Origin of the sequence: Paenibacillus amylolyticus (assembly GCF_047302515.1) — a bacterium.
GTDB lineage: Bacteria > Bacillota > Bacilli > Paenibacillales > Paenibacillaceae > Paenibacillus > Paenibacillus amylolyticus_G.
Genome location: NZ_CP168019.1, coordinates 5,071,336 through 5,302,021 on the forward strand (window position 1 = coordinate 5,071,336; position 230,686 = coordinate 5,302,021).

The window sequence follows — 230,686 nt, forward strand, 5'->3', positions numbered from 1 at the left end:
GTACCGCCAATGTTATCCGACCAAGAAAGCTCACCGAAAATATGGGAAGGAGACGGTACGCAAAGTTTCGTTTGTTGCTCGCCAGCCGTGTCTTGCAGTTGTTGGAACAGTTGAATGAAATGATGGTTCTTTCCACTCAATTTATCAGTGATGCGCAGTCCAATATCTTTGCGTGTTTCATACTTCGAAGTTCCGTCCACATCTCTGAAAAAATAGCCGTGATCCGCGATGTAACGCTTCACTCCGCCAAATCCCCATACAAAGTCCAGATGCCACATCGATTTGGAGAATTCGCCATCGGTAACCACGGACAAGTTATGTTCGATTTCCTTAGCGACAACTTGTTTGATTGACTCTGTCTCACACTTCTCATATCCTTCGTAGTTTTCATAGAACGGATATTGGATATCATCATTATGTTCAATTTGCGTTTTATATTTCAGCAGCTCATCCGGCCGCAATAAACTTCCTACGATCTGGAACTTATCAGTCATGTAAAAAACCCCCTCGTTGTATACAATGATCATATCACGCTGAGAGCAGTTAGAAGGGATACTAAAAAACCATAACTGGTTATAGTTAAAAGCTATATCCACTTATTAGACAGATTTCAGTGAAACCGTCACCGACACAGTGTACCTCTATCCGTGAACGTTATTCAATTTCACACCGTACGACGACGCAGTTCATAAAAATACTGAACGGCTGGATGCTTTAATTTGACCTGCTCCGACATATTTAGAATTCGCTTTTTGCCAACTCGTCTGTCCATTAAAGCCAGAATATTAAACAAGATATCCTTGCTCTCCAGATTATCCTCTATAGAAGTTGATAAATACGTCGTAGCTGCAACGGTAAAATTCGATTTACTAAGTGCGGTCTGAGCCAACAAAAGCTCTTTGGCATGTACGGAGATTTTTCTACTTCTTGCCATGACTTGAAGACGATCCTCGGGAATGGGTCCTTTGGAATCTTTTCTGATAGCTTCAATCTCTTCATCGCTCACAGGAATCATGATTTCCGGGTCGCTCTTGATCTCCTGCTCTGACTGATACCATCGGATTGGGGTTGTAGTATCACTCATGTTGAGTACATTCTTTTTATCTACAGTAATATAACAATTGCCTGATTTATCAGGTGAATAGCTATAGCTGGTGGCACGGTACTCCACACTTCCAACTAACGCAGGACTAAGAAAACTCTCCAGTTGTTGCTTCAATTTACTCCAGGACATAGATCCTCCTATTATCAAAAGCCTACCGCATGAATTGCGGCGATCATTTCAAATATTTTTCAATCCGTCTCCAGTATCAACATTCATCTAAATTATAACATAGCAAAACAAATTGATGATGGAGGAAACCCAGTTATTGGTTTTAAAATTCCCTATGTGATAAAATTGCAGAAAATTATCTACTTACTATTAAATCGTCATAGCCTACCATTGGAACATACGGCGTTATTCACAAAGGAGAGGAAGAGTGTAATGGCTACGAAGAAAGCAACCTTACCTGCTCATATGGAAAAACTCGTTAAAGATAATGATATCGCTACCGTAAAAGAAATTTTCGAGCAATGCGAATGGGATGCACGTGGGGGCTACAGCAAAGGTACGGCCCTCAGCTTTCGTCAAATATCGGATGAAGTGGTCCGCTGGCTGGTAGAGCAAGGGGCAGATATTAATGCACGCGACAAATATCAGCGCACGCCTTTACATGCCCATGCCTCACACTGGTCAGGAAATGTACCCCTGTTCCTTGAATTAGGTGCGGATCTGGACGCTGTGGATTACCAAAATGAAACACCATTACATGCAGCGGTCAATGGGTATCGAACCAAAGTGGTTCAAGAGTTGGTAAACCAAGGCGCTACTATTAACGTTGAAAATAAACAGGGAAATACCCCATTAGCTAAGGGGTTAATCAATTGCAGGAATAGCGATATAGTCAATCTGGCAGAGATTTCCGCAATTCTGCTGGATGCCGGAGCATCGGTCACCCCGGATATGAAAGAATCGGTGAAGCGGATCGGTAAGGATTTTGAATTCGTCCGTGAGAAGTTCAATAAGGACAAGGTCGATGAAGTTTCAGACGCGCTGATCAAACTGTACCAGTTATTTGATGTCGAGCAGGTAGCGAATCGGATCATGCACGATGGGAATACCCCCATTCAGGTTAAGGCAACCACCTGGACCAAACAGCACCAAGAGCTGTGGGAATATCTCATTCCGGCCCAAGGCCACGCTCAAACGGTGCAGGGAGAGGTCATCCGCATCACAGGACGAGTGTCCCATGAAGTATTGGATAATGGCGGTGGAAACTGGGATGCGGAGTATCGCAAGATGCTAGATGCGTTGATACGTCACCTGGGTTCTGGTGCGCCACTCGCCCCCGCACTTCTCCAAGAGGCAGCAGACTTGGTCAGCAGGCTTCATGATGGATACGATTTTGATGCGCCTGCCAGATTATCCGAGTTGGCTGTGTTATGGGTGCTTGCCAATCCTCAGCCGGTGGCTATGGAGAAGCCTGCGTATACGCGTTAAACAGCAAAGCAAAAAAGAAGCGGAAAAGTTACCGCTTCTTTTTTCTATTAAATCTATCTAAATTATACTCCGTATCCATGATTACGTCTTACTCTACTCCACCTGTTCATTACTTTCAAACTCATTGAGCAATTCGCGTACTTTAGAAGTGGTCTTGGCGTTCATCAAGCTGTTTCTCAGCTCACTAGCACCGCGGAAGCCACGAACATAGATTTTGAAAAAACGGGCCAGCGGGCTGAACGAACGTGGTTCAAGCTCGGAATATTGATCATGGAGATCCAAGTGCAGCCGTAGCAAATCAAGCAATTCCGTGCTGCTGTGTTCCTTCGGCTCCTTCTCAAAAGCAAATGGATTCTGGAAAATACCGCGTCCAATCATAATACCATCCACGCCATATTGCTCAGCTAGTCTCAGGCCTGTTTCACGGTCAGGAATATCCCCATTAATCGTCAGCAGTGTATTGGGCGCTATCTCATCACGAAGTTTCTTAATCTCCGGAATCAGTTCCCAGTGAGCATCTACTTTGCTCATTTCTTCTCTTGTCCGCAAGTGAATGGACAGATTCACGATGTCCTGTCGCAAAATATGGGTTAACCAGTCGCGCCATTCATCGACCTCAGTAAATCCGAGACGCGTTTTTACACTGACCGGCAGCCCCCCGGCTTTCGCCGCTTGAATAATCTCCGCCGCAAGGGCTGGCCGGCAGATCAATCCACTTCCTTTTCCATTCTCGGCAACATTCGCTACCGGACAGCCCATATTGATATCGATGCCTTTAAAGCCTTCCTTTGCCATACCAATGCTCATCTCGCGGAAAAACTCCGGCTTGTCTCCCCAAATATGCGCGACAATCGGCTGTTCATCCGCTGTAAACGTCAACCTTCCGCGCACACTATGGTGCCCCTCCGGGTGACAATAACTCTCTGTATTCGCAAACTCCGTAAAAAACACATCCGGTCTGCCCGCTTCACCTACGACATGCCGAAACACAACATCCGTCACATCTTCCATGGGTGCCAGTATAAAAAATGGTCGTGGCAATTCACGCCAAAAGTTTTCCTTTGTCATCTCAAAAGCTCCTCTATACATTCCAGGACAGTCTTTGTCCTCATTAATAGTTAAAATAGTAAAACTCGAAACTCATGCAACTACTGGCCTATCATTTACATGATCATTCGCAGTTTCGTTGCAATTCACATTATGGTGTCCTAGCTTCTTCTCCACTTATACCATGCAAATGTAACTTTGTTCAAACAGCAGTATCTGTTATTACTTCCATTAGATCTTCAGATTAATGGAAGTTCGATGATCTCAAAATTGCCCTTTCCCGATTTTATCACGTCTTTATTAGATTTTCAGCCCGATTGCTCTTGCCGAACTGGAAAAGCTCCTCTAAAATGAAGCTCGACAGGCTTTTAACCTGCAAATCGAGATTTTAAGGAGGCCTGAATTATATATGGAAATTTCACTGGATATGATCAAAGACAAAGTCGAATGCTTGCAGGCTTATGACTTCCGTGAACTCGAACGAGCGATCGAAGAGCGAATCGGAATGAACAAAGCATTAATGCTGCGCGTAAAGCAAGTTCAACATCAAGTAACGTTTGACCCTTTTCGCAACAAGATGTTATATAGTGCAATCGTGCATTTTGCCGTAGATTAATGGACCAAGATTTTGAATAGAAAAACAGTTCACTGACGCAATTGCATTTAAGCATATCCTATAAAGCATGCAAAAAAGAAGACGCGAATTCGCTCGCGTCTCTTTCCATAATTGTCACCTGTAATCATATTTTACATAGTTAAATACGGAATCGTACCACTATACAAACAGTCACTTTTGAGGATTAAGGGGGTAATACCATGCAAGAATTAATATTTATGAAGAATTATAAAAACAATGAAGTACTGCGCAAGAGTTTTTTCGAGCTTGCTATCAACACGTTTGAGATCAATTTTGAAGATTGGTATCAACAAGGATACTGGGGCGAGCGTTACATCCCTTATTCATATGTCGATGGAGACCTGGTTATTGCCAACGTTTCTGTTAACATCCTTGAGCTCATCATTCACGGTGAGAAGAAAAAAGCGATTCAAATCGGCACAGTGATGACACATCCTGATTATCGGGGAAAAGGACTCTCCACACGTTTAATGAATAAAGTTTTAGAGGAATACGAGAACAAGTACGATTACATGTACCTTTTTGCCAATGAATCGGTACTTGATTTTTATCCCAAGTTTGGATTTAATCCTGTGGAAGAACATCTTTTTTCAATGAATTATACGGCAAAAAAATCATCCGAGCCTGCGAACATCCGAAAACTAAATGTTACTAACGCGGATGATATACGTCTTATTCAAAAATTGGCATCCGAAAGACTACCTGTTTCGCAGCATTTTGCTACCAATCATGCCCAGGGCATATTCATGTTTTACTGCCTGAATGTTTTTAGTGATGATATTTATTACTTGGAAAACGAAAACGTCATTGTTATTTATCAGAAAGAAGACAATCATATTGAGCTCTTCGACGTTGTTAGCTTAAACGAATTGAATATGAAAGATATCTTGGATAAGATTGCAGATGAAGATACGGAGAAAATAACCTTTCATTTCACGCCAGATGCAACAGATGATATCGTTCTAAAAAGTTCGATCACCAATGAAGGTTTATTTGTAAGAACTCATGGTGAACATCTCTACCCTGTGCAAGTTAAACATCCGATTACTTCGATCGCTTAATGATTTATTTAATGATGCCTACCACCAGCCATACTTAAAAAAGATCAAAAAGGAGCAGGATTTCCCTGCTCCTTTGCTATGTGAAACTTCTTTCTCTCATCAAACGTAAATTCACAAGGTATAATGAAATCAGATGACCGTTCAGCATGATCTTATGACCATCATAATGAAGGAGGGGACATTCGTGGCGTTTATTCCGCTAAACTGCCCCAATTGCAACGGAAGAATTGAATACAAGAAGGATGAGGTTTTAAAGTGTCCCTATTGTGAAACAGAGCTTTTATTGAAGCAAAATCATGTCTATTACGTAGACCAGACCATTAATCATTACCACGGAACGCCCCCTAAAGCACCGCTGAAGCAGACTGCCTCCGTAAAGGTAATGCTGATACTGATGTTCGTCCTAGCTGGCGCCATCGGTACATATTTTTATTATAGCAACAGCTCCACCTATTCAAAAACAGAAGCCAATCTGACTGTACGAAAGATGCCTGAAAGCGAGGTTCTGCTCTCATTTTTGCGAGATATCTTCGATAAAGGGTCCGCCTTGCCAACAGAGGAGGAATTGGCTCGTATTCGCTATTTAACCGTAGAGCATTCGGAGAACGATCAGTGGAAGTTTACATATAGCCTCTCCGATCCCTTCAGCGATGAACAGGCCGAGAAGATCACTTATATTACTCAGGACAAGAAACTGAATAGCCAGCGGATTGATCAGCGAGATTTTGAAGCTTTTAAGGGACTGACGGCATTGGACCTGACAAATACCTATGAAATATCCCAGACGGACCAAACCACTCTGGCCCATATGCCCGGATTAAAAAGTTATGCTGGCGCTTTTAACGAATCCTTCAGTACATTTTCGGGCTACTTTGGCGACAAGTCTAAAATTACGGAACTTTCCACTCAGCTTCGCAGCAATCAGGAATTGGCCATGCTTCTGGAATTTCCCAATCTGAGTTCTTTATCCATTACCTATGTGGATGAGTCCGTAACAGATTTTCACTTGTTAAACCAATTGCCAATCAAGTCCCTGTCGCTCACCTTTGTCGATGAACTCGGATGGTTGTCGTCTATGACCGGGTTATCATCCTTGTCTATACAGTACAGTGAAACCACAGACCTGCAGCCGCTGTATGCCTTGACCCAGCTTCAGGAGCTTCAGTTGTCCTATTTAACGAATGTAAAGTCCATCGACTTTGTGCAAAATATGCCTGCTCTACAAACGTTAGATATTGAAAATGTAAACTTCTCCAGTCTGGAGCGCTTGACCGGCAAAAACTCTATTACCACACTACGCCTGGCTTCTCTAAGTGAGCTTGGCTCGGTAAAGGCCATAAACAGTCTGCCCTCTTTGCGGGAATTAACGTTGTCCGGCTACTACGAGAATGCAGAAGCGCTGACACTGCCTAAAGTAGAGCGAGTGGAAATTCCAAGCTCCTTTCTCCCCGGGCTAAAGGCCCCGGTTACAACCAGTCTGACGCTCCGTGGCGGAAGTGGGGAATTGAACTTGGCTACGCTGGGGAAATTCCCGAAACTGGAGCAACTCTCGCTCTGGGAGATCGATGAAATAACCCGTCTTGCCGCCCTGGACGGTTTGTCCCTCCTAGAGACTTTAAACATTTACGACTCGTCACTGTTCAAGGAAAGCGATGCCTTATTTCGTTTGAAGCAGGTGAAATCTTTGGTGTGCTCCGAGTGTAGGCTGAACTTTGAACAAAAGGCGGCCGCGGAGAACAGCGTACTTGAACATTTGACCTTAGAGCAGCCATATTTCAGCATAAACAACACCTCTGTTACTGAAGTTGACCAGATGATGCCTTACTTTGCCAACATGTCCGCTCTACGTTCCTTCACTCTGCAAGACAGCAATTTGGCTTCTCTCGAATTTATGAGTAAATGGAAGGCCATAGAAGAGCTTCATCTCGAGAACAACGCCATTTCCAATATCGAGACCCTAAGCCAGCTGCCTAATCTGCACAAGGTATATCTATCCGGTAATTCCGTACAAAACAAATACGTGCTTGGTACGGGTGTGCACGTATATTAATTACCGCCTGGGATGATGGGGAGGTTTATACTATTTTAGTTAATGGATGGTATTGAAACAAAGACAAGAAGGGGTTCGAGAATTATGTATAAATTCTCGAACCCCTTATGTTTATGTTTAGCTTTCTAACCATCATCGCTACACTCCAGAACGCTGCGGATTGACCGTGCCAAAGATATGATACGGTGTTATCCCCTTTGAAAATAGACTATCGATCAGTTTGATCAATTCCTCCGACGATAGATCTTTGTCTCTGTGTATCCAAAGACGAAACATAGATATTAATGTTGATATGTAAAACTCGATGATGTATGGTGCCAAGACATCATCTGTTGGAAAATCCACAATCAATCGCTCAAAGGGAATTTCTCTTTTCAAGCGTTCCACAAAATGAACAGAACCATAGTCGCCCAATATAGCTTTAAGAACTGAAATCTCCTCTGCATTTTCTAAGCATTGAAGTGCATCTTGAATAGTATGTGTAGAAAACTCTCTGCCTGCCATTTCCTCCTTAATGGATTTCAAAATACGCTCTTCAACGCAGTCCAACAACTCATAGATATCTGTAAAGTATTGATAAAATGTACTCCGATTATATCCTGATTGGTTAGCAATCTCTTGAATGGATATCTTTTCGATTGGTTTTCGGCAATATAAATCACAGAATACATTTATAAATGTCTGCCTTGTTTTTTCCGTAATTTCAGGTTGCTTATTCATTATTGACCTCCATTTTCTGTTCAATTGATTATACGACAGATATTAAAAATCTGATGGTTGATGACCGTATAGTGAATCAATACAATAACATTATACAACACGTTGTTGGATCATCAACAAGGATGAATATGGATTATTAGGAGGCTAAGATGAGAATTTTATTTTTCGGTAGAGGTGTAATATCGACCCAATATGCGTGGGCGTTCGAAAAGGCAGGGCACACCGTTGAGTTTTACGTTAGAAAAGGGAGAACAGAAACCTTCGGAAGTCATATAGCGCTTGAAATGTGGGATGCACGAAGAAGGAAACACTTAATCCAGGAAAGCTGGAAAGTTAAGCTGCATGAGGAGATAAGCCCAAATTACGATCTCATTATTGCGAGTGTCAATACGAAGCAACTTCCCGAAGCAGCACAATTACTATCGATTACCGCTGGTAACACCCCGATCCTAATATTCAATAATATTTGGCAAGATTTAGAATCATCGATCTTGCCCTTGTCTATGAACAATGTTGTCTTTGGGTTTCCAGGAGCAGGAGGCGGCATTGAAGACAATACGCTTAGGGGCGGCTTTTTAAAAATGATATTTTTGGAAAAACCACGGGTAGGCACGGAACAAATAAACAACAAGGTCAAAGAACTATTTGAAAGCACCCATTTTAAAATCAATTGGATAAAGGATATGCAAAGCTGGCTATGGAATCACTTTGCCATGAATGCGGCGATGGAGACCGAAGTGTTAAAACGGGGAAGTTTTCCAGAAATTATGAATCATAGTGACTCATTCGCAAATGTCGGTAAGAGTATGCGGGAAATGGCCCCTGTACTTAAAACAAGAGGCGCAAAAATGGACGCGATTACTCTACTGTTGACCAAGATTCCATCGGGACTTCTCGGCACGCTGTTTAACAAGGTTATTTTTGCAAAGGGCAGCTTACCACGACTTTTCATTGAATACAACAATAGTAAAGCCGGTTTTGCAGTACTTGAAGTTGTGAGAGAAGCAAAAAAGTTAGGTATACCTTTGCCACGTCTTACTGTGGCATTAGAAAACACTGAAACAACACAAAGCTAATGAAAACTGATAAACTGAATGCCTTTCGTTGAATGAATTACTTTGGTTATAACAACTATAGCCCGAGCTTTAGAAGCTTCGGGCAAAGTAGCTATTTATTAAAAAGGTAAATGTAGCTTCAAAACACTACACCCTAACCAACATCGCTACACTCTCCACATGGACCGTATGTGGGAACATGTCCACCGGCGTTACCTCAACCGTCCGATAACCGCCATCTTCCAGTACTCTTAAATCGCGTGCCAGCGTACTCGGATTACAGCTCACGTACACCACTCGCTCCGGCTTCATCTCCAGAATCGTTTCCAGCAAACGTGGATCGCAGCCTTTACGCGGTGGATCGACGACGATGACATCAGCTTCGATGCCTTGTTCTTTCCAGCGTGGAATAACGTCCTCAGAAGCACCAACTTCGAACTTAACGTTACGCATCTCGTTTAAGAGCGCATTGCTGCGAGCATCTTCAATGGCTTCAGGCACGATCTCTACCCCGTAAACCTGATCTGCATGTTGCGCGAGGAAAAGAGAAATCGTCCCGATGCCGCAATAGGCATCAATGACTGTCTCTTTACCACTCAGTCCTGCGTATTCAACAGTTTTGCCATACAGCACTTCCGTCTGCACTGGATTCACCTGATAGAATGAACGCGCCGAGATCGCAAACTGCACATCACCGATATAATCATAAATTACATCACGGCCCCACAGGACGCGAGTCTCATCGCCAAAGATGACGTTGGTCTGTTTTTTGTTCACATTCTGACAGATACTCGCTACATGCGGAATCGCTTCACGGATACTGCCAATCCATTCGTCTTTGTACGGAATGTCTCGACCATTCGTTACTAGAACGAGCATCATCTCGCCTGTACGGAACGCTTTCTTCACGACCACATGACGCAGCAAGCCGCGACCTGTCTCTTCGTTATAGGCGCTAATTCCAAAATGGCTGCCGATCTCCTTAACCTTCGCGACCACTTCGTCATTATGCTCATGCTGAATGAGGCAGCTCTCCATATCGATGATCCGGTGACTACCTTTAGCGTAAAAACCACCTACCAGACCACCCTCGGCAGCTCCAATTGGCACCTGTGCTTTATTCCGATAGCGCCATGGCTCGTCCATACCCATCGTAGGCAGTACACGAATGCCCTGCTCAGTATCTTCTTCGTTCATGACACCTTCAAGGCGAAGTCGAATACGATTACTTCCAATCATTTTTGCTTCATTCGCCTCACCAACTGAAGCGTCTTCCTGCACGTTGGATGCCAGCGTTTCCGCATCCTCCACCATCACGTTCAATTTGCCAATCCGTTGCAAATTATCGACCACCAACTGGCGTTTCCAAGCAAGCTGTCCGGCATAGCTCATATGCTGGATTTGGCAGCCGCCACACTGATCGTAGATCGGGCAAGGCGCAGACACACGATCCGGGCTTGCTTTCACGATCTCCAGCAATTTGGCGTAGCCATACTGCTTCTTGGTTTTCATCACACGCACACGCACGGTTTCACCTGGAAGCGCACCCTGTACAAAGAGCGTGTATCCATTTGCACGACCTACACCCTCGCCGTCATGGTTCATCCCAATGATGTCGATGACGGTCTCTTCATTTTTGCTAACGGGCAGACCTTCGATTGGTGCAGATTCACGCGCTCTCCCCTTTGGACGAACGGCAGAAAGAGATGCGCCTTGTGGCCGCACCTCTTTTCCCTGTTGACGTGTAGATGGACGAGATGATTGACTTGGCTGACGGGACGCTGAAGCGTTCCCTTGCCCCTGAGAGGCAGCCGAATTCCGGCGGTTTTTTCCACGACCGCTGCGGTTCGTATTAGACAACGTACATTCACTTCTTTCTTCTTATATAGTACCCTGCCTGTGCAGGCGAGGGAGAAATCTCTATTTTTCATTTTGTTCCCGATTCTAAAGAACCTGACACACCTTATTCACATCAAAAATAACGTTCCGAATTTCTAATGAACTTCAGAAACGTTATATCAAGTTCGGATGGTGTTTCCCGATCTTTTTCGGTCATTTTCTCCAAAATAACGATGCTGAGATTCGTTAGATTCGCAGATTCGGCGATTTCACCACATTAAGGCTTTCTGAGTTCGTTAACCGCCAGCCGGCACTCGACCAAACTGTTACATTCAGCACGGTGTACCACATCGCAGTACCATCGAACTAGACCAGCACTTTTAACTTTCACTGTTCAATGTTTACTGTTGGCTGTTCACTGTTCATGTTCACTCAATCACCACAATGTGCCCTGTATCAGCTCAACGTTTGGTGACCACATGAGATTATACGCGATCCCACCTTACACAGCAACTGGAAAATACACTTCCATCTCACCTTACGGCAGAGCTGAATCCAACTCTCCTCACCACTTGTGCGATGCTATACAACAACCACTGCGGCATTGACGCTTTGCGCAAGCAACCACATTCTCCGCCAAGTGCCAAGTTTAACGATACAACATCAGATGATGACGCAGATTCGTAAATGTAGCTGGCAAAGTGCCGCCCAACTCTCCATCCAGGTTCAGTTGCACATATCCTGGCGACGTAACTTCCATATGACTCGTCTGGAAATGAACCACTTTCTTGTCGTTCAGATGTTCCCCACGCAGCGCAAGCGTTACGAGGCGGATCATATCAGCCAAATTACATTTCCTCACGCAAATGACATCGAACAGACCATCATCAATGGTTGCACCTGGAGCCAACTTCTCAAAACCCCCGACCGAATTGGTATTGGCGATGAGGAATAACATGAATTCATCATGAATCTCTTCCTGACCGTCGGCACGAATAATCAGCTCCTGAGGAGACAGGCTCGCCATTTTCTCAATACCCTTCATATAATAGGCCAGTTGCCCAATCATCGTTTTCAGACGACTCGGTACTTCATAGGTTAGTTCAGTCAGTGATCCACCGCCGGCGATGTTGATAAAATATTTATCATTCGCTTTGCCCAGATCGAGCGGACGAAGCTGCTGGTTAATGACCAGATCCACGTAATCTTCCCACTGTCTCGGAATGCCGAGTGCACGTGCAAAATCATTTGTCGTTCCCAAAGGAAACACACCCAGCGGAGGACGATTTTCCCGCTCAGCCATACCATTGATAACTTCATACAACGTGCCATCGCCACCAGCAGCAATAATCATGTCATATCCGCGTTCAATTGCCAGTTCAGCTTCCCGGGTTGCGTCACCTTCACCCGTTGTTGCGTGACATGAAGCTTCAATACCACCTTGATCCAAACGCTGCAAAATATCAGCCAGACGTTTCTTCATTTCTTCCCGGCCTGAGGTCGGATTATATATTAAGCGAGCTTTTTTCATCTCATACGCCACCTATTCCACATTATCCATGAGTCTAAACGACCTCATATTCTTACGTTGCATCAGTCCACAAAAGGGCATATTTTTTACACAATAATGAACTTGCGTTAATGTTGCTCTAATCATTCGTCTTACCTATATCTATGCATCAGGAATTCCGTCTCATGCCAAAGCCTTTAACTCCTATCATATCATCAAATGTAAAGATGTCCTAGCCTGTAATGTATAAGTATATTTTAACATATCCGTACCCACTAATCTGCCTATTACCCAATAAACCTCACGCACCGCTCCTGAATCTTCCCCACTACCTTTTATGTAAAATAGTCTCATTAATCAACCATTCTTCCCGCTTGGACAGGAATTAGTCTTCAATTTCGATGATCTTTATATGATTATGACATAGATATGCTACAAATTTACAAATCTTAAGATGAAAAGATAAATAACATAAACCTTTTTCCAATATAGTTTTAGTGCACCCTCAACTTAGCACCACATCATACCCTTGAAGGAGAAGTGTAAATGAAAAAAATCGTGTTAATGCTCCTGGTCTTTCTTATGGCATGTATTCCTTGGGTCACCGTTGTTGAAGCAGCAGAAATTAATCATGATCAGGTTGTCGGATTTCAGGAAGTCTCACCAGTCACCGTAATGCAACAAGCAGCCAAGCGTTTTCAGCCATTTCTAAAAGTCTATCATGGTTGTGTGCCTTTTCCCGCAGTGGATCAACAGGGCAATACCAGCGCTGGCTTGAGTACGTCCGGTTCATCGAATGGGAACTGTAGCTCAAATACAGGGCAGATCTACTCCCGCTCCGCATGGCACAATGGGGTGTGGGCTATCATGTATTCGTGGTATTTCCCCAAAGACTCCCCTTCCTCTGGACTCGGCCATCGTCATGATTGGGAAGGAATCGTCGTGTGGGTCGATAATCCGGCAGCTGCCAATTCCAAAATCCTCTCTATCGCATATTCCGGTCACGGCCAGTTTACAAAAGTTACACCGAGCAATAACAATACACAAGGTAACCATCCGTTGATTTCCTACAATAGTACCTGGCCACTGAACCATGAGCTTGGCGTTACTAATGCTGTGGGTGGAACTCAGCCTTTGATCGGATGGGACGATCTGACTTCTGCGGCACGAAATGCACTCAACACGACGGACTTCGGTAGCGCCAACGTGCCTTTCAACGATAACAATTTCACCAACAATTTAAACAAAGCCTGGTTTAGATAAAAAAATCCCCTTCAAGTGAACAGTTCACTTGAGGGGGATTTCGTTATGAAGCAATCGTAGTATCCCGGATACCTGTATCACTTCTTCAGCCAAACCTCAAAATCCGATTTTTCTGCCTGCACGCAGCTGTTTGTACCAGAAATAGACGGTGCAGCCTACACAATAACCCAGCAGCGCCGCGCTTGCAGCCGCGAGAAGCATGACGGAGAATACATAACCTGCGGCTACCCAACCAAGCGAGAAAGAGATGAGTGCCAGAGACAGGAAGAGCACGGCCAGAATATTGTTGAATCGCTGTAGCTCCACCGCCTGCGTCTCTGTACCTTTACCAGTCAACACAGCTTTCCCAATTTGCACAAACAGATTAAGTTTGCCACTGGAAGCCAGACCAACCACCTGAATGCTCCACAGCGCTCCCAGAACTACAATTGGATTGAACACAAACGAGAGTATAACAAACAATACAATACCGACCTGATTTGCTTTCACATAGCTCATGGGCACTTCCCGCATCTGTATATCTCCTTATCCCCATTTTATTAGTTGGTTTTATTGTAGTCGGTATTGGGTTAATGAGCAACACTTCATTTAAGGATAGTAAAATCTCTTTTCAGCACGTCCCAATGGGGAGTCGGGATGCCTGTTGTCTTTTTCCAATCGGTAAATGCATTATTTAACGCCTCAATCTCTCCAAAAGAACCCGCGACCAGCTTATGAACTGGAAGCATGCTATAGATCTTCAACAGAAGGTACAACATCCGTTGATGCTTGCGAATCATTTTAGCCTGAATCTCCGGTATAATCGTTATGCCCATAGCCTCAAGCACGCTGAAGCCTTCATCCATCGCCCTAATCATATGTTGGATTTGCTTTCTGTTCCCGTCCAACTTGATCAACTCACGCTCCTCATTAAAACTCACCACATTAAGCATCAGAATGGGGATGATATGGCTTTTCAGCCAGGCATCAATATCGCTCAGAACATTTAACTTGTATTTCACATGTTGGAAAGCTTGATCCAGCAAAGGTTTAAAGCCTATTTCACCGTCCAGACTACCGATCACCATTTGTCCGTTGCCTCCACCGACCGATAACATGCGGTCCTTTTCCCGCTTCCCTGCACTCACATGGAATCCAAACGCGATCTGTTTTGCTACCCTGCTGTTTTCCTCCAAAAAGTTTTGCATGCTTCGCGCATCTGCGTTGTTTCCCACAATCACAATATTGCTGCTCTGATTCTCTGCCAGAATAGGTAACACTGAAGAAAAATCGTTATATTTCATGACAACAAAAATCAGATCATATTGGTCATCCACTTCCAACGTTCTTGCTACCCGAACCTGATCAACTGTCGTTTTGAATTGAAAAACATGCCGGATGACGACTCCATCCTTCTCCAGCTCCTCTGCCCGCTTCCCTCTAGCCAGAACAGTAACATCATTGCCACCGCGCACCAGAACGTGCGCCAATTGACTGCCCAAAACACCTGCACCATACACTAATATTTTCATTGGTTATCCCTCTATTTCATATTTTATCAATATTCGTTGCTTTATGAACATTTGTTGATAAAATAAGAGTAACAAAGCACCTACTGTGCTTCAATCGTTAAAATATCCGTTTTTGTTGAATAATCAACGAATGATTCCTTATTGTTGAAAACCATCATAGGAGGGGCCATGGACAGACGAGTACTCAAGACACGAAAGGCGATAATCGAAGCTTTTGTGGGGTTACTGGAAGAACAGGATTTCGAGCAAATTACGATAAACGAAATTGCTGATCGAGCTAATGTAAACCGAGGAACAATCTATTTGCATTACGCTGACAAGTTTGACCTGTTGGATCAATGCATTGAGACCTATTTGCAGCGGTTGTTGGATGCCTGTATGATCGAAAGCCCTACTACAACACCCGTTACGGCCAAGGATGCGTTGCTCCGAACCTTCTGCTATCTGGAACAACATGCCACAACCTATACCACACTTCTTACTAAAAAAGGTATTCCAGCATTCCGTAGTAAGTTGATGACATTGTTGGTCCAGGGAGTACAGGATCAAATGGATGCTTGTGGCATCCAGGAAGGTATGAAAAAAGAGATTACCATACAGTTTCTTGCTTCCGCTGCAGTCGGTATCCTGGAGTGGTGGATTATGAATTCCATGCCTTATCCGGCCGAGGAGATCGTTGACCAATTAATAGGTTTACTGCAGCTACATCTGCAATTGCACGCACCCATTAATAGATAAATTAATCCTCGCTCAAGTGATCTACAACAAACAAAAACCACGTCCTTCGACGTGGTTTGATTGTTTATGAAGCTATGGAGTTCAAATCAATTGATGCGACATTACTGCGAGCGATGCAATCACACACCTATGCCAAAGCAATCACTTCAAGAAGAAGCTTTAACTTCATTACATCTCTCCAGCAAAATCTGGATCTGACGCTCCAGCCACTGTCCAAGCAATGGATGTGGTAATAGTGTCTCACCGCTGTACACATAGTTCAGTTCCCGCAGCCGATCCGGAATAACGTTCCTCGTAAAATAACCGGCACTCAAAAACAGCGGCGCCACAATGACTCGGTTCCCCCGCTCTTCGCTCCAGTACTTCACTTTGTCGTACACACTCTCCGGATTCAGCAATGCATAATCCGTATGGGCTACACCACTAACTTCCTGCACACGCTCTGTAAGGGAAGAAATTCCAGCTTCCCAACGCTCGCGAAAACCGTCATGAATACTACCATGGCCTACCAGCAGGATCGTTTCCTTCTCCGGTTGCTGCGACAGTAATCGGACTTTGTCCCACACCATCAAGGCAATATCCGGATCGTTATCCACTGGATAACCGAAGTGAACCCGAGCCTTCACATCGAACGGTTCCAGATCCGTCTCTCGATCAGGTGTTTCCTTTGCACCAATGGCATATTCAATTTCATCCACATGTGTACTCCCGGACGAAACAAATAGAGGTACGACCAGAATATCGGTTACGCCTTGTGCTTCCAGTCGGTCGATACCGTCCTGGATTAGGCGTCCTTCCACAAGTTCAAGAAAACCGGCTTCAACCGGTAATGGAACAGGCAGATTCAACCGGGAGATCGCGTCATCGACGGATTCCACCCAGGTCTGCTCCTGTGAACCGTGACTGATGATGAGTACACCCGGCTTCTTCATGTTAGCGTCCCAGGCGTTCCAGCGTCATTTTATAACCATCATTACCGTAATTCAGGCAGCGTTTCACACGTGAAATTGTAGCTGTACTCGCACCTGTCTCTGCTTCAATCTGGTTATACGTATTGCCTTTACCCAACATACGAGCCACTTCCAGCCGCTGAGACATGGATTGGATCTCGTTAACTGTGCAGAGGTCATCAAAGAAAACATAACACTCTTCAATATCTTTTAGCGTCAAAATAGCCTCGAATAGTTGTTCAATGCTTTTATCATTTAGCTTTTTCAGCTGCATTTCATATCATCCCCTAGCGGTTACTGTGTACCTACATTGTACTCACCCTGAGTTGGTATTTCAAGCGTTACCGATTTCACGCACTACAGAATAAAAATACATGTTACCGCTTACAAAAGGTACTATTGTCCTCCCCTCACGCACATCGGGCGAAATTTCCGCGCTTTTTCCCAGTTTTCACCTGTATATATCCGATTACTTATGTAGGATTTCAATCCTCCTAAATGTTACAATTTTGTGTCTAAACTTCATTTCACTCTTCGTGAACCTGCCATCTTACATGCGCCCAAATCCGCAAATATCCCGTTTTCCGGGATACCCGCCTACGCCGTCTCTCCGCGAATGACATACAGTATAACAAAAGGGAGTTCCACAAGGGTCTATGATGTACATCTGTCATGCAACTCATGGAACGCAATTCCGAAATCCAACATAGAAGGAACGTGATCGTTCATGCCACAGCATTATTATCACCGCCAGCCAGCACCAAGGCAGCGTCCGTCTTCTCATGCTCATCGGCAGGCACATACTTCTGCCTATATGCCGCCCGGCGTGGTTCCACGGTCTTTGAATGAAACCCAGATCCAACCGATGTACCCTGGCGTAGAACCACACTACCCGGGCTTTGGTGAAGTCGAAGCATCTGCAATCGTACCGTATGGGCAAGGTGCTCCAGGCGGGAACTTTTATGGAGGTGCAGCTCAGGTTCTTCCCCCAGCTCCGGTACCGGCGCCTGCTACTGGCAGTTCCGGCTTTTCATTAGCCAACATCGGTGAGTTAAAAGGAATGATCGACCGCTTCGGCGGTATTGATGGAATCATGACTGGAATAGGCAAAATGCAAAAGGTCGTCGGTGGTATCCAGCAGATGGCTCCGATGATGAAGCTCGTTATGGGCATTCTGCCTTTTGGAAAAGGAAAAACGGATAGCAGCGCGGCCGATGCAGACTATGAAGAATATAAGCCGTCCCGCAAACGCAAAAGTAAACGTCGGAACAAAGCAACGAATGTTCCACGTCGCCGTAATACGACTCCAACCCGTCGCAAATCCAATTCCACGAAGCGCCGTCCCAAAAGTCGCAAAGGTTAAAAAAATTCAGGCACCCCCATACAGAAGGTGGGTGCCTTAACACCGTTCATCCGTATACAAATTAATTTCAGGAACTCACGTTCTTATTTCTGTAATTTGAGGTATACTGGATAGTAACTAAAGGAGGCGGACCATGGAACTTATCAAAGACAAATACACTCCCGCATTAATCGATCGGACCGGCGAACAGTTGCGTCAATTCTACCCGAAGCTGGATACACAGCAATTTCATGAATTGGTCTTCGCTGAAGGCTGGGAACAGTTGGAATTCAAAGCTCGCATTCGCAGAATCACACTGGCTTTGACCCAGGTACTGCCGGACAATTATGAGGAAGCATTACATATTATCGAACAAGCCGCCCCTACGATGAGAGGCGTTGAATATCTATTTGTACCGGATTTTATCGAAGTGAACGGACTTGACCCAGAAGATTACGAGTTATCCATGAAGTATCTGACCCTCTTCACACCTTATTCCAGCTCGGAGTTCGCGGTACGCCCGTTTATTGAACATTATCCAATCCAAACGATGAAACATATGATGGCGTGGGCAGAGAGCAACAACGAGCATTTCCGCAGACTTGCCAGTGAGGGCAGCCGGCCACGTTTGCCATGGGGTGCGAAACTCCAGAACTTTATCACCGATCCAACACCTGTTCTTCCGATTCTGCATGCATTGAAACAGGACGAGTCCCTCTATGTTCGCAAAAGTGTCGCCAATCATCTGAATGACATCTCCAAGGACCACCCTGAACTGGTTATGGATCTGGCCACGACCTGGTACGGACAACATGTACACACAGACTGGATTGTCCGGCATGCCAGCAGGTCATTACTGAAGAAAGGACATAGCAAAGCACTAAGTCTTTTTGGTTATAACGAGCAGGATTCGATTCACATTGAGCAGCTTCAGCTTGTCCAGGATACGATTAGCATCGGCGAGGATCTTCATTTTTCGTTTGATGTCGTTAATGAGAGCGGTGAGTCACAGATGCTGCGAATTGAATATGAGATGGGTTATATGAAGGCCAACGGCAAACAGGCCCCCAAACGATTCAAATGCTCCGATAAAATGTACCCGACAGGCAGAACCAAAGTAGCCACTAAACAATCGTTCAAAATCATTACAACAAGGAAATACTATGCTGGACTACATACGCTAACGATTGTTGTGAATGGTAAAGAGGCAGCAACGACTTCTTTTGTTCTTGAAATGGAGTAAAAGGAAGTCATCATAAGTTATACACAGCTTATTGCAGCGGAATAGTTATTCACATGTGGATACATTTTTTTTCAAAACTTCTAATAGAAGAATCAGAAAGGCCACCTGGCAAACATCATCTCCCGACAGTAATTTCTGCCCGAGATCATTGCTCAGTGGCCTTTTTCATGAAGACCGAAACGCCTGACGCTAAGCTTTCTGGAAGAAAGCTGCATTCAGAGTCGAAATGTATAACAATTTCTCACTTAAACCAGCCCCGTTTTACAAACCAGGCCACCATACTCCCGCCAAGCACAAACATTAATAACAGCACCGCACCATACCCAAATTTCCATTGAAGCTCAGGCATATAGGCAAAGTTCATGCCATAAATACCCGCGATCAGTGTGAGCGGCATAAATACAGTCGTAATCACCGTGAGTGTCTTCATGATCTGATTCATCCGGTTGGAGTTCAGGGAAATATAACTGTCGCGCAGGTCAGCGGTCATCTCCCGATCGGCTTCAATCATGTCCGTCAGCTTCAATAAATGGTCATAGATATCGGTAAAATAAGCCGTATGTTCACCTGTTCGTTGTACATGCTGGGAATTGACCACCCGATAGAGCAGATCCCGCATCGGTACTACCGTTCGTCTGAGCTTCAGCAATCGAGTCCGCAGATCAAACACCTGGTTCATCAAGTCTTCAACCGACTCCTGTCCACCCCGGTTCTCCAGTTCGGCCAGTTCATCCTCAATCGCAAATAGAGACGGAAAATAATGATCGACCAGCTTGTCCATCACCGTATAGGCTGCTGCCACCGGACCTCGCGCCCAGATGGTTCGTTCATGCGCATGGTGCAACAAGCGCTCCCACGCTTCATCTACTTCCTCCAAAACTCCATGATGAAAAGACACTAGGAAGTTTGATCCGAGAAACAAGTCAACCTCCTCGGCTTCCAGTGTGGACGGGTTCAGTGCATGTAGTACAAGAAACTGCAGATTATCATAATAATCAAGCTTTGGCCGCTGCAACACATGCAGACAATCCTCAATAGCTAAAGGGTGAAAATGAAAATATGTATCCAGCAAACGGCTTTCCTCTTCCGTCGGCTGGTTAAAATCGGCCCATACCCAGGCGTAATCGTTCAGATCCAGCTGCGTAAGTGGTACGTTAACGGAGACTTGATGTTCTCGTGTAATGGCGAGTGTACGAATCATAAATTAGACCACATCCTTGTCCTGTATCTTTACGTTATTGTACACAGGTACCTTCAAACTCGACAACAAAAAAAGCCAACCCTGTTGGCTTCTCTCATTTCCCTATCCACAGTTCCCTGTATCCACAGGAATATCTTCTTTTGGTTTATCATTCCACGGATGGCTATCCACATATCCAGCCTGTCCACACGTTCATGCACAGGCGTCTCTTGATTTTGGTTGTATAATTGTCCACATATCCCGATATTCACACAGTTATGAACAGATTGTCTGGTAACCCCGAATTCGTTCGGGATAACTTCTCTTTTTAGAAAATAATCCAGTAGAGCAATCCTGCCAGTCCCGCAGTAATCGGAATCGTAATGAACCACGTAATAATGATACGTCCAGCAAGTCCCCATTTCACAGCAGAGAAACGTTTCGCGGAACCCACACCCAGAATAGCTGATGTGATCGCGTGCGTTGTACTAACTGGAAGGTGAAGCAACGTTGCTGTGAAAATAACGGAAGCAGCTGAAATATCCGCAGCAAAACCATTAATCGGTTCAATTTTAAAGATTTTGGTACCCATCGTTTTGATGATTTTCCATCCACCGATGGACGTACCCAGAGCCATCGCTGTTGCCGCTGAAATTTTAACCCACAGCGGAACATCCAGATTATCCTGCACACCTGCTGCAACCAAAGCAAACGTAATAATCCCCATCGCTTTCTGTGCATCATTCGTACCATGTGTGAATGCTTGCAGTGCTGCCGTGAAAATCTGTACCGTACGGAAACCTTTGTTCACGTTATGCGGACTGCGTTTGGCGAAAATATATTTGAGAATCGTCATGACCACATAACCGATGGCAAACGCGATCAGAGGTGATAACAACAAACCTCCGACGATATCAATGAATCCGCTCCATTTCACTTTATCAGATCCTGCGCCAACGAGTACGGCACCTGCAAGGGCTCCAATAAGTGCATGTGAGGATGAGGACGGAATACCGAACCACCATGTAACCAGGTTCCAGATAATCGCTGATATCAAGGTGACTATGACGACCTCTATCCCGTTATCCAGCGTGGTGGGGTCGGTCACACTCCCCCCAATCGTCTTCGCAACACCTGTGAACATCATCGCACCGACAAAGTTCATCACCGCTGCCATAAGAATAGCTCGACGCGGCGTCAGTGCTCGGGTTGAGACCGAAGTCGCAATGGCATTGGCCGTGTCGTGAAAACCGTTGATGAAGTCAAACGCCAGTGCAAGGAAGACGACTATACCTAATACCCAAATCGTTGTTTCCATTATTCTCTGGCTCCTTAAGAATTACGCATAATGATGGATTCAAGCACGTTCGCTACGTCTTCACAAGCATCCGTTGTTGTCTCAAGACGTTCGTAAATTTCCTTACGCTTGATCAGTTCAATCGGATCAGACACGGTAGCGAAGAGATGTTTGATACACATGCGCAGCACTTCGTCGCCTTGGTTTTCCAGATCATTCAAACGAATGGTGTACTCACGGATCGCGAGCAATTTTTTCTGGGACAGTAAATGGATCGCCTTCTGAATTTCGTAAGCAGATTGACGCAAAATTTCAGCAAACTGTATGACGAACTCATCATCTGGATCTGTCAGTTGGTACATATAGAAACGGGAAGCCGTTGCTTCGAGTCCGTCCAATACGTCATCAAGTGTTGTTGTCAGCTCCATAATATCATCGCGTTCGATCGGCGTGATAAATGTTTTGTTGAGTTCTGTAATGATCGTATGCACGTAATCATCACATTTCGACTCGTACTTCTTCATTTCATTAGCAAAAAGAGTCACATCCTGAAGGTTGGAAACATGCTGGGAGAAATAATCTGCCGCTTGAACAACCGTATCTGCCATATTCTCCAGTGTCTCAAAAAATATATCCTTCTTCTTCTTAAGCTTCATAGCTCTATCCCCTTTACGAGAAAAATTGCCGACAACCGATGAAACATGAAATGACAACCTTTGATATCTTATCATATTTGTTTCATGGTTTGTACAAAAGGTGTGATCCTTTTTTATATTCTTATCACATTAATCTGAAATGAATCTTAATTATTTGGAATAATGGTAAATTCAAGTCAAGATTTTACACTGCGTTTACAATTCGACATCAAAATTCAGAATCGACACGATTCTACTTTTCACGCTAAGGACAAATATAATGCCTTTTCGACGACAAAATGAATACATGTTTCATTGTTTTCTTTCATTACATCCTTTTATTGCTGCACAGCCAGCTTCACATGACTGGAAAATTCCGGTTGATTGGGAACAATGCTGATAAAAGTTTTACCCGGTACAAGAGCAACTTCACTGCCACCCTGAACAAACCGTATAATATCCCCCTGCTTCTTCACCCACTGCCCACGAATCATCTTGCCCTTCTGAAAGAGCATGGCTTCCCCGCCCTGTTCCAAATTAACGGACAACCGACCTACACTATCGAGCACCTTGTGATCTGCACCTGCCACAATGATGTTTGCTGCACCAAGTTGAGTCCCATTATCCAGATCCTGATCTGCCTTGCCATTCACCATTCTCATATATCGTCCGCTAACTTCATCATAATCATACGTCACCCGGTAACTATCCAATAAATAATGGATATCAAATTGCTTCACTGCCTCTCCTACGGATGTCGCGCCTTCTTCGTTATAATTGTATACCGGCGACTTGAAATCATGGCTGTAACCCTTGATGTCTGACCCTTCTCTCAGCTTGTCCGCTGAAGTATACAGATTATGTGGGGCTTTACGATCCGAGGAACGCCAGAAGTAAGGTCCACCATTCGAGATTTCATCCATATGCTGTTTCTGCTGCCTTTGCAAAATGGAATACGCCTCCGGACTGCCTCCGGCATGAACAAGGACCCCATCATAACTCTCGCCGAGCTCAATTAGATATGGACGTATACTGCGAACGGGTCCAACCGTCTCCGCACCGCCTTCACTCTGGAAGATGGCTATGAAACGGGTAATGCCTCCCTCAGCGAGAACTTCAAGAATGATATCGGCTGAACTTAGACCCGATTGGGGCCGAGCTGCGGGTGCATTATTAATCATTACGGCGAGTGGTCGACGCGTGATCGCTTCATCTACAGGCAGACCCGTCAGAGGTGCTGTATAGAGAGACGTGTTGGATTCCTCCACGTGTTCTTCTTGTATAGGTGCAGGTGTCGGTTCTGGCTGAACTGGCAACTGCGCCACCTCCTGGTTTTGGCAGGCAACAAGACTTAATGAGAGAATAAACAGCGATGCAGCCGAAGCTGCTTTTTTCCATTTAAAAAGCTTCAATATAGGACCTCCTGAACGATATGGTCTGGTTCTAAGTTGTGATATATGTCTCATGTAGGCAACCATTTCACGTATTTCTTTCCATTTAATCACACCCCACCCGATTTGTCTGCGCCCAGAAGGCCTTGATACAGCGTGTAATTCACATTTGAAACAGCGAATTGCGAGAAAAATATGTCCTAAATGTGAACTTCTCAAACCTTACTTAAAATTTGAACTAGATTGTGATTTTAATCACAAACAAAACGACTTTTGAACTATACAATAAAGACATCAAAGGTGATCACTTAGAAAAACAAAAACAACACACACTAGATTCCATAAAGGAGTGGTTCATATGTTCAGCACAAACCAATGGCTTAGAGAAAACAAAGTAGCAATGTGGATTTTGACAGTACTTCGGGTGTATATCGGTTATGATTGGATGACTCATGGATGGAGCAAATTGACTGGCGGATTCCAAGCTGGCGGGTTCTTGGCCGGTGCGGTAGAAAAAGCAACAGGTGATCACCCGGCTGTCCAAGCTTGGTGGGCAACGTTCCTTGAGAAATTCGCAGTACCAAACGCAGGACTGTTCGACTTCGTTATCCCATTGGGTGAATTCCTTGTAGGCTTGGGTCTCATCCTCGGTTGCTTCACTACACTAGCAGCACTGATGGCTATGGTCATGAACTTCGCGTTCCTCTTCTCGGGAACAGTAAGCACGAATGCTCAACTGGTTGTAATGGAAATCTTCCTGGTTGTTGCTGGTGCAAATGCAGGTAAAATCGGTCTGGATCACTGGGTACTGCCTTACCTTCGCGGATTGATCACTCGCAACAAAGGCAATCATCCTAAAGACACACCAACCATTAGCCCAACTCAAAAAACAGCTTAAACAATCATTCATAGAATTCTCGGCTCTGCTCCCAATCCCCCTGGAGAGCAGAGCTTTTTACTTTTCAAAATCAGCCCGAATGCCTGACTGACTTGCCCATCCACAGAAAATCGTATTATGATGAAATAAAGTTGAACTTCAAAGGAGTACACGATATGCCGACCCAGCGACGTCTCGAGACCGATGCAGACTTCCAGGAAGCCATGAATATGAAGTATAAGGTTCGAGTTTTTAAAGATAATCACCAGATTGACTCCGGTGGCATCATTATCCGTTTTGACAGCAACACCGTAGTGGTACAATCCAGTGTCAGTGAGCTCGCTTATCATTCGCGTACAGACTGTGAATTGTTCGAAATCCGCAAATAAAGATCTATTGCACGAATAAGTCCTTGTAATGAAAAAAGGTTACTGTAGCCCTTCAAGGGTGTACAGTAACCTTCTTTTGTTTATATATTGTAATTGTATGCATTAATACACGTTATGTTATCCGTACGAAACTGGCTTCAAGCACCATAATCAGGCTGTTGTCTGTTCCAAGTTACACGCCGTCTCCAAACTGCCAGCAGTTCAAACTGAGCGTTCCGTAAGGGTAAGACTGGAATAGACGCTTCGCTGATCGGGACATATCCGCTGTACCCATGGCGTAGAACAAAGGTGCAATGTGTTCTGTACCATACGACGGAACCGCCGTACGTGCATGAGGGGCTTTTTTCTCATATTGAAACAGTTCTCTTGTGTTCCACTGCTGCAAGCGCTCCCCAATCCAGTTATCAAATTCAACCGCCCACTCTTGCGGTTCATCCGTATTGCCCAGCAATCGCAAATTGTGAACCGTTCCACCGCTGCCAATGATTAACACATCATCATGACGCAGCTGTTCCAGCATTCGGCCAATATCATACTGTTCCTGCGGCGTACGTAGCGAGTCTACAGATACAGCAATCACAGGAATGTTAGCCTCGGGATACATATGGAGCAACGGTACCCATACGCCATGATCCAGCCCTCGGCCTCGAATCGGCTGATGTGCCAGATTGCTGCGGGTGAACAAAGCACATATCTCGTTCGCTAAATCTGGCTGCCCAGATGCAGGGTATTCCATCGTATACATCGTAGAAGGAAATCCGTAAAAATCATGCAAGGTCTGATGTGTATCATCCATCGTCACGGACGGTTCAGGGCAATCCCAATGCGCCGTAAATACGACAATGGCTTTCGGAGCCGGCAGCCTGTCTCCAAGCTGGTTCAAGAAGTGAGTGTAGTCATTGCTCTCCACCGCCAGAGCGGGAGAACCATGCGCAATGAAAAGTGCGGGTAATGTCATTGCTGCCAACCTCCAGACACGGATAGAATGCTTACTCTTCTATTTTACCCTTAAGAAGGCGCTTTTCCAAGCTGACATCCCCAAACAGTTGTAATCCTGCCACTTATATCATCCAGTGCTGCCAATCCTGCTCGATCTTCTGACGTTCGCCCAGCCACTCTCTGGTACGCGTAATTAGCTGTTCCCGCTCTTTACCTGAAGAGAAGGTGTGATCGCCCTGGAAGATGATCTCCTTGTCACAGCGGCCCTCTTGGCGCATCCAGAATACCTTTTGATACAGGAATGCGTAGTCTACAGGGATAATCTCATCTGACGTGCCATGCACGACGAGTACATCTCCGCTAAACTTAACTGCTTCCTGGAATGGCTGTTGTTCAGCAAGAGACTCGAAGAACGTCGGTGTGAATTTGTATCCGAGATAATCAGCCGCACCCAGTTTCACGCCTTCATCGTATACTTCCCGTCCCGTAATCTTCACGATATCATTGAATGGATAACCCACGGAGGACCACATAACCAGGTTTTTGACACGTTTGTCACGTACAGCAGTTAGTAATGCAACGGCACCACCCAGACTATGACCAATCAGCGTAACACGCGTAGGATCTACATCACTGCAATTCACCGCGTAATCCAGCACCGAACGGGTCTGCAGCACCATGGACTCCAGTCCCTCCGCTCCGTACTCCCCGCTGCTCTCTCCGCAACCGATATAATCGAAACGCAGGACCAGATAACCGTCTTCAGCCAGCTCCCGTGCAGTCTTTACAAATAAACGATCCACGCCGATCCGGCTACCAACGAAGCCGTGGCAGATGACCGCCAGAGGGACCCGTTGCTGACTCTTCTCCTCCTTGATATCTTTCACGACCGGATAATGAATCGTGGCTGTTAATTCTTCCTGTCCATGACGGATACTGATCTGACGTTCCATACCGATTTCCCCTTTCCACGCTTAGCCTTTAGAGTTCCATTTATTAAATATATATAATCCGATAAGTTTAGTGTGTATTAAGATGTTATTCATATATTATCATCCCGTAACCTTCAAGTCAACGTAAGTAAAAACCCTTTCTACGTCGACTACCAATCTACATTTTATCGGATAATAAGCGCAAAAAAATGAGCCACGCTGATGACAGCTGGCCCAGATATCATTTGGAATTCAAACCAAGTGTTGCAGGATCGTTATTCGTAGCTTCTACGGAACATCTCGTGAGTCTCCACCCGTCCATTCCACTCATGCTCATGACCCGAATCAGTATTGTCCCAGAAACTTCTTCCCTTCAAATTGCCATCTGTCAGTTCTTCTGCATACTCCGTATCCTCCAGATTCTCCTCAAAGGATACAACCTCGTCCACGACTCCACGGGAGTTGCTGTTCAGTAGCAGCTTCCGGGTCAATTCTGTTTGTTTATCCATAACAAGCACACTCCAATCTTGGATTTCTGTTGGAAATGCTACTATTGTGATGGAATCGGCTGCTCTTTATGCATACTTCACACAATCGTTAGATCTGGGAGGCGTGAGGGTATTTTTTCACATGAACAGGGGAAAATAAACGAACAAACATAGGCAGCATATGCCTCGGAATCCTTCTGCCGAAAGGAATGAATTCATGGAACATCTACTGGAATGGATTCAACATCACGGTAAACTGGTGCTGTTATGCACTTGTGTTATACTGGCCTGTGTATGGATATGGGTCCACCATGAGCAGCTTTTTTATAAGGAATGACTTTGCGAAACGAGAGCCCTTCCCGTATACTAAAATACCGTCAGGGTCTTCAGACAATTGGAAGATCAGAACGTGTGTAGACAGGGGGAGCAATCATTGGGGATTTCCTATAAAAAGCTTAAAGAAATACAGAATCGGCAAATAACTGAGATGAGTCGAATGACACCTGAACATGTGAAATTGTATGACGAGATCAGCACAATTGCGCGTCATGCGCCAGCGGACGAGAGAACACAGGAAGAGTGGATACTCTCCGCAGGAAAAGCGATCGTACAGGCTCAGCGGGATAACAAACCCGCTCGCGAGTTATACGGACCTGATCTGGAACAAGACATCCATGCACAGCTCGGGATTACAAATACAGCACCGGAGAAGACGGCTGCCGTTGAGGTGGGTAAATCCAGCCCAACCCGTGATAATAGTTCAACAGCTTCATCGAAAAAGAATGCCAACGCTGTAGAACCACAGCCAACCGAGAATCCAGAGCCTGTGAAACGGACACCAATGTGGTATGCCATGATCGCTTGGGCGGCTTTGTCTTTTGTCATGTTGATTCAAGGATGTGTGGGATTGTTCGTGGGTTGGACTGGTGGAGATACGGAACCGTTCCAACACATCAGTCTGTTCTCTCTGATCGTTGCGGCAGTTGGCGGTATTGCATTGGTGGAGATGCTTCGCCGTCTTGCTGAGCGACCGGACGATGAAGGAGCGGACAAGAACACCGTACCTAAGGTTAACCTTAAGGGAATCATCATTTACATCGTCATCGTGGTCCTTGTGCTCTTTGTAGGGTATCCACTGCGTGATAAACTTCCGGTATTTGCACTGGCTCCGTGGGTGAGTGCAGTGATCGGAGTTGTGGGACTTGCAACGGTAAGGCCTTTATTTGGACAAAAGAAAACAGCATAACACGTTATATAATCGATTAAGGGGCTTCACGAATTCGTGAGGTCTTTTTCCATTTGGAGCTGGTTCCGATGTTTGATTCCTTTGCCCGGTGTCTCTCCAAACTCCCGCTTGAATATCCGGATAAAATAGTTCACTTCCATCCCTACGGTCTCTGCCGCCTCTCGTACACTTGCTCGTGGATGCTTGTCCATCCAGTCCGAAGCCTTCTGCAAACGTAATCGTTGCATATATTGATGTCCTGTCACGCCATAATGCTGGTGAAATAGTCGGTTGAGATGTTGCACCGAATAACCCACTGCGTCAGCAACATGCTTCAATAACAGGTCATCCTGGTAGTGCGTATGCATCAATGCTACTGCTCGGACGAGTGCATCCTTGCTCGGATCGGACTCCCGATTAGAGTGTTTTACAGTGCCATCCTGTGCCCTAGATGATCCAATATCTCCTATGCCGACATCAGATGAAATTTTCAATTGTGCTATATCCAAAATGAGCTGGTAGATCAGGGTTGATGTGTTCCACATCTCCGTTGCTCCTTGATCCAGCGCGTGCCAGAGATTGGTCATGCGTGACCAGATGACTTCAAAACCGGAGATATGGCACGGTTCGTTCTGAAGCAAACCCGTGGATTGTAGTACCGATCCAGCCGATGTACCGCCAATACCGATATAACCCAGTTCCCCTTTGGATTTGGAATGAGGCACATACTCATGCGCAACCTCGGGTTCCACGATGAATAACTGCCCTGCTCCTATCGTCCATGTCCCTTTTCCCGTTATCTTGAACTGCCCTTCACCACCGCGTGACAAAAACAACTGATACACCGGAAATCCATCCGGTCTATGCAGAACTTTCTCTTCCTGCGTGCCCACACAATACAGGTACAGCGGCAACCGGGAATCCGGCAGGCCCGTCAAACGAAACGCAAGCATTCCATCATTCCTTTCGGCTCATAGGCTTTTAACTTATTCCTTCTATTATCCATTTGTTTGTCCCATTGCAGCAATGGTCTAAGGAACCTTTTTAGCGACAAGATTTTCAATTAGTAAGTGAGGCAGTTCGCTAGGATAATAAAAAACTCCCTTTTCAAATGAAAAGGGAGTTTGAGTAGTTAAACAGTAATTCATAGTTCGAAACACGTGAGCCACAAATTTATGGTGATGTTGTATTATTTGGATCTACCACTGGGGTATCAGAAGCTGGACTACCTGTTGCTGGCTGCTGAGCAGCTGCCAATTGCACTGAGGCAGGAGCGGATAAAGCGTTAATCGTCGCTTGCTGTTGATCCGCAACAGACAAGACATACACTTGATAAGACGTTCCAGCAACAATTGCATCGCCATCTGTATCTTTCGAAAGGGTCAGTGTCAGGTCTTCTTTAGATCCTGTTACTAAAATCTGGAAGCGATCAGTATTGTTTACACCGTTTGCTACAGGTAAAGTAAAGTTAGAAACGTTTTTCACGACAAAAACTTTATATTGAGATATTCCTTGTTCAGTTGCATTCGGAGTAAGATTAATTTTTATTGCAGGTCCTTGAGCTCCAGTTGCATCGGTTGCAGTAAGGCTTGCGGCCTTCACTTCGACCGGTTGTTGCTGTTTCGGATTCACCTTAATGATATTAGACGCTCCAGAAAGACTTGATTCACGTGTGTTGCTGTCGGACACGGATAAGACAAAGACCTGATAGGATTTGCTTGAGTCGATTGGAGCTCCATTAACATCAGTTGTAACCGCAAAAGGCTGGACGTCGGTACTTGACCCATTCTTAGATACACTCAAGTATTTATTTAATTTCAAAACTGCTTTAGCTGTACTTAAGTTAAACACATCAACCTGACTTGAAGGCACTATCATTATTGCATAATTGGAAATTCCAGTGTCATTCCGGGGCTTCGTGAAAGTAATCAAAATATCTGTTGCATCCCCTGTTGCTTGCGATGCCTCTTTCACAGTTGCCTTAACACTGCTCACTGCTTCCACTGTAGACGTAGTATTTAATTTGATTATGCCTGATGCTGAAGAAAGCGCATTTGACAGGGACCCGTTGTTATTTACAGCTAAAACGTATACACGATATTCTACACCGTTGATAATCTTGCTACCATCCGTCGCTATTGTCCCACTCGGCAATGTGAACGATCGGTTATTTCCCGTTTTACCCACTGACGTATAGTATGCACTGTTTAAAGCACTCGCCGTAGACAGGCTCAACGTACTATTCGCCTTCACTACGAACACTCGATATTCTCTTACATTCGTCTCATCTGCGGATTTATTGAAGGTTACCTGAATATCGCGACCATCTCCATTATCCCCAATGTCCGTTGCAGTCACATTACTCGGAGCCGTTATAGCTGCGTTCTGTGTCAACGTAATTTGGGAAGAGTAACCAGACAAAGCATTCTGACTGGAGTTTCCGTTGTTATTCACCGACAGCACGAATACCCGATAAGCAACGTTATTGGTAATGGTGTAACCATTGGTATCTACCGCATAGTTCGGAAGCGTAACGGACAAGTTACCACCCGTTTTGTTCACCTGTGTATAGTTGTTCGACGCATTAGCTGCGCTCAGCGTGAAGCTGCCCACATTAGCGGAACGAACTACATATACTCGGTAGGCAGAGATTCTGGACTCATCCGCAGCTTTGTTGAACGAAACCCGCAGATCGCGCCCATCAGCGTAGTCACTAATATCAGCAACAGCCAAGTTACTAATAACTCCCGCGTTACCGTTCGTTGTAAGTCTCAGCACAGTGGAGGAAGCTGACAGCGCATTGGTGTATCCATTTTGCTGATTGCCCACCGCCATCACAAAGATGCGATAATCTTGCAGATTCGTTACGTTATAACCACTTGTGTCCTTCATGGATGAAGGCAAAGTCGTTGTAATGTTGTTACCTGTTTTGTTCACCGTATAGTACAGACTGGAGGACAGATTACTCGCCGTTGTCAGATTAAAGCTGCTGGCAACCGAGTTACGCACCACAAAGACGCGATAATTCGCCACCTTGGACTCATCTGATGAACGGTTGAAACTCACCTGAATGTCACGACCATCTCCATAATCCGAGTTATCCTTCACCTGCGTAATTACTGGAGACGTTGCTGTGTTCACGGACAACGTAAGTGAAGATGATGCTGCGGACAGCTTGCTGTCTGTTGTTGTATTAGTGCTTACCGACAAGATGTAGACCACATACGCTGTGCCACTTTTAATCATTTCGCCAGACGTATCCCGTGTCGAAGAGGTTAGCTGGCTTTTCACTGCGGTACTGTTTCCTTTGTATATGATCGTGGAGTTTGCACTGGACACTTTGTTCGCTGCAGCCAGATTGAACGCAGAAGAGTCCTTCGCTTTAACAACAAAAGCACGATAATACGTAATGTTCGATGTCGTGCTCGGCTGCGTGAAGTTAATCTCCAGATCGCGGCCATCGCCATAGTCACTGATATCTGCGGCACGCAGACTTGTAACCGCCTGTACTGTGGATTTTACATTATTGAGCTTCAATGCTTGGGAAGACCAGTTCAATGCATTTTTATAATTATTGCTGCTGTTACCAACAGTCAGTACATACAGACGATACGTTTCATTACTATTGAGAAAATCCCCGTTTACGTCACGCGTCTGTGCATTAAGTGTCAGTTTCGGGTTGCTGCCATTTGGTGTAACAGATGTATAGTTTGCAGAAGGTACGGCAGTTGCTGAGGACTCCGTAAAGCTATTCACATCGCGAGTTTTTACCAGCATAATCCGGTAAGCAGATACCGCCTTCTCTGAAGTTGGACGTGTGAAGCTCACGGTCAAGTCACGACCATCTCCGTTACTTCCGGATACCGAACCATAGATGTTCCATGCAGCATATTGTGTCTCATCCACTGGAGGTGTTGCCGTTGTCTTGATATCTACACGCTGATTGCGTGAGTTCCAGAACACTTTTTCTCCAAAAGCTTCACTGACAAAACGAATTGGAACCATCGTGTTGCCCTTAATCGTGTTTGCAGGTACATCCAGCGATATCGCTTCCCCGTTGATGTATGCCGTTTTGGAACCAAGTTTCAAAGTAACTTCCTGATCATCGCGAGTTGCAACAATCGTTTTGGTTCTGTTCGTGTATTGTACCTTCGCATCCAATCCTTCAAAAATCGACCGAAGCGGAACGAGTACGCGTCCACCTTTCATGACAGGTGCCTGAGCAGATGATAACTCTGCATCATTGATGTATATGCTGATTCTCGCGGCTGCATCCATAACCGACGTTGGAAGTGCAGACATCAGCATGGCCGATACAGCCAGCGCTGACATTACCTTCTTCACTTGTTTTCCTCCCGCTTTCCTCATATCCCATATCCCCATTCTCGCATTTAGTTAACATCGAAATAGATTCGCTGTTCTTTTCATTAATTCCTGTATTTACCTATGCACAACTAAGACGTTCCGATCGGCTCAAAAGTTTCCAGTTGTACAAAAAATATTTTCTCAGAAAACTTCCTCTATCTTCCACCCTCCAAAAGTTAAAAATAACAGAAGAATTTGTCACCATTCCGCAACCACATCCTGCCTCAATTGGGTTAATGTATAGTGACTAGTGAACAAGACCTATCATTTTCTTAACTACGGGAGGTTCAGATCTATGACATCATCGTTCCAATCTGCCAAACGTACAGGCATGCGCACCTTCATTACAGCCACCGCCATCCTCATGCTGCTCCAAACGGCTGTCGCTCCATTATCCGTAGTCGCTGCTGCCACATCTTCCAGTACAGATACCAAAGTCACGACTGCCAGTTCAACAACGATATATAAAACATTTCAGTCCATGCTCTACAAAAAGAACGGCTTGCCTGCCGCGGATACTTATCTCGAATCTCATATCAAAAAAGTAACAAAGCATCACGCCACCCTGATGGTGCTTCAATTGGAGAATGCTCGCCTGAAGGCGCTAAGCGCCATGACAGACCGCCTGCTCGTTCCTAACGTTCAGGACAAGATGATCAAGGCTTACAAGTTGAATGATAGCTTTACCAAACTCATGGAGCGTACCCAGGACTCCGATCTGCTTGCACTATTAAAAGAAGCCCGTGACAGCGGCTACCGCCTCGTCATGCTCGAAGGCTCCCTCTATCCCATAATGAATTATGCCGCATTCGTGAAATATACCTCTGTAATTAAAGAGGACATCTCAAGCTACATCAGTATCATGACAAAGGAAACGAAAAACTTGCCTGAGGATGACGGTGCTCTGGTCATTGGCTATCAGGAAATTCTCCTTCGAGCACTGAGCCAGGAAAGATTCCTGGAGCTGCATCCAAAATCAAATCGGGCCAAGCAGGTGCAGAATCTGTTAAACAGTTATACCCTGTATACCTTTTATGGGCTGAACAATACACCGCTGTTTGATTATGACACGAATAAAATGGTAGCGAACGCCCAAAGAGGCTACAACGGCGTCTTGCAGCGTCTTGCATCCGTCGATAGTGAATTCCTCACCAGGCTGGATGCCTTTATGGACGTGGTTAAGGAATCGAAGTATGAGAAAACGACTGCTGTCGAGAAATGGCTGGAGCAGAATGTGCCGGTCAGCGACTACGCGAATTATTGAATTAATCTGCTCCCACGGTTAACACCCGGTTCAAATTCAGGCTAAATCCCAACAGATAACCACGACAAAAAACCGCCACAGGATTCGCTCCTGTGGCGGTTTCTTCTTGTTTCTATCGTCAGAACTGACTCAATCCGTCAGCTCCCTGCGCTATTGAATCGGTTTGACCATATGATTGTACTCATGTCCTGCGATGACAATCACATCGTCTTTGACATATCCCTGCCGTTCGTACAGCATTAGCGCACGGCCGTTGTCTCGTTCTACAATCAGGGATACCTGCGAGTGACCCAGATCTCTGCCCTGCTGCTCAAAAGCAGCCATCAGTGCCCGGCCGATGCCCTGCCCCTGATAAGCTTCACTTACCGAGAGAGTATCCAGATAATACTCCCCCGGACGGGTTTCTTTAACCAAAGCATACTTCTCTTCCTGGCTTCGTCCAGGTCGATCCAGAATCGGCTGGTCCAGACGATCTGCTTCTCCGCCATCATAGGCTACCAGAATCCCCGCAATCAACCCATCCCGCTCCATCACTGTCACATGACGATAGCTAATCCGGTTGTCTTCCTGTACATAGAACTCCTGCAAAATCTGCATCGCCTTCTCATGATCCGCCTCACCCGCTAGCGAGTAAGTTATATCTCCTATCGCCTGATACAGTAACGGAATGACCTGATCTGCATCTTCTATGCGCGCAGGTCTGATCAGAGGAGATGTTTCTTGGTGATCTGATGGCATCTTTGAATTATTCATCAGATTAACATGTTGAACAGATTTAGATTTTTGTTCAGTTCGGTATAGGCGATACCTTTGCGGTTCATGCGTTCAATGAGCGGGTGGTAATCTTCCTTGTACATCAGCTCGATGCCCACCAAGGCAGGGCCATTTTCCTTATCATGCTTTTTCGTATATTCAAACCGGGTGATATCATCATTTTTCCCTAGAACTTCCTCCAGGAATTCACGTAAAGCTCCTGCACGCTGCGGGAAATTAACCATGAAATAATACTTCAGACCTTCATATATGAGGGAACGTTCCTTGATCTCCTGCATCCGGTCGATATCGTTGTTACCGCCACTAATTACGCAGACCACCGTCTTGCCCACGATTTGCTCACGATACTGCTCCAGCGCCGCAACAGCCAAGGAACCGGCAGGCTCGACAACGATCGCATTTTCATTATATAGTTCCAGAATAGTTGTGCAGGCTTTGCCTTCCGGCACTTTCACAATGTCATCAAGTATACTATTGCAGATATCAAAGGTGAGATCACCAACCCGTTTCACCGCTGCGCCATCCACGAATTTATCTATGTCATCCAACGTCACAACCTGTTTGCGGAACATCGCCTCACTCATGGAAGCTGCCCCAAGTGGCTCAACTCCAATGATGCGTGTCTCTGGACTCACGGTCTTCATGTAGGTTCCCACGCCGGCTGCCAACCCTCCGCCACCAATCGTCACGAATACATAGTCGGCATTCTCATCGAGACTTTCCATGATTTCCATCGCTACCGTACCATTACCTGCAATAATCTTCGGTTGATCAAAAGGATGGATGAACGTCATGCCCTGTTCGTCACATGCACGCATTGCTTCTGCGTATGCATCATCATACGTATCCCCGATCAGCACCACTTCAACGTTGCTGCCGCCAAAACGTCTGACCTGCTTCACCTTCTGGTTCGGTGTTGTACTCGGCATGAAGATTTTGCCGTTAATTCCGAGCGCATTACAGCTAAAAGCGACACCCTGAGCATGGTTGCCCGCACTCGCACAGACAATACCCTTCTCCATCTCGGCTGGTGTCAGACTGCGAATCATATTATAGGCGCCTCGAATTTTGAACGAACGCACCACTTGAAGGTCTTCCCTTTTCAGATACACATTACAGTTATATTTGGCCGACAATACAGCATCCCGCTGTAACGGCGTTCTTACAATGACCTCACGCAGCACATGATGTGCGCGTACGATATCTTCCATGCCAACACTGGCACGACCGGGACTTGTGGTTCCCGTTGGTTCTTGTTCAACTGGTTTCATGTTGTCTCCACACTCCGCTTTTATGGTCTAGCAATGTCGCGCACTGCTTTTCTTTGTATTGTATCACTTTTGTTCTGTTCTTGCGCCTGAGCTCACATCATTTATCATTCGTACAATTTCATTAATAATGACCTGAGGGTCTGTATACATAACCATATGTCCCGATTGATCGGCCCCAATCCATCTCGCATTGGACAGCTGGCTCACCGTCTGACGATGCGCCGTAATGAGGGCAGGTCTTATTTTCCCCTCTCCCTTGCCCGGTTTCGTACCCGAGATCACGCTAACTTCCAGATCACCCAGAGCCGGAGGATGTTCCAGCAGCGCTGCCATGTCATCCAGAAATGTTTTGCCTTCTGCAAGCATCGTGCTGGCTGCCCGTACAGTGAAATCCTCCTTGAGGTGATCCGCTGCCACATCGTCAGGCTGAACACTTCCAGCTTTGCTGCCAAGCATCTTATATAAGCCAGTTCGCGCCATGATTGGAATAATGAAACCATTGATGGCAAAGCTCTTTTTAGTAAGCTTGGAAAAATACATTTCGCAATGCTCGTCTGATGGATCTACCAGGATAATGCCACGTAATCGAGATAGATGTGCAGCTGCCGCAGCCCGTACAATCGGACCGCCCCAGCTATGTCCAACTAGAATAAATGGGCCAGGGCCCAGAGCTGTCAGCAGTTCTCCAAGATCCCCTGCAATGCGTTCAAGGCTGCGGGGAGCCGAGTCGACATCACTTCGTCCCGCCCCTGCCCTGTCATACACGACAGCACGTGCATGCTCAGCAATGGCTGGTGCAACCAGTCCCCAGTTTGATCTGGAGGCGCCCATACCGGACTCAAATACAACCGTCAGCTCTCCTGTTCCCCTGGACATATAATGTAGTTTGCGACCATCACGGGTCCGAACAAACGCACTTGAACCAAATGTATGTGAGCTAGGGTTAGGATTCATATTCCCCTCCTGATTACGTGCATGATCATCTATCACCGAATCTAATTGAAAATGATTATCAATTACTTCATTATAGAATAATCCATGCTATACGACAACCATCTTGCTTCAGCAAGTTACAGCAGTCCTGTCACCTCTGTCACGTTGCTAGGATCACCCCACATCCCACCGTTCCGTTAACCCTCCTTTTTCCTTATGAAAAAGAAAACCCGATCCATGATCGGATCGGGTAACTGTCCAAGCCACTATGCGGCTGGCTATCACATACACCTTCTTATTGCTTCGTGCGCAGTTCCTGCACGTATCGCATAATCGTAATCGCTTAATCCAAGGATGGACGAATACTCGGTTTAAGAGCACAGCCCCTTATCCCCGAATACCATGATCCTTGTTGTTCAGCTGCTCCAGAAGCTCATTCATCGCTTCTTCCGTCATGGCCCCACCGCTAAACGCAACCAGTGCTCGCAGTGGCATATATTTCATCATCGCATCCATCATATCTGCATGATCCCCGGCATCATCACCGCCGAACCCACTGGCTTCCTGGAATTGTTGCAAAGCCTGGTCCAGTAGCTGTTTATGGGCCGGATCACGCTGGATATCACCCAATGTACTATTACGCGTATAGGTTGGAAGGAATGTCGCTGTAGACTCTACATTCACACGTGTGTGCACATGAATGTCCCGTGAGGAACTGCCTACTTGAATCTCGAACTCTCCGGTCTCCACATGCCAGTCCTTCATATCTACGTTGTAATAGGCGAATGAACGTTTGTTTAGTGTGAAGCTCACCACTTTGGACTCTCCAGGTTCAAGGGCCACCTTCGCAAATCCTTTCAATTCTCTTACCGGACGAATAACTGTGCTCTCTACATCGCTGACATACAACTGTACAATCTCCTTGCCCGCTCTGTCACCGGTATTGGTGACCCTTACTTGCACATTCACCTCATCCTGATCGGTCAATTCTGTGCGATCTACCTTCAGGTCAGCATATTCAAATGTCGTATAACTTAGTCCATAACCGAACGGAAACAGTGGCTCCAGCTCTTTTTTATCATAATAGCGGTAACCAACAAAGATGCCTTCCCGGTAATCAACTCGATCCCCTTCACCCGGGAAATTCAGATACGATGGATTATGGCTGAGCTTGGCAGGGAATGTCTCTGCCAGTTTACCGGACGGATTCACCTCTCCATACAACAGATCAGCTATCGCTCCACCAACAGCTTGTCCACCAAGGTAAGCTTCAAGCACGGCTTGTACTTGAGGCAGCCATGGCATCTCCACTGGAGATCCGTTGCTCAGCACCACGACGACACGTGATTGGACTTTTGCAATCTCTTCGATCAGACGAATATGATTGTCAGGCAGACGCAAATGGGCACGATCATACCCTTCGGATTCATAACGATCCGGCAATCCAACAAACACAACAGCGGTATCCGCTGACTGTGCTGCCTGAACAGCCTCATGCATTAATGTTTCATCCACATCATCTGCTTCAATCCGATAACCTGGGGCATACGAGAAGGTTACACTTTCGCCAGCCACCTGGGTCATCTCTTCCACAATATCATCCACTTTGGTCGGATTAATATGGGAACTGCCGCCGCCCTGGAAGCGAGGTTTACGCGCAAATGCCCCGATTATCGCCACATCGCCTTCACGCCCAAGCGGCAGGATACCTTCTTCATTTTTCAGCAAAACCATACTCTCGGCTGCCACCTTACGCGCAAGTTGGTGATGCTCATCCTTGTTATATGTAGCCCCATCTTGCTTTTGATCAACGGCATTAAAGATCAGCGTAAGCAGACGCTCCACCGCCCGATCCAGCTTGTCCAGCGGCAGTTGTCCGCTTTCTACGGCATCGATCACTTTACGCTCACCGATTCCACCACTTGTTGGCATCTCCAGTTCCAGTCCTGCTGCAAGGGCATCTGCACGTTCATTAACCGCACCCCAGTCTGATACCACAAGACCTTCGTGACCCCATTCGTCTTTCAGAATATCCGTAAGCAACCATTCATTCTCACCTGCATACGTACCGTTCACCTTATTATAAGAACACATCACCGTCCACGGCTGTCCATCCTTCACCGCACCTTCGAAGCTCGCCAGATAGATCTCATGCAGCGTCCGTTCATCCACTACCGCATCAATCGACATACGCCGTTCTTCCTGATTATTAACTGCAAAGTGTTTGAGAGACGTACCTACGCCCTGGCTCTGCACACCCTGAATATGACCGGTAGCCATCTGCGTAGATAACAACGGATCTTCGGAAAAGTATTCAAAATTACGTCCGCCCAGCGGGGAACGTTTAATATTTACACCCGGTCCAAGTAATACCGCTACATCCTCGGCCTGACATTCCTCTCCCAAAGCCACCCCGACCTGACGCGCCAGCTCCTTGTCCCATGAACTAGCCAGTCCTGCCGCAGACGGGAAACAGGTTGCAGGCACGCTCGACGTCAGACCTAGATGATCCGCACTCCCATCCTGCTTGCGCAGCCCATGGGGTCCGTCCGTCACCATGATGGATGGAATGCCAAGACGCTCCACCCCTTTCAGATGCCAAAAGTCCAGTCCCGAGCACATGCCCGCTTTTTCTTCCAGTGTCATCCGCTGTACCAGTTCCTTGATGTTACGTTCCACATTAACCCCTCCAGTTCATGATGTTGATACATAGCTATATCACTAAGCATACAAGGTTATCTACCACACATTCAAATGTTTACCCGGTTAGAAACGGTTACATAACACCAGTCAATCATTTCCTCTTCCTGACGATGACTAAATAAAAAGAAAAAACAGCCCGATCTTCTCGATCAGGCTGTCTCTATACGTTTCACAACCGTCTATCCACCCAATTTACGCCTGAGCCTTAAACCAAGCTGCCGCGGCTTCTGCCTCGGTACGAGTCAACTGATGACCCTGACGCTCCCAATGCGTGTTTACATCGGCACCTGCACCGCTCAGCAACGAAGCAAGTTCCTCCGTTTCACGTCTTGGTACAATCGGATCGTTCTCGCCCGCACCAATGAACACAGGCAGACCTTTCAGATCCGGCAGTTCGAGTCCGCGCAGCGGTACCATCGGGTGGTGCAGAATTGCACCTTTGAATACATCTGCTTGATGGAAGATCAAGCTTGCCGCAATGTTGGCACCGTTAGAGTATCCCAGTGCATACACGTTGGACCGATCAAAACCGTATTCCACCGCAGCTGCATCGACAAAAGATCCCAGCTCTGCCGTACGAGCAATCAGATCTTCTTCATCAAAAATGCCTTCGGCCAGGCGGCGGAAGAAACGGGGCATCCCGTTCTCCGATACATTACCCCGCACCCCAAGTATGCCAGCTCCTGGTGCGATCATCTCCGCCAGACTGATCAGATCATTCTCGGTTCCGCCTGTGCCATGAAGCAACAGGATTGTTGGCGCATCCGGCTGAGCACCTGCTTTATAGATATGTTTCATTGTATTGGTTGTGGTCATGATTTGGACTCTCCTTTCCATTCACGTACTTCAATTCGTGGCAACAATTGTTCAATCTGCTCACGCTGTGGTTCATACCATTCAGGCAACATCAGTTTCTCACCCATGCTCTCTGCTGGTTCATCCCGTGCAAATCCCGGAGGATCCGTAGCCAGTTCGAACAGTATACCACCCGGCTCCCGGAAATACACAGCGTTGAAGTATTGACGGTCAATGACTGGCGTTGGATGATACCCGGATTGTTCAAGATCCTGCTGAATTTGTTCATGCTCTACGTAATCTTTGGCACGCCATGCAATATGGTGAACCGTTCCGGCTCCACCAATCCCGCGTTGGATACCTGTGGACTGAATATCGATGATCTGACCAATATTGCCGCTTGCCTGAAGACGAAGGAGTCCGTTCTCTTCACCGACTTGCTCCAGACCCAGTTTGCTCACCAAGACGTCCATGGTTTTCTCAGGAACGTGACTGAACAATACGGCTCCGCCAAATCCTTTGATGGCATGCTCCGGTGTCACACCGTTGAAACTCCAGTTGCTTGGCTGACCACCTTCACGCTCAACTAGTTCAAGCAACAGACCGCCTTTGTCGAAGAAACGAATGTACTGCTCACCAAATCTGGTTTTATTTTCATATGGAATATCGAAGGAAGCAAGACGTTCTTTCCAGAAAGGCAGGCTTCCCACAGGAACCGCATATACGGTAACTCCAGTCTGACCTGAACCAATGACACCTCTTCTTGAATTCTGCTGTGGGAAAAAGGTGATGATTGTGCCCGGTGCACCCTGCTCATTTCCGTAATACAAGTGATACACGTCCGGTGCATCAAAGTTAATTGTTTTTTTCACCAGTCTGAGCGCCAACACACCTGCATAAAAATCAACGTTTTTCTGCGCATCGTCAACAAAAGCTGTAATATGATGAATTCCTGAAGTTCTGAACATAATCTCCACTCCCTTGGTTTTAGTTGTATCATAGGTTGTTTTTGCTTCTTTTATTTATTGCTTTTCGTTGTTTATCTTTAAATTAAGATTCTTTAAATTTATATTAATCCATTGAACTACATTATGCAAGCTTTTATTTTAAAATTAAGATTTAATACAAAAAGCAGGCCCCGATCACTCCGGGAACCTGCTTTTATAGTTAGAAGAATTACGTTACTTCGCTAATACTGTATTACATTTGTATCACTGCTTCTTAAACCAGTTTCATTCTTTTTGGTGGATTCACCAAATCTTTGTGCTCGTATTCATCCTTGATATCTCCGACAATCTCTTCAAGGATATCCTCCATCGTAACCATACCTACCGTAGCACCTGCCTCGTTTTTAACGGTTGCAATGTGTACACGGCTCTGCTGCATCTGGATCAGTACATCCTTGATTGGAGAACGCTCGGAGAAACTCGGCGTATTGTGAACAAATGTCTCCATATTGAAGTCTCTGCCCGCTGCTACACTCGTCAGCATTTCTTTCGTGTTAATGAAGCCAACAAAATGAGCCTGATCCCCATTTGCAATAACAGGGTATCTCGTGTATTCGTGTCGATTCAGCGTTTCAATGATCTGATCAATCGGCATTTCCTTATTCAAAGTAACAATTTTATCTCGTGGAATCATAATCTCCTGAAGCAGACGCTCATCAAAAGCAAAAATGTTTTTGAGATAGTCCAGCTCCGTCTGGTTGATCTCACCGCTCTCAAAGCTCTGTGCCATAATCAGCTTCAACTCTTCTTCGGAGTGAACGCTATCATGACCGGCAGGTTTTACACCAAATATGCCAAGCAACAGACGAGCAGCTCCATTCAGCGCGTAGATGAATGGATTCATGATTTTACCGAACCAGTACAGTGGCGGTGCCAGCAGCAGCGTCATTCTCTCTGCAAACTGAATCGCCAGTGTTTTCGGTGCCAATTCACCAATAACCACGTGCAGGAACGTAATGATCGCCAGAGCAATACCGTAGGAAAGCACGGTAGACAACGCCGCCGGTACTTCCAATCGCTCAAACAGCGGATGCAACATTTTCTCAACGGTAGGTTCACCCAAGGCTCCTAATACCAGCGCCGTGATGGTAATCCCCAATTGACATGCCGACAGATAATAATCCAGGTTGTGCGCCACTTTTTTGGCCAGTACTGCCTTTTTGTTGCCTTCCGAGATCAATTGATCGATTCGGGACATCCGTACTTTAAGAATTGCAAATTCGGCTCCAACGAAAAAGGCTGTCAGACCTATAAATACGGCTACTAAAAATAAATTCAAGGCTATTATTCCGTCCAATGATTTCCCTCAGGTTTGAGGGATTCACCTCCATTAAAATTTAAAATAAGGTTGCACGAGTGACGTTCCGGTGATGGATCGTTCTTCCGATCGCCATTGCCTCCAAATTTTCCTGATTGTTGTTTTCAAAGGTTTAAAATTGGTTTGCAAACGCGAACGCTACGCTTCTTCAGAATCGATTCCGTCCCCTACACTGTTACGTTGCCAAAACGTTTTAATCTGAGGGCAGTAGCCAAATAGGCAGTCAAACCCTAGATTACAGTCATGATCCAACCAACCAACATCACGCCAGATCGCTAGTAGCTTCCTCAACCTGCGCGCCGTTTACCCGCTCCAGAAGAACTTGTTTGATGTGATAATTTTCGGTATCAACAACGGTCCACACATAATCACCGTGTTCTACCGTGTCTCCTTTTTCCACACCTACACCCTTCTGGTATTGAATCCATCCAGCAACGGTATCCATCTCTTCATTACCTTCAAAGATAAGTCCGAACTGCCGCTCCACTTCATCCAAAAGTACCCGACCATTAATGAGATATTGATTCTCTCCGGTCTCCTGGATATCGGCCACCTCATCGGCATCGAATTCATCACGAATCTCACCGACCAGCTCCTCCAGGATATCCTCCATCGTAATAATTCCCGAAGTACCGCCGTATTCATCCACGACCACAGCCATGTGTACACGTTCCTGTTGCATTTTAATCATCGCATCCTGGATACTTGTAACTTCGGAAACAAATGGGATCTCACGAACGAACTCGCTTAGTTGATACGATCTTGCGGCTACCATGTCAGGCAAAATCTTTTTCACATTCACTACGCCGATGATGCGGTCCTTGTCCCCATCCTCGATGACAGGGTAACGTGAATAGTTATGTTCATCCAATATAGGAATAATATCGTCATAGGTCATATCCTGATCTAATGTCACCAGTTCCGTACGCGGCACCATGATGTCTTTGGCATCACGTTCGTCGAACACAAATACATTTTCCAGATATGAAAGCTTGGTCTTGTTGTTCTCGTCACCTTCATAACTCTGGTTCATGATGATCTTGATCTCGTCCTCCGAGTAGGCTTGATCATGTTTGGCAGGCTTTACACCGAATCCTCGCAGAAGAACACGTGAGGTTCCATTAAGCGCCCAGATGAACGGATACATGATTTTACCAAACCAGTATAGTGATGGGGCAAGCATTAATGTCAGTTTTTCTGAAAATTGAATCGCCAGCGTTTTCGGTGCCATCTCACCAACAACCACGTGCAAAAACGTGACGAGGATAAAGGCAATCGCATAGGAAGCAATTGATGAGATCGAAGCAGGTACATCTAAATAATTGAAGACCGGGTATAACAATCTCTCAACCGTCGGTTTTCCGAGCGCTCCCAGTCCTAGAGCAGTGACCGTAATACCGAGCTGACAGGCTGACAGATAATAATCAAGGTCCGAGACAACTTTTTTGGCGAGTACAGCCTTTTTATTGCCTTCGGCAACCAGTTGATCTACTCTTGATGTACGAATTTTGACTACAGCGAACTCCGATGCTACGAAAAATGCAGTCAATGCAATCAAGATAATAAGTAAAGCGATATTCAATATGGTAATTATGTCCAATGATTTCCCCGGTTCTCAGGGATTCACCTCCAGAGATAGTTACAGCGTGATCCGTTAACTACGTTAACCATTCATCCGCTGTTTGTCGTTCATCATGGCGTATGCCTTATATGAAATCGAATAATGATCATATTTGTATATGTCGTACGTGTTTGACCTTGTAAAACCAAAACAGGAATTCAAGATGAAGTCAATGACATGCAGAAACTTCTTCATTCAAATCGGGTTACCCCTCATGCTGTCAATTGTTCCTCGCTTAACTCCACCTAGATTCGCCATTTGGACAATTTACAATATCGCCTACCCAATAGATATCCACCTCCCCTCGTACTCATTCCTGTTTCCGAAAAGTATACCATGTTTCCCGCTCAACCATCCAGTTGCACGTTATGGTTTGGCACAAGCTTACAGTTTAATGTTCACAAATTAGTCTCTATGTATGTTACGTACTTTATATAATATGATTGATATTACCTCATAATGTGATATTGTTCACATGTTTAGTATAGTCCAATTTATAAAAATACTACCCCTTACTTTAGGGCATTAAACATGCCTGATTTAATCCTGTTTCGTATCTTTCCCATATTCTTTCCCGTACGGACAAGTCGGGCAGTTTGCACAAGATACAACTATATACGTAGCAAAGAGCCCGCAAGATGCAAATACCTTTCCGGTATACATCTCTACGGGCTCTTATATTCATTCTATACGAGTGCTTTGGCAGCAATATCCGTCCGCTGATGTTTACCATCAAAATGGATACGCTCCGCCTGTTGATAAGCTTTGTTTCTAGCTTCGGCAATATTCGCACCAAGGCCAACTACGCCCAGGATCCGTCCACCATTCGTAACCCAGTCTCCCGCTTCACTACGCGCTGTACCTGCGTGGAATACCACGGCGTCATCTACTTGGTCCAGTCCTTCAATCACTACGCCTTTGGCATAAGGACCCGGATAACCTCCTGAAGCAAGCACTACACATACAGCAGCTTCATCGCTCCATTCAATCTCAATGTCAGCCAGCTTGCCATGAACGGTTGCCCAGAAGATATCAAACAAGTCACTCTTCAGGCGTGGCAATACGACCTGTGTTTCCGGATCACCAAAACGTGCGTTGAACTCAATCGTTTTGGGTTTGCCATCCGGCGAGATCATCAGTCCGGCAAATAATACCCCCTGGAACGGACGTCCTTCGGACACCATTGCTTTGGCAGTTGGTTTGATGATCGTCTCCACGGCTTCTTCAATAATGGATGCAGGGATATGTGGTAATGGTGAGTATGTACCCATACCGCCTGTGTTTGGCCCCTGATCGTTGTCGAATACAGGTTTGTGATCCTGTGCCGCCGCCATCGGGCGAACCGTCTCCCCATCGACAAAAGCCAGAATGGACATTTCCTGACCTGCGAGGAATTCCTCGATGATCACTTTGGCTCCTGCTTCACCAAATACCTTCTCCACCATGATACTGCGAAGTGCCTGATCAGCCTCTTCACGCGAATAAGCTACCGTCACACCTTTGCCCGCTGCCAGTCCATCTGCCTTGATGACAACCGGAATTGCTTGCTCATTCAGGTATGCTTGAGCCTGTTCGTAGTTGTCGAATTTCTCATAGGCTGCGGTTGGAATGTTGTATTTGTGCAGCAGGTCCTTCATGAACGTTTTACTTCCTTCGATCTCTGCTGCATTACGACGGGGTCCGAATACCGGAATACCTGTCGAATCAAATGTATCCACGATCCCATCCGCAAGCGGATCATCCGGACCAATAACCACCAATCCCACTTTAAGCTCTACAGCAAGAGCCGTTAGTTTATCGAATTCATTTACCGCAATGGCATGACACTCAGCGAGCTGAGCAATACCTGCATTTCCCGGTGCACAGTGAATCTTGTCTACCTTTGGACTCTTTGCCAGCGCCCAGATGATTGCATGCTCCCGGCCACCGCCGCCTACTACCAGAATATCCATTCGCTCTGTTCCCCTCCGTGCATAACTGAATTTGTTACGCTAATGCGTGTTGAAAAACCTAAAAAAGAGGGGGTGTACCATAAGTCATAAGCATGACTGGCGACACCCCTTATTAGACCTTTTTCGTTCTAGTGTTTGAAGTGACGAACGCCTGTGAAGACCATGGCAATTCCGTATTCATTCGCTACTTTGATGGATTCTTCATCTTTGATCGAACCACCCGGTTGAATTACCGCTGTAATTCCGGCTTTTGCTGCCAGTTCCAGCGTATCACCCATTGGGAAGAACGCATCGGATGCCAGAATAGCACCTTTTGCTTGCTCGCCCGCTTGCTCAATCGCAATTTTGGCTGCACCCACACGATTCATTTGTCCAGCGCCCACACCCACCGTCATATCATTCGCAGCAAGTACAATCGCATTGGATTTCACGTGTTTAACTACTTTCCAGCCAAACAACAGCTGTTTCAGTTCTTCTTCCGATGGTGCACGATCCGTTACCACGTTCAGTTCGCTCGCTTCAATGGAGTGTACATCGGACTGTTGCACGATCATACCGCCGTCGATAGACGTTACCACGAATTGGCTCTCCCGTTTACGAGCAGCATTCAACTCACCCGTTTTGAGCAAACGAATGTTTTTCTTCTTCGTCAGGATATCGAGAGCTTCTTGCGTAAAGTCAGGAGCAAGTACGATTTCCAGGAAAATCTCGCTCAATTTGCCTGCTGTATCGCTGTCGATAATGCGGTTCGCTGCCACAATGCCACCAAAGATAGACGTTGGATCTGCAGCATATGCCTTGCTGTAAGCTTCATAGATACTTGCGCCAATACCTACGCCGCATGGGTTCATATGTTTAACCGCGACAACCGCCGGTTCTTCAAATTCTTTGACAATCTGCAATGCTGCGTTCGCATCGTTGATGTTATTGTAAGACAACTCTTTGCCATGCAATTGCTCGGCTGTTGTCAACGTATCTTGAGCAGCCAGCGGTTTGCGGTAGAATGCCGCCTGCTGGTGAGGATTTTCGCCGTAACGCAAATCCTGGAGTTTTTCGTAAGTAACCGTCAGACGCTCTGGCAGTGGATCGCCATTTAGGTTAGAGAGATAGTCAGAAATAACTGCATCGTAAGCCGCTGTATGGCGGAACACTTTTGCCGCAAGCCGTTTGCGTGTTTCGAGGGTGGTATCGCCATTACTGCGAACTTCTTCAAGCACCTTGCCATAATCTGCTGTGTCAACAACGACACTAACAAAAGTATGGTTTTTGGCAGCAGAACGAAGCATGGTTGGACCACCGATATCGATGTTCTCAATCGCGTCTTCGTACGTAACATCCGGTTTGGCGATAGTATCTTGGAAGGGGTAGAGGTTTACGACAACGAGGTCAATATAACCCAATCCGTTCTCTTCCATCTGGCGCTTATGCTCTTCGCTGTCACGAACAGCCAGCAACCCACCATGAACTGCCGGGTGCAATGTTTTAACACGTCCGTCCATGATTTCCGGGAACCCGGTCACATCCGAAATTCCGATGACAGGTACGCCTTCCTTCGACAACAGGCTGCTTGTACCTCCTGTCGAAATAATCTCCACACCCATTTGCGACAGCTCGCGGCAAAAGTCCACGATGCCTGTTTTATCCCATACGCTGACCAGCGCTCTTTTGATACTCACAATATGCTCCTCCTTTAATGTCCCATGGCTTCGCGTTTCCTGACGAAACACAGCCGATTTATTTCCCGAGAAATATCACAAAATGCGTACCAATATTCGACTTCTGTTATACAGTTGATAAATAGATTTTCACACTAAAACACTACGAGTCCAGAATAATCTTCCGATCGCTGTTATTCCAAGATTTTTTTGAACAATTTCTCAATGGGTAAAAATCAAGTAATAGCCTATGCTTCCGAAGCAGCTTTCTTTCAGAAAGCTTTTAGGCGAGCGCTCCGCTTCTCCAGCTTATTTCTGTCCTTTCCGTTAATGTGTAAAAAAATTTCAACTTATATTAAACCGGTTTGTTAACAGTAACGTGACGTCCGTCTAACTGAACCAGACCTTGCGCGAACCAGGAAACAACTTCGGGGTATAACTGCTGTTCGGCCGCATGAATGGAACGGCTGATTGACTCGGGCGTATCCTCTGGCAATATAGGAACGGGATGCTGGGCAATAATCGGTCCGGTATCCATGCCTCCGTCCACAAAGTGCACGGTCACACCCGTAACTTTCACACCGTATTCCAATGCCTGTCCAATCGCATCCTTGCCTGCAAATGCCGGTAGCAAGGACGGATGAATGTTAATCAACCGCCCTGCGTAATGATCCACCACAACAGAAGTCAGCAGTCTCATATATCCGGCAAGAACGACCAAGTCGATCTTTTTGGATTCAAGCACTTCCACGATCTCTGCCTCATAGGCTTCACGGGAAGCATAATTTTTCGGAGTAAACAGATGACAGTCCACGCCTGCGTCCTGTGCCCGCTGCACAACGCGTGCAGCCGGTTTATCACACACGAGCAGATCTACGGATACATCCAGCCCACCGTTTCGTACTGCATCAACCAATGACTGAAAGTTAGACCCTTCACCCGAGGCAAATACAGCTATGCGGTAGTTCGCCATTAAACATCCGCTCCCGTGAGGGTTACTCGCGCATCTCCTTCAGTAACACGGCCAATGATGTACGCTTCTTCACCAGAAGTTTTCAGTTGTTGCAGTGCTTCCGTTGCATCTGCTTCATTAACGACCAGTACAAGCCCAACACCCATGTTAAATGTGGTGAACATGTCACGGTTCGAGACAGCTCCTTTTTCCTGTAACAGGTTGAAGATTGGCAGGATCGGCCAAGAGCCGTAGTCAATATCCACATTCACGTTGCTCGGCAACATACGTGGGATATTCTCAATGAAGCCACCACCTGTAATGTGAGCCATGCCTTTTACTTTTACCTTTTCCAGCAGGGACAACAGGGGTTTAACATAGATCTTCGTAGGTTCCAGCAGGGAATCACCCAACTTGCCGCCCAGTTCCGCTACTTCATCATGCAGATCAAGACCCGCATCTTCCAACAAAAGTCTGCGTACCAGCGAGAATCCGTTACTATGCACACCGCTGGAAGCCAGGCCAATCACTGTGTCGCCAGGGGCGATCGTTGTACCGTTGATGATCTTCGCTTTGTCCACGATACCCACTGTGAATCCGGCAATATCGTATTCGCCTTCACTGTACATGCCCGGCATCTCCGCCGTCTCGCCACCGATCAGCGCACAACCAGACTGATGACAGCCTTCAGCGATACCCGCAACAATAGCTTCGATCTTCTCAGGAATGACTTTGTCACATGCCAGATAGTCAAGGAAGAAAAGTGGTTCTGCACCCTGTACCACAATGTCGTTCACACACATCGCTACCGCGTCGATTCCGATGGTATCGTGACGGTCCATGGCAAATGCAATTTTCAGCTTGGTGCCTACACCATCCGTACCGGATACAAGCACCGGCTCATCGTATTTATCTTTGTTCAAACCGAACAGGGCACCGAATCCACCCAGATCTGTCATCACTTCCGGACGGAAGGTACGCTTCACGTGTTTTTTCATCCGTTCAACCGCTTCATTACCTGCCGCGATATCAACGCCGGCCTTTTTATATGCTTCGGACAAGTGGAATCATCTCCTTTTTTTTCGCCCCACCTAAATCCTCCCGCCCGGGAGGACCCCATAGGACCTTGGCAGGCCCTCTGGACACCCGCCAAAAAAGCGGTGCAGAGGTGGCTAGTGTGATTTTGCTATGGTTGATTCGTGCATGATCTCGCGGGATTGTTCGCCGATTCCGTTGGCTGCAAGCCATCGGTCGGCGAACCCCGCTCAGCTACGCTGCGGGTCAAGCCCGCGGGGGCAGCTGCTTCGCCTGGCTGCCTAGCCTCTGTTGCTCCGCAAGGCGGGGCTTGAGGGCTCGGGTTATGCCCGGGGGCAGCTGCTTCGCTCGGCTGCCTGGCCCCTATTGCTCCGCAAGGTGGGGCTGAGGGCGTGGGCTAGGCCCGGGGCGGCGAGATACGTTTGTCTCGCCACATAACAGCTAGCAACTGCAGCCGAATTTTTCTTCGCCGCCAAAGTCGAGGCGGGTTGGATAATCATGATCAAAACATGCGAGACATAGTCCGCCTTTAGGATCATCCTGATTATCTCCCTGAATCGATGCAATCAGTCCATCGGGACTGAGGAACTCCAGGGAGTCCGCATTAATTTCACGGCAAATTTCTTCCACCGACAACTGTGAAGCAATTAATTCACGGCTGTCAGGCGTATCAATGCCATAGAAACACGGGTTTTTGAAAGGTGGTGATGTAATGCGCACATGAACCTCGGTAGCTCCTGCATCACGCAGCATGTTCACGATCCGACGGGAGGTTGTTCCCCGTACGATGGAGTCGTCAATCATAACCACACGTTTGCCTTCCACAACGCGACGCACAGCGCTCAACTTCATCTTCACGCCCTGCTCCCGCAATTCCTGGCTTGGCTGGATAAACGTACGTCCGGTGTATTTGTTCTTGATCATACCCATCTCATACGGAATACCTGTCTGTTCAGCATATCCAATGGCCGCCGAGATGCTGGAATCTGGTACCCCCGTAACCAAGTCCGCATCCACAAACGACTCAATCGCCATCCGGCTTCCCATCCGTTTACGGGCCGCATGCTGGTTCGTACCATTCATATCACTATCCGGACGAGCAAAATAAATATATTCCATCGCGCATAATGCCTTGCGGTGTTTGTGATGATCAAAGCGATCCTCGTGCAGACCATCTGCATCCAGCACAAGCAGTTCACCCGGTTCAATGTCACGGATTAACTCTGCGCCAATTGTTTCCAGTGCACACGTCTCAGATGCAAACAGATATGCATCTCCCAGCTTACCCATCGTCAGCGGACGAAGTCCGTGCGGATCGGAAGCAACCAGCAACTTGTCGTTGGTCATGATCAGAAACGCATAACCGCCCACAATGCGCTGGAACGCCTCTTTTGCCGCTTCGACAAGCCCTTTGGAAGATCGTGCAATCAGATGCGCGATGACCTCGGTATCACTCGTTGTTTGGAAAATGGACCCGCTCTGTTCCAGCTCGCGCCGGATCGTTGGTGCATTCACAATGTTACCGTTGGTTGCTACTGCCAAATCGCCATCACGGTATTTAAATACCAATGGTTGTGCGTTCGTCAGTTTACTGTCACCACTTGTTGAGTAACGGACATGTCCAATGGAAATATCCCCGGTCAACGTCTGCATCAGGTCTTTGGTGAACACTTCCTTCACCAGACCCATGCCGCGATGATAGTTAAACTGACTACCATCACTCACACACATGCCTGCACTTTCTTCGCCCCGATGTTGTAGCGCATGCAGTCCATAATAGGAGAGCGAAGCCGCGTCAGGGTGTCTGAACACCCCGAACACGCCGCATTCTTCCTTCAATTTGTCGAGTCCTTCCTTGCCGGACCCTTCATTATAATAATCGCCTGTCCACAACGGTCCTGTCGTCAGTTCATGAGACATGGAATCGCATCCTCCCAGACCTGAGCCAAACCTCCTACAGGTTCGCTCACGGCTGATGTTCCGTTCAATTCAATCGTCAGGTTACTTCCTTCTACACGTCCAATCACAGCTACAGGTACACCGCGCTCACGTACAAATGCTTCAAGTTTACCCGCTTGCTCTGGCGTAGCCGACAACAAGATACGGGATTGGCTCTCACTGAACAGGGCGTGATCTGCACGCAGTGCAGTCTCTACATTCACCTGTGCTCCTACGTTACCGCTGATACAAGACTCTGCGAGTGCAACAGCCAAGCCGCCTTCAGACAAGTCATGTGCCGAACGAACGAGTCCAGATTGGATCGCTTCCAGCACCGTGCTGAGCAGCGCTTTTTCCGTTTGCAAATTCAGTTCTGGTGGACGACCTTCCGTCTGACCATGAACCGCGTATTGCAGCTCGCTGCCACCCAGTTCAGCTTTTGTTTCACCGAGGAGGATGATGACATCACCTTCGGATTTGAATGCTTGTGTCGTGATATGATCCGTGTCATGAACGAGACCTACCATACCGACAACTGGCGTTGGATAGATAGAGCCTTTGGCGTTTTCGTTATACAAACTCACGTTACCACCGATAACCGGCGTATCTAACACGCGGCAAGCTTCTGCCATACCGTCTACCGCTTTTTCCATTTGCCAGAAAATATCCGGCTTCTCCGGGTTACCGAAGTTCAGGTTGTCCGTAATCGCCAGCGGCTCAGCACCGGAACATACAATGTTACGCGCTGCTTCACTTACGGCAATCCGTCCGCCAACTTCAGGATCAAGGTACACATAACGTCCATTACAGTCCGTTGTCATCGCGAGACCTTTGCGTGTGCCACGAATCGTAACTACGGCTGCATCCGAACCTGGGCGAACGGCAGTGCTTGTACGCACCATATAGTCGTATTGATCATAAATCCATTTTTTACTTGCTACTGTAGGTGATGCCAGCACTTGTTTCAGTGCTCCGCCGAGATCCGTCACTTCGTCATAACGAAGCGTGTCGATGGAAGCACTTTGCTCGTAGTAGGCAGGTACAGAAGAAGGTTTGTCATACACTGGACATTCGTCAACCAAAGCCGTTACCGGCATATCTCCGACCACTTCGCCGTGGTGGATCAATTTCAGACGACCATCATCCGTTACTTTACCAACTTTGGCACAGATTACGCCCCAACGTTCAAAGATTTCCATCGCCTGCGCCTCATCCTTCGGCTCAACAACGAACAACATCCGTTCCTGGGACTCGGACAACATCATCTCGTAAGGCGTCATGCCTTCTTCACGCTGTGGCACCTGATCCAGATACAGTTCCAGACCGTTACCCGCTTTACTTGCCATCTCTGCACTCGAACATGTCAGACCCGCAGCACCCATATCCTGAATTCCGAGCACGATGCCCGTGTCGATCAATTCCAGACAAGATTCCATCACCAGTTTCTCCATAAACGGGTCACCGACCTGAACCGCTGTCCGTTGGGACTCAGATTCTTCCGTCAGTTCAACCGATGCAAAGGTTGCTCCATGAATACCATCCCGGCCTGTTGGCGGGCCCACATAGTAAACCGGGTTACCTACACCTTTAGCTACACCGCGCTGAATCTTGTCATGATCAATCAGACCCACACACATGGCGTTAACCAGCGGATTGCCTTCATAACTCTCATCAAACATCACTTCGCCACCAACGGTAGGAATACCGATACAGTTACCGTATCCAGCAATACCCGCTACCACATGTTCGAACAAATATTTAACGCGATCACTCTCCAGCTTACCGAAACGCAGGGAGTTCAGTATTGCTACCGGTCTTGCACCCATGGAGAAAATATCACGGATAATGCCGCCCACACCTGTTGCCGCACCTTGATAAGGCTCAACTGCGGAAGGATGGTTATGGCTTTCAATTTTGAATACAACGGCCTGGTTATCACCGATATCCACGATACCGGCACCTTCACCAGGTCCCATCAGGACACGTGGTCCAGTGGTTGGGAAACGGCGCAGTAATGGCTTGGAGTTTTTATAAGCACAATGCTCGGACCACATTACACTGAACACACCAATTTCCGTGTAGTTTGGCTTACGCCCCATGAACTCACAGATCAGCGCATACTCGCTGTCAGATACGCCCATTTGTGCGTAAAGTTTATGTTCTGCGACCTGTTCTGCTGTTGGTTCCTTAGCGGATAGCTGCTGCGTCATGCCGATCCCTCCATGCTTTCAAAATAGATGTAAACATACGTTTGCCGTCTTCCGAACCAAACAGTGAATCCACTGCACGCTCTGGATGCGGCATCATGCCGACCACGTTTCCAGCCTCGTTACAGACTCCTGCAATATCACCCAGGGAACCGTTCGGGTTGGTACCATACGTAAATACGATCTGGTTGTTCGCTTGCAGACTCGCGAGCGTCTCCTCGTCGCAATAATAGTTTCCTTCACCGTGAGCAATCGGGATGATAATCTCTTCGCCCGGCACGTAGTCACGTGTAAATGGTGTATCTGCGTTTGCCACTTTCAATACCGTATCGTGACAACGGAATTTCAGGGAAGTGTTACGGATCAATGCGCCTGGAAGCAATCCCGCTTCCGTCAGGATCTGGAATCCGTTGCAAATACCTAAAATATATTTACCTTGTTCAGCAGCTTTCGCTACCTCGTTCATTACCGGTGCAAAGCGGGAAATCGCTCCGCAACGCAAGTAGTCACCATAAGAGAAACCACCCGGAACTAAAATACAATCATAAGCCGAAAGATCTGTAGCCGTGTGCCATACATAATCAACCTCTTGTCCAATCGCATCTTCCACTGCCTTGTAACAGTCGATGTCGCAGTTGGAGCCAGGGAACACAAGAACTGCAAATTTCATGAGATTAACCCTCCAATTCGTAGCGGTAATCTTCAACAACGGTGTTGGCCAGCAGCTTTTCACACATGACTTTCAATCGTTTCTCCGCTTCCGCACGATCTGTTGTATCCAGGTTCAATTCCATGACTTTACCGATCCGTACACTTTCCACTTCGTTGAATCCCATGGAATGCAGGGCTCCTTGAACAGCTACGCCTTGCGGGTCGAGTACGCTTTGCTTAATAGTGACATATACGGTTGCTTTGATCATGATCCTTATGTTCCTCCTCAGTAATGAACGGGATAAATGCTTTACGCTGTTAAAAAAAGTGACTTTGGTGCTTGCTCCGGGGCGGATTGTTCTTTCCGGTCGCTTGTTGTCCCCAGGTTTTTTGGATTGTTTTGAACCGCTGTGCGGTCAAAACCCGGGGACAAAGGCGAACGCTTCGCTCCTCTAAGAACAATTCCGCCCCTCCGCTAGTCCATGCGACGTTTTTTAAAGGCCCAAACCTTTACGTTGCACGGTGTGTAATGGTCTAGCCTGACCATTCCTTCAAAACAGTGAATGGCGAATGGTCTTTAAGTTACTTTATGAATCAATGAATTTGAATCTTGCAATCTCTTCAGGCTTCCCCTACCTGTGGGAAGCCACCGCTCTTAATTGCCTCACCCACCAGTTTGAACACTGGCGGAGGGAAAGATTTGAGCTAGAGAAACGAAGTGCTCGCCTTTGCAACCGGAATGTTTCCTTTTGAAAAAAGGATTCCAATCAAAACATTCCGGGGACAACAGCGATCGAAAGCCAAACTTTCCCATAGCCTCTCGCTCAAACGTTAAACTTTATTATTTCGTTAAACGGTTATAAATATCGACATATCTTGCGGTTGTTGTCTCAACTACGTCTTGCGGGAGTGGATCAGGTTTGCTGTTCTTGTCCCAATCGGTTCCGGCCAGATAGGTGCGCACCGGCTCTTTATCCATGCTATCGATCTCGATGTCGAGTTCGTAATTCTCTTTGGCCCAGAAGCGTGAAGCATCTGGAGTGAAGATTTCGTCAATCAGGATGACCTTGCCATCTACGATGCCGAACTCGAATTTGCAGTCTGCAAGAATGATGCCACGCTGATCGCAATAATCACGAGCGAATTCGTACAGGCGCAAGCTTTTTTCCTGAAGCTCCACTGCGAGTGCGTCTCCCACCAGTTCTTTCATGCGATCCATTGGGATGTCTTCATCATGACCAACATCGTTTTTGGCTGCCGGGGTGAAAATGGGAACTTCGAGCTTAGCGTTCTTGCGAAGTCCATCAGGCAACTTAATCCCATTCACTTCACCGCTTGTCTCATATTGTCTCCATCCACCACCCGTGATGTATCCGCGTACGACACATTCAATATCAATGCGTTCCGCTTTGCGAGTTACCATGATGCGGTCCCTGAGCAATTCAGGGTTTGTAATGAGGTCACCTAGTTGATTCACATCGGTATGAACCACGTGATTCTCCATCATGCCACCTGTCAGTTCGAACCAGAAGCTGCTGAGTTTATTCAGTACGTTTCCTTTCTCGGGAACTGCCGGGTCCAGCACGTAATCAAATGCCGAGATTCGGTCAGTAACCACGATTAGAAAATGTTCACCCAGGTCGTACAATTCACGTACTTTTCCTTTATATAACAGAGGTGCTTTAACGAGATCTGCCGCAGTGGACAGTGCCATGGGCTCACCTTCTTTCAGGAGATGTAAAGTATACGTCCAATTCCCCTCTTCACGCGGGGCCACTACGAATGCAGAACAACCTTCCGATCGCTGTTATCCCCAGATTTTTTGATTCCACTTTTGCAAAGTGAAAATCCGGGGATAAAGGCGAGCGCTTTGCTTCTTCAGGTTTTTTCTGCCTTCTCCGTTCCAGCGTGAACACATAATCAACCTATACTTTTAGGGAGAATAATTCAAAACCTCAATATATTAGTCGTTCAAGCCGAGCTTTTTGAAGATGGTGTCTACGTGCTTCAGGTGCCATGACGGGTTAAACGCATCTGCGATTTCCTCTTCGTTCAGCACTTCCGTGATTTCTGGTGTGGATTTCACGATATCCTGGAACTGGCGTTGTTCTTCCCATGCTTGCATCGCACGTGGTTGAACGGTATCGTATGCTTGCTCGCGGCTGAAACCTTTGTCGATCAGCTTTGTCATGATGCGACCGGAGAATGGTACCCCGTAGGTGCGCTCCATGTTGCGTTTCATATTTTCAGGGAATACCGTCAGGTTCTTCACGATGTTGCCAAAACGGTTCAGCATGTAGTTCAGCAGCATCGTTGCATCCGGCAGAATGATACGTTCGACAGAAGAATGTGAGATGTCGCGCTCATGCCAGAGCGTTACGTTCTCGTAAGCCGATACCATGTGTCCGCGAATGACGCGGGACAGACCGGAGATGTTTTCACTACCGATCGGGTTACGCTTGTGCGGCATCGCGGAAGATCCTTTTTGACCTTTAGCAAAAGCTTCTTCCACTTCACGGAATTCACTCTTCTGCAGTGCACGTACCTCTGTAGCAAACTTGTCCAGGGACGTTGCGATCAACGCCAGTGTAGCCATATATTCCGCATGACGGTCACGTTGCAATGTTTGAGTCGAGATTGGCGCAGGTTTCGTGCCCAACTTTTCGCAGACAAACTCTTCAACAAACGGATCGATGTTCGCGTACGTTCCTACTGCGCCTGAGATTTTGCCGTATTGTACATTGTCTGCTGCATGGCGGAAACGCTCCAGGTTCCGTTTCATCTCTTCATGCCACAATGCCATTTTCAGTCCAAATGTCGTTGGCTCCGCATGCACACCGTGCGTACGTCCCATCATTGGTGTGTGCTGATAAGCCAATGCTTTTTCACGAAGAATTTCAATGAAATTCACGATATCCTTTTCCAGAATCTCATTCGCTTGACGCAATACATAACCTAGAGCCGTATCTACGACATCCGTGGAAGTCAGTCCGTAGTGCACCCATTTCCGCTCCGCACCCAGACTTTCAGATACCGTACGTGTAAATGCGATAACGTCATGACGTGTTTCTTTTTCAATCTCATAGATGCGATCGATGTCAAAAGATGCGTTCTGACGAAGCAATGCTGCTTCTTCCTTAGGGATAACACCCAGTTCGGCCCACGCCTCACATGCACAAATTTCAACTTCCAGCCACGATTGGAATTTGTTCTCTTCGGTCCAGATGGCTCTCATTTCGGGTCTGCTATAACGTTCAATCATGAATTTGTATTCCTCCAGAGATTAGTTTGTTCAATCCATTGCAATCCTTCTTCAACATCCTGACAGAGCAGATTCACATGCCCCATCTTACGTCCTGTTTTTGCTTCGGTTTTACCATATATGTGAAGCTTGGGAATCACACCGAGTTCTATCGCTTCCGCATCAGGTTGCCCTGTTCTGGCGATAATGCCTTCCAGATGTTCTCCAAGCACATTGACCATAACAACCGGACTCAATAACGAAGTGTCCCCAAGTGGTAATCCGCAGATCGCACGGATATGTTGTTCGAACTGAGAAGTCGCACAAGCTTCCATCGTATAGTGACCGGAATTATGCGGTCTTGGTGCCAGCTCATTGACGTACAGTCTTCCATCCGCCGCTACAAACAGTTCCACAGCCAGCAGCCCAACAGCCTTCATCGATTCTGCTACCGCTGCTGCCAGCTTTTGAGCTTCAATCTGGATATCTGCGGCGACTCTAGCCGGCACGATTGACGCATGCAAAATGTTATTCACATGAATGTTCTCCGCTGGCGGGAACGTTTTGATCTCCCCATTTGTACTACGCGCTACAACGACCGATATCTCGCATTCAAACTTGATGAATTGTTCCAACACCAGTTCCGCACCAGTAGCCGCAAGTTCTTCGTATGCCGTAACAGCCTGACTTGCTTCCCGGATGACCCGTTGACCTTTGCCATCGTAGCCTCCAGTCACCGTCTTCAGTACACACGGCACTCCAAGTTCGCTAACAGCAGCAAGCATTGTATCCGCACTTGTGATCTCACGATAAGGCGCGACTCTTACTCCAGCAGCTTCGATCGCACGTTTTTCACGCAAACGATGTTGTGTGGTGTACAGTAACGCACTTCCTTGCGGAACGTAAGACTCACGCTCGAGCAGCCCAGCGACTTCTGCATCCACATTTTCGAATTCATACGTAATGACATCGCATTGCCGAGCCAGTTCAAGTGCAGCTTTGGCATCGTCATATCTTGCTTCAATCTGACGAGCAACTTGACCACAAGGTGCATCCGCAGCGGGATCAAGAGTAACGAATCGATACCCCATTGCCGTTCCTGCGAGCGTCATCATACGTCCGAGCTGTCCGCCTCCAAGAATGCCGATGGTTGTTTTCCCGGGCAGCAGGACTTTTTTCAGCTCTTCTGCTATACCGGATTGCTTCCCTGTGCTACTCATAGTTCTTCACTACTTTCGAGTACTTCTTGTTTGATGCGCTCTCTGCGAGCTTCAGAGCGACGTTGGACATCCGGGTCAAAAGCACCGATCATTTGAGCTGCCAGCAATCCTGCATTGGTTGCCCCTGCCTTGCCAATCGCCACAGTTGCGACGGGAATACCACCAGGCATCTGAACAATGGACAACAAGGAATCGAGACCGTTCAATGCTTTCGATTGAACCGGAACGCCAATGACTGGGAGCATCGTTTTGGAAGCGACCATACCTGGTAGATGTGCTGCCCCGCCTGCGCCTGCAATGATCACCTTGAATCCCCGATCAATTGCTTGCTCTGCGTATTCAAACATCAAATCCGGTGTACGATGAGCGGAGACCACCTTTTTCTCATAACCAATCTCCAGCTCGTCCAGCACCTCGCACGCATGTTTCATCGTTTCCCAATCCGACTTGCTGCCCATAATTACAGCGACTTGCAGTGACATGAATACATCCAACTCCCGTCTGCGCTTTTTTGATTACATCTAATTATTAAGGATCTCTTATTACGTGTGAAATGAAAAAATCCGCTACCCGCGAAAACATCACATTTTCTCCGGACACCGGACTCCAAGAAATACGTATCCCTCATTTGGGCATGCCAAAAGGGGCTTGCTGTCCGCATCTGGTTGCATGCGACTCTCAGCCGTATCTCCTCGTAGTCCGGAAATTTACGGTTCCCGGGTAGATACTTCCGGGCCCTATTCCCGGCGTTATACGAGCAAATATCTATCAAACTATCTTCGTTCATTTTGGTAATCTATTATTACACATTTCGTTCCTACTCGACCTTATTCTTACCTGATCGACACATCTAACATTCTAACAATCCCCTACAGCTAATGTCAACTTAAAGACGAACATTTAACATATTGACAAATATAATGTTCGGGAATTGCTTCTTTAAATTCGCTTAACCATCCATTTCATCCCATAAAAGAAAGCCGGCTCCTCTTCAATCTCTCGAAGACAACCGGCTTCCTGCTTTTAAGTGCGTACACACTTCATCCATTATTTTACGATCAGTACTGGAACCTGAGCATGCTGCACCACATTGTGACTAACACTACCCAGGACAAATTCCCGAATACCACCCAGTCCGCGGCTACCAATAATAATGATATCAGAATCATTTTCTTTGGAAAAATCAAGCAACACTTCCGCTGCCGCTCCTTGAATCAGATCCACATTGGCCGTTACACCCGCAGCCTGAATTCGTTCTTTCGCTTCATCCGTCGTCTGCACGGCCAGATTGTAATAGTCATTATTAAGTGAAGGTGGCAATGGAGCCAGTCCCTCACCAATAAATACACGTGGGAAATCAAAAGCATGAATGACATCCAGTACTGCATTTGGGGACACTTTAGCTAGCTCAATCGCACGATCAAGTGCTTTATTTGAAGCTTTGGAACCATCATAAGCCACTAGTATTTTGGAAAATAACATGTGAATCCCGTCCCTTCCTTTATATGTAGAGCACGCGAAGCAAGCTTCGGTCTGACATGTAATAAACTAACACAACCATATAACTCCTTAAACGTTCCAGAGCCACAATGAACCATTTATACGAATGAATTTACATATGAAACCACAGTATGAACGGTTACGCATGTATTCATTGAATAAAGTAACCATAGATTACCGCATTCAAGAATAACAACAACGGAATGCCAATGGTGAAGCTGGGATGTTTGGTTTTATGCCTTTTCCGATACATCGCGATCCAGACTCCCAAAGCACCGCCTATAAATGCTAATAAGAATAACGTCCGTTCGGGTGTACGGTCACGACGCTGTTGTGCACGCCTCTTATCATCCGACATCACCAGATAACCAACTACATTAATAAATAAAAACCATAATATAAGTCCGGTTTGCATATAATTCTAGCGATCCCCCTGTCCCGGGACATCTCCCTGTCTCCATTATAGTCCTCATCAGAGACATGTTCAACGCACCGGATAGGGAACCGCAATTTTGTGTAATAACGCTAACCTCGCTCTAACCTAGGACTCCTGCTTTGGAATACCGTTCAGGCTTGGTGCTCTTTTGGCTGCTTTGTCCGGGCGCACAGCGATACTCTCTTCCCGAATACTGTCTTTGTTTTGCTGGTTATGAATTTTCTCTGGTTTGTTATGCGGCATGTAGGTATCACCTCCTTGGCTTACGTTGCCTGAAAACGGAGGATCTTATACGACTTCACATAGATGAGTAGAGAAAAGTTATAATCAGTCCCTTTGGAGTAAATGAGTACATCATTCGCATGGCTCGTATCGCACGAGATATGACCTCAACTACCTCAAGAGTGTTACTCTCCCTTTTTCTCCATAGCCGCCTTCAGCAGTTCACCCAGATTGGAACCGATGGACTCCTGCTTCGCATATTGTTTCACCAGCTTTTGCTGATCGCGTTTGTTCACATGCTGTTTGTCCTTATCCAACGTTTCTGTAATACCACAAGGTAGACATTGTACGTATAACCCCGCCTTACCTTCTTTGATTTCCATCTTTTTGTGGCACTGCGCACAACGACGATTGGACAATCTTTTTTCTGCCGAACGACGATACCCACAGTCCTCGGTAGGACATACAAGAAACTTGCCGCGCTTGCCTTTCTTCTCCAACAACCGTGCGTTACAGTCCGGACAATGGCTATTGGACACATTATGCGGCTTGTACTCCGCTTTGCTGCCTTTTACCGTAGACACCAGCTCTTTCGCCATGGATCGGATACTATCCAGAAACGGTCCCGGTTTCCCTTGCCCACGAGCGATGCGTTCCAGTTCAGCTTCCCAGCGGGCAGTCAGATCCGGTGAACGAAGCTGCGGAGCAGCCAGTTCAATCAACTGTTTACCTTTGCCAGTCGGGTGCATGCTGTTGCCTTGACGATCTATTGTATCGGAACTGACCAGCTTCTCGATAATATCCGCACGTGTAGCTGGAGTGCCGAGTCCATGCTTTTCCATCTGGGAAAGCAAAGCAGCTTCGGTATACCGTTTGGGCGGCATCGTCCGTCCACTTTTAATATGGCAACGCTGAACCGTCACGGACTGCCCTTGCTGCACATCTGGCAAAAGCGCACGCTCATGGTCTGCTGCATCATCAGTACGGTCATCGTCATCATCGCTGTAATCGCCGCCGTATACTTCACGCCATCCACTTTCTTTCACCGTTGTTCCTTTGACATGGAAGAAATCGCCCCCCACTTGAACCGTGATCGCAACCGAATCGTACTTCGCTGCCGGATAGAACAGGCTGATAAAACGACGTACAATCAGATCGTACAATTTGCGTTCCTCTGGATTCAATTGATTCAGAAGCACCGTCTGCTCCGTTGGGATAATCGCATGGTGATCCGTAACTTTGCTGTCATCCACAATACGTTTGGTGATATTCAGATTTTTGCGCAACACAGGACGTGCCAAAGACGCATAAGGTCCAATGGCTACAATATCCAGCCGTTCTTTCAACGTAGCTGTCATATCCGAAGTCAGGTATCGACTGTCCGTACGTGGGTATGTCACAAGCTTGTGCTGTTCATACAGACGTTGCAGGACATTTGATGTTTGCTTTGCAGAGAAACCATATTTCCGGTTGGCATCCCGTTGCAGTTCCGTCAGATCATATGCCAGTGGATGTGGCTCTACTTTCTCGCTTTTCTTCACCTGGGCAATCGTGCCCTTGCGCCCATCTACCCGTTTCTTCAATTCTTGCGTTTCTTGAGGGGCGAAAATTCGTGAATCTCCTCCAGCTGCCCGCCACACAGCCTGAAAACCGCCCAAATCTGCCGTTAACGTCTCATACTCCTGCGAGCGGAAACCGTTAATTTCATTTTCCCTGTCCATAATCATGCCTAATGTCGGGGTTTGTACACGTCCAGCTGATAACTGCGCATTAAAACGAACGGTTAGTGCACGGGTCACGTTAAGTCCAATCATCCAGTCCGCCTCCGCCCGGCAACGTGCAGATTCATAGAGACGATCGAACTGACTGCCTGGCTTCAGCGAAGCAAATCCGTCTTTGATCGCCTTATCTGTCTGGGATGAAATCCACAGGCGTTTAAAAGGTTTTTTCCACCCCGCCATCTGCATGATCCAACGGGCCAGCAATTCTCCCTCACGGGCCGCATCCGTCGCAATGACCAGCTCACCTACATCCTGACGTTTCATTAACTGCTGCACGGCTTTATATTGATGATTGGTCTCTTTAAGTACCTTCAGTTTCGTACGATCTGGCAGAATGGGCAGGTCCTCCAGATTCCATGTTGCATACTTTTTGTCGTAATCCTCCGGTTCAGCTAATCCAACCAGATGTCCAAGTGCCCAGGTAACGATATACTTCGGGCCCTCCATATAACTTTTATGTTTATCACGCGCACCCATAACTCTGGCTATTTCGCGTGCCACAGACGGTTTTTCTGCCAGTACCAATGTCTTCACTTCATATCTCTTCCTCTCTGATAGAACGTTATGTCTCTTTTATCCCTATCTTTTCATTATATCATTTCACACTAAAGGTATGCTCTGTCATCTCTACTTCCTAACTACTCGCATCCTGTAACCTCATGTTTAATCAATATATCGATTCCATGTTATATTTCTTTACATTATAATATGTAATAGTTTTTCTGAGTACATGTAAACAGAAGCATGAATAAGTATTAACACTGTAAAGTATTGATGTATACGTTTTTTTGGATAAATATAAACCTTGTAAGATTACCTAACATAACTATACAATGTGTCAAAAGCATAGAAACAGAATCGCTGCTACACACATCAATGAGACACAGGAAGGGAGCGTGGATGCATGACTTATCATGGATCTGTATTGAAAAAAAGTGGGGCTTTGTTACTGGCAGGTGCTGTGGTTGCCACAACATGGGGAGGAACGGTACCTTCGGCATCAGCCGCAACGGCAACGCCTACGAGTAAAACAACAGTAGCAGCTGTATCCAAAGGAAAAGCGCCAGCTACTCCGGCAGCATTTGTTCAGGCCATGGAAGAAGCGGCTACACTTGCAGGTGTTCCTTTTACCATGGACAAGCTCTCCGGCACAACCGTACAACGTAAAGATGCTGCGGTCGCCCTGCAACAATGGCTCAAGCTGGATTCGACTACCGAATCATTCAAGGATGTTCCAGATGAAGCCACTTTCGCAGGTGCTGTCGGTGCATTGAACACTGCGGGATTGATGAAAGGTTATACTGAATCACTCTTCCTTCCAAACGCTGTACTTACGGAGAATGACCTCTCCATACTGAAAGACCGCATTTATAACTACATAAAACCGTTTGTCCTGGAGGAAGCAACCATTATGGATCTCCAGACTGCAATGACGCAAGGAAAACTGACATCAAAAGAGCTGGTTCAGAAATATCTGGACCGCATTGTGAAATACGATGATCAAGGTGTAAGCATCAACGCCGTATTAACCCTGAACCCGGATGCGCTCCAAATTGCGGAGCAATTGGATGAAGAACGTGCAGCCCAAGGTGCTCGTGGACCTCTGCATGGCGTTCCGATTCTGGTGAAAGACAATTTTGATACCAATGACATGCCGACAACCGCAGGCTGTATCTGTCTGAAAGATTCCGTCCCTGCTCACGATGCTGAACAAGTGAAGAAACTCAAAGCAGCTGGCGCCATTATTTTGGGCAAAACAAACCTGCATGAATTCGCATTTGGCATCACGACATCCAGCTCATTGGGTGGACAAACGTTGAACCCTTACGCCCTGGACCATTATCCAGGTGGCTCAAGCGGTGGAACAGGTGCTGCCATTGCATCTAACTTTGCTGCAGCCGGCATGGGTACGGACACTGGCGGTTCGATCCGTATCCCATCCAGCTTTAACAGTCTTGTAGGTATCCGTCCAACCATCGGACTGTCCAGCCGTGAAGGCATTATCCCATTGGCTTTGACACAGGATGTAGGTGGACCTATGGCCCGTACAGTTAGTGACGCTGCAATCATGTTGGATGCTACAGCCGGCTATGATAAAAAGGATGTTGCTACAGCTTACGCGGTCGGAAAAATCCCTTCCAGCTATACAGACTTCCTGGATGTAAACGGACTGAAAGGTGCACACATCGGTGTGGCCACAGAACTCATCCCAAGCACCAAAGCTGAAGAAAAAGCCGTTGCTGACGTGATCAACACCGCTGTGGAAGAATTGAAGTCACTGGGCGCTACCGCAGTTCCCATTTCCATCCCGAACTTGACTGAGATCAACAAATACCCAAGCCTTAGTGGATATGAATTCAAATTCCAACTGAATGACTATCTGGACTCATTGGGCGCAGATGCTCCATATCACAGTCTGTCCGAGATCATCGCTTCCGGAGAGTTCGACAAATCTCAGGAGCAATCCATGAAGACTCGGGATGCACGCCAAACGTTGGAGACTACCGAATACAAGGACATCGTCCTGAAACGTACCCAAGTTACACGTGAGTCCCTGCTGAAAGTTATGGCAGACAATAACTTGGATGCCATCATCTATCCTACGTCCACGCAAGCCGCTGGTGTTATTGGCGAAGGACAAAACTCCGGTGGTAACAACCGATTGAGTCCTTTCTCCGGCTTCCCGGCGATTACGGTCCCTGCTGGTTTCACAACTGATGGTTTGCCAGTAGGCATGGAATTCCTGGGTCGTGCTTTTGATGAAGGAACCTTGATCAAGCTGGCTTACAGCTACGAACAAGGTACACATCACCGCCAAGCGCCTAAGCTTACGCCGTAAAATATTTATAGGATTAAGCAATTCCGGTTAACACAATAAATAATTGCAATCATATCACTTTTTTGAAACGAGTTAACCTACTAAAGAGACCACCCTCTTCATGACTGCATGAAGTTTGGGTGGTCTCTTTTATATCTCTATTTATTTTTGCGTTGCATACCGTCGGATGTTACTCATTCCTGAATCTTGTCCGGCACGCCCCATTTCAGCACCAGACCTGCGTATGTCAGACCACCGCCAAAGCCAAAGAGAGCTATGCTCTGTCCTTCTTTCAACTTCCCTTCATCCACTGCAAGCTGTAAAGCAAGCGGAATGGAAGCAGCAGATGTGTTCCCACGATACTCGACACTGGTTAAAGTACGTTCCAAAGGAACCGGACCACGTTCGCAAACAGCTTCAATCATTCTCATGTTGGCACTATGCGGGACAAACCAGTCAATCTGGTCAGGGCTTAATTCAGCTTTCGTTATAAGTTTACCCAATTGCTCTGGAATCGTCCGTACAGCCCACTTATAAATCTCTCGGCCATTCTGAACTAAACAACCTTCGCCCTGTAAAGGCACACCATTCATCTCCGAAGACAAGCCACTCTTATAGAGATGTAAACCGCCTTCTCCATGTGTACCTGATATGGCTGCCATAAAGTCACCTTCAGTACCCGATGATCTCTCCACCAAGAAGGCCCCCGCTCCATCACCAAACAGTACACAAGTCGTGCGGTCTGTGTAATCCGTAATTTTGGATAATGTCTCTGCTCCAATAACCAGTACTTTGCGGTACATTCCACTGGTCACCAGACTGTCGGCTAGCTGTAGCCCGTAGGTAAAACCTGCGCATGCCGCATTTAAATCCAGTACGCCCGTGTGTGGGATCTTAAGATTAGCCTGTACTCTGGATGCCGTACTTGGGAAAGCATATTCAGGTGTGCTGGTAGCCACAAGGATCATATCCATATCTTCTACACTTACATCATAACGACGTATCATATCTTCCACAGCCTTCGTAGCCAGGTCAGATACAAATTGATCTTCAGCTGCAATTCGCCGTTCTCTCATACCTGTACGCTGTACAATCCATTCGTCACTTGTCTCGACCAATTTCTCCAGATCAGCATTCGTTAATATTCGATCCGGTACATACGTCCCCATTGCCGTGATGGTTGCCTTTGATTGATGATTCATACCGGTAGTCACCTCACTTGTTTTTTACTATTATAGCACTAAGTCTTAGTACTTGGTACTAATTTTAAAAAAATATTTATTACGAATCTTTCGTTAGTTGTTTATTTTAAATGATCTATTTATTCTATTACCCAGAGTAATACAAACGATGGCATGCATCTTTGATGAAGAATTGTGGATATTCCCTTACTAACATGAAGAATGTCTTAATTAAATGCATTTTTTATAGACAGATCATTCCAACAGGAGGAAAATAAACAGATTGTCCTACATTACTACAGAATAGAGATGATCTATACCCATGAAAAAAGAATTAAATATCCTTGCCATTTCCGGAAGTCTGCGCAATCAGTCCTCCAATACGTTATTAATGCACGCCATGATTAAGCTGGCTCACACTAACCTTAAGTTTGAAGTATATGATGGATTAAATGATCTGCCGCATTTTAACCCTGACCTCGATGTCGAGGAGGGTCCAGAGTCCGTACAGAACTTGAGAGCCCAACTTAAGCATTCGGACGGTGTCCTTATCTGCACGCCAGAGTATGGAAATGGCGTTCCTGGGGTCTTAAAAAACGCACTAGATTGGGTTGTATCTTCTGGAGAATGGCTCAATAAACCCACCATTGTCATTGCTGCTTCCCCAAGCCCCATGGGAGGTGACAAAGCCCATGCTTCACTATTGCTCACACTAAACATGATTAATGCACAAGTCTTACAAAAGGGCTGTTTAACCATTCCTCATATTACATTGAAAATGAACAAACAAGGAGTCATCATTGATTCGGAAACCCAGCATGCATTGCAGAACTCCCTTACAATCCTTGGAGAGGCTTGCAACCAAATGAAAGTATAGACAGATGTTGTACTTAAATCGATGATAGAGAAGAAATGATCCTTTTAAAGTTATTTAACATTCTCATAAATATTGAAATATTAAACAGCCTTGGTTATTTACCAGGGCTGTTAAGGTTTATATAAGTATTTAGGATTAAAATAAAAAAGACACACTCGATATCATCAAGTGTGTCTTCCTATTGCTTGGCGGCGTCCTACTCTCCCAGGACCCTGCGGTCCAAGTACCATCGGCGCTAGAGGGCTTAACGGTCGTGTTCGGGATGGGTACGTGTGGAACCCCTCCGCCATCGCCACCAAACGCATAGCATAGCTTACATTCAGAGATCGTTCTCTGAAAACTAGATTCGAAACGAAACATGCGAATTACAACTTGCTATTGGATAAGCCCTCGACCGATTAGTACTGGTCAGCTCCATGCATTGCTGCACTTCCACCCCCAGCCTATCTACCTCGTCGTCTTCAAGGGGTCTTACATACTGGGAAATCTCATCTTGAGGGGGGCTTCACGCTTAGATGCTTTCAGCGTTTATCCCTTCCGTACATAGCTACCCAGCGGTGCTCCTGGCGGAACAACTGGTACACCAGCGGTACGTCCATCCCGGTCCTCTCGTACTAAGGACAGCTCCTCTCAAATTTCCTACGCCCACGACAGATAGGGACCGAACTGTCTCACGACGTTCTGAACCCAGCTCGCGTACCGCTTTAATGGGCGAACAGCCCAACCCTTGGGACCTACTTCAGCCCCAGGATGCGATGAGCCGACATCGAGGTGCCAAACCTCCCCGTCGATGTGGACTCTTGGGGGAGATAAGCCTGTTATCCCCAGGGTAGCTTTTATCCGTTGAGCGATGGCCCTTCCATGCGGTACCACCGGATCACTAAGCCCGACTTTCGTCCCTGCTCGACTTGTAGGTCTCGCAGTCAAGCTCCCTTATGCCTTTGCACTCTTCGAATGATTTCCAACCATTCTGAGGGAACCTTTGGGCGCCTCCGTTACTCTTTAGGAGGCGACCGCCCCAGTCAAACTGCCCACCTGACACTGTCCCCGCACCGGATTACGGTACCAGGTTAGAACCTAGATACGATCAGGGTGGTATCCCAACGTTGCCTCCATGCAAGCTGGCGCTCACACTTCAAAGGCTCCCACCTATCCTGTACAGATCGTACCCAAATTCAATATCAAGCTGCAGTAAAGCTCCATGGGGTCTTTCCGTCTTGTCGCGGGTAACCTGCATCTTCACAGGTATTAAAATTTCACCGGATCTCTCGTTGAGACAGCGCCCAAGTCGTTACGCCATTCGTGCGGGTCAGAATTTACCTGACAAGGAATTTCGCTACCTTAGGACCGTTATAGTTACGGCCGCCGTTTACTGGGGCTTCGGTTCACAGCTTCGGATTGCTCCTAACCACTCCCCTTAACCTTCCAGCACCGGGCAGGCGTCAGCCCGTATACTTCGCCTTACGGCTTCGCACAGACCTGTGTTTTTGCTAAACAGTCGCTTGGGCCTTTTCACTGCGGCCCCCTCGTGCTATTCACACTACCGGGGCACCCCTTCTCCCGAAGTTACGGGGTCATTTTGCCGAGTTCCTTAACGAGAGTTCTTCCGCGCGCCTTAGAATACTCTTCTCGCCTACCTGTGTCGGTTTGCGGTACGGGCACCTTCACCTGGCTAGAGGCTTTTCTTGGCAGTGTGAGATCATGACCTTCGCTACTATAATTTTCGCTCCCCATCACAGCTCAGCCTTAATGATGTGCGGATTTGCCTACACATCAGCCTTACTGCTTAGACGGACATCCATCAGTCCGCGTCACTACCCTACTGCGTCCCCCCATTGCTCATAACGGCTTACGGTGGTACAGGAATTTCGACCTGTTGTCCTTCGACTACGCCTTTCGGCCTCGCCTTAGGTCCCGACTTACCCTGAGCGGACGAGCCTTCCTCAGGAACCCTTAGGCTTTCGGCGGATCAGATTCTCACTGATCTTTTCGTTACTCATACCGGCATTCTCACTTGTATAATGTCCAGCGCTCCTTACGGTACACCTTCAACCCTTATACAACGCTCCCCTACCCCTGATGCAAAGCATCAAGCCATAGCTTCGGTGGTGTGTTTAGCCCCGTTACATTTTCGGCGCAGAGTCACTCGACCAGTGAGCTATTACGCACTCTTTCAATGGTGGCTGCTTCTAAGCCAACATCCTGGTTGTCTGTGCAACTCCACATCCTTTCCCACTTAACACACACTTGGGGACCTTAGCTGATGGTCTGGGCTGTTTCCCTTTTGACAATGGATCTTAGCACTCACTGTCTGACTCCCGGAAGTAAGTCTATGGCATTCGGAGTTTGACTGAGCTTGGTAACCCTTGCGGGCCCCGCACCCAATCAGTGCTCTACCTCCACGACTCTGTTTTCCGAGGCTAGCCCTAAAGCTATTTCGGGGAGAACCAGCTATCTCCGAGTTCGATTGGAATTTCTCCGCTACCCCCACCTCATCCCCGCATTTTTCAACATGCGTGGGTTCGGGCCTCCAGTGCGTGTTACCGCACCTTCACCCTGGACAGGGGTAGATCACCCGGTTTCGGGTCTACGTCCACGTACTAAGTCGCCCTATTCAGACTCGCTTTCGCTGCGGCTCCGGCTCTTCACCTTAACCTTGCACGGGAACGTAACTCGCCGGTTCATTCTACAAAAGGCACGCCATCACCCCTAAAACGGGCTCTGACTTTTTGTAAGCACACGGTTTCAGGTTCTATTTCACTCCCCTTCCGGGGTGCTTTTCACCTTTCCCTCACGGTACTGCTTCACTATCGGTCGCTAGGAAGTATTTAGCCTTGGCAGATGGTCCTGCCGGATTCATACGGGGTTTCACGTGCCCCGCACTACTCGGGATCCGTCTCGGAGGGAACAGACTTTCAACTACAGGGCTTTTACCTTCTTTGGCGGGCCTTTCCAGACCTCTTCGCTTAACCGGTTCCTTTGTAACTCCATGTGAGACGTCCCACAACCCCAAAGAGCAAGCTCTCTGGTTTGGGCTTCTCCGCGTTCGCTCGCCGCTACTGACGGAATCACTATTGTTTTCTCTTCCTCAGGGTACTTAGATGTTTCAGTTCCCCTGGTATGCCTCACACTAACCTATGTATTCAGTTAGGTGTAACTGGAAATTACCCCAGCTGGGTTTCCCCATTCGGACACCCCCGGATCAAAGCTTGCTTACAGCTCCCCGAGGCAGTTTCGTTGTTCGCCACGTCCTTCATCGGCTCCTAGCGCCTAGGCATCCTCCGTGTGCTCTTAGTAGCTTAACCATTTTGTTCCGGTTTCGGTCGCTCGCTTCCCTTGTTTTGCTTACGCAAAGCCAAAAGTCGCTCTCACCCGATACCATCACAAAAGCAATTTAACTACCTTTATACACTTGACTTGTTTGCACAAGTTCAGCTTAAAGGAATGTTCTAATTCGCGTTTGTTTCGTTTCGATATCTAGTTTTCAAAGAACAAGCTCCATGCAAAAGCAAGCTGTTTTGAGAGTTTGAGCTCTCAAAACCGAACAACGAGTGAGTGTTTTGCAGCTAAGCTGCGTATTTGAATGTTTCCGTTGCAGGAAACGATTCTCCATAGAAAGGAGGTGATCCAGCCGCACCTTCCGATACGGCTACCTTGTTACGACTTCACCCCAATCATCTATCCCACCTTCGGCGGCTGGCTCCTTGCGGTTACCCCACCGACTTCGGGTGTTATAAACTCTCGTGGTGTGACGGGCGGTGTGTACAAGACCCGGGAACGTATTCACCGCGGCATGCTGATCCGCGATTACTAGCAATTCCGACTTCATGCAGGCGAGTTGCAGCCTGCAATCCGAACTGAGACCGGCTTTGTTGGGATTGGCTCCATCTCGCGATTTCGCAGCCCGTTGTACCGGCCATTGTAGTACGTGTGTAGCCCAGGTCATAAGGGGCATGATGATTTGACGTCATCCCCACCTTCCTCCGGTTTGTCACCGGCAGTCTATCTAGAGTGCCCACCCGAAGTGCTGGCAACTAAATATAAGGGTTGCGCTCGTTGCGGGACTTAACCCAACATCTCACGACACGAGCTGACGACAACCATGCACCACCTGTCTCCTCTGTCCCGAAGGAAAGATACATCTCTGCATCGATCAGAGGGATGTCAAGACCTGGTAAGGTTCTTCGCGTTGCTTCGAATTAAACCACATACTCCACTGCTTGTGCGGGTCCCCGTCAATTCCTTTGAGTTTCAGTCTTGCGACCGTACTCCCCAGGCGGAGTGCTTAATGTGTTAACTTCGGCACCAAGGGTATCGAAACCCCTAACACCTAGCACTCATCGTTTACGGCGTGGACTACCAGGGTATCTAATCCTGTTTGCTCCCCACGCTTTCGCGCCTCAGCGTCAGTTACAGCCCAGAGAGTCGCCTTCGCCACTGGTGTTCCTCCACATATCTACGCATTTCACCGCTACACGTGGAATTCCACTCTCCTCTTCTGCACTCAAGTCACCCAGTTTCCAGTGCGATCCGGGGTTGAGCCCCGGGATTAAACACCAGACTTAAATGACCGCCTGCGCGCGCTTTACGCCCAATAATTCCGGACAACGCTTGCCCCCTACGTATTACCGCGGCTGCTGGCACGTAGTTAGCCGGGGCTTTCTTCTCAGGTACCGTCACCTTGAGAGCAGTTACTCTCCCAAGCGTTCTTCCCTGGCAACAGAGCTTTACGATCCGAAAACCTTCATCACTCACGCGGCATTGCTCCGTCAGGCTTTCGCCCATTGCGGAAGATTCCCTACTGCTGCCTCCCGTAGGAGTCTGGGCCGTGTCTCAGTCCCAGTGTGGCCGATCACCCTCTCAGGTCGGCTACGCATCGTCGCCTTGGTGAGCCGTTACCTCACCAACTAGCTAATGCGCCGCAGGCCCATCCCCAAGTGACAGATTGCTCCGTCTTTCCAGTTCTCTTCAGGCGAAGAAAACAATTATTCGGTATTAGCTACCGTTTCCGGTAGTTGTCCCAAACTTGAGGGCAGGTTGCCTACGTGTTACTCACCCGTCCGCCGCTAACTATCAGAGAAGCAAGCTTCTCTGATAGTCCGCTCGACTTGCATGTATTAGGCATGCCGCCAGCGTTCGTCCTGAGCCAGGATCAAACTCTCCAATAAAGTATTGAAAAGAGCGATAAGCTCATTTTGAATCTGACGAGATTAAAAATCTCATTTGTGCTCCAGTCGATCCAAGCCAAGGCTTGTTTCAAACTTTTGCGTTCATTCTGCAAGCAGAATGTTTACTCACTCGTTGTTCAGTTTTCAAAGATCAAACTTATTTCGTTACCGAATGTTGTTCTCTTCAGCAACTCTTATATAATATCATGTCCGAACCAACTTTGCAAGCTCTTTTTTTCAAGTCTCTTTCGAGTCAATCGCTTGCCGCACCGTGTATCTCGTGTTTTTTGGCCGGAAATAGAATATACCATGTACAGTTATGGAACGCAAGTCTTTTTTAGATAAACATTAAATTCTTATAAAATGAGCACCCTGTAGACCTTTTAACAAGTATCTCCTTATAGCCGGCTAAATGATACATCTGCGCACTAACTTTAATGATCGGAGTAATTAACTTACAAACGCAATAAGTTTTTTATATGATCCTTAATCCAACTTTTAGAAAAACTCATGTTTTATACAGTACATACTCATCACGTTATAGAACTTATTAACCGATGATTTCATTAGATAAACAACCAACAAATCATAAATCATTCTACTCATTCCTTCTATATAGAAGGAAAACATTTTTGAGATTCATTTTACTCAAGAAAGGAAAATAAAAAAGAAGCGAAAGCTCCGGGTTTAAATCCCGTGGCTTCCGCTTCTTTCATATATAAGGTAACAAACTTATCTCCGTATTCTTCATTAAACCTAACGTACGCTTATTCCCCGCCAATAAATACGTATCGGCAGACTACGATGAGCGCCAAGATCCACATAAGCCAGTGAATTTTCACTTTACGCTCTGTAACCAAGTTACTGAACACCGCCAGAATCACATAAGATACGATACCTGCGGAGATCCCGTTTGCGATTCCACCTGTGAAAGGCATCAATACAATGGTAAGGAATGCAGGGAAAGCTTGCAGGAAATCATCCCACTCAATGCTGCGCACTTGACTCATCATAAGTACACCCACGATGATCAATGCCGGAGCTGTCGCAGCGGATGGAACAACAAGCGCAAGCGGTGCGATAAACAGGGCCAAAATGAACAACAAACCTGTCGTTACCGAAGTCAGTCCTGTACGTCCACCTGCCTCAACACCTGAAGCACTTTCAACGTATGCCGTAATGGTACTTGTACCTAGTGCAGCACCTGCGCTGACACCAACTGCATCGACGAGCATCGCTTTACCGATCGTTTTCTCGCCTTTTTTCTTATCCTTCATAATCCCCATACGTGTTGCAGTACCTACCATCGTACCAAACGTGTCGAACAATTCAACGAAGGTGAAGATGAAGATGATCTCGAACAATCCGAGACTGATGGCACCTTTCAAATCCAGCTGTCCAACCGCCAGATCACTGAAGTTAGGCAACCAGCTTGCGCCTGAAAGACCACTCAGATTCGTAACGCCCATCGGAATACCAATCAGCGTTGTTGCTACGATCCCGATCAGCAGAGCGCCTTTGACGCGCATAACCATCAGAATAGCAATAAGGAGCAAACCAATCAGGGCCAGCAACGCATCGTGATGTGTTACAAAGTTGCCCAATGACAAGTTAAAACTGCTACCCGGAATCGGCTGACTCAGATCTGCGTCTGGTGCAACATTAACTGTTACAGCCACGAGATTAGCAAGTTTGAAACCAATAATGGTAATAAAGAGACCGATACCAACCGTAATGGCCATTTTGATTGACTGCGGAACTGCAACAAGCAGCATTTGACGAATCTTCGTCACGGTCAAAATAATGAACACGATACCGGAAAGGAATACCGCTCCGAGAGCTGCTTGCCAAGTAATCGCTCCATTCGAACTTAGAACGACAGTCATGAAGTACGCATTCAGCCCCATACCTGGTGCAAGTGCGATCGGAATATTCACGAACAATCCCATAATAATAGTCATTAATCCGGCGCCGACGGCTGTTGCAAAGAATACTGCATTATCCGACATCCCCGCACCGGCTTGTCCCAAGAACAACGTATTTACAAAAAGAATGTAAGCCATTGTCATAAACGTAGTGAGACCCGCAACAATCTCCGTTCTAACGTTTGTTCCGTTTTCTTTTAATTTAAAGAAACGATCCATAATTACTAACTCCCCCTTAGAGATGTTGAAGCCATATTGAAAAACGACAAATGACCCTGATGAAGATTCTTCACCCAGGGTTCAGCTGACAAGGAGTGGCATGATGCCTTTACTAAGAACAAAAAAAATTCTAATGTGCGTGATGTCCCCGCAATCATGTAGAATTCATGTGCTTAGCCTTCTCCTCTTCGTAGCCAGATCATTAGGGTGATCTCGTAGAGACTCCCGGGCCAATCCCCAGGATTATACGAATAAGTATGCGCTATTTGTTTGTTTCCCATCACTATTTTAGGAGGGCAGTATGTTTTTGTCAATGAGAAAAACGAATATTAATATCACGCTTTTAGAATATCGTTCGTATTATTTAACAGATTGAACCAGTTCAGCGGTTTACAACCCAATTGAATACGCTTTTTTCGGTGTAATCTCAATGGGATATGTCCATTCTTTCAGACTGAAAGTTCCGCAGGATAACATAAAAAGCTAGCCTGATTAGAGGGCGAGAAGCGCTCTAATTAGGCTAGCTTATGTTTCTGATGCGTTTTAGCAATCAGGTGAATGATGATCTAGGAATAACGATATCTCATATTCCAAAGACTTATACTCATTAGGTATATGGAGCAATTTACGACATGTTCCGGAGCTCTTTTTTACCGGATCAGTCCTATGTTAATTATATCTCTGTCTGCGGAGCATCCTGTATCTCTTGTTGTTCCTGATTTGTGTTTGTTGTTGAGTCAGAGGATAACTCCTGGTTACTGGACTGATCGGAAGAAGCATCCGCTGCCTCTAAATTCACAAATGGAAAGTCCCCCGAACCGGAAGCCAGATCTTGCATACCTGAACCGCATCCTGCCAGCATCACCATCAGAAACGCACTTCCAATGCCCATCTTCCATTTGCTCATATAGTCGGTTTTACGCATACATTCAATTCTCCTTTCAGTAGCCATATAGCTCTTAGTATGTACTTATTGTACAGGCCCGACCTGAAAGGATCATGAAGTCAACTTTAAAATGGGATTAATTTTGAAAGTTTATTACTTGTAAAAAAAGTAGCCCTACAAAAATTTGATCACAATATTCTTCTTAATAAAAAAACGCCCTTTTATTTGCGAAATACCGCAGATAAAAGAGCATTTTTTATAATCTATTGTTAAGAGTCTATACCCTACTCCCACTCGATTGTTGCAGGTGGTTTGGAAGTTACGTCATAGACGATACGGTTTACGTTATCAACTTCGTTAACGATCCGTACGGAGATTTTCTCCAGCACATCCCAAGGGATACGTGCCCAGTCCGCAGTCATACCGTCGATGGATGTTACAGCACGGATACCTACAGTGTAGGAATACGTACGCGCATCACCCATGACGCCGACACTCTTCATGTTCGGCAGGGCTGTGAAGTACTGCCAGATTTCGCGGTCGAGACCTGCTTTGGCAATCTCTTCACGCAGGATGTAGTCTGAATCACGAACGATGGTGAGTTTCTCTTCAGTAACCTCACCAAGAACACGGATCGCAAGACCCGGACCAGGGAATGGTTGACGGTGTACAATTTCGTCCGGCAGGCCACACTCGGTACCAACTTTACGTACTTCATCCTTAAACAATGTGCTCAGTGGCTCGATCAGTTTGAAGTTCATGTCCTCAGGCAGACCGCCCACGTTGTGGTGGGATTTGATGGTCTGTGCAGTCGCTGTACCACTTTCTACGATGTCCGTGTAGAGTGTACCTTGCGCCAGGAATGCAAAATCATCGAACTGCTTGGACTCTTCGTCAAATACGTAAATAAACTCGTTACCGATGATTTTACGTTTTTGTTCTGGATCATCCACGCCAGCCAGTTTGGACATGAAGCGCTCTTGTGCATCAATTTTGACAACTTTCATGTCGAATTTGCCGACAAACGTCTCCATTACACTTTCTGCTTCGCCTTTACGCAGCAGACCGTGGTCGATAAACATACATGTCAGTTGATCACCAATGGCTTTGTGAAGCAATGCAGCTACAACGGAAGAATCTACACCGCCGCTAAGCGCACACAGTACTTTACTGTCGCCCACTTTTTCACGAATGTCTTTGATCGTGTCATCAATGAATGTCTCCATCGTCCAGTTGCCCTCGCAACCACAGATTTCGAACAGGAAGTTACGAATCATGTCGTTACCGCGAACAGAGTGACGTACCTCAGGGTGGAACTGAACAGCATACAATTTGCGCTCATCGTCACTCATGGCAGCGATTGGCGCACTTTCCGTGCCTGCATCCAGTTTGAAACCTGGAGGAAGTGTAACCACGTGGTCACCGTGACTCATCCATACCGTATGTTCGCCTTCAATGCCTTTTGCCAGTGTAGATCCAGCAGCAAACTCAAGGTCGGCTTTACCGTACTCACGCTTCTCGGAACGTTCTACTTTACCTTCGAGCTGTTGGGCCATAAGCTGCATTCCGTAGCAGATACCGAAGATTGGCAAGCCAAGGTCATAGACACCTGGGTCCACGTGTGGAGCATTCTCAGCGTATACGCTGGACGGCCCACCTGAAAATACGATTCCTTTTGGTGCCATTTCTGCGATCTTTTCCGCCGGTGTGTTATACGGCAAAAGCTCGCTGTATACGCCAAGATCCCGGATTCTTCTGGCGATTAACTGGTTGTATTGGCCCCCAAAGTCAAGGACAACCACAATCTCATTCTGCTTATTCATAACCGTGCCTCCCTCAATTCAATGAAACTAATTATACGCAACGACAAAACATACCGTCAAGGAAAGGCGAAACTCCTTTTTTCGACATATCAAAACAGGATTACCAAATGCCTCTAAATATGAAATTTCGGATAGAAAAGCTTGGCAGCAAGATGTTGGTTCAAGTGTATGATCGTGGAAAGACGCCTCGTTCGCAGCGCAGCGCGAAAGGCGTCTTATGTATAGCATGCAGCGTAAACCAAACGCTGCGTTTAAAAACAGTGCGCCAGCCAATGGTGATCTTCATCTGCCCACAAGCTACCCACAAGTGGCCGAGCTCTATTGGAAAGCGATAGCGATTGTATGGCAGCTGCTTCGCATCTTTGGTGTATCGTTGTAACATCCTTGTGTTACAACGCCTGCAACCGCCGGGCCAAACGAAGTGCCCGGCGCAGGAAGTTCAGACTGTCCGCGCGCAGCGGACGGTCTGGCCCATACAGCAGCCGTTCCCAGTCGGCTGCAAACCGCGCGATGTCCGCGCCGTCCGCGCCTGCGGCCAAAGCAGGTGATGCTGCATATTCACGCAGCGTCATACCCGGCGGCCGCGGACCGTACCGGCGCGCGAGCGCGGCCCAGACCGGAGCGGCGGCACCCAGCAGCCGCTCGCGGTCCGGAAAGCTGCTGCGTGGCCACGCCAGCAGCAGCCTGATCCGCAGCGCGGGGCGTAGCCGCCGCATGCGGACCAGAGCAGCGGCGCCCAGCAGGGCCGCTGCCACAAGGGCTGCCGCGAGCCAGGGCTCCGCGGCAATGGCCCGTGCGCGGGCGAGCAGCCATGCGCCCGCGTAACCCACTCCGCCGCTCATATACGGCGGATTCTCCGCAACAGGCTGCGGCCCGGCGAGCGCTGCGACACCTTCGCCCGCGCCTTGCGCCATGGTGAAGCCTGGCGTGGCCTCGAACGGCATCCAGCCTGCACCCGGAAAATACACCTCTACCCAGGAATGTGCATCTCCTTGGGATATTAGGTACTGACCGGGTACATCTGGGTCAGCTACTCCAGGCCCAAAGCCTTTAACCCAGCGTGCGGGGATGCCCTCTGCACGCAGCAACACAATCATGGCTGTGGAGAAATGATTGCAATACCCCTGCCGGGTGACGAATAGAAAATCGTCCACAAAATCTGTTCCTCGCGGTGGCATACGGGTATCCAACGTATACTCGGCATGAGCAGCCAGATAAGTCTTTACAGCTTGCACAGCGTCATACCGGGTCTCACTGCCTTGAATGATTTCCTTGGCAAGCGTCTGCACTCGACCGGGGAGTGATGCAGGCAATTGCAGATAGGTCCTCCGAATGGCTGCCGGATCTTTCCCTTTATTCGTTTCCTCAAGCAGACGTAACTGTTCAGCTGTTGCGACAGGAACCATGACGTCTGCTGAATAATTTTTAACCATCTTATCTTTTCCGGAGCCTGCGAGCCACAAAGTTGCCGAATCGTGATTAGACAGCAAAGAAAACATATTTTCCTGATTATCCTTGTTCTTATCCTGGAACGATACGTTGACCGGTATGCCCCCGGTAAAGAGAGGATTTGGTCCTTTCCACTCTCTCTGCATCGTGACGGTTTGGCGAATGCGACTCCAATAGGTTGGATTCTCCCAACCATCAGCACGCAGCATTCCGGATGGGCTTGCCGTTTCGAAGCTTTGCCCCGGATCACTCCAAGTACTACCGTTATAATATGAACGGGTCTCCCCTCGCCAATACGTCACTTTTGGACTCTTCGCTATAAAAAAGATGGAGTTGCCCTGCACTAACGGTGCTCCCATAGGCGCGTCAGCTGTGCTATATCCCGTGACTGCCGTTGCAGCAGGGATACTACTGTGCTGTGTATAACCTGCCCAGCGAGCTAGGCGTTCACCCATCTGCTCCAAAGATATGCGTTCCGGTTGAGGAATGGAAGTAAACTGGCCAGGTAACGCGGAGAGAAGCACCATACCTGCGGAAACAACGATAGTTACTGCACTCCAACGGCCATAGGGGCTGCCGCGATAACTCGGAGTAGTGACTCCTCCATTGAGACGTAATAGCTGGAGCAGAGCCTGAATAAGAAAAGTCCATAGGACAGACCGTATTACAGAAGCATACACATCCAGCCCCGCAAAGGATTCAAGCAAAAGCAAATAAAGCAGCGTTGCACTGCCAAACAGCATAACGCTTCGACGTAACAATACGAGGGATTGCACAGAAGCCATGAGCATGCTCCAGCCGCACATCATGAACAAACCTCTCGTTTCTGTACTAATCGAGTGAAATCGCAAGTTATTTATAAACGTGTCCATATCCGCTGAAAATATTCCCGGATAAGCGACCGCCCAACGGACAGGATCACTTCCTCCGTACATCAGACATAAAGCAACGAGTGCAATGAATAATCGGATCAGCACTCCGGTGAGCCACCCTGTACGAATTAACCCTGCGAGCAACAATGCTCCCGTTAATCCCGCCATTACGGACAAGAACCGTTCACTGCCCTGCTGATCTGATGATGTAACCGGATATATCCACTCCAGAGACAGTATAAGTAAAATGGCCGAAATAAAAATTTTGTACAGGACAGGTACGCTAACATATCCCTCATCCTTTATGTCCGTCACAGAATTCTGGTTCACAGCTTTATAGACGGAATAGGCCGATTCCATTCTCGTACGGTCCGTTGACTCTAAGTTGGCCACAGTGGAATTTGGTTGCTGGTTACCTTTACGCTCCCACATCCGTTACCTCCACCTTTCCCAATGAAGATAACGCAGCGTCTGTAACCGCATGGATCGGCACCCCGCTGTGACGAAGCCGCTCCAAGCTTAAGCTGTCATATCCCAATCCATTCATCAATCTATCCGTTGATCCTAATTGGTCCTGGTTTGCTTCAGTCAATTGCACCTCTACACGATAACCCGACCCGATTGCAGTTATGATCCATTCGGCCAGAACCTGATCCATCTTACCTGTGAGAACCACAATTCGCGACCCGCTCGTTAGTCCATCCAGCATCTCCGTTCGAAGCGAAACAGAGCCTGATTGTGCTTTGGATATTCGTGCCCCCGCTAACTTGTCCAGTCCATGATTCTCATCATCTGCATGGAACGGCCCATGTTTCCATTGATCTTGTGCATCATAGTTCTTATCGCCGCCTTCCATCCACAGATGATAAGGAATGTCATCCCGTTCAGCGGTATGAATCCAGCGGGCAGCTGCACGAACCACTTGTTCAAAAGCAGGTGCATCCATGTTCTCCCGTTGTTTTACGTCATAACCCGACGCGCCTTCATACACAAGGATGCCGAGCGAAGCCAGATCCGTGGTATCAGGCAGAAAGGTCTGAAGTTTTCCCGTTTTGGCTGTACTTTTCCAATGAACTCGTCCCAGTGGGTCACCCTGCTGATATTCACGGAACTCAGGGCTACGGTTACCCTGGCTATTTCTTCGCTCTGACAGAGTCCCTTCGATCATCGCTGCGAATTCTACCGAATCACCCTTCCCCCAAGCTGTTGCTTGAGGAACAACAATCAAGGGGGTACCTCCCGCGGTCTCTGCGGAGAGGGTATTCCAGCCAAACATATCACCCCAGTACAATCTGCCCGTATCCCATCTGTAAACTCCTCTGCGTAACCCGGAACATTCATATTGATAGGAAAATTGTCGCCGTGTTCCCGGGAAAATCAATTTGCGATGAACACCTGCAGGTGTGTTCTCACACAGAACGATCCATAACAATGGAATACGGCAATTGAATTCCAGTTCGACTAGAACCCGTACCTGCTCTCCTGCCTCAATCCGGTTCGTGTGTATTTTCCGACGGATGTGAATACGCCGTGGTCCGAAACAATGAAGAAGCAGACCTCCTGTGAACATCAAGAAAGCTATAACGGATAGAAACAACGCCGCTTTGCCCCCATGCCACTGATACAAGGAAGCAAAAGCCACCACCAAGACAGCACTCACAATCCGTTGTCCCAACGCAGTCATTGCCTCCGTCCCCTTCCCTGCGATGCCATCTGTACAGGTACCGGGACCGATGACAATGCTTCTTCAATGACTTGTACTTGCCCCCAAACCTCCGCTCTGTTCTGGGCCTTCAATTGAATACGGTGGGAAAGGACAGGCACAGCTACCTCTTTCACATCATCCGGAATGACATAACTGCGCCCTTGAAGATAGGCAAATGACTGCGCCGCAGCCATCCAGGCCAGTGTTCCACGCGGACTGATGCCCAATCTGACCGCCGGAAGGCTGCGAGAGGCTACAGCAACGGCCACCAGATACTGTTTGACGACCGGATCAACATGTACCTGTTTGACTTCACGCTGCATGGCTACGACCTCTTCAGCAAGCAGAACAGGGCGAAGTTCATCAAGCGCTTCTCTACCTTGCATGCGGGTTAACAATTCCAATTCCTGTTCCGGATCGGGATAACCCAGTCCAATTCTCATGATAAATCGATCCAGCTGCGCTTCAGGCAGACGGTACGTACCCTCGAACTGTAACGGATTCTGTGTCGCCAGCAGAAAGAACGGGCGTGGCAAGGCATAGGTAGTGCCATCAACGGTAATACGTCGTTCCTCCATTGCCTCCAGCAGGGCAGACTGAGTGCGTGGTGATGCGCGATTTATTTCATCAGCCAGGACAACGTTGGACATGACAGGCCCGGGCCGAAACTTGAATTCAGCTGTATGTGGATGATAGATTGAAGTGCCCGTAACATCTGCCGGCATGACATCGGACGTGAATTGAATCCGGCCCATGGAGCAGTCCAGTGCAGAAGCAACGGCACGAACCAGCATCGTTTTCCCGGTACCCGGCACATCTTCCAGAAGTACATGCCCCCCACTGAGCATTGCAGTGAGGACATAACGAATCTCTGTTTTTTTGCCAATAATCACACTCTCAACACGCTTCATGACCCTGTTTAACAATTCAACAGCATGTTCATGTTCCATTCGGATATAAGACATTTCTCTGATCTCCTTCCGTTCATCAGCATTCCTGAACCATAGTAATCTATGATTCAGTGTTGCCCGGAAGTAGAGAGAATAGTCCTGCAAGAATGACTTTCTTCAGATCATTTTATACTTAAATATGTTGTTCATTGCCGAAATGGATCTGGAAGTGCCCGCCTTTACCGTCCACTCTGCTTCATTACTGGTTAAGGAATTCACCCTCAACCCCATCTGCTCCAGTAGCTCACGTAACGGAACCCAGATGGTTCCACCTTGACTCTGTACTGCTCCCGTTTCAATTGCCCCGGTTGTTGTCAGTGTTCCACTCACACTGTCTGCATGAATCGTTCTTTCCTTCCATACTGCTATGGCCGTCCTTGTTTCAGAGTCCCAGCGAGTGCTGCCCCCGAATTTTTTCATGAAAGTACGCAATGGCACCATGATTCGCTTCCCCTCCATGCGGAACTCGCCCGGTTGCAAGGTAGCTGCAGCCAAGCCCACCTCTACCTTCAGCTTCTTGTTTGCAAGCCATAACGTCGCGTTCGCTTCTACATGCTCTGCGATCCAGGCCTTTCCTGGCACCTTGCGGGCCTTATACTTACCATCTGGATGTACACGGAATTGAACTGGTTGATCCGTACTCTTTATGGTGTCAAAACGATATCCATGATCACGATAATATTTGATAATACCCGGAAGTGCTTTTACCGTTTCAGCATGTGCACCACCGTCATGCATCAGGACAATGACCGAACGTGCTCCCGCAGGTACTTTAGTCGAATTGCTGAGGATCTCTTTGGCCGGAACACCCTTACGCTTGGAATCTCCACTATCGACGTTCCAGTCCATGACGGTGTACCCACCCAGTTGGAGCAAATCAAAATAACTCTGGTCAAAGTGTCCATATGTACCGCCTGGTGCTCGCACCAGATTCGGACGGAAACCGGTTATACGCTCCAGCACTTCCTCTGTTTGCTTGATCTGTTTCCAGAACACTTTAAAATCACTGTACAGCTGTTCGTATTGATGATTAAACGTATGATTGCCCAAAGCATGTCCATCCTCCACAAGCCCCCGGATTAACTCGGGATAACGCTCTGCCTGCTCACCCAGCACAAAAAATGTAGCCAAAACCTTCTCTTTACGCAAAATATCCAATACTTCACGGGTATGGTTACCCGGTCCATCGTCAAAACTCAGATAAACTACCTTGTCTTGAGTATTCTTATCTTCCGAGATCGGATCACCTGAGCCGGAAGCAGAAGATGCATAAGCCGTGCCTGCATATACAGCAAATGCACATAACAATATCGCAATCCGCACGAGAATGACATACCATTGTCCAGATAAAAACGTATGTATGGTTGTTGCAGAGTTTCCCCCTATTTCCTTGATTATGAATTCCGGTCTCTGTACCATTTACGAATCGACCTCCACCGTCTCTAGTAATTTGCTGATAGACTTCAGCAGATTTGTTAGAATTATATGGAGACTACATTGAAAAAAGACGTGATTTTGTTTAATATTTTTTCACAATTTGCTATATAGCCTGATTGATTCTTCGCTTCAGATTAGGTAGCATAATGAACAGGCAAAACACATTAAAACACCTTGGAGAGTATTCATGCTCCCACCCCGTATTCAGGAGAGTGAAATCTATTGGAATTGCTTGAGAAGATCCAACATCTGTTTGGGTCCTACGGATACAGCGTATTGTTTTTTGGCTTGTTGCTTGAATTCATCGCACTTCCCTTTCCTGGTGAAACAACGATGGCTTACGCAGGGTTTCTCTCCTACAAGGGGCATCTCGACTTCGGAATCCTCACCATACTGGCTTTTCTGGGAACAACGATTGGCATGACCATCACTTATTTTATTGGAGCCAAAGCAGGACTGCCCTTTATAACACGATACGGAAAATGGTTTCTGCTGAAGCAGGACAAGCTCGATAAAACGCAAAAGTGGTTCGCCAAGTATGGTAATGCCTTAATCTTCATCGGTTATTTCATTCCGGGTGTAAGGCATTTCACCGGATATTTTGCGGGCATAGCCGCTGTTCCCTTTCGCAAATTCGTTCTCTACGCCTATTCAGGCGCACTGTTCTGGGTTGTATTGTTTCTGGGTATTGGCAAAATATTTGGCCCTCAGTGGAACGCCGTATTCCATCTGGCTCATCAATATGCAGCATATATCGTGGGAGGAATCGGCCTATTGCTCATCGTAGCCGTGCTCTATCGTTACCGCAAAGCATGGACAGCAAGATCCACCGTATCCAAACCAGCCCCTGTTCGACAAAGACAAAAGTAAATTCGGACAAAAGTCCATCTATAATAAGCAAGCAAGGAGTTGCGAATAATCGCAGCTCCTTTTTTTTGTGATAATCCGAATTCATCCAGGTCATACTAACTTGAAAATATAGGGTGTATAGGGAGGTGAAGGCATGAGTGAAACGTCGCCGGAACGCCAAGATCAGAGGCAAATCTCTCCGGATCTAAGCGAAAATATGGAATACTGCAAGCAAGTGATGGGGAACAGCAACGACTTGATGATGCGCCCTCTCCAGTGTTTACATAAATGGCCTGCAGTTATGTTGTACATTGATGGATTAGTGGATGTGCAGATTCTGAATCATTCCATCCTGGAATCCCTGTTAAAGACACATGAACTTCCGGAATTCTCTGCAGATGATGAGCATCTGAGCTACCTCCAGAATGACATTCTGGCTGCGAGCAATGTAACATTTGTGGATAACATGGAAGATGTACTTAATGCTCTCCTGTCCGGTTCGGCCATCCTGCTACTCGAAGGCTGTGCACGAGGATTGAAAATTGCCGCAGCTGGGTGGGAGGACCGTGCTGTTGGTGAACCCATCTCACAGACCGTTGTTCGCGGTCCTATGGAGGGATTTAATGAAAATTTGCGTACAAATACATCCTTGATTCGCAAACGGATTCGTGACCCTCATCTCTGGATCGAAGAAAAGGAGATTGGACGTATCACCAAAACAAGGGTTGCGGTCTTATATCTGAAGCATACCGTTGATCCGGAAGTGGTAGAGGAACTAAGGCGAAGGCTTGATGAGATCGATATTGACGGGATTCTGGAGAGCGGGTACATCGAGGAACTTGTACAAGACGAAACCAGAACGTTATTCCCCACGGTTTACAATAGTGAACGTCCAGATACAGTTTGTGCTGCTTTGCTTGAGGGTAGAGTAGCCATCATCGTGGACGGTACGCCTTTTGTGCTGCTGGTTCCAGCCTTGTTCGTGCATTTCTTCCAATCGCCGGAGGATTACTATCAACGGGCCGATATCAGCACATTGATTCGCTTGATTCGTTATCTGTCCTTTTTTATCGCTTTACTAGCTCCATCCTTCTATATTGCCATTACCACCTTTCACCAGGAGATGTTGCCCACCAATATGCTCATTAGTCTGGCAGCTCAACGTGAAGGCGTTCCTTTTCCCGCATTCATTGAAGCCATACTGATGGAACTGACCTATGAAATTTTGCGAGAAGCAGGTATACGTATTCCGAAAACGGTCGGTCAGGCCGTTTCCATTGTCGGAACACTGGTGATTGGCCAAGCCGCCGTAGATGCAGGAGTTGTCTCCGCTGCAATGGTTATTATCGTTTCCATAACGGCCATATCCAGTTATGTCATTCCAGAGAATGGACTTTCTATCTCTGTCCGAATTTTGCGATTTGTATTGATGATACTCGCGGCAGCTTTTGGATTCTACGGTATTCTAATTGTTCTGCTCATTACAGTTACACACCTGTGCAGCTTGCGTTCTTTTGGTGTACCGTATATGTCTCCCTTTGCACCTCTAATTCAGAAAGATCTGAAAGATACGCTGTTTCGTGTGCCCTGGTCCCATATGAAAACACGTCCATTCTCTACGGGTACCCCGAACAAAATCCGACAAGCCAGCAAAAAAATGAAGCGTTAATTCGGTAAGGAGAACAACGTATGAACAAGTGCTTCCGATTAATTGTATGCATTGTATTCCTGCTCCCTCTCCTTACCGGATGCTGGGATCGCCAGGAACTGAATGAACTTGGCATTATGCTGGGTCTTGGTGTAGACAAGGATGGCGATTTGATTAAAGTGAGTGCTCAGGTCGTTGTGCCAAATGAAGTTTCCTCCAAGTCAGGGGGAGGCAATGGCACTCCTGTCACGCTGTACGAAGCGTCCGCGTCCACGCTGTTTGAAGCAATTCAAAAGCTGACCGAGACAAGCCCACGGCGCATATTCATGGCACATATCCGTGTACTGGTGTTCGGAGAAGAATATGCACGGAAAGAGGGCATCTACGATGTCATGGAAGCGTTAATGAGGGAACCTACTGCTAGACCCGATTATTACGTCATGGTTGCACGAAATACTACAGCTTCCAAAGTACTGGACGTACTTACTCCATTGGAAAACATTCCTGCGGAGAAATTATTTAATTCTTTGGACGTGTCCGCCAAGACCTGGTCTCCCACAACAACCGTAACCGGAGACCAATTAATTGAATATATGCTGACGCCTGGAATACAGCCTGTAATCACTGGTGTAGAGGTCGTTGGCAATTTAGCGAGAAGCGGAAGCAAAGATAATATTGGGACAATCAAGTCTCCCGCCCGACTGAATTCTACGGGATTAAGCATCTTCAAAAAGGACAAACTGATCGGCTGGTTAACGGAAGATGAATCGAAAGGATACAACTACATCCGCGACAATGTGGTGTCTACTATCAGTCACATGCCTTGCCGAAAGGGAGGAAATGTGACGTTCAAAGCTCTCCGTACCAAGACCCAACGAAAAGCAAAGGTCATTAACGACCAGCCTGTGATCCACATCAAACTCAAAAATGTGTCTTCCATTGGTGCAGTAGAGTGCGGAATCAGAATTGGTTCAATGAAAACGCTCAAAGAGTTGGAAAAGGACAGTGAGGAGCGACTGATAGACCTGATGGAAAAATCCGTGAATTCAGTGCGGCGAAAGTTCCATATAGACATTTTTGGATTCGGTCAGGAAGTGTATCATGCCGATCCTAAATTTTTCAAAAAGATTGAGAAGGATTGGGATCAATATTTTGAAAATCTGGATGTTAAGTATGAGGCCAATGTACAGATCAAACGTGTAGGTACACTGGATGATTCATTCAAGGAGGATTTGAAGGAGTGAGACCGGATGTTGATTACAATTACTGTCATTGTCATAGGGGGCCTCGTAGGCTTGTTTGATCTTCCAGGTCTCATCCGCCGCAAGGAATGGAGGGAAACAGCTGTGTACAGCGGAATGCTCGTCATTGCCACAGGGTTTAGTGTAATTGCAGCTAACCTGTGGGATTTCCCCAGTCCGCTCTATATCATCATGTGGATCTATGAACCTGTTAATCAATTCTTGGCACATCTGACGGGAACCTAGAAAAAGGAGAGGACCATTATGCTGGAACAGGGGCGCCTTGGAACAAGACAATTGACCACGCTCATCTTTATGATGGTGGTCGGGGATATGATGCTGATCTACCCCTCAGTCATCACGTCCTATGCCAAACAAGACTCCTGGATTTGCGCTTTTATAGGCGTTCCTCTGGGGATGGCACTGATGGCCATGATCCTGAAGCTATGTAGTTTGCATCCAGAAAAAAATCTGGTGCAGATGGCACGAAGCATTCTAGGGTTCTGGCCAGGTACTTTCTTTTCCTGCTTCTACCTGTTCTTTTTCATTATTGGTGCTTCAACGCATACGAGAGAAGTCGGCGATTTCATGACCACTCAAATCTTCCCGTACACTCCCATTCGCATCATCATTCTGATGTTTGTCATCGTGATCGCCTGGGGAGTGTCTCACGGATTAGAGACGATGGGGCGTAGCAGTGAACTACTGATGCCCGTCGTTATTGTGTTTATTGTCGTCCTTGCAGTCTGCCTGCTTCCTCAGATTGATACTAGAAACTTGAAGCCAGTAAGTGATACGAGTGTTGTCTCTATCTCGCAAGGCATTCTGGTAAGCATTATATATCCGATCGGTGAAGTCGTTCCCATCATGATGATACTGCCCTATGTTGCCAAGCAGGCTCATCGAACACGGGACATAATTATTGCAGCTGGTTTAGGCAGCTTGGTATTGGCAACGCTCGTTACCATATCTCTGCTGGTCTTGGGTGCCTTTCTTACGCAACATAACATATATGCTTCTTTCGTGTTGTCCCAGAAAATTAGTATTGGGAGCTTTTTTGAACGTATTGAAGCCATTATGGCTTCTTCCTGGCTGATCTCTACGTACTTCAAAGCGATGATATACTTATACGCCTTTATTGTTGGTTGTGCGGAACTGTTCAAGCTTAAGCAGTATCAGATACTAGTACTTCCTGCGTCCATACTTGTGTTCGGATTAGCCAATCTGATCTCTCCAAGTATTACTTTTATCGTGATCACCATTGTTCCATATTGGGTAGACTGGGATACCACACTGGGGATCATTCTGCCCGGCTGTCTTCTGCTGATACAATTGCTCAAGTCTTACAGAAAATCATCGGTTACTCCAAGCAATTCCTCACAGGAATGAGTACTTTTTTTGGGAGAAGGAGCCTGGTATGGATGAAAAAATGGAGTTCAGTCTATGAAGTTCATCCATGCTGAATATAGAGAAGGAGCACGGTGTCTATGTTAATTAATGAGAAAATCACCATTAGGCAATTTGCAGTCCTTACCTTTCTCGTCATGGTTGGGGATATGATTCTACTCTATCCCTCCGTGGTTACTGCTTCGGGTCAACAGGATGCATGGATCTGTTCTCTTATCGGTCAGCCGATCGGCTTACTCATCATATGGGTTCTATACAAACTTCATCAGACACATCCTGATCTTTCCCTTATTGAAATCTGCCAAAAAATACTTGGCCGGTGGGCGGGGTCTGTTTTGTCGGCTGCATATCTATTTTATTTCGCCATAGGCGCTGCCATATGTATCCGTGAAGTCGGTGACTTTATGACCACACAGATCTACCTTCAGACCCCCATCCGGGTCATTCTAATTATCCTTATGTGCGCTCTGGTCTGGGGGCTTATGCATGGCTTACATACAATAGGTGGAAGCAGTGAATTGCTGACTCCGATCGTTGTTGCCTTTATGATTTTGTTATTTCTGGGGCTGATGCCCCAAGTAAACAGTTCACATCTGCAACCTTACTTGAACACACCTTGGCTTCATCTGATGCAGTCTATCATTAGAGGGGCTTTCACTTCCTTTGGTGAACTAATCGTGATCACCATGGTTCTTCCTTATGTGATGTCCGGACCTCACATCAAACGGGACATGTTACTCGCTACTTTATGTGGAGGGCTGTTGCTAACCACACTGTTAGTCATTTCACTGATGATATTTGGCCCCTTTCTGACCCAGCATGACATCTACATCTCCTATACCCTGTCCCAGAAAATTAATATCGGCAACTTTTTCGAGCGAATTGAGGCGTTCATGGCGACCGCTTGGTTAATTGCTACCTATTTCAAAAGCCTGCTGTATATGTTCTCCTTTGTCCTTGGAACAGCTCAGCTATTTCGATTAAAGACATATAAACCTCTCATCCTGCCATCAGCCATGTTATTATTTGCTTTAGCTGTACTGATTTCTCCCAATGTCATTTTCTACACCAATACGATTATGCCCGCTTGGGTAGATTGGGATATCACGGTAAGCTTTATTATTCCGCTATTCCTACTGCTCGTGCATCGGCTTCGTTCGGGCAAGAGCAAGAACAATTCAACCAATCATAAACGATTGCCCACCTAAAAAGGCTGTGTTCACGGTAAATTCCGCGAAGCACAGCCTTTAATGATGAAACGGTTAAGATGTATTTATTCACACATGTCTAAATCATTTATTACAATGTCTTCAAAGCCTCAAGCGCAGCCTCGATATGTCCTTTGACCCGAACTTTGGACCAGTCCTTGATCAATTTTCCCTCTTCATCAATCAGAAAAGTGGAGCGAACCATACCCATGTACTCCTTGCCATACATTTTCTTCAGCTGCCATACACCGTATTGCTCGGCTACAACGTGCTCTTCATCCGATAACAAGGTGAACGGCAGTCCGTATTTGGCAATAAACTTATCATGTTGTTTCATCGGATCGGTGCTGATTCCGAGAATGACCGTGTTCAGTCCTTCAAATTCAGCATGTCGATCCCGAAAATCACAAGCCTGTTGCGTACAGGACGAAGTCATATCCTTCGGGTAAAAATAAAGCAGCACCCGCTTTCCGTGGTAATCCGAAAGCTTTACCGATTCTCCCGTACTGGACGGGAGCTCAAAATCCGGTGCCAATTCGCCTACTTTTAACGTCATGTCAGTTCCTCCCTAATCTCCCCCATGAATTGTTATAGGGCGTTATTATGAACCTGCTCCGCGATACCGCTTCACACCAAAATTCCACAGAAGCAAGCCCATGGAGCCAAACACCAATCCCATCACAGGTGTAAGCAGCGCCATGCGATGCATCTCAGACCTCTCCAGGAACAACGCTGCGGGATAGATCCCCACGAAGGCAAACGGAATGATCCAGGTTAACAGCACCTGAATGGCACGGTTATAGATCGTTACCGGGTAGCGTCCATATCCTTGAATGTTATACATCAACGGCAGGATACCTGTTGGCGCGTCCGAATAAAAGGATAGTGAAGTCAATGTGGTGTAGATGCCGGCATAGATCATGACTGAGCTGAGAGCCAAAATAATTAAGGCAGGGATATGCCACCACTCCAGCATCAGACCCATCTCTGCTCCACTGAAGATCATGATGATCAGGCCGATAAACGAGCCCACGAGTGCAGGCGGGTCCACATTTTCAAGCAATATCTGGAACAGGTTATGTGCAGGACGTGTCAGGATCCGATCCATCTCACCTTTGACGATGTACCGCTCACTGAATCCCCACAGATTGATAAAACAACTGAAGATGCCATAGGGCACCATAAAATATCCATAAACAAAGAGCACTTCACTCTCACTCCAGCCGCCCAGGTTATCCGTATGGCGAAAGACCACAAAGATAAAGATCAGGTTGGTTGCCTGAAACAGCAGATCCGATAGGATCTCCACCCAGAAATCAGCACGGTACGTGAGTCGTGTTTTCATGTAATTCTTCAAATATTCCCAGATCAGACCCATATAGTACATATCTGTTATCCCCCTTGCACGAACAGACGCTTGCGCGCCTTACGCCAGATCAATACCATCGGAAGCAGCAGTACGGCAAACCAGAACACCTGAATACCGAGTACACTCCAGATGGCGGTACCTTCCACTCTTCCAGTGAACACAGAACCGGGCAGATACGTAATGGCCTGAAAAGGCAATACTTTCATCACCGCAGACATCCAGCCTGGATACAGACTGATCGGGATGATTAGACCGGAGAACAAATCAACCACGACGCGTTTCATACGCATCATGCCTTCATTGTTTTCCACAAAGAATGCCGCCAGTCCCGTTATCACATTAATCTGGGAATTAATGAGGAAACTGAAGAACAGCATGACGAGAAAGCCAATCCACGCCGATGGCGCCGTAGGCAATTCAACCGGGAACAGCAGAATGGCGATGAGCATCCCTGGAATCATGAGCAGCAGGAAGCGGAAAATGCCTTCACCAAGCCCTTGCATCATTTTGACCATAACGTAATTGATCGGCCTGATGAATTGAATCGCAATGGAGCCATCCCGTATATCTGCGGCAATCTCCCGGTCCAGGTTGTTAAAGTAAAAGGCACGTGCCATCCAGGATACAGCGATGTAAGTGGTCATCTGCGCTGCCGTGAAGCCGCCGAGTTCACCACTGCTACCGTAAATGGCTTGCCAGGTAAAGTAATACACGCCGATATTCAGCGTATATATCAAAATGCCGGAGTAATAATTCACCCGGTATGCCAGCATCGTTAGAAAACGGATGCGCATAAAATCAATAAATGCACTATTCATCTCAGGATACACCCACCGCTTCTTTCCCTGCTCCCACAATCTCGGGACGCTCGGCGGAACCGGATTGGTAAATACTGCGCACAATCTCATCCGTGTTGATCTCAATAATCTGAATATCGGTAATATCGGCTTGTCCAACGACACGTCCGAGTACATCCGAAACGTTCAGTTCCAGCGGAATCCATACGGATGCGGACAATTCATTCTCAACCGTCCAACGTACAGGCAACGCAGCAGTCCATTCCTGCATCTGACTGATGTTGTGAGCTGAACCAAACTTGAAGCGGATCTCCCGCTCCTTCCCCCACTGGGACTTGAGATGATCCAGACCTCCATCATAAATGATGTTACCTGCATCAAGCATGATCACCCGGGAACACAGTGCCTCAATGTCCTGCAAATCGTGGGTTGTGAGCAGAATGGTCGTTCCATGCTCCTTGTTCATGTCTTTCAAGAAATCCCGAATTTCCGACTTCACCACAATATCCAAACCAATAGTTGGCTCGTCCAGAAAAACAATACTCGGGTTATGCAATAATGCTGCAACTAACTCACAGCGCATGCGCTGACCGAGACTGAGCTTCCGTACCGGACGGCTTAACAGATCCTGTAGCTGCAACCGCTCAACTAGTTCATCCAGCCGTTTGCGGAAATCGACCTCTCCGACACGATATACTTTGCGCAATAAATGGAAGGATTCGATAACGCCAATATCCCACCACAATTGACTGCGCTGACCAAAAACAACACCAATATTCTGTACAAACTTCTCACGTTCCTGATACGGAACATATCCACCAACCGATATTTGCCCTGAAGTAGGCACCAAAATGCCGGTCAACATCTTGATCGTTGTTGATTTACCGGCACCGTTCTCCCCAATATATCCGCATATTTCGCCCTGCGGAATCTGAAATGAAATATCATTTACAGCCAATACCTCTTGGTATTGACGTGCAAACAGGTCCTGGAACGCGCCCTTCAGCCCACCTCGGCTTTTCTGGACGCTAAACGACTTGCGCAAATCTTTGACATCAATCGCCAGCATGATTATACCTCACTTGGATTTTGTTGAAATTGCTTGTAGCCCAAAAAGAAATTATAATGGTATCAGTCAAAATTCAGCAAGCTTTAAAATAGTCTAGAGCCGCGTCCTGCCCTTATGTTGGGAAAAGACGTGTACGGAAAGCTCCGACTAGTTCTTACTTGAATACTCGAACTCGTTTTTTTATTTTATCTCAAATACAAAGGAGAGCTAGCATGACCAGAAAGACGAAGAGAACCATATGGATTTCTCTTGCCGCCTTCGTGTTAATTATTGGAGGAGCAGCGGCATATTATTTCGGTTCTATTCTCAATCAGTTGGATGGTTTGGCAAAAGACGGCGACGATTCACCATTCGCAGGCATCGAAAATGTGGAGAAAGTAAATACTCCTGACCCACCCAAATGGGAAGGCACAGAAACGGTAAATATTCTCGTTATGGGTGTCGATGCACGTGGATTGAAAAAAGGTGAAGTTCCTCGCTCCGACAGCATGATGGTTGTATCGCTCGACCCACTTACCAAAAAAATCAATCTGTTCTCCATTCTGCGCGACACTTACGTCAATATTGACGGATATGGCAAGGAGCGGATCAACACCGCTATCACCCATGGCCCTAATGCAGCGATGCAAGCTGCCGGCGACCTGCTCGGCATTCCTGTACAGTATTATGTGTATACGGATTTCCAGGGATTCATCAAATTGGTGGATGCCGTTGGCGGTGTTGATTTTGATGTGGAGAAAGACATGCACTATACAAGTAAAGCAGACAATAACGAATACGATATTGATCTCAAAAAAGGGTATCAGCATCTGGATGGTGAGACAGCGCTTATGTACGTTCGTTTCCGCCATGATGCGATGTCGGATTTCGCTCGTTCAGAGCGTCAGCGTGAGTTGCTGAAAGCTGTAACAGCAAAAATGCAGTCAACAACTACCATTGCCAAACTGCCTGCCATTCTGGAACAGGTTAATCCTTACGTAGATACGAACCTGACACTCTCCGACATGTGGAAGCTGGGTGGACTCGGATACCAGAGCAGCATGAACGGCAGTGAGCAGATTCCGCCAATGAACCTGCTGAAAGAAGAACGTACAGCAGGCGGTGCGCAAGTATTGACGGTTACCAATGAAGAGAAATTGAAGCAGCATATTCAGGATATTATTCACCCGCCTGCTACAACGGATGATAGTACAACCAGCACCGAAGATAAAACAGCCAGTGGTGACGATCAGAAGTCAGAGCAACCGGCTCAGTAATCTAAACATGCAGAGGGCAGCCATTACGCTGCCCTCTCGTTGTGCCCGGCTATACTATTATGAGAAAATCATCATATCTTTCTGTAGCTTGTACCTTTATCATATTTTGCATTACGAAAGGAAGTTATCTTATGAATACATCACGTTCACGTTCCGAACTTCTATACGCAGAAGCACTTGAACATATTGTAGGAGGTGTTAACAGCCCTTCACGCTCGTTCAAAGCCGTTGGTGGCGGTGCACCTGTATTTATGAAAAAAGCCCAAGGGGCCCACTTCTGGGATGTCGATGACAACCGTTATATTGATTATCTGGCCGCTTACGGTCCGATTGTTACAGGACATGCCCACCCGCATATTACGCAGGCCATTACGGAAGCAGCAGCAAATGGTGTGCTGTACGGTACCCCAACAGAGCTTGAGATCAAGCTCGCCAAAATGTTGAAGGAAGCTATTCCTTCCATGGATAAAGTGCGTTTTGTAAACTCCGGTACAGAGGCGGTCATGACTACGATTCGGGTCGCTCGTGCCTACACCAAACGCAACAAGATCGTAAAATTCGCCGGATGTTACCATGGTCATTCCGATCTGGTGCTTGTAGCTGCCGGTTCAGGCCCGTCCACGCTCGGAATTCCTGACAGTGCGGGAGTTCCAGCCAGTATTGCACAAGAAGTCATTACTGTGCCCTACAATGATCTGGAAGCCCTGAAGGATGCTTTGGAGCGCTGGGGTGATGATGTTGCCGCGGTCATGGTTGAGCCGATCGTTGGGAACTTCGGTATGGTTATGCCGGAGCCTGGCTTCCTGGAAGGTCTCTGTGCCATGACACGGGCCAACGGCTCCCTGGTTATCTATGACGAAGTCATTACGGCTTTCCGTTTCCATTACGGTTCTACACAGACATATGCCGGACTCGATAACCATGCGGAGATTGAACCGGATCTGACGGCTCTTGGTAAAATTATTGGTGGCGGCCTGCCAATCGGTGCTTACGGCGGACGCAAACACGTTATGGAGCAGGTTGCTCCGCTTGGGCCGGCTTATCAGGCGGGAACGATGGCTGGTAACCCTGCATCCATCTCGGCTGGTATCGCATGTCTGGAGGTCCTGCAAGGCGCGGGTGTATATGAAGAGATGGAACGTCTTGCTATCGACCTGACAGCGGGTCTGCAAGCTTCTGCTGACCGTCATGGGATTGCACTGACGATCAACCGGATTCGTGGTGCATTCTCCACCCATTTCTGTAATCACCCAGTTACGAACTACGATCATGCTCAAGACACGGATGGAGAGCTGTTCGCTTCCTTCTTCCGTCACATGCTGGACCGTGGCATTAACCTCGCTCCGTCCAAATATGAAGCCTGGTTCCTGACCACGGCTCATACAGACGAGGATGTTCAAGCTACTTTGGAAGCCGCAGAAGCTTCCTTCAAAGCGATGGCTCAGGAATAAATCGGATTATTTCCATTCACAATGTAGCGTACAAGCTGCATCGTTGATAGATAGCAACTCAAGGAAGAGGCGTCCAACAAGTGATCAACTTGTGTGGACGCCTTTTGTTATATACGGATAACATTACGATTCTTCAAGTTATTTCTGCCTGATCTGAAGTTTCAAAATTTCCTCCCGGATCTTCTGTATCCCTTCCTCGATTCGCTGCTTCGGCACATTGGAGATGTTCAAGCGCAGCATCTGATCCTGATGCACCTGATATGTTCCCTCCGGATAATACCGTTCAGTCGTATCAACGATGACTCCGCGCTTTTGAAGCCGGGGCAGCAGAACACGAAGCGGCATATCACCCGCCAAGGGCAATACGGTATGCTCCCCTCCTGTTCGAGGAGCCTCCATAAATGGAGCAAAGTCTGGATATGTGTCCAGTTGCTCATGCACCGTGTTCATCCGGGCAGCATAGCGGTTACGAATCACTTTCCTGTGATGAGCAAACATTCCGCTGTGGACATAGATCTCCAGAGCAGCTTGAGACAGAACGGAAGTGTCGATATCAAGCATTTTTTTGTAAGCCCCAAAAGATTGAATTAGTGGTGAGGGCAGAACAGCTACACCAATACGGAGACCTGGAAACAAAATTTTGGAGTAACTCTTCAGATAGATGACCCGGCCTTCGGTATCATAGGACCATAGCGGGTCCTGTTTCGTATTGTCCTCCAGATCAGCCAGATAATCGTCCTCCACCAGATAGACATCGTACCGCTGTGCAAGCCGGATTAGTCTCTTCTTGTCAGCAACTGTCAACGATGTGCCAATCGGATTATGAAATCGCGGCATGACATAGAAAAACTTGATATCTCCCTCTGTGAACTGACGTTCAAGCGATGCCCAGTCCAGCCCATCCAGGGTACGTCTCACACCGGCAATCGGCACATCCAATCCACTCAGTAGCGAGGGCATATTGTGATAGGTCGGTAGTTCAAGCAGTACTTTTCTCTTTCCATTGGGAAAAGGCATCAATGCAAGTACAGCCAGGGCCTGTTGCACACCTGACGTGATAAAGAACTGCTCTGTTCTCGCAAACACCTGATAATCCGCAAACTGCTTCTGCAACAGCATGATAAGCGAAGGTAATCCCTGATCCGTGCCATACATAAATAACTCTGTCTGTTTCTTCTCCATCGCCTGATCCACACAATGTCGAAAGTCTGCATAAGGGAACACCCTTGGATCGGGAGCAGCTGAAGCAAAGTCCAACGCTCCCTGCCAGTCCATGTCCTGAGCACCTGTCCCGTTCTGTACAGCATAATAGCCAGATTGAGGTATGGCGTACACCAAATGCCGTTGCTCCAGCCACTCATATGCACGAATCGCTGTACTTACACTGCATTGATATTGTTCTGCTACAACTCGAACTGCTGGCAGTCGAATGCCCTTATCTGCCCACTGGCGACGATCCTGCTGCTGCATCTGTTCCTGAATCCATTGCTTTAACGCTTCGGCAATCACTTCGTATTTTCTCAATGCACCCATCCCTCTCCCACAACTGTACCGATACAGTTTAACCTTTTATCTATTGTAGCACGATGCACCTGGCAGTATATTGAATAAGGCCAGCACGTGCCTCGAACCTGACATAATTCAGGATAATGAAAGATAAAGCGCTATGACTACTGTATTGGAGGAGCATTCATGAACATAACACACACTCGGGGATACGCTTATATCGCAGCTGTATTGTACGCAGCTATTATCGGTCTATCTTTTTTATTTGTTAAAATGACCGTCACTGTTGCACATCCAATCGATGTGCTTGCCCACCGATTCGCCCTGTCGCTGATCGTTGTAAGCATTCCTGTCATTTTTGGCTGGATCAAAATCCGACTGAGCCTTCGTGATCTGTGGCGAATCATTCCACTGGGGCTCTTATCTCCCGTCTTATTTTTTGCCTTTCAAGCCTTTGGACTTGTATCTTCCAACTCATCGGAAGCGGGTATTATTCAGGCCATGGCCCCTGTATTCACACTCGTTCTCGCTTCAGTCTTCCTGAAGGAACGCACATCCACGATGCAGAAGCTGTTCCTGCTACTGTCTGTTGCTGGAGTGGTCTTTATTTTCATAATGCAAGGAAGTGGCATGTCTATAGGTAACCTGAAGGGCATTGCATTATTGCTGCTATCCACGGTCTGCTTTGCAGGGTATGGTGTGCTTGCAAGACCATTAACCCAGAAGTATAAACCAATGGAATTAACCTGGGTCACACTGATGGTTGGCTGTATTGTATTTAACGCCGCTTCCCTGATCCGGCATGCTTCTAGCGGCTCCATGATGGACTACATCAAACCGCTTGGTGATACATCCTATCTGGGTGCGCTCGCTTATCTGGCGATCCTTTCCACCATGATCTCCACCCTGCTCGCAAGCTATGCCCTGACTCATCTGGAGGCTTCGCAAATGAGTGTATTCAGCAATCTGTCCACGCTCATCTCCATCGTAGGAGGTGCATGGATATTGCATGAACCAGTGGGTAGCTATCACTATATTGGTGCATTGTTGATTATCGCCGGTGTGCTTGGCACCAATATGAGCGGTCGCAAACATAAGCTGGTCAGTGGAATCAAGTCAAATTCCCCATATTGAGATAGCGCGAAAGTTGGTTCGCCGGTTCAACGAGTTATACGCTCCCATCCTCCCCAAACCCCGCATTTTGACCGGAGAGCAGCCCGGGAAACGAGGCTAGAGGTAAGAGAAGCCATGGGTATTCGTTATTTCGACTGACGGTATGAAGCGCTCCAATCACGTTAACACTGCTGAGGACAGTCTATTGGGAAAAGGAGACCCCTCAGCATGAAACGAACACAGCCTTCTTTTTTACAAGCTATGATGTTGATCATGTTGTCCGTTGGCTTGATCAGCCATGTTCTGATTATTCCTGCCCTTTTGGCTGCGGCCAAAAGGGATTCTTGGATTTCCGTCCTGTTATCAGCCGGACCATTTTTGATATTTGCGCTAATGCTCGCCTATGTCTCTCGTTTCCTCCAGCATCAAACCCTGCATGAATGGTTAACATCCCGTCTCGGCAAGCCTATTGGCCTGTTCTTTCGAGTTGGGAACAGTCTCTTTTTTCTGAGCGCAATCTATTTCACCCTGCACGAAACCACGACTTGGGCCAAAACAAATTACCTGACAGAAACGCCAATTCTGGTAACCAGTATTGCCCTCATGTCTCTCTGTGCCTATGGGGCATATAAAGGCATCCGCTCACTGGCATTTACGGCAGGATTGATCCTTCCACTGGTGGTACTGCTGGGCTTCTATGTTGCAATTGTGAACACTCAATACAAGGATTACAGTCGTCTCCTGCCTGTGTTAGAACAGGGCTGGCATCCGGTGCTGAATGGCATGATTTACAGTCTTGCAGGCATGTTTGAACTGCTGTTCATCTGGTATATCCAGCCTCATCTCACCAAACGTATACGTGTATGGCAGTATCTGATGCTCGCACTCATTCTTGTGGGACTAACAGTCGGCCCACTCATCGGGGCGATTGTGGAATTCGATCCTTTTGAGGCTGCCAAAATGCGATATCCCGCCTTTGAAGAATGGCGAATTGCCTCCTTGGGCAAATACATCGCCCAGACCGACTTCTTTTCCATCTACCAATGGCTCGCAGGCTCGTTCACCCGAATTAGTCTCGCCATGTATATTGTAGTAGAAATATGGAATATTAAGAGCTCTACCAGAAGGCTTATCAGTTGTATCTCGTTAGGTGTCTTCTTTATTCTAACCATGTTGTATCCTCTGGATGATATGACCTTCGAAAAGCTTCTGGTCGAATACATATTTCCGTTCAATCTCGTGTATCTGAGCGGACTTGCGATTATCGCGACGACGGTTGCCTTTATCCATTCACGCCATCAGAGGAGGAAACATCATGGAGCATCAAGCGATTGACACCACGTCCCATGAAACACTGCTTGCCTCTTTAAAAGAGCAGTTCAATCCATGCGCAGATGTTGTTATTCAGACCTTTCCTGTTAAAGACGAATCTGATCAGCCCGTAATTCTGCTTTATTGCGACGGTCTCGTCGACGGTAAACAAATTAACCAATTTATCATTCCCCGTCTGGAACAGCACTCCCTTATCATTGAGGAATCACATCCTAAAGAACTGGGATTAACATTGAATCCATTGGATGACCTCACAGATACTAACAAGCTTAATATGTTGATATTTAGTGGACAACTACTGATCATTTTCGGTAATGGTGTACAGTCCTGCAGTGTGGATATTGCTGATATCCCGGGACGCAGTCCCGAAGAATCAGCTATCGAGACATCAGTTAAAGGCCCTCGCGATGGATTCACCGAAGAACTCACTACCAACGTGGCCCTTATACGCAAACGAATGAAAACATCTTCGATGTGTTATGAGAAATATGTCAAAGGCGGCCGTACCCAAACAGCCATTGGACTTCTATATGTAAAAGATATTATCAATCCAGACATTCTGAAAGAAGCACGACACAATCTGGATCAGATTGAGATTGACGGCATTCTGGGCACCTCAATCATGGAGCGAGCTGTCATGGGAGGGATTCGGAGTATATTTCCACTCACAGATAATACCGAACGTCCCGATTTTGTCGTCGATTCCCTGTTAAATGGACGTTTTGCCGTTCTCATTGAAGGTTCTCCTGTAGCGGTCATCGCACCAACTACACTTTTCAATCAATTGAAGTCTCCGGAGGACGAAAGTACGCCTTTTTTCATCGTTACCTTTGAACGGATATTACGTATTTCAGGATTGCTGATCGCCTGTTTCTTCCCAGGCTTTTATATTGGCCTGACCAGCTTCAATGTGGAACAGATTCCTCTGCCTTTTCTAGCAACGATTGCTGGCACTCGAATGGGCCTGCCCATGCCGGTGACGCTGGAAGCGTTCCTGATGATTTTTATGTTCGAGATATTTAACGAAGCCGGTCGCAGGTTGCCACGTGCATTGGGCCAGACCGTCAGCGTGGTCGGCGGACTTATCATTGGAGATGCAGCCATTCGTGCCGGGATTACGTCTCCCACAATCATTGTCACGGTAGCGATCTCAGTCATCTCCAGCTATATTCTCGTAAATACCGTGCTCAGCGGGGCTACTGCCCATGTCCGGATCGGGATGCTACTCATCTCTTCCATTCTTGGATTATTCGGATTTATGATTGGACTGTTCGCTCTGTTGGTGCACCTCGTATCCTTGGAGTGTTACGGCGTATCTTATCTGGCTCCCGTATCTCCCTACATTCCCGGAGACTTCACTCAGGCCGTATCCATGCCGCCTTCCATGAAAAGAACCAAGCGCCCAGAAGCACTTCATACACAAGATTCCACTCGCCGGAGAAAACGGTCATGATCAGATGGACGTCCATGAGCGGTCTACTTGCGGGGTGCTTGATCCTTCTAACCGGGTGCTGGGATTCCAAAGAGGTGCAAAGTATAAACTTCATTACGGCGATAGGAATTGACTATGTAGACAACCAGTATATTGCTTATGCCCAACTGATTGACTTCTCCAGTATTGCAAAACAGGAAACGCCAACTTCCAGGGAGACAAGGGATATCTGGACTGGACGGGGCGAGGGTACAACACTGAACATGGCTATTAACGACTTGTATGAAACGTCACAGCAGCTAACGCTCTGGACTCATGTTAAAGCTATTGTTTTATCCAAAAAAGTCTTGGATGATCGACTGGAGGATATCTTTAATACACTTCTTCATTCAGGCCAATTGAGATATACACCCTGGATCTACGCTACAGAGCATAACATTCCGGATATACTCTCTCCCTCTGCATTGTTGAACCAATCCGCCCAGACCATTGAATTATTTGAGCCCATGAGACTATACAAACAGCATTCCGGTTACGAACCTATCCGGCTCCATCAGCTACTCGATGGATTACGGGAACCCGCTTCTGTCGTTCTTTTACCCTCGGTGTCAACGAGGAACGAGACTTGGTTCAACGGCGATAAAACGCCCCCCCTTGTTAGAATGGATGGATTTTATGTGATATCCAAAGGCACAAGTCAGGGTAGAGTTGCAGGAGCAGACGCAGATGGTACACGATACGTAAATTATGAGCGCGTACATCAGTACCCACTATACGTATATGGGAATGGTGGGAAAACTCCTGATTTAACCTTGATGCTTCGTCATCCCAAGACGAGAATCACGGCGAGAAAACAAGGAGATGGCGTCACATTTGATCTGGTTACCTCGGCCAAAAGCTTCATCACCGAAGATCATGGGGCTCCTCGGTCTCCACATGCAATGGAACAGGAAGCGGAGAAACAGATCGAATCCCAAATCCGAGGTACGTTCGAAAAGACCAAGTTACGCAAGATCGATTCATACGGTCTCGTGGAACACCTCTATCGCCACAATCTGCCCTTATGGCAACAAGAAGTCTACAACCGGGCGGATCCACTCCAACGTTTTAAGCTTGGAAAAGTGAAGGTTCACGTGGATATCCTGAATGCGAGCACGTATAAATACAGCGAATAAATGAAGAAAAAGAAGCCCCGTACCAGCATTGGATGCAAGGTTGCGGGGCTTCTTACCATCTCCAACTACGCTGTCGATTGGGGAAGTTATCCTAATGGATACGCCATGACACTCATCAAAGCCAATTCAGGCTGGGTCGTGTCCAAACGACTGTACTGGACGATAACGGGGATATTGCTCGAAACCGTAATCGCATAAGGCACGCCCGGCGGAATAGACTGCTCCCCGGATCGTAGCGATGCAGTCCGAATATGCTTCGTCCTTCTCGCTGGCACTTCGGCGACAATACCTTCGAGTGGTTCTCTGTCTTCAAAATAAATCGTGATGTGCAGCTCCGCATCCGTGGCACTGGTGTTCAGTACACATATGCTCTCATGACTCTCCAATGTGCCCCGGCTCTCCAGGGGAATGTAACCATCCGGAATGACCCAGTAGGTGTGACCTGTAGCTGCTGAAACATTCTTACTTGCAGATGTGGCTGATTCTGTCTGGTCAGGTGTCATTGAAATACCTCCTCCTTTTTTTTAAGAGTGCAATATAGGTTAAAAATTCGGGGGCTCGCGGGGCAGTCGCTTCGGAGGGCGGATCGGGCTGTGGGCCGCTGTTGGCTCGGGATTTCTTTGGCTCATTCGCGGGGGCAACTCTTAAAACCCGTGGGCTCGCGGGGCAGCCGCTTCGGCGGGCGGATCGGGCTGTGGGCCGCTGTTGGCTCGGGATTTCTATTCATTTCCCCTCAGCAGGGGAAATCCCGCTCCAAAGGCGAACGCTTCGCTCCCTCTACCCGATTCCGCCCTCCTCCGCTGCTACGCTCGCCGGACTGATTTAAAAGATTATTGCCTTCGCTATTCGCTGGGCAACTTTTGCTGGCTCGTTACTTCGTTTAACTCGCTTCGCTTAAATACAGACGCACAGGACTTAAAATCCTGCGGTAGCTTATCTCCTAGAGTAGTAAAAACATGTCCTTCTACAACTGCTACGATTACTCACCTACCGCAGATACATCTGCAACGGTTGCAACTGCAACTCGCGGATGGCTTCTGCCACCTGCTGGGCAAGGCGGCGGGCGCCTCGTTCCTGAAAATGCGTGTTATCCTCCACGCCTGAGGGGAAGTTCACATACTCGCCTGGCAGTACCCACATAAAGTCTTCCTTGGTGCCTTCAACGCCTGCCTGCTCGAACAGAAGACGGCTGCGCTCAGCCAGATCGATCAGCGGAACATCTTCCTCCTCTGCAAGCTCACGCACGGCGATGATATAATCGCCGTGCGTATCGGTCAATGTGCCATCATCTGCAAAATAGCGACGATGCACCGGGGTGACGAGCACTGGACGAGCCTTGGCTTCGCGTGCAGAATCGATATACTTTTTCAAATATTCCTTATATGTTGTGAATGGGTCCGTCCCACGTTCAGGGTCCGGCTTCTCATCGTTATGTCCAAATTGCATAAACAGAAAATCTTCAGGCTTGATTCGTTCCATAATGGTGCTGAGTCTGCCTTCATTGATAAAACTGCGGGAACTTCGGCCTGACTGGGCGTGATTATCTACTGCCACATCATGTTTGAATTGTGCTGGCAATAACTGGCCCCAACCGCAATACGGATACCCACTTTCCGACTGATCCGTTACGGTTGAATCCCCGGCAAGAAATACGGTCATGGTCTGATTCACAAGGGTAATCTCTAACGCATTGATTCTTGGCGCGGGACCGGAGAATGACAGACGAAGTCTGCCGCCGCGAACAACAACCGAGAATCTAACCTCTGCGTATTGTCCGGGAAGTGTGCGAATGGTTGGCAGTACCAGCCTGCCTTCACCAGCTTTCACGCGGGTCACTGTCTCAGCCAATTCATCACCTGCAACGAGTAATACTTGGTAGGTTCCGTCGGGAACATCCACGATGAACGATGCTTTGAGCGGAATACAGAAGCCTGAACGCAATCGGGCAGACATGGTTGTCTGCCCCGAATTGTTATGATGTTGTTTCGTGGGATCCGGCACATCGTCATCTCCGATGCGTTGTTTCTCATACACCAGAGATCCTGCCTCGAATCCGTATCCTCCGCGTTCCTCATATGCGGTTGTTGCAGTTACTTTCAGATAATCCCCTGTCTCATCTGCTCTTCCCGAGTCCGGTCCAAAGTTAAACTTCCAGCTGGTCACAGACACTGCCTGGCCCTCTGCCGCTGCCCCCATGACAACGGCCTGACTACCCTGAGCTTTATTCAAAAGCGATAACCTCCTTGGTTAACTTTCGTAAACATTCATTCGGGCGAAGATGCGAAGATACAGTAATCTGGCTTATCCTTTCAATCCGCTGGTGCTCATCCCTTGAACAATTTGTTTCTGGAAGATGAAGAACACAGCTACAACCGGAACCAGACTGACGATGGACATGGCGAACATTGCGCCCCAGTTGGAAGCAGATTCGCTATCGAGGAACATTTTCAGCGCCATCGACACGGTGTATTTATCAGGCGAGTTCAGGTACAATACCGGACCGAGCAGATCCTCCCATCTCCAGTAGAAGGAGAAGATGGCTGCAGTCGCCAGAGAAGACTTGATGAGCGGCATAATAATCTGGATATACAGTCTGAATTTATTACATCCATCGATGGTTGCAGCCTCATCCAGCTCCTTCGGAATCGTTCGAATGAACTGTACCATCAGGAAGATGAAAAACGGCATTCCGAAGAATGTAGGGACAACGATTGGAAGAATTGTGTTCAGCCAACCCAGCTTCGTGAAGATAATGTATTGAGGAACCAATACCACATCATGTGGCAACATCAGTGTTAACATCATCAAGGAGAACCAGAATGTACGTCCCTTGAAGTTAAGTCTGGCAAAACCGAAAGCGATCAGCGATGACGATATTACGGCACCGATAGTGGAAATAACCACGATTACAAGTGAGTTGGTGATGTAATCCATAAACGGTCTTCCAGCTGTGCCTTTCCAGCCATCCACATAGTTGCTCCAGATCCACTCCGCAGGAAACAGGGTATCCGCTGTGACGAAAATCGTACGGCTTTCCTTGAAGGAACTGAATAGCATCCATAGGACGGGATAGAGCATCAGGAGGGCAAGAGCTGCAACGAACAGGTGATAAATGGGCCATTTCACATTTCTCCAAACCATCGTTACTTCCCTCCTTCAGATTCGTAGAACACCCAGTACTTGGATGTCAGGAATACAGCTACCGTGAGTATACCAATCATGATGAGCATGATCCAGGCCATTGCCGAAGCATAACCCATGTTGTTAAACATAAACGCCTGACGGAACAGATACAGGGAGTACAGCATCGTACCGTCCATTGGACCGCCTTCGCCTTTGGAGATAATATAGGCAGGTACAAACGTCATGAATGCTCCAATCGTCTGCATAATCATATTGAACAGGACGATCGGGCTAAGCAGTGGCAAGGTGATGCTGAAAAATTTCCGTATAGGATTCGCACCATCCACACCTGCTGCCTCGTACATCTCAGTGGGGATATTTTTGAGACCAGCCAGGAAGATCAGCATGGACGAACCAAACTGCCACACAGACAGTGAGATGAGCATAACGAGGGACGCATTCGGGTCACCAAACCAGCTGATAGGCCCGATCCCAATTGCCGTTAGAGCGCTATTGATAACACCCTCATTACTGAAGAGGTTCCGCCACATAATGGATACAGCCACACTACCACCGATAATGGATGGCAGGTAATACAGCGTCCGGTACGTTCCAATCATACGAGAGCCAGTGTTCAGGACCATCGCTACGAAGAGGGCAAAGATCAACCTTAACGGTACCCCAATGAATACATACAGAAACGTAACTTTGACCGAGTTCCAATATTTCGGGTCATCAAAAAACATTTTGGTGTAGTTATCAAGCCCAATCCACCGCGGAGAAGTGAACAAGTTATAACTCGTGAACGACATATATAAGGACACAAACATGGGGATGAGTGTGAAGCCCAGGAATCCAATAATAAACGGGCTTATGAACGCATATCCAGTTAAGTTTCTACGTAACGACGAATACTGCCTCAATGGAACGAACCTCCTTCATGGATCAGCTTGCTCCCTCATCCTGGCTTCGGTCATCTGGACGGGGAAAGGCCCTCGCATTCGCGAGTAGCCCCATTCCCGACCATCCCTGAAGTGGGACGAGCAAGCCATCATTCAACTGTTATTTATTGTTCGCAAGTACAGATTCGGCGTTCTTGCGGAATGTTTCTGCTGCTTGTTCGGCTGTGATCTTACCAAAGTTCAACTCTTCAACCACATCTGCCAGCGATGAGATTACTTCTGGTGAACCAACCGGTGGCGGAGGGCTCATTGGGGAAGCCTTAGGCTCCATGGCTGCTACGAATTCAAAGACCTGTTTTGTTGCATCACTCAGCTCAGGTGCGATTGCTTCTTTGATTGCTCCGGAAATTGGTACACCGCGCTCACCTTTGATCAGTTTGTTGGCTTCCACGTCATTCACCCAGAAATCAATGAATTTCGCTGCTTCTTCCTTCACTTTGGAGTTCGATGTTACACCCCAATACATACTTGGCTGCATGTAGAGACCCTTCTCCATGTCCGGTCCAGGCATAGGAGCGAACTCCAGTGGACGGTCAGCTACTTGCTGTACGGCTACAAACTGGTTGGACCATTGCCAGATGCCAACGCCCTTACCCTTCACCAGATCCGATTCTTCGATAATGCCCTTGGTTTGGTTGGCTATATCCGGTGTAGGCGCTGCGTCCTGTTCAATCATGCGGCGCATAAGCCCGAAGAATTCCACAAACAATTGGTCATCATCATAACCAAGACCAGTTCCTTCTGCATTGTAAAGCGAATGTCCTTTGGTACGCAGGAAGTAATGGAAGAAGATATCAGGAGCTACCCCTCCATCCAAATACAGGCCTTTCTCTGCGGCTTGTTTACCCAGTGCTTCGTATGATTCCCATGTCATATTTTCAGGCATAGCTTCCGCTCCCGCTTTTTGAAGCAAAGCAGGGTCATATTGGAAGCCCAGAACGTTAACACCGGCAGGTACGCCGTATTGTTTACCGTTAATTACACCTGTGCTAATAACGTTCTCGGACACATCGTCTACTTTGATCTGATTGCCCAGATATGGAGCAAGATCCTCAAGCTGACCATTCTGTGCATATTGGCTGATGTAGGAAATATCCATCTGAACGATGTCAGGCAACTGATTTGCCGCTGCTTGTGGCGCGAGCTTTTTCCAGTAGTCATCAAATGAAGCATATTCCACGTCGATTTTGACATTCGGGTTTTTCGTTTTGTACAGGTCGATGACCTTCTGTGTATATTCATGCCTTGCATCCGAGCCCCACCAAGCGATCCGCAGGGTAACTGAGTCATCTCCAGATGCTCCTTCAGTTCCTCCACCTGAGCTACATGCCGCTGTAAACACGAGCAAAGCAGCCATCATCAGGAATATTGCCTTTTTCACCATGCCAATCTCCCCTTTTATGTTGATATGGTTGTGTGAACGAGTTATCCCTTCGTTACTGATAACGCTTTCACAAACTTGTTAATGTCATTTTCGCAAATGTACGACCAGAGTTGAATACACAAAACCGTCTTGTTGGTTCAAAAAACAGAGGAGGACAACAGCCTCCTCTCGGCGCTGTTCGTCCTCCCCAGACATGAATCACATGATTGGTAGTCCACTGTTATATGCCGATCCTGCGGAATTCCGTAGGTGTCATACCGGTCCACTTTTTGAACACCTGACTGAAATATTGCGAATTCCCGCCGAATCCGAACAATTCAGCAAGCTCGAATACTTTCACATCCCCACCTCTGCGAATATGGTCACATGCGCGTTCAATGCGCAGGCGATTCACGTAGTTGGAGAAATTCTCGCCTGTGACTTTTTTGAAAATCTTGCCCAGGTAATCCGGATTCATATACAACATCTGATGCGCGACCCCATTGAGCGAGAGATCCGCCTCTCCATAATGCCGATCCACAATATCCATCATCTTCTCCACGGCAGAAGACTGGCGACTGATATGGTTTTTGTAATAACCGGAAGTTAACCGGGCTGTACTGCTTGCAACAAAAGACTTCAAACCAGATAACGTATCGATATGAGGCAGTTCTGCCATACGCTGGGTGAATTCCGTTGCCTCCTCAGGTGGACAGACATGAACCATCGCCGAGTATAGCTGTACTACGTAAGAGCGAGTCACCTCGATTTCCAGCTGCTGACGTGATAATAGATCAAACAGACGCTCCACCTCTACCGCTGTTTCTTCGGTATTGCCCGATTTGATCAACTGACACAGTTGCTCCGCATCCTGTTCCACGTGCACGCCGTCGCATTCTCCCGCCAGTACCAGATCATTCTTCGTGATCAGCTTGCCTTCACCGATAAAGAAGCGATGGTTCAGATACTGCAATGCCTCACGAAACAACCGCCGGGACTGAATCATTCGATCTGCTTCACTCAGCGCAGCGGTCACTTCCAATTTATATAGTCTGGTAAATGCAGCCCGAACCTCTTCAATACTTTCTTTCAGTCCGGCCGGATCAGCTGAATCCGCGAGTAGAATGAGGAGTTTGCCTTCAATGGTTGTGCTTAACAGGACATGTGGGAGCAGGTCACTGGCAATGTTTTTGATCGCAAATAAGTGACTGTAATCATGTTCATCCACAATTCGGAACAGCAGTAACCGAACCGCGTTCTCTTCAAGCTCCAGATCAAACAGCTCCTGATAATACTCCAGATCAACCGGCCCATAGGTGCGGTTGGTCATGAACTCCAGCAGAAATTGCTCCTTCACATGCGGAAGGACACGCTGCAATCGCTGTTTCATCTCACCGGCAACATGCTCCTTCACCTGAGCATCTTGATGTTCCTGCAACAGTTCAGTTAACGCATCATGTATCTGATTCTCGTTGCAGGGTTTGAGCAAATAATGCTTCACACCATATTGCATCGCTCTGCGAGCATATTCGAACTCCTTGTAGCCGGATAACATAATGAAACGTACTCCCGGGTATGCTTCGGATGCCTTCTCTATGAGTCCGAGACCATCCAGACCTGGCATGGAAATATCTGTAATAATAATATCGGGTCTCGACTGCCCGATTTTGTCCAATGCTTCAATCCCGTTCCTCGCCGTACCCACCAATTCCGTTCCTGCCGCGGCCCAATCGACCACTTGGGAAATCCCCTCCAGAATGACACGTTCATCATCTACGAGCATCACTTTGTACATCGTCATCGTCCTCTCTGATCCAAGGTATGCTGATCGATACTACAGTTCCTGATCCGGGCTTGCTGCTCATCACCATTCCACCTTCATCACCGAAGGTCAGTCTGATTCGTTCCTGGATGTTAGATAACCCAATGCCCTGTCCTCTTGTCTGAATACGTCCTTCGTGCAGTTGTTCCAGGAATTCCGGTGTCATCCCCGGACCGTCGTCCTCGACTTCAATAATCACCCTATCTCCATCTGCTCTCGCCCGAATACGGATCCGGCAAGGGTCAATACTTGGTTCGAGTGCATAATGTATCGCGTTCTCCACCAATGGCTGTAATGTTAACTTCGGTATCCGTGCCGTTCCTACCTCTGGGGCAATTTCCATGTCGAAATCCAGTCTTTCCTCAAAACGCGTGCGCTGAATCGTCACGTAACTGCGGACAATGTCCAGCTCTCTTTCCAGCGTGATCCACTTCTCCGTCATATTCACAGAGCTGCGCAGCAGGAATCCAAGCGCCTCAACCATTTCCGAGATCTGACGTTGTTTCTGTACTTTGGCCATCCAGTTAATTGATTCAAGCGTGTTGTATAGGAAATGAGGATTAATCTGTGCTTGAAGCGCTTTCAGTTCAGTCTCACGAATCACCAGTTGCTTCGCATAATTTTCATCAATTAATTCACGAATCCGCTGAAGCATCATCTTGAATGTGCGATGCAGCAGCCCAACCTCATTTTGTGGAGACATCGGAACATTGCCGAGAGCAGCCTCCTCTAGTTTATCCAGATCACCTTTTTCGATATTACGCATCTTCTTGATCAGCTGCGCAATCGGATGGGTAATGCTGCGGGAGAACTTTGCTCCAATGATGAGTGCCGCCAGAAAAATCATGATAAAAATAACCGTGACCAACTGTTTAACAAACTGAATTTTTTTAAACATCTGGTCAAAAGGTGTTGTGTACAGATACGTCCAGTCTGTGTAGGAAGAATTGGCACGGGCTACAAAGTGTCTGCCCTGCTCAAACATGGCAATTCCATAGGGTTGGGTACGCTTCAGTTCCGACTCAATCTCAGCTTCACTTACCGAAGACTCGGTTGGATAGATTACTTCTTTTCCATCCGAAATCAATAACTGTGAGTCCTCTGCGGGTTCCTGCATCTGATCCTGTACGATTCGGTCCAGACGCACTCGGATAATTAGAGTCCCAAGCTTATCCAGTGTAAATGCGCCCCCAGTAAAAGATTTCACCTGTCGTACAGATAAAAGCCTGGCTTGTTTATCCCCGCTTGTGTGCCAGACATTGGAGCCTGTATATTGATCCCCCAGCGATACCAATTCCCTTTGCTTCGACTCCGAAATGCCTTCCCGGTTCCCTGCAGCCATGACGTTATTATCATTATCGATAAATAGCATGGAATAGACGTATTTCTCAGAACCCGCATAAGCAACCAATCGGTTGGTAATTTTCTTGCGCAGACCATTTCTCTCATATCCCGTCTCGGCCTTTTCAAGTTGAAGCAAATATTGTTGAAGCGGCTCGTCTGACATCACCTTGAAGGAGAGATTGGAAACTTCACGTAGTTGATTCTCAATGCCTACTGAAGACATATTGAGGACCTGCGAGGATTTCTCATAGATCTGACGGTCATAGATACTGAACACATATCGGAGTACGGACGCATAAAACGTAAAGCTGATTAACATCAAAATTCCGATGAGAAGAATCGTTTTGTGATGAATCGGCAGTGTTGTGAAAGCGTTCTTAATTTTGTTCATCCTAAGCGCTCCTTTGGCTTGCGAGGGGTGCCTGACATGCTATGCATTAGTGGTTTTATTGTAAGTTATTTTCATATTTACACATCCATTGGTCATCTGACAAGATATATTTATGCAACATTTCAGGTCATTAGAGAAGGTATACATCTGTGTCAGCAACTCAAAAAGAACACAAAACAGCCAGAATACCTTGAACAGATCAAGGTATTCTGGCCGTTGAATAACATCATGTTAAAGTATGAAATACAATTTACGGATTAACAAAAACAGTTTTCAGCTTCGCTACATATTGCACATCAAAGCCAAGACCTTCAGCCACCATGGCAAGTGGTACATATGTTTTGGACTCTTTGCCTACCTTATTCAGGAATGCAGGTGTATCCACAGTGACCGATGCTCCATTTACCTTCACAGCATTGGCACCAATCTTCACAGCAACCTTTCGATCTCCATATGTAATGGTTGCGGTTGAAGTTTTGTTATCCCACACCGTAGTAGCACCTACAGCGTTCACGATGTCTTGAATCGCCACAAAGTTTTTGCCGTTACGGATAATCGGTTTGTACGGTGTATTTAATGTTTTGCCACTCACAATAATATTCATCGGCTCACCTGTCGCAGGTGCAGTCAGCTTGGTGTAGTCGCCCCAGATCGTTTTGGCAAATACTTCGGCAATGGCCGCATATCCAAATTGGTTCGGGTGGAAATCACGATCTTTGATCATATGTGTCATCGTTCCTTCACCACCAACAAACTCCTTGGCCACGTGTGCGACTTTGACATCGGTACCCTGAGCAGTGAATTGTGCTGCAATGCCATCAATGGTCTGTGTGAAACCTTGGGATGCCTCCATCAGTTTGGCATAGAGTGCCTTGCCTGCTACTTCCGGCATCGGTTGATACTGGTCAGCGATGACAATTGTAGCTGTCGGATTAATTTCATGGATATCATTAATCGTTGCACTTACATTGGCTGTATATGTTGCGAGTAATTCTTTTACCTTGGCTTGCAGTTCCTGATCACTCAGTTTGTCTGCTGTACCGAGAAGCTCAGATACATCATTTCCCCCAATGGTAATTGCAACCAGATTGGCCTGTGCTACACTCTCACGGATTGCAGCAGTATTGGCTCCGATCTGTCCCGCTCTTGGATCAGGAAGACTTGGTTGAATGGCTTCAGAAGTCAGCGTTTTGCCATCCTTAATTGCAGTAGTGAAGTTCTTCAGGCCACTTGTTTTCAATCCGGCAATCCCGTAGTTGTCCACCTGTGTACGGCCATGCAGCAAACCTTGCTCATGCAGACGTTCTACATAACCATAAGGCAATTCTTTTGTGTTGGGCTCATAACCTACCGTTATGGAATCTCCCAATGTGACGATGCGGAACTCCTTAGTTACGGCTACTGCATCTTTCTTCGCTGTCAGCGAAGTCTCGTTTGTACCCGCTGGCAATACACCGGTTTTGGTGTCAGCCGCGTGTGCAGGCAATGCAGATGATGTAAAGAACAGCATTCCTGCCAACATGCTTACCGTTAAACCGGCAGCTGTATTTTCCCATATACGTTTACGCTTCATTCAGGTAACACTCCTTCTCGCAAATCTATAATTACACTAAATGTACGTGTTCAAAAAGGTCGGTTTTCAGTACCGAGAAGATGGGATGAAGCTAGAAATGGAGTAGCGGAGCGTAGGAAAACTACGTGAGCAACGGACATTTCGGCTGAATTCCATATTCGATGCTGATGATGCCGTTAGGCATCCTTCGTAATCAAAAGCGGACTTTTTGAACAACCTCACTAATATATAGTACATTGGTCATTCCAATGACATAGGTTCGTGTTACTCTATTCTATCATTTTAAAGTAGGCGTTGTCCTCTCCACTGAGAGCACACATGAAATAACAGACTCCCTGATGGGGAGCCTGTTATTGGTGAAGCACAGCTATGACGTTCAGTGATTAGTTAAGATTGCGGCTTATTCGAGTCCTCAGAGTTCGAATGACCCGTGTCGCTCTCCGGTTTATTCCCGGTAGCTCGCTCCAGATACCGATCATAACGATCGTCCACTTCAAGTGCCATCTTCCGATACTTTAACGTTTCCTCGACAATTGGATCACGTTCTGTCTGGATTCGCACTTCATATTTGGGAGGAATCAGCTGGCGTTCACGCTGATCGGTGTCGCCGGACTCTTCCATGTCCCCTTCCGTCAGCATATCACTGAGCCGTCGTTCCAGTTCTTTGGATTCATCCATTGTTTTCGCTCCTTATAATGAATTTCATTCCAAGCCGGTAGCCTTCGCTTCCTTCAACACATCCGTCAGTGCATCATGGATTTTGCCATTGCTGGCAACGACATGATTCACAGACAGTTGATAAGGCGTTCCGATGGTATCGGTCACCTTACCGCCGGATTCTTCAACCAGCAGCGCACCTGCAGCTATATCCCACGGTTTCAATCCAACTTCGGTGTAGGCGCTGAGACGTCCTGCAGCAACATATGCCAGATGAAGAGCGGCAGATCCGCCTGCACGCAAGTTGCGCACTTGCGGAGCAAGCGCCTGCACAGCGGCCATATTCAGTGGCAACGCAAAGGTTGTGTCTGCCGGGAATCCAACCGCAATCAGGCTCTGAGCCAGTTCTTGTTCACCAGATACAAGCATCCGGTTTCCGTGAACATATGCTCCTTTACCTTTTTCCGCAACAAACATTTCATCACGGGAAGGGTCGTAGATCACGCCGACAATGACTTCACCATTGTGAGCCAATGCGATGGACACCGAATAAAACGGGAATCCGTGTACAAAGTTCGTCGTTCCGTCCACAGGATCAACAATCCAGAGGAACTCTTCTTCCTCGGCCTCTTTCAGTGCTTTTGCCGAAGCTTCCGGTCCCGGTTCGACGCCTTCTTCACCCAGAATGGCATGGTGGGGAAAATGCGTGAGAATCAGGCGGCGGATCATCTGCTCCGCTCCTTTATCCACTTCAGTCACCAGATCTTGGGGTGAATATTTGGTACCAAGTTCAGCTACCGTCCCAAGACGGCTTTTGATCCATTCGCCAGCTTTGGAAGCTGCATTAATGGCAACGGCAGTATAGCTTTTGCTTGTCACGACATAAGGTGTCTTTTCCTTCTCATTCAAAGCGTTCACTCTACTTTCTATATCAATCTACGAAAAGTTGAAATACTTGTTAAAAGTATACGCCCCACAGGTCGTAAAGTTTCTCGTTGCCCAGGCCCCTTTTGGCACTACGGATGAATGATGACGGTAGACTCGTCCACCCACTCCACACCCTCTTCGTGATAGAATGCCAGCTTCTGCATCAGTTGCACAAGAGCCTCATCCTTGCGTTTAGCTTCGATCATCACGTCAAGCCTCGGGGTATCTGCCGCGATATGACGCAAGAAGTCGAGTAAAGGTTCTACCTCCACACCATCGGCATGACCTCGCAGATCCTTCTCACTCTTTGGACTGGAGACATGGATTTTGGGTGGCAATGGCTGATCAGCCGGTGAATCTGCCTGGGCAAGCGGTGACTGCCAGGTTTTTAGAATATCAGGCCACAGATCCCATGCCTGTTCTCCTTCGTTGTTCACCCAATGGTGATGGATATCAAGTACCATGGGCAATCCCAAGCGCTGGCACACGGCTAGTGTCTCAGGCGCATTGAACGTTTTGTCATCATTTTCGAGTGTGAGCCGCTCCTGAATGTCCCGATCCAGCTTCAAAAAGTTTTCTTCAAAACGAAGCGCCGCCGAAGGCTTGTCCCCGTATGCACCACCAATATGTATATTGTTCTTGGCAGTGGCATTCAGCCCCATGGCATTCAGCATCCGAACATGATGACGAAGGTCGCGAATCGAGTTGTGCAGAACTTGCTCGCGGGGGGTACTAAGTACGGTAAAATGATCCGGATGAAAGGACACACGCATATGATTTTCCTTCACAAAATCACCAATGGCCGCAAAGTCCTGCTTCAGTGCCGGGAACGGGTCCCAGTCATTCAGGTCTTCGTGTGTTGCCAGTGGAATCAATTTGGAAGAGAAGCGATATACATGAATATGGCTACCCTTGTTGTGCCTGAGCAATCGTAATGTATTGTGCAGGTTCTCGGCTGCAATCCGTTCGAGCTTGCGGATCGCTGCTTCCCTGTCATCGATTTTGTTAAAACTCGACATGGTCATGGTCCGGGAAGGCGAGGCGTTCTCTATAAGCACGGACATTGCCACGTAACCAAAGCGTACGAGCATGAATCTCTTCCTCTCTATTAGGGCGGAGAACCCGCACGGCATATTCAACCGTCAGGATGTACCGTCACTGTATATAACCAAGTTTTACCCTAAAAGAGTGACCATAATCGTATTCTGGCAAATCAGTCCTTCCGACCCGCACTTACAGTCAACAATTACTCCTGTGCTTGCTCCCCAAAGAACATCTCATCCGCAAGGGCAGTCTGGATGCGTGACTCTTCCTCAGTCAATTTGCGGATGAGTAGCATCTCCACCTCGGTTACCTCTTGCCCCTGGAAGTTGATCTCTGCAATGGAAACCACGATCTTGACGATGGCTACAGCCACGTTATCCGGTGTGTATGCAATCACTTTCTGGCCGGTAGGAAATACCCGGAAGCCCTGTTTGACCATTTTGCCGCGTCCGTATTCAAGCAGTTCGAACAGCTCCTGCTCATTCTTGAACTTACATACGGAATTGAATTCAGTCTGAAATCCCATGCATATCCCTCCTGATCTTGTGGTCGCAGGCTACGCCTGTACGCCGTTCTCGTAATTCAGTGCCTGCTTGCGGTTGTAACGCTCCAGTGCCAGTTCAATCATGCGATCCAGCAGTTCGGCATACGATACACCTGTCTCACGCCAAAGAAGTGGATACATGCTGTATGGTGTGAAACCAGGCATGGTGTTGACTTCATTAATAAGCAAAGCGCCGTCATTTTTCCGAATGAAGAAGTCCGCACGTGAAATACCGTTACCTTCAATCGCACGGAACGCCTGCAAAGCTGCCTCGCGAATGCGATCTGCGGCCTCTGGGTCCAGTGGAGCTGGAATCAGCATCTGTGATTGACCATCAATATACTTGGCTGCATAGTCATAATACTCACCGGAGGATACGATCTCACCTGGAACGGAAGCCATGGGCTCGTCATTACCGAGGACGCTGACCTCAACTTCGCGGGCTTCAACGAACTCCTCAATGACAACCTTCGTATCATACCGAAGTGCAAACTCGACAGCTGTTTTCAGCTCATCGCGGTTACGTGCTTTGGAGATGCCTACACTGGAGCCCAGATTCGCCGGTTTGATAAAACAAGGATACCCCAGCTGATCTTCGACCTGTACGATCATTTCATGCTCTGTCTGCTTCCATTGTGTCGCGTTAAAATACGTAAAGGCACATTGGTCAATGCCAGCCTGTGCAAACAGCTTTTTCATGACTACTTTGTCCATGCCGCCAGCCGAAGCGAGTACACCTGCACCTACATATGGCATATCCGCCATCTCAAACATGCCCTGAATGGTGCCATCCTCTCCAAACGTACCATGCAGCAGAGGGAACATCACGTCCAGCGCTTCTGCTCCGCCATACAAACGGCCAAACAGGGCGTTCAGCGCATCCTGCGTTCCACCCGCCGATTGCTCCAGCTTCAGTTCTTCAATCTGCGCGAACGGCGCATGCATGACAGGTCCTTTTTTCCACGTCCCTTGCTTGGAGATATAGAAGGGAACCAGTTCATACTTTTCATAATCAAATGCGTTTGTTACAGCAAACGCCGTTTGCAGCGACACCTCATGCTCGCCCGATTTTCCGCCGTACACGACGCCTACTTTTAATTTATCCATACTCATGTGTACCCTCCGATTATCTGTGCCTGATGCTGTCATGCTTGCATGCTCAGCACCCTTGTTATTCTGCTTGCGTTACCCTGGTCTTATTTTACACGGAACTGGATGTCTGCGTCACCGCATCCCGAAAATCTTTCGTCATCAAAACTCATCTGCAATATGAAAAAGCCGGTATACCGTCCGCTCCGTCCAAGCGTAAGAATCCCGGTAATCCCAAAAGCGGTGACGGCTGCTAACCGTATGTGCGTTAACAAGCGGCATACCGCCCGCATCAAACGCGGTCACAACGGTGCTGTGCTGAAATCGTCCATCTCCATCCCAATCGTAGAGAATAACATCGCCGAGCATCAGCTGCTCAGGACGCTCCACTTCTGTCGCGGTCAGACCCCAGCTGCTGCCTGACAAATAACGCTCCAGACTGTTGGAAACTGCCCAACTGTAACTCCACATTTCGGAGCCGTTCACATACCCTTTATACCACCAGCCAGCTTCTCTTCTACCAGTATAGTGGATGGGTGCGCCCCCTGCAAAGAGACATTGGGACACGTAATTGGTACAATCCACATCAAATTCCTCAAATGCCGGATTCCCCGCATTCCACCACCGATCTGCATAGGCAACCGCCAGATCTCTGCGATATGACTGTTGCCGTGAGCTTCTTCCTTGACCCAACACTTCCCGATTCAGCAGCGGCCGATTCATCGCCTGTACAAAATCAGCCTGTTGAAACGGACGCCCTTCCCCAGCAGGGCGTCGCTCCGGCACTTCTCGCTCGACCCGTCCAATGATCCATCCACCACTCTGCCGCAGAAAGGTTAACCGCTCCCGCTCAATCCGGTCCTCCCGGTGGGTGATCCCGCTCTTCTCGTAGAACAGCCTGCTGTACAATTGTACATCCACCACCGCTTCTTCCTGGCCATCCATAAGCGTGCGTACAAGCTTGGCGCTAGTCTCGCTGCGAAGAGGCACGGCGCGCCGCTTACGATACCATTCTTCCAGCCTTGCCATACGCTCTCCCCGTTCCACCACGAAGTCAGGATCGGTAACGATCCGTTCGCTGGTCTGTGGACGGTAGTCGATCTCACAGCGATTGTACTGGTTCACGTAAGTATATAAGGCACTCTTCCATTCCCGTTCCAAGCCTATGTCCCCCTTTGGCATGAGTTCTGTCTGGAATATTTCATTGCGTATATAAACTCCTACTATTCATATGAAAGGGTCTTCGGTTGTATGTACACGGCTCAGGAGGGAGATCCGAAATTCGGCAAATACAGGTACACGAGATATCTTATTCCTGCTCGCTTCACGAAAACGCCTTCATCGGTCCAAAAGCTTGCTTGATCAGGCAAAAAGACCTTTACGTACGGAGGTGAAAACGGTATACTTAAAACTAAAGTTATGATTATGAAATTACGTTTCATCTGATGAAACTAACGAAAAGAACACGGAACGATGAAGGCCTGTTCTTCACCTAAATGAACGTTTTCTTCATCTCACCGACACATCCCAAGGAGGTACATGTATGTCAGCAAAGAATCATTTCTCCGCCGCTCGCAGTCTTGAGGTTGGAGGCAAGTCTTACCGCTACTACAGTCTCGATGCTCTTCAGGAAAACGGCCACGGCGATCTTTCCAGGCTTCCTTTCTCCATTAAAGTGTTGCTTGAAGCAGCAATTCGTCAATTCGACGGACGTGCTATCACCGAAGAACACGTAAAACAACTGACCGGCTGGGCAGATGGCCGTGACAATAACAAGGAAATTCCATTCATCCCTGCACGTATCGTTCTGCAGGATTTCACCGGTGTACCGGTTGTCGTTGACCTCGCTGCAATGCGTGATACTGTGAAAAAAGCAGGCGGCGATCCAAAACAGATCAACCCGCTCGTACCGGTCGATCTCGTTATCGACCACTCCGTTATGGTTGATGCTTTTGGTACCAACGATGCACTTGATTACAATATCAAAGTCGAGTTTGAGCGTAATGAAGAGCGTTACCGCTTCTTGCGTTGGGCGCAAACGGCATTCAACAACTTCCGTGCAGTTCCACCATCCACAGGGATCGTTCACCAGGTTAACCTGGAGTATCTGGCTTCCGTGGCAGCAACCAAAACCGTGGACGGCGAAACCGTTGTATTCCCGGATTCCCTCGTAGGTACAGACTCCCACACCACCATGATCAACGGACTTGGCGTTGTTGGTTGGGGTGTTGGTGGAATCGAGGCCGAAGCAGGTATGCTGGGCCAACCGCTTTATTTTGTAACACCGGACGTTATCGGTTTCAAACTGACAGGCAGCCTGAGCGAAGGTGCAACAGCAACGGATCTGGCACTCACCGTTACCCAATTGCTTCGTAAAAAAGGCGTTGTTGGTAAATTCGTTGAGTTCTACGGACCAGGTCTTGCCAACATGGGTCTGGCTGACCGTGCAACAGTAGCCAACATGGCACCAGAGTATGGCGCAACGATCGGTTTCTTCCCTGTTGATAGTGAAACATTGAACTATCTGCGCAGCACTGGCCGTCCTGACGAGCAAGTAGAGTTGGTTGAAGCTTATTACAAAGCTCAAGGCATGTTCCGTACTTCCAGCACCGTTGATCCTGAATTCACAGATGTGATTGAACTGGATCTCGGCTCTGTTGTACCAAGTCTTGCCGGACCAAAACGTCCACAGGATCGCATCGAGCTGACACAAATGAAAGAAAGCTTCAACAGTATCATTCGCACACCTGTAGATAAAGGCGGCTACGGTCTGAGCGACGAGAAAATTGAACAATCCGTACCCGTGAAGCACCCGAACGGTTCCACCAGTGAACTGAAAGCAGGCGCTGTTGTGATCGCGGCGATCACAAGTTGTACGAACACTTCGAATCCAAGTGTTATGGTTGGAGCGGGACTGCTGGCGAAAAAAGCAGTTGAACGTGGCCTGACCAAACCAGGATATGTGAAAAGCAGTCTGACACCAGGTTCCCTTGTTGTTACCGAGTACCTGGAAAAAGCGGGTCTGATCACGTATCTCGACAAACTCGGATTCAACGTTGCCGGCTACGGTTGTGCAACATGTATCGGTAACTCCGGCCCATTGCCGGACGAAGTGAGCGAAGCTATTGCTGAGAACGATATGACCGTAGCGGCTGTATTGTCCGGTAACCGTAACTTCGAAGGCCGTGTGCACGCACAGGTTAAAGCCAACTACCTGGCATCACCACCACTCGTTGTGGCATATGCACTTGCGGGTACAGTGAATATTGACTTTGAAACCGATCCAATCGGTTATGATACGAACAATGAGCCTGTGTTCCTGAAAGACCTCTGGCCTACCTCCGAGGAAATCAAGGATACTATCGCTAGTTCCCTGAACGCTCAGATGTTCCGCAACAAGTACGAGAACGTATTTACAGCCAACGAGCGTTGGAATGCGATTTCTGTACCGGAAGGTGAACTGTACGAGTGGGACCCGAACTCCACGTACATTCAGAATCCTCCGTTCTTCCAGGAGCTTGGCGACAAGTTGAACGATATCGCAGATATCCGTTCTGCACGTGTTATGGCATTGCTTGCGGATTCCGTAACAACGGATCACATCTCGCCAGCAGGTAATATTGCACCATCCAGCCCGGCTGGACTGTACCTGAAAGAACATGGCGTAGAGCGCAAAGACTTCAACTCCTACGGTTCACGCCGTGGTAACCATGAAGTCATGATGCGTGGTACATTCGCCAACATTCGTATTCGTAACCAGGTGGCTCCGGGCACCGAGGGCGGCATTACGAAGTACCTGCCAACGGACGAAGAAATGTCCATCTACGATGCTTCCATGAAGTATCAGGATGAAGGACAGAACCTGATCGTTATCGCTGGTAAAGAGTATGGTACAGGAAGCTCCCGTGACTGGGCCGCAAAAGGAACATTCCTGCTCGGCGTCAAAGCCGTTATCGCAGAAAGTTTCGAGCGTATTCACCGTAGTAACCTGGTCGGCATGGGTGTAATGCCATTGCAATTCCAGGAAGGTCACGGCTGGTCCAGCCTTGGTCTGAACGGACGTGAAACGTATGACATTACTGGCCTCAGCAATGACGTGAAGCCAGGACAAGAGTTGAAAGTTACCGTAACTCGTGAAGACGGTACACAGTTCGAATTCCCTGTCATCGCTCGTCTGGACAGCATGGTTGACGTGGATTACTACCATAACGGCGGTATCCTGCAAACTGTATTGCGTCAAATGATGAAAAAAGCTTAATTACATGAATCATTAATGTGATGAAGATATACAAAGAAGCTCCCCATTACGTGCAATCAGCACGTGGCGGGGAGCTTCTTTGGCTTTGCTTTTTATAATCGGGATATGTTTAAAAATCAATCTTCAAAGCCAACTACCTTCTAATGCCCAATGTGATGTGAGGCTTGATCTAACAGTTGAATCGTACCCATGATCAGAAACAAACACGACAGAGCAATTAACGAGCCACCCACCCATCTAGACATGATCACTCGCTCCGTAATCTGTTTTTCCGAAGCATCCGTTACCTTGTGTGGATACACGAGAAACATTAGCCCTGCGCTAATGAACAGTACAGCCATTATAATCAAGTTGTTCCCCTCCTTACACGTGACTTTCCTTAGAATTTAACTTTTTCGTCGTCACGCGGGATTCTCCTCCCACCAACACCTTTTTCAGACCCATAGCCATAGTGAAAACAATGTATCCAATCAAGCCGCCGAGCGTATTAAGCATCAGATCATCCACATCGAATATCCCCATGCCAGTCACTACCTGTGTCACTTCATAGCCCAGACTGAGCAGCAGAGACAGCAAGAGTACCTTTACTCCAGAGAATAACTTGTTGCCCGTAAGCACAGGAATGAAGATGCCTAGCGGGATAAAAGCCAATATATTGCCTACCAGATGGATTGCGGTACCCGGACGATGTAACGACAGACTGTTCCAGTCTCGTGAGATTTCCTGAAATGGTGTCAGGTTGACGGTTCGCGTATGGATCAGATCCGGTTGTTGCAAGAACGCCATCAGTCGATCCTTCACGATGCCAAAATCGACCGGGCTTCCTTTGAACAGGATCAGCTTCGTCAGCAGATATAAATAGATAATGAACACGGCAGTCCAAAGGATGTAATGTTTGCTTTTCTTCTGGTTGTTGTGCTTCATGTTGTTTCGCCTCCCTTGTGTTGCCCTGTTATTTCTTTACGGTGACGATGACACCATCCATGTTATCACCCGATATTTCAGTTTGGCCCTGCTCAGGTATGTAAACGGTCGTATCTCGGGTGGCCCGATAATAGCGGATATGATACTGCTCACCCTCTACTTCCACAGTAATGTTCTCTTTCTCTTTAAGCATATCGAGATACTCTTCAAGCACCAGATTATTCTTATACATGACAGCACTGTGCGGTAGCCCTACATATCGAAAGTGCCATGGTTCATACTGAATACCCGTGATGCGCACTTTATCCTTTGGGTAACGTAAAATAAATCCGTATTTCCATGCATTCTTCTCCAGCCAAGCACCCTCTGGTGCTTCATTCATGGCAGCCAAGCTCGAGCCGATATCCAGGGATAACCCAAGATTGTGCTCACTGTGTCCCGCAGGAAGCGCATAATCTGAACCCTTTTCCCGATATAACTCGTCCTGCTTCGTAAAATCCCTGTACCCGCTGCTGACGAGAAAATATCTGACTCCCTCTTCGCCTGCTGCTTCAACCATCCTCTGAAACTCCTGCGCCACCTGCCGTGATAACATGATTTTCTGATCCAGTATTCCATATCCACGAAGCAGATCATCCTCATGCGCCACATATACAATATCGGATTTAACCCCTTCCGGGTGAACGGGGTATTGCTTATCCACCAGTAACAAGTTGCCCTTATGTACCTGATCCTGAATGTTTCCGGTGACGGATACGGTGTAACCTGCGGGATTCTCACGCGTATTCTGAATCTCGATGGGTAACTCATCCTTCTGCTGAATCCATCCCGGTGATTGCGTAACGATATATCCGATCAAAACGATACATATCAAAAAGCCCCACTTTTTCATGCTTGTTCCTCCTTTTACCTCATACATCAAGGATAGACAACACAAGTTAAAGAAAAAGCAGGGCAATTTTAAAGTTTTTCTTAAATTTGACGTTAGACCTCATTGAAATACGGGCAAACTAACTTCGAATTGCGTCCGTACCACATCACTCTGGGCCGAAATCGTCCCGTCATGCTGTTCCACTATATTGCGAGCGATAAATAGGCCAAGGCCTGTCCCACCCTCCTGGGGGGTCCGAGCGCGATCTCCGGTGTAATACATATCGAAGATATGCGGCAATTCCTCCGGACGAATATGTCCACCATAGTTAATTACCTGAATGATGACCTGTTCTGCATCCCGATATCCATTAATATCTACGTACATACCATCCTTGCCATGCCGTGCAGCGTTAATCAACAGGTTCTCGAACACACGAGCCAGCAGCTCGCCATCACCGGAGACCGTAAGGTCAGTGTCTATTTTTAGTCGGGCGACTAGTTGGTTCTTTTCAAATACAGGATAGAGTTCTTCGTTCATCTGCTTCAGCAGTTCGCTAAGATCCAGCTGTGTCTTGTTTATAGGCAACATACCATAGTTCATACGGGTAATTTCGAACAAATCATCAATCAGCTTCTCCAGACGCTGTGATTTGGTAAATGCAATCGATGTAAAGTGCCGCACCTGCTCCTCCGTTAGCTGATCATCCTTCATGAGCAGATCCAAATATCCAAGCACAGACGTCAGCGGGGTTCGCAGGTCATGGGCCAGATTGACGACAAGCTGGTCCTTACTATTTTCAGCAAAATCCCCTCGTTCTACCGCTTCCCTTAACTTCTCACTTGCCAGGTTCACATCCTCCGCAATCGTACCTAACTCGTCCTTCGAGGAGATCTGCACACGATGCTGAAAGTCTCCATTGGCCAAATGCCTGATCCCTGAGGAAATGTCCTTGAAATACGTCGCGTAGGGCTTGGTAAACCAGAAGAAAAATAGAATGGCCAGTGGAATAAATAAAATCAGGAAGAAATAGATATCCCCGATACTTTTCATAAAATGACGATATTCAGCGAGCTGATCTTCTGCACGGACACCCGAATAATAAGCTTGTAAAAGCTTGTAAATCCCATAGGTAATTGCGCCAGAAGCAAGCATGCTCAACCCTAACAACATAATCATGGTTGTACGAAAACTTCTTCGTTTAGTCATTAAACGTGTACCCCACACCCCAGATCGTTTTGATAAACTTATTCTTGTTCACATCTTCTCCCAGCTTTTTACGCAGGGTCCGAATATGGACCATCACGGTATTCCCACTCTCGTAATAGGCTTCTCCCCATACCTGTTCAAAAATGCTTTCTGCACTGAACACCTGCTTGGGGTGGCTCGCGAGCAGATACAGAATGTCGAATTCCTTCGGTGTTAGTTCCACTGGTTTGCCGTAGAGTGTAACGCGATGTTGATCTGGCGTTATGATGAGCCCACCCTTCTCCAGAATGGACCTCTGAACAGGCGCAGACTGGCTGAATTGCAGAGAACGACGCAACTGAGAGTTGACCCGGGCAACAAGCTCCATCGGATTAAACGGTTTGGTCATATAATCGTCCGCACCCATCACAAGTCCCGTAATTTTGTCCATATCTGACGTTTTGGCACTTAGGAAAATGATCGGTAAATGATGCTGCTCCCGAATTTTACGGGTCACCTCATACCCGTCCATGCCAGGCATCATAATGTCCAGAATCGCCAAATCTATCGCTTGAGTCTGAACAGCTTGAACCGCCGCCTTCCCATCAAAGGCCTTAATGGTGTGATATCCTTCTTTTTGTAAATGTAAAGCAACCAGATCAGCGATCTCAACTTCATCGTCTGCGATCAGAATCGTAATTCGCTTCATTGCTTATTCCACTCCTATGTGTGATGCTCAACAATATAACATATTTGAATCCAACAGATAAACCAATGAAAGGAATCCATACATATGAAACTGGAGCGTTTATTAGCCATCGTAGTGCTGCTAATCAATCGTGGACGGGTACAAGCCAAAGACTTGGCAGATATGTTCGAAGTATCGATCCGAACCATCTATCGGGACATCGATACATTGGGTCAAGCAGGCATCCCCGTGGTGACGTATCAGGGGGCAAGCGGCGGGATTGGTCTGGCAGAGGGTTACCGTCTGGATCGAAACGTATTAACAGACAAGGACCTCGCTTCCATCGTCACTGCACTTCGCAGTGTATCCACCTCCCATGCTAATGCGGCGCGTGAGCTTCTGGTCGAAAAACTCAGCAGTATTGTACCTGAATCCAAAAATGACGATTTTCAGGCCAATACCAATCGTTTCATCGTTGATTATTCAACCTGGACACATCCCGAAGCGCTGAAAATCAAGCTTGAACTTATCGAACAGGGTATGGATCAATTACGCCCCGTAACCTTCACCTACTGCAGTGCGGAAGGTATCCATACTCACCGAACTGCCGACCCTCATACCATCGTACTCAAGAAACATTCTTGGTATCTGTATGCTTTTTGTCACGAGCGGAATCAATTTCGCATGTTCAAGCTTGTGCGTATGCAAGATGTCACACTTGCTAATGAGCACTTCGAGCGTAAAGTCATCAACCCACAGGACAGACCCTGGCAACAGGAATGGAGCCGTCCGGACAATCAAGCTAGGTTAACCTTGAAATTCCATGCTCGCGTCCGTCATATTGCGGAAGAATGGTTTGGGATCGAGAATGTCATGCCTGATGGGACTGGGTATTACATCAGCCAGGTTGCTTTTCCCGAGGATGGCTGGTTATATGGGTTCATTCTGGGCTTCGGCGCGGACGTTGAAGTATTGGAACCTCAGCATATTCGGGATGAAATCTGCCGTATCGCGGAGCAAATTGTACAAAATTATATACCTCCGACTCAAACCTGACAGACAGCTGTCCAGTTCCTACCCGTATACTTCAGATATATTCAATCTGTACATATATGAGGAGGAACTAATCATGAACGTAACTGTATGTCAAAGCTGCGGAATGCCGCTCACAACCCCTGCCCAATTCGGAACGGAAGCAGATGGAAGCACAACCCGTGAGTACTGTATTTATTGTTACAAAGAGGGCAAGTTTGAGCAGCCCGGTATGTCACTAGAAGGCATGACGGAGATGTGCACTGCCATTCTGAAGGACGAAGGCATGGATGAGGAATCCGCTCGTTCGATGCTGCGCAACCAGCTTCCTTTTTTGAAGCGTTGGCGCACAAATACAACGGATCAACATACAGAATCTCTCGCTGAAAACTCTACTGCTTCCGCTAATCCTGGTCAGGTAACAACAGAGCATTCGTTCTCTGCCCAGCCCGTTCGTTATGTCACGCTCCCTGGCAAACGTCTTGCCGGCGTATCCGCCCACACAACCAATGCCATCGAGGTCAGTGGCAAAGGCTGTATTCAGGGACTCTGGAACAATTATTTTGCTTCAGAGCACCTCCCTGCAACCGAAGTTGCTCGCTATGGTTGTTACACGGATTACACCGATGGCATAACCGGAGAATACACCATACTGGTAGGGCATGAGGTCAGCTACGATGAAACATTACCTGAAGGATTGGACGACATTCTGCTCCCTCCTGCGACTTATGCCGTATTCACTTCCAGAAAAGGACCGATGGCAGAAGTTGTCGGCGAAGCATGGGGAGCCGTGTGGGCATGGGATAAACAAAGCGATCGTACGTTCACCGGGGATTTTGAATTGTATGATGAACGCAGCCTGAATCCCGAAAGTGTACAAGTAGATATATACATCGCTGTTCGTCAAAATAGATAAAACCAACACGATACCACCTCAGACAGAATCCAAGTTTCATCGCATCCATCTTCATATCATGCAAGCTGCCGAGTACACTCGGCAGTTTTTTTGTTATATCCGGAACTACATTACCACCTAAACAACCCGACCATGGTACCAAGTTAGTTAGCATGCTTTGCATCATTTAACCAGACGATATGCCTCACAAGCGGGTACCATTGACTTTCTTAAAATTGGGACTATTCACATAACAACCGATTCGATCCTCCCATATCAAACCTCTCATATCAGGTCCTTTGTTCCTGAATTTCACTAAAAACGTTTACATCTCCTTAAAACCGGGTAAAATCACTACAATCCAATTGGAATTACGCTTTAAACTCTTCTATTTCGTCTAACAAGTCACATGTACCTATATGCGCACCTGGCATGGTAACCAGTCGAAATACATAATCCAAAAAAACGCATCAAAGGAGGAACCAAGATGATCCGCATGCCTATTCAGCAAATGATCCCGTACCATCACCAATATCCGCGCAACACGGCGACCACTGCTCCTAAAAAGGAGAATGAGAACACTCAAGGTCTATCCTTTCATGAAATTTTACAGCAAAAAATGGCGAAGAAAACTGCTTCTCCTTCCCTTAGATAAAAATGGACACCGGACCCTATTCGAATCCGGTTATCGACCGTCTTTCCGCAGCTTGGCGGAAGGGCGGTTATTGGCGTTGAGCCATAAACGACTGTACAGTTCTCAGGCATGTTTCCTATAATGGTTTAAATATCTACGAAATCCATGACATATACGAACTGTAAAGGGGACTTAGCACATGATCACCATTGGTTGTTTTCACGCTCATTATTCCAACATCGCCTTAATTGAAGAGACGCTTGCTCCTTATGAAGTTGAATTGGTCCATTACGTCGATCCAGGTCTGGACCGTCTTAAACATGACGCTGACTTTTCCGAGGTTGTCATTCACGAGAAGGTAGCCCAGACGCTCCAATGGATCGCTGAGTGTCATGCCGATGCCATTCTGGTCACCTGCACCCTGTTTGCGACAGTATTGGAGCAGGAAGCCTTACAGGTCCCTGTGCCTGTGATCGGCATAGATGATCCGTTATTGCAGGAGATGCGGCGAGTAGCAGGAGATTACATAATCGCATTCACCAACCCGGCAACTATTGAAGGAACGATGGCACGAATGAATCAGGTATTACAGCAAGAGGTTGAGAATGGGCAACTACACGTTGCCAAGACATCCCAGACGGATGCGGTGTGCATCCCTGGGACATTTGAGTTGATTATGCGTGGAGATCAGCAAGGGTATCTCGAAGCGGTAAGTGAAGGCTTACAGCAGATTGCTGAGCAGTATCCGGGTAAAACGGTAGTGGCAGCCCAACTGTCTATGGCTCCCGCAGCTGCACAGGTTGCAATAGATCGCGGTATTCCAATCCATAGTCCGCTGGCATTGCTTGCGATGTATTTGGAGAAGAATTTGGGCCTGGCTCGATAGTAGTGGCTGATTTGGAGTGAAGTAACAGGTTCTATCTGAACTATGCAACTATGAACTCACTTACTTAGTAACACCACAAATTAACGAGGTGAACTAATATGCGTTTCCTCTATATTGTTATACTGTTTATAGTAGGTTTTTCCTGTTCCGCATTTCTATATGGAGGAGCACCAAAACTCAGTGACGCTCTTTTATTTGTTATCGCAGGAATTCTGTATAAGATCTGGACCACGAACAGTCACAAAGCTAATTCTGATAAAGGCTGAGTATGGTTAAGAATACATACATGACATAACACTAAAAAAAGCCGTTCTTCTCTGTAATGACAGAGAGAAACGGCTTTATCTCTATTTCAGACTGCCCAGCTTGCGCTGTACCGGCGCCTAGGACCGTGTCCGATATTCCTCGGCCTTTTCCTGCATCCCCGCAGCTACAGCCTCATTCTCGGACATTCCTTTGTCTGCGGCAAAGGCACGAATGTCCTGCGTGATGCGCATGCTACAGAACTTTGGTCCGCACATGGAGCAGAAATGAGCTTCTTTGGCCCCTTCTGCCGGCAGCGTCTCATCATGGTAGGACAGCGCACGTTCAGGGTCCAGTGACAGGTTGAACTGGTCACGCCAACGGAACTCGAACCGTGCTTTGGACAATGCGTCATCCCGGCGCTGAGCACGCGGATGTCCCTTCGCCAGATCGGCGGCGTGAGCTGCGATCTTGTAGGCGATGACCCCTTCCCGCACATCATCCTTGTTGGGCAGGCCCAGATGTTCTTTTGGTGTAACATAACAGAGCATGGACGTGCCGAACCAGCCAATCATGGCTGCCCCAATGGCGGACGTGATGTGATCGTATCCTGGCGCAATGTCGGTCGTTAGTGGCCCCAGCGTATAGAACGGTGCCTCTTTACATATCTCCATCTGCAAGTCCACATTCTCCTTGATCTTATGCATCGGTACATGCCCCGGTCCTTCGATCATCACCTGCACATCATGCTTCCATGCGATCTGCGTCAGTTCCCCAAGTGTAGCCAGTTCCGCCATCTGAGCTTCGTCATTGGCATCGTAGATACTGCCTGGACGAAGTCCATCTCCCAGCGAAAACGCCACATCATACCTTTTCATAATCTCGCAGATTTCTTCAAAATGGGTGTACAAAAAATTCTCCTGATGATGCGCCAGACACCATGCTGCCATAATGGAACCACCCCTAGACACAATACCTGTCATTCGCTTGGCGGTCATCGGGATATAACGCAGCAGTACACCTGCATGAATCGTAAAGTAGTCCACGCCCTGCTCTGCCTGCTCAATGAGTGTGTCACGGTACAACTCCCAGGTCAGCGCTTCCGCTTCGCCATTCACCTTCTCCAGCGCCTGATACAGCGGCACCGTACCAATCGGCACAGGAGAATTACGGATGATCCACTCCCGGGTGGTATGAATGTTTTTGCCTGTGGACAGATCCATAACGGTATCCGATCCCCATCGTACCGCCCAAGTCATCTTCTCCACCTCTTCCTCGATGGAGGAAGATACGGCAGAGTTACCTATGTTGGCATTGATCTTCACGTGAAAATGACGACCGATCAACATCGGCTCACTCTCCGGGTGATTGATGTTGGATGGCAGAATGGCCCGTCCACTCGCCAGTTCTTGCCGCACAAATTCTGGTTCCACGCCTTCACGAATGGCGGCGAATTCCATCTCTGCCGTAATGACTCCCTGTCTCGCGTAGTGCATCTGGGTCACACAATGTCCTGGCTGTGCCCGCAAGGGTTTGCCACGTAATCCGGGGTACTCTTCAGCGCCGGGTCTCTTCCCTCCGGGCTTCAGTCCGTTATCCTCCGGTTTAACTGTACGGCCTTGGTAAGCTTCGACATCACCACGCTCTGTGATCCAACGGGTGCGCAGAGCTGGTAGACCTGCACGGATATCCGCATGAAATTCGGGATCGGTCATGGGGCCGCTCGTATCGTAGACACGCAGCGGTTCGTTATGCTCCACCCCTTGGGGAGTGTTCGTGTCATGAAGGGCTATCTCACGCTCCGGTACAGCAATGTCCGGCCGTGAGCCCTGAATGTAGACTTTGCGGCTACCGGGAAAGGGCTGAACCCGTCCGGCCGCTCCTGTTTCCTTTTCCACCTGCTGATCGTTATGTTGCTGTTCCATCGGTTGTTGTCCCGTTTGATTTTCTGTACTCATGTTCGCTTGTCTCCTCCTCAGTGTTCGTCACTTGTTTGGTTGGTATCGTCATTAGCTCGCTTACGTACCTGTCCCAAATCATGCGCAATGCAGAGAAGAAAGAGCGATCCTACACCAGACCTGGGGAGACACTTTTCATGTACAGTTAGCAACAGACGGAGGCTGCAACAGATCATCGATCTATGGTGACTTCTCTCTCATCATCCAAGCCCACTTTCGCAGGTTAGTGAAAAAGAAGCCCCTAGAATCCGCGCTATATCGCCCGTTCCCTGTATATAAAAAAGCCGGTCCCCGAAGGAACCGACTTTTAATGTCCATCACCAATAATGCACCTTTATGCAGCTCCTTAACGGAGCCCTACAAGGGTCACATCATGTGGTGGTTGTGGTCATATCGCCGATTACTTCCCTACGCTGGTATGATCCAGATCAGGTGCAAAGGGTCCGGAATCTCATGCGATTCCGTCTCAGTCCGGACAATTCGGACTCCCCCAGTAACGTTAACAAGTTGCGGCATACACATGCCGCAGTTCATATTCAATGAAGCTGGCCCCGATGGGCCGTCCATAACAGATTAGCGCAACCGGAACATAAAAACAACCTTTATATTCCAGAACACAAACTCAATTGGAGAAAAACCTCACCACAACATCAGGATAACATGAGCCCCATTTGCGTAGCAGCATCCTTCAACACAGGTGCGTATTCATGCAATGTCTCCTGCGAGAGTCGGCTGACAGGTCCTGAGACCGAGAGCGCAGCTGCAATATTGCCTCTGCGATCCATAATCGGTACAGATACTGCGGCAGCTCCCGGCTCACGTTCCTCATAACTCGTCGCATATCCGTTATCCCGGATATCTCCCATTTGCGCCAAATACACCGCTGGATCGATAAATACCGGCCATTCAGGCCCGCTCATCAGTTCTTCACGGTCATCGTCCGTCGCAAACGCCATCAAGACTTTGCTGGAAGCCCCGACAGACAGCGGGAGTCTAACGCCAACAGGAGCGACACGGCGGATCGCCTGATCACTTTGCACAGCTTGAATCCGTATCCTTTCACTCCCATCACGCAGGTACAGACTCACGGTCTCCCCCAATCGATCTCTCAGTCGCTCCATCGCAGGCAGCAGCAGAATAGCGGGATCATCACTGCGGGACATGTGAGCTGACAGCTCCCAGATTCGGATGCCAAGTCGGTACTTCTCTGTTGCTGCATCGCGGATCACGAACCCTCGATCCTCCAGCGTAGCCATCAAACGGTGCACTGTACTTTTGTGCAGGCCAATCTGGCTGGCAATTTCGGTGAGTCCCAGATCACTGCGTGTGGTAAAACATAATAATATATCCAGCGCCCGTTCCACAGCCCGGACGGTTAACTTACGATCTTCCATGGCATAATGCCCTCCTCATGTTTCATCACATGAAACTTGGTTACATAAATTATATGAGAAACGGTCTCATCTGTAAACCAAAAAGAGCCAAAATCAAAATAGGCCAACGTGTAAATTTTTCCTTTTTATAAGACTTAATCCCCTGTAATTTACACACTAAGGTAATGTTACCCATATATCTTAAGAACTATATAACAATTGCGTAACAAATGCCCTCAATCAATTGACTTTGACTATATTGGAACATACGATAAAGATATATTACATTAAGATATCGCTCTGAAGCAGGCTCTGAAATCGACGTAATTCTCTTTTCATGTCGTTGTTATCTTCAACTGAACTTCAAAGGAGGGGCATTCATGTATCAATCATCCCAGAGCGAAGCCCCGCTGCAAACAAAAGTGTCCGATCTGCCCTCTTCCCTATCACCGAGGCTGATTCGGTTCAAACATATTATCGTAGCGTTGCTGCTCTCCGTTGTATTTTTTCTACTGTTTTGTTTTATTGCACTGCATGGTTATATCGCATGGGTATTATCCAATCCAACGGTAGCGCCTGTCTTCTCCAATCCGATGCAAGCCAAGAACATGAAGTATGAAGACATCACGTTCCCGGCAGCAGATGGCAGCCGGACGATGCAGGGATGGTATATACCTGCTGACAATGCTGCAAGCAAAACGATTATTTTCAGTCACGGCTATGGTGCCAATCGTGAAGAAACATGGGTACCCATGTATGACCTGGCACACTATGCCCATCAACTTGGGTTCAACGTGGTCATGTTCGATTATGGCTTCGCCTCCCAGGTGAACAAAGCTGTAGCCACAGGTGGTAAAGCTGAGTCACAGCAATTGCTGGGTGCCATCCAGTTCGCCAAGCAGCGCGGTGCGCAGGAACTGGTTGTCTGGGGTTTCTCCATGGGTGCCGGTACGGCGCTTCAAACCGGACTGATTACACAGGAAGTAGATGCAATGATTCTGGACAGTGCGTTCCTGCTGGAGCCAGATACGCTGTACCACAACATTCATAACCAGATCGATCTCCCGCGTCAGCCTACACTCGAGATCATGAATCTGTTGTTCCCTGTTCTGAATGGTACCGGATTACAACAGATTCCATACCAGGAAGTGAAAAAGGAAGATTATCCGTTCCCGATTTTCTTCATCCATGGTACAGAGGACGAGAAGGCGCCTTATCCAATTGCGGAGCAACTCGCCGCCAACCAGACCAATCCGTACTCGGATGTATGGATTGTCCAGGATGCGCATCATGAGTTGATCTTCCGGGAGCATCCAAAGGAATATCTGCGCCGTGTCTCAACTTTCCTGAGTCATGTAACGAAAACAAGCAGTGACGATGTGCAAAACACGAATAATGGAGAATAACCAAATTTCAATCATTGAATTTTTTCCAGAGCCCTCAGGGGCTCTTTTTTTTGCACTCATAGGACAACAGGCTATCGGAATATACTCTTGGGACGCATGAACAGACAGTCTGCATGAAAATTAATTTCATCTGAAGGAGGTTCAACATAGATGAACTGGTATGGATATGGTCACCTGCTGCCTCTGCGAACATTGGAGGAAATCCGATTCTGGAAAGAGCAGGAAAAAGAACATACACTCGTCATTCGTGCCCTGGTTCCTGATCTGGAGCCCCCATACGTCAAGCTACTGGAGGAATGGGAGGTTACCTTTGCAAACAGCGAGCGAGTAGCCAATCAGCTTTTAAAACAGCTATTGCCCGCAACCCATCCACCTGCTCCCTACATGGTTCGTTGTATCGATCAACTTGTGTTGGCAGCTCGTCAGCAATCGAGAGAGTTCATCAAACAGCTGTATGTTCTTCTGGAGCAAAGTGCTGCGGTGCAAGCTGTTCCGCTTGCCAAAGTGCTTATTCTGCATTTCATCCGCGAATCGGAGTACTTTCTGGGTGTATTGGATACGCTCGGCCAACCTGGCATCTTGCGCGAAACGGATTCGGAACCGTCACTTTTTCTGGGAGATGCGTTGCATAGGTCAGTGTCAGGAAGCATCCATCGCCAAGCTTCAGAAGCTCCAACTTCTCTAGAGGGGAATGTAAATGCACCTGCCGCTTCAGCTCAGATCCAATCCGCAACCGTTCAACCGCCTTCTATCGGAACAACACAAGCCACACCCAGCTCTACAGCACCTCCTGTAAAAGAAAAGCCGGTTCCCATTGGAGGACACACACTGCCTCCCCTTCCCTATGCGTACAATGCGCTGGAGCCACATATTGATGAGCTGACGATGCGTATCCATCATGACAAACACCATCAATCTTATGTGGACGGACTAAATGTAGCAGAGAAGAAGCTGGCGGAATCGCGAAAAAAGAATAACTTTGAACTCATCAAACATTGGGAACGTGAACTCGCCTTCAACGGGGCAGGCCACTACCTGCATACGATCTTCTGGACGATTATGAACCCTGCTGGCGGCGGCAAACCTTCCGGTATGCTGGCAGAGCAGATCAAGCGAGATTTCGGAAGTTATGAAGCGTTTAAGAATCAATTCACAGAAGCCGCGAACAAAGTGGAAGGCAGTGGCTGGGCGATGCTTGTCTGGAGCCCGAGAGCACACCGTTTGGAGATTTTGCAGGCGGAGAAACACCAGAACCTGTCCCAGTCCGATATCGTACCGCTCCTGCCACTGGATGTGTGGGAACATGCCTACTATCTGAAACATCAGAATGAACGCAAAAAGTATATCGAGGATTGGTGGAATGTTGTCTACTGGCCCGCTGTTGCCGAGCGTTACGAAACGGCACGCAAGTTGTTGTGGCCGCCTTATTAAGCTTGAGCTTAGATGGATTAGATAGAAAAAAGAGATATCTCCAGCCGATTGACTGAACGATATCTCTTTTGGTGTATACAAAAAAGCAAGCCTCTTGTAAAAAGAGACTTGCTTGTATTTTGAGAGACTTCCTATTTCTAAATGTTCACTTAAGAAGCACAGCCCTCGCACGCCACATAGTTGTCGCCAACCTGTTTGCTAATGGAGATCAGATCGCCCAGCTTGATATCAGACTCATCTGTAAACTCCAGATCGGCTATACGTGCAACGATCAGTGTAGCAGCCTCTTCCTTGCTTGTTGCCATCTGGCTGAACTCGGATTTTTCGCCTGTTGATACAACCTCATATAAATACGTATATCTCAATGTGTCCATCCTAACACTCTCCTTCCGAAATCACATCATATCATCTCTATTAACCAATTCCAAGCCCTAGTAAAAAGTGTTAATCGTAGCGTAGCTTCATCTGCTCAGCTGTCAGGCGTACTTCTTCAGAGCCAACGCTAAGCACCCTGCTGGTCTCCGCCTGCGGATAGCGATTGCGCAGTGTTCGAACCAAAGCCGCAGTATATGCGGCAGCTGAAGGTACACCTGCCAATTCTTTCAGACTTGCCATCGTGCCAGGCTGAACATCAGGATATCCTTCACTCGCCCCGCCTGCTGCATGCTGATAGAATTGTCGCACGTCCGCTGCCAGTTGATCTCCCTGACCTTCCACGATGATAAAAGCAGTAATAATATACGCCTTTGCCTGCCTGCGCTGGGCAATACCACAGAATTTCAATCCACCTACACTGACATCATAATCTCCCGGGCAAAAAGCACCCTGAACCTCACCAGTTTGCGCCTGATTCGACCACGGCGTTAGCGACTCGGCAATAATCGAAGCCATCTCCCGGAAATCATCATGAATATTGATGGCATGTCCGGGATTAGGCAGAATCAGTGACACGTTAACTACCCCTGGGTTCAAGGGTACTGCCGCTCCACCGGAAGGCCGAACACAGACCGCTGTCCCTTGGCTTCTTATCCGTTCCATCGCTTCTACAGCCTGTGGCAACCTGCGGTCACGCAGACCCGCTACAAAGGCATCTGGGTGTCTCCATATATGTGCAACAGGTAGATGTCCTGCCCCAACCCGCCTGCACATAACTTCTTCCCACGCAAAAGCTTCGAGTACACTACTACCTTGTCGCATGAGTGGTGTCTCCCAGATTTGCAGACGCAATGTAGCCTGTTGATCTGCCTGTAGTCTCTTTTCCGGCTGAACCGGTTGATCTGAATGGGAAGGTACACTCATTGTTCCATTACCTCCGGCTTAACGAATTCATATGTATCCAATATATAGGAATGACAACGCATATATAAATAAGCCGGTTCCCAGGGAACACGGCTTATATATCACATCCTATGGCTTAGAAACTGCTGCTTCCAAAACCAAAGGAACTTACACATCCGGCTTGTCCAACGAGTGGACATACCTGATCTTAATCTTTCACCAAAGACAAGAACTCCGCACGTTGTGCCGGATTCTCACGGAAAGAACCACGTACAGCAGACGTCACCGTCTTGCTTCCCGGTTTCTTCACACCGCGGGAACACATGCACAAGTGCTCGCCTTCCACAACGACCATAACTCCATGAGGCTCAACGGCCTCAGTCAGAATGTCAGCGATCTGTGAAGTAATACGTTCCTGAACTTGCAGGCGACGTGTTACTGCTTCGACCAGACGAGCCATTTTGCTCAGACCAACGATCTTGCCGCTTGGTACATACCCAATGTGCACCTTGCCGAAGAACGGCGCCATGTGGTGCTCACACTGACTGTAGTAGACAATATCCTTGACGATAACCAGTTCTTCATGATTCTCGTCAAACGTGACACCGAGCACATCGCGCGGGTCTACTTCATATCCGCCAAAAATTTCTTCATACATTCGGGTCACACGTGCAGGCGTTTCAAGCAGCCCTTCACGTGTACTATCTTCTCCGATCAATTTCAGGATCTGCTCTACATGATACTCGATCTTCTCCCGATTGTCGGATACTTTTGAATTCAAATAATCTTTAACGCCAGCCACTGCCAAACGCCTCCTTTCGAACCACAATAAGGTAAGCAGTTATTCACTTCACTGCTATTATTTTCGGCGGCCCGAACTTTTACGCGCAGGATGCTGTTGCGGCTGAGGCATTTTCGCTCCTGGCTGCTGATTCTTCATCATCTGCTGGGCACGCTGCATTTGCTTGCCATTCAGGTTGTAGCCCATTTGCTTCGCCATTTTCTGAAGCATGTCCGGATTGCTTTGCATTTTCTCAAGTTGTTTACGCAAGTAGAACACCCCGATGAAAAATCCCCCGACCAGACCAACAATCAATGTAATAATCGGTATAACAATATCCATCTCTTAGACACCTCTGTATGCATTCTAAAAAGCCTGATAATCCGTGTCACTTCATGATGTTCAACACATATGTTGCAAACCTGACACAGAGCGGATTTCCTGAAAGTATCATAGCATTTCCGCACGCCTTGAGCAAACGGATTTTCCAGTTGAACCGCACACAAGCTACGTCATGACAGCTTCAATGAAAACGGTTGTATGCTGAGCTAGATCGATTTCAACCACATCCAGAGAATAACGCGTACTTCCGCGCGCCACCCTAATTACAGGTCTGCCGGGCAATCCCCGATGTTGACGCACAATGACTCCAGTCTCTTTGGTGGACAGTCGTACCGCTGTACCATTGGGATACACGGATACACTCTTGTTGAACTCAATCAGAATGTCCCGATCCAGCTTTGTACCAGACAACGCCATCATCTCTTCACAGGCCTCATGTGGCATCAAACTGTCCTTGGATAAACCATTAATGAGATTATCATAGATATTAGCCACACTAACGATTCTCGCAAACAGATGAATGTCACTCCCCTTGATCCCTCTTGGCATGCCTGTCCCATCTACATGCTCATGATGTTGCAGGGCTGTATGGGCGACCAACAGACTGAACTCCCGTTTGTTCTTAATCACTTCGAATCCACGCCATGTATGATGCAGCGAAGAATTTGCAGCAGAGCCACTGCCAGGAGGTTCCCCCACTTTGCCAATATCATGCAATAATGCCCCCACAGCAAGGTCCTTCAGTTGATTATAATTGAGTCCCATATTCAGTCCGATGACCGAAGACAACAAACATACATTCATCGCATGAACATACTGTGCATTGTCTTTGGTACGAATATCGGTGAGCTGCACAAGCATTTCACGCCCGTTCAGTACATCATTGAGCAACTTCTCTATACTGAGGGCAACCTTTCTCGGACTCCAGTCTTTCCCGGATCGAATGGATTCGAGTGTGACACTCATTTCGTTAATTATTGCCCGTTTCGTGGTTTCATCCAGAATGTCTTCTGCATCCACATCTTTATACGCTTCATCCTGGATGTATAACATGGTCACGCCAATACGCTTCAGCGTATTGACCATGTATACGGTGAGCTGGACTCCGGCAGACAGCAATACCGTGCCGTTACTGGAATATACCGTCTTGCCCAGAAGCTCCCCCGCTTCCACGCTCTCCACGTTTACATACTTCATGAACGTCCCCCGCTCTTACGATAGCTGCTCCAATGCGAGCAATTGCTCCTTGGTTTGCAGACCGCCTACATAACCCACCAGGGTACCGTCTTTACCACTGATACGGTGACAGGGAATAATAATCGGAATCGGATTCTTGCTAATGGCGTCCAGAACTGCACGAACAGCCTTGGGTCTGCCGATGATTTCCGCAACCTGTTGGTGTGATGAGGCCTCTCCATAAGATATATCGGACAGAACTTGCCATACTTGTAGCTGGAATGGTGTTCCAAGCCGATCAAGCTGCAAGTCGAACGTTTTTCTCTCCCCTGCAAAATACTCCTTTAACTGCTTTGCAGCTTCGCTGAGCTTCTCTTCATTCTTCTCATATCGATACTCGCCAATCCAGATGCGGGCCCATTGTTGCAGATGAGCTTCGCGTACGTGAAAGGCGCCAAAATCAATATGACACAGCCCTTCATCCGTCGCGCATAACGTAAGAGTACCAATCGGTGTCAGTACCTCATCGTAGTATACGGGCTTGCCATGAAGACCCGTAACGGCTGAAGGCTTCCACGCTGCGGCTTCCGGTTTGGCAGGCTGTGCAGACTGCTCACTATCCGGTTCAATCCCAGCTTCCATTTTCAAATCCTGTTGTAACGCACGTAAGGAATTGTTCTCGTTGTTCTGTTCCTCTGGCTGCTTCTCACTCACTTGCCCAGCCTGTGGCTGTTTGGGTAAGGTCTCGGACGAACTCAGTCGCTCCTTGGCCTTCTGCAGCATGCTTAGTACGTTCCCATCTTGTTCGTTAGCGGCAGCTTCCCCAATTGCTCTCATGGCGTCTTCTCCTCCAATTCTGCTTAACGCCCAGGCTGCGGTTCCCCGCAACTCGGGGCGCGGATCACGTTTTAATACTTCTGTAAGTTTGGGTACAGCACTTTTGTCTTTGAAATTGCCCAGGGCAATAACGGCGTTGCGTTGAATCGGCTTCTTGCCCCGCCAAGCGGCGGAACTCTGACCGAAACGTTCCTTGAATTCCCGGTTACCGATGTCCAGCAGCGGCAGTAGGAGTGGCTTCACAATCTCCGGATCGGGGTGAAACTCGGGATGGTGATCCCAGTTCTTGCCCCGGTTCTTCGGACAGACAATCTGACACGTGTCACAACCGTACAGACGGTTGCCTATTTTCAGCATAAATTCTTCATCCACGAACCCTTTTGTCTGGGTTACAAAAGAAATACAGCGCTGTGCATTCAACTGCCCCGGCCCCACTAATGCTCCTGTAGGACAGGCATCGATACATTTTGTACATTCACCGCAGTCTTCGGTCACAGGTGTGTCTGGTTGAAAAGGAATATTCGTTACCAGTTCTCCGAGAAAAATCCATGAACCAAATTTGGGTGATATAATGGCACAGTTTTTGGCGCTAAAACCAATCCCCGCACGCTGGGACACCGCACGATCCACCAATGCTCCGGTGTCTACCATGCTTTCGATCATAGCCTCAGGTACACGTTCACGTATAAAATTTACCAGTTTGTCCATCGCTGCACGCAGGACCTGATGATAATCCTGACCCCAAGCCGAACGGGCAAAAATGCCTCGATACGCGCCAGGCTCCGATTTCGGCGGATTCACCATTTTGGATGGGTATGCCACGGCAATCGCAATAAGTGAAGCGGGCTCGCCATCTTTTAAGGCGGGGTGCACCCTTTTTTCAATATCCGGCTCTTCAAAACCTGAAGCATACCCCTTATCCCGCGACTGCTCCAGCAGCGACTTCAGGGAAACAAAGGGATCAGCAGAAGCAAATCCGATATCATCAATGCCCAGTCCGGGGCCAGCTGCCTTGATCTCCTGCTTTAACTTTTCCCATACGGAGGCATCCTGTGCTGCCCCGGTCTGTACGCTCGTCATTTCTCTTCCCTCTCTTCTTCCGACACTTATTCCGTAAATAGTGAACGCCCGCCTCACGGTAAGAGGACAGGCGTTAATTTCTATATATGCCTTGCATACTTGAATTCAAACGGAACGAGTCTATATGGTTTAACGCAAAATGCAGTCTGAAGTTGTTGTCCTGTCAGCATTTTACAATTTCTTCAATTCAGAAAACGGCCAGAAAATAAATTCAGCCTTGCCTACAATCTGGTCGGATGTAATACTGCCAAACACTCGGCTATCCTTGCTTTTGCCTTCATGACGATTATCCCCCATCACAAAGAAATGATCCGGCGCAAGTGTGATTGGGCCAAAATCAGGGTCCTGCACCTCAATATCGGTGTACGTTTCCGCTTGTTGCTCGCCGTTCACATATAGATGGTGATCCCTAACTTCAATTGTATCTCCCGGAAGTCCAACGATCCGTTTCACCAGAAAATCCTTCTTCTCTACACCTTCACTTGGATCACGAAGTACGATCACATCTGATCGGGAAGGAGTACCCAGATGGTATACGATTTTGTTGACGAAAAGGCGATCTCGCTCAACCAGTGTCGGCTGCATGGACTGTCCCTTGACCATTGACAGATTAAACACAAACAGGTTCAGCAGCATCATGATTACAAAAGCAACAACAATCGTTTTGACCCAGTCCCACAGCTCGACAACCCATGATTTCCCCAGTTGTTCAGGCTTTGACGGTTCATTACGTTGCTCGGAAGTCACATGTTCCATTGAATGATTATTAGAACTCAAAGGGACACCTCATTTATTAAATAGTTGAATTGAACTTGTAACATGGTAACCATACTCCCTTTCAGTCTACTCCATTTGGGAGAGTGAAACAATTGGTTATGAGCACCAATACCTTCGTTATCGTGAATACAGCCGGGATAATCGCGTTAATTTAAATAGAATTCGGAGACTCCGAAGTATGTTAGAAAATGAGGAAACCAGAGGAATATAACGTGAAGAACACTCATATAAATAGAAAGGCACATCCCTCACGTTCTTACACGTTAAAGAGATATGCCTAATATGAAATGAAAATCTTTTTTTATTTCTTTTTAAACATGCAAACTAAGCTTTGGACAAAATACTAAGAGTCTGGAAAGCGCTCATAATCTGATTGGCACCGTAACCCATTGCTTCATATAGAGGCATGGCTACTTTGTTGTGCTCATCACCCGCCACCCATACTTGGCTGACTTTACGCTGCTGGAACCGCTGTTCCATAGCCTCGACAAGTGTTTTGCCGACTCCACGGCGACGATAGTCTGGATGTACCGCAATACGGTAGATACAACCCTGGTTGTGATCAATCGTACCGATCAAAGCGCCGACGAGGTCTCCCTCTTCTTCCGCAACCATGATCAGGTCAGAATCCCATGACAATTGACGGGCAAACGGGCCCATCGTGTTCTCATAACACTCTTCCGATAGTGCAACCTGGAGAAGCTCCGTCATCTGGCTTGCATCACTCAACTGAAAGGAACGAACGTGCATGTCTTAAATCTCCCTTTTCGTTAGCTTAGATGAGGTTTTTTACAAAAAGGGAATCCCTTTTTACCAAAAACCCAATGTTCATATAATGACAAAAAACGAGAAAATACCGCTTCTTCGTCAATTAAACCATACTTTTCTCCATAAAACACGCATTTTCTTTTGAAAGCGCTTAATTGTAACCGTTTACATACGAATATTAAACTTTTCATCCATTTTAACGGCTGGAAACACATAAATAGTTGCATAAAGGGTAAAATATGTTTGTTATCTCTGGCCCATCATTAGATCAACGCCTCGGGGGACTTAATAAACAAAAATGTTGCTTAATTAGCTCGAATGCGGTTTAATATTAGTGGCAAGGGTATTATTACATATGTACCTGTTTTCAAAAAAACCTAAAATCTCAGGAGGTATTTCATTATGACTTTTCAATTACCAGCACTTCCTTACGCTAACGACGCACTGGAACCACATATCGATGCAAAAACGATGGAAATCCACCACGATCGCCATCACAATACTTATGTAACCAACTTGAACGCAGCTCTGGAAAGCGCTCCTGAACTGCAAGAAAAAAGCTTGGAAGATCTGATTGCTAACCTTGACAGCGTACCAGAAGGCATTCGCACAGCGGTTCGCAACAATGGTGGTGGACATGCTAACCACAGCTTGTTCTGGGAAATCATCGGACCTAACGGCGGCGGCGCTCCAACAGGCGACATCGCAGCAGCTATCGATAGCGAACTGGGTGGCTTTGATAAATTCAAAGAAGATTTTGCTAAAGCAGCTACAACTCGTTTCGGTTCCGGCTGGGCTTGGCTCGTAGTTGGTAAAGATGGCAAGTTGTCCATCACTAGCACACCTAACCAAGACAGCCCTCTCTTCGAAGGTCTGACACCGGTTCTGGGTCTGGATGTATGGGAGCACGCTTACTACCTGAACTACCAAAACAAACGTCCTGACTACATCGCCGCTTTCTGGAATGTAATCAACTGGGATGAAGTGAACAAACGTTACGCTTCTGCAAAATAAGACTGTTAGCATGCAACAGTTAACATAAAAGAGAGCCTGATTCGGTCATCATGACCGTGATCAGGCTCTCTTTTTGCTACCGCTATAGTTATAGTTAATGGGTGTTTTATTTCTAACGAACCCAGGACACGCTATTGCTCCATATTTCATCGTATCGCGAACCTAACGAATCTCAGAGTAGCTATTTCCCCAGATACGGGCTTTGATACGCACTTTTGGGTTGATTTGGCTATGATAACGTCACTCAGGTTCGTTAGAATTCATAATTGTGGTATATCCACATGATAAGACCTCTGGAGTTCGTTAGCTCCCCCATTTAATCATTCACTTGATCATACGCACCAGCAAAATAACTGCTGATCAGCTTCAGGAAGATATTCGGGAATGCCATCTTATCCATATCTTCCGGACCGATCCAGCGGTAGGTCAAGCCATCGCCTTTACCTGTCAGTGTCGGAGTGCTCAGCGCTAGGTCACTAACATCAGATGATGACATCAACATCTCTCCATCGTTAAACGATGTTGAGATGTTCTGCGCATTAGGCGTGCCTGGCTCCGATGAATGCGTCGTGTCTGACTCAGGTGACACAGTTGACGATGAGGCTGTGCCCTCCCTTGTTGCCGCCTGTGCATCGTAGGCGGCTCTGGCTTCCGCTGCGATCAGCGGAAGCTCACTGCTCTGGTCCTGCTCGGTACACTTGTACACCTGCAGGCTCCAGACAATGTGGCTGAACACATGCTCCGCATGGGTAGCCAGCCCTTCCGGGCGGGCAGCGAAGCCTTCCGCCCACAGACTGCCGGCCAGCAATGCCATGGCCGGCTCATCCGCCAGCGGCGCCGCCTTCTTGCTGGCTGCGGCGGGCGCCGCGAGCACATGCGGCAGCTCCCACATGCGGGCCAATAGGCCCGTGTCTGGGCGCTGGCGCACAAGCACTTGGCCGCGATGAGCACCGCGGCCCTCCACAATCGCGACCAGCCGCTGCTCAGGGCGCGGCGGCTTCGCCTTGGTCTTGACCGGCAGTGTAAGCTCTCTTCCGGCGATGCGGCCGGAACATTGCTCCATGACCGGGCAAGTCAGGCAGTGCGGCGCTTTGGGTGTACACACCAGCGCGCCAAGCTCCATCAGCGCCTGATTGAAATCACGCGCCCGCCCTTCCGGAATGAGCTCTCCTGCGAGCTCTTCCATCAACACCCGGGTTCTGCCCTTCATAATGTCCTCATCGATGAGGAAGTATCGGGACAGTACCCGCATGACATTGCCATCTACCGCAGGTTGCGGCTGGTTGAAGGCAATGCTGAGAATGGCCCCGGCAGTATACGGGCCCACCCCTTTTAATGCAAAGACAGCCGGCTTGTCCTGCGGCATCTCGCCTCCGTGCAGCTCCATGACTTGTCTCGCGGCTGCCTGAAGATTACGTGCACGGGAGTAATAACCGAGTCCCTCCCAATTTTTCAACACATCCTCTTCGGGTGCCTCCGCTAACGCTTGCACTGTCGGGAAATTCCCGATAAAACGATTGAAATACGGAATTACCGTATCGACCCGAGTCTGCTGAAGCATAATCTCCGATACCCATGTGAAATACGGATTGTTGTGGCGACGCCACGGCAAATCCCGTCGGTTGACCATATACCAGTCCAGCAAATTCACGCTGAAATGTTGTTTCTGTTCCTGTAAACCCATATTTCCGTCCTCTCCTATTGCCAAGCTAACTACTTTTCCATCTGCTCCACGATCGCAAAGGCCGCTGCCAATTCCGTCTGATGTGTAATACTCAAATGAATGTCATATTGCTTATCATATGGCAGCTGCAGACGTTCCCAGGCTTGACTGGACAGCGAGGCCACGGGACGTCCCGTCCCATCAGGCAGCACCTCAATGTCAGTGAAGCCCATGACACCACCAATACCGCAGCCAAATGCCTTAGACACCGCTTCTTTCGCTGCAAATCGACCGGATACAAACTCCGTCATCCGCTTCCCTCGACGAACCGCAATCTCCCGCTCTGCTGGCGTTAAAATTCGTTTTATGAAAGCTTCAGCATGGCGACCAGACAGCAGCTTCCGCATACGTCCAATCTCCAGCACATCATTGCCTATGCCATATATCATCAACGCTTCACCCGCTTAATCTTTTATACTGTAAGAGGTTGTTCAAAAGTTCCATCTTCTCGGTACTGAAAACCGCTCTTTTTGAACATGCATTGTAAAAGATCTCCATTCGATCACATGATCCATAACTCTCCGAACACGTATTCTATTGTAGCAGGAGGGGCGATCAGAAGCGAGTACCTATCCGCATTACCATATATGCTAAAATATGAATCAGGAATCGTCTGAAATTCTGAGGAGGTCTAAACATGCCCATAACTTTTGAATTGCCCACTGACGTAGATGCGATCATTCGCGGAGACTTTTTCCCTGCACAACAACCCGCTCAAGGCGTCATCATTCTGTCTCACGGATACAAAGGCTTCAAAGACTGGGGCATGTTCCCCTATGCAGCTTCACAACTAAGCCAGACGCATCATGTGCTGACCTTTAATTTCTCTCACAACGGTATCGGCGAATATCTGGAGCAATTCTCTGAACTTGAAAAGTTTGCAGTAAATACCTACAGCCGGGAGCTTGCCGATCTGGATCTGGTACTGGAGCATGTGGCTACACAACCTGAACTCAATGGACTTCCTGTATACCTGGTTGGCCATAGCCGCGGTGCGGGCGTAAGTCTCGTCTATGCACTGGATCATCCCGAGCAGGTGGCAGGTGTCATCTCCTGGAATGGCGTAACCAATCTGGATCTCTTTACAGCGGAGCAAAAAGAAGAAATGCGTACGCATGGTCGCAGCCATGTCGTTAACGGACGAACAGGCCAGCAGATGCCACTGGACGTGGCTATTCTGGAAGACATGGACAAGCATAGCGAACGCTACGCTATCATCGACCGCTTGGCTTCTTCACCTGTGCGAGTCGCACTCATTCAGGGAACAGAAGATCCCCAGCGTCTGCGGGACGGTTCTGCCGCACTTGTGCAAGTACGCCCTGATATCCCATGGCACCAGATGCCAGAAGGGAACCACACCTTTAATACGGTACATCCATTTAAAGAAACCACTCCGCAACTGGAGCAAGCCATCACCCAAACCCTGCAACAGATCAAAGACTGGAATAGCTAACTCATCTTTAATATAATAGTCACCTGAATTTTTGCGGTTTCTCGTTCCACATAACAAAAAGAGTCACTGCGTGAGCAGTGACTCTTTTTGCATTCCCTATATAACGATCATGCTCATCCACCCGTATTAGATACCAGGAATGGCATTGCGTTTGTGATGTGTGCGCGTATAGAACGCTTCGAGGCGCTCTTGTGCAGCCGGATCGATCTGTTTGCCTTCGAGATAGTCACTGTTCGCTTCATACGAAATTCCCAGCTCATCTTCGTCCGTCTGACCTTCCCACAGTCCTGCCGATGGTGCTTTGTCCAAAATAGCCTGTGGCACATTCAGATATGCTGCCAGCTGGCGTACCTGACGTTTGTTCAGGGTGCTCAGTGGCGTGATATCCACAGCACCGTCACCCCATTTGGTATAGAAACCCGTGATGGCTTCGGACGCATGATCCGTACCTACAACGAGCAGGTTCTCTTCAAACGAAAGCGCATATTGCATAACCATACGAGTTCTCGCCTTAACATTACCTTTGCCTTGGTGAGTCATATGGCGTGGGCTGCCCAAGGATTTGAAGCCTTGCTCCACTTCCAGCGCAATCTCGTTCACCGCATCTTCAATATTCGTTTCCACAACATGCTTCAGATCGTATGCTTTGGCTACAGCGTAGCTGTGGTCGATATCGGATTGTTCACCATAAGGTTGGAACACACCAAGCGTTTTGTACTCTTGGTTGTTCTCTTGCGTAAGCTCGTCCGTCGCTTTTTTGCAAAGCGCCGTAGCCACTGCACTGTCAATACCGCCGCTGATCGCAATCAGCAAACCTTTGGCACCCGCATTTTTCACATACGTCTTCAGAAAATCAACACGCTTGCGTACTTCCTCTTCTTCATTAATGCTTGGTTTAACCTTCAATTCAGCGATGATCTGTTGTTGCAAACTCATCGGTCACACACCCCGTTTCTAAATGAATGAAATTTGATGTCCAGCTTGAAAGGTCCGAATGGTTCAATAACCTTATCTATCCAAAATGAAACGCCCCGGCATCGGTGATCCGAAGGGCGGGGCGTTCTATTGGAGCGAATTAACGGCAGTAACGGTCAAATGCACTTTTGAGATCAGCCGCAATATCCTCTGCAGAACGGTCTTCCACTTGATGACGCTCGATAAAGTGAACGAGTTCTCCGTCTTTCATCAGAGCGATGGACGGTGAAGATGGAGGATACGGTGCAAAGAATTCACGTGCTTTTGCAGTTGCTTCTTTGTCCTGACCAGCAAATACAGTGTACAGGTGATCCGGTGTAATATCGTGCTGCAGTGCTTGGGACACACCTGGGCGACATTGACCTGCGGCACATCCGCAGACAGAGTTAATGACAACCAGCGCTGTTCCTTTTGCATCCGGAAGACTTGCTTCCACTTCTTCAGGAGTACGCAACTCCTGAATTCCTAGACGAGTTAAATCATCCCGCATCGGTTGAACCATATCTTTCATGTATTGATCAAATGACATCGACATTCGGTTTCACTCCTTATAAATGGTTGTTCTATGATCTCGATAGAATTAAAGGCGAATTACTCTCCAAAACAACGTTACATTCATATCGAACATTATGGATGTAATGATGTGCTATTCCTATTATACATCCATAAGCAATGAAAGCAAGATTCAGAAACCGCCTGCGGAAAGGCTTCTTCCATAATATTATGTCTCAATGTCTGGCAAAATATGCTGAATGACTAACGTTCAAATGCCACTTTGAAGGTTGTGCCCTGGCCTTCCTCCGATTCCACAGTAATGGTTCCGTTATGTCGTTCCACAATACTCAGGCACATGGACAATCCAAGTCCGGTTCCCTTGGCTTTTGTCGTATAGAAAGGTTCAAACAGCTTTTCCTTCTTCACTCTGGGTAGACCAGGCCCTGTGTCTCGTACACACAGTTCCACCTTATCATCCACAATCCTTGTCTCCAGCGTAAGCACACCCTTCTCATTCATGGCTTCCATCCCGTTACGGGCCAGGTTCAACACCACCTGTTTGATTTCCTTAGAATTGAGATGCAGCTTTGGCACATTATGGGCCAACATGAGTTCTATACTCTGACCACGCAGGTTCGCATCCGCCCATAACAACGGACTGAGCTCATGTATGATATCGTGCAGCTGGGATTCTTCTTTCTCGGCAATACGATTCTGAGCCAAAGACAAGAAATCATTAATGATACTGTTGGCCCGGTCCAGCTCTTCCAGAACGATCCGGTAATAGTGATCGAGGGAATCAGGACTCTTTTCCTGCATAAGTTGAAGAAAACCCCGCACAACCGCCATTGGATTACGCACCTCATGCGTAATGCTTGCAGCCATCTGCCCCACCAGACTGAGACGATCCACATTATCCAGTTCACTTCGCAACATCTCAAGCTCCGTGATATCCTGAATGATCAGCATGGCTCCTGTAACTTCTCTCGCAGACTCTGTTGAAAAGGCATAAATCGGTACGGTTCGGGACTGAAATACGTGTGCACCGTAACGAACGGTCAACCCACTAATCTCACCATGAACGATGGCTCTGCGAATACTTTTATCCATCTTATCCGCCTGACCTTGTTCAACAAATTGACTGGCAGGCTGTCCGATGAGATCAGGTGTGGAGGTACAAGGTAGCTGCTCCCTTGCGGTTTGCTCCATCATCTCATTGACAAACATGACTGTGCCTTGTTTATCTACGGTGGCAATAGAGAGAGGCACTGCATTCAGAATCTGATGAAGTTTCTCCGTTTCAGCTATGTATCGGTGGTGGACTTCCGAGAGATGCTGCTCCAGCCCGCGATAGTGCTTCATCCGTTCCAGCCATAGCAGACTCAGACTGCCCGCAACAATGGCTCCAGCGGTATATCCAAGTGCTGTAAGTATCATGTAGGTCGCAGAGTATGTGGATTCATTCTGGAGGGATGCGATCCATAACAGACTCGTTACAATCAGTTCCATTGTAATCAGGATGATGAGGATCGCCATTTTGCGTGAAGGTGTATTATGCTTGAATCGTTTGGCAGACAACCATACAATAGGATAGAGAAGAATGCCCGTATGAAGGAGAAATCCGTACAGATCATAGGGATGCGCAAAAAGAAAATAGAAGAGAATATGTAGAATGGACAGCGTTACGCCTATAGTGGACTTACAATACAAAATAACAAGTATCACAGGTACAATGCTTAATGATATGGGTACGGCCATCGGGCTTGCATAGAGCGCAAACAGCAGACACAATAACATGCTCGCGACACTTGTCACAACAAAACTGGTATGAACGGTTCCGGCATGTTCCATTCTGGCAATAGCCCGCTTGGAGAGTACCAGACGGAATAAGGGAATCAGAAATACCGCCGACCCTGCCAGCAGTACTTGTAAAAGCATGTCCTTTAACGCAACCACAATGCCATCTCCTCCTCTGCCTGCACATTCCCTCATGTATTTCTGATTAAAACATAGGCGACAGTATATTACAATATATCCCTTAAGACTGCACAATAGAACTGCTCATAACTCCATTATATTTCAGAAAAAGCCAGGAGTAGACACATTTTTCGTAAAACAGACAAAATCAATGAAAAAAGAGGGTAATAACATATGTATGATGTCATTGTAATTGGTGGTGGATCTGCGGGCCTGATGGCTTGCGTTGCTGCTGCCGAGCATGGAGCCTCCGTGCTTCTGCTGGATAAAGGAGATCAACTGGGTCGTAAACTCGGCATCTCTGGCGGAGGTCGATGCAATGTAACCAATGCCAAGGAAACGGATGAACTCATCCGACATATTCCGGGTAATGGACGCTTTTTATATAGTTCGTTTCAGAATCTGGACAACCAGGGAATCATGCGTTTCTTCGAGAATCTCGGAATTGCCCTGAAAGAAGAAGACAACGGCAGAATGTTCCCTGTAACCGATAAAGCGAAAACAGTTGTGGATGCGCTGGTTGGCAAGATTGTCTCCCTCGGCGTTGAAATTCGCACCAAAGAACCGGTCAAGGAAATTATTCAGAATGGTCAGCAGATACAAGGTGTTAAATTGATATCCGGTAAAACCATTCTTGGGCGCTCTGTTATCATTGCTACCGGCGGCAAGTCCGTCCCCCAAACCGGATCTACCGGAGATGGTTATCCCTGGGCTGAGGCAGCGGGCCACACGATAACGGAGTTATATCCGACCGAAGTACCCATTGTGTCTGGAGAGAGTTGGATTCAGTCCAAAGAATTGCAAGGTTTGTCTTTGAGGGATATCGCCCTATCCGTAGTGGATGCCAAAGGAAAAACTGTCATCTCCCATCGCGGGGATATGATCTTCACGCATTTTGGAGTGTCTGGACCGGTCGCACTGCGCTGCAGCCAATTTATCCGCAAGGTTCAGATGAAGTCTGGAAACCCACAGGTCATTATGAGCATTGATCTGTTCCCGGAACTGTCCCCAGGTGCATTGGAAGCACAGGTGCAACAAGTATTGGAACAAGAATCCCGCAAGGCTGTCAAAAACATTTTAAAAACATGGGTTCCTGAACGCATGATTCCCTTAATGATGAAACGGGCAGAGATCAGCGATGACCTCACGTTCCACCATTTCCCTAAAGGCATGTTAAGCATCTTGTGTGGACTAATGAAAGCTTTTACCTTCCGTGCAGACGGAACGAGATCACTTAAAGAAGCCTTTGTTACTGGGGGAGGAATCCACTTAAAGGAGATATACCCAAAAACAATGGAATCCAAGCTGCTGCCTGGACTATTCTTTTGCGGTGAAGTTTTGGATATTCACGGCTACACCGGAGGGTATAATATCACCGCTGCATTCTCCACAGGATATACGGCTGGCATGCATGCAGCTGAATATAAACACGCTAAACTATAATAGGTATTACACACTTAAACCGTATTATGAATTGCTTCAGATGCCAAAAACCCCGATATCCACTATCTGTGGACGATCGGGGTTTTTGGATATTGTTCCATTTTAGAAAAATTGGCTCGAACTACTCTTAGCTTGTGATGCTTCTATGCTTTCACACTGCCTGAGAATCCATCAGCCGAATCATCGTATGTCGGGTCATCGCTATAGTTATGTCTGCCTTGCTCCGTCTGGCTTCCCTGGTTTCCGCTCGCATAACCCTCATTCCAGTCCTCATTCACGAGATGAGCCGGAATCGATATATTCTGAAACTGATCCAGTTCTTCCGTTTGTGAAGCAAATACGGCACTACCTCCATGAGATTGTACAATCTCTACGGCAGATTGAGGATCTTGGCGATCTGTGGGGATGTACAATTCCAGCGGGCCGGACTGATACGGCTTATATCCCAATTCCTCCAAGGTTGCCCTTGCGGCATTCAACGCTGAATCGTCTGAGAAATGCACCTGTAGTTCGCTATTATCCATCATCGTCTCTTCCTCCTTGCTACAGCTAATCTCTCATCGTCCATAGATGAGATTCTTCTTCTATAGCATGGGCAGATATAGCGCACGATATGCTCCGAATTAGAAAGGAATTCCTTTGGGGCGTGTCTGAAAACTCTGAAGGAAGCAGATTTTGCCGAATTTTCGTTCCAAGCAAGGAAGTTTTCCGCAGGCGTGCCGGGGCACGTCAAGGGAAAGTGACACAGCATGGGGCGAAAAGGCGGTAAAAGATGAACTTCAGCGAGTTTTTGAGACATGTCCTAGGCCCGGGTCAGCCGAACCCATCCGGCAATAGATAAGACGCAGAGTCCAAAAGCCACCGCACCTGCAGCTGTCAGAATACCGACCATCCAGCCGAGCCAGGCCAATCCCAGCGTGAATCCCATAAGAATACCAATCGGGATGAACAACATCCGAACCATCATTGAACCTGCAAGATGCAGCGCCTCCGAGTCATACGTTATGAGCTGAACATAGTCGGACGTGGCAAAAACATCCCAGGAACGATAAAACATCACCGTCAACATGATGATTAATAACGCACATACAATGACATTGACCGGAAAAGGCGGTAAGGCAACTGCTGCAATGGACAGTCCTCCAAGCTGCAGATACAATTTCATCGTGGCCGAGTTCCGGAAAAATGCCTTGAACGCAATCTCCGCTGTCCGATTCGCGATGGAACGATTGCGTAACAGTTTACGCGGTTTGCGGAAGATAATAGAACGTGTTCGTGGGGCTTTCGGCTTGCTCACCGCCCGGCTTAACATTAGAGCTGTAAGCTGCAGCCTGCTCCGCAGATCCTCCCGCACATCCCCTTCAAACGTTCCCTTCATCAACAGCCTCATCTGTCCAACTGTAATTAGAAGAAGCATGATAATTACGATTCCAAAACTGATTTTCCACGTCTGTCCATGCATCCATGATGTCGCATGAATGGTCATGTAACCCATGCCAATGACGAGAGGGATCATCTGAATCCAGCGTCGCCATCCTGTATGTCGAACCTTTGTCATATGTAGTGTTATGACTTGGAATGAAGCTACTGCACCAAACCAGACAGCCATAAGTGCAATCTGGAGATTCGACATCTCATATACACGGGACCACAGGGGTGCGGTCAGCGCTGTAATCAGGATCATTTTGCCCAGATGTTGCAGACAGGACCGGTAGAGCCCTTGCCTCATTAACGTGCGCATCCACAACGGTCTTGATTTCAAAAACAATACATCCGCTTCCTCCACAAATATCAACACACCCCCGGTAAGCATAACGACGTCAATCAGCCCAGTCAGTACGGGGAGCGGTAATCCTGTCGCCCATGCAGGCAGTGATTTGGTCCACAGACTCGTGTACCATCCAATCAGATAGAGCAGACCCGGAACAAGCAGGTATACCCACACTGTCCAATCCACGACGAGTCTGAGATTTTTCATCTGTTCCTTGAAATGCTCTTTGCGTCTTCGTCTGTATAAACGAAGTGGGGTATAACGCTGGGAAGTTTCCATTCTCTCTCACCCTCTCTCTATCTAAGACGTCAGTACATCGAAACAATCAAACAAAGAGTGTCCCGGCAATCCTGCTGCTTCACGGATCTCATCCAATGTTCCCTCGGCAGCAGATCTGCCCGAAGCAATCAGAATAAACCGGTCGCAGATTCGTTCAGCGGTATCCAGTACATGCGTAGACATGAGCACACCCGCGCCGCGGCGACGTTCATCATCAAGTAATTTTAGAAAATCCTTGGTTGCACGAGGGTCCAGTCCGATGAAAGGCTCGTCCACAATATAGATATCCGGCGAAGACAGAAATCCGATCATCAACATCATTTTCTGCCGCATGCCCTTTGAGAAACTGGCTGGAAGATCATTTCGAACGTGGTCCATACCGAAACGAACCAACAGTTCCTCCGCTCGGGCACCAAAAGCTTCTTCCTCCATTTCATACGCCGCTGCGGCCAGATCAAGATGTTCCCATAGCGTCATGTATTCATAAAAAACCGGTTGCTCCGGAATATAAGCATAACGACCATCTCCGCCAATCGTAACTTCATAGTTCGCATGTTCCAGCAGACCAAGAAGCGTTTTGATTGTGGTACTTTTGCCCGCACCATTTGGTCCGATAATACCTACCAGCTCTCCTCGCGCCACATTCATTCGAATATTGCGTATGGTTGATTGTCCCGGCTCGTATCCTGCCTCTGTAATATGTACGTCCAATATGGACTCCTGTACTTCCGTGCTTTTATATTCCGTTCCCATATCATTCACTCCCTGTTCTGATCAGGCGTTTATTTCATTCTTTATGTTTATTGTAATCGAGTTGCGGGCTGTGTGTTTGATCATTTTGAGCATTTCTATATAGATGGGTAGGCTTCGTTACCAAAAGCTGATGATTGTGCTCTTACAACCGCAGATTCAAGCAGACCAGAATCTTTAACTCCAATCTGCTCTTCAGGACTGTAACGCTTAATCATAGCTACGTTGATCGCAATAACCTCTTGAATACTCAAATACCGGGTCATAATCACCTATCCTTGAGACCCTTCAAGATTTGATCATATTCACCCATCACATCAGCCAATGTATCCATAAAATCACTACTGATTCCGTTAGGCAAATTAACTTTTGTAGACTTTTTAATAATAATCTCCCCATTGGATTGATTTACTTCGATTTGAACCATATCGCCTTGCTCAAGACCAATTTGTTTGAAAGCATCTGTCATTGTTAATCCAAGACTATTACCGAATTTAGTTACTTTTCGTTCCATCTCACTCACCCTATTCATTCATTAATCCCCACTAGTTGTACCATTCAACTGTTATAACAATAACACTGAAACTTTTGTCTATTTGCATATTATTTCAAATTTTATAATAAAAAAGAAGCAGGGGTTCCGGAGCCCCTGCTTCTTCATATTACAGTGAAAATCTCATATTACCGATTTGTCTCCACCACGGAAGTAGTTGCACTCTCTGCATCTGCATCCACGTTCAGATCCAGATCCAGTGCGCCGCGGCTTTCGCTCGCATAGCTGCTGTTGTCGTTACGCTCGCTGTCTTTCATGCTGTTGTTGCGTTCAGATTGAGCCATCGTTGCACTCTCTCCTTCGGCATTCACGTTCAGACCCAGATCCAGTGCGCCACGGCTTTCGCTCGCATAGCTACTGTTCATATTACGCTCGCCGTCTTTCACGCTGTTAGTGCGTTCGGATTGAGCCATCGTTGCACTCTCTCCTTCTGCTTTCGCGTTCAGACCCAGATCCAGCGCTCCACGGCTTTCGCTCGCAGTGCTACTGTTTACGTTACGCTCACGGTCATTCACGCTATTGTTGCGTTCGGATTGAGTCATCGTTGCACCCTCTCCTTCTGCATTCGCGTTCAGACCCAGATCCAGCGCTCCACGGCTTTCGCTCGCAGTGCTACTGTTTACGTTACGCTCACGGTCATTCACGCTGTTAGTACGTTCGGATTGAGTCCATGTCGCACTCTCTCCTTCTGTTTTTGCGTTCAGACCCAGATCCAATGCGCCGCGGCTGTCACTCGCATAGCTGCTGTTCGTGTTACGCTCACGGTCATTCACGCTGTTGTTGCGTTCGGATTGAGCCATCGTTGCACTCTCTCCTTCTGCTTTTGCGTTCAGACCCAGATCCAGTGCGCCACGGCTTTCGCTCGCGTAGCTGCTGTTGTCGGTACGTTCACCGTCTTTCACGCTGTTATTGCGTTCGGATTGAGCCATTGATGCACTCTCGCCTTCCGCATTCACGTTCAGACCGAGATCTAGCGCTCCACGGCTTTCACTCGCATAGCTACTGTTTACTTTCCGATCATCGCCGCCTCTTGAATAGTCGCTCATCGTTGTACCTTCTCCCGACACATTGGCATTCAGGCCAAGGCCCAGCTTGCCAGAACTGCTACGCTCAACTGTGTGGTCGGAAGAACGATCATTGTAACGGTTCATACTCTCGGAAGATAAGCCGGCGTTAAGGCCAAGATCCAGATTCAATGCTCCAGTTGCACTGGATGAACCTCCGTAGCTACCATGGTTACCGTAACCTGTGTCACGGTGTCCTGACAGAAGAGATCCAAGTTCCAGGCGCAAACCTGCATTTAGATCCAGATTACCACTGCTGTTATTGCTATAGCTATCTGCATAAGTTGCCTGCGAAGCTCCCAGCAATCCAGCCACCAACGTACCCGACAATACCGACAATTTTACCCAACGATTCACTTTTTTCATGATTATATACACTCCTTCTCAATTTTGGTTGAATTAACGCCATTGTTGCCTATGAGAAAGAGGTATATTGCGGCGGCCGCCCAGGCGGTGCCTGTGACCATTGACTGAATCCATCGAGCCGTTCCATTCGGAAAGCAAAATCGTAATCTGGCGTAACCAGACCCGTTGTTGCTCCCGGAAGTGCAGCGGCTGGAGCGGTTGCTCCACCTCCAGTTACACTTGACGAACCGGAGCTTGTCCCTGCGGAAGCATTAGCTGCTCCGGGGGAAGTTGCTGCAACAGACCAACTTGTTGGTCGTTCTGTGCGAGGCAGCAATGGAGATGTTGCATCGACATCATCTTGTTTCAGATCGGCTTCCTCGTTACTCTGCACTTGTTCAGTGACAGATGGTTCAGCAGATGGCTGATCTACGAGGAATAACTCGTTGTCTGGCAAACCTGCACTAACATCGGAATCCTGCGTCAGATCGGTTCCTTCCACAGGCAATGCCTGCGGAACAACAGGTTGCTCTGGACGTACTTCTGATTCCGGGGTGACTTCCATCACTTTCCCCGTAACCTGTAATGCGTCCTGTCCTTCCTCGTTGTTCTGAGATGAAACAGGATCTGCGAGCGCACTCGTATTGGAAGTTTCAACATTCGGTGTTTTGACGACCGTCGGTTGTTCCGGAGTGACTACAGGCCGTTCCGGCTTCACACTTGGAATCTCCACCTTTTCCTGATCAGGATTGAGTTCAGCGGATACGTCTACAACTGGAACTTCTGCTTTCACAGATGGCAGCTGGACATTTCCCTTACTCAGATCCACACGAGATGAAGAGATATTGACGGAAGTAACTTCAGGTACATCCACCTTCACGGAAGGCAATTCAACCTTACCCTGCCGAAGGTCTGTTTTCACAGCAGACGTCTCTGCTTTGATAACCTCCGGTACCTCTGCGGTAACGCCAGGCAAGGAAGCTGTACCATCGTTCAGGTTCACCTGACTGCTTGATACATCGGCTTTGATCACCGGTGTATCCGCCTGTACTGACGGCAGTTCGACCGTTCCCTTCTTTGCATCAATCCCAATCTCTGATGTTCCGGCCGATCCAAGCGGTGTATCTACTTTCAGCTCAGATACACTCAGCTTACCTGTCGATTCATTCGCTTTGATCGACGGAACTTCAACATCCAGTAGTGGTGTGGATACCGATACCGACGGAGTCAGATTCAACCCGCCATCCGAATCACGTGAAAACAAATTTAGCGACAATCCACTGGACGGTTTTTCAGAAGATACCTGAGCCTCGTCTGCGTATACATGTGACGATCCAAACCCCAGCATCAAAGTCCCGGCGAGTATTGCCAGTGGTATGCTTCCAAGACGCATAATCGATTTTGGTAACTTTACATTCAAGTTGCTTCACCCCCTTTCCGCTAATGCGTTGGTGGGACAAGGCATATGAGTTTTCCCCTAGGAATAATTAGAATACAGGGATTTCTGCCTGTTCCTCATTAAACGTGAAGTCGTTTACTCAAACGCTTTATAATCATAAACTTAAAATTTGAAGTAAATTCAAACCTTCATTTCAACTGTTCTAACCTGAGCAGATCCGGCCTGTTTTCAGTCGCCTGCAATCATCGTCTTGGCTTCAATGGAGCCAGTCAAATCGGCTTTTTCCCCGCTACGTTTCATCAAATAAATCAAACCAAGCAGGGTCATCAAAATGCCTGAACAGACAAAAGCCGGCACTACACCAAATGAGGTGACCATAAATCCGCCTACCACCGGGCCCATAATATTACTGGCTGTCATCACGCTGCCTACCGTTCCAAACACCCTGCCTGTCATCGCCTCAGGTGTCTGTTCCTGCAACAGGATCTGAAAGGGGACAATTGCAAACCCAATTCCAACACCTGCCAGGGCAAAGAGGGATACTAACAACAGAATGGCACCTAGCCCGGCGTGCGGCCAAATCCCAACAATAACTCCGGCTCCGCCGATAACCAGACCCATGAGTATGGTACCCAGACCCATTTTCAAAACATGCCCTGCATGCTTCCACTTCCGTACACTCATCGCTGCAATTAATGTACCTGCGCCACTTGCTGCCACGCACCATCCCAGCAGATCACTTGAAATTCCGGGAAGTTGTCTGAATAACACCACAGTCTGTGAATCGGCAAATTGCAGAAAAAGTATGGCGGAAGCAAGCAAAATCAGAGACGTTCCTACATAAGGGAGAGATGCGAGCATGCGGATACCCTCCAGTGTTTCTTTCCAAAAAGAGTCTTTTGGGCGGTTGAGAACATCCCCAGCTGGCTCTTCCTCTACTTCTGTTACGTTATGAATTGCGGTTTGGATCACACGAGTTCCAGGAATCCACAATAAAATGATGCCGGAGATCAGAAAAGACGCTGAATCGAGAACAAAACACCAGGTAATGCCAAAAGCAGCTACCAAAAGTCCACCAAGCGCTGGACCAATAATTTTGGACATCTGTTCGATCACCGAGCTTATGGATACAGCTTGCGCAAGTTGTTCGCGGGGTACAATTTCTTTCAGCTTTCCGTTTTTGGCCGGAGAGAAGATTACATCGAACAGGGATTTGAGGACAAGCAGTATGTAGACATGCCAGATCTGGTCAGCAAAAATTAACGCACCCACGATGATAATCCGTGCACCATCAGCTACAATCATCAGCCATTTTCGGTTCAGGCGATCTGCAAGCGTGCCTGCGAATGGCCCTGTCAACAGAATGGGCAGTGCTGCGGAAAGTGTGACAAATGTAATCTCCCAAGGCGTTGCATTCCAGCGAATACCCACGAGGGTCAGGATTGCGAGCAGATGCAGCCAATCACCCAGATTGGAAATGGCCTGTGCCACCATCAATGTTACAAAAGATCGGTTATTCTTCAGCGGTCGTTGTCCTTCAAACGTTAAATCACTTGTCATCCTTCTTCTCCTCCATTATCTTCCAATTCATAGTATGAACTCATTATATAGAGCAGCCCTCTACTCGACCTCCTGCCAGAGGCGGAGAAAAAGCGACATCTGAAGGATGATTTTTCAGCATGATGAATGATCAAATTTTAAATGCTAAAAATGCAAATCTTGTGACATATCGCATGTTTTTCGTAGAAATAGAAGTTTACAATTAAACCATGGCGACAACCTGAATCGTCAAACATAACTAACCAACTCATATAAGTTGAAATTATCTTTTACATGAACAGCATAACGGAGAGGATCACTCTTCATCATTTCAACTTATAAAACTAATCTGAAAAGGCGGGATCAGCATGCTGGAATTACAAGAAATCGGAACCGAACGTTCACTTCATCTGTACCGCACCTTGGCCCAGACATTCAAGAGCGTGAATGAACACGCTGTATCCGGAAGCAAAGTGCATGGCTTCAACCCCACCGCATACGGGGTGCTCGAAGTGTTATATATGAAAGGAGCTCAGCCGATTCAACAGGTTGGCGCACAACTTCTGCTGCAAAGTGGTAATGTTACCTATGTGATTGATAAGCTGGAGCAAAAAGGATTGTTACACCGCAAACATTGTCCGCAAGACAGACGTATTATCTTTGTGGAACTGACCGAAGAAGGACAGCGCACCATGGATGACATTTATCCAGGCTATGCGTTGAAGATCGATCGGGCTGTAAGTGGACTAAGTGAGGAAGACAAGGAATTGCTGTCCGAACTCTTGGGAAGGCTTGCACATTCCGCAGACCGTTTATCAGCAAGCAGCTAGAGCGTATCTTCAAACCTGCCGAAAGCCATAACGTAACTGAATGTTCTGGAGCAAATATGAAGCGGGAGGGCTAACGAACCTGTGACGTCTTATTCAGGGGTTTGAAGTACTCGCAGCATTTTAAAGAATCTGACACACGCTATCTTTGAATAAACAGCCGTCTACAACGTGTTTTTCAGGTGATTTTGGGAAATAACGTGTCTCATGTTCCTTACAATTTATAAAGAGGAGCAGAAGGTCAAATAAGACGTCCTCCGTTCCTTAGAAATTCGTCTGGACGATTCACCAGGATCAACCAGCCAGTACTTCAAAATGCTTTTGACCCGGACATCCTCCAACGTATCACTTGCCTGAGTTTGAAAATATACTCTAGTCCACTGCACGTGTGCCATCAACAAAAATAACCGGATTTGCCTGACATCGGCGAATCCGGTTTTTCTTATTTTTTCGTATATATATATCTTCTTTTTACTTTGAGCCTTGTGGCTGCGGTGGAGCATCTGCATCTTCGGGTACAATTAAACGTTTGCGTAGAGCAAGCGTCGTTACCCACGAGACCAGTGCAATGACAAACATAATGACAAACAGGGAATGCAAGCTTCCTTCCAGAACGTTACGCAGTAGCGCCCATTTGTCATCTGATAGGGCAGCATCCGTATGTGGTGCGAGCAGTTCATTCAGATCATTCTCCGAAATTCCAGCCTCCGCCAGATTCTGTTCACTGGATAACGTGGAGATCCGATAGTTTAACCAAGTGCCAAAAGCCGCTGCACCAATCGTCTGTCCCAACGTACGCATGAACGTGTGCAATGCCGTAGAGGAGCCACGCTCCTTATATCCTACAGAAGACTGCGCAATAATGGTGAAGATCGTGAACGCAAATCCGAAACCGAGACCATAAATAAAGGTCAGTACAAATAGCACAGCCTGCGGAGATGTCCCGCCCACCAGAAAGAGTCCACCCGATCCGATCGCAATACCGGTTAACCCAATCAATGCGGTCAACCGTGATCCAATTTTCATCAATAGACGGCCTGCCATCACACTACCAATGAGCCAACCCACCGACATCGGCGCGAGCAGCAGCCCGGATTCCGTCGCATTTCCGCCCCGAACCCCCTGCACCCAGAGCGGCAAATAACTGGTCAGGCCGATCATCAAAGTACTGGTCAGCAGTCCGGCGATATTCGCCACACGGATGTCCCGAATTCGGAACAAATGTAGTGGAACCATAGGGGCCTGAGCTCTTTTTTCCACCACGAAAAATAAAATGATAAACAGAGCGGCGACCACACTCAGCACAACAATCAACGGAGAACTCCAGGCATAATACTGCCCACCCGCCGACAGGACGAAGAGCAATGCGGTAATGCCCACCGTGAAGGTCAGCGCACCGACATAGTCAATTTTGGCCGTACGCGGTGAGATATCTTCCTTCAAATAACGAAATACAAACCACATCGCAAGCAGACCGAACGGCACATTAAAACCAAAGATCCACTGCCAGCCCAGATTATCTACAAAATAACCGCCAAGCAGCGGTCCCGCCAGAGAGGAAATGCCCCACACGGAGCTAATCCAGCCCTGGATTTTGCCACGTTCTTCAATGGCGTAGATGTCCCCGATAATCGTAAATGTAACAGGAACTACCGCACCCGCACCGATCCCTTGAATGGCACGAAAAATAATTAATTGCTCCATGTTCTGCGACAAACAGCACAAGAGTGAACCCAGTAAAAATAAGGCACAGCCAATAAGAAATACAGGCTTTCGTCCATACAGGTCACTGATTTTACCGAAAATGGGCGTACTCACAGCCATCGTCAACAGGTATGCGGTGAAAATCCAGCTCAGCAGCTGTACGCTCCCCAGCTCACTGACAATGGTCGGCCCTGCCGGACCAATTACGGTGCCTTCAATCGCTGACAGAAATGTCGCGAGCAACAGCCCCGTCAAGATGAAACTGCGCTTTAAACCTCCAGTTGCATTCACACAAACCCTTCTCTCTTTGTTCTCTATATAATTGGTACGTTAAATTTACACATCTACTACGAACCAGAACAAGCTTCCGATCGCTGTTATCCCCAAATTTTTTCTTCTCCTCTCTAAAGGAGAAATCCGGTGATAAAGGCGAACGCTTCGCTTCTCCAGCTTTGTTCTGTTTCTTCGTTTACGTGTAAATTTAAAAACAATTATATATTGTCTCTTTTATTTACCTTTCTTGCGAAGGAACTCATCATACAACATGGAATACATCACCATATCTTTATAACCGGTGGATGTATGCTGCACCTGACGCAGCAATCCTTCCCGCGTGAAGCCACGGTTCGTCAGGAACTCGCCAGACGCCAGATTACGCGGATCAACCAGCGCTTCAATTCGATTAAGACCCATGGTCTCATACCCAAAGGGCAGCAATGCCGAGAAAGCCTCCGTCATATAACCGTAGCGCCAATAGTCACGTCCCAACTCATAACCGATTTCGCCCCGGAATGCGCCTTCAAGCTGCCATGTGTTAAAGCCACAACTTCCGATAAGCTTGCCTGTTTCTTTGAGTTCGATCCCCCAGCGGATCGCATCCTCTTCTCCTGCCATTTGGTTGAGCAGTCCAATCATGTCCGCCGCTTCGCTTGTCCCAATCATAGGTGCAAGATTCATGTAACGGGTCACCTCGCGATCTGACCAGCATGCGAACATCTGGGCCGCATCCCGGCGACGCATTTTACGCAGACGAAGCCGCGCAGTCTCCATTTCGGGAATTCTTCCTTTGCATTTATACATATAAAGACACTCCGATCCGATCTATCTCCGCAGACCATAATATTCACTAGTCATCTAATCATAACCTGCGCCGAATGGCAACTATTCAGTCATGCACACACGTCAAAAAACCGGGCCAATTTCGCTCCCGGTCTTGTTGTACGTATGGATCCATTCAAGTTTGAGTGAATTACGGAATCATGGCTTGTCCAAATGAATTTTAAGCTTTGGACGTTTTCTTGCCCTTCCCCAGTAATTCATCACTAACCCGGCCAAACACAGCCGTGATTTCCTTGAATTCTTCGATGCCAGTCCCGGTCAGGCTCCATTGGTCCCCGTGGGCGGTCAGGAAGTTCTCCTGTGTCAGGTGTTCAAGCTCCTGCTTGATCTCCCGCTCTCCAACGCGATATCCCCGTTCTTCCAATAGGGGCAGTGCCTCGCTAACGTTCAAATCCTGATTTTGCGCGAAATGTAGTAGATGAATCCGTACAAAAAGATTCTGTACCTCTGCATGCATAAGCCAAGCTCCTTCCCGGGTTATAGCCCTCCGTGGTTGCTAAGTAATTACCCCACGCAAGAAGCTGAGAAACAGGAGGATTCTTCAGGTATTCCCTTCCCTTTCCGAAATCCTCCGCTTGACTAACCGCATCCTCTGCACTATCTTGAAAATAAGTACCATTTTGCTCGGGAGGGTGATTTACCATGTTTCAAGCTGTTTCCTATGAAGGAACACGAAGTGAGCAGCACACCGCCGTCCTGGGACAGTTAAGTGCTCTGATCCGCGATGAACCTAGTGCGATTGCCAATCTGGCAAACGCTGCTGCGCTGCTCAATGTATTTATGACCGACACCAATTGGGTCGGCTTCTATCTGTATGATGGAAAAGAACTGGTCCTCGGGCCATTCCAAGGACTGCCTGCCTGTATCCGAATCCCATTGGGACGTGGTGTATGTGGCACATCTGCTGCGGAAAAACGTACCCTGGTCGTGGATGATGTTCATGCCTTCCCAGGCCACATTGCCTGTGATGCAGCATCGAACAGTGAGATTGTCGTACCTATTATCAAAAACGGCGAACTGTACGGGGTGCTGGATATCGACAGCCCGATCAAAAACCGTTTTGACGACGAAGACCGCGTCTTCCTGGAGAAAGCCGTAAGCCTGCTCACAGAGCAGTTGGAGGCAACCATACCCCTTTAGGAAATGATGAATAAGGTGATCGGAGTCTCATCACATACGATGATGAAGAACCCGTAATAACAAAGAGCGCAGTCCTCTCAGAGGTCTGCGCTCTTTGTTATCCATTATGATTCACACCCATGTTCTTGCTCGCCCATGTTACTTTATGCATCTAGGATAAATCATGTTCCGCTTTAATCATCATCCCATCCCGCAGGAATTCAGCCAGCCTCGGGTGGTAACCATCATACATCTGACGGAAATTTTTATGCTCTACATACAGATTGGCCAAATCCCGATAGATCTCAGCGGTGGGTGTATAATAACCTTTGATCCATTCAAGATGCCTGCCAATAATCTGTTGTACTTTCGCACTACCGGGCTCCAATCCATCCTCAATGGCCTGTTGCAAGTCGAGATGAACCTGATCAATTTTCGCCTGGGAATCCAGATAATCTTCTTTCGATTTCATCTCCTGATTTTCAGGCAATGTGGATGAATTAGAAGATTGGATGTCGGACCTCTGAACACCCTCTGTCTGCACATGGTTCATATCATTATTGACTACAGGGTTAGAACCCGATTCATTCAGCAACTGGTGACGCCCCTTATTTACAAAACCGATATAAAGATCATGTTCATCAATTTCCTGTTCACCTTGCAAATGAGAGATCGTTTTGTCCAGTGTCTGAATCAATCCATGCAGACGGAGTGCCTTCCCCAGAATATCAATGCGATGCTGCTTCATGATGCGTATGACATCCTGAGGATTATCCCGGAGCATCGGGGCAATCTCATTCTCCTTCATACCTACTTCCTTACAGAAAAGGATTTGCTGGAGTCTCAACAACTCCTGCTTTTCATAATAGATGTCCGCATCTACATCCCCAAAAGCCGGATTCAGAAGACCTGTCTCCGCATACTGGCTCAGCTCGTTCAGACTTACGCCTGACATTCCCGATACATCAACCATGGAATATGCCATTTGAATACACCTCCTGCCTGTCCTGCAACTCTAGAGTTCAGGCTTAATTCATACTGCATTGTATTTGAATAATGAGAGAATATAAGACTTTCGGCAATGCTGTACCGCTTCATTCCGCTCGTGCTCTGGATGGGTACATCATGCTTCGGTGATATGAGCGGCGTTTGGTCAGTTATGTTGCGGTATGTTAACTATGTTATACCCGTCTCATCAGATGTGAACCCGCAGTCGGCTAAGAATCCGCATGTATTTTTAAAAACTTCTTCCATGATCTTCATATAAAAAAACCTGTGCCATTATTCTGGCACAGGAGTGTGTGGTTATGTTTTCATTGGCATAGGTTATATCGAGTAAAATAATGGAAGAGAATCACCCTTTGTTAAACATAACAAATTTCAATTCCGTCATTTCCTCTACAGCATATTTTACACCTTCACGTCCGATACCACTCTGTTTCACCCCACCATAGGGCATGTGATCCACTCGGAATGTGGGAATATCATTAATCATAACTCCACCTGCTTCGATCTGATCGACAGCATGGAGGGCGGTATGAATATCGTTTGTAAATACCCCTGCCTGAAGCCCGTATATCGAATCGTTAACATGTTCAATACCCTCTTCAACGGAATCTACCGTATTGATCACAACGATGGGTGCAAACACTTCCTGACAGGATACCTTGGCATCACGTGGAACGTTAATCAGTACCGTTGGACGCAGAACGCCTCCTTCAGCTTGACCGCCTGCTGCCACTTCAGCCCCGGCCTGTTTGGCTTCTTCAATCCAGTCGAGTGTACGCTGTACATCCTTGGAGGTAATCAGCGCAGAGACCACCGTATCCGGGCTCAGCGGGTCTCCAACCACCACTTGTTTAGCCGCTTCAGCGAAACGTCGGATGAATTCTTCCGAGATGTCGCGATGTACGTAGATTCGCTGTAGCGAGATACATACCTGTCCCTGATACGTGAAAGCACCGGTCACACATCGAGGAACCACTTTATTCAGGTCTGCGTCCTTATCCACAATCACCGCTGCATTCGACCCAAGCTCCAGTGTCACGCGTTTGAGTCCTGCTTTGCTACGAATGCTCGTGCCTACCGCTGGACTGCCTGTAAACGTAATGTGAGCAACACGGGGGTGCTCCACAAGCACATCACCAATCGTTTTGCCATCACCGCTCACCACGTTCAGTGCACCATCCGGCAATCCGGCTTCCTGCAGCAGATTTGCAATGTAATAGGAGGACAGAGGCGTCTGCTCCGCAGGTTTGAGAACAATCGTATTGCCTGCTGCCAATGCTGGGCCTACCTTGTGGGCTACCAGATTCATTGGAAAATTAAACGGTGTAATCGCACCGATGACGCCTAGAGGTTGCCGCATCGTATAGCCGATACGTCCTTCTCCACCTTTCGCTGAATCCATCGGAACCGTCTCTCCGGTCAGCCGTTTGGCTTCTTCGGCGGCAAAACGATACGTTTCCACCGTCCGGTCAACCTCTGCCAGTGCTGCGGTAATTGGCTTTGCCGCTTCAAGCGCAATGATTCGCGCTGCTTCTTCCTTGCGTTCTTCAAGCATGGAGGACAACTTGTACAGAATATCTGCACGCTGATGTGCAGGCATCTGGCGCATTGCCTTCCCAGCCTGAACGGCAGCTGCAACAGCAGCCTCCGCTTCCTCTGCTGAAGCCGACGAGACTTCTGCGAGCGTTTCCCCGGAGTATGGTGCTTGAAGTGTTTTATAATCTACGGATTCGGCCGGTTTGCCACCGATAAACAGATGTTGTTTTTTCATATGCTGCATCCTCCATCCTTTTAGAACCTATTGAACTTAAGAATATTACACTGCCACTTCGATGACAGAACAACCTACCAATCGCTGTCTCATGTAAAAGTTCAGTTTAATTTATATAATCTATTTATACACTATTTCCATGCCCTCAACCCACTAAGGTATTCGGCAATCATAGCTTGTAACGTACCTGATGAGCCATTGTGGCGATCTTGAGCTATTGCATTATAAAGGATTTCACAACTTATTTAACCGTCAGGACGGGGCATTCTGCATGTTTTAACACGCCATGACTGACACTGCCCACGATCATCTCTGCCAGCATGCCTTTCCCGCCTGTACCCATCACAATCATTCCACAATCTCGTTCGCGCGCCACACGGCAGATCTCATTAACGGGATCACCCGCAATTAGCAATGTCTCATATGGAACGTCCCGTCCAGACAACTGTCTGGTCACTGGCTCTATGATATGCTGCCCTTCTTCGGCAATCCGAGCTTCCAGATCAACACCCAATGCAGGTTCATTGATAGAGATAGCCGGATTCACATGCACGATCAACAGACTTGGGGGTTGTTTCATATCTTCAGCCAGAATCAGTGCTTGCTCCAAAGCTTTGTGCGCATGATCCGAACCATCAACAGCAACCAATATACGTTTCAGCATTGCAATTCCTCCTGTGAATTAATGAGATGTAATGGCGGAATCGATATCCCGCAGATGATGACGGCGCACCAGCAGTACCACGACTCCAACCAGAACCATTAATGCGCCAAAATAAAACGGCGTTTCCGGCAGGAACCACTCGGACAATTTACCTGCAAGCCATGGAGCAAGTGCACCACCCAGGAAACGGACAAAACTGTATGCAGCGGAAGCAACAGAACGCTCTACAGGTGCAGCTTCCATAACAGCCGTTGTAATCAATGTGTTGTTAATTCCAAGGAAAATCCCCGCTACAATGACTGCAACAATAACGGTAGTTGGTGAACCCATCACCGTACCTACTGCCATAACAACCAGATCAATCGCGAACAATGTAAGCATGACACTCATGGACGGAACCGATCCGAATCGGCGTTGTAATCTTGGTGCCACGAATACCGACGTAATCGCCAGCATCAGTCCCCAGCCAAAGAATACGTAACCCAGGCCGTGCTCATCCAAATTCATGACATATGGTGAATAAGCCATCAAGGTAAAGAAACCAAAGTTATACAGGAAGGCGGTAATCGCCAATGTTTTTAATGAAGGATAACTTAATGCTTTGAATGGATCGGACAAAGAACTGCGTGTTTTCGGTTTGGCCATCTTGGGCAGCATAAATGTAATGCTGATAAAGGCAATCGCCATCAGGACAGCCACCCCATAGAACGGGCCGCGCCAAGAGATGGAACCTAGTTCACCACCAAGCAGCGGTCCAACCGCAATCCCAAGACCAAGTGCTGCTTCGTACAAAATAATCGCTTTGGCTGTCCCCGACGTGGAAAGTCCCACAATGGCAGATAACGCCGTTGCGATGAACAAGGCATTACCAAGCCCCCAACCGCCACGGTAACCAACCAGTGCACCTACCGTGTCTGAGGTACCGCCGAGGAAAGAGAAGACAATAATCAGCAATATGCCGCTAAGCAGCGTCCACTTCACACCAATCCGGCTGGATACGACACCTGTAATCAGCATCGCTACCCCGGTTACAGCGTTATAACTGGTAAACAGCAGTGACACCTGGCTTTTCGAAGCATGCAGCTGATCTGCAATCGCAGGTAGAATCGGGTCAACCAGACCCAGACCCATAAAGGATATGATACACGCAAAGGCTACCGCCCATACCGCTCGCGGTTGGGATAACAGGCCCCCACGTGATGACGGCAATTCGTCCGGTAATGATGGCTCTCTTTTCATACGTAATTCCTCCTGTGAATAATTTATGTGGTGAAACTTTATATTTGAAAATGACGTGAAAAACCATGAAAACATTCTATACATTTTCAGAATTAGAGGTAACAAAACGGCACAAATGACACCGAAACATCCGGTGTTTGTACAGGATCGCCACAGGTACTATGGTGCTCACTCCATGTAGCGATTATGTGTATACAGTTTTGTTTATTAAACGTTAGATGCTAATTCGGTTAGCCGTCTTCATCACCCTGCGGATCATGTGCCTGTAACTTCTGAATACCGCTCCGAACGCGTTCACGCAGCTCTTTCAGTTCAGTCTGTACGGCATGTATGCTCTGAAGTTTCTGCTCAATCAGTTGCAACTGACCATCCAGCGTTGTTTCCATCGCGGTAAGCTTCTCGATCCGTTCTCTTACTTCGGTCGTCTGCTGGTAGTCAAAACGTTGTTCGTTCAAGGCATCTGCCGTTGCCACATAGGTATGTAACTCCTGAAGGGAGAATCCAAGTACCTCTTTGGCGCGAACCACCTTCTTCAGATAATCGATATCCTCCCGAGTGTACAAACGCGTCCCGCCATCTGTCCGCTGAGGTGAAGGCATGACACCAATCTCTTCATAATACCGAATGGTTCGCTTGGTCAAACCACATTCCTTGGCTACGTCGTCGATTTTATATAAACTCATTTCCCTCACCTCTTCCATATGTCTATAATGTTATGTACATAATTATATATAATATTAACGTTAACGTCAACGTTAGATTTTATGTATGAAGTCTTAGCAAGTTTAACATCGACTTCCATTCTCTATCTTCAACAAAAAAAGACCCGCTTCACACGCGAGTCCTCTTCTCTATACCTATTCACTAATCTTACCTTAAGCGTTCTGCTCATTCTGTTGCTGTTGTGCACGTTGCATTTGCTTCAGACGGCCTTCCACTCTGGTAAACAGTCTAAACGTATAGAATCCTGTAGCAACCAGACTCAGAACCAAAGCTCGTACATCTGTAAGCCAGAAACCGATAATGCCGAATATCGTGATAATCACACCAAATTGCATCATCAGATTAGCGCTATAACTTTGCGCTTCATCCCACAACTCGGGATTACTCATTGCACGCGGGGTCCGATAACCATATATTCCGTTAATCATTTTCGGTGGTTTTTTGAACACCATGAACCCCAGAATGAAATAACACACTCCAATGATGATCCCTACTACTGCTCCTGTCAAAACGTTCTCCCCTTCACTGTTGTCTTCCATAGACCTGCTTTACACTGACACTCCGATGACAGAATAACCTGCCGATGTAGCTTTCTTTCAGAAAGCTTTTAGGCCTAGTGTATTCTTTCGAAGTAGTTTTCTTACAGAAAACTTGTAGCTTCGCTTCTTCAGGTTATTTCTGTCCTCTCCGTTCTCGTGTAAATGTCTGGTTAGACTTATCTACATAATGCCTTGAAAAAATATAAAAACGGCTCTACGTATATACGAAGAGCCGCCTGGATCGTTTCGTAAACTTAGATATTCTTCACACGAAGTACACGCATGGCGTTCAGGACAGCCAGCACCGTGACACCGACATCGGAGAATACCGCTTCCCACATGGTAGCTATGCCGAACACACCAAGTAACAGGAAGATCGCTTTAACCCCTAGAGCAAACGCAATATTTTGCCATACAATCATTCGTGTACGCTTCGCAATGCGGATTGCACTCGCAAGTTTTGACGGTTCATCGGTCATGATGACCACATCTGCCGCTTCAATCGCGGCATCTGAACCAAGTCCACCCATGGCCACACCCACATCGGCGCGTGCCAGCACAGGTGTATCGTTGATACCGTCACCGACAAACATCATTTTCTCCTTCGGAGATTTGGCAGCTTCCAGTTGCTCCAGCCGTTCGACTTTGTCCTGTGGCAGCAATTCAGCGTAGACCTCATCCACACCCAGCTCGCGTGCCACCGCTTCACCCACGGCTTTGGCATCACCTGTCAGCATGACCGTTCTGCGGATGCCGAGTTTCTTAAGCGCCTGAATAGCAGCGGCTGCGTCATCCTTCACTTCATCGGCAATGATCAGATGACCAACATACGTGCCAGCTTCAGCCACGTGGACTATCGTTCCAGCCGTATCTGGTGTGGTATAGGATATACCCGCCTGCTTCATTAATTTGGCGTTGCCTGCCAGCACTTCCCGACCATCCACACTCACCTTAATCCCATGTCCGGCAACTTCGTCATAACCTTCCACACCTTGCGTGGGAATGGCTTTGGCCCAAGCTGCGCGAATGGATTCGGCAATCGGATGATTGGAATTGGCTTCCGCGATGGCTGCCAGCTCCATCAGTTCATCTTCCGTACGTCCACCTTCGGGACGAATGGCTGTTACTTTGAATACACCTTTGGTTAGTGTACCCGTTTTATCAAAAACAACAACTTTCACATCGTTCAATGCTTCAAGGTAGTTACTACCTTTGACAAGAATCCCGTTACGTGAAGCTGCTCCGATACCACCAAAGAATCCAAGTGGAATAGAAACGACCAGCGCACAAGGACATGAGATAACCAGGAAGACCAATGCACGATAGATCCAGTCAGCAAATGTTGCACCACTAAGTATCAACGGCGGAACAAATGCAATCACGGCTGCAAGGATAACAACAACCGGTGTGTAATAACGGGCGAATTTACTAATAAAATGCTCTGTTTTCGCTTTCCGGCTGCTCGCGTTCTGCACCAGGTCCAAAATTTTGGATACCGTTGACTCACCAAACGTTTTGGTCACTTCAATCGTCAACATACCATTTTTGTTCACAAATCCACTCAGTACATCACTACCGGGCTCCAATTCACGAGGTACCGATTCACCTGTCAGAGCAGAAGTGTCCACCATGGAACGCCCAGCTCTAACGATACCATCCAGCGGTACTCGCTCTCCTGCTTTCACGACAATACGATCACCAATCCGTACGTCTTCCGGAGATACACGCCGGGTCTCGTCACCCGAATCCGTCAGGATATTCGCGTAGTCCGGGCGAATGTCCATGAGCGATTGAATAGACTTGCGTGACCGATTAACCGCCATGCCCTGAAACAGCTCACCGAGCTGATAAAAGAGCATGACCGCTACCCCTTCCGGATACTCTCCAATCGCAAAGGCACCCAAGGTAGCGACGGACATCAGGAAGTATTCATCGAATACCTGACCGCGGATGATGTTTTTGGACGCCTGGAGCACGATATCTCCCCCGGCAATCAGATATGCGAGCGCATATAGAGTAAACTGTGCCCAGCCCTCCAGCGGCGACCAGATTGCGGCTGCGAGCAACACAGAACCTGCAGCAAGACGAGCAAGCAACACTTTTGTCTGTCCTGCACCATGTTCATGCGAGTGGCCTGCATGGGCATCATCATGCGTATGGCTGTGATCATGTCCAGCATGACCTCCGTGCTCATGCACATGACCATGTGTGTGTCCCTCTGAATCTGAGTGATCATGAGTATGCGAGTGTTTGCCATGTGAATGTGAGTGTCCATGATCATGTCCGGTATGGTCATGACTGTGGTTATGCGCACCAGCTGCACTCCCTGTATCTGTATGGGTGTGCACATGTCCGTTCACGTGTTTTCCTTTTTCCGAAATGCGAATATGCGGCTCCAGCCGAAGCACTTTGCGCTTTGCTTCTTCCACTACCTGTTCATCCATATCAGAAGTGGTGTGTAGCGATAATGTTTTGGTAACAAAATTGACAGAGCATTCGTTAATGCCCTTAATTTTTTTGACGCCATTCTCGATCTTTAATGCGCAGTTCGCACAATCCAGTCCATCAAGCAGCAGTTCCCTTTTCACCTGTTCCTGTCCGGTTCCCATGTGAATTCTCCCCTTTGCAGTACAAAAAACGATGTTATATTTCAATTGTATTCAATATATGAGCACTCATTCATATGTTTGGTTACCCCTATTATATGCACGCCTAAACATGAGTGTCAACAATCGTTGTTGATTTTTCATACAGATTATGCTAATAGTAATCATTTCGCTTTAGGCGGGTTTTGGATATAATAGAGCTATAGTTGTTAACATAGGCGGTGATAGGAAATGGAACAACCGGTTAAAGCACCAAGCGAATGTGATGCAGCCTGCTCAGGCACTGAAGCCGACGTGCAGACGATTCGCACTTCACTCATAGATCGGGAGACGTCTTCCGAGATGGCAGATTGGTTCAAGGCATTCAGCGACCCCACACGTCTACGTATTATTGATGCGCTGTTACAGAAGGAATTATGTGTTCATGACCTGACGGTTCTGCTCGACATGGGACAGTCGGCCATTTCACACCAGCTGCGTTCACTCCGCAACATGCGGATTGTCAAGCGGCGCAAGGAAGGTAAGACCGTGTACTACTCTCTGGATGATGCTCACATTGAGCAGATTTTCCTGCAAACGCTCCAGCATATCAAACACAGCTAGGCAGCAGCCAAGCTTGTTCATGAAGAAGAACCCCCGCCTCTCGGCTATATGCCGATGGAGTGCACCCCTTAGAATAGACATTGGAAAAACCCCTGGGTTTAGCCGATGAAATTCTAGGGGGTGCATTTTTTTATGGCGATTAAAGGACAAAAGTATAAAACGTATTCGGAGAAGATAAAAAAAGAGGCTATTCGTCTGCATACGGTTGAGGGCTGGACTTACCGAAAGATCAATGAACATTTGGGAATTCATGACCCGGGACGAATGAAACGCTGGATGCGAAAACACCGGGAACAAGGCGAGTTTGGACTGATGGATCAGCGAGGTCGACGGAAAGAATATTTGGATCAAGAACGCTATGTGCAAAAACTGAAACGGGAGAATGAGTTGCTAAAAAAGTGCTTGGTAATCTGGAAGGAGGAAGCAAACAAGAAAGATTTCAGATCATAGAAAAAGTAGCGGCATACGGGGATATCCAGAAACTTTGTGATGTGTTTGGCGTGTCACGGAGTGGATTTTATGCCTATGTAAAACGTAAACGATTCGATCGCGACGCAAAGGCGAAGAAACAGGTGCTTCAAACGTATCAACGATATGAAGGCAAATATGGTTATCGGCAGCTCCAGTTGTTCCTTTGGCAAGATCAGGGGATTTGGATGAACCACAAAAAGGTGCTACGCCTGATGCAAATGCTCGGTATTCAATCTCGAATCCGTCGTAAACGGCGCTCCAACAGCTCGTATGCACCTGCGCAGCGTGTAGCAGAGAACCGCTTGAAGCGAGATTTCAGTGCAGAAAAACCGAATCAGAAATGGGTCACGGACATTACCCAGTATCGTGTGGGAGAGCGCTGGATATATCTTTCAGCCATAAAGGATCTGTTTAATAACGAAATTGTGGCCTACGAAATAGGCGAACGCAATGACAATGAACTGGTGCTCCGCACATTCAGCAAGGCGTTTGCGAAGCAAACAGACGTGACCGGACTAGTCGTTCACAGCGACCAGGGATTCCAGTACACATCTCATGCTTACCACGACATGCTGCCAAAGGTTGGCGCCCAAATCAGCATGTCTCGCCGAGGAAATTGTTATGACAATGCCTCGATGGAGAGTTTCTTCTCGCATCTCAAAACGGAAGGACTCTATCCTTATCATATCCGAACGCTTACCGAAGCACAAAGCAAAATCGAAAAGTATATCCGTTTTTACAACCGAAAACGACCACAACGGAAACTAAAAAAACTGACGCCGGTAGAGTACCGACGCCAGTTTGCAGCCTAGGGTTTTTTTTATAATGTCTACTAAATGGGGTCTTGACCACCGATGGACGGGGGTTCTTCTTGGTAAGGGTACCGTTTTGTACAAAATAAAAAGTGACTAAATCTTCTGATTAACTATCCATTGGAACTTGCCACTTTGGTTATAAAAGATTGTTCTTGTTTGGATCGTAAAGGCCCGATCTGTCCTTGAACCAGTTGAAGATATGCGATACACATACTTTCAGCACCGCGTATCCTGGAACAGCGAGCAGAATGCCCACGACTCCAAACAGATTACCCGAAGTCAGAATGACAAAGATAATCGTGATAGGATGGATTTTCAGCGTTTTACCCATGATCTGTGGTGAGATGAATTTACCTTCAATTAACTGTACGATCGTCCATACGGCAACCATTTTCAGCAGCATCACCGGGGAAGTGACGAGTGCCACGATCAATGCTGGTGTAATCGCAATTGCAGGTCCCAGATACGGAACAACACTCGTGAACGATGCGATAATGGCAAGAATCAGTGCATAATCCAGACCAATGACCATATAACCGATGTAGAGCAGAATACCGATGCAGAAGCTGACGATAATCTGTCCACGAATGAATGAACTGATCTGGTGATTGATGTCTTCCAGCACATGCATTGCACCTGTACGACTCTTGATCGGCAGGAAAGACAAAATTTTAGCTGGCAGCTTCTTGCCGTCTTTCAGCAAATAGAACAGAATGAACGGAACCGTTACGATGGACAGCACGGTCTCCGTGAAAGCTCCGAGGAATCCGCCCAATTTGGTCCAGGTCGAGTTCAGAATTTCAGTAGCCTTTTGGGAGATTGTTCCCCACCAGTCCTGCGAATTCAGATTCACCGTTTCCTGGAACTGACCGAACAGTTGGCTGCCCGTGAGTTCCTCAAATTGCTGTTTTACCGTCTCACTGTACGTTGGAAAGTTTTCAATTAGTCCTACAATCTGGTTACGCACAACTGGAATGACTGCCAGCACAACGACCGTCAGAATGCCTCCAATTGCAAGATAGAGAATCAGAATGGACCAGCCACGCTTGATTTTCCATCTTTCCATCACATCCACAATCGGATTCAGCAGATAGTAGAGTATGCCTGACAGAATAATAGGTAACACAATGGTTTTGATGAGTACTGCGAGCGGATGAAGAACAAAGGATACTTTGGTCAGAACCATCACGTTCAGTCCCACCAACAGCAGAATCAGTAGAAACAGGACAAACTTGTTGTTAAGAAAAAATCGCTTGAACCGCTCCGGCCAAACGCGGGGTTGCTCCGGTTGCTCCATAGGCGTGTCGTCCTCTCTTATGACCCTTAATCAAAACTAAACTATAAAGCTAAATACATGCCCACACACGAAAAAAAAAACCTTGTACAAGCCAACATATGTATAACACTCTGGATTTATACGTATGGTGCTGTTTAACCGTTTCAAATTAAACCGGTAAAGTCATTTTACCCCAAAATGAATCTTCTGCCCCACACGAATCATTTGCAAATTCTCCCTATTCAAAAACGGCTCGCCTCACTGGGAGACGAACCGTAAATTTGTAACTATACCCTACCATTAATCCAGCTTTTACGCTGAAAAATGAAGATTAAGCTTTTCCCGCTAATTGTGCGATTAACTCATAGGAGTGCAGCCGTGCCTTATGATCATAGATCATCGACGTAATAATCAGCTCATCTGCCTGCGTCTGCCGAATGAAAGACTCCAACTGTCCACGTACGGTTTCTGGTGAACCATTAACAGCTGCCTTCAGCGTCTGCTCCACACCAGCTTTCTCACGATCCGTCCATTTGCCTTCCATCTCTGCCGGGGGCTGTACCAATCCCGTTGTGCCACGAATAATGTTCAGGAACTGCTGTTGCATCGTTGTACCCAGCCATGCTGCTTCCTCGTCTGTATCTGCAACAACAGCGTTAACACCAACAATCACATGTGGCTCCTTCAAGCTTTCAGATGGTTGGAAGTTGTTTCGATACGTCTCTAATGCGATCCGGGTATAATCGGGCGAGAAGTGGCTGGCAAAAGCAAACGGCAATCCCAGCTGACCTGCCAGACGTGCACTGAAATCACTGGACCCCAGGAGGTAAATTGGAATATTCAATCCTTCTCCAGGAACTGCGCGAACAGGCGCATGATAAGATGTCGCCGAAGCATCAAAGTATGCTCTAAGTTCTGCCAAAAGCTCAGGGAAATCTTCCCCACTGTTCAGATCTTTGCGTAGCGCAAGCGATGTACGCCGGTCACTACCTGGTGCGCGACCCAGACCCAGATCAATTCTGCCAGGATACAAGGATTCCAGTGTGCCGAACTGCTCAGCGATGACAAGCGGTGCATGGTTGGGCAACATGATGCCTCCTGAACCCAGACGAATCGTTTTGGTTCCACCAGCCAGATATCCAATAACAACCGAAGTTGCGGATGAAGCAATACCCGGCATGTTGTGATGTTCAGCTACCCAGTAACGGTGATATCCCCAACGCTCTGCATGCTGTGCCAGATCGAGACTGTTGCGCAGTGCATCAGCGGGTGTTGCACCTACAACGACGGGAGCCAGATCCAGGATGGAAAGCTTAACGTCATTAATATGTTCTTTATGGGATGAAGCCGTATTTTGTGTAGTCATTATCGTTTAATCTCCTCGATGATTATATTTTTGTATATCCAGATATATAGATTAATTAAATCGCAACTGGATATGGTAATGTGATGATAAACTAGCCGTTTACATCCGGACGGAATCCCTGCCTGCATATGCATCCTAGCTTCCGTTCCGGCATCCGGCTTATAACTCGTTCTGCACGTACTCGGCAAACTGACGGATTGTCTCTTCGTTGCGTCGATAATACGTCCATTGTCCTCTTCGCTCGGAGAGCAGCAACCCTGCCTTGAGCATGGTCAGCAGATAACTGGATATAACCGACTGAGCCAGTCCAGCCTTCACTTGAATCGTGCCAACACAGATTCCGTTCTTGCCACCATCCGGATGCTGAGATAGTTCCAGCGGTGGGAAGTGTTGCTCCGGGTTTTTGAGCCACAACAGGATTTGTCTACGTGTCTCGTTCGATAATGCTTTAAATATAAGTATAGGTTCCATGGGTAAATTATACCCCCTTTCATCCATTTTGCAAACACATGAACAACCAAACCGACTCATGATCGAGTCGGTCTGGTATCATATGGAATCCATATAGGGAACCAACATCTATATTAGAATTTGGTTGTAACTGTTTGTTTAACCTGATCCAACAAGGCTTGATATGCGGGTGCATCCAGGTATCCAATACTTCCAAAGAGCAGATGATCTACTGCTTCAATGCCTACAAAATCGAAGATACCTACGTCTGAGGTAACTTTCAACCCAGCAGTCATACCAATCTGATCATAAATTTCACTTGGTGTACCATGTGTGTTGATGATGAGGCCTTTTTTTCCTGTCAGCAATTTCTCGATTCCCGCTTCACCTGCTGCATACGCAAAACCATAGGCGAATACACGGTCAACATATCCTTTCATAATGGCAGGAAGACCTGTCCACCAGATCGGATAGATGAATGTAATAGCTTCTGCATTCGTAACAAACTCTTGCTCTGTAGCGATATCTTGTGGTGTCTGTCCTGCACGCATGGAAACTGTGTCAGCTTCAGTCAGTACGGGTTGGAATCCAAGTTTATACAAGTCACGAACAACCACTTCATGGCCTTGAGCTTCGAGAGCTTCTACAGCAGTATTGAGGATTGCGTTATTCAAGCTGTCTGTGTGCGGGTGAGCATATACGATAAGATGTTTCATAGTGTGAATCCCTCCAGGTTTGGTTTGAGTTAGGTTGCGAAAATGGGTTACATTGATACTTTCCCATATACATAGATATCTATATATACGAGTAAAAAAATATTTGGGCTCCTCTGCCTCCATCCCAGTCAAATCTGGAAGGATTGCAGACAGAAGAGTTCATTCATTATAACTTTCGGACAATAATGGATAGCAAGCTCTCCAATTGCTCTGACTGTTCATCGGACAAGCCACTATAGATGATGTCATTAATCTGCTCTGATACCTGATGAAAGATCGGTTCGAGTCGCTTCCCCTGTTCGGTTAGGCGAATCATCGTCACCCGGCTATCTTCGGCACTCTTGCTGCGTTCAACATATCCGAGCTTCTCCAGCTTGTTGACCAGTACCGTTACTGTTGGTTGCGTGCGTTGAACACGTTCAGCCAGCATCTTGATCGACAGCGTCTCTTCCCGGTACAAGAACATCAATACATCTCCATGAGAAGGAACAATCCCTGTTACCTCATGCTGTTCCAATTCGTGTACAATCCGTTTGTTGACATGGTCTCTGATTCTTGCAATCAGTGCAATTGCGTTGTATTTAGGCATGACCTCATTATACATAGACATCTATGTATTTTCAAGTTCTTTTTTATAAAAAAGAAAAACAGCCCGATATTTTCCATCCTGCTAACATGTGGAAAATATCGGGCTGTTTAGATTCTACTCTGATCCTGATCTATAATGTTAGATCTTAGCTAATCGTTTTTGAATTCATGTTGGATTCATGTTGGATTCATGCTGAATTCAGTTAATCCATTGTGTGATTTTCTCAACGGATTGTCGGGACTTCTCACGCTGGGGCTCCTCTGCCCGATAACCGAAGGCTGCCATCATAGAGACGCCCCATGCGCCATTTTCGAGCAAGCCCTCTTCTTCCATAATACGGTGGACGCCCTCACGGCTGAAACCTTCGATTGGACAAGAATCAATCTCGATCTGAGCTGCCGCCGTCATCATGTTGCCGAGTGCAATATAAGTTTGTTTGGATGCCCAGTCAAATAATGATCGTGGATTATCCAGAATTTTCTGGTTATTTTGGAACTTTCCATAAGCCTCACTTGTTAGCTCATATACGTTATTTGGCATTCCCTTTGTTTCCTTCAACATGTACTCCGCATAAGGAGAATTATAACTGGCATCTGATCGGGCCAAAATAACAACAAAATGGCTTGCTGTAGCCAATTGCTTTTGAGCGCCGGAAGAGACTTCGGACAGACGCTTACGCAGGTTCGGATTTTGTACAATCAGAAACTTCCACGGCTCAAGACCAATGGAACTTGGAGATAATCTGCCTGTTTCCAATATAAATTGGAAATCCTCATCCGAGATTTTGCGGGTATCATCAAATATCTTTGTTGCATGCCGGAAATGATATGCCTTTAAGATGTCTTCCTTTGTCTTTGACTTTGCTGTAACTTCCATGGAGCTCCACGTCCTTTTTATATATTTTTTATGTTGAACAATAATGTTTAAGTGGTTTCATCTCAAGTATTATTTTAGGTCCTATGCTCATAAATTAAAAGTACGCACATTATTGTTTCTTGGTTTTTAAAAGTAAGTATTGGATAAAATACAGCAATAATCCACTGGGCATATACATGGCCCTAGTGGATTATCTATGACTCTTTTCCTTTTAAATCTTGAAATCTTGAACCAGCTTATTCAGATTTAATGCACTATCCTTGACTTGATCAGATTGTTTAACTACTTCCACAGATTGCGCAGCAGAAGCGACCATGTGTCCTGCGATTTCCTGACTGGATGCGGCTGATTGTTCACTGGCTGATGCAATTTCGTGAATGGAGCCCACTAGTATTTTGATATTTGCAGTCACTTGTTGTGAGGTTGCATTGAGATCTTTAACTGCATTGGCATGATCAAGGGAATCGACATAATACTGTTCAGCTGTATCCTCCAATAATTTATAATCTTTGCCAACCTGATTGAACATAAAGGATAGCAACTCTTTGGCATTCGAGGACAGATTGGTTACAGACTGCATAACTTCTTCCGTGACCTGCTGAATTTGATCGGCAGCCTGTCTGGAATCATCAGCCAACTTTCGAATCTCGCTTGCAACAACCGCAAAACCTCTGCCTGCTTCTCCAGCTCTTGCAGCTTCAATGGATGCATTGAGTGCAAGCAGATTAGTCTGCGCCGTAACATCCAAAATAGATTGAGATAATATACCAATCTGATCTACAGCAGTTGCACGTTCCAGCGCTTCTGACATCTTCTTACTCGTATGATCGTACATGTCTATGGCTGCTCGGCTCGATTCGCGGGCTTCCTGCTTCAACTTTTCAGCCTTCGTGCTGGTCACATAGGCGGACTCTGCTTGTTTAGATGTCTGTTCCGATATATATTCAGCTCCCTGTTGCATCTCAGCAGCCGAATGATTCATATTTTCCGTATGGGCTGAAGCCTCTTCCATTGCAGCAGAGAGCTCTTCAACTGTAGCTGATACTTCACGAATCCGTTCATTCAGACCAGCCATGTTCTGGTTGGTAAGATCGCTAACCTGGTTGATATGATGAGATTCCTGAATTACACCACGAATGACATTTGTTGTGGAATCGGTCATTGTACGAATAGCTCGTGCGATGACACTTATCTCATTATTTCCCTGTGTTAGACGCGGATCTAAGGATGCCGTTAAGTTGCCTTGCGTTATTTCTTCACAATAACGGGTGATAGCTTTCATTCGTTGACGTATACTGCGAATCACTACAAATGAAATAAGAATAAGTGCTGCAAGTGAAAACAAAAGAACCGAACCGAGCACCAATGCTCGCTGCTGAATCACTTCCTGTGTATCCGCATAGAGCTTGGCTGACTCTTCTTCGTTATGCGCACTCAACAGGGTGATCGTCTCCACAATCGCTGTACTGCTTTTGTTAATTCTTCCTCTCTCTTCACTATCGTAGGTGCCCGACATCTTTTTGGTATCCATGATTTGCTCAATATCCTGATAATATGTATCCATCTTTGCTGCCAAATCTGCAAATATCTCTTTTTCTTTGATATCCAATGTTCTTGCTGAAAATTCATTCAAGCCATCCGTGATACTCTTCTTACCTTTCTGAACCTGATCGTACTGTTTGTCGGTATACTCTGCATTATCAAGAACCTTTGTATAATTGGCGCGCATATTATAGAAATTACTTTTCAATTCAAGAACATTGGTTTGATGCTGGAAGCGGTCATTGTAGAGGATACCTTGTCCCGTTTTTGCTTCGTTCATTCCGAAAATCCCAATCAGAAAAACAGTAAACAAGCCGATTAGACTAATCACAGTCATGATGACCATCGTTGTTGTTAATTTCATATTTTTGAGTTTATTTCCTTTCTTATTTTTTGGCTTAGACTGAATTGACATGATTATTCCCCCACTTTAAATAGTAGATAGCCTTATATATCTTATATCTATATCGTATGTATCCATATTGTTTGTTAGCATTTCAGGAAAATCGACTTTATTCATTTGATGAGAAAAGTAATGGGAGACAACAGAAAAGCCGCCAGGATATAATCCAGCGGCTTTTCTGTGAATATGAAACGATATCTGTTCGACCTATAGTTGCTCCATCCATTCATTCTCAGAAATGACGGTATATCCTTCTTGTCGCAGCAATGCTGAGGTGACACCTTCTCCAGTTACCTTGTGATTGGCAAAATTCCCATCATAGATCATCTGTGTACCACAGGACGGACTAAACTCCTTCAGTACCACACACGATACATTCAATTCTCGCGCCCATTCGAGCTTCTGATAGGCTCCCTTAATATACAACTCTGTGACATCCTTGCCGCTTTTCTCGATCACTTTTGCAGTGCCTGCCAGCACGTCCTTGCCCGTGCCACCGATAATTTCAGCCGGTTCCCGTGGAGTGGAGAATCCGCCAAGCAGCTCCGGACATACCATCTTAGCCTGCTCCTGCTCCACCAGCTCCTGAATCTTCTCATCCAGGCTCGCTGTTCCATTGTAACGGCAAGCTACCCCTGCCAGACACCAAATATTTCATCGTTATCTCCTTATACTCATTCCATCTATGAAGTAAATTATAACATATAAGATCAGCCCTATAACTCGCCTCTGGTGATCATCTTGATCCGTCCATCTTCCCTATATTCAACCTGAAAAACATCCTTGCTCGACTCCAGTTCAAATGTTACGATTCCCAATTGCTCGGCATTTCTGTGAAGTTTATAGGCGTCAAAATCAATACTAAATATCTTTTTTACTATTGGTCCCACTTTTTCTCTAAGAAGAGACTCATCAATATTGTATAATTTCTCATGATAAGCCTCCATCTCTTCGATGTTGCCTATTTCTTGTTGCTCATAATAATTAGCATCTCCTACGGTATAGCCCAGGCCCGCTTTTCCTTCAGTCATCTGCACAAAGTAGTTATCTTTAAAGGAAAAAAAGACTGTATCCTTGCCAAGTTCATCATCTTTGCTTCGGCTTGCTCTAACCAGATTAAGATTGGCTTTACCAGACAGAGCCTCAATCGCGTTTCTGGCATCCGTCAGCGCTGCCTGGGATACTTGATCAGGTCTAAGGTCACCTGTGATGGATACTGCCTTGTCCTGTTGCCATACAATCTCCCCATAACCATCGCCAGTGTCATTCTCTAACGCTAATGTCGTATGCGATATTGGCTCCGATTCCCCTTGCTTCATACTCACAAAACGTTGGACTGATGCAGGTTTAAGTGTTGGAGTACTGCCTATACTTTGCAAAAGCGATGGAACTTGACGCAGATAACGGTGTTCCAGCTCGTTGGGCTGTATCTCACGTCTCATCTGTACTTCACGCAGATTTCCTGTTGTCGCATCGAGCCATATCTGCGCATATTCCTTCTCGCTTTCATTTCCAGCCTCTACATATATTCTGCCGGACACAGGCAAGTCTTCCACTTTCTTAATCTTCAGCTGTTTACCCAGATCATCTCGCATCGTAGTCGCAACATTTCTTTTCATTCTGTCGGTTAGCAGATTTGTGTTCAAACCATCGGATAACTGTAACGCTGCTGTCGGATAGACCTGCTCGATCACGGGTTTCACCAGCTGTCCATCATCCCAGATCCATAGGAACAATCCAGCAGCAATAACCAACGCACCCGTGCCGGCAACAAGAGGCCCTCTTCTAGGGCGAAGCTTATGTGACACGTTGTTCACTTGCGGTCTAAACGGCCTTGATAACCTGGAACTCTCCTCTGGCCTATCTCCCTTGCTTCCCTCTTTCGACTTCTTCATCCACTCCACCTGTTGAAGCACCTTTCGTTTGTGATCCTCTGTAAAAGGAGACGACGCAAACGGTCCTTTCCGGATTTCCTTTTCCCATTGCTCATCCTTTTGTCTCATTTGCTTCGCTCCTCCCAATGTTTTCGTACCTTGTCCTTACCTCGGGAAAGTCTGGATTTTACTGTGCCTGAGCTGATTTTCAACATCTCAGCAATCTCACTCGTCGTAAGCTCATATTTTAGATTCAGTAAAAGAATCTCCCGGAACTTCTTTGGCAACGCCAGAACAATATCCCAGATTTCATGGATATGCTCCTTACGCATCACTTCCATCTCGGCCGAAGGATGTGCAGGCTGCTCTGCAACCATGACTCTTTGGCTCGAATCCCCACGCTCTGTCTCAATGGGTAACGTCTCTCCCCACAGACTGCTGCGAAAAAATCTGGATTTTCGATATGTAAAAGTCGTGTTCCTAGTAATCGTCAACAGCCAGGTTTTCAATGAGCACTCTCCACGATAATGAGCGATCCCTGAGTACGCCCGAATAAATACCTCCTGTGACATTTCATCTGCCTGTTCGGCACTTTTGGTCAGAAAATAAGCGTAATTCCACACGTCATTTCCGTAGTCATCCATTATGCTGCTAAGTGTGTAATTGTCTATGGTCTGAGCCTGTGCCAGTAATTGGTCATCCAACTGTTGTTCACCTCACTTAATATGACTGAGTCTAATCTGGTTTGGTTCCCTGTTTTGGACATTATTTCTTATTATTGTAGCAAAATAAAAAAACAGCATGTTCAACATCGCTGAACACGCTGATCCCTTCAAGTTTACTTAGTTAGTAATCTCTAACAGAAAGCTTTTAGGCGAAAGCTCCACTTCCACAGTTTCTTTCTGCCCTTTGGTCTAACGTATCACTTTCTACATCATACTTTCACCGCAGCAATCATCAGAAACATCGGTCTTCGATTCTCGTCTCTCATGCCTGGGACCTGATCAATCATCTCCGGTGATGGTTTGGATTCAGCCACTTTTTGAATAGCAAACCCCGCCTTAATGAGTTCATTGAGATGTGTTGCCAGTGTGCGATGATATTTGACCACATCCTGATTAAGAAAGTTCGCCACACGCTTGCCTTCATCGTGGTAATCATCCACGGGCCAGTGAAGAATCTCACCTGTGGGTCCGTAATGCCAATCCTGCGCAGCGCGAGCGGTGAAGATGGGATGTTCGGAAGATAGTACAAATGTGCCCCCTTCTACGAGAAAATCATTGATCTTAGCATACACCGTGTCTAACCGTTCAATATAATGCAAAGCAAGTGAACTAATCACAACGTCGAATTGTCCCGGTGCAAAATCAATATCTTCAATCGCCAACTGCTCATACTGGATCTGCGGGTCGTCCGTCATTTCACGAGCACGCTGAAGCATATTTTCAGACAGATCTACACCGATCACTGAACTCGCTTGCTGCTCTCGCGCATACCGGCAGTGCCACCCAAAACCACATCCCAAATCCAGCACACGCTTGTCCTTCAAATCAGGCAAAAGAGTCTGCAATTCATGCCACTCCCCGGCTGCATCCAGCCCTTGAACGGAACGAGCCATCTTACTATAGTTGTCGAAAAACTCAGCTTCATCGTATTTATTTTGTTTCATCAAGAGATTCCTCCCGCTTTATAAATATCCACCTACTCTACCACATAAACGATATTTAAACGTAAAAGTTGCCAAGAGAATTCATGCCGTGTTATCATACAGAACGAACGTTCAGTATTATTAAATACAGAATGAACATTCAGTTTACTAACGGAGGTCATTATGAATACGAATTGGACGCATCCATTGGAAGGGCAATCTGTAGGTAAAGCTTTTATAAGTTACCTCGTGCCTTCTGTATTAGGGATGCTGGTAGTTGCTTTTAATTTTATTATCGACGGCATTATGGTTGGACACAAACTGGGTTCTACCGCAATGGCCGGGATCGGCATTGCCTCACCTGTCTACACGCTCTTTGTTGCCATGTCGCTGTGGATTGGTATGGGCGGGGCAACGTTGTACTCCAACGCTATGGGTAGAAAAGATATCACTTCAGCCAAACAAATTTTCACCAAATCCATTATGCTCATTATGTTAGTTACGGTAGCCATTGGATATGTTGCATTTACATTCAAAGACAAACTGGTATACTCCCTCGGTGCTAATACCGAGACTTTCCCGTTTGCTTCAGACTATATGAATATCATGTTATTGTTCGGGTTCGTTTTCACCATTGAGAATGCACTCTCTATCTTTGTACGAAACGATGGGAACCCCAACACGTCGATGTACGCTCAGATTACGTTTGCTGTAGCCAATATCATCATCAATTATATAACATTGTATGTACTCGAATGGGGTGTACGCGGTGTGGCCCTCGGTACAATTGTATCGGCGTCTCTTGCGCTACTTGTCCTGTTCACTCACTTTTTCAAAAAAACAAATAATCTCACGTTTACCCGGTTCAAATGGAACAACAAACTGCTGGCTTCCCTTCTACTCATTGGTTTCCCCAGCTTTCTGGCTGAACTTGGCATGTCGGTCTTCTCTGTCTCTCACAATATCTCCATGGACCGCATTGCGGGCACGGATGGCGTAGCATCCTTTACCGTGTTGAACTATATTCATGGTGTGGTACTATTAGCGTTCCTGGGTCTGGCATCCGCTGCCCAACCTCTGATCAGCTATTATCACGGTGCCAATCAGATTAAACGGGTACAACAAACGATACGTTTAGCCACTAAAACAGCTCTCGCATGCGGTCTGTTGTTACTGGTTGTTGTTCAGATCGGTGCACCTTATTTCGTGCAAATCTTTGGAAACTTCAGTAGTGGTGTAACGGATAATGCCGTTTACGGATTACGTATATTTACATTTGCCTATGTGTTTATGGGTGTTAACTTTGTCATGAGTACCTATTTCCAATCTGTGGGTAATGCCAAAATGGCCATCTGGATTACAGCTGCGCGTGAAATGATCATCATGATTGCGTTGATTGCGATCCTGCCTTCATTCTTTGGGGTCACGGGTGTATGGCTTGCCGTACCACTGTCCGAAATGCTGGTTCTCGCAACCATAGCCTTGTACTATAGAAAACGATCCCTTACGGATCGAATAAACGCGTTGCAGTCTGAATAACGTTAACAGATAATAACAGCAACAGATAGAAGATCAATGGAACGTAGATAAAATGTAGGTAGACCTCATAAATAATCTAATAAACAAATTAATAAAGCCCTGCACGATCAATATAGATCGGTCAGGGCTTTTGTTTTATCCTAAATTTAGATGGAATTAGATACGTATATCAAATCGACCATTGCTGTCTGTCGTTGCGTTTGCAATCTCCTTAGGGGTAGCTACTCCCATTCCATTGGATGGTGGTTGGGCAGGTGGAGCCTCCTTCGTAGCAGTTGTACCGGCTCCTTGAGAGCTTTGCTGTGCAATCTGTGTCTCAATCTGTTTGATCTGCTGTTGAAGCTGTTTGGTCTTTGTCTCCTTAGTCTGTTCATCGTCATTTCTGGATTGCACTTTCTCCAGTTGAGCCTCAAGCTTCGTCTTTTGTTTCTCCAAGCTGCTTGAATTGTCCGAACTCGAAGATGTCGATATGTATGATGTAGTGGAGCTGGCTGTAGAAGATATATTCATTATGATTCCCCCCCTCTTTACTTAGCTTCACTATACCCTATCCCACTGAAACGTACGTTAAATTCAACTGAAAGGTTGCTGAAGGAGCTAAGAATCAGAAGTCGAACAGAGGGAAGTATATATATCAGCATTAATAGTCTGATCAATAATATTGAAAGTCTTCATATAAGTGAAGGATCTTATTTTCGTCTCATCTATAAAGTTAGTTGTTTTCCGCTGAAAAATAGTAAAACAAAAAGACACACTCAATATCATCAAGTGTGTCTTTAGATTGCTTGGCGGCGTCCTACTCTCCCAGGACCCTGCGGTCCAAGTACCATCGGCGCTAGAGGGCTTAACGGTCGTGTTCGGGATGGGTACGTGTGGAACCCCTCCGCCATCGCCACCAAACGCGTAGCTTACATTTCAGAGATCGTTCTCTGAAAACTAGATTCGAAACGAAACACGCGAATTACAACTTGCTATTGGATAAGCCCTCGACCGATTAGTACTGGTCAGCTCCATGCATTGCTGCACTTCCACCCCCAGCCTATCTACCTCGTCGTCTTCAAGGGGTCTTACATACTGGGAAATCTCATCTTGAGGGGGGCTTCACGCTTAGATGCTTTCAGCGTTTATCCCGTCCGTACATAGCTACCCAGCGGTGCTCCTGGCGGAACAACTGGTACACCAGCGGTACGTCCATCCCGGTCCTCTCGTACTAAGGACAGCTCCTCTCAAATTTCCTACGCCCACGACAGATAGGGACCGAACTGTCTCACGACGTTCTGAACCCAGCTCGCGTACCGCTTTAATGGGCGAACAGCCCAACCCTTGGGACCTACTTCAGCCCCAGGATGCGATGAGCCGACATCGAGGTGCCAAACCTCCCCGTCGATGTGGACTCTTGGGGGAGATAAGCCTGTTATCCCCAGGGTAGCTTTTATCCGTTGAGCGATGGCCCTTCCATGCGGTACCACCGGATCACTAAGCCCGACTTTCGTCCCTGCTCGACTTGTAGGTCTCGCAGTCAAGCTCCCTTATGCCTTTGCACTCTTCGAATGATTTCCAACCATTCTGAGGGAACCTTTGGGCGCCTCCGTTACTCTTTAGGAGGCGACCGCCCCAGTCAAACTGCCCACCTGACACTGTCCCCGCACCGGATTACGGTACCAGGTTAGAACCTAGATACGATCAGGGTGGTATCCCAACGTTGCCTCCACGCAAGCTGGCGCTCACACTTCAAAGGCTCCCACCTATCCTGTACAGATCGTACCCAAATTCAATATCAAGCTGCAGTAAAGCTCCATGGGGTCTTTCCGTCTTGTCGCGGGTAACCTGCATCTTCACAGGTATTAAAATTTCACCGGATCTCTCGTTGAGACAGCGCCCAAGTCGTTACGCCATTCGTGCGGGTCAGAATTTACCTGACAAGGAATTTCGCTACCTTAGGACCGTTATAGTTACGGCCGCCGTTTACTGGGGCTTCGGTTCACAGCTTCGGATTGCTCCTAACCACTCCCCTTAACCTTCCAGCACCGGGCAGGCGTCAGCCCGTATACTTCGCCTTACGGCTTCGCACAGACCTGTGTTTTTGCTAAACAGTCGCTTGGGCCTTTTCACTGCGGCCCCCTCGTGCTATTCACACTACCGGGGCACCCCTTCTCCCGAAGTTACGGGGTCATTTTGCCGAGTTCCTTAACGAGAGTTCTTCCGCGCGCCTTAGAATACTCTTCTCGCCTACCTGTGTCGGTTTGCGGTACGGGCACCTTCACCTGGCTAGAGGCTTTTCTTGGCAGTGTGAGATCATGACCTTCGCTACTACAATTTTCGCTCCCCATCACAGCTCAGCCTTACAATGTGCGGATTTGCCTACACATCAGCCTTACTGCTTAGACGGACATCCATCAGTCCGCGTCACTACCCTACTGCGTCCCCCCATTGCTCATAACGGCTTACGGTGGTACAGGAATTTCGACCTGTTGTCCTTCGACTACGCCTTTCGGCCTCGCCTTAGGTCCCGACTTACCCTGAGCGGACGAGCCTTCCTCAGGAACCCTTAGGCTTTCGGCGGATCAGATTCTCACTGATCTTTTCGTTACTCATACCGGCATTCTCACTTGTATAATGTCCAGCGCTCCTTACGGTACACCTTCAACCCTTATACAACGCTCCCCTACCCCTGATGCAAAGCATCAAGCCATAGCTTCGGTGGTGTGTTTAGCCCCGTTACATTTTCGGCGCAGAGTCACTCGACCAGTGAGCTATTACGCACTCTTTCAATGGTGGCTGCTTCTAAGCCAACATCCTGGTTGTCTGTGCAACTCCACATCCTTTCCCACTTAACACACACTTGGGGACCTTAGCTGATGGTCTGGGCTGTTTCCCTTTTGACAATGGATCTTAGCACTCACTGTCTGACTCCCGGAAGTAAGTCTATGGCATTCGGAGTTTGACTGAGCTTGGTAACCCTTGCGGGCCCCGCACCCAATCAGTGCTCTACCTCCACGACTCTGTTTTCCGAGGCTAGCCCTAAAGCTATTTCGGGGAGAACCAGCTATCTCCGAGTTCGATTGGAATTTCTCCGCTACCCCCACCTCATCCCCGCATTTTTCAACATGCGTGGGTTCGGGCCTCCAGTGCGTGTTACCGCACCTTCACCCTGGACAGGGGTAGATCACCCGGTTTCGGGTCTACGTCCACGTACTAAGTCGCCCTATTCAGACTCGCTTTCGCTGCGGCTCCGGCTCTTCACCTTAACCTTGCACGGGAACGTAACTCGCCGGTTCATTCTACAAAAGGCACGCCATCACCCCTAAAACGGGCTCTGACTTTTTGTAAGCACACGGTTTCAGGTTCTATTTCACTCCCCTTCCGGGGTGCTTTTCACCTTTCCCTCACGGTACTGCTTCACTATCGGTCGCTAGGAAGTATTTAGCCTTGGCAGATGGTCCTGCCGGATTCATACGGGGTTTCACGTGCCCCGCACTACTCGGGATCCGTCTCGGAGGGAACCAACTTTCAACTACAGGGCTTTTACCTTCTTTGGCGGGCCTTTCCAGACCTCTTCGCTTAACCGGTTCCTTTGTAACTCCATGTGAGACGTCCCACAACCCCAAAGAGCAAGCTCTTTGGTTTGGGCTTCTCCGCGTTCGCTCGCCGCTACTGACGGAATCACTATTGTTTTCTCTTCCTCAGGGTACTTAGATGTTTCAGTTCCCCTGGTATGCCTTTGCATAACCTATGTATTCAGTTATGAGTAACTGGAAATTACCCCAGCTGGGTTTCCCCATTCGGACACCCCCGGATCAAAGCTTGCTTACAGCTCCCCGAGGCAGTTTCGTTGTTCGCCACGTCCTTCATCGGCTCCTAGCGCCTAGGCATCCTCCGTGTGCTCTTAGTAGCTTAACCTCGTGCTCCGGTTTCGACTGCTCGCTTCCCTTGTTTTGCTTGCGCAAAGCCAAAAGTCGCTCCCATTCGATACCATCGTACGTGCAATCTACCGTTTTTATTGAAACTTGTTTAACACAAGTTCAGCTAAAAAGGAATGTTCTAATTCGCGTTTGTTTCGTTTCGATATCTAGTTTTCAAAGAACAAGCTCCATGCAAAAGCAAGCTGTTTGAGAGTTTGAGCTCTCAAAACTGAGCAACGAGTGAGTGTTTTGCAGCTAAGCTGCTTATTTGAATGTTTCCGTTGCAGGAAACGATTCTCCATAGAAAGGAGGTGATCCAGCCGCACCTTCCGATACGGCTACCTTGTTACGACTTCACCCCAATCATCTATCCCACCTTCGGCGGCTGGCTCCTTGCGGTTACCCCACCGACTTCGGGTGTTATAAACTCTCGTGGTGTGACGGGCGGTGTGTACAAGACCCGGGAACGTATTCACCGCGGCATGCTGATCCGCGATTACTAGCAATTCCGACTTCATGCAGGCGAGTTGCAGCCTGCAATCCGAACTGAGACCGGCTTTGTTGGGATTGGCTCCATCTCGCGATTTCGCAGCCCGTTGTACCGGCCATTGTAGTACGTGTGTAGCCCAGGTCATAAGGGGCATGATGATTTGACGTCATCCCCACCTTCCTCCGGTTTGTCACCGGCAGTCTATCTAGAGTGCCCACCCGAAGTGCTGGCAACTAAATATAAGGGTTGCGCTCGTTGCGGGACTTAACCCAACATCTCACGACACGAGCTGACGACAACCATGCACCACCTGTCTCCTCTGTCCCGAAGGAAAGATACATCTCTGCATCGATCAGAGGGATGTCAAGACCTGGTAAGGTTCTTCGCGTTGCTTCGAATTAAACCACATACTCCACTGCTTGTGCGGGTCCCCGTCAATTCCTTTGAGTTTCAGTCTTGCGACCGTACTCCCCAGGCGGAGTGCTTAATGTGTTAACTTCGGCACCAAGGGTATCGAAACCCCTAACACCTAGCACTCATCGTTTACGGCGTGGACTACCAGGGTATCTAATCCTGTTTGCTCCCCACGCTTTCGCGCCTCAGCGTCAGTTACAGCCCAGAGAGTCGCCTTCGCCACTGGTGTTCCTCCACATATCTACGCATTTCACCGCTACACGTGGAATTCCACTCTCCTCTTCTGCACTCAAGTCACCCAGTTTCCAGTGCGATCCGGGGTTGAGCCCCGGGATTAAACACCAGACTTAAATGACCGCCTGCGCGCGCTTTACGCCCAATAATTCCGGACAACGCTTGCCCCCTACGTATTACCGCGGCTGCTGGCACGTAGTTAGCCGGGGCTTTCTTCTCAGGTACCGTCACCTTGAGAGCAGTTACTCTCCCAAGCGTTCTTCCCTGGCAACAGAGCTTTACGATCCGAAAACCTTCATCACTCACGCGGCATTGCTCCGTCAGGCTTTCGCCCATTGCGGAAGATTCCCTACTGCTGCCTCCCGTAGGAGTCTGGGCCGTGTCTCAGTCCCAGTGTGGCCGATCACCCTCTCAGGTCGGCTACGCATCGTCGCCTTGGTGAGCCGTTACCTCACCAACTAGCTAATGCGCCGCAGGCCCATCCCCAAGTGACAGATTGCTCCGTCTTTCCAGTTCTCTTCAGGCGAAGAAAACAATTATTCGGTATTAGCTACCGTTTCCGGTAGTTGTCCCAAACTTGAGGGCAGGTTGCCTACGTGTTACTCACCCGTCCGCCGCTAACTATCAGAGAAGCAAGCTTCTCTGATAGTCCGCTCGACTTGCATGTATTAGGCATGCCGCCAGCGTTCGTCCTGAGCCAGGATCAAACTCTCCAATAAAGTATTGAAAAGAGCGATAAGCTCATTTTGAATCTGACGAGATTAAAAATCTCATTTGTGCTCCAGTCGATCCAAGCCAAGGCTTGTTTCAAACTTTTGCGTTCATTCTGCAAGCAGAATGTTTACTCACTCGTTGTTCAGTTTTCAAAGATCAAACTTATTTCGTTACCGAATGTTGTTCTCTTCAGCAACTCTTATATAATATCATGTCCAAACCAACTTTGCAAGCTCTTTTTTTCAAGTCTCTTTCGAAGCTTATTTCAATCGCTTGCCGCACCGTGTATCTCGTGTTTTTTTGGCCGGAAATAGAATATACCATGTAGCACACACACTTGTAAAGAGGTAATTTCAAAACTTATCAAATCCACGATCTAACCATATTAAGGACCTTCAATCTACCATGAACTCTTAGATTCAATTTTATTAACCTGCAGCTTGATCTTCTTTATTTAATCTGTCTTTCTTCTATATATAAGAAGGTAACCCTCTCAACTCTCATATTCGAGACGAAAAGGTTACCTTCTATAGTAATCTATATTTATTTACGTTCTACTTTATATCCTTTATCCTCAAGCAGTTTCACGATGCCGTGATCGCCCAAGTAGTGTGCCGCGCCAACAACAATGAAATATTCCTCGCCTTTGCCGTTTTTCAAGTAACCATCGATTTTGTCCGCCATACCAATGTTACGATCAACCAGCATTGCTTTGTTATATTCCTCGTTAGTGGAGAAGCTGTTTGTCAGTTCAAGCAGTTGCTGGTCATTACCCGTTTTCCACATCTCAGCCATTTCTTTCACACTGTTATCCAACACGTCAAAGTTTTCGATTGTCGCTTTCAGTGTTTCCTCTTGTGTTTCTTTGGAAAAGTCGTTAAACATGCCAAGTTGAGATTGATAACTCTCCAACTCAATAACTGGAAGTTTGCGCTCGATCGCTTTCTGGATGAAATACAGATCCACTCCTGCTGACGCTTCGTATCCTGCCGTTGTGGACTTCAAACTTGCAAGTGTGCTCTCTACTACCCAAGGCTTAAATGCATCCAAAGCATTAGGCTCTAGACCATTTTTCTTCAATACATCACCCAGCTTAGTATACGTTTCACTGGAAATGTGGTCTTTCAGTGTTGTTCCATCTTGATACGAACCCAGACTTAGAACCAACTTTTGCTGCTCTTCATCAGCGGCTTTGCTAATATCAATCTCTACCCCGAGATAATCAGCTTCCGCAAAGGCTTCTTCAAACTCCGGACGCAATGGATAGAAGCTCTCATCCGCAATATGCATAGACCCTACCAGATAGACCGTGTTGCCATTGCTCTCAACTTCCCACATGAAGCCGCGTCCACCGGTTTGAGCAGTTTCGGTTGCTCCGCCTTTGGATACCAGCAGCACGGTGCGCGTTGCAGCATCCCAGCGAACTTCGTAACCTGCTGCATCACCAACGATGCGGATTGGAGCATACGTTACACCGTTGATCCGTGTAAGCTTGCTTTTGAGTGTAATCGTTTTGCCATCTACTACAGCCGTGATCGTATCATCTGTCGCAGTTGTTAGCTTCACATCCATAGCATCCAGCGTAGTCCGCAGTGGAACCATTGTTGTACCTTTCTCCAGGATCGGCGCTCCTGTAGCATATTTCACAGCTTGGTCATTAACCTTGACGGAAGTTCCTTGTGGAGCAGCCATAGCTGGTACTGCAGATGCGAGCAACCCTACAGAGATGGTAAGAGATAAGAGCATGCGTTTCCAATTCTTCATATTATGTAATCTCCTTTAAGGAATATAGTTGCCAATACGGTTTTAATAGAATAGACATCCTTAGATACTACGGATAAAGATGGGAATTGGTGCCACTCCAAAACGGAGCAGCACTTATCCTCCCCTTCAAACACTCAACCTAGATCTTATATGCCTTCATGGCTTTAAACAATTCCTTAAAGGTTGGGCGTTTACCGTACATCAGCACACCTGTGCGATAGATTTTGGCTGCAAGCCATCCGAAGATGATAATGGATACAATGAGAATCGCTAAGGACGTTAGAATCTCCCAAGTTGGCGCAACTCCTGCGCCAATTCGTACCAGAATCGCGGTCGGCGACGTGAATGGAATGAAGCTTGCGATTTTCAACAAGAGAATGTTCGGCGTAGAAATACTGAAGATCGCAATATAGAAGGAAACAAGCGACAACATCGTAATCGGCAGAACAGCCTGACCGAGTTCTTCAGTACGGCTTACCATTGAACCAATGGCAGCAAACAACACGGCATACAGGAAGTAACCCAGAATGTAGAATATGAGTCCGTACACAATAACCGCACTATTCACATCACTTACACTCATATTGAAATCACCTAATACTGCACGGTTATGCGGCAGCAAGATATTTCCGGCAACTACCGCTCCGAAGATCCCGATTTGCAGCATCCCCACCATGAAAATCCCGATGATTTTACCAAACATCTGACTGAGCGGTGATACACTCGTAATCAGAATCTCCATAATACGTGAGCTCTTCTCAGCTGTGATCTCGGAGGCAATCATGTTACCTGTCATCATCGTTGAGGTAAACAGCAGGATGATCAGCAAGTACACCACAATATAGTTAATCGGGCTCATTGCACCTTCAGACTCAGTACCTGCTCCGCTCTCATCTGTACTCAAACTTTGCTCAGTGAGCTTCACAGGTGTTGTAATCCGTTCCTTCTGCTCCGCTGTGAGTACATCCTTCACAACCACATCCAGCTTCACACTCTGCAACGCTGCTTCAATGGATGCAATGATCTGAGGTGATACGTCTTCTGCTGAATATAGAATGGGCTGCGGGAACTCTTGCCCGGAAACAGCTTCAAACTTCAGATAACCATCGGTAAGCCCTGCTTCCACATCCGCCGCAAGAGCAGCCTCATCTTTGTCACCACTGGCAATGAATCGATAGGCCTGATCTCCTTGAGCCGCAGAGAAGCTCTCCAGTTTCTCGGAAACTTCAGGCTGCCCTGTACTCAAAAGACCAATATTTACAGGATTACTGCTTGAAGCTCCACCAATGGAACCCCCATTAAATAAGGTAATGAAATACGGGACATTGAGTCCGATTGAAATTAAAAGTGCAAGTACAATGGTCGTTACCATGAATGATTTCGTTTTAACTTTGTTTTTGAATGTAAAACCCGTAATCGTTCCCATTTTATTCATTCGACTCACCTACCTCACGAATAAAGATTTGGTTAAGCGTTGGTTCCTTCAGTTCAAAGTGTTCCACTGTCGTCTGGGTCATGGCTGTTCTCAGAATCTCTTGAGCCGCTTCCACCTGACTAATATGTATCAGGTAACCACGCTCATTCCGCTCGACTTTCTTCACACCAGGCAACTGCTCAAGTCCTTCCACACTACCAATCGTACCCAGGAATACCTGTTCACGCGGATACCGGCTCTTGATCTCCTTGATCTCTCCTTGTACCACCGTGTTGGCACGATGCAGAATGGTGATCTGACGACACAACTCTTCAACGTGCTCCATACGGTGTGTTGAGAACAGAATGGCCGTGCCTTCGTCACGCAATTCTTTAACGGTGGACTTGAGTAATTCCACGTTCACAGGATCCAATCCACTGAACGCTTCATCCAGAATAAGAATCTGCGGTCTATGCACTACAGCCGCGATAAAGCCCATTTTCTGCTGATTACCTTTGGATAACTCCTCGATCTTCTTATCGTAATACTCAGGTACCTCAAACCGATTCAGCCAGTACTTGAGGCTCTGATCTGCGTCCTTACCATTCATGCCACGAAGTCGTGCCAGGTAATTAATCTGTTCGCTGACTTTCACCTTCGGGTACAATCCGCGCTCTTCCGGAAGATAACCCATAATCTGTTGCAGCTCCGTATTATAGGGCTTGCCGTTGTACAGGATATTCCCTCCGTCAGGGTGAATCAGTCCAAGCACCATACGCATTGTTGTTGTTTTACCTGCACCATTGGCTCCAAGCAGTCCGTAAATCTCCCCCTCTTTTACATTGAGCGTGACTCCATTAACGGCTGTTTTGTCTGCATATTGCTTGACAACTTGCTTCAATTCCAATCGGTTCATCATTTATCGTCTCCCTTCGGTTATTTCCACTGTACGGGTGCATACCCGGCAATCCAGAATGCCAGCACTTCATCCAATTCCAAGTTACGGATTTTCAATACCCGGTTATTGGACAGCTCCAGCCTCTCCTGCGCCTCGCTGACCCGGGTTGTAATTACGCGAACCAGACCTCCCTCTTCCAAAGAAGATTCCACAACACCAGGAATACTTTCTGGCCTTAAATCTCCTTCATACCAGACTTCTTTCCACTGATCGAGCACCATATCTTTCTCGGCCATCCCCAGCGACTGACCACGGTGCATCAATACGATGTAATCCGCAAGCCTTTTGACTTCGTCCGCAATATGTGTGGCAATCAGAATCGTGGTGTCTCCCCCCGCCATGAAGGTACGGAACTGCTCAACCATCACTTTCCAGGCAAAGGGGTCCAGTCCTGATGAAGGCTCATCCAAAAGTAATAGTCTTGGGCGAGCTGCAATTGCAGCTGCAATCTCAAACTTTCGCCGCTCTCCCTTGGACATTTTGTTCAGCTTCACATCAACAGGTACTTCCATATCCTGAATCAGTCGGTCGAACAACTTCATATCCCAACGTGGGTACCAGTACGCCCGGAAATGGGCTGCGTCCTGTGCTGTTATCCGGTTCTCTTCTGAACCAGCGTTATCTGCCACAAAACCAATCTGTTGTCTCAGTTCAATGGGAAGTGGCCCATCATGTTCCTGACCAAACCATATAATCTGCCCAGCATCTGGCAGCACCACTTGCTGTAACATGTTAAGAAGGGTGCTTTTGCCTGAACCGTTGTGACCGAGAATAGCCACTATATACCCTTCCGGGATGGTCAGATCAATTGGGCCAATAACTCTGCGTTTTCGCATTTTGGATACGCCGTTCAACTGGATTGCTATGGGTTCCACGTATGAATCACTCCCTTACTTCACGTAAATAACCTTCAGGACTTCCCGGAACAGGCTCTCCATCTCTTCTTCCGTACAGCCTACCGATTTCCCGGACTGCACCGCTGCCTGCATCGCTTCCTGTGCGGCCTTTAATCTATAATTTTCTCTGTCGCCGGCTTCTACCTGGGCCACAAATGTACCTGTCCCCTGCTTCGTACGAAGCAAGCCTTCATTCTCCAGATCCTGATAGACCCGTCTAACCGTAATAACACTGCAATTCAGTGCTCCGGCGAACTCACGAATGGACGGCAAATGTGTTCCCTCCCCCAACTGACCCGTAATAATTAACGATCTTAACTGATTTTCAATTTGGTGGTATAAAGGTTCAGCGCTATTTTCATTAATTTGAATGGGTATTTTCACATCTTGCACCTCGCCCTCCGGTACACTCCAGTCTGTTACCTGACCGTGCCGGTTTCATCCTGTATTCGTACATAAGCTCAATTCTCATTTTAATTCAAATCCCGATGAACCAGCTTCTTCAGCGTAAAACGACTAGACAGCCATAATCCCGCTACGCCAGCCACCAGAGAAATCCACATGATCGGGGAAAGCAGCCCCCATGATTTACTTCCATCCATTACAATCCGTAATCCGTAACTGCCTGATATTCGAATCAGTATGGATATGCCAATGGCGAATGGTATAAAAAGCGTACTGAGAAGCAAGTATTTCTTACCACTGTTCAGAAACTCTCCGTAAATATAGAATCCTGTTACCAAAAGGCCATAACCTGTACAGGTAAGGCTAAAGGCCAGATACTGATCCCATCGGAATCCTTCGGCATGAAGGTTAACCACGTATAACGATCCGTAGAAAAAGATTCCATTGTACGTAAACGCCATCAGAGACTGCTGTAGCCTGGACCACATCACCACTTGTTCAGGGATGGGAATTCTACGATAGTAGGCCAGCATGTGCGTATAAGAATCCTCCTGTATGTAACGGAAGGAGCGCCTGCAGAACATAAACCCCTGAAATGGCAGCATGATTAAAAAGAAGGAATCCACTACTGGATTAATAATATCTGTCTGTTGTTGTCCTAAAAACATTACACCGCTCATGCCGCCAGTGTATATCATGAATAATGCAGACCATAGCCATTGGAGCCTATCCTTACTCATCTGGCTGCGGGTCAACCACCACGCCTGCTTCCATTCGTTCATATGCATGCCTGCCTTTCACCTGTCATTCACTCATGTTGCTTACTGTGATTACTGTATATATCAATATACACAGTATACAAACCTATTTCTCATCCCGTCAACCCCTAATTTTCCTGAATCAGGAAGACGGGATGGGACACAGTACGAATTTACGTTAAAATAAATTATAGTAACGAATCAAAGAAAGAAGGTTGCAGCTATGGATTGGCTGGTAGAAATCGGATTTGTCCTCCTTTTCCTTATTGTCGTTATCTGGTTGGTCCTCCGGGATGAGCCTCATCGTCATTCTTCCAAAAAAGGCAGACACCGCATCCGCCGCAACAACGGTTATACCGACTCTGCTTCGGGATATCCGGTCATTACAGGAGATGACTCCTACGATCGACATTCCAAACACACACCGGATCACAAACATCATGATTCAGATTCTTCATCCGACACACATTCTCATCACAACAGCGATAGTGGTAGCAGCAATGACAGCAGTGGAGATAGTGGCGGCGGAGACAGTGGGGGTGGCGGGGATTAAACATCATTTCCCAATCACAAAAGAAGGGCTGTACCCGTTATTGTGTAAACACAATTCGGGTACAGCCCTTTGCCGCTCTCTATCACCTGTTAGAAGAAGAGGCCTTACGATTAAACGAGGTTATAACCACTAGGCAGACTGCGATCCCTGCGGATTGCGCGAATCTGAGCCAGCGTTAACCGTTGATTGGTGGAGATCAGGGATTCCACATCATTGCCACGGATCAGATCATCCAAATCTCTCAAGTTGGTGTTGCCTCGGAAGACACGGAATCCACCTTGGAAGTTAGGACGTGTAAACACAACCAGTGTTGCATTGGAACTTGTTGAGAAAAAGCGCAGGCTCTCCACCCCATCCAAAATATTGTCCAGGTTACGAAGACCCGTGTTGCCACGATAGATGCGGCTTCTCCCTCTGTAGTTCTCTTCTGAATACACGGTAAGACGTGGATACGTCTGACTGACGTTGACTGTTTTTTTCATTTTGTTTCCCCCTCTCGAACTCATTCTATGAATGAATGAGAGAGGAAGCGTGGACGAATGATCTGCTAGATTCGTCCATTTTCATATTTTTAGAAGAGAGTAGTGACGCACTCCCGAGTAACCGGAGGTTATATCTCTACTTTTATACGCCGAGGATAACTTCCCATACCGGACGTGTATGACCACCAGGATATAAGAGATATAAAAGAACATACACAACAACACCTGTTAGCGCTGACCCGAACCAGATCATGGACGTGAACTTGCCCCAGCGGCGATGTGTTCCGAACTTCTTTTTGAACCCCAGCACCAGTGTGGAGATACCGAATATCGCTGCCACGGTAGCGAGGATAATATGAAAGATCAGAAATATCCGATAAAAGATCTCCAGATCCGGGTCCCCGCCCCAAGCTGTATTGCCCACGAACACTGTACGAGACATATAGATCACAAAGAAGATTAGAGCTGCAATCGCACCTGCTACCATGGCGGACTGATGAGCCTCACGTTTACCCCGAATAATCAGTACCCATCCAATCCCCACCAGTACTGCACTAATCACAATGAAAGAAGTACTGATCGTTGGTAGCCAAAAATACATATCCATCGTGTGTTCCCCCTCTTGTCAGAACATTACTTCATTATTTGGCAGCCGGATTGAGCGGCCCCCCTGCGCCCCCTGCAGGATACGAATCATCATCATCTTCCTGCTTCTCTTTCCGATACCATTGGAAAAAGACATAAGCCAGCATGGAGGCAAAGATTCCTTCCTGAATAAACTTCATTACAATGCCACCGACCTGCTGATCTTCCTTCGCGGAAGACAGGAAGTTGAAGAACGCAGGCCCACCGAATGAGCGAAGTAACGCCGTAGAATCTCCAGACACACAATACCGCATTGCTTCAGCCCATACTGCCGGGTTACTGTACGTCTGATACAACGGCTCGGCCGCAAAAATAATCAATCCACACGCAGGCGTGAGCAGTACCATATTCAGAAAAATAAAACCGATCTTGGATAACCCCGATGCTTGTCTGCCTTCTGGCAACGGATTCAGCAATGTCCACCACATGAGCATCGAGGTGATGAACAATGCAATATAATACAACCGGTGAACGGTAAAATTCAGCATGACGTAATCATGTACAATCGGTAGGTGATACAGCGAGAACAGCCCGTTAAAGAGCACTGCCGCAACGATCGGATGAGCCAGGAACGATAGCTGGCGTGTAGGCAACCAGCGCACGATTCTGCGCCATACCCAGATCGGCAAACCTTTCATCATCAGCGGCGGGGCTACCAGATAGGAGAACGCCATGCTCACCATATGGAAGCTAAACATCACGTGACCAAGCAGATTAAAGGGTCCAGCTTGAGCCAGATACAGGACAAACAGCCCTGTAATAAACATGATTTTCTGTGCAGCAGTCGCAGGTTCTGCATCTTTTATTTGCTCGCTTAACGGTCCCACAAGCACCAGATAAGCCGCAGCAATGATCAGAAATACAGCCAATATAAGCGGACTCCATAAATCGTTGAAGCTAAAATATTGCAACCCGAGCATACGGGAAACCTCCCCGTGACCTGATTTGGTTGTTGCCTTCATTACTTTGTGAAGATTCATTCGCCAAAAAGGGGAAAAGACGGCGGCATTGCGCCGCCGCCATCTCTTTTACCACCAGACCCAATAGAGTGCCATAATGATGCACGTAAAGGCTACGAAAAAGCCAAAGGCCATGAACAGAATCGGCATCAAGTGCCCTTTGTCCTTCAAGTGCATCCAATAACCCAATTGAACAAATACTTGAAGAATAGCCATGACGAGCAAAATAATAATGATAAAGGTTGTGTTGACCCCTCCGGCAGAAGCAGCCGCAAACGCAATCAGCGTAAGAATAATGGAGAAGATAAACACCACGACGTGTTTCTGTGGCCCTTCCGTCCGGTGACGGTGTTTCACAGGCTGTTGATCTGTCTTATCCTGTGCCGACATGTGCTACCCCACCTTTCCGAGCAGGTACACGACCGTAAAGATGAACACCCATACCACGTCAATAAAGTGCCAGTACATTGCGGAGACGTATACTTTAGGTGCGGTTACGACCGTCAATCCTTTTTTGAACAGCTGACCGATAATGATTCCGATCCACACAATACCAAAAGCAACGTGGGCTCCGTGGAACCCGACCAGTGTATAGAATGCTGAACTGAATGCACTCGTGGTCATGCCAAACTCTTTATGTTTCACATACTCGTAGAACTCGTAAATTTCCAGTGTGAGAAATCCCATACCCAGTACTACCGTGATGCCAAGCCACAACGCCAATGCATCTCGCTTGCCCTTATGCATGGCCTGAATCGCAAATACACTCGTCAAACTACTGACCAGGAGAATGAACGTTGCAGCGGCCACAAGTGGCAGGTGGAACAGTTCATTCGCCGTAGGTCCATCATTGGTTTGGCCACGAAGAGCCAGGAAGGTAGCAAAGAGTGTACCGAACAGTACCGTTTCGCCGCCAAGGAACAACCAGAAGGCGATAAGCTTGTTACGGCCTTCCAGCGTTGCTTTCTCCGGTTCATGCGGCAATTTGTCGTTCACCGGTTCGGCATGTGAGGTTGTCATGTTCTAGCCCCCTTCTCATCCTGATCCTCCGGTTCAATATGCCAGCCATGATCATCATAAAGTGAACGAAGTGCCATTGCACCAAATGTGATTACGAGACCAATAATAACTACAATATAATTGTTGAAAATGACATTCATAAATGCATTACCAAATTCATCATTGCTGAACATCAAGCCAAGTCCGGCGATAAAGATACCCACTGACATTACAAACGGCAACGGCGTTGCTGAAGGCATATGAATCGAACCTACAGGTTCTGCCGGTGTCATCTCCGTATGTCCTGCCATTTTTTCCTTCCAATATGCATCAATTCCGCGTACCAGCGGCGTCTGCTTGAAATTATATTCCGGCGGCGGAGATGGAATAGACCATTCCAGTGTACGGCCGTCTTCCCACGGATCATTTGGCGCGCCAGCCGGTTTTTTCATTGTGATCACGATGTTCACGAGGAACATGATAACCCCAACACCCATTAGAAACGCACCGACGGAGCTGACCAGATTGAGCAGGTCAAAGTCCTGATTCGGCAAGTATGTAACGATCCGGCGCTGCATCCCCATCAGACCGAGGAAATGCTGTACAAAGAACGTTAATTGGAAACCGATCATAAATGTCCAGAACGTCCATTTGCCCAGTGTTTCGCTGAGAATACGTCCGAACATCTTCGGCCACCAGTAATGCAGTCCCGAGAACAATCCAAGTACGAGTCCCCCTACAATAACGTAGTGGAAGTGGGCTACAACAAAGTACGTATCATGGAACTGGAAGTCTGCCGGAGCAGATGCCAGCATAACGCCTGTAACACCACCCATAACGAAGGTTGGAACGAAACCAACAGCAAAAAGGTTTGCCGCTGTAAAGCGGATCTGTCCACCCCACATCGTAAAGAGCCAGTTAAAGATTTTGATCCCGGTAGGTACGGCAATCAACATCGTGGAGATGGAGAAAAGCGCGTTGGCTACATTACCCAGACCTGTTGTAAACATGTGATGCGCCCATACCATGAAGCCCAGGAAGGCAATCAGGATGGTGGCAAATACCATTGAGCTGTATCCGAACAACCGTTTACGCGAGAAGGTCGGAATAACCTCCGAGATAATACCAAATGCCGGCAAAATCAGAATGTATACTTCCGGGTGCCCGAAGATCCAGAAGATGTGCTGCCAGAGTACCGGGTTACCGCCACCTGCAACATCGAAGAAATTCGCTCCCAATATACGGTCAAACGTCAAAAGTACAAGCCCTACCGTGATGGCAGGAAAAGCAAAAAGGATAATGGCAGATGTAATAAATGTCGTCCATGTAAACATCGGCATCCGCATGTAGGACATGCCTGGAGCACGCATTGTAATAATTGTTGCGAGAAAGTTAATGCCCCCGATGAGCGTTCCCAGACCCGCGATCTGAAGGCCGATGGTGTAGAAATCCACACCATGCGTTCCACTGTACTCACTGCCCGAAAGCGGCGTATATGAGGTCCAGCCCGCATCCGGTGCTCCGCCCATAACCCAGCTCAGGTTCAGCAACAATCCACCAAACAGGAATGTCCAGAAACCCAACGCGTTAAGAAACGGGAAAGCAACGTCCCGTGCCCCGATCTGCAAAGGCACGACAGCATTCATAATGGCAAAAATAAGTGGCATGACACCAAGGAAAATCATCGTTGTTCCATGCATTGTAATCAATTCGTTGAAGACCTGTGCCGATACAAAATCATTCATAGGCTTCATCAGTTGAATCCGAATCAAAATGGCTTCAATGCCGCCGATTCCAAAGAAAAATCCACCCGCAACCAAATAAAGAATGGCGATTTTTTTGTGATCGACGGTGGTGATCCAATCCATCAAGCCCCTGTACCTCTTGACGCTATGCGCATGAGCCAAGGTTGTGTACCCCCTTCTTCGTCCTTGCTGTTCTATTCATAGTCCAATTTGTAGTTGGCCAGATATTCGGCAATTCCGTCGATTTCTTCATCCGTCAACCCAAGATCTTTGGGATTCGGCATGGTATTGCCCGGCTTCACGGATTGTGGATCATGGAGCCATTCTTTCATGTTATCCAGTACCGGACTACCTTCTTCCTGTCCCTCGCGAGAATTCAGCAAAATGCCTGCGACAGATTCCTTGCCGCCGATTCCCGTCAGGTTAGGTGCAACCGGTCCACCTTGATCACCAACAGCGTGGCAAGAAAGGCAGTTTGTTTTGAACTTTTCAGCCAATTGAGTGTCTTCAGGAAGGACTGCGGGTGCTTTCATCTGGTTCACCCATCTGTCAAAGGATTCCTGACTCACTGCTTTTACCTTAAACTCCATGAAAGCATGCGATCTGCCACATAATTCGGCACATTTACCACGGTAAACGCCTTCATTCGGTGCAGAGAAACTGAACTTGTTAAGTGTTCCATCCGGGTTTGTGTCCATTTTGCCCGCAAGTGACGGCACCCAGAAGGAGTGAAGCACGTCAGCGGTTTTTAATTCGAATGCAATTTTTGTTCCGGTCGGGATGATGAGATCTTGAGCGGTGGTTACGTCATATTGAGGATAAGTGAATTCCCACCAGTACTGATGCGAGGTGACTTGGACCTTAAGTGCATTTTTGTCATTGGACAGATCTTCGCCTTGGGCAAAAATCGTTTGGACCGTCGGTACTGCCAGAACAATAACCAGCAATAACGGAATGGCTGTCCAGATTACTTCCAGCTTGAAATTACCTTCAACCTGTTCGGGCATCTCAGTCTGCCCAGCTCGTCTACGAAACCGGATCAGAACATAGGCCGCTATGGCAAATACAATGATGAGCACCACGATCATAATCGCGATGGATAACTTCATCAGATCATATTGGCCTTGCGCTACAGGACCCTGAGGTTTCATTACCGACAAGTCTTCCCGCCCGCATGCGGATAGCAGCAAAGAGAACACCGCCAGCAAGGGGAGAATTCGCTTTGCAACCTGCCACTGTTTCATCATTGATCTACCCCACTTTTTTACGTTTTCGTAGATTACCGTTGTCGTTCAGTAGAAAGGCAACAAAAGGTACGTTTCAGCACGATACGCATAATCCTCTTCATCATACAGAACGCTTAGAAAAATAACGCTTCCAGTACTCCCGTGATTTCCTGCTCAGGGCATGTCTGCGCATTCTTCCAATTCATTCTATATGCTTCAATCACTTATTAAATATAAGTTGAGGGTATGATTTTGTCAATCTTTGGACACATGTTCACAAATTGTTCACTTTATGTAAAAAACCGCTCTACAACTTGATTTGCAAACGATTTCAGTTAAAAGTATTACACTCTACATTTGAAAATTTTTGCCAAATTTCGGTGATAAAACTCGATTTATTGGTGATTTTTCTCACAATGAAAACATGTGCTATTATGCAAAAGAAAGATCAGAATTTATGGAAAACCTCTTCCATATCCATTCAGAAGACATGCCTATCGCTCCATACCGCTATCTTCAAGCTCAAAACAGCATGGAGCATTTCGGAGAAAGTTCAACTCAAGTCCTCTTCTTCACTGATTTCATCTCACGTGCCATCGGTCAGAACCAAGGGGCCATTCCCAGTAATCGCAACCGTATGCTCATACTGGACCCCCCAGCTGCCATCTACCGTCCTTACCGTCCATCCATCTTCATCCCACACAACGGCCCCGGAACTGCCTTTTGTAAAGATTGGTTCAATCGTAATAACCATGCCCTCGGTGAGCATCGTGCCCGTTCTGCGTTTGCCATAAGGCAACACATTTGGGGGTTCATGAATATATTGACCAATCCCATGACCAATGAGAGGCTTCACGATTCCGTACCGATACAATCTGGCTGTTCGTTCAATGGCACTTCCAATATCTCCGAGTGTATTCCCTGGAACTGCCTGGGCAATCGCCCGCTCAAGTGCCTTCTCCGTGCGTCTCATCAGCTTGCGAATGGATCTGCTTGTTTCACCAATTCCATATGTCCAGGCCGAGTCAGCAAGCCAGCCATCTTTGTTTACCACCATATCGATGGTCACCACATCTCCGCTCGCCAGCACCTCATCACTAGGAAATCCGTGGCAGACCACTTCATTGACGGAGGCACAAGTCGCGTAAGGATATCCTTTGTACCCTTTCTGCTCCGGTGTGGCCCCATGTTCTGCGAGAAACTCTTCCACCCGCTCGTTGATCTCTGCTGTCGTGATACCAGGGACCATCCACTGCCCAATATGCTGGTGACAGCTCCACAAAATCCTTCCTGCTTCCCGCATGTAGCCAATCTCTTCTTTGGTTTTCAAAATAGGGTCCACATGCATTCATCCTTCCCACTGTAGGTGTACTCCCATATATATGCAGCAGGAACACAAAAAAAACCGCCTGCCGGAGCTTATCGCCCGAGAGACGGTTCTATTCATTATCGGAACAGTATAATCAGAGTTGTGTGTTGTTTCAGGACACGGAAGAATCCATCTTGACAAGCTCATGCTCAACCACAGAAGTCAATTCTTCCTCATATCCACCCGTAATCCGGTATTTTCTCACGTACTCCTTCACGAATTTTTTTGGATCTTTAGGACGGAAAATCCGAGTCATTTCCCTCAAACTTTCTTTGACCTCATTGTGACCTTTCGTTGCCATTGTAATTCCCTCCCAAAACGTTGAAAGTGAATGCTCCGTTTAGAGAATGCCGAATAAGTCTTAAATGCCATCCATGAAGTTGTGTGCGCGGCTTAAAGCAAGCTTTAGGTCGGGAACCTCGCTAGAAAGCAAGTACCTGACACTATAAATACCCGATATGATTCGGAATGAATCATAATCTTATTGTAGCATATTCGGAAGTATCTTACGACTTGACGATTTCCTCTAATAAATATAACGGTTTTCATGCCCAAAAAGTTTAATTCCGAATCATATGTTAAGATTGCCACCATTCTATACGGAATTAATATATCCAGCATAACACCGAACTATTCGGGGGATATTATCACGGACAACCCATACAGTTAAATTACTGGTATCCAAAGGAGGCGTCGTCTCATGGACCGCAAAGAACAAGATATGCTGCCCCTTTCGCATGAAAAGGTGGAAGTAGACGGAGTTTACATCAATGAAGCTGGACGTGAGGAACATCTGCACCGGGGGCAACATTTCCCGGCCGATCCCGTTCTTGGCAAGTCGGAATGGAAACTGACCGAATATGCGTATGATAATCACCACGAAGGACGAACCGATGAGCGGTTGGTTCCCAAAGAAAACGACACCGATAAAATGGGCAAGATTACAAACCCTCGCAGACAGATCGAGGGCGGATAACGATTTCGTTTAAAGCAACGTTTAATCGTACATGACAACAGGGGCAGAGTAAGCTGTACAATGGCTTACTCTGCCCCTGTTTGCTTTTTCCTACGTGTTGCATCCCCATCCGTTCACAGGCAAATAAATTCATCGGTTCAGTTCTGTCCATCTCTCTCATAACCTAGTTAAAAAGGTCAAAGGAGGCTGGACCGGATGTCCCCCATGAAATCGTCTAGCGGTCTGGATGAAAATATTGCCGGCATGCTTTGTTATCTGTTTACCTTTGTAGGTGGGATTGTCTTTCTCGCTGTGGAGAAGCGGAGCCGGTTCGTGTTATTTCATGCGCTGCAATCTGTAACGGTCTTTGGCATCATTATGGTCGGGCATGTATTATCAGCTTTCCTTCCGTTGTTCGGACCACTGGTGGCATCGCTGTTATCCCTGCTTGGTGTAGTGGTCTGGCTTATTATGGTCGTTACCAGCCTGCAGGGGAAATGGTTGAAGCTGCCGTGGGTTGGCGATTTTGCAGAAAAACAGCTGCGTCATCTGTAATCCCCGCTCTTCATAGTTAAACAAAACAAAAACACCGAAGACACGACTCCTATTGAGCCTGTATCTTCGGTGTTTCGCATCTAAAAGTGTCTCTTTCATTCGTTCATGCGATTGAACATTCATAGCATAAACGATGTATATCATAAACCATTCATGCTGTATATCACCATGATTAACCTGATTCATTATTTATCTTGTGAATCGTCTATTTATAACAGTTAACATAACAATCCTGCTGGATGATAATCCTAGCCAAATTCGGCTAATTAAGCTGACTTGTCCGTCTCTCCAAGGATGGCATCTGCCTGTTGTTCAGCCATTTTGGCGGCTGTTTCCTTGGTACCAAGACCATTAAACAGCAGGTTCATGAAGATCGCCGTGAAGCTGCCTGCAATGATACCATTACCGAGCATAATCTGAGCCCAGGCCGGTGCACCTGCGAACAACTCAGGCACAACAGTAACACCCAGTCCCATACCTACAGAACAAGCGATGACAAACAGATTCTCATGTCGGTTCAGATCGACCTGACTGCCGATAATTCGAATGCCTGATGATACCACCATGCCAAACAAGGCCACCATGGCTCCGCCAAGTACTGCCCCTGGAACGAGCTGTGCGAGGGCTGCAATTTTTGGTACAAATCCAATGACCACCAGGATTCCACCAGCTACTACAATGACATCACGTGTCTTCACACGTGTCATCTGTACCAGTCCTACATTTTGCGAATACGTTGTATACGGGAATGAGTTGAAAATACCACCTAACACAATGGCTAGACCCTCTGCGCGATAACCGCGCGCCAGATCCTTGGACGACAGGTCCTTGTCCAGGATTTTGCCCAGAGCCATAAATACACCTGTGGACTCGGCCACGCTGACAATCGCCACCAGAATCATCGTCAGGATCGGTACAATCTCAAATGTCGGTCTGCCGAAGTAAAACGGCTGAACAACGTGGAACCAACTTGCATCGCGGATAGGTGCAAAATTAACCTCGCCCATAAACCCTGCCGCAATCGTACCTACAAGCAGACCAATCAATACTGAGATGGAACGGATAAAACCGGTTGTAAAACGAGTCATTAGAATGATAAAGAGCAGCACGCCGAAGCCGAGCATGAGATTAACTCCGCTGCCAAAATCTTCTGATCCCTGACCGCCGCCCAGATCGTGGAAAGCAACGGGAATCAAGGTTAAACCGATGATCGTAACCACCGACCCCGTAACCACTGGCGGAAAGAGCCGAATAAGCTTCCCAAAGATTCCGGAGAAGATCAATACGAACAGCCCTGAGGCAATAATCGCTCCGTAAATGGCAGATACCCCACTGTTCATCCCGATTAGGATCATCGGAGACACGGCCTGGAATGCACAACCGAGCATGACAGGCAGCCCTACGCCGAAATATTTATTTCCCCATACCTGAAGCAGTGTAGCCACACCACATGCGAGCAAGTCAATGGCAATGAGATAGGTTAGTTGTTCCTGTGTAAAACCCAATGCGTTGCTGACGATCAATGGGACAACGACGGCTCCTGCATACATAGCAAGCACATGCTGTAGTCCGAGGGAGAACGTTTTGATTGGATGCCGATGACGCTGAAAAATACGTTCGCGTGCCATATTAGTTCGTGCCCTCCTCGTCCGCAAATGTAACCTGTCCATCCGACAGTGCCCCGATGCGAACCAATGATTCCACACGGTATCCTGCTTCTTTCAGCAAGCGACCTCCCGGCTGGAATGCTTTTTCAATAACGATACCGATACCTACCACTTCGGCTCCAACCTGCTCCACAATGCGAGCCAGACCAAATGCCGCTTCACCATTCGCCAGAAAATCATCAATGATCAGCACGCGATCACCAGGCTTCATGAACTTCTTGGCAACGGTAATTTCATTGGTCTCCTGCTTCGTGAAGGAGTAGACTTTCTCCACCAGGATGTCTTCCGTCAGTGTGAGCGACTTCTGCTTCCGTGCAAAGATTAGCGGCACGTTCAGTTCCAACGCAGTCATGATGCCTGGTGCGATCCCTGACGACTCAATTGTCAGCACACGTGTGATATTCTCACCTTCAAAGCGGCGAATAAATTCTTTACCTACTTCCTTCATCAGAACCGGGTCCATCTGGTGGTTCAGGAATGAATCCACTTTGAGTACTTGCTCGGACAGGACGATACCTTCCTGTCTTACCTTGTCTTTTAGCAATTGCATTGTAATTCTTCCCCCTGAATGCCCTCCGCACAGAATCCCACATGCTCTTCCAATCGCATGGTAAAAAAGCAAAAAGCCCGCCTTTTCACACGCTGCGGAATAACCGGAGACGGGAAAGACGGACTTGTACGTATATGGACAAGCCGTATGGATGCTGCAAGTGTACTGGATGGACAGAATGACAGGAGTTCATTCCTGTTGTGAGAAACTCTAAACAGTGTAATCAAAAACAGATAAAAGCCACTTGAACCTGCTCTTCAGTCAAACTGTCTGAGAATGATCTCATGCCAACCATACAAAACATTGCAACATCTTTCCCGTAGTCCGATCATTCCGGTGATCAGGTAGAGACATGCAGGCCTATTCCTGCACATATACGAGTAACGGCATATTTAATTTTTTGGCTCCATGATTCGTTACAATGTATGATCGCGAACCTGAATGTAAAAGGTTAAACATAACTGACAATGTTAGAAGTATACCGAATCGACGGCGTGAAATAAAGAAGTATTTTCATGGAAGTTGCGGAAACTTGTCTTAATTTGCAAACAGGGGGTGATTGGAATGTGTTTTTTATGTACAATATGAGAACGGAAGCGCGGATCTGAACGGAGAATGGATGGAAACGCGGCCTACATTTTGAATTGAATGATCAAAGGAGATATGCAAACATGAAAGGCGTACTTAACGAATTCAAGGAATTTGCCGTCCGCGGCAACGTCATCGATCTGGCGGTCGGTGTCATTATTGGGGCTGCTTTTGGTAAAATCGTCACATCCCTTGTGAATGATATCATCATGCCTCCGGTTGGAAAACTGCTGGGTGGAATCGACTTCAGTCAGAAAATCTTCAACCTGGATAGGGATATGAAAACAGCAAACGGACAGGAGATCACCACACTTGCTCAAGCCAACGAAGCCGGGGCTACTGTGATTGCTTATGGTCAGTTCATCAACGTCATGATTGATTTTCTTATCGTTGCGTTCTGTATCTTCATGCTTGTGAAGGGCATCAACTATCTCAAAAGCAAAGAACACAAAAAGCCCGAGCCGCAAAAAACGACCAAGGCTTGCAAGTATTGCCTATCTGAAATTCCAGCCGCAGCTACCCGCTGCTCGCACTGTACTTCAGAGCTCGAAGCTGAAGGCACCGGCGCTCTAGCATAATCACAATGAACGTTTAAAGACGCACCGAGTTGAATTACGGATCTAAATCCTGATGCGGGGGACAACCTCTTACTTGCTAGGGTTTATGTATGAAAAGCTAGCCATATGGGCTTGATTAACAATGGGTTGCGTAGCTTAAAGGTTTGAAGGTTCCACCGTAAAGGTGGGGCCTTTTTTGTGCCTATCATACATGTATTACATATGCTCCCCCCATGAATTTCATTCGCGGCCATGCTCATGAATTAGAAGCGGCGTGGCAGCAAATGCTCCAGGATCGACTTCAGATCTTTATCTTCTTTGTAAACTTCTTCTCCAGTATCAAGCTCTGTCACACGAATATATTCAAAGTTTGCCGAAGCATCCACTGGCTTGAACAACAACTGGGCCTCATCTTCCAAACGTACATTAAATCCCATATCCTTAAACATGCTGCTTAACTGACTGTTAGCCGGTTCCTGACCTTGCCCTACAAATATAAGTCCTCTAAGACTTTTACGTTCCTGAGGTTGCGGATAAATCACCTGAAAGTGTACAATGCATTCCATACGATGGTTCCCCTTTCGTTTAAAACATACTTTGTGAAATTTTGAACTTTAAAATCTGCTATATAAGGAGATACGTTTCATGACCCCAGAACGTTTCGACATTTATGACGATAAGCAAAATTGGATCGGCACTTCACTACGCAGCGAGGTCCATGCCAAAGGATATTGGCACCGTTCATTCCACTGCTGGATCGTGCGTGACAAAGGCGAGCAGCGACGGGTCCTTTTTCAGCGGCGGCGTGATATTAAGGATACCTTCCCCGGATGTTATGACATTACAGCAGCAGGTCATCTCACCGCAGGTGAACAACTGCAAGACGCCAGTCGTGAGCTGGAGGAAGAACTGGGTGTTTATACTCCATTCGAGGCACTAACCTATCTACTCACGGCTACACAGCAGCTCCAAGGAGAGGTGCGTGGTGTCCCATTCATAGATCGGGAATTCAGCGCGGTCTATGGATTATGTCTGAACCAGCCGCTCGAAGCCTACGTTCTGCAGCCTAGCGAGGTGGATAGCCTGTATGAAGTGCCGCTGGATGATCTACTCGCTTTGTTTCGTAATGAGATCGACGTCATTCAAGCTACCGGAGTTCAGACTCAGCCGTTGACATCACCGCCACATTCCATCGGTCATAAGGACCCATTAAGTGATCATGCAGCTGATGAACCGGAACGTATCGTTCGCGAGATTCGGGCAACGGAATTTGTACCCCATGGTACAGCTTATTATACGGATGTGCTTGAAGCTCTATATCACGTGCCCAAAGAGTGATCATGTACGATCCTGTTCAACCCGATCCAGTTCAATCGAATGTTCATAGCTTCATTTTCTCAAAAATAGCATAACTTCATACCTTTACTATCGACTTGACTGGAAACAGATGCTGTGACGAACATCACTGTCATATCTCAAACCAGCACAAACAGGCGTCTGCCTTCGGGCAGCGCCTGCTTTATGTACATACGTATTCGTTTCATCAAGATAGATACCTTTGTGCTGGCATGTTCACTCCATCAGAGATGAATTAGTCGCCGATCTGTCTAGCTCTGGTCACCCTCTCCTGAAGGAGAAGACCAATAACGCGCAGAGAGTTCTTCGTACCGGTGCCCATAGCGGGACTCCAGTTCCTCCCCCATATCCTGTTCCAATTCGTACAACACCAGCTCTTGAGCAAAATGATTCAGCAGCAGTCCGGTCATTACCGGATGCTCCGTAACTAGTGCCTGTGTGGCGCATGATTCACCGCGCATGCCTAACATGCACCAGCGGCGATCGACCACCAGGGAAAATTTCCGACCATTACCTGTACCATACATAGGCAAACCCGGCCAAGGGACAGGCTGATCAAGCATGCCCTCGCCACCATCACACGACCATAACAGCCGCACACCCCGAGCTTCAGCCTGCTGTAAGTCATTACGTAGCAACTCTGCCTCTTCACGCCAAACGTCTACGACAATCTCATGCTGAGCCTCGGCCAATTCACGGCTCAGATTCTCAAACACATTCTTGTCACCTTCGACGTTATAGAAGACAGGCTTCTCCGGTTCACTCTTGGGCATGCTGCTCTGGACATAATCCAGCGAGGTACGCATTTGATCGGAGATCATACGTGTCATCTCCTCCGGCTTCAGCACACTATACTTCGCCGGTTCCCCAGGACTACACCGCAAGAATCCACGCTGTTCCAGCCGTTGCAGGGTCGCATATACATTGGAACGGGACACGCCCAGCCGCTTCGCAACCTCATATCCTGAGGCTGATCCCTGACGGGCGAGTTCCACCATAATTTTAGATTCCATCTCGGTAAACCCGAGATGACGCAAATGATGCAGCAGTTGGTCCATATTCCCGTCCCCCCATGCTGTCAGCAACCCGCACTGCCTCACACTGATGCGGCAGTGCTTCTACTGCATCAGATCAGATCTGTTCGGCACCACACCGCGGGCACCACTTCGACCCTTTGGGCAGCTCGGCTGCACAAATCTGACAATTCACCATTTCGCGTGATACTTCGGTCTGTACGTCCACCGTGTTCACGATCGGGTTGTTTTCTTTCCAGTAGCGGATGCGTTCGTCCAGTTCTTGCTGACGCTCACGTTCCCGTTGCATCTCTTCATCTCTGCGACGTTCCCACTCCGCATCAAACGCTTCCTTTTCTTCCTGGGTAAATTCCGTACTGTTATATTCCGATTCCGTTTCCAGATCCGCTATGGACGGAATGACCGTATGGTACGGCTCGTCTTCCTCCAGTTCCAACTCAGGTGGCGCATCGTAGAAGTCCGGCTCTGGAGTTGGGGTCTGAGCTACAGCTGCCTCCTGTCTTGCGGCTGTGGTGGCTCCTGCAACTCCTGCTGCTGCTACTTTGGGCGCTGCTGTCTTGAGTTCACCCAACTTACGTCCGCATTTAGGGCAGAAGTTGGCATCCAGGGAAGCGACGTGTCCACACTCGCACAACCGTTCGTTCTTGAGTTGTGCAATCTTGTTGCGCAGACCATCAATCTCGTCCTGCAATTCGTCGCAGAGCTGCGACAGATCCACCATCTCTTTTTCTGCACGCGTCATATCCTGTGCCCGATAACCCTCATAGAAGATGCGACCCATATCTGTAAAATGGACTTCCTGTTCCTGTTGCAAGCCCACAATCTGGTTGTTCAGTTTCCCAATCTCAACGGCGTGTTGGGCACGCTCTGTTGCTTTGTTCGCTCCGTCTTTGATGCGCTGAAGCAGTTTCATGACCATTCCTCCTCTGTCCCGTCAAAACCAATATTATCATTTCTATTTAGTAGTAAATTAGCATATTACATCTTTCATGCAAAATGCTCAGGCATATAACTTATACGATATCATGCCAAAAAGTTGCGTAATCTCGTGCAGGTGCCCGTTTTATACCGATACTGGATGAAATCGGGGGCTTTCGTCAAGACCATATGTTCGGGTATAATGAAGCTTTGACCATACTTAACCGCCTGATTAGGCGACTAACTCTATCATACCAATTTACAATGCGATTGTGAAAAGGGCAAATGGTTTACTTTTAGCCGGGATAGTCCTATCCCTGAATGCATACAGAGGTGGATGAAACATGTTAAGTCCGAACTCAACGTTCTACCCCCGTCCGCTCGGGGTTACCCCGGCGGCGTCCCTGCCCCAGTCCCCGTCTGCTCCGCTGGAGACCAGTCGGCAACTCGTGGGTAATGAGCAACAGGATGCCTTTTATTTTCGTTCTCTGGAAGAGGCCGGCATCAAGTTAAACGCACCACAAATCTCGGCAGTCCGTCACGGCAGAGGACCGATTCTGACGCTCGCCGGAGCCGGTTGTGGCAAAACAACTGTACTGGCTGCAAGAGCCGGCTACCTCATAGAGGTCAGCGGCGTACATGCAGGCAGTATCCTGCTGGTGACGTTCACGAACAAAGCAGCCACCGAGATGAAAGACCGGATCGCCGCATTGCCAGGCATACGCCCGGCAGCCGCGAGAGCCGTACAGGCTCGCACCTTCCACTCCTTTGCGCTGACATTATTGCGTCATTACGGTGTGCAGGAAGAGATCTTTGGCGAGTCGAGAGCCCAGCATACGGTGCTGAAGATGCTTCTTCGCCAAAATGGCATGAGTGAAGCCTTCCAGCCTGAAAGTCTGCTGGCCATGCTGTCCGCATGGAAGATGCAAGGATCGGAAACAACCGACCTGCCTGAAAAGTCACAGGAAGAACGCGACGCCAAGCGTGTTCTGCTAGGTTACGAAGCCTGGAAACAGGATCGGGGCAAAATGGATTTTGATGATATTTTACTGCGGGCAGCCGCCCTGCTTCGTGACCCTGCTGTTCTGGGGCCGCTTCAGAAGCGTTTTCAGTACATTATGGTCGATGAGTTCCAGGATACCAACCACCTACAGTATGAAATTGTGCAAAAACTGGCTTCCGCTCACCGCAATCTGATGGTTGTGGGAGACGATGACCAGACGATCTATACCTTTAATGGCGCACGCCAGGAATCGATTTTGGAATTCGATAAAGTATACCCAGGCGCACGCATTGTGACGCTGGATATCAATTATCGCAGTGATGCACGCATCCTGGGACTCGGAAGTGAACTGGTCGCCCGCAATAAACGCAGACGTGACAAACGGCTGCGTGCCGCCGGAAACCGCGGCGATGCGCCCCGTTTCGCTACACCTTCCAATGCGGAGGAAGAAGCGGCTTGGGTTGTAAACCAGCTGTGCCAGCAGGTTGAAGAAGGACAACACACCTATCGTGATATTGCGATTCTTCACCGGACAGCAAGCAGCAGCCGGGCTGTATTCGAGCAGCTTGTGTTGAAAGATGTGCCTTTTGTACAGCATGGTGCTTCTCCGGTGTTCTATGACCAGTCTCTCATCAGACCCCTGATGGATCATCTGCGTCTGTCCCTTGATCCACGAGCCATGGATGCTCTTCCCAGTGCACTGGGTCCGCTCTATGTATCACGGGATGCGGGTCTGGAGTGGATTCAGCGTTGTGAACAACAACAGGCGAAGAAATATCCGCTCATCCATCTGGTGAAATGGGACAAGCTGAAACCGTTCCAGCAGGAACAGGTCAAGGAGCGCATCAAGCTGATCAAATCACTGCACAAACTAAAACCCATCATCGCCATTCAGGAAATGCGCAGGCAGTTCTACGACAAGTATATGGAAAGTGGTGATCCCAGCATCTTCACCCATTATAAGGAAACGATGCTGGAAACCCTCGATGAATTCGAAGCTGCCGTCAAAAAATTCGAAACGGTAGAAGAGTTCATTCAATTCGCGGATGAGCTGTCCCGCAGACACCGTGAGATGGAATCTTTGCGCCGTGCACAGGATAGTGACGCGGTACAGCTGATGACCATTCACCGGGCCAAAGGATTGGAGTTCCCTTGTGTGTACTGGATCGGAGCCAGTGAAGGCATTGTGCCTCACAGTACAGCACTTCGCCAGGATATTCCCGAGGATCAGAAAGCTGCGCTTGCTATGCAGCAGACAGATGCCGAACTGGACATGGCGCTGGAGGAAGAACGCAGGCTTGCCTACGTTGCCATCACACGGGCCAAGCAGTACTTGTATGTTACTTCACCTGCAAGTCATCACGGAAAACCAGCGGATGTGTCCCGCTTCCTGCTTGAAGCCTTCGGCATGGAAGTACCGGACAAACGCAAACCTCGTGAGGAGAGCCGGACGAGCAGTCAGGCTTCATATGGTAAAGGCAACGGACAGTATGCCCGCTCGTCCGGCTCAGGTGCACGTTCAGAAGGTCGGGATGCGGCCCAGCGTCGTGCCATCAGCCACAGTGACCGTCGAGACTTCGAGGTCCACAACGAACGTGACGAGGATCGCCTCGGTGAACGGCGTGGCAGTGGTGAAATTCGCAACCATAAGGCATTCAGCACTCCGGGTGTGAGTCAGACAGCTGCGAGTTCCTCCAGTTCACAGTCGCACACTTCAGGTTCAGGTAATGCTGAGCGTACGGAGACCGTTGCGGTCTGGAAGTGCAGTTCATCCACCTGTAAAGCGTGGCTAAGACAGAAGCCTGCTGTGCCTTCAAAAGCAACCAAGAAGGCATCATCGGGCCCTCCCGCCTGTCCCCTGTGTTCAGGATCAATGGAGGCCGGTACCCGCCAGGTTCCTGTAACGGGGAGATTTGGGAAATAACTCAAAGGAAGAGGTCCCTTATGGAGTTAAAGATGAACCATCACTCGTGTCAGTCAGTATCACAGTAGATGGAATTGATTTTTTTGAACAAAGTCGATTAGAAGGTAAAGGTAATGGCTGGTCATATGTGACTGAACATGTGGATGAGTAAATAACACACGAGCATAGTAGCTCGTTTCAGGGCGCTTTTTGCTGTTTATTAACAGTAGAAGCGTCTTTTTTCCATTTCAGAATGGGGGTTGGATTATGCAGGACGGCAAACAACATCTGTATGTATCGGTAACACATAATCTTATTGAACGAACAAAGAACGAATCTACACCCTTTGAGGTGTTGGTGGACGACGAACAGTTGGGCCGATTGAAAGATCTGATGAAGGTGCTGGAGGATGACGATGCCTATACATTGCAACGGGCTCCCGTACCCTACAAATCAGCAGACCACGATGAGGCAACAGAGCAATTTTCGGATGGCATGACCTTGCTGTATACCTTTCTGTATGACCACGGCACGCCGGATACCCGGCAGGCAATTGAGAGCATGAACGTGCTTCCAAGGCTGCAGGATACGGATTATGATGACCCTGGGTACGAAAATTCACCACTGAATAAATGACCTGATGCCAAAAAGCATGCGTAACCGCAGATCACGCGGAAGACGCATGCTTTTTAATATGCCGAAGGACAACTGCCATGTAAAATGAACTCAATCCAGACGAATCTCCTGCCCTTTCTCAGCGGATTCGTAGATTCCGCACAACATGCGCGTGGAAGCCACACCATCTGCAATTGGACTGATCGGCTCTGTACCGTTCAGGCAGCAATCCACAAAGTGGTCAATCTGGTTCTGGAATGCACTATGAATATGGAGACCCGTATTGTCCGTCTGGGGTTCAATATTCAGGATGGTATTATTTTTCTCCGTGACGATCAGTGTCTCCGGCTCCAGTTCGAACCCACCACGCTCGCCGTATAATTTCACCGAAGATTCATCTCCGCGTGCATGCAGGGTAAAGCTCACATCCACCGCCAGCGAAGCCCCGTTTTCAAACCGAATAAGTGCATTCGCCATATCTTCTACGTCATTCACAGCTGCGCTGTAGTCGGCTGCTTTGTAAAAAGAAAGATGTTCGATATGGGCACGATTGCCCAACTTCCGATACGTATTACCACTGACTGAAACAGGTTTCGGCCTGCCCATGAGGTACCAACATTGGTCGATAATATGTACGCCGAGATCAATCAGGGGGCCACCGCCGGAACGGCTTTTATCAGCAAACCAACCGCCTGGATTGCCGTGACGCCGCAGAATGGAGGCTTTGGCATAATACAGTTCACCAAACTCCCCGGCATCAATGAATCTGTGCATCATCTGCATATTGTTATCATAACGCCGCACAAATCCAACGATAAAGGTGCGTCCACTCTTCTTCACCGCTTCTTCAATCCGGAGCGCATCTTCCACATTGGTTGCGACCGGTTTCTCCAGCAACACATGCTTGCCTGCCTCCAGTGCAGCAATGGCAAATTCGGCGTGTGTATTATTCCAGGTACAGATACTGACGGCATCCACATGCGGGTCCTCCAGCATCTCCCGATAATCGGTGTACACGGATTGAGCATCATACTTCTGTGCCGCAGCTTTAGCCCGTTCTTCGTTCAGATCGCAGATGGCATAGATGACGGCATCCTCGTTTTTGGCATAACACCTCATATGAAGATCCGAGATTGATCCTGTACCGATCATTCCGATGTGCAACATTTGTTTCGTGCTCATCATCGTCCTCCCTTCCTTTTCCACAGCTTCCACAACATCATTATCGTTAGTCTGCCCGCAGCATGCCTTCGTAAATACCCGGCGTTGAATTTTCAATCTTCACTGCACCCAGCGTCCGGGCATAGAATTCCACAGGTCCCGCTGATCCGATAATCGCATACCCGTAACCGTCCGCCTTCATCGCATGCATACAGGCCAGTAACAAGGCTGTGCCTACACCTTTGCCTCGTGCATCCTGGCTCACACCTGTCGGTCCGAAGAAGTTGCGACATGTCGCTTCGTAACAGGCAAATCCAATCATTTTCCCATGCTCAACCGCAATATAACAGGACACGGGCTGACGCGCAAAAGCGACATCACATTCGTCCACCCAAGCCTGACTAAAATGTGACCTCACCCAATCCAGTACAAGCTGTTTCTCTGGGGCAATGGCTCTTCGAATCACAATGGAGGATTCCTCCAACGCTCTCAGTCCACTCTCTTGCTCCGGCAAACGATAGAGCGCTACCAACATATCACTCATCTTATCCGTTCCTCCTCGTACTTGAATGTGAAATAGGACAAAGGTTTGGGCACTACCTGAAATTAACCTGATCCCGCTGCGGATAACCTGCAATACAAGCGATATTTCTAATTTAAACTAACCTACCGCTTACATTCATTGCATTTCAACTGCAACACTTAGACGATTTGTCCCGTCTATTAACTTGAAGCGCGGCCCTAAGGAAGATTTTACCGCGTCAGTACACAGATTAGAAGGGATGAATATTGATGAACAACAACATGAAAAAAGTAAGTGCACTGATGGCCCTATCCATGGCATTGGGTGGTGGAGCCGCTTATGCAGCAACACTGGACAACACACAACCAGTCCATCAAACATCCGTTTCAGCAGATAGTAACGCAGTTAGTGCAGTAAACGTATCCGTGAATGGTGCATCCATCTCCGATGGTTATTGGAACAAGGATGGCAAAGTAGCCATGATCCCGTTGCGTGATCTTACCGACGCACTGGGTATTGAACTGGAATGGAATAAAGAAACTAAAACTGCAGAGCTGACTCGTGGTGCTCTCTGGACACAGGTAATCACAGGCAAGGATCAATATTCCGTGAATAAAATGCTGCTCACGCTGGGTACAGCGCCCGAAATCACAGGCGGCAAATTGTATGTACCGGTTTCTTTTGCTGAGAAAGCACTGCATGGACAAGTGAACACAACGGGGAATCAAGTGACTATCTCTAGTGAAGAGGACGTGAAGACGGTTACTGAACGTGGTGTAATTACCAGAATCTCGAACCAAGATAAATATAAGTCCATCCAGATTGGCGGTGCAGGTACGGATGGTATTGTGCTCAATCTGAGCGATGAGACGAAATTCATCTCAGTTGAGGGGAAAGAGATTGCACTGACTGATCTGGCCATTGGCATGAACGTGGAAGCTGAGCATTCCCTGATCACCACCCGCAGTCTGCCACCACAAACGCCGACCTACAAAGTCACTGTACTGGATGACGCTGCGGAATCACAATTAAAAGACGTTCTGGGGACAGCTGGTACGATTGAAAATGTAACATCAGCTGAAGGCAGCATCTCACAGATTGAGATTACAGGTACACGGTTAACAGAAACAGCTCCTGACCATGTCGTGCTGAACATTGCTAAAGACACGCTGATCGTGAACCACGAAGGTGAAACGGTGAAAGCTGAAGAACTCACCAAAGGCGCTAAAGTCATTGGGTTCTACAGCCCTGTGTTGACACGCAGCCTGCCCCCAATCGGAACAGCTTGGAAAGTGGTTGTTGAAACACCTGCAGCAGAGCTGGAAGCGAAATAATACGGTTAGAAAAACGTCTGGCTGAAACACATGTTATATGTTGTTGCAGACGACCGCGTGCATCGCTTAGCGCGGGGTCATGAGTGTGGAGCATCATAATGACCAGCCATCCGCATGTAGCTCCTGCCGCGCGGTGTCATGAGTTTGGCGCATCAAGAGCTCAGCCGTGCGGCCAGGCGGCGAAGTCAATTCAAAATAACCTTATCCGCTTGTCTTCTGACAAGCGCGGGTAAGGTTATTTTTTTGGGTTTGTTGGTTTTTAGTTTTTAGTTTTTAGTGCGTGTCTACAAACTGCTTCAAACCGAAGCGTACCTGAAACTTGTCCGGAGCAGACACGTGCGATGTGCGATGTATACGAAATACGTTTCATCCTGAATGTAAGAGCAAGCGGTGTTAACGCTAACGAATCTGAGGCGTCTTATTCAAGGATTTGAAGCACCCGCCGAAATCTAAGGAATCTCAGGCACGCTATGTTTGAATAAATAGTGTTTATAGCATTTTTATCAGAGAAGTTTGGAAAATAACGTGTCTGATGTTCTTTACATTTTAAGAAGAGGACCTGAGGGTCAAATTAGACGTCCTGTGTTCCTTAGAAATCATCCGGATAACCGCCAGAATCAACTTGCTTAGATTTCATCTTCAACGATCGCTTCCACTTCAATCTCAACCATCAACAAGGGATCAATGAGTGCGCTAACTTCAACCATGGTGGCTACAGGCTGGATCTGTCCAAAAAATTCACCGTGCGCCTTGCCAACTTCCTCCCATCTGGAGATATCGGTCACAAACATCCGGGTTCTCACCACATGCGACATGTCAGCACCCAACTCTTTTAATGCATTTTCAATCGTCTGCAAAACGAACCTTGTCTGTGCATACGGATCACCTGCCCCAACAACTACCCCATCTTGCATCGCGGTTGTACCCGCCACTTCAATTCGGTTCCCTACACGGATGGCACGGCAATATCCCACCAACGGTTCCCATGGGGAACCGGTAAATACCTGCTGTCTGCTCATTCTCTCGTCCCTCGCTTTGGTTGAATTTGTCTCTTCCGATTAAACATGAATTATATCAGTCTACCATCATCTCGGACAATGGAATGAAGTTTAATTCTATCTTAATTCCATTAACACTTTGCACAGAAAAAATCCCCTGAATGACTGCCCATTGGTTAGATCAAGGACGGTTCATTCGGGGATTTATGAGAATTAGTATCTTTTCTTTTTCTTTAAGGATGAAACATCCAAATTACAACTTGATATTAGCCTCATCGAAGTATTCTTCCAGAGTTAACCCACTCTTCGCCACATCCGGTGCCAAATCTGTACCGATGTACCGGATATGCCAAGGCTCATAGACGTAACCTGTGGTATCTTCTTCACCTTGCAGATAACGGATGACATATCCGTATTCTGCAGCGTGTTCAGCCAACCACTGGCCTTCCTTCGATGTGCCAAATACCTCTTCCAGCACATTGCCCACACTCGGGCTGGATACATCAATGGCAAGACCCGTCTGATGTTCGCTTCGGCCCGGCACAGAGCTCACACGATCCGTGTATTCTTGACCTTTGGTTTTGACATTATTGTTGTAGATGGATACCTGCCGCTGATATGAACGATAACCGGACACTGCACGAAGCTCAATGCCATCCGCTTTTGCACCTGCAAACAACTTCTCCAGTGCCTCCGCAGCTTCCTTGCGCATATGCCGCTTCTCGTGTGGTTCGTCGAAGGAGAACGGTACATTCGGCTCTACCAGATCGTCCGGCTCGTACCCGTCAGGCAGACTGCGTTGCTTGTTGACAATGACGGTCATAGACTCGGCATTGGTCACCACGGATTGTGCATCAATCGTCGTTTGCAGTGCGCTGATACTGCGTTTCTCCAGCAATGGATCTTCCGCTGTCGCGCCATTCCCATTGTCCGAAGAGTCCTGCCCTTCGCCCGCTGAAGCATTCCCAGACTCGCTATCCGTGCCTTCACCGCTGTTGCCAGAAGATGATGTGTCATCCCCGCCAGCATTGTCTCCATCCGTTCCTTTATCCTCCGTAAAATGAACCGTTGTGCCGTCCGACTCCTGTTGTGTGTTACCTGTTCCATTCGGATTCTGGCTCTCCTCTGTGCCGTTCTGGCACGCGGTAAGCAAAGCTCCGCATATCATCAATGAGGACAGCATAACCACCATGCGGCGCTGTCTTCCTGTAGTTGATTTCATGTAAAAACTCCTATCGCAATAATATAAATGTTATATAGTTCTCTTGCGTGCATTGTTCCCTGCGACAGTATACCTTAATTGGGAGCGAAGCTCCACCGGTAAAGACCTCCTTTAGAAGAGATCCGAATGAACATATACGGGCTGTACAGCCTGTATGATCGTTTTTTGGACTTTTAGAGCAACATCCCCGTGCTGTACACAAATAGAAGTGAAATGGGAATATACCTTCATATATCCAATATGCAAAAAATTGATTATACCGAGATGCACTTTACTAATGAGCATTAGCATTGTTGGATAAAGACAAAATTCATCTTGTACCGGGAAATGAATTAAATCAAATAATGCAACATGCTGCAATAAAAACAAGCAGGGGTGATCTAAGATCTCCCCCGCTCTAATGGGTGCATCATTTCGTTGCCGGGCTGTCCGTCTTCTTCTGGACAGCCTGCCACATCCGCGCGGCTACACGCTCGCGGATCAAATCCAGCCCTGCGGTGGCCGGCACGCCCGGCATCAGCGCCGTCAGCTCCGGCAAGGCCGGCGGCTTGCCCGGCTGCGCGAGGCGCACCTCAACGGCGCCAAAGCCCGGCCCCGGCTGGTGCATGGCGCCGTCCGCGGCGGCCTCGGCGATCCACTCGCCGACGGCAGCGCCGCCTTCGCCGCCCCGCACTTGCGGGCGGCCAGCCGTTTCCGCTGCGCGGCCGGGGCCGCTGGGATCATGGGCGAGTTCCTCCGCCCATGCCCCCAGCACGCCGGCGAGCAGCGCTTCGCGCGGCAGGCCGGCGTGCGCCAGCTGCAGCAGCGGCTCGGCCGCGAGGCGCGCGGCTACGGCGCGCTCAGCGGCCGCGGCATGCGCGCAGCCCGGGCGGCCACAGGTGCACGCCACGGCCGCGCTGGCCGTTGCTGCGCTTTGCGAGCTCTCGGGCGCTTGCACAGCCGGCAGCAGCCCGGCGAGCTCCTCGGACGCCGGGCCGCCGCGCAGCAGGGCGTACAGCGTCAGCGGGCGCTTGCGCAGCTGAGCCAGCACAGCCTCGCGCTGGGCTTCGCTCAGTCGCGCCGGCGTTCCCGTGACCGTGAACATGCCTGCGGCCGATCCGGTCTTGCCCTCAGCAGCGGAAGCAGAAACGGAAACTTCCTGATCCGCATCCGCTACTGTATTTACTTCTGCTGTCCATCCACCGGGGGACATATGCAGCTCGATCTTCCATTTTTCGCTCACAATAATCCCCCTTTCTCAACATCTATATTCCTCTCAATGTTCAAGGTCACAGCCACGTCTCACCCTGAAGAGAGATCAGACCACGCAGCTCATCATCCGACATCTCAGTCAGCCAATTCTCACCCGAACCAACGACCTGCTCGGAGAGTGCCTTCTTGCTTTCGATCAGCTCATCAATTCGTTCTTCCAGTGTTCCCTGACAGATCAACTTATGCACCTGCACGTTGCGATTCTGTCCAATTCGGAATACACGGTCCGTTGCCTGATTCTCAACCGCAGGATTCCACCACCGATCATAGTGAACCACATGACTCGCGCGTGTAAGATTCAGACCTACACCTCCGGCACGAAGAGATAGAACAAACATGGACGGCCCCTCTCCTTTTTGGAAAGTCTCCACCATATCATCTCTTTGCCCCTTCGACACACCACCATGCAGGAAATAAGGTTCTTCCTCATATCGCTGTTTCAACCTCGATACCAGCAGATCTCCCATAGCAACATACTGCGTGAAGATCAGAGCCGATTCCCCGTTATCACGGATGGCGTCCAGCAGTTCAAGCAAACGCTCCATCTTACCAGATGCCTCAGCCTTGCCGTGGTCTTTCCGATTGCTGTCCGCCAGCACCGGATGATCACAGATCTGCTTGAGCTTGGTCAGGGAGGACAGCACAATCCCCTTACGGGCAATGCCATTTCTGCCGTCCAGACCACCCATCAGATCATCCACTACACGCTGGTACAACACCGTCTGCTCTGGCGTCAGAGAACAATAGGATTTCAGTTCAAGCTTCTCTGGCAGATCCTTGCGAATATCCGGATCACTTTTCAGCCTGCGCAGCATGAATGGAGATACCAGTCGATGAAGCTCACGCAAGGATGCTGCATTTTCTTCGGATGGCCCCAGTCCCGTATACCGCTGGCGGAACGATGAAGCTGTTCCCAAATACCCCGGATTGAGAAACTGGAAAATCGACCAAAGTTCGCTCAGTCGGTTCTCTACAGGCGTTCCCGTCATCGCTATACGATGAAGTGTAGAAAGGCGCATTACGCTTTGCGCTTGTTTGGTACGGTAGTTCTTAATATATTGTGCCTCATCCAGCACAATGGTGGACCAGTGCAATGAAGCCAGATCCGGGCCATCTCTGCCTGCCAGATGATAGGTCGTCAGTACAATGTCATGCGTCTGCGCTTCTGCCTGAAAATCATTCCCGTGCAGCCGTTGTCCGCCATGATGAATATACAGCGACAGATCCGGGGCAAATCGCTTCAGCTCACGCTGCCAGTTTCCAAGCAGCGAGGTAGGACACACAATAAGTGCAGGCAGATGAACAGGCTGCTCATTCGTGTGCTGATCCGCCGGGAATGAATCATCTGATCCATTCAACAGCTCATTCTCACGGGCTTCCTCTTCAGCCGCCTGGCGTTCCTCGTGTTTGCGGTCCAGCAGACAGGTAATTACCTGAATCGTCTTCCCAAGTCCCATATCGTCCGCGAGACATACGCCAAAGCCCAGCTCACGCATCGCGGATAACCATTGGTAGCCTCGTTCCTGATAAGGTCTGAGTTCACCATGCAATTCTGCCGGAACCTGACGAGGCTCAATGCTGCGAAGCACCTGTCCATCGAGCAGGAAAGCAAGCATCCCATCAGATTCGGCACCAAAGACGGAGAGGCCCTTCCATGCGGAATCCTCCCCTTCATCCGCTGCCAGATGCAGCCATTCGGAGAGAGGCATATATTGTTCTTCTTCTTTTTTCATATAACGCAGGACTTGGCGAATCTCTTTTGTATCCACTTCAATCCATTCGCCACGGAACATAACATACGGAACTGTGGATTCAGCCAGTGCTGCCAGTTCCTCCGCCGTGACCGGTTTCCCATCCAGCATAGGCTCCGCTTTGAAAGCAACCAATTGTTCCATGCCCAGTGCCGATGTGGCTCCAGGCAACCGCTCTGTTCCCCGATTCAACATCTGCAGACGCAGTCCCGCACGACGTTTCCCGGCTCGACTCCACCTTGAAGGCATGAGAACGGTTATCCCGGCCTTCTGCAAACGTGGAACCGCATGCGTGAGAAACTCAAAGAAACCCTGCTGCTCCAGCTTAATTTCCTCCGGACGAGCGGTAAGCAGCGCCGTCTCCAGTTCAGGTGCCATTTCTGCTGCTTGCCCGAGTGCCATCAATAATTGCTCTGCCGCCGAGGTATATAACACCTTCCCCCGGTCCAAATCTCGCTCTGGATGTGCCCAGATGGTCCGTGCAGGCAACCTCAGGCTTGGTTCCTGCTCACTGTCCACCCAAAAGCTTATTCCCCAGATCGTTTCATGTTCGCCCAGTGGAGGCTCCAAGCGGAGCACCAGCTTCAATTGGCCTTCAGCAGGTGCCATCTCTTCTGCTCCAACGATTGGCATTGACGTTCCACCAACTTCTTGCAGCGTATGAATAAACGCTGTCATATCGTCCGTCGGCCCTTGCACCGTCACAGGACGGAACATCGAGATCAGACTGTTCCACCAGAGTTCGGCTACTGGCGAAGATCCGCGTCGATATGGGGTGCGGTAACGGGACAGTTCACTGTCCATGCCCTCCAGTTCACTTGTCACTACAGCATGAATCATGCCACTCATGAATGAAAATAATACCGCAGCCCCTGCTTCTTCACGCGTTTCCGGTTCCAATGAAGCATAAGCTCCAGGAGCAGCCAACCCAATCGGAGGCATCGCTTCAGCAAGATCGCGGAAGCGTTCGATGTCCTCCTCCTGCTGCAAGCGTGGCCGCCATACGCCTGTTAATGTCTCTTGTCCGGTCCGTCGCCGTGCTCCGGTCTTTGCTGCGAATTCAGCCGATGGAGCAATTGCTCCCCGCAACAGCAGCTCCTGTGTGAACTGCGCTGCTTTGATCCAGTAACGCATCTCTTCTCCAACCTGAATTCCGGCTGCATTTAACAAACGGTCATCCCATTGCAGCAGCAGCCTGAAGGCATCCTTAGGCGAGACTGCCAATCCTTCCAATGTGCGTCCCAGCAGTTGACGCCGCTTCGTGTTCTTCGCTTCAGCCGTGTTCCTCAGCGGATTCGGCCAGCGCAGCTCCGCAAGACGCAGAGCGGCAGGCTGAAACAGACGACCCCCGTCGCCAAAATTCAACCTTCTTACCACGTGGCTCCATGCATCCACACGTGGTTCCGATGTTTCACCGGAAAAACAAAAAAATACGTCACCAAGCCATACTCCATACAGCGATTGCATCATTAAAGTCTCCCGTCATCCCTTCGCATTGTTACTCTCCATCATATACGAAAATGACCGGATTTAAAAACCTTTGCCCATAAAAAGTGGTTATTCCGATGGTTAGGGCGTGTCTCAAAACGCCCTAGAGGCACAAAAAAATGTCCCTTCTCCCGAAAAGCGGATGAGGAACATTTGGGTAAACCGAAGGATAATACTGAATATTGAAAGAATTACGGATCGTTATACTACTATGATCTGATCAAGCTGCCCAGTAATACATCCAGGTTCAAAATACCTGCACGATGATCTTCACAGAACCCGATTTTGTCAAAAACGCCAAGCATGAAACGGCGGTGTTCCTCAGCTGGTTCCTCGAAACGATCGTAACTTACGACAGAATCGACCATATCTACGATCAGCGGTACAAATCCACCTTTGTAAGGCACCACAATAATACGTGTAGAAGAGGTATCCTCCTGGTCTGGCATGCCTAACAATACACGAAGACTCACCACCGAAACGACCTTACCGTACAGCGAAGCAAAACCTCGGATCTCCGGGCTTCCAAATGGAACTGTTGTTACCTGTACCATTCTGATGATCTCATGAACTTCATCAATTCGTAGTGCAAAGATCTGGTCTCCTACCGAAAAATTAATATATTGCATTCCCTCGTCCATAGTTATCCCCATACCCTCTCATTCCGTATAATCAGACTACTTTCGTCCCATTAGATGTTACTTTGGTGTATCGGTTATTTTTGACCAAATGTTTAGGCTTCAGATCAATTTTGCCAACTTCAACAGACGTTGCATTACGGTTGCTGTCTCCGCTCTGCTCATTTGCCCTGTTGTGGAGGGTGGTGGAAGTCAGTAGTTTTAGAATTGAGCGTAAGTAACCTGACATAGGATTAAAAATTATATTCATAAAAAAGACCAAAGATCAGCTTTATGCCGATTTTTGGTCTTTTTTATCCCCATATATTATGGATCTGTTTCTATGTTTTCAAATACTTGGAACAAAAAAGCGATATTTCTGTGGATAACTTGTTTCATTACTCCAAAATGACTGTTTTATCGCATGAAAACACGAGTTATACCTGATTTGTGGATAAGTTGTGCACATATTGCACACATGCTGTGGATATCTTTGGCGTTTCATGTGGATATTCATTAATTTAATGTGGACATGTTGTGTATTTGTTTGTAAATCTGACGTAAAATCTGAATTTCCGCTTCAGTTATCCATTACTGTGGACATGTTGTGGACATGCCCAATTTCCTTCGCTGTAGTTATTCGACCAATTCACCCTGACGCATGATCAGCCTGTCATCGATGTACACGTCCGGCTTTTGTACAACTGCATCAATATGAACACCTGCGGCAATCGTTCCACCAAATGTGTTATTGCTGCCAAAGGCCACATGAATTGTGCCGTACACCTTCTCATCTTCCAGCACCACACCCGTGATTCGTGCCTTGTTATTGGTACCGATCCCGAATTCACCGAGAAAACGACCATCGCCCTCACCAAGCGTTTCCAGTAACTGATCCCCATCTGGTCCTTCGGCT

201 protein-coding genes, 6 rRNA genes and 4 riboswitches (2 of these 211 running past the window's edge) are annotated in these 230,686 nt (G+C 47.5%); of the genes, 53 read left to right on the forward strand and 154 right to left on the reverse strand.

Going from position 1 to position 230,686, the window contains the following annotated elements; translation table 11 throughout:
- Positions 1-494, reverse strand: partial view of a cobalamin-independent methionine synthase II family protein gene (locus ACDJ59_RS22070; RefSeq protein ID WP_413405809.1) — the start only. 673 nt of this gene lie to the left of the window's left edge; the window shows 494 of its 1,167 coding nt (coding positions 1-494); its start codon is at positions 492-494; its stop codon lies off the left edge, out of view.
- A gap of 170 nt (positions 495-664) precedes the next feature.
- Positions 665-1,234 (reverse strand): hypothetical protein, encoded by a 570-nt coding sequence (locus ACDJ59_RS22075; protein WP_405171599.1) that lies wholly within the window; start codon positions 1,232-1,234, stop codon positions 665-667.
- 252 nt (positions 1,235-1,486) lie between these two features.
- Between ACDJ59_RS22075 and ACDJ59_RS22080 the strand changes: the two genes are divergently transcribed.
- Positions 1,487-2,542, forward strand: coding sequence for an ankyrin repeat domain-containing protein (locus ACDJ59_RS22080; protein WP_413405812.1), 1,056 nt, complete (start codon positions 1,487-1,489; stop codon positions 2,540-2,542).
- Between the two features lie 93 nt (positions 2,543-2,635).
- On the opposite strand, the gene ACDJ59_RS22085 is transcribed toward ACDJ59_RS22080, so the two are convergent.
- Positions 2,636-3,610, reverse strand: a complete 975-nt coding sequence (locus tag ACDJ59_RS22085; protein ID WP_413405814.1) for a tRNA dihydrouridine synthase — start codon at positions 3,608-3,610, stop codon at positions 2,636-2,638.
- 388 nt (positions 3,611-3,998) lie between these two features.
- On the opposite strand from ACDJ59_RS22085, the gene ACDJ59_RS22090 reads away from it, so the two are divergent.
- From ACDJ59_RS22090 to ACDJ59_RS22100, 3 genes are all read left to right on the forward strand, one after another.
- Positions 3,999-4,205 (forward strand): DUF2536 family protein, encoded by a 207-nt coding sequence (locus tag ACDJ59_RS22090; RefSeq protein WP_036668351.1) that lies wholly within the window; start codon positions 3,999-4,001, stop codon positions 4,203-4,205.
- 200 nt (positions 4,206-4,405) lie between these two features.
- Positions 4,406-5,287: a GNAT family N-acetyltransferase gene (locus tag ACDJ59_RS22095; RefSeq protein ID WP_413405816.1), complete on the forward strand. Its 882-nt coding sequence runs from the start codon at positions 4,406-4,408 to the stop codon at positions 5,285-5,287.
- A 283-nt stretch (positions 5,288-5,570) separates the two neighbouring features.
- The gene (locus ACDJ59_RS22100; RefSeq protein ID WP_413405819.1) at positions 5,571-7,337 is read left to right on the forward strand and encodes a leucine-rich repeat domain-containing protein; all 1,767 of its coding nucleotides are present in this window, start codon (positions 5,571-5,573) and stop codon (positions 7,335-7,337) included.
- A gap of 138 nt (positions 7,338-7,475) precedes the next feature.
- Here the strand turns inward: ACDJ59_RS22100 and ACDJ59_RS22105 are convergent, their stop codons facing one another.
- A complete protein-coding gene (locus ACDJ59_RS22105; protein ID WP_413405821.1) occupies positions 7,476-8,057 on the reverse strand; it encodes a TetR/AcrR family transcriptional regulator in 582 nt (193 codons plus the stop codon).
- A gap of 149 nt (positions 8,058-8,206) precedes the next feature.
- Between ACDJ59_RS22105 and ACDJ59_RS22110 the strand changes: the two genes are divergently transcribed.
- Positions 8,207-9,133 (forward strand): ketopantoate reductase family protein, encoded by a 927-nt coding sequence (locus ACDJ59_RS22110; protein WP_413405823.1) that lies wholly within the window; start codon positions 8,207-8,209, stop codon positions 9,131-9,133.
- Positions 9,134-9,259: 126 nt separating this feature from the next.
- Here the strand turns inward: ACDJ59_RS22110 and rlmD are convergent, their stop codons facing one another.
- Positions 9,260-10,972, reverse strand: a complete 1,713-nt coding sequence (gene rlmD / locus ACDJ59_RS22115; protein ID WP_413405825.1) for a 23S rRNA (uracil(1939)-C(5))-methyltransferase RlmD — start codon at positions 10,970-10,972, stop codon at positions 9,260-9,262.
- 628 nt (positions 10,973-11,600) lie between these two features.
- Positions 11,601-12,482, reverse strand: coding sequence for a diacylglycerol kinase (locus ACDJ59_RS22120; RefSeq protein ID WP_047840512.1), 882 nt, complete (start codon positions 12,480-12,482; stop codon positions 11,601-11,603).
- A gap of 525 nt (positions 12,483-13,007) precedes the next feature.
- Here ACDJ59_RS22120 and ACDJ59_RS22125 point away from each other — a divergent pair.
- Complete coding sequence (locus tag ACDJ59_RS22125) at positions 13,008-13,724, forward strand: NPP1 family protein (protein WP_413405827.1); 717 nt, start codon at positions 13,008-13,010, stop codon at positions 13,722-13,724.
- Positions 13,725-13,820: 96 nt separating this feature from the next.
- Here the strand turns inward: ACDJ59_RS22125 and ACDJ59_RS22130 are convergent, their stop codons facing one another.
- Together ACDJ59_RS22130 and ACDJ59_RS22135 are read right to left on the reverse strand one after the other, a co-directional pair.
- Entirely contained in the window at positions 13,821-14,237 is a 417-nt protein-coding gene (locus ACDJ59_RS22130) for a DUF4395 domain-containing protein (RefSeq protein ID WP_413405830.1), read from the reverse strand.
- A gap of 71 nt (positions 14,238-14,308) precedes the next feature.
- Positions 14,309-15,235, reverse strand: a complete 927-nt coding sequence (locus ACDJ59_RS22135; protein ID WP_413405832.1) for a ketopantoate reductase family protein — start codon at positions 15,233-15,235, stop codon at positions 14,309-14,311.
- Between the two features lie 168 nt (positions 15,236-15,403).
- Here ACDJ59_RS22135 and ACDJ59_RS22140 point away from each other — a divergent pair, with 168 nt between their 5' ends.
- Positions 15,404-15,973: a TetR/AcrR family transcriptional regulator gene (locus ACDJ59_RS22140; protein ID WP_413405834.1), complete on the forward strand. Its 570-nt coding sequence runs from the start codon at positions 15,404-15,406 to the stop codon at positions 15,971-15,973.
- Positions 15,974-16,119: 146 nt separating this feature from the next.
- Here the strand turns inward: ACDJ59_RS22140 and ACDJ59_RS22145 are convergent, their stop codons facing one another.
- Both ACDJ59_RS22145 and ACDJ59_RS22150 read right to left on the reverse strand, forming a co-directional pair.
- Positions 16,120-16,905, reverse strand: coding sequence for a sirohydrochlorin chelatase (locus tag ACDJ59_RS22145; protein WP_413405836.1), 786 nt, complete (start codon positions 16,903-16,905; stop codon positions 16,120-16,122).
- Between the two features lies 1 nt (position 16,906).
- Positions 16,907-17,197: a YerC/YecD family TrpR-related protein gene (locus ACDJ59_RS22150; RefSeq protein ID WP_017690665.1), complete on the reverse strand. Its 291-nt coding sequence runs from the start codon at positions 17,195-17,197 to the stop codon at positions 16,907-16,909.
- A 453-nt stretch (positions 17,198-17,650) separates the two neighbouring features.
- On the opposite strand from ACDJ59_RS22150, the gene ACDJ59_RS22155 reads away from it, so the two are divergent.
- Together ACDJ59_RS22155 and ACDJ59_RS22160 are read left to right on the forward strand one after the other, a co-directional pair.
- Positions 17,651-18,286 carry a tyrosine protein kinase gene (locus ACDJ59_RS22155; protein WP_413405838.1) on the forward strand — a complete coding sequence of 212 codons (636 nt, stop codon included), beginning with the start codon at positions 17,651-17,653 and terminating at the stop codon, positions 18,284-18,286.
- A 133-nt stretch (positions 18,287-18,419) separates the two neighbouring features.
- Positions 18,420-19,508: a DNA alkylation repair protein gene (locus ACDJ59_RS22160; RefSeq protein ID WP_413405840.1), complete on the forward strand. Its 1,089-nt coding sequence runs from the start codon at positions 18,420-18,422 to the stop codon at positions 19,506-19,508.
- Between the two features lie 241 nt (positions 19,509-19,749).
- On the opposite strand, the gene corA is transcribed toward ACDJ59_RS22160, so the two are convergent.
- The 4 genes from corA to ACDJ59_RS22180 all read right to left on the reverse strand — a co-directional run bounded on the left by corA (position 19,750) and on the right by ACDJ59_RS22180 (position 24,032).
- Complete coding sequence (gene corA / locus ACDJ59_RS22165) at positions 19,750-20,709, reverse strand: magnesium/cobalt transporter CorA (protein WP_036668386.1); 960 nt, start codon at positions 20,707-20,709, stop codon at positions 19,750-19,752.
- A 307-nt stretch (positions 20,710-21,016) separates the two neighbouring features.
- Positions 21,017-22,006 carry an inorganic phosphate transporter gene (locus ACDJ59_RS22170; protein ID WP_036606054.1) on the reverse strand — a complete coding sequence of 330 codons (990 nt, stop codon included), beginning with the start codon at positions 22,004-22,006 and terminating at the stop codon, positions 21,017-21,019.
- Positions 22,007-22,020: 14 nt separating this feature from the next.
- Positions 22,021-22,641 carry a DUF47 domain-containing protein gene (locus tag ACDJ59_RS22175; RefSeq protein WP_017690670.1) on the reverse strand — a complete coding sequence of 207 codons (621 nt, stop codon included), beginning with the start codon at positions 22,639-22,641 and terminating at the stop codon, positions 22,021-22,023.
- A gap of 317 nt (positions 22,642-22,958) precedes the next feature.
- Positions 22,959-24,032, reverse strand: a complete 1,074-nt coding sequence (locus tag ACDJ59_RS22180) for a DUF3048 domain-containing protein (protein ID WP_413405843.1) — start codon at positions 24,030-24,032, stop codon at positions 22,959-22,961.
- Between the two features lie 337 nt (positions 24,033-24,369).
- On the opposite strand from ACDJ59_RS22180, the gene ACDJ59_RS22185 reads away from it, so the two are divergent.
- Positions 24,370-24,909 carry a DoxX family protein gene (locus ACDJ59_RS22185; RefSeq protein ID WP_413405845.1) on the forward strand — a complete coding sequence of 180 codons (540 nt, stop codon included), beginning with the start codon at positions 24,370-24,372 and terminating at the stop codon, positions 24,907-24,909.
- A 155-nt stretch (positions 24,910-25,064) separates the two neighbouring features.
- Positions 25,065-25,277, forward strand: coding sequence for a hypothetical protein (locus ACDJ59_RS22190; RefSeq protein ID WP_017690673.1), 213 nt, complete (start codon positions 25,065-25,067; stop codon positions 25,275-25,277).
- A 172-nt stretch (positions 25,278-25,449) separates the two neighbouring features.
- On the opposite strand, the gene ACDJ59_RS22195 is transcribed toward ACDJ59_RS22190, so the two are convergent.
- From ACDJ59_RS22195 to ACDJ59_RS22205, 3 genes are all read right to left on the reverse strand, one after another.
- Entirely contained in the window at positions 25,450-26,235 is a 786-nt protein-coding gene (locus ACDJ59_RS22195) for a DODA-type extradiol aromatic ring-opening family dioxygenase (RefSeq protein WP_017690674.1), read from the reverse strand.
- A gap of 103 nt (positions 26,236-26,338) precedes the next feature.
- The gene (locus ACDJ59_RS22200; RefSeq protein WP_036606057.1) at positions 26,339-27,169 is read right to left on the reverse strand and encodes an alpha/beta hydrolase; all 831 of its coding nucleotides are present in this window, start codon (positions 27,167-27,169) and stop codon (positions 26,339-26,341) included.
- Positions 27,170-27,423: 254 nt separating this feature from the next.
- On the reverse strand, positions 27,424-27,657 hold the full coding sequence (locus tag ACDJ59_RS22205; RefSeq protein ID WP_036606058.1) for a hypothetical protein: 234 nt from the start codon (positions 27,655-27,657) through the stop codon (positions 27,424-27,426).
- A 412-nt stretch (positions 27,658-28,069) separates the two neighbouring features.
- Between ACDJ59_RS22205 and ACDJ59_RS22210 the strand changes: the two genes are divergently transcribed.
- The gene (locus tag ACDJ59_RS22210) at positions 28,070-28,882 is read left to right on the forward strand and encodes a DUF1129 family protein (RefSeq protein ID WP_413405848.1); all 813 of its coding nucleotides are present in this window, start codon (positions 28,070-28,072) and stop codon (positions 28,880-28,882) included.
- Positions 28,883-28,908: 26 nt separating this feature from the next.
- On the opposite strand, the gene ACDJ59_RS22215 is transcribed toward ACDJ59_RS22210, so the two are convergent.
- Complete coding sequence (locus ACDJ59_RS22215; RefSeq protein WP_413405850.1) at positions 28,909-29,814, reverse strand: AraC family transcriptional regulator; 906 nt, start codon at positions 29,812-29,814, stop codon at positions 28,909-28,911.
- Positions 29,815-30,034: 220 nt separating this feature from the next.
- On the reverse strand, positions 30,035-33,205 hold the full coding sequence (locus tag ACDJ59_RS22220; RefSeq protein WP_413405853.1) for a stalk domain-containing protein: 3,171 nt from the start codon (positions 33,203-33,205) through the stop codon (positions 30,035-30,037).
- 316 nt (positions 33,206-33,521) lie between these two features.
- On the opposite strand from ACDJ59_RS22220, the gene ACDJ59_RS22225 reads away from it, so the two are divergent.
- Positions 33,522-34,490 (forward strand): hypothetical protein, encoded by a 969-nt coding sequence (locus ACDJ59_RS22225; RefSeq protein WP_413405855.1) that lies wholly within the window; start codon positions 33,522-33,524, stop codon positions 34,488-34,490.
- Positions 34,491-34,640: 150 nt separating this feature from the next.
- On the opposite strand, the gene ACDJ59_RS22230 is transcribed toward ACDJ59_RS22225, so the two are convergent.
- The 24 genes from ACDJ59_RS22230 to ACDJ59_RS22345 all read right to left on the reverse strand — a co-directional run bounded on the left by ACDJ59_RS22230 (position 34,641) and on the right by ACDJ59_RS22345 (position 64,236).
- Complete coding sequence (locus tag ACDJ59_RS22230; RefSeq protein ID WP_413405857.1) at positions 34,641-35,228, reverse strand: GNAT family N-acetyltransferase; 588 nt, start codon at positions 35,226-35,228, stop codon at positions 34,641-34,643.
- A gap of 14 nt (positions 35,229-35,242) precedes the next feature.
- Positions 35,243-36,535: a threonine ammonia-lyase IlvA gene (ilvA, locus tag ACDJ59_RS22235; RefSeq protein ID WP_017690682.1), complete on the reverse strand. Its 1,293-nt coding sequence runs from the start codon at positions 36,533-36,535 to the stop codon at positions 35,243-35,245.
- 63 nt (positions 36,536-36,598) lie between these two features.
- Positions 36,599-37,489, reverse strand: coding sequence for an alpha/beta fold hydrolase (locus ACDJ59_RS22240; RefSeq protein WP_413405859.1), 891 nt, complete (start codon positions 37,487-37,489; stop codon positions 36,599-36,601).
- A gap of 366 nt (positions 37,490-37,855) precedes the next feature.
- A complete protein-coding gene (locus ACDJ59_RS22245) occupies positions 37,856-40,147 on the reverse strand; it encodes a beta-glucosidase (protein ID WP_413405861.1) in 2,292 nt (763 codons plus the stop codon).
- Positions 40,148-40,363: 216 nt separating this feature from the next.
- Positions 40,364-40,969 (reverse strand): alpha/beta hydrolase, encoded by a 606-nt coding sequence (locus ACDJ59_RS22250; protein WP_413409887.1) that lies wholly within the window; start codon positions 40,967-40,969, stop codon positions 40,364-40,366.
- Between the two features lie 14 nt (positions 40,970-40,983).
- A complete protein-coding gene (locus tag ACDJ59_RS22255) occupies positions 40,984-41,934 on the reverse strand; it encodes a ring-cleaving dioxygenase (protein ID WP_413405863.1) in 951 nt (316 codons plus the stop codon).
- 253 nt (positions 41,935-42,187) lie between these two features.
- Entirely contained in the window at positions 42,188-43,270 is a 1,083-nt protein-coding gene (locus ACDJ59_RS22260) for a hemolysin family protein (protein WP_413405865.1), read from the reverse strand.
- A gap of 283 nt (positions 43,271-43,553) precedes the next feature.
- Positions 43,554-44,891 (reverse strand): hemolysin family protein, encoded by a 1,338-nt coding sequence (locus ACDJ59_RS22265; protein ID WP_405171571.1) that lies wholly within the window; start codon positions 44,889-44,891, stop codon positions 43,554-43,556.
- A gap of 707 nt (positions 44,892-45,598) precedes the next feature.
- Positions 45,599-46,864, reverse strand: a complete 1,266-nt coding sequence (gene purD, locus ACDJ59_RS22270) for a phosphoribosylamine--glycine ligase (protein WP_413405867.1) — start codon at positions 46,862-46,864, stop codon at positions 45,599-45,601.
- Between the two features lie 128 nt (positions 46,865-46,992).
- Positions 46,993-48,540, reverse strand: a complete 1,548-nt coding sequence (gene purH, locus ACDJ59_RS22275; protein ID WP_413405869.1) for a bifunctional phosphoribosylaminoimidazolecarboxamide formyltransferase/IMP cyclohydrolase — start codon at positions 48,538-48,540, stop codon at positions 46,993-46,995.
- A gap of 334 nt (positions 48,541-48,874) precedes the next feature.
- The gene (gene purN / locus ACDJ59_RS22280; RefSeq protein WP_413405871.1) at positions 48,875-49,492 is read right to left on the reverse strand and encodes a phosphoribosylglycinamide formyltransferase; all 618 of its coding nucleotides are present in this window, start codon (positions 49,490-49,492) and stop codon (positions 48,875-48,877) included.
- On the reverse strand, positions 49,492-50,532 hold the full coding sequence (purM, locus tag ACDJ59_RS22285) for a phosphoribosylformylglycinamidine cyclo-ligase (protein WP_413405873.1): 1,041 nt from the start codon (positions 50,530-50,532) through the stop codon (positions 49,492-49,494). The genes purN and purM overlap by 1 nt, the downstream gene beginning before the upstream one ends.
- Before the next feature lie 415 nt (positions 50,533-50,947).
- On the reverse strand, positions 50,948-52,426 hold the full coding sequence (purF, locus tag ACDJ59_RS22290; RefSeq protein WP_036606069.1) for an amidophosphoribosyltransferase: 1,479 nt from the start codon (positions 52,424-52,426) through the stop codon (positions 50,948-50,950).
- Positions 52,411-54,654, reverse strand: a complete 2,244-nt coding sequence (gene purL / locus ACDJ59_RS22295) for a phosphoribosylformylglycinamidine synthase subunit PurL (RefSeq protein WP_413405876.1) — start codon at positions 54,652-54,654, stop codon at positions 52,411-52,413. Before purL ends, purF begins: the two co-directional genes overlap by 16 nt.
- Complete coding sequence (gene purQ, locus ACDJ59_RS22300) at positions 54,632-55,321, reverse strand: phosphoribosylformylglycinamidine synthase subunit PurQ (RefSeq protein ID WP_339299207.1); 690 nt, start codon at positions 55,319-55,321, stop codon at positions 54,632-54,634. The genes purL and purQ overlap by 23 nt, the downstream gene beginning before the upstream one ends.
- Before the next feature lie 4 nt (positions 55,322-55,325).
- Complete coding sequence (gene purS, locus ACDJ59_RS22305; protein ID WP_017690695.1) at positions 55,326-55,571, reverse strand: phosphoribosylformylglycinamidine synthase subunit PurS; 246 nt, start codon at positions 55,569-55,571, stop codon at positions 55,326-55,328.
- A 572-nt stretch (positions 55,572-56,143) separates the two neighbouring features.
- Positions 56,144-57,016, reverse strand: a complete 873-nt coding sequence (locus ACDJ59_RS22310) for a phosphoribosylaminoimidazolesuccinocarboxamide synthase (protein WP_413405878.1) — start codon at positions 57,014-57,016, stop codon at positions 56,144-56,146.
- A gap of 249 nt (positions 57,017-57,265) precedes the next feature.
- On the reverse strand, positions 57,266-58,564 hold the full coding sequence (gene purB / locus ACDJ59_RS22315) for an adenylosuccinate lyase (RefSeq protein ID WP_036668399.1): 1,299 nt from the start codon (positions 58,562-58,564) through the stop codon (positions 57,266-57,268).
- On the reverse strand, positions 58,561-59,763 hold the full coding sequence (purK, locus tag ACDJ59_RS22320; RefSeq protein ID WP_413405880.1) for a 5-(carboxyamino)imidazole ribonucleotide synthase: 1,203 nt from the start codon (positions 59,761-59,763) through the stop codon (positions 58,561-58,563). Before purK ends, purB begins: the two co-directional genes overlap by 4 nt.
- Positions 59,760-60,245: a 5-(carboxyamino)imidazole ribonucleotide mutase gene (gene purE, locus ACDJ59_RS22325; protein ID WP_105602018.1), complete on the reverse strand. Its 486-nt coding sequence runs from the start codon at positions 60,243-60,245 to the stop codon at positions 59,760-59,762. Before purE ends, purK begins: the two co-directional genes overlap by 4 nt.
- A gap of 193 nt (positions 60,246-60,438) precedes the next feature.
- A riboswitch (purine riboswitch) is annotated at positions 60,439-60,540 on the reverse strand.
- 270 nt (positions 60,541-60,810) lie between these two features.
- Positions 60,811-61,245 carry a universal stress protein gene (locus tag ACDJ59_RS22330; protein ID WP_413405883.1) on the reverse strand — a complete coding sequence of 145 codons (435 nt, stop codon included), beginning with the start codon at positions 61,243-61,245 and terminating at the stop codon, positions 60,811-60,813.
- Positions 61,246-61,414: 169 nt separating this feature from the next.
- Positions 61,415-61,678, reverse strand: coding sequence for a DUF1294 domain-containing protein (locus tag ACDJ59_RS22335; protein WP_017690702.1), 264 nt, complete (start codon positions 61,676-61,678; stop codon positions 61,415-61,417).
- A 126-nt stretch (positions 61,679-61,804) separates the two neighbouring features.
- Positions 61,805-61,942 carry a hypothetical protein gene (locus tag ACDJ59_RS22340; RefSeq protein ID WP_017690703.1) on the reverse strand — a complete coding sequence of 46 codons (138 nt, stop codon included), beginning with the start codon at positions 61,940-61,942 and terminating at the stop codon, positions 61,805-61,807.
- A 164-nt stretch (positions 61,943-62,106) separates the two neighbouring features.
- Entirely contained in the window at positions 62,107-64,236 is a 2,130-nt protein-coding gene (locus tag ACDJ59_RS22345; RefSeq protein WP_413405885.1) for a DNA topoisomerase III, read from the reverse strand.
- Positions 64,237-64,606: 370 nt separating this feature from the next.
- On the opposite strand from ACDJ59_RS22345, the gene ACDJ59_RS22350 reads away from it, so the two are divergent.
- Positions 64,607-66,541 carry an amidase family protein gene (locus ACDJ59_RS22350; RefSeq protein ID WP_413405887.1) on the forward strand — a complete coding sequence of 645 codons (1,935 nt, stop codon included), beginning with the start codon at positions 64,607-64,609 and terminating at the stop codon, positions 66,539-66,541.
- Between the two features lie 173 nt (positions 66,542-66,714).
- Here ACDJ59_RS22350 and ACDJ59_RS22355 read toward each other — a convergent pair whose 3' ends face one another.
- Complete coding sequence (locus ACDJ59_RS22355; protein WP_413405889.1) at positions 66,715-67,722, reverse strand: ketoacyl-ACP synthase III; 1,008 nt, start codon at positions 67,720-67,722, stop codon at positions 66,715-66,717.
- A gap of 301 nt (positions 67,723-68,023) precedes the next feature.
- Here ACDJ59_RS22355 and ACDJ59_RS22360 point away from each other — a divergent pair, with 301 nt between their 5' ends.
- The gene (locus tag ACDJ59_RS22360) at positions 68,024-68,578 is read left to right on the forward strand and encodes an NADPH-dependent FMN reductase (protein WP_413405891.1); all 555 of its coding nucleotides are present in this window, start codon (positions 68,024-68,026) and stop codon (positions 68,576-68,578) included.
- Between the two features lie 183 nt (positions 68,579-68,761).
- Here ACDJ59_RS22360 and rrf (ACDJ59_RS22365) read toward each other — a convergent pair.
- The 6 genes from rrf (ACDJ59_RS22365) to guaA all read right to left on the reverse strand — a co-directional run bounded on the left by rrf (ACDJ59_RS22365) (position 68,762) and on the right by guaA (position 78,599).
- Positions 68,762-68,878: ribosomal RNA gene (rrf, locus tag ACDJ59_RS22365) — 5S ribosomal RNA — on the reverse strand.
- A gap of 78 nt (positions 68,879-68,956) precedes the next feature.
- Positions 68,957-71,883 (reverse strand): 23S ribosomal RNA (locus ACDJ59_RS22370).
- Between the two features lie 310 nt (positions 71,884-72,193).
- Positions 72,194-73,746: ribosomal RNA gene (locus ACDJ59_RS22375) — 16S ribosomal RNA — on the reverse strand.
- The 16S, 23S and 5S rRNA genes sit together here, the layout of an rRNA operon.
- Before the next feature lie 767 nt (positions 73,747-74,513).
- Positions 74,514-75,890 carry an NCS2 family permease gene (locus tag ACDJ59_RS22380; protein WP_047841443.1) on the reverse strand — a complete coding sequence of 459 codons (1,377 nt, stop codon included), beginning with the start codon at positions 75,888-75,890 and terminating at the stop codon, positions 74,514-74,516.
- Between the two features lie 171 nt (positions 75,891-76,061).
- Positions 76,062-76,161, reverse strand: a riboswitch (purine riboswitch).
- Positions 76,162-76,563: 402 nt separating this feature from the next.
- The gene (locus tag ACDJ59_RS22385; protein ID WP_047841442.1) at positions 76,564-76,815 is read right to left on the reverse strand and encodes a hypothetical protein; all 252 of its coding nucleotides are present in this window, start codon (positions 76,813-76,815) and stop codon (positions 76,564-76,566) included.
- Between the two features lie 245 nt (positions 76,816-77,060).
- Positions 77,061-78,599 carry a glutamine-hydrolyzing GMP synthase gene (gene guaA / locus ACDJ59_RS22390; RefSeq protein WP_062837579.1) on the reverse strand — a complete coding sequence of 513 codons (1,539 nt, stop codon included), beginning with the start codon at positions 78,597-78,599 and terminating at the stop codon, positions 77,061-77,063.
- Between the two features lie 226 nt (positions 78,600-78,825).
- Between guaA and ACDJ59_RS22395 the strand changes: the two genes are divergently transcribed.
- Entirely contained in the window at positions 78,826-78,978 is a 153-nt protein-coding gene (locus ACDJ59_RS22395) for a hypothetical protein (protein WP_413405894.1), read from the forward strand.
- 10 nt (positions 78,979-78,988) lie between these two features.
- Here the strand turns inward: ACDJ59_RS22395 and ACDJ59_RS22400 are convergent, their stop codons facing one another.
- The 4 genes from ACDJ59_RS22400 to ACDJ59_RS22415 form a co-directional block, all read right to left on the reverse strand.
- A complete protein-coding gene (locus tag ACDJ59_RS22400) occupies positions 78,989-81,352 on the reverse strand; it encodes a transglutaminase-like domain-containing protein (protein WP_413405896.1) in 2,364 nt (787 codons plus the stop codon).
- Entirely contained in the window at positions 81,339-82,604 is a 1,266-nt protein-coding gene (locus ACDJ59_RS22405; RefSeq protein ID WP_413405899.1) for a DUF58 domain-containing protein, read from the reverse strand. The genes ACDJ59_RS22400 and ACDJ59_RS22405 overlap by 14 nt, the downstream gene beginning before the upstream one ends.
- Positions 82,601-83,590 carry an AAA family ATPase gene (locus ACDJ59_RS22410; RefSeq protein WP_076217185.1) on the reverse strand — a complete coding sequence of 330 codons (990 nt, stop codon included), beginning with the start codon at positions 83,588-83,590 and terminating at the stop codon, positions 82,601-82,603. The genes ACDJ59_RS22405 and ACDJ59_RS22410 overlap by 4 nt, the downstream gene beginning before the upstream one ends.
- A gap of 102 nt (positions 83,591-83,692) precedes the next feature.
- Complete coding sequence (locus ACDJ59_RS22415; protein WP_413405901.1) at positions 83,693-84,994, reverse strand: polysaccharide deacetylase family protein; 1,302 nt, start codon at positions 84,992-84,994, stop codon at positions 83,693-83,695.
- A gap of 240 nt (positions 84,995-85,234) precedes the next feature.
- Between ACDJ59_RS22415 and ACDJ59_RS22420 the strand changes: the two genes are divergently transcribed.
- The 6 genes from ACDJ59_RS22420 to ACDJ59_RS22445 all read left to right on the forward strand — a co-directional run bounded on the left by ACDJ59_RS22420 (position 85,235) and on the right by ACDJ59_RS22445 (position 91,365).
- A complete protein-coding gene (locus tag ACDJ59_RS22420) occupies positions 85,235-85,882 on the forward strand; it encodes a DedA family protein (RefSeq protein ID WP_413405903.1) in 648 nt (215 codons plus the stop codon).
- A 133-nt stretch (positions 85,883-86,015) separates the two neighbouring features.
- A complete protein-coding gene (locus ACDJ59_RS22425; protein WP_413405905.1) occupies positions 86,016-87,530 on the forward strand; it encodes a spore germination protein in 1,515 nt (504 codons plus the stop codon).
- 20 nt (positions 87,531-87,550) lie between these two features.
- Positions 87,551-88,753: a Ger(x)C family spore germination protein gene (locus tag ACDJ59_RS22430; RefSeq protein WP_413405907.1), complete on the forward strand. Its 1,203-nt coding sequence runs from the start codon at positions 87,551-87,553 to the stop codon at positions 88,751-88,753.
- Positions 88,754-88,759: 6 nt separating this feature from the next.
- Positions 88,760-88,996: a hypothetical protein gene (locus tag ACDJ59_RS22435; protein ID WP_338707733.1), complete on the forward strand. Its 237-nt coding sequence runs from the start codon at positions 88,760-88,762 to the stop codon at positions 88,994-88,996.
- An 18-nt stretch (positions 88,997-89,014) separates the two neighbouring features.
- Positions 89,015-90,139, forward strand: coding sequence for a GerAB/ArcD/ProY family transporter (locus ACDJ59_RS22440; protein WP_413405909.1), 1,125 nt, complete (start codon positions 89,015-89,017; stop codon positions 90,137-90,139).
- A gap of 98 nt (positions 90,140-90,237) precedes the next feature.
- Complete coding sequence (locus ACDJ59_RS22445) at positions 90,238-91,365, forward strand: GerAB/ArcD/ProY family transporter (RefSeq protein ID WP_413405911.1); 1,128 nt, start codon at positions 90,238-90,240, stop codon at positions 91,363-91,365.
- A gap of 91 nt (positions 91,366-91,456) precedes the next feature.
- Here the strand turns inward: ACDJ59_RS22445 and bcp are convergent, their stop codons facing one another.
- From bcp to ACDJ59_RS22465, 4 genes are read right to left on the reverse strand one after another with little or no spacing between them, the layout of a single operon-like run.
- The gene (bcp, locus tag ACDJ59_RS22450; RefSeq protein WP_413405913.1) at positions 91,457-91,921 is read right to left on the reverse strand and encodes a thioredoxin-dependent thiol peroxidase; all 465 of its coding nucleotides are present in this window, start codon (positions 91,919-91,921) and stop codon (positions 91,457-91,459) included.
- A 45-nt stretch (positions 91,922-91,966) separates the two neighbouring features.
- The gene (locus ACDJ59_RS22455; RefSeq protein WP_036614076.1) at positions 91,967-92,752 is read right to left on the reverse strand and encodes an ABC transporter permease; all 786 of its coding nucleotides are present in this window, start codon (positions 92,750-92,752) and stop codon (positions 91,967-91,969) included.
- Positions 92,753-92,757: 5 nt separating this feature from the next.
- Positions 92,758-93,552: an ABC transporter permease gene (locus ACDJ59_RS22460; protein WP_036614077.1), complete on the reverse strand. Its 795-nt coding sequence runs from the start codon at positions 93,550-93,552 to the stop codon at positions 92,758-92,760.
- 1 nt (position 93,553) lies between these two features.
- The gene (locus ACDJ59_RS22465) at positions 93,554-94,600 is read right to left on the reverse strand and encodes an ATP-binding cassette domain-containing protein (protein WP_036614079.1); all 1,047 of its coding nucleotides are present in this window, start codon (positions 94,598-94,600) and stop codon (positions 93,554-93,556) included.
- A gap of 212 nt (positions 94,601-94,812) precedes the next feature.
- On the opposite strand from ACDJ59_RS22465, the gene ACDJ59_RS22470 reads away from it, so the two are divergent.
- Both ACDJ59_RS22470 and ACDJ59_RS22475 read left to right on the forward strand, forming a co-directional pair.
- Positions 94,813-95,856, forward strand: coding sequence for an LCP family protein (locus ACDJ59_RS22470; protein ID WP_047841428.1), 1,044 nt, complete (start codon positions 94,813-94,815; stop codon positions 95,854-95,856).
- A gap of 131 nt (positions 95,857-95,987) precedes the next feature.
- Positions 95,988-97,307, forward strand: coding sequence for a glutamate-1-semialdehyde 2,1-aminomutase (locus ACDJ59_RS22475; protein WP_413405917.1), 1,320 nt, complete (start codon positions 95,988-95,990; stop codon positions 97,305-97,307).
- 138 nt (positions 97,308-97,445) lie between these two features.
- Here the strand turns inward: ACDJ59_RS22475 and ACDJ59_RS22480 are convergent, their stop codons facing one another.
- Positions 97,446-98,840 (reverse strand): PLP-dependent aminotransferase family protein, encoded by a 1,395-nt coding sequence (locus tag ACDJ59_RS22480; RefSeq protein WP_413405919.1) that lies wholly within the window; start codon positions 98,838-98,840, stop codon positions 97,446-97,448.
- A gap of 159 nt (positions 98,841-98,999) precedes the next feature.
- Between ACDJ59_RS22480 and ACDJ59_RS22485 the strand changes: the two genes are divergently transcribed.
- From ACDJ59_RS22485 to ACDJ59_RS22500, 4 genes are all read left to right on the forward strand, one after another.
- On the forward strand, positions 99,000-99,947 hold the full coding sequence (locus tag ACDJ59_RS22485; protein WP_413405921.1) for a DMT family transporter: 948 nt from the start codon (positions 99,000-99,002) through the stop codon (positions 99,945-99,947).
- 207 nt (positions 99,948-100,154) lie between these two features.
- A complete protein-coding gene (locus ACDJ59_RS22490; protein ID WP_413405923.1) occupies positions 100,155-101,261 on the forward strand; it encodes a GerAB/ArcD/ProY family transporter in 1,107 nt (368 codons plus the stop codon).
- Positions 101,242-102,711, forward strand: coding sequence for a spore germination protein (locus ACDJ59_RS22495; RefSeq protein ID WP_413405925.1), 1,470 nt, complete (start codon positions 101,242-101,244; stop codon positions 102,709-102,711). Before ACDJ59_RS22490 ends, ACDJ59_RS22495 begins: the two co-directional genes overlap by 20 nt.
- Complete coding sequence (locus tag ACDJ59_RS22500) at positions 102,708-103,865, forward strand: Ger(x)C family spore germination protein (protein WP_413405927.1); 1,158 nt, start codon at positions 102,708-102,710, stop codon at positions 103,863-103,865. Before ACDJ59_RS22495 ends, ACDJ59_RS22500 begins: the two co-directional genes overlap by 4 nt.
- Positions 103,866-103,951: 86 nt before the next feature.
- Here ACDJ59_RS22500 and ACDJ59_RS22505 read toward each other — a convergent pair whose 3' ends face one another.
- The 14 genes from ACDJ59_RS22505 to ACDJ59_RS22570 all read right to left on the reverse strand — a co-directional run bounded on the left by ACDJ59_RS22505 (position 103,952) and on the right by ACDJ59_RS22570 (position 119,865).
- Entirely contained in the window at positions 103,952-104,368 is a 417-nt protein-coding gene (locus ACDJ59_RS22505; RefSeq protein ID WP_413405930.1) for a sensory rhodopsin transducer, read from the reverse strand.
- Between the two features lie 484 nt (positions 104,369-104,852).
- Positions 104,853-106,061: a rhamnogalacturonan acetylesterase gene (locus tag ACDJ59_RS22510; RefSeq protein WP_413409888.1), complete on the reverse strand. Its 1,209-nt coding sequence runs from the start codon at positions 106,059-106,061 to the stop codon at positions 104,853-104,855.
- 105 nt (positions 106,062-106,166) lie between these two features.
- Positions 106,167-107,006, reverse strand: coding sequence for a carbohydrate ABC transporter permease (locus ACDJ59_RS22515; protein ID WP_017690747.1), 840 nt, complete (start codon positions 107,004-107,006; stop codon positions 106,167-106,169).
- Between the two features lie 2 nt (positions 107,007-107,008).
- Positions 107,009-107,911 (reverse strand): carbohydrate ABC transporter permease, encoded by a 903-nt coding sequence (locus ACDJ59_RS22520; RefSeq protein WP_047841423.1) that lies wholly within the window; start codon positions 107,909-107,911, stop codon positions 107,009-107,011.
- A 139-nt stretch (positions 107,912-108,050) separates the two neighbouring features.
- The gene (locus ACDJ59_RS22525) at positions 108,051-109,334 is read right to left on the reverse strand and encodes an ABC transporter substrate-binding protein (RefSeq protein WP_413405933.1); all 1,284 of its coding nucleotides are present in this window, start codon (positions 109,332-109,334) and stop codon (positions 108,051-108,053) included.
- Between the two features lie 220 nt (positions 109,335-109,554).
- The gene (locus ACDJ59_RS22530; protein WP_413405935.1) at positions 109,555-111,108 is read right to left on the reverse strand and encodes a response regulator transcription factor; all 1,554 of its coding nucleotides are present in this window, start codon (positions 111,106-111,108) and stop codon (positions 109,555-109,557) included.
- A complete protein-coding gene (locus ACDJ59_RS22535) occupies positions 111,083-112,870 on the reverse strand; it encodes a histidine kinase (RefSeq protein WP_413405937.1) in 1,788 nt (595 codons plus the stop codon). Before ACDJ59_RS22535 ends, ACDJ59_RS22530 begins: the two co-directional genes overlap by 26 nt.
- A gap of 250 nt (positions 112,871-113,120) precedes the next feature.
- Complete coding sequence (locus ACDJ59_RS22540; protein WP_413405939.1) at positions 113,121-114,443, reverse strand: stalk domain-containing protein; 1,323 nt, start codon at positions 114,441-114,443, stop codon at positions 113,121-113,123.
- Between the two features lie 387 nt (positions 114,444-114,830).
- Entirely contained in the window at positions 114,831-115,121 is a 291-nt protein-coding gene (locus ACDJ59_RS22545; RefSeq protein WP_413405941.1) for a hypothetical protein, read from the reverse strand.
- A gap of 24 nt (positions 115,122-115,145) precedes the next feature.
- Positions 115,146-116,009 carry an inositol monophosphatase family protein gene (locus ACDJ59_RS22550; protein WP_197997992.1) on the reverse strand — a complete coding sequence of 288 codons (864 nt, stop codon included), beginning with the start codon at positions 116,007-116,009 and terminating at the stop codon, positions 115,146-115,148.
- 107 nt (positions 116,010-116,116) lie between these two features.
- Complete coding sequence (uvsE, locus tag ACDJ59_RS22555; RefSeq protein ID WP_413405943.1) at positions 116,117-117,118, reverse strand: UV DNA damage repair endonuclease UvsE; 1,002 nt, start codon at positions 117,116-117,118, stop codon at positions 116,117-116,119.
- A gap of 155 nt (positions 117,119-117,273) precedes the next feature.
- Positions 117,274-117,597, reverse strand: coding sequence for a hypothetical protein (locus tag ACDJ59_RS22560; RefSeq protein ID WP_017690758.1), 324 nt, complete (start codon positions 117,595-117,597; stop codon positions 117,274-117,276).
- Positions 117,598-117,627: 30 nt separating this feature from the next.
- Positions 117,628-118,728 (reverse strand): D-alanine--D-alanine ligase, encoded by a 1,101-nt coding sequence (locus ACDJ59_RS22565; protein ID WP_338590710.1) that lies wholly within the window; start codon positions 118,726-118,728, stop codon positions 117,628-117,630.
- Positions 118,729-118,866: 138 nt separating this feature from the next.
- The gene (locus tag ACDJ59_RS22570) at positions 118,867-119,865 is read right to left on the reverse strand and encodes an amidase domain-containing protein (RefSeq protein ID WP_413405946.1); all 999 of its coding nucleotides are present in this window, start codon (positions 119,863-119,865) and stop codon (positions 118,867-118,869) included.
- Between the two features lie 382 nt (positions 119,866-120,247).
- Here ACDJ59_RS22570 and acnA point away from each other — a divergent pair, with 382 nt between their 5' ends.
- On the forward strand, positions 120,248-122,962 hold the full coding sequence (gene acnA, locus ACDJ59_RS22575; protein WP_413405948.1) for an aconitate hydratase AcnA: 2,715 nt from the start codon (positions 120,248-120,250) through the stop codon (positions 122,960-122,962).
- Between the two features lie 140 nt (positions 122,963-123,102).
- On the opposite strand, the gene ACDJ59_RS22580 is transcribed toward acnA, so the two are convergent.
- The 5 genes from ACDJ59_RS22580 to ACDJ59_RS22600 all read right to left on the reverse strand — a co-directional run bounded on the left by ACDJ59_RS22580 (position 123,103) and on the right by ACDJ59_RS22600 (position 126,654).
- Positions 123,103-123,312: a hypothetical protein gene (locus ACDJ59_RS22580; protein ID WP_074093413.1), complete on the reverse strand. Its 210-nt coding sequence runs from the start codon at positions 123,310-123,312 to the stop codon at positions 123,103-123,105.
- A 13-nt stretch (positions 123,313-123,325) separates the two neighbouring features.
- On the reverse strand, positions 123,326-123,886 hold the full coding sequence (locus ACDJ59_RS22585) for a VanZ family protein (RefSeq protein ID WP_413405950.1): 561 nt from the start codon (positions 123,884-123,886) through the stop codon (positions 123,326-123,328).
- A gap of 28 nt (positions 123,887-123,914) precedes the next feature.
- Positions 123,915-124,778, reverse strand: coding sequence for a D-alanyl-D-alanine carboxypeptidase family protein (locus ACDJ59_RS22590; protein WP_413405952.1), 864 nt, complete (start codon positions 124,776-124,778; stop codon positions 123,915-123,917).
- A 99-nt stretch (positions 124,779-124,877) separates the two neighbouring features.
- A complete protein-coding gene (locus ACDJ59_RS22595; RefSeq protein ID WP_413405954.1) occupies positions 124,878-125,966 on the reverse strand; it encodes an ATP-binding protein in 1,089 nt (362 codons plus the stop codon).
- Positions 125,959-126,654: a response regulator transcription factor gene (locus ACDJ59_RS22600; protein ID WP_036668222.1), complete on the reverse strand. Its 696-nt coding sequence runs from the start codon at positions 126,652-126,654 to the stop codon at positions 125,959-125,961. The genes ACDJ59_RS22595 and ACDJ59_RS22600 overlap by 8 nt, the downstream gene beginning before the upstream one ends.
- A gap of 84 nt (positions 126,655-126,738) precedes the next feature.
- On the opposite strand from ACDJ59_RS22600, the gene ACDJ59_RS22605 reads away from it, so the two are divergent.
- The 4 genes from ACDJ59_RS22605 to ACDJ59_RS22620 all read left to right on the forward strand — a co-directional run bounded on the left by ACDJ59_RS22605 (position 126,739) and on the right by ACDJ59_RS22620 (position 130,080).
- Complete coding sequence (locus tag ACDJ59_RS22605) at positions 126,739-127,689, forward strand: helix-turn-helix transcriptional regulator (protein ID WP_036614123.1); 951 nt, start codon at positions 126,739-126,741, stop codon at positions 127,687-127,689.
- A gap of 73 nt (positions 127,690-127,762) precedes the next feature.
- Positions 127,763-128,581 (forward strand): zinc ribbon domain-containing protein, encoded by an 819-nt coding sequence (locus ACDJ59_RS22610; RefSeq protein WP_413405957.1) that lies wholly within the window; start codon positions 127,763-127,765, stop codon positions 128,579-128,581.
- A gap of 466 nt (positions 128,582-129,047) precedes the next feature.
- A complete protein-coding gene (locus ACDJ59_RS22615; RefSeq protein ID WP_165980452.1) occupies positions 129,048-129,215 on the forward strand; it encodes a hypothetical protein in 168 nt (55 codons plus the stop codon).
- Positions 129,216-129,393: 178 nt separating this feature from the next.
- Positions 129,394-130,080, forward strand: a complete 687-nt coding sequence (locus tag ACDJ59_RS22620; protein ID WP_413405959.1) for an aspartate/glutamate racemase family protein — start codon at positions 129,394-129,396, stop codon at positions 130,078-130,080.
- A 383-nt stretch (positions 130,081-130,463) separates the two neighbouring features.
- Here the strand turns inward: ACDJ59_RS22620 and thiC are convergent, their stop codons facing one another.
- Together thiC and ACDJ59_RS22630 are read right to left on the reverse strand one after the other, a co-directional pair.
- Positions 130,464-132,248, reverse strand: a complete 1,785-nt coding sequence (gene thiC, locus ACDJ59_RS22625; protein WP_413409889.1) for a phosphomethylpyrimidine synthase ThiC — start codon at positions 132,246-132,248, stop codon at positions 130,464-130,466.
- 421 nt (positions 132,249-132,669) lie between these two features.
- Positions 132,670-132,783, reverse strand: a riboswitch (TPP riboswitch).
- 148 nt (positions 132,784-132,931) lie between these two features.
- Positions 132,932-133,675: an IclR family transcriptional regulator gene (locus ACDJ59_RS22630; protein WP_413405962.1), complete on the reverse strand. Its 744-nt coding sequence runs from the start codon at positions 133,673-133,675 to the stop codon at positions 132,932-132,934.
- Positions 133,676-134,034: 359 nt separating this feature from the next.
- Between ACDJ59_RS22630 and ACDJ59_RS22635 the strand changes: the two genes are divergently transcribed.
- Both ACDJ59_RS22635 and ACDJ59_RS22640 read left to right on the forward strand, forming a co-directional pair.
- Positions 134,035-135,060 (forward strand): alpha/beta hydrolase, encoded by a 1,026-nt coding sequence (locus ACDJ59_RS22635; protein ID WP_413405964.1) that lies wholly within the window; start codon positions 134,035-134,037, stop codon positions 135,058-135,060.
- 150 nt (positions 135,061-135,210) lie between these two features.
- The gene (locus ACDJ59_RS22640) at positions 135,211-136,491 is read left to right on the forward strand and encodes a Fe-Mn family superoxide dismutase (protein WP_413405966.1); all 1,281 of its coding nucleotides are present in this window, start codon (positions 135,211-135,213) and stop codon (positions 136,489-136,491) included.
- A gap of 149 nt (positions 136,492-136,640) precedes the next feature.
- On the opposite strand, the gene ACDJ59_RS22645 is transcribed toward ACDJ59_RS22640, so the two are convergent.
- The 8 genes from ACDJ59_RS22645 to ACDJ59_RS22680 form a co-directional block, all read right to left on the reverse strand.
- The gene (locus ACDJ59_RS22645) at positions 136,641-136,865 is read right to left on the reverse strand and encodes a hypothetical protein (RefSeq protein WP_339168413.1); all 225 of its coding nucleotides are present in this window, start codon (positions 136,863-136,865) and stop codon (positions 136,641-136,643) included.
- Positions 136,866-136,935: 70 nt separating this feature from the next.
- On the reverse strand, positions 136,936-137,790 hold the full coding sequence (locus ACDJ59_RS22650; RefSeq protein ID WP_413405968.1) for a biotin/lipoate A/B protein ligase family protein: 855 nt from the start codon (positions 137,788-137,790) through the stop codon (positions 136,936-136,938).
- A gap of 187 nt (positions 137,791-137,977) precedes the next feature.
- Positions 137,978-138,571 (reverse strand): GTP cyclohydrolase I FolE, encoded by a 594-nt coding sequence (folE, locus tag ACDJ59_RS22655; RefSeq protein WP_036668229.1) that lies wholly within the window; start codon positions 138,569-138,571, stop codon positions 137,978-137,980.
- Between the two features lie 57 nt (positions 138,572-138,628).
- The gene (locus tag ACDJ59_RS22660) at positions 138,629-138,892 is read right to left on the reverse strand and encodes a YneF family protein (protein WP_017690778.1); all 264 of its coding nucleotides are present in this window, start codon (positions 138,890-138,892) and stop codon (positions 138,629-138,631) included.
- A 165-nt stretch (positions 138,893-139,057) separates the two neighbouring features.
- Complete coding sequence (locus tag ACDJ59_RS22665; protein ID WP_017690779.1) at positions 139,058-140,089, reverse strand: HD-GYP domain-containing protein; 1,032 nt, start codon at positions 140,087-140,089, stop codon at positions 139,058-139,060.
- Positions 140,090-140,104: 15 nt separating this feature from the next.
- A complete protein-coding gene (queG, locus tag ACDJ59_RS22670; RefSeq protein WP_413405971.1) occupies positions 140,105-141,985 on the reverse strand; it encodes a tRNA epoxyqueuosine(34) reductase QueG in 1,881 nt (626 codons plus the stop codon).
- 171 nt (positions 141,986-142,156) lie between these two features.
- Positions 142,157-142,741: a signal peptidase I gene (lepB, locus tag ACDJ59_RS22675; protein ID WP_413409890.1), complete on the reverse strand. Its 585-nt coding sequence runs from the start codon at positions 142,739-142,741 to the stop codon at positions 142,157-142,159.
- Between the two features lie 345 nt (positions 142,742-143,086).
- Positions 143,087-143,512: a GNAT family N-acetyltransferase gene (locus ACDJ59_RS22680; RefSeq protein WP_017690782.1), complete on the reverse strand. Its 426-nt coding sequence runs from the start codon at positions 143,510-143,512 to the stop codon at positions 143,087-143,089.
- Between the two features lie 420 nt (positions 143,513-143,932).
- On the opposite strand from ACDJ59_RS22680, the gene ACDJ59_RS22685 reads away from it, so the two are divergent.
- Positions 143,933-144,544: a superoxide dismutase gene (locus tag ACDJ59_RS22685; protein WP_036614138.1), complete on the forward strand. Its 612-nt coding sequence runs from the start codon at positions 143,933-143,935 to the stop codon at positions 144,542-144,544.
- A 316-nt stretch (positions 144,545-144,860) separates the two neighbouring features.
- On the opposite strand, the gene mutY is transcribed toward ACDJ59_RS22685, so the two are convergent.
- Both mutY and acpS read right to left on the reverse strand, forming a co-directional pair.
- Positions 144,861-146,228, reverse strand: a complete 1,368-nt coding sequence (gene mutY, locus ACDJ59_RS22690) for an A/G-specific adenine glycosylase (RefSeq protein WP_413405975.1) — start codon at positions 146,226-146,228, stop codon at positions 144,861-144,863.
- Between the two features lie 29 nt (positions 146,229-146,257).
- Complete coding sequence (gene acpS / locus ACDJ59_RS22695; RefSeq protein WP_036614140.1) at positions 146,258-146,656, reverse strand: holo-ACP synthase; 399 nt, start codon at positions 146,654-146,656, stop codon at positions 146,258-146,260.
- Positions 146,657-146,904: 248 nt separating this feature from the next.
- On the opposite strand from acpS, the gene ACDJ59_RS22700 reads away from it, so the two are divergent.
- A complete protein-coding gene (locus tag ACDJ59_RS22700) occupies positions 146,905-147,720 on the forward strand; it encodes an alpha/beta hydrolase family protein (RefSeq protein WP_413405977.1) in 816 nt (271 codons plus the stop codon).
- Between the two features lie 126 nt (positions 147,721-147,846).
- Here the strand turns inward: ACDJ59_RS22700 and nadE are convergent, their stop codons facing one another.
- The 3 genes from nadE to ACDJ59_RS22715 all read right to left on the reverse strand — a co-directional run bounded on the left by nadE (position 147,847) and on the right by ACDJ59_RS22715 (position 151,146).
- Positions 147,847-148,656 (reverse strand): ammonia-dependent NAD(+) synthetase, encoded by an 810-nt coding sequence (gene nadE / locus ACDJ59_RS22705; RefSeq protein WP_047841401.1) that lies wholly within the window; start codon positions 148,654-148,656, stop codon positions 147,847-147,849.
- A gap of 139 nt (positions 148,657-148,795) precedes the next feature.
- Entirely contained in the window at positions 148,796-149,230 is a 435-nt protein-coding gene (locus ACDJ59_RS22710) for a BrxA/BrxB family bacilliredoxin (protein ID WP_017690788.1), read from the reverse strand.
- A 221-nt stretch (positions 149,231-149,451) separates the two neighbouring features.
- Complete coding sequence (locus ACDJ59_RS22715) at positions 149,452-151,146, reverse strand: two-component system sensor histidine kinase NtrB (protein WP_413405979.1); 1,695 nt, start codon at positions 151,144-151,146, stop codon at positions 149,452-149,454.
- A 195-nt stretch (positions 151,147-151,341) separates the two neighbouring features.
- On the opposite strand from ACDJ59_RS22715, the gene ACDJ59_RS22720 reads away from it, so the two are divergent.
- Positions 151,342-152,610: an NAD(P)/FAD-dependent oxidoreductase gene (locus ACDJ59_RS22720; RefSeq protein WP_413405981.1), complete on the forward strand. Its 1,269-nt coding sequence runs from the start codon at positions 151,342-151,344 to the stop codon at positions 152,608-152,610.
- A 143-nt stretch (positions 152,611-152,753) separates the two neighbouring features.
- Here ACDJ59_RS22720 and ACDJ59_RS22725 read toward each other — a convergent pair whose 3' ends face one another.
- The 8 genes from ACDJ59_RS22725 to ACDJ59_RS22760 form a co-directional block, all read right to left on the reverse strand.
- Complete coding sequence (locus ACDJ59_RS22725) at positions 152,754-153,137, reverse strand: hypothetical protein (RefSeq protein WP_150363991.1); 384 nt, start codon at positions 153,135-153,137, stop codon at positions 152,754-152,756.
- 275 nt (positions 153,138-153,412) lie between these two features.
- Positions 153,413-154,660: an ABC transporter permease gene (locus ACDJ59_RS22730; RefSeq protein WP_413405983.1), complete on the reverse strand. Its 1,248-nt coding sequence runs from the start codon at positions 154,658-154,660 to the stop codon at positions 153,413-153,415.
- Positions 154,661-154,681: 21 nt separating this feature from the next.
- Positions 154,682-155,413: an ABC transporter ATP-binding protein gene (locus ACDJ59_RS22735; protein WP_413405985.1), complete on the reverse strand. Its 732-nt coding sequence runs from the start codon at positions 155,411-155,413 to the stop codon at positions 154,682-154,684.
- A gap of 95 nt (positions 155,414-155,508) precedes the next feature.
- Positions 155,509-155,676, reverse strand: coding sequence for a hypothetical protein (locus ACDJ59_RS22740; protein ID WP_413405987.1), 168 nt, complete (start codon positions 155,674-155,676; stop codon positions 155,509-155,511).
- Between the two features lie 2 nt (positions 155,677-155,678).
- Positions 155,679-155,924 (reverse strand): AbrB family transcriptional regulator, encoded by a 246-nt coding sequence (locus ACDJ59_RS22745; RefSeq protein WP_413405989.1) that lies wholly within the window; start codon positions 155,922-155,924, stop codon positions 155,679-155,681.
- A 167-nt stretch (positions 155,925-156,091) separates the two neighbouring features.
- On the reverse strand, positions 156,092-157,393 hold the full coding sequence (locus tag ACDJ59_RS22750; RefSeq protein WP_413405991.1) for a hypothetical protein: 1,302 nt from the start codon (positions 157,391-157,393) through the stop codon (positions 156,092-156,094).
- A 49-nt stretch (positions 157,394-157,442) separates the two neighbouring features.
- On the reverse strand, positions 157,443-158,792 hold the full coding sequence (locus tag ACDJ59_RS22755) for a hypothetical protein (RefSeq protein WP_413405993.1): 1,350 nt from the start codon (positions 158,790-158,792) through the stop codon (positions 157,443-157,445).
- A 207-nt stretch (positions 158,793-158,999) separates the two neighbouring features.
- Positions 159,000-160,331, reverse strand: coding sequence for an MFS transporter (locus ACDJ59_RS22760; protein WP_413405995.1), 1,332 nt, complete (start codon positions 160,329-160,331; stop codon positions 159,000-159,002).
- Positions 160,332-160,678: 347 nt separating this feature from the next.
- Between ACDJ59_RS22760 and ACDJ59_RS22765 the strand changes: the two genes are divergently transcribed.
- Complete coding sequence (locus tag ACDJ59_RS22765) at positions 160,679-161,140, forward strand: MarR family winged helix-turn-helix transcriptional regulator (protein WP_017690799.1); 462 nt, start codon at positions 160,679-160,681, stop codon at positions 161,138-161,140.
- 468 nt (positions 161,141-161,608) lie between these two features.
- Here ACDJ59_RS22765 and ACDJ59_RS22770 read toward each other — a convergent pair whose 3' ends face one another.
- From ACDJ59_RS22770 to ACDJ59_RS22780, 3 genes are all read right to left on the reverse strand, one after another.
- Complete coding sequence (locus ACDJ59_RS22770; RefSeq protein WP_413405998.1) at positions 161,609-163,132, reverse strand: MDR family MFS transporter; 1,524 nt, start codon at positions 163,130-163,132, stop codon at positions 161,609-161,611.
- Between the two features lie 216 nt (positions 163,133-163,348).
- Positions 163,349-163,921: a GNAT family N-acetyltransferase gene (locus ACDJ59_RS22775; protein WP_413406000.1), complete on the reverse strand. Its 573-nt coding sequence runs from the start codon at positions 163,919-163,921 to the stop codon at positions 163,349-163,351.
- Positions 163,922-164,120: 199 nt separating this feature from the next.
- Positions 164,121-164,417: a hypothetical protein gene (locus ACDJ59_RS22780; protein WP_076254765.1), complete on the reverse strand. Its 297-nt coding sequence runs from the start codon at positions 164,415-164,417 to the stop codon at positions 164,121-164,123.
- Between the two features lie 185 nt (positions 164,418-164,602).
- On the opposite strand from ACDJ59_RS22780, the gene ACDJ59_RS22785 reads away from it, so the two are divergent.
- Positions 164,603-165,100, forward strand: coding sequence for a GAF domain-containing protein (locus ACDJ59_RS22785; RefSeq protein ID WP_036614172.1), 498 nt, complete (start codon positions 164,603-164,605; stop codon positions 165,098-165,100).
- A gap of 151 nt (positions 165,101-165,251) precedes the next feature.
- Here the strand turns inward: ACDJ59_RS22785 and ACDJ59_RS22790 are convergent, their stop codons facing one another.
- From ACDJ59_RS22790 to ACDJ59_RS22820, 7 genes are all read right to left on the reverse strand, one after another.
- Positions 165,252-166,064 (reverse strand): MerR family transcriptional regulator, encoded by an 813-nt coding sequence (locus ACDJ59_RS22790; protein WP_413406002.1) that lies wholly within the window; start codon positions 166,062-166,064, stop codon positions 165,252-165,254.
- Between the two features lie 369 nt (positions 166,065-166,433).
- Positions 166,434-167,858 carry an aldehyde dehydrogenase family protein gene (locus ACDJ59_RS22795; RefSeq protein ID WP_413406004.1) on the reverse strand — a complete coding sequence of 475 codons (1,425 nt, stop codon included), beginning with the start codon at positions 167,856-167,858 and terminating at the stop codon, positions 166,434-166,436.
- A gap of 241 nt (positions 167,859-168,099) precedes the next feature.
- Positions 168,100-168,522, reverse strand: a complete 423-nt coding sequence (locus tag ACDJ59_RS22800) for a universal stress protein (RefSeq protein WP_413406006.1) — start codon at positions 168,520-168,522, stop codon at positions 168,100-168,102.
- Between the two features lie 18 nt (positions 168,523-168,540).
- Positions 168,541-169,761 (reverse strand): MFS transporter, encoded by a 1,221-nt coding sequence (locus ACDJ59_RS22805; RefSeq protein ID WP_074093368.1) that lies wholly within the window; start codon positions 169,759-169,761, stop codon positions 168,541-168,543.
- A gap of 230 nt (positions 169,762-169,991) precedes the next feature.
- Positions 169,992-170,444 carry a MerR family transcriptional regulator gene (locus ACDJ59_RS22810; RefSeq protein ID WP_413406009.1) on the reverse strand — a complete coding sequence of 151 codons (453 nt, stop codon included), beginning with the start codon at positions 170,442-170,444 and terminating at the stop codon, positions 169,992-169,994.
- Positions 170,445-170,636: 192 nt separating this feature from the next.
- Entirely contained in the window at positions 170,637-171,023 is a 387-nt protein-coding gene (locus ACDJ59_RS22815; RefSeq protein WP_074093366.1) for an SdpI family protein, read from the reverse strand.
- A gap of 254 nt (positions 171,024-171,277) precedes the next feature.
- Complete coding sequence (locus ACDJ59_RS22820) at positions 171,278-173,632, reverse strand: heavy metal translocating P-type ATPase (RefSeq protein WP_413406011.1); 2,355 nt, start codon at positions 173,630-173,632, stop codon at positions 171,278-171,280.
- A gap of 228 nt (positions 173,633-173,860) precedes the next feature.
- Here ACDJ59_RS22820 and ACDJ59_RS22825 point away from each other — a divergent pair, with 228 nt between their 5' ends.
- From ACDJ59_RS22825 to ACDJ59_RS22835, 3 genes are all read left to right on the forward strand, one after another.
- Positions 173,861-174,232 (forward strand): ArsR/SmtB family transcription factor, encoded by a 372-nt coding sequence (locus ACDJ59_RS22825; RefSeq protein ID WP_036614212.1) that lies wholly within the window; start codon positions 173,861-173,863, stop codon positions 174,230-174,232.
- Between the two features lie 132 nt (positions 174,233-174,364).
- Complete coding sequence (locus tag ACDJ59_RS22830) at positions 174,365-174,682, forward strand: transposase (RefSeq protein WP_413406014.1); 318 nt, start codon at positions 174,365-174,367, stop codon at positions 174,680-174,682.
- Positions 174,631-175,515: an IS3 family transposase gene (locus ACDJ59_RS22835; protein WP_413406016.1), complete on the forward strand. Its 885-nt coding sequence runs from the start codon at positions 174,631-174,633 to the stop codon at positions 175,513-175,515. Before ACDJ59_RS22830 ends, ACDJ59_RS22835 begins: the two co-directional genes overlap by 52 nt.
- A gap of 139 nt (positions 175,516-175,654) precedes the next feature.
- Here the strand turns inward: ACDJ59_RS22835 and ACDJ59_RS22840 are convergent, their stop codons facing one another.
- The 11 genes from ACDJ59_RS22840 to ACDJ59_RS22890 form a co-directional block, all read right to left on the reverse strand.
- Positions 175,655-176,815: an AI-2E family transporter gene (locus tag ACDJ59_RS22840; RefSeq protein WP_413406018.1), complete on the reverse strand. Its 1,161-nt coding sequence runs from the start codon at positions 176,813-176,815 to the stop codon at positions 175,655-175,657.
- A 310-nt stretch (positions 176,816-177,125) separates the two neighbouring features.
- Complete coding sequence (locus ACDJ59_RS22845) at positions 177,126-178,160, reverse strand: LLM class flavin-dependent oxidoreductase (RefSeq protein ID WP_413406020.1); 1,035 nt, start codon at positions 178,158-178,160, stop codon at positions 177,126-177,128.
- Between the two features lie 159 nt (positions 178,161-178,319).
- Positions 178,320-178,631, reverse strand: coding sequence for an ArsR/SmtB family transcription factor (locus ACDJ59_RS22850; RefSeq protein WP_036668255.1), 312 nt, complete (start codon positions 178,629-178,631; stop codon positions 178,320-178,322).
- A 113-nt stretch (positions 178,632-178,744) separates the two neighbouring features.
- Positions 178,745-179,326: an NAD(P)H-dependent oxidoreductase gene (locus ACDJ59_RS22855; protein WP_413406022.1), complete on the reverse strand. Its 582-nt coding sequence runs from the start codon at positions 179,324-179,326 to the stop codon at positions 178,745-178,747.
- Positions 179,327-179,492: 166 nt separating this feature from the next.
- Positions 179,493-179,936: a MarR family transcriptional regulator gene (locus ACDJ59_RS22860; RefSeq protein WP_308737808.1), complete on the reverse strand. Its 444-nt coding sequence runs from the start codon at positions 179,934-179,936 to the stop codon at positions 179,493-179,495.
- A gap of 177 nt (positions 179,937-180,113) precedes the next feature.
- Positions 180,114-180,791, reverse strand: coding sequence for an NAD(P)H-dependent oxidoreductase (locus ACDJ59_RS22865; protein WP_413406026.1), 678 nt, complete (start codon positions 180,789-180,791; stop codon positions 180,114-180,116).
- 211 nt (positions 180,792-181,002) lie between these two features.
- Positions 181,003-182,748: a methyl-accepting chemotaxis protein gene (locus ACDJ59_RS22870; protein WP_413406028.1), complete on the reverse strand. Its 1,746-nt coding sequence runs from the start codon at positions 182,746-182,748 to the stop codon at positions 181,003-181,005.
- 195 nt (positions 182,749-182,943) lie between these two features.
- A complete protein-coding gene (locus ACDJ59_RS22875; protein ID WP_413409891.1) occupies positions 182,944-183,387 on the reverse strand; it encodes a DUF523 domain-containing protein in 444 nt (147 codons plus the stop codon).
- A gap of 65 nt (positions 183,388-183,452) precedes the next feature.
- Positions 183,453-184,739: a hypothetical protein gene (locus ACDJ59_RS22880; RefSeq protein ID WP_413406030.1), complete on the reverse strand. Its 1,287-nt coding sequence runs from the start codon at positions 184,737-184,739 to the stop codon at positions 183,453-183,455.
- Complete coding sequence (locus ACDJ59_RS22885) at positions 184,736-185,314, reverse strand: RNA polymerase sigma factor (protein ID WP_413406032.1); 579 nt, start codon at positions 185,312-185,314, stop codon at positions 184,736-184,738. Before ACDJ59_RS22885 ends, ACDJ59_RS22880 begins: the two co-directional genes overlap by 4 nt.
- A gap of 230 nt (positions 185,315-185,544) precedes the next feature.
- A complete protein-coding gene (locus ACDJ59_RS22890; protein ID WP_413406034.1) occupies positions 185,545-186,279 on the reverse strand; it encodes a class I SAM-dependent methyltransferase in 735 nt (244 codons plus the stop codon).
- A gap of 162 nt (positions 186,280-186,441) precedes the next feature.
- Between ACDJ59_RS22890 and ACDJ59_RS22895 the strand changes: the two genes are divergently transcribed.
- Positions 186,442-187,797: an MATE family efflux transporter gene (locus ACDJ59_RS22895; protein WP_413406036.1), complete on the forward strand. Its 1,356-nt coding sequence runs from the start codon at positions 186,442-186,444 to the stop codon at positions 187,795-187,797.
- A 156-nt stretch (positions 187,798-187,953) separates the two neighbouring features.
- Here the strand turns inward: ACDJ59_RS22895 and ACDJ59_RS22900 are convergent, their stop codons facing one another.
- From ACDJ59_RS22900 to ACDJ59_RS22945, 10 genes are all read right to left on the reverse strand, one after another.
- Positions 187,954-188,307, reverse strand: a complete 354-nt coding sequence (locus tag ACDJ59_RS22900) for a FlxA-like family protein (RefSeq protein WP_413406038.1) — start codon at positions 188,305-188,307, stop codon at positions 187,954-187,956.
- Positions 188,308-188,580: 273 nt separating this feature from the next.
- Positions 188,581-188,697: ribosomal RNA gene (rrf, locus tag ACDJ59_RS22905) — 5S ribosomal RNA — on the reverse strand.
- A 74-nt stretch (positions 188,698-188,771) separates the two neighbouring features.
- A 23S ribosomal RNA gene (locus tag ACDJ59_RS22910) occupies positions 188,772-191,697 on the reverse strand.
- A gap of 306 nt (positions 191,698-192,003) precedes the next feature.
- A 16S ribosomal RNA gene (locus ACDJ59_RS22915) occupies positions 192,004-193,556 on the reverse strand.
- A 538-nt stretch (positions 193,557-194,094) separates the two neighbouring features.
- Positions 194,095-195,315, reverse strand: coding sequence for a TraB/GumN family protein (locus ACDJ59_RS22920; RefSeq protein WP_413406040.1), 1,221 nt, complete (start codon positions 195,313-195,315; stop codon positions 194,095-194,097).
- A gap of 139 nt (positions 195,316-195,454) precedes the next feature.
- Positions 195,455-196,750, reverse strand: coding sequence for an ABC transporter permease (locus tag ACDJ59_RS22925; RefSeq protein WP_413406042.1), 1,296 nt, complete (start codon positions 196,748-196,750; stop codon positions 195,455-195,457).
- Complete coding sequence (locus tag ACDJ59_RS22930) at positions 196,743-197,645, reverse strand: ABC transporter ATP-binding protein (protein ID WP_413409893.1); 903 nt, start codon at positions 197,643-197,645, stop codon at positions 196,743-196,745. Before ACDJ59_RS22930 ends, ACDJ59_RS22925 begins: the two co-directional genes overlap by 8 nt.
- Positions 197,646-197,665: 20 nt before the next feature.
- Positions 197,666-198,562 carry an ATP-binding cassette domain-containing protein gene (locus ACDJ59_RS22935; protein WP_413406044.1) on the reverse strand — a complete coding sequence of 299 codons (897 nt, stop codon included), beginning with the start codon at positions 198,560-198,562 and terminating at the stop codon, positions 197,666-197,668.
- Positions 198,563-198,577: 15 nt separating this feature from the next.
- Positions 198,578-198,967: a GntR family transcriptional regulator gene (locus tag ACDJ59_RS22940; protein ID WP_413409894.1), complete on the reverse strand. Its 390-nt coding sequence runs from the start codon at positions 198,965-198,967 to the stop codon at positions 198,578-198,580.
- Positions 198,968-199,056: 89 nt separating this feature from the next.
- A complete protein-coding gene (locus ACDJ59_RS22945) occupies positions 199,057-199,770 on the reverse strand; it encodes a hypothetical protein (protein WP_413406046.1) in 714 nt (237 codons plus the stop codon).
- 199 nt (positions 199,771-199,969) lie between these two features.
- Here ACDJ59_RS22945 and ACDJ59_RS22950 point away from each other — a divergent pair, with 199 nt between their 5' ends.
- Positions 199,970-200,299 carry a hypothetical protein gene (locus ACDJ59_RS22950; RefSeq protein ID WP_413406048.1) on the forward strand — a complete coding sequence of 110 codons (330 nt, stop codon included), beginning with the start codon at positions 199,970-199,972 and terminating at the stop codon, positions 200,297-200,299.
- A gap of 110 nt (positions 200,300-200,409) precedes the next feature.
- On the opposite strand, the gene ACDJ59_RS22955 is transcribed toward ACDJ59_RS22950, so the two are convergent.
- From ACDJ59_RS22955 to ACDJ59_RS22995, 9 genes are all read right to left on the reverse strand, one after another.
- Positions 200,410-200,781, reverse strand: coding sequence for a hypothetical protein (locus ACDJ59_RS22955; protein ID WP_036613171.1), 372 nt, complete (start codon positions 200,779-200,781; stop codon positions 200,410-200,412).
- Between the two features lie 142 nt (positions 200,782-200,923).
- Entirely contained in the window at positions 200,924-201,388 is a 465-nt protein-coding gene (locus ACDJ59_RS22960; protein ID WP_036613174.1) for a DUF420 domain-containing protein, read from the reverse strand.
- Positions 201,389-201,422: 34 nt separating this feature from the next.
- The gene (ctaG, locus tag ACDJ59_RS22965) at positions 201,423-202,346 is read right to left on the reverse strand and encodes a cytochrome c oxidase assembly factor CtaG (RefSeq protein WP_340901843.1); all 924 of its coding nucleotides are present in this window, start codon (positions 202,344-202,346) and stop codon (positions 201,423-201,425) included.
- A gap of 108 nt (positions 202,347-202,454) precedes the next feature.
- Positions 202,455-202,775, reverse strand: coding sequence for a cytochrome C oxidase subunit IV family protein (locus ACDJ59_RS22970; protein WP_036613178.1), 321 nt, complete (start codon positions 202,773-202,775; stop codon positions 202,455-202,457).
- A 3-nt stretch (positions 202,776-202,778) separates the two neighbouring features.
- Entirely contained in the window at positions 202,779-203,405 is a 627-nt protein-coding gene (locus tag ACDJ59_RS22975; protein WP_413406052.1) for a cytochrome c oxidase subunit 3, read from the reverse strand.
- Positions 203,402-205,252: a cytochrome c oxidase subunit I gene (gene ctaD / locus ACDJ59_RS22980; RefSeq protein ID WP_370511460.1), complete on the reverse strand. Its 1,851-nt coding sequence runs from the start codon at positions 205,250-205,252 to the stop codon at positions 203,402-203,404. The genes ACDJ59_RS22975 and ctaD overlap by 4 nt, the downstream gene beginning before the upstream one ends.
- Positions 205,253-205,323: 71 nt before the next feature.
- On the reverse strand, positions 205,324-206,376 hold the full coding sequence (gene coxB, locus ACDJ59_RS22985) for a cytochrome c oxidase subunit II (protein WP_047840266.1): 1,053 nt from the start codon (positions 206,374-206,376) through the stop codon (positions 205,324-205,326).
- 565 nt (positions 206,377-206,941) lie between these two features.
- On the reverse strand, positions 206,942-207,703 hold the full coding sequence (gene map, locus ACDJ59_RS22990; RefSeq protein WP_413406054.1) for a type I methionyl aminopeptidase: 762 nt from the start codon (positions 207,701-207,703) through the stop codon (positions 206,942-206,944).
- Between the two features lie 133 nt (positions 207,704-207,836).
- The gene (locus ACDJ59_RS22995; protein ID WP_017690840.1) at positions 207,837-208,025 is read right to left on the reverse strand and encodes a hypothetical protein; all 189 of its coding nucleotides are present in this window, start codon (positions 208,023-208,025) and stop codon (positions 207,837-207,839) included.
- 399 nt (positions 208,026-208,424) lie between these two features.
- On the opposite strand from ACDJ59_RS22995, the gene ACDJ59_RS23000 reads away from it, so the two are divergent.
- Positions 208,425-208,700 carry a hypothetical protein gene (locus ACDJ59_RS23000; protein WP_036613189.1) on the forward strand — a complete coding sequence of 92 codons (276 nt, stop codon included), beginning with the start codon at positions 208,425-208,427 and terminating at the stop codon, positions 208,698-208,700.
- A gap of 195 nt (positions 208,701-208,895) precedes the next feature.
- Entirely contained in the window at positions 208,896-209,234 is a 339-nt protein-coding gene (locus tag ACDJ59_RS23005; RefSeq protein WP_047840268.1) for a DUF4870 domain-containing protein, read from the forward strand.
- A 266-nt stretch (positions 209,235-209,500) separates the two neighbouring features.
- Here ACDJ59_RS23005 and ACDJ59_RS23010 read toward each other — a convergent pair whose 3' ends face one another.
- Positions 209,501-210,862 carry a nucleobase:cation symporter-2 family protein gene (locus ACDJ59_RS23010; protein WP_413406057.1) on the reverse strand — a complete coding sequence of 454 codons (1,362 nt, stop codon included), beginning with the start codon at positions 210,860-210,862 and terminating at the stop codon, positions 209,501-209,503.
- Between the two features lies 1 nt (position 210,863).
- Entirely contained in the window at positions 210,864-211,451 is a 588-nt protein-coding gene (locus ACDJ59_RS23015) for a xanthine phosphoribosyltransferase (protein ID WP_036613196.1), read from the reverse strand.
- A 57-nt stretch (positions 211,452-211,508) separates the two neighbouring features.
- On the opposite strand from ACDJ59_RS23015, the gene ACDJ59_RS23020 reads away from it, so the two are divergent.
- Both ACDJ59_RS23020 and mscL read left to right on the forward strand, forming a co-directional pair.
- The gene (locus tag ACDJ59_RS23020) at positions 211,509-211,655 is read left to right on the forward strand and encodes a hypothetical protein (RefSeq protein ID WP_413406059.1); all 147 of its coding nucleotides are present in this window, start codon (positions 211,509-211,511) and stop codon (positions 211,653-211,655) included.
- Between the two features lie 96 nt (positions 211,656-211,751).
- A riboswitch (purine riboswitch) is annotated at positions 211,752-211,851 on the reverse strand.
- A 271-nt stretch (positions 211,852-212,122) separates the two neighbouring features.
- Positions 212,123-212,617: a large conductance mechanosensitive channel protein MscL gene (gene mscL, locus ACDJ59_RS23025; protein WP_413406061.1), complete on the forward strand. Its 495-nt coding sequence runs from the start codon at positions 212,123-212,125 to the stop codon at positions 212,615-212,617.
- Positions 212,618-212,859: 242 nt separating this feature from the next.
- Here mscL and ACDJ59_RS23030 read toward each other — a convergent pair whose 3' ends face one another.
- The gene (locus ACDJ59_RS23030) at positions 212,860-213,162 is read right to left on the reverse strand and encodes a hypothetical protein (RefSeq protein ID WP_017690846.1); all 303 of its coding nucleotides are present in this window, start codon (positions 213,160-213,162) and stop codon (positions 212,860-212,862) included.
- A gap of 79 nt (positions 213,163-213,241) precedes the next feature.
- Between ACDJ59_RS23030 and ACDJ59_RS23035 the strand changes: the two genes are divergently transcribed.
- Entirely contained in the window at positions 213,242-213,934 is a 693-nt protein-coding gene (locus tag ACDJ59_RS23035; protein ID WP_413406063.1) for an NUDIX hydrolase, read from the forward strand.
- 269 nt (positions 213,935-214,203) lie between these two features.
- Here ACDJ59_RS23035 and ACDJ59_RS23040 read toward each other — a convergent pair whose 3' ends face one another.
- Positions 214,204-215,010, reverse strand: coding sequence for a TrmB family transcriptional regulator (locus tag ACDJ59_RS23040; protein ID WP_340937105.1), 807 nt, complete (start codon positions 215,008-215,010; stop codon positions 214,204-214,206).
- 73 nt (positions 215,011-215,083) lie between these two features.
- A complete protein-coding gene (locus ACDJ59_RS23045) occupies positions 215,084-215,899 on the reverse strand; it encodes a zinc ribbon domain-containing protein (protein WP_036613209.1) in 816 nt (271 codons plus the stop codon).
- 349 nt (positions 215,900-216,248) lie between these two features.
- Between ACDJ59_RS23045 and ACDJ59_RS23050 the strand changes: the two genes are divergently transcribed.
- The gene (locus ACDJ59_RS23050) at positions 216,249-218,831 is read left to right on the forward strand and encodes a UvrD-helicase domain-containing protein (protein ID WP_413406066.1); all 2,583 of its coding nucleotides are present in this window, start codon (positions 216,249-216,251) and stop codon (positions 218,829-218,831) included.
- Positions 218,832-219,077: 246 nt separating this feature from the next.
- Positions 219,078-219,446: a hypothetical protein gene (locus ACDJ59_RS23055; protein WP_253429688.1), complete on the forward strand. Its 369-nt coding sequence runs from the start codon at positions 219,078-219,080 to the stop codon at positions 219,444-219,446.
- Positions 219,447-219,536: 90 nt separating this feature from the next.
- On the opposite strand, the gene ACDJ59_RS23060 is transcribed toward ACDJ59_RS23055, so the two are convergent.
- Both ACDJ59_RS23060 and ACDJ59_RS23065 read right to left on the reverse strand, forming a co-directional pair.
- Complete coding sequence (locus ACDJ59_RS23060; RefSeq protein ID WP_413409897.1) at positions 219,537-220,607, reverse strand: Gfo/Idh/MocA family protein; 1,071 nt, start codon at positions 220,605-220,607, stop codon at positions 219,537-219,539.
- A 46-nt stretch (positions 220,608-220,653) separates the two neighbouring features.
- Positions 220,654-221,130 (reverse strand): GNAT family N-acetyltransferase, encoded by a 477-nt coding sequence (locus ACDJ59_RS23065; protein WP_413406068.1) that lies wholly within the window; start codon positions 221,128-221,130, stop codon positions 220,654-220,656.
- Between the two features lie 248 nt (positions 221,131-221,378).
- Between ACDJ59_RS23065 and ACDJ59_RS23070 the strand changes: the two genes are divergently transcribed.
- Positions 221,379-222,443 carry a copper amine oxidase N-terminal domain-containing protein gene (locus ACDJ59_RS23070; protein WP_413406070.1) on the forward strand — a complete coding sequence of 355 codons (1,065 nt, stop codon included), beginning with the start codon at positions 221,379-221,381 and terminating at the stop codon, positions 222,441-222,443.
- Positions 222,444-223,069: 626 nt separating this feature from the next.
- Here ACDJ59_RS23070 and ACDJ59_RS23075 read toward each other — a convergent pair.
- From ACDJ59_RS23075 to ACDJ59_RS23100, 6 genes are all read right to left on the reverse strand, one after another.
- Positions 223,070-223,462, reverse strand: coding sequence for a RidA family protein (locus ACDJ59_RS23075; RefSeq protein WP_413406072.1), 393 nt, complete (start codon positions 223,460-223,462; stop codon positions 223,070-223,072).
- A gap of 232 nt (positions 223,463-223,694) precedes the next feature.
- Positions 223,695-224,663, reverse strand: a complete 969-nt coding sequence (locus tag ACDJ59_RS23080; RefSeq protein ID WP_413406074.1) for a D-alanyl-D-alanine carboxypeptidase family protein — start codon at positions 224,661-224,663, stop codon at positions 223,695-223,697.
- 409 nt (positions 224,664-225,072) lie between these two features.
- On the reverse strand, positions 225,073-225,885 hold the full coding sequence (locus ACDJ59_RS23085; protein WP_413406076.1) for a hypothetical protein: 813 nt from the start codon (positions 225,883-225,885) through the stop codon (positions 225,073-225,075).
- A gap of 46 nt (positions 225,886-225,931) precedes the next feature.
- Complete coding sequence (locus tag ACDJ59_RS23090) at positions 225,932-229,135, reverse strand: DEAD/DEAH box helicase (RefSeq protein WP_413406078.1); 3,204 nt, start codon at positions 229,133-229,135, stop codon at positions 225,932-225,934.
- A gap of 227 nt (positions 229,136-229,362) precedes the next feature.
- Positions 229,363-229,782: a chemotaxis protein CheW gene (locus ACDJ59_RS23095; RefSeq protein ID WP_164783412.1), complete on the reverse strand. Its 420-nt coding sequence runs from the start codon at positions 229,780-229,782 to the stop codon at positions 229,363-229,365.
- 624 nt (positions 229,783-230,406) lie between these two features.
- Positions 230,407-230,686, reverse strand: the end of a protein-coding gene (locus tag ACDJ59_RS23100; protein ID WP_413406080.1) for an aminopeptidase. It continues 668 nt past the right edge of the window; 280 of the gene's 948 nt are visible here — the last part of the coding sequence; its start codon lies beyond the right edge, outside the window; it ends in the stop codon at positions 230,407-230,409.

Bases quoted from the DNA above. Each gene is read 5' to 3' on its own strand.
- ACDJ59_RS22510 (WP_413409888.1), bottom strand. From the start codon at position 106,061: ATGGGGGCAGCGGCAGAGGGCCAGGCAGTGTCTGTGACCAGCTGGAAG.
- ACDJ59_RS22585 (WP_413405950.1), bottom strand. From the start codon at position 123,886: ATGAAGCACAACAACCAGAAGAAAAGCAAACATTACATCCTTTGGACT.
- ACDJ59_RS22435 (WP_338707733.1), top strand. From the start codon at position 88,760: ATGTTGATTACAATTACTGTCATTGTCATAGGGGGCCTCGTAGGCTTG.
- purQ (WP_339299207.1), bottom strand. From the start codon at position 55,321: ATGAAATTTGCAGTTCTTGTGTTCCCTGGCTCCAACTGCGACATCGAC.
- ACDJ59_RS22720 (WP_413405981.1), top strand. From the start codon at position 151,342: ATGTATGATGTCATTGTAATTGGTGGTGGATCTGCGGGCCTGATGGCT.
- ACDJ59_RS23070 (WP_413406070.1), top strand. From the start codon at position 221,379: ATGAACAACAACATGAAAAAAGTAAGTGCACTGATGGCCCTATCCATG.
- queG (WP_413405971.1), bottom strand. From the start codon at position 141,985: ATGACGAGCGTACAGACCGGGGCAGCACAGGATGCCTCCGTATGGGAA.
- guaA (WP_062837579.1), bottom strand. From the start codon at position 78,599: ATGAATAAGCAGAATGAGATTGTGGTTGTCCTTGACTTTGGGGGCCAA.
- ACDJ59_RS22160 (WP_413405840.1), top strand. From the start codon at position 18,420: ATGGAACTTATCAAAGACAAATACACTCCCGCATTAATCGATCGGACC.
- purN (WP_413405871.1), bottom strand. From the start codon at position 49,492: ATGGCGAACTACCGCATAGCTGTATTTGCCTCGGGTGAAGGGTCTAAC.
- ACDJ59_RS22710 (WP_017690788.1), bottom strand. From the start codon at position 149,230: ATGTCGATGTCATTTGATCAATACATGAAAGATATGGTTCAACCGATG.
- ACDJ59_RS22925 (WP_413406042.1), bottom strand. From the start codon at position 196,750: ATGAATAAAATGGGAACGATTACGGGTTTTACATTCAAAAACAAAGTT.
- ACDJ59_RS22185 (WP_413405845.1), top strand. From the start codon at position 24,370: ATGTTCAGCACAAACCAATGGCTTAGAGAAAACAAAGTAGCAATGTGG.
- ctaG (WP_340901843.1), bottom strand. From the start codon at position 202,346: ATGCTCGGGTTGCAATATTTTAGCTTCAACGATTTATGGAGTCCGCTT.
- ACDJ59_RS22310 (WP_413405878.1), bottom strand. From the start codon at position 57,016: ATGGCACTGTCCACTGCGGCAGATCTCGTTAAAGCACCTCTGTTATAT.
- ACDJ59_RS22405 (WP_413405899.1), bottom strand. From the start codon at position 82,604: ATGACTGCGTTGGGACAACGGATTGTGAGTGCTGTCTTGGTGGTGGCT.
- ctaD (WP_370511460.1), bottom strand. From the start codon at position 205,252: ATGGATTGGATCACCACCGTCGATCACAAAAAAATCGCCATTCTTTAT.
- ACDJ59_RS23060 (WP_413409897.1), bottom strand. From the start codon at position 220,607: ATGAGCACGAAACAAATGTTGCACATCGGAATGATCGGTACAGGATCA.
- ACDJ59_RS22620 (WP_413405959.1), top strand. From the start codon at position 129,394: ATGATCACCATTGGTTGTTTTCACGCTCATTATTCCAACATCGCCTTA.
- ACDJ59_RS22415 (WP_413405901.1), bottom strand. From the start codon at position 84,994: ATGGTACAGAGACCGGAATTCATAATCAAGGAAATAGGGGGAAACTCT.
- ACDJ59_RS22190 (WP_017690673.1), top strand. From the start codon at position 25,065: ATGCCGACCCAGCGACGTCTCGAGACCGATGCAGACTTCCAGGAAGCC.
- ACDJ59_RS22640 (WP_413405966.1), top strand. From the start codon at position 135,211: ATGAACTGGTATGGATATGGTCACCTGCTGCCTCTGCGAACATTGGAG.
- coxB (WP_047840266.1), bottom strand. From the start codon at position 206,376: ATGATGAAACAGTGGCAGGTTGCAAAGCGAATTCTCCCCTTGCTGGCG.
- ACDJ59_RS22870 (WP_413406028.1), bottom strand. From the start codon at position 182,748: ATGTCAATTCAGTCTAAGCCAAAAAATAAGAAAGGAAATAAACTCAAA.
- ACDJ59_RS22470 (WP_047841428.1), top strand. From the start codon at position 94,813: ATGACCAGAAAGACGAAGAGAACCATATGGATTTCTCTTGCCGCCTTC.
- ACDJ59_RS22335 (WP_017690702.1), bottom strand. From the start codon at position 61,678: ATGCAAACCGGACTTATATTATGGTTTTTATTTATTAATGTAGTTGGT.
- ACDJ59_RS22820 (WP_413406011.1), bottom strand. From the start codon at position 173,632: ATGGGAACCGGACAGGAACAGGTGAAAAGGGAACTGCTGCTTGATGGA.
- ACDJ59_RS22465 (WP_036614079.1), bottom strand. From the start codon at position 94,600: ATGCTGGCGATTGATGTCAAAGATTTGCGCAAGTCGTTTAGCGTCCAG.
- ACDJ59_RS22725 (WP_150363991.1), bottom strand. From the start codon at position 153,137: ATGATGGATAATAGCGAACTACAGGTGCATTTCTCAGACGATTCAGCG.
- ACDJ59_RS22830 (WP_413406014.1), top strand. From the start codon at position 174,365: ATGGCGATTAAAGGACAAAAGTATAAAACGTATTCGGAGAAGATAAAA.
- ACDJ59_RS22130 (WP_413405830.1), bottom strand. From the start codon at position 14,237: ATGCGGGAAGTGCCCATGAGCTATGTGAAAGCAAATCAGGTCGGTATT.
- ACDJ59_RS22455 (WP_036614076.1), bottom strand. From the start codon at position 92,752: ATGTACTATATGGGTCTGATCTGGGAATATTTGAAGAATTACATGAAA.
- bcp (WP_413405913.1), bottom strand. From the start codon at position 91,921: ATGACGTTAAAAGTAGGCGAATTGGCACCGGATTTTGAGCTCCCGTCC.
- ACDJ59_RS22595 (WP_413405954.1), bottom strand. From the start codon at position 125,966: ATGACTAAACGAAGAAGTTTTCGTACAACCATGATTATGTTGTTAGGG.
- ACDJ59_RS22790 (WP_413406002.1), bottom strand. From the start codon at position 166,064: ATGGCATATTCCATGGTTGATGTATCGGGAATGTCAGGCGTAAGTCTG.
- acpS (WP_036614140.1), bottom strand. From the start codon at position 146,656: ATGATATATGGCATAGGCAATGATGTGCTGGAGATTGGACGTATGCGG.
- ACDJ59_RS22120 (WP_047840512.1), bottom strand. From the start codon at position 12,482: ATGAAAAAAGCTCGCTTAATATATAATCCGACCTCAGGCCGGGAAGAA.
- ACDJ59_RS22360 (WP_413405891.1), top strand. From the start codon at position 68,024: ATGAAAAAAGAATTAAATATCCTTGCCATTTCCGGAAGTCTGCGCAAT.
- lepB (WP_413409890.1), bottom strand. From the start codon at position 142,741: ATGGAACATGTGACTTCCGAGCAACGTAATGAACCGTCAAAGCCTGAA.
- uvsE (WP_413405943.1), bottom strand. From the start codon at position 117,118: ATGCTCGTACGCTTTGGTTACGTGGCAATGTCCGTGCTTATAGAGAAC.
- ACDJ59_RS22745 (WP_413405989.1), bottom strand. From the start codon at position 155,924: ATGGAACGAAAAGTAACTAAATTCGGTAATAGTCTTGGATTAACAATG.
- ACDJ59_RS22740 (WP_413405987.1), bottom strand. From the start codon at position 155,676: ATGACCCGGTATTTGAGTATTCAAGAGGTTATTGCGATCAACGTAGCT.
- ACDJ59_RS22505 (WP_413405930.1), bottom strand. From the start codon at position 104,368: ATGACACCTGACCAGACAGAATCAGCCACATCTGCAAGTAAGAATGTT.
- ACDJ59_RS22385 (WP_047841442.1), bottom strand. From the start codon at position 76,815: ATGCGTAAAACCGACTATATGAGCAAATGGAAGATGGGCATTGGAAGT.
- ACDJ59_RS22240 (WP_413405859.1), bottom strand. From the start codon at position 37,489: ATGAATCCTAACCCTAGCTCACATACATTTGGTTCAAGTGCGTTTGTT.
- purE (WP_105602018.1), bottom strand. From the start codon at position 60,245: ATGTCACTGCAAGTCGCTGTAATTATGGGCAGCAAGTCGGATTGGGAA.
- ACDJ59_RS22865 (WP_413406026.1), bottom strand. From the start codon at position 180,791: ATGGAAGTTACAGCAAAGTCAAAGACAAAGGAAGACATCTTAAAGGCA.
- ACDJ59_RS22610 (WP_413405957.1), top strand. From the start codon at position 127,763: ATGAACGTAACTGTATGTCAAAGCTGCGGAATGCCGCTCACAACCCCT.
- ACDJ59_RS22590 (WP_413405952.1), bottom strand. From the start codon at position 124,778: ATGAAAAAGTGGGGCTTTTTGATATGTATCGTTTTGATCGGATATATC.
- ACDJ59_RS22350 (WP_413405887.1), top strand. From the start codon at position 64,607: ATGACTTATCATGGATCTGTATTGAAAAAAAGTGGGGCTTTGTTACTG.
- ACDJ59_RS23000 (WP_036613189.1), top strand. From the start codon at position 208,425: ATGGACCGCAAAGAACAAGATATGCTGCCCCTTTCGCATGAAAAGGTG.
- ACDJ59_RS22970 (WP_036613178.1), bottom strand. From the start codon at position 202,775: ATGTCGGCACAGGATAAGACAGATCAACAGCCTGTGAAACACCGTCAC.
- ACDJ59_RS23030 (WP_017690846.1), bottom strand. From the start codon at position 213,162: ATGGAATGCATTGTACACTTTCAGGTGATTTATCCGCAACCTCAGGAA.
- ACDJ59_RS22955 (WP_036613171.1), bottom strand. From the start codon at position 200,781: ATGAAAAAAACAGTCAACGTCAGTCAGACGTATCCACGTCTTACCGTG.
- ACDJ59_RS22140 (WP_413405834.1), top strand. From the start codon at position 15,404: ATGGACAGACGAGTACTCAAGACACGAAAGGCGATAATCGAAGCTTTT.
- ACDJ59_RS22760 (WP_413405995.1), bottom strand. From the start codon at position 160,331: ATGACAAGTGATTTAACGTTTGAAGGACAACGACCGCTGAAGAATAAC.
- ACDJ59_RS22155 (WP_413405838.1), top strand. From the start codon at position 17,651: ATGCCACAGCATTATTATCACCGCCAGCCAGCACCAAGGCAGCGTCCG.
- ACDJ59_RS22810 (WP_413406009.1), bottom strand. From the start codon at position 170,444: ATGAGTTTATATAAAATCGACGACGTAGCCAAGGAATGTGGTTTGACC.
- ACDJ59_RS22195 (WP_017690674.1), bottom strand. From the start codon at position 26,235: ATGACATTACCCGCACTTTTCATTGCGCATGGTTCTCCCGCTCTGGCG.
- corA (WP_036668386.1), bottom strand. From the start codon at position 20,709: ATGATTCGTACACTCGCCATTACACGAGAACATCAAGTCTCCGTTAAC.
- ACDJ59_RS22135 (WP_413405832.1), bottom strand. From the start codon at position 15,235: ATGAAAATATTAGTGTATGGTGCAGGTGTTTTGGGCAGTCAATTGGCG.
- ACDJ59_RS22545 (WP_413405941.1), bottom strand. From the start codon at position 115,121: ATGGATGAATCCAAAGAACTGGAACGACGGCTCAGTGATATGCTGACG.
- ACDJ59_RS22930 (WP_413409893.1), bottom strand. From the start codon at position 197,645: ATGAACCGATTGGAATTGAAGCAAGTTGTCAAGCAATATGCAGACAAA.
- ACDJ59_RS22530 (WP_413405935.1), bottom strand. From the start codon at position 111,108: ATGTACAAAGTGATGCTCGTAGATGATGAACGTGTCATTCTGGAGGGG.
- ACDJ59_RS22860 (WP_308737808.1), bottom strand. From the start codon at position 179,936: ATGTCTATGTATAATGAGGTCATGCCTAAATACAACGCAATTGCACTG.
- nadE (WP_047841401.1), bottom strand. From the start codon at position 148,656: ATGAGTTTGCAACAACAGATCATCGCTGAATTGAAGGTTAAACCAAGC.
- ACDJ59_RS22565 (WP_338590710.1), bottom strand. From the start codon at position 118,728: ATGAGTATGGATAAATTAAAAGTAGGCGTCGTGTACGGCGGAAAATCG.
- acnA (WP_413405948.1), top strand. From the start codon at position 120,248: ATGTCAGCAAAGAATCATTTCTCCGCCGCTCGCAGTCTTGAGGTTGGA.
- ACDJ59_RS22840 (WP_413406018.1), bottom strand. From the start codon at position 176,815: ATGGAGCAACCGGAGCAACCCCGCGTTTGGCCGGAGCGGTTCAAGCGA.
- ACDJ59_RS22560 (WP_017690758.1), bottom strand. From the start codon at position 117,597: ATGGGATTTCAGACTGAATTCAATTCCGTATGTAAGTTCAAGAATGAG.
- map (WP_413406054.1), bottom strand. From the start codon at position 207,703: ATGCATGTGGACCCTATTTTGAAAACCAAAGAAGAGATTGGCTACATG.
- ACDJ59_RS22540 (WP_413405939.1), bottom strand. From the start codon at position 114,443: ATGAAGCGTAAACGTATATGGGAAAATACAGCTGCCGGTTTAACGGTA.
- ACDJ59_RS23005 (WP_047840268.1), top strand. From the start codon at position 208,896: ATGTCCCCCATGAAATCGTCTAGCGGTCTGGATGAAAATATTGCCGGC.
- ACDJ59_RS22855 (WP_413406022.1), bottom strand. From the start codon at position 179,326: ATGAAACATCTTATCGTATATGCTCACCCGCACACAGACAGCTTGAAT.
- ACDJ59_RS23040 (WP_340937105.1), bottom strand. From the start codon at position 215,010: ATGGACCAACTGCTGCATCATTTGCGTCATCTCGGGTTTACCGAGATG.
- ACDJ59_RS22765 (WP_017690799.1), top strand. From the start codon at position 160,679: ATGCTGGAATTACAAGAAATCGGAACCGAACGTTCACTTCATCTGTAC.
- ACDJ59_RS22805 (WP_074093368.1), bottom strand. From the start codon at position 169,761: ATGAAAAGAGAGCCATCATTACCGGACGAATTGCCGTCATCACGTGGG.
- ACDJ59_RS22650 (WP_413405968.1), bottom strand. From the start codon at position 137,790: ATGAGTGTACCTTCCCATTCAGATCAACCGGTTCAGCCGGAAAAGAGA.
- ACDJ59_RS23090 (WP_413406078.1), bottom strand. From the start codon at position 229,135: ATGATGCAATCGCTGTATGGAGTATGGCTTGGTGACGTATTTTTTTGT.
- ACDJ59_RS22845 (WP_413406020.1), bottom strand. From the start codon at position 178,160: ATGACTACACAAAATACGGCTTCATCCCATAAAGAACATATTAATGAC.
- ACDJ59_RS22615 (WP_165980452.1), top strand. From the start codon at position 129,048: ATGATCCGCATGCCTATTCAGCAAATGATCCCGTACCATCACCAATAT.
- ACDJ59_RS22900 (WP_413406038.1), bottom strand. From the start codon at position 188,307: ATGAATATATCTTCTACAGCCAGCTCCACTACATCATACATATCGACA.
- ACDJ59_RS22250 (WP_413409887.1), bottom strand. From the start codon at position 40,969: ATGAAACATATCTATAAAGCAGGTGCTCAGCCGGATGCGCCAACAATC.
- ACDJ59_RS22645 (WP_339168413.1), bottom strand. From the start codon at position 136,865: ATGGACACATTGAGATATACGTATTTATATGAGGTTGTATCAACAGGC.
- ACDJ59_RS22125 (WP_413405827.1), top strand. From the start codon at position 13,008: ATGAAAAAAATCGTGTTAATGCTCCTGGTCTTTCTTATGGCATGTATT.
- ACDJ59_RS22895 (WP_413406036.1), top strand. From the start codon at position 186,442: ATGAATACGAATTGGACGCATCCATTGGAAGGGCAATCTGTAGGTAAA.
- ACDJ59_RS23055 (WP_253429688.1), top strand. From the start codon at position 219,078: ATGCAGGACGGCAAACAACATCTGTATGTATCGGTAACACATAATCTT.
- ACDJ59_RS22440 (WP_413405909.1), top strand. From the start codon at position 89,015: ATGCTGGAACAGGGGCGCCTTGGAACAAGACAATTGACCACGCTCATC.
- ACDJ59_RS22785 (WP_036614172.1), top strand. From the start codon at position 164,603: ATGTTTCAAGCTGTTTCCTATGAAGGAACACGAAGTGAGCAGCACACC.
- ACDJ59_RS22380 (WP_047841443.1), bottom strand. From the start codon at position 75,890: ATGGATCGTTTCTTTAAATTAAAAGAAAACGGAACAAACGTTAGAACG.
- ACDJ59_RS22080 (WP_413405812.1), top strand. From the start codon at position 1,487: ATGGCTACGAAGAAAGCAACCTTACCTGCTCATATGGAAAAACTCGTT.
- ACDJ59_RS22635 (WP_413405964.1), top strand. From the start codon at position 134,035: ATGTATCAATCATCCCAGAGCGAAGCCCCGCTGCAAACAAAAGTGTCC.
- ACDJ59_RS22890 (WP_413406034.1), bottom strand. From the start codon at position 186,279: ATGAAACAAAATAAATACGATGAAGCTGAGTTTTTCGACAACTATAGT.
- ACDJ59_RS22170 (WP_036606054.1), bottom strand. From the start codon at position 22,006: ATGGAAACAACGATTTGGGTATTAGGTATAGTCGTCTTCCTTGCACTG.
- ACDJ59_RS22815 (WP_074093366.1), bottom strand. From the start codon at position 171,023: ATGGAAGACAACAGTGAAGGGGAGAACGTTTTGACAGGAGCAGTAGTA.
- ACDJ59_RS22460 (WP_036614077.1), bottom strand. From the start codon at position 93,552: ATGAATAGTGCATTTATTGATTTTATGCGCATCCGTTTTCTAACGATG.
- ACDJ59_RS22230 (WP_413405857.1), bottom strand. From the start codon at position 35,228: ATGCCATCAGATCACCAAGAAACATCTCCTCTGATCAGACCTGCGCGC.
- ACDJ59_RS23045 (WP_036613209.1), bottom strand. From the start codon at position 215,899: ATGAAACTGCTTCAGCGCATCAAAGACGGAGCGAACAAAGCAACAGAG.
- ACDJ59_RS22685 (WP_036614138.1), top strand. From the start codon at position 143,933: ATGACTTTTCAATTACCAGCACTTCCTTACGCTAACGACGCACTGGAA.
- ACDJ59_RS23065 (WP_413406068.1), bottom strand. From the start codon at position 221,130: ATGAGTGATATGTTGGTAGCGCTCTATCGTTTGCCGGAGCAAGAGAGT.
- ACDJ59_RS22975 (WP_413406052.1), bottom strand. From the start codon at position 203,405: ATGACAACCTCACATGCCGAACCGGTGAACGACAAATTGCCGCATGAA.
- ACDJ59_RS22800 (WP_413406006.1), bottom strand. From the start codon at position 168,522: ATGCTGAAACGTATATTGGTTGCTGTTGATGGTTCGGATCATGCGCAC.
- ACDJ59_RS23075 (WP_413406072.1), bottom strand. From the start codon at position 223,462: ATGAGCAGACAGCAGGTATTTACCGGTTCCCCATGGGAACCGTTGGTG.
- ACDJ59_RS22780 (WP_076254765.1), bottom strand. From the start codon at position 164,417: ATGCATGCAGAGGTACAGAATCTTTTTGTACGGATTCATCTACTACAT.
- mscL (WP_413406061.1), top strand. From the start codon at position 212,123: ATGAAAGGCGTACTTAACGAATTCAAGGAATTTGCCGTCCGCGGCAAC.
- ACDJ59_RS22485 (WP_413405921.1), top strand. From the start codon at position 99,000: ATGAACATAACACACACTCGGGGATACGCTTATATCGCAGCTGTATTG.
- ACDJ59_RS22515 (WP_017690747.1), bottom strand. From the start codon at position 107,006: ATGGTTTGGAGAAATGTGAAATGGCCCATTTATCACCTGTTCGTTGCA.
- purB (WP_036668399.1), bottom strand. From the start codon at position 58,564: ATGATTGAACGTTATAGCAGACCCGAAATGAGAGCCATCTGGACCGAA.
- ACDJ59_RS22960 (WP_036613174.1), bottom strand. From the start codon at position 201,388: ATGGATATGTATTTTTGGCTACCAACGATCAGTACTTCTTTCATTGTG.
- ACDJ59_RS22995 (WP_017690840.1), bottom strand. From the start codon at position 208,025: ATGGCAACGAAAGGTCACAATGAGGTCAAAGAAAGTTTGAGGGAAATG.
- ACDJ59_RS22500 (WP_413405927.1), top strand. From the start codon at position 102,708: ATGATCAGATGGACGTCCATGAGCGGTCTACTTGCGGGGTGCTTGATC.
- ilvA (WP_017690682.1), bottom strand. From the start codon at position 36,535: ATGAAACCAGTTGAACAAGAACCAACGGGAACCACAAGTCCCGGTCGT.
- ACDJ59_RS22680 (WP_017690782.1), bottom strand. From the start codon at position 143,512: ATGCACGTTCGTTCCTTTCAGTTGAGTGATGCAAGCCAGATGACGGAG.
- ACDJ59_RS22425 (WP_413405905.1), top strand. From the start codon at position 86,016: ATGAGTGAAACGTCGCCGGAACGCCAAGATCAGAGGCAAATCTCTCCG.
- ACDJ59_RS22255 (WP_413405863.1), bottom strand. From the start codon at position 41,934: ATGTTCAGAACTTCAGGAATTCATCATATTACAGCTTTTGTTGACGAT.
- purL (WP_413405876.1), bottom strand. From the start codon at position 54,654: ATGACGCAGCAGCTATCCGCTAAGGAACCAACAGCAGAACAGGTCGCA.
- ACDJ59_RS22445 (WP_413405911.1), top strand. From the start codon at position 90,238: ATGTTAATTAATGAGAAAATCACCATTAGGCAATTTGCAGTCCTTACC.
- purK (WP_413405880.1), bottom strand. From the start codon at position 59,763: ATGAGTAGCACAGGGAAGCAATCCGGTATAGCAGAAGAGCTGAAAAAA.
- ACDJ59_RS22400 (WP_413405896.1), bottom strand. From the start codon at position 81,352: ATGTGGGAGCGTAAAGGTAACCAGCAACCAAATTCCACTGTGGCCAAC.
- ACDJ59_RS22430 (WP_413405907.1), top strand. From the start codon at position 87,551: ATGAACAAGTGCTTCCGATTAATTGTATGCATTGTATTCCTGCTCCCT.
- ACDJ59_RS22660 (WP_017690778.1), bottom strand. From the start codon at position 138,892: ATGGATATTGTTATACCGATTATTACATTGATTGTTGGTCTGGTCGGG.
- ACDJ59_RS22795 (WP_413406004.1), bottom strand. From the start codon at position 167,858: ATGAAAAAACAACATCTGTTTATCGGTGGCAAACCGGCCGAATCCGTA.
- ACDJ59_RS22950 (WP_413406048.1), top strand. From the start codon at position 199,970: ATGGATTGGCTGGTAGAAATCGGATTTGTCCTCCTTTTCCTTATTGTC.
- purD (WP_413405867.1), bottom strand. From the start codon at position 46,864: ATGGATATTCTGGTAGTAGGCGGCGGTGGCCGGGAGCATGCAATCATC.
- ACDJ59_RS23020 (WP_413406059.1), top strand. From the start codon at position 211,509: ATGGTAAAAAAGCAAAAAGCCCGCCTTTTCACACGCTGCGGAATAACC.
- ACDJ59_RS22665 (WP_017690779.1), bottom strand. From the start codon at position 140,089: ATGAAGTATGTAAACGTGGAGAGCGTGGAAGCGGGGGAGCTTCTGGGC.
- ACDJ59_RS23080 (WP_413406074.1), bottom strand. From the start codon at position 224,663: ATGAAATCAACTACAGGAAGACAGCGCCGCATGGTGGTTATGCTGTCC.
- ACDJ59_RS22535 (WP_413405937.1), bottom strand. From the start codon at position 112,870: ATGAACAAAATTAAGAACGCTTTCACAACACTGCCGATTCATCACAAA.
- ACDJ59_RS22355 (WP_413405889.1), bottom strand. From the start codon at position 67,722: ATGAATCATCAATCAAAGGCAACCATCACGGCAATGGGGACGTATGTA.
- ACDJ59_RS22075 (WP_405171599.1), bottom strand. From the start codon at position 1,234: ATGTCCTGGAGTAAATTGAAGCAACAACTGGAGAGTTTTCTTAGTCCT.
- ACDJ59_RS23050 (WP_413406066.1), top strand. From the start codon at position 216,249: ATGTTAAGTCCGAACTCAACGTTCTACCCCCGTCCGCTCGGGGTTACC.
- ACDJ59_RS23015 (WP_036613196.1), bottom strand. From the start codon at position 211,451: ATGCAATTGCTAAAAGACAAGGTAAGACAGGAAGGTATCGTCCTGTCC.
- ACDJ59_RS22605 (WP_036614123.1), top strand. From the start codon at position 126,739: ATGAAACTGGAGCGTTTATTAGCCATCGTAGTGCTGCTAATCAATCGT.
- mutY (WP_413405975.1), bottom strand. From the start codon at position 146,228: ATGGGTTTACAGGAACAGAAACAACATTTCAGCGTGAATTTGCTGGAC.
- ACDJ59_RS22150 (WP_017690665.1), bottom strand. From the start codon at position 17,197: ATGCAGCTGAAAAAGCTAAATGATAAAAGCATTGAACAACTATTCGAG.
- ACDJ59_RS22340 (WP_017690703.1), bottom strand. From the start codon at position 61,942: ATGCCGCATAACAAACCAGAGAAAATTCATAACCAGCAAAACAAAGAC.
- ACDJ59_RS22225 (WP_413405855.1), top strand. From the start codon at position 33,522: ATGACATCATCGTTCCAATCTGCCAAACGTACAGGCATGCGCACCTTC.
- ACDJ59_RS22945 (WP_413406046.1), bottom strand. From the start codon at position 199,770: ATGAACGAATGGAAGCAGGCGTGGTGGTTGACCCGCAGCCAGATGAGT.
- ACDJ59_RS22490 (WP_413405923.1), top strand. From the start codon at position 100,155: ATGAAACGAACACAGCCTTCTTTTTTACAAGCTATGATGTTGATCATG.
- ACDJ59_RS22205 (WP_036606058.1), bottom strand. From the start codon at position 27,657: ATGGATAAACAAACAGAATTGACCCGGAAGCTGCTACTGAACAGCAAC.
- ACDJ59_RS22730 (WP_413405983.1), bottom strand. From the start codon at position 154,660: ATGGAAACTTCCCAGCGTTATACCCCACTTCGTTTATACAGACGAAGA.
- ACDJ59_RS22920 (WP_413406040.1), bottom strand. From the start codon at position 195,315: ATGAAGAATTGGAAACGCATGCTCTTATCTCTTACCATCTCTGTAGGG.
- ACDJ59_RS22525 (WP_413405933.1), bottom strand. From the start codon at position 109,334: ATGGTGAAAAAGGCAATATTCCTGATGATGGCTGCTTTGCTCGTGTTT.
- ACDJ59_RS22110 (WP_413405823.1), top strand. From the start codon at position 8,207: ATGAGAATTTTATTTTTCGGTAGAGGTGTAATATCGACCCAATATGCG.
- ACDJ59_RS22215 (WP_413405850.1), bottom strand. From the start codon at position 29,814: ATGCTTGCGTTTCGTTTGACGGGCCTGCCGGATTCCCGGTTGCCGCTG.
- ACDJ59_RS22095 (WP_413405816.1), top strand. From the start codon at position 4,406: ATGCAAGAATTAATATTTATGAAGAATTATAAAAACAATGAAGTACTG.
- ACDJ59_RS22880 (WP_413406030.1), bottom strand. From the start codon at position 184,739: ATGAGACAAAAGGATGAGCAATGGGAAAAGGAAATCCGGAAAGGACCG.
- ACDJ59_RS23010 (WP_413406057.1), bottom strand. From the start codon at position 210,862: ATGGCACGCGAACGTATTTTTCAGCGTCATCGGCATCCAATCAAAACG.
- ACDJ59_RS22175 (WP_017690670.1), bottom strand. From the start codon at position 22,641: ATGAAGCTTAAGAAGAAGAAGGATATATTTTTTGAGACACTGGAGAAT.
- ACDJ59_RS22850 (WP_036668255.1), bottom strand. From the start codon at position 178,631: ATGGAACCTATACTTATATTTAAAGCATTATCGAACGAGACACGTAGA.
- purF (WP_036606069.1), bottom strand. From the start codon at position 52,426: ATGTCTCATGAACTGACGACAGGACCGTTGTGGACAGGCGATTATTAT.
- ACDJ59_RS23095 (WP_164783412.1), bottom strand. From the start codon at position 229,782: ATGCAATATATTAATTTTTCGGTAGGAGACCAGATCTTTGCACTACGA.
- ACDJ59_RS22090 (WP_036668351.1), top strand. From the start codon at position 3,999: ATGGAAATTTCACTGGATATGATCAAAGACAAAGTCGAATGCTTGCAG.
- ACDJ59_RS22105 (WP_413405821.1), bottom strand. From the start codon at position 8,057: ATGAATAAGCAACCTGAAATTACGGAAAAAACAAGGCAGACATTTATA.
- ACDJ59_RS22630 (WP_413405962.1), bottom strand. From the start codon at position 133,675: ATGGAAGATCGTAAGTTAACCGTCCGGGCTGTGGAACGGGCGCTGGAT.
- ACDJ59_RS22600 (WP_036668222.1), bottom strand. From the start codon at position 126,654: ATGAAGCGAATTACGATTCTGATCGCAGACGATGAAGTTGAGATCGCT.
- ACDJ59_RS22735 (WP_413405985.1), bottom strand. From the start codon at position 155,413: ATGGGAACGGAATATAAAAGCACGGAAGTACAGGAGTCCATATTGGAC.
- ACDJ59_RS22495 (WP_413405925.1), top strand. From the start codon at position 101,242: ATGGAGCATCAAGCGATTGACACCACGTCCCATGAAACACTGCTTGCC.
- ACDJ59_RS22395 (WP_413405894.1), top strand. From the start codon at position 78,826: ATGCAGCGTAAACCAAACGCTGCGTTTAAAAACAGTGCGCCAGCCAAT.
- ACDJ59_RS22825 (WP_036614212.1), top strand. From the start codon at position 173,861: ATGGAACAACCGGTTAAAGCACCAAGCGAATGTGATGCAGCCTGCTCA.
- ACDJ59_RS22410 (WP_076217185.1), bottom strand. From the start codon at position 83,590: ATGTCTTATATCCGAATGGAACATGAACATGCTGTTGAATTGTTAAAC.
- purS (WP_017690695.1), bottom strand. From the start codon at position 55,571: ATGATCAAAGCAACCGTATATGTCACTATTAAGCAAAGCGTACTCGAC.
- ACDJ59_RS22700 (WP_413405977.1), top strand. From the start codon at position 146,905: ATGCCCATAACTTTTGAATTGCCCACTGACGTAGATGCGATCATTCGC.
- ACDJ59_RS22330 (WP_413405883.1), bottom strand. From the start codon at position 61,245: ATGTTATTTTCCAAAATACTAGTGGCTTATGATGGTTCCAAAGCTTCA.
- thiC (WP_413409889.1), bottom strand. From the start codon at position 132,248: ATGGAACAGCAACATAACGATCAGCAGGTGGAAAAGGAAACAGGAGCG.
- ACDJ59_RS22775 (WP_413406000.1), bottom strand. From the start codon at position 163,921: ATGTATAAATGCAAAGGAAGAATTCCCGAAATGGAGACTGCGCGGCTT.
- ACDJ59_RS22200 (WP_036606057.1), bottom strand. From the start codon at position 27,169: ATGGAACGTCAGATCAGTATCCGTCATGGACAGGAAGAATTAACAGCC.
- ACDJ59_RS22480 (WP_413405919.1), bottom strand. From the start codon at position 98,840: ATGGGTGCATTGAGAAAATACGAAGTGATTGCCGAAGCGTTAAAGCAA.
- ACDJ59_RS23035 (WP_413406063.1), top strand. From the start codon at position 213,242: ATGACCCCAGAACGTTTCGACATTTATGACGATAAGCAAAATTGGATC.
- ACDJ59_RS22750 (WP_413405991.1), bottom strand. From the start codon at position 157,393: ATGAAAAAAGTGAATCGTTGGGTAAAATTGTCGGTATTGTCGGGTACG.
- ACDJ59_RS22475 (WP_413405917.1), top strand. From the start codon at position 95,988: ATGAATACATCACGTTCACGTTCCGAACTTCTATACGCAGAAGCACTT.
- ACDJ59_RS22085 (WP_413405814.1), bottom strand. From the start codon at position 3,610: ATGACAAAGGAAAACTTTTGGCGTGAATTGCCACGACCATTTTTTATA.
- ACDJ59_RS22145 (WP_413405836.1), bottom strand. From the start codon at position 16,905: ATGAAGAAGCCGGGTGTACTCATCATCAGTCACGGTTCACAGGAGCAG.